The organism is Mycolicibacterium sp. SMGY-1XX, from assembly GCF_059132455.1.
This window is the reverse complement of the sequence record NZ_CP101139.1, coordinates 5,045,943-5,276,628: the sequence shown is the minus strand read 5'-3', so window position 1 is coordinate 5,276,628 and position 230,686 is coordinate 5,045,943. Positions and strand designations below refer to the sequence as shown.

Below are 230,686 nucleotides of genomic sequence, written 5' to 3'. Positions count from 1 at the left end.
TGGCCAGTACGTCGCGGAAGGTGTCGCGGTCCTCCACCGGCACGCCCAGGAGGTCGGTGATCACCAACATCGAGAAGGGACTGGCGTAGTCGGTGAGGAACTCGCAGTGGCCTTTGTCGATGAACTCGTCGATGGTCTCGTCGGCCAGCCGCCACATGAACTCCTCGTTCTCCTTGAGCCGCTTGGGCGTCAGGAGCCGGTTGAGCAGCGATCGCGCGCGTCCGTGCTGCGGGGGATCCATCGTCACCATGTGTTCGCTCATCGGCAGCTCGGCGCGATGCGCCTCCAGCTGCTCGGTGATGTCGTCGCCCTCCGGGGTGAACGGCAGCGGGGGGAACGGACCGCCGACGGCGATCGCCGACGAGAACAGGGCCGGGTCCTTGTAGACGACGCTGGCTTCGTCGTGGCCCGTGACCGCGACGACGCCATACGGCCCCACCTTCAGCACCGGGCATTTCGACCGCAGGTGATCGAAGTACGGATACGGGTCCGGGACCAGCGACGGGTCGGTGAAGAAGTCGAGGGAGTCGTAATCGGGCATTTCGCAATCAGAGGGCAATGTCACGAAGTCTCCTGAACGGGCTGACAGGTGCTGAGCACCTGCTTAGCATGTGGTCTGGCGCACGGTCAAGGATCGGCAATGTGGCGATACGATGGCGTGCGACGAAAGGGCAGGTAGGCAGTGCAGACAGCGGCATCGGCCGACGACGCGGGGGGAACTGATGACCTCACCTCGTAGACTCGGCGCTCCCGACGCGAAGAACCGGATCGTCCTCCTCGATGCCGCAGAGCAATTGATGCGTGACGAGGGCTATGCCGCGGTGACCTCGCGCCGGATCGCCGACAAGGCCGGCCTGAAACCCCAGCTGGTGCATTACTACTTCCGCACCATGGATGATCTGTTCCTTGAGATGTTCCGCCGCCGGGCCGAGCAGATGCTGCACTATCACCAGCTGGCCCTGACATCACCGCAACCGCTGTGGGCGTTGTGGGAGCTCACCACCGAGCCGGCGGGTACGGCGCTGACCATGGAGTTCATCGCTCTTGCCAACCACCGCAAGGCGCTTCGTGCCGAGATCGCCAGGTACGCCGCGATGTTTCGAACCGAGCAGATCAAAGCGCTCACCAGTGCGATGGAACGCTACGAAGTCGACTTCGAGGAGTTCTCACCCACGGTGTTGATGGTGCTCATGACAGGGGCCACGCAGGCGCTGGTGCAGGAGCAGATGCTCGACATGACCATCGGCCACCAGGAGACGCTGCGGTTCGCCGAGAAGTGGCTGACCTACCTCGAGGGTGAACGCAAACCGGAGTCGAGCGTCCGCGCGCTGGCCCGGGCCAAGTCCTAGCGATTTCGGCGCGCTGGTAACCGCTCAGCGGTTACCAGCGCGCCGAAATCACTTCTTCATGACCTTGTCCGCGGCGGCCCAGTGCTCATCGGAGACCCACAGCCGGGCGAACGCGCCGATGGCTTCGGCGGGGCCGGCGCCGTCGAGCACCCGCTTGATCTCGCCGGCGGGACGGTTGGCCAGGGACCGCGCGAGCAGCCGCCAGCCTTCCTCGAACGTGGCGCGGGGCAGCACCCGATCCACCAGACCGGCGCGTTCGGCCTCGGCGGCGGTCAGGATCGTGCCGCTGCCGGCCAGCATCAGCGCCCGCCCGCGCCCGACGAGCGCCGCAAGACGTTCGGCCCCGCCCCAGGCCGGCATGATCTCCAGCGCCACCTGGTTGAAGCCGATCTTGATGTCGTCGGCGGCGATGCGGATATCGGCGGCCACCGCCACCTCGGCGCCACCGCCGAGTGCATGACCGTTCAGGGCGGCGATGACCGGAGCGGGGAAACCGGCGATCCGGTCGCACACCGACCGCATGCGTTCGGCCATCGCGGCGGCAGCCTCCTCGGTGCGCAGTGTCGCGAGTTGTTTGAGATCGCCCCCGGAGACGAACGCGCGGTCGCCGCCGCCGCGAATCACCAGCGCCAGGGCGCCTTTGGCTCGGTCAAGGGCGTCGTCGAGCTGATCCATGGTCAGCGGGGCGATGGCGTTGCGGGCCTCTGGCCGGTTGATCGTGATGACCGCCAGACCGTCCTCGAACTCCAGTTCAACCACTGGTTCTCCCCTACTGGTATTGGCATTCTCCGATCAGGAGAATAACATCGCGGAACGGTTGCCCCCGCCTACGCCAGGAGCTTTCCCCGATGCGCGAAATCCCGGTCGAACTGCGCGAACGGTATCTCACGCGGGGGTGGTGGACGCCCGATACGCTGGGCGATCTGCTGGCCGCGGGACTGGCGGCAGCGCCCGACGCCGAGTTCTGCGTGCATTCGGCGGTGCGGCCGTACCGGGGCACGTTCGCCGATGTCGAGTTGACGGCCCGGCGACTGGCCGCTGGTCTTCGGGACCGCGGTGTGGGCCCCGGCGATGTCATCGCCGTGCAACTGCCGAATTGGATGGAAGCCGCTGCGACCTTCTGGGCGTCGGCAATGCTCGGCGCGGTGGTGGTTCCGATCGTGCATTTCTACGGCCGCAAGGAATTGACCCACATCTTCGCCGACGCCCAGCCGGCCGTGTACATCACCGCCGAGCGTTTCGGCCGGATGGAGTTCGACGCCGAAGTGGCGGAGAACATTCCGGTGGTCGGCGTGGTGGGCGCCCGGTCGATGGTCAGGGGCGAGGGGCGAACCCGGGCGGGGAGCCGAACCGATGAGCCCTGCGACTTCGACGCCCTGCTGGCCGACGAACCACTGCGCGGTGTGCACGGCTGCGATCCCGGCCGGCCGGCGTTGATCGCCTACACCTCGGGCACCACCCGCGCGCCGAAAGGTGTGGTGCACAGCCACTACAGCCTGGTTCACGAGACCCGGCAGCTGGCCGCGCTGTACCCGGCGGACCGCGGCGCCCAACTGACCGCGGCGCCGGTCGGGCATTTCATCGGCATGCTCAACGCACTGCTGATCCCGGTGCTCGACGGGGCCCCGATCCAGATGGCCGATGTCTGGGATCCGGCACGCGTACTCGCCTTGATGGAATCCGACGGGCTCACCGTCGGCGGGGGAGCGACGTACTTCATCACCAGCCTGCTCGACCATCCTGATTTCCGGCCCGCTCACCTGCCCCACATGAGGTACGCCGGCCTCGGCGGGTCGTCGGTCCCGGCTGCGGTCACCCGGCGGCTGGCCGACCTCGGTGTCATCGTCTACCGCTCCTACGGCAGTACCGAGCATCCGTCGATCACGGGTTCGCACCACAGCGCGCCGGAAGCAAAGCGGCTCTACACCGACGGATGTGCGCTGCCCGGGGTGGAGCTGCGGCTGGCCGCGGACGGCGAGATCCTCTCGCGCGGGCCCGACCTGTGCCTCGGCTACACCGATGCGGCGTTGACGGCCAAGGCTTTTGATGCCGACGGGTGGTACCACACCGGTGACATCGGGATGCTCGACGACGACGGTTATCTGACCATCACCGACCGCAAGTCCGACATCATCATCCGCGGCGGTGAGAACATCAGCGCTCTCGAGGTCGAAGACCTGCTGTTGTCGCTGGCCGGGGTGGCAGAGGCCGCCGTGGTGGCCGTGCCGGACGACCGGCTGGGTGAACGGGCCGCGGCCGTGGTGCGGTTGCTGCCGGGCCGGCCGGCGCCGAGCCTCGACGACGTGCGGACCCATCTCGCGACCTGCGGGCTGGCCCGCCAGAAGTGGCCCGAGTACGTGCATTCCGTCCCCGAGGGCCAGGACTTCCCGCGGACCCCGAGCGGCAAGGTGCAGAAGTACCTGGTGCGTCGCTCACTCGAAGCGGAACGGAATTCGACCCCTCGGGGCGATTGCCACTAGGCCACTGTGAGAATATGATTCTCACGAACTGGAAGGGAGAATTCCATGGGGCAACTGTCGCACCGAGTCGACATTCCGTTTCCGCTGTTCGATGCGGACAACCACCTGTATGAGCCGCCGGAGGCGATGACCAAGTTCCTGCCCAAGGAATACAAGGACGTCGTCCAGTACGTCGAGGTCAACGGCCGCACGAAGATCGCGCTCAAAGGCCAGATCAGCAACTACATCCCGAATCCCACCTTCTCGGTGGTCGCCAAGCCGGGCGCCTGGGAGGAATACTTCAAATACGGCAACCCCGACGGCAAGAGCAAGCGTGAGCTGTTCGGCGAGCCCATGAAAGCCATCCCGGCGTTCTTCGAGCCCGAACCGCGTATCAAGGTCATGGACGAGCTCGGTGTCGACCGCAGCCTGATGTTCCCGACGCTGGCCAGCCTGATCGAGGAACGCCTGTCCGATGATCCGGTGGCCATCCACGTTCTGATCCACTCGCTCAACCAGTGGCTCGACGAGGTGTGGGGCTTCAACTACCAGAACCGTATCTTCACCACGCCGGTGATCACGCTGCCGATCGTCGAGAAGGCCATCGAGGAGCTGGAGTGGGCCGTCGCCCGCGGGGCCCGCGCCATCCTGATCCGTCCGGCGCCGGTGCCCGGCTTCCGCGGCCCGCGCTCGTTCGCGCTGCCCGAATTCGACCCGTTCTGGGAGCGCTGCGTCGCGCACGACGTGTTCGTCGGCATGCACTCCTCCGACAGTGGGTACTCGCGCTACACCTCGGAGTGGGATGGCGGCGCACAGGAGATGCTGCCGTTCCAGACCAACGCCATGTCGATCCTCAACGAGTGGCGCCCGATCCAGGATGCGGTGGCGTCCTGGGTGATTCACGGTGCGCTGTTCCGGCATCCGAAGCTGAAGGTGGGCATCGTCGAAGCCGGCTCGAAGTGGATGTTCCCCCTGCTGGACTCGATGGCCGAGGTCTGGAAGAAAGCCCCCGAGGCCTTCCTGGGGAACCCGATGGAGGAGATCAAGAACCGTATCTACGTCAGCCCCTTCTACGAAGAGGGCATCGACGACCTGATCAACCTGATCGGCGTCGACCAGGTGCTCTACGGTTCGGACTGGCCGCACCCGGAGGGGTTGGCCGAGCCCACTCACTACGTGACCGCGCTCGATCACCTGTCCGTCGAGGACCAGGCCAAGATCATGGGCGGCAACCTGGGTCGCCTCGTCACCACCTGATCTTCGAGAGTGGCATTCGCAGCACGTTGGCAGACCATCCCCGAGATGGTCTCGAGTGTCGGCGACCGCTTCGGTGATGCCGAAGCGGTCGTCGACGGGCCATTGCGGCTGAGCTATGTCCAACTGGCCGACCGGGTCCGCCGGGCCGCGGGCGCCGTCGCCGGACTCGGCGTCGACAAAGGCGACCGGATCGCCATCTGGGCGCCCAATTCCGCGCACTGGTTGATCGCCGCATTCGGGGCGCTCACCGCCGGCGCGGTGGTGGTGCCGGTGAACACCCGGTTCAAACCCGACGAGGCCGGCGACATCATCGGCCGCAGCGGCGCCAAGGCGGTGCTCGTCCAGGACGGGTTTCTCGGACAGGATTTCGCCGCACCCGCAGGGGTACCGGCGATCGACCTCACGTCGGGATTCCTCGAGGACGGCGCACCGTTCACGCGGCGGCCCCAGGACTGGTTGGCCGGTACCGATATCGCCGACATCATCTACACCTCGGGCACCACAGGTCGGCCCAAAGGCGTGATGATGAACCACCTCCAGACCTTGCGGCTGTACGAGGAGTGGTGCGACCTCGCAGACCTGCGCGAAGGCGACCGGTACCTCATCGTCAACCCGTTCTTCCACACCTTCGGTTACAAGGCCGGCTGTATCGCCTCCCTGATCCGGGGCGCCACCATCCTGCCCGTCCCGGTCTTCGACGCCCAGCGGGTGGTGGAACTCATTGCGACAGAACAGATCACGATGCTTCCCGGCCCGCCGACGCTCTATCACTCCCTGTTGGCGGTACCCGACAAGTCCAAGCTGTCCACGCTGCGGGCCGGTGTCACCGGAGCCGCCGACATTCCGGTGGAGTTGATCCGGCGGGTGCACGAGGAGCTGCCGTTCCAGACGCTGGCCACGGGTTACGGGCTCACCGAGTGCGGCACCGCGACGCTGTCGCGGCCCGGAGATTCCTTCACCGATATCGCCACGACGGTGGGCACGCCGTGCGACGGTATCGAGGTGCGGATCGCCGAGGACGGGGAAGTGCTGGTTCGTGGGTACAGCGTGATGCAGGGCTATTTCGACGATCCGGTTGCCACCACCGAGGCGATCGACGCCGAAGGTTGGCTACACACCGGGGATCTCGGTGTGTTCACCGACAGCGGCCGCCTGCAGATCGTCGGGCGCAAGAAGGACATGTTCATCGTCGGCGGGTTCAACGCCTATCCGGCCGAGATCGAAGGATTTCTGCTCGAACACCCCGCCATCGCCCAGGTGGCGGTGATCGGAGTCCCCGATGAGCGACTGGGACAGGTGGGCCGGGCCTTCGTTGTGCTGAAAACCGGCGGTGCCGAGCTGACCGAAACCGATCTGATCGCCTGGAGCAAGCAGCGGATGGCGGGCTACAAGGTGCCGCGCTCGGTCGTTTTCCTCGACGAGCTGCCGCTCAACGCCACCGGGAAGGTGATGAAGGACCGGCTCCGGTGAACGTCGCTGACGTCTACGAACATCACTCGCTGGTGATCGCGTCGGACTATCGGATACCCGACCCGTCGCGGGTCGGCCCCTTGATCGAACGCCGCAAGGACGCGTTGGCCGCGCTGGGTGCCCACCATGTGCTGGTGTACCGGTCCACCCAGGAGGTGGGCCGGGTGTTGGTGATGATCGGGGTACACAGCCGCGAGCCGGTCGTCGACCTGATGCGCTCGCACGTGTTCCTCGACTGGTTCGACGCGGTGGGCGTGGAGGACATTCCCGCGGTCTTCGCCGGTGAGATCGTCGAGCGGTTCGATCTGACCGATCCCGCCGATCAGCCCCTACCGCCCGGGGTGGTGGTCTCGGCCATCGTGACCGTCGACGACATCGACGTGCTGCTGGCCGAATTGCGGCGTGCGCAGAGCAGATTCAAATCCGCGGGCATCAGGAAGGTCTGGGTGTTCCACGCGTTCGACGAAGCCCAGGAGGTGCTGATCCTGCAGGAGATCGTGGACGAGGACAGCGCGCGCCGCTGGATCGAGCATCCCGACGCGGCGGCGGAGTGGATGAGCCACGCCGGCATCGGGGTGTACCCGCCGCTGTTCGTCGGCGAGTTCGACTCGATGGTGCGCCTCGATCCCGCCGGTCACATCGACGAGGCGAACTGACGAGAGCGCCTGGATGTTTGTCTGCCTCTGCGTCGGTGTCACCAGCCAAACGGTGGCAGCGGCGGTGGCAGCCGGCGCCACGACGTGCAACGAGGTGGCCGACAAGTGCGGCGCCGGCGCGGATTGCGGTCGGTGCCGCCGTTCGATCCGGGCGATCATCGACAGCGGCCGCTGCGAGAAACCGGACTGCTAGACGGGTTTGAACTCCGAGATCAACCAGCGCCCGTCGACCTTGGCCAGATGCACCAGCACGCTGCTGTTGGCCAGCGTGGGGTCGGGGCGGTCGGTGCTGGTGGTGGTCTGGTTGACGAACACCAACACCGTTGCCGTGTCGGGCTGGATGTCGGACACCGCAGCGCGGACCACGTTCGCCGTGGTCTGCACCTTCTTCTGCGCCGCCGCGGGCTTGACGATCTGATCGGTGAACTGCGTGTAGTACGTGAGGAATTCACCTGTCAGATGGGATTTCGCAGCGGCCAGGTCCGCGTCGAGAGTGTCCGGCTTGTAGGACAGCAACGCCACGGTGCCGTCCTGCGCCGCTTGTAATGCCGTCTGGGCCGCGTCCGGTCCGGTGGCCTGTGCCGGACGGTACTGCGCGAAATACAGCCAGGCGGCCACCGATGCCGACGCCACCAGCAACACCCCCAGGACCGCAATCCCCAATGCCGCCGACGGTGCCCGGCGCCGGGTGACGGGTGCGGGCGGCTCATCGGAGCCGTCGTCGTCCACAGCCTCTGCTCCGCTGTCGTCGCGCGAGTCGCTCACCTCGTCAGTATCGGCCTCGGCGTCATGGCCGGTGACCTCGGTCCCGTCGAGGTCGTCGTCGACGACATCGACCGCGCCGGAGTGCGATTTCTGGTCAGTGCTCACGGTACGAACTCGACTTTCGCCATCTTGATCTGATCGCCCACCCGGCTGACGGTCACGCTCAACCGCCAGATCCGCGGATTGGGTTGCTTGCTCACCGAATTGGCGACTTGAGAGGTGGCGGCCACCAACACGATCGCCGAATCATCGGTCATCGTTTCGACAGCGGTGGCGTTCACCGTGGCCGTCGTGACGACCTGGGACTCCTTCATCACGGTCAGGAAGTCTCCTGTGCTGCTGGCGAAATCGTCGTGGAACTCACCGGTGGTGCTGTCGATGACCCGCTGGATGTCGGACTGGGCGTTGTTGAAATCCAGCGACATCAGGTTCACCACACCCTGCTGGGCCGCGGCGGCGAATTCGCTCCGCTGTTCGTGATAGCGGTCCATCGTGCGGGCCTGGTACAGGAAGAAGGCGCTCATCGCGATCAGTGCCAGAACCGCGATACCCGCCACGGATTCGGCGACCGTCCGCACGGCCGCTGCGGTGACCCGGCGTCGCGCCGGGCGGGCTCCGTCCTCGTCGGACACGTCCTCGTCGGACCCGTCTTCATCGGAAAGGTCTGCGTGGGTCTCGGGGTCGTCGTTGTCGGAGGTGCGGCGTTCACGCAACTGCTCGGCACGGGCACGGGCGGCAGCGGCGGCCGCTTCGGCTTCGGCGGCCTCGGCTTCGGCGAGCTCGGCGAGACGCAACGTTTCGGCGGAGTCGGTGGTGGTCTCGCTCATGGACGCGCCGAGGTCGCGGCGGAGGGCAGCTCGCGGTGCCGACGAGACACGCAGCGCGGCATCAAGACCTCCGATTCGTCGGTGAAGAAGTGAGAATGACGTTACTCCCTCTGAGTTCAAGCGAACCATATCGCACCGGCAACAGGAGAGAAAAACAAGATTCTGCCTGCGGAAATGACGTTTTCATTTCTGACCGGTCCCGCACCGTCCGCCGCGGGTGTGTGCGCTGCGTCACGAGAATGGCCTGCTTGGGCGGGAAAGTCAACGGTGTGGACCGACAGCGGCGAAAAACGACATCGGCCGCCCGAGCAGCAGCTCGGACGGCCGATGTTGATGGATACGACTAGACGCTGTGCTCGTCCGCCACCGTCAAGGCGGCGTCGAGGGCGCGCAGGCCCTCGGCCACCTCGGCGTCGGTGATGTTGCACGCCGGCACCGCATGAATCCGGTTGAAGTTCGCGAACGGCAGCAGGCCGTTGGCCTTGCACGCCGCGATCGTCGCGTTCATACCCGGGCTGGAGCCGCCGTACGGTGCCAGCGGTTCACGCGTGGCCTGGTTGGCCACCAGCTCGATCGCCCAGAACACGCCCAGCCCGCGGACCTCGCCGACGGAGCGGTGCTTGGCGGCCAGCTCACGCAGGCCGGGGCCGAGCACGTCGTTTCCGATGCGCTTGGCGTTGGCGACCATGCCCTCGTCCTCCATCGCGTTGATGGTGGCCACGGCAGCGGCGCAGGCCAGCGGGTGACCCGAGTAAGTGAGCCCACCCGGGTAGGCGCGGTCGGCGAAGGTCGCGGCGATTTTCTCGCTGATCGCCACACCACCCAGCGGCACGTACCCGGAGGTGACACCCTTGGCGAACGTCATCAGATCCGGGGTCACACCGAAGTTCTGGATGGCGAACCATTCACCGGTGCGGCCGAACCCGGCCATCACCTCATCGGCGATGAACACGATGCCGTACTTGTCGCAGATCTCCCGGACCCCGGCCATGTAACCCGGCGGGGGCACCATGATGCCCGCGGTGCCCGGCACCGACTCGAGGATGATCGCGGCGAACGACGTCGCGCCCTCGTGCTGGATCAGCCGCTCCAGGTACTCCAGCGCGCGCTGCGATTCCTGTTCGTCGGTCTCGGCGTAGAACGACGAGCGGTACAGGAACGGCCCGTTGAAGTGCACGACGCCGCTGCTGGCGTAATCGTTGGCGTAGCGCCGCGGGTCACCGGTCAGGTTGATCGCCGTGTCGGTGCCGCCGTGGTACGAGCGGTACCGCGAGAGCACCTTGTAGCGGCCGGTGTGCAGACGGGCCATCCGGACCGCGTGCTCGACGGCATCGGCGCCACCGTTGGTGAAGAACACCCGGTTCAGATCGCCGGGAGTGCGCTCGGCGATCAGCCGAGCGGCCTCCGAGCGTGCGGCGTTGACGTGCTGCGGTGCGATGGTGCACAGCTTCGCGGCCTGCTCGGCGATGGCCGACACCACCTTCGGATGCTGATGCCCGATGTTGGTGAACACCAGCTGCCCGGAGAAATCGAGCAGCTTGTTGCCGTCGCCGTCCCAGACGTACTGGCCGTCGGACGCGATGATCGTCATCGGTTTGATCTGCGCCTGCGCCGACCACGAGTGGAAGACGTGCTGACGATCCAACTCGTAGGCGCGGGCGCCTTCTGCGATGGCGGTGTCCAGGTCCTGCCCGGAGGGCAGGATGTGTGCGCTTACAGATGTCATGGGTGCGATTGTCCCTTGGTCAGCTGTTCTGCGGGAAGCCGAGGTTGATACCGCCGTGGCTCGGGTCGAGCCAGCGGGTGGTGACCACCTTGCCGCGGGTGAAGAAGTGCACGCCTTCGGTGCCGTGGGCATGGGTGTCGCCGAACAGCGAGGCCTTCCAGCCGCCGAAGCTGTAGTAGGCGGTGGGAACCGGGATCGGGACGTTGATGCCGACCATGCCGACCTCGACCTCGTTCTGGAACCGCCGTGCTGCGCCGCCGTCGTTGGTGAAGATCCCGGTGCCGTTGCCGTAGGGATTGCTGTTGATCAGCTCGAGGGCGTCGTCGTAGGTGTCCACCCGCACCACGGACAGCACCGGGCCGAAGATCTCGTCGGTGTAGACGCTCATCTCGGGGGTGACGTTGTCCAGCAGGGTCGGGCCCAGCCAGAACCCGTCAGCCCCACCGTCGACCTTCGGGTTGCGTCCGTCCACGACGACGGTGGCGCCGTCGGCCTCGCCGGCGTCGATGTAGGAGGCCACCTTGTCGCGGTGCGCCTTGGTCACCAGCGGGCCCATATCCGAGTCCTTGGTGCCATCACCGGTCTTGAGGGTGTGGGCACGCTCTTTGATCTTCGCGACGAGTTCGTCGGCGATGGGGCCGACGGCCACGGCCGCGGAGATGGCCATGCAGCGCTCGCCCGCCGAACCGAAACCGGCGTTGATCATGGCGTCGGCGGCCAGGTCCAGATCGGCATCGGGCAGGATCACGGCGTGGTTCTTGGCGCCGCCGAGGGCCTGGACGCGCTTGCCGTGGGCGGTGCCGGTGGCGTAGACGTACTCGGCGATCGGGGTGGAGCCGACAAAGCTGATGGAGCGCACCTTCTTGTTGGTGAGCAGCTCGTCGACGGCCACCTTGTCACCCTGCAGGACGTTGAACACCCCGGCGGGCAGGCCGGCCTCGGTCCACAACTGAGCGATCCACAGCGCGGCCGACGGGTCCTTCTCCGACGGCTTGAGCACGACGGTGTTGCCCGCGGCGATGGCGATTGGGAAGAACCACATGGGCACCATGGCCGGGAAGTTGAAGGGCGAGATGATGCCGACGACACCGAGCGGCTGACGGATCGAGGCCACGTCGACGTTGGTGGACGCGTTCTCCGTCATACCGCCTTTGAGCAGATGCGGGATGCCGCAAGCGAACTCGACGACTTCCTGGCCGCGGCTGACCTCGCCGAGGGCGTCGGAGAGCACCTTGCCGTGCTCACTGGTGATGATGGCGGCGAGCTCGTCCTTGCGGGCGTTGAGCAGCTCGCGGAACGCGAAGATGATCTGGCTGCGCTTGGCCAGCGAGGTGTCGCGCCAGGCGGGGAACGCCGCGGCGGCGGCATCGATGACGGCGCGGGCATCCTCGACGGTTGCCAGGGCCACTTCGCCGGTCACCACACCGGTGGCCGGGTTGGTCACGGGAGCCGTGCGCTCACCGCTGCCGGCGAAGCTCTTGCCCTCGGCCCAGTGGGCGATGGTGGTTACCTTGCTGAGTGTCGCAGTCACAACTGTCCTTCGTGTCGGTTGGAGCGGTGACTCCAGTGTCTGTTGTCGGAGGTGGGTGCAGCCCCGACGAACTGTCTCGATGAGGCGCGAAGACTTTACGATGTGTCAATGACGCTGACGATCGGCCAGATACTCGACCTGCCGGTCATACAAGCCGGGGTGCCCGAGGTGTTCGGAGCTACGCCCGAGGTGCTGGACCGCCCGGTGCGATGGGTACACGTCAGCGACCTAGCCGACCTGTCGAACCTGCTCGAGGGTGGCGAACTGGTGCTCACCACCGGCGCCGCACTGACCGATCCGGGATACCTGTCGCGGCTGGCTGCAGCCGGGGCGGTCGGCGTTGTCGTCGAACTGGGGCTGCACATCGCCGAGATCCCCGCCGGCGTCGCGGCGCTGGGGGACGAGCTGCCCCTGCCGGTGATCGCGCTGCACCAGGAGGTCCGCTTCGTCGAGGTCACCGAGGAGGTACACCGCCGCATCGTCGCCGAGCAGTACGCCGAGGTGGACTACGCCCGCCGCGTCCACGAAGCGTTCACCGCCCTGAGCATGCGTCGCGCCGCCGTCGACGACATCGTGGCGGCGTGCGCCGACATGCTGGACACACCCGTCGTCCTGGAAGACCTCAACCGGCAGGTGCTGGCGTTCGCGTCCCATGGCGTGCGAACGGCCGAGCTGCTCGCGGACTGGGACCGCCGCTCGCGCCTGGCGGACACCTCCGGCGGCTGGCTGGTCCGCTCGGTCGGGCCCTACCGACAGGAGTGGGGCAGGTTGATCGCGCCCCGGCTGGCGCCCGGCGACACCCGCGCGGCAATGACCGTCGAGCGTGCCGCGCAGGCGCTGGCCCTGCACCACATGGCCGAGCAGGGCCGGACCTCGCTGGAATTGCGGGCGCAGAGCGGGCTGGTGGACGACCTGCGTGCGCATCGGGTGCGCGACGAAGCCGAGGCGACCTCCCGCGCGCATGCACTGGGACTGCGGCCGGCGTTGACCTATGTCCCGATCACCCTGCGCCCGTTGGAAACTCGGAGCAACGATCAGGTGCTGATGCAGCAGCGCCGGGCCGGCACCCTTGATGCGGTGGTGCACGCGATCCGCGCCGACGGCCATACGGTGCTGACGTCGAGCCGTGAGGACGGCCAGATCGACCTGTTGCTCGCGCTGCGCCATGGTGGTTCGCTCACCCGGGTCTGCGGGCACATCCGCCGGGTGGTCACCCGCATCGACGGCGTCTCCGAATGCTTCATCGGGGTGGGCCCGGAATCCAGCCGACTCATCGACGCCGCCGACGGGCTGGCTGAATCGGTGTACGTGGCCGAGGTGGCCTCGAACCTGCCCCGCGGGCCGGACGGGGCCTCCGAGCGCCCGTTCTACCGCGCGGCCGACGTGCGGCTGCGTGGGCTCGTCGCTCTGATCCGCAGCGACCCGCGCGTCCAGGCGTTCGCCGAGACCGAGTTGCGCGGCGTCCTGGAGCATCGCGCCAAACACGGTGAGGAGGCGTTCGGGCTGCTGCGGGTGTTCCTCGAGTGCGGCGGCAACAAGACCGAGGTTGCCGGACGGCTGCATCTGTCGCGGCCCACCCTCTACGCCCGGTTGGCGGCGCTGCAGCGGCTGCTCGGCGTCGACCTCGACGATGCGGAATCCCGCACGTCACTGCATGTTGCGATGTTGGTGCTCGACCGCAGCGGCCCGACACAGGTGTGACGCGCGCGGCTTCGACAGTCAAACCGGCACGGGTGTGCTGGGATTGGCGGGTGCCGGACGAGCCCGTGGAACCCGTGAATCCGTCAGCCGAGCCCGCGGTCACCGCCCGCGGGATCCGGATGACCGGGCCGTGGGGACCGGTGTACGGACCCATCGACCTGGACATCGAACAGGGCGGCGTGACGGTCCTGGTGTGCCCGGCCGGCACCGCCCGGACCGCGTTGCTGATGACGCTCGCGGGACGGATGCGTCCGGTCGCGGGGGAATTGACGGTCTTCGGGCGTACCAAGGCCACGCAGATCTTCGCTGTCTCGGCGCTGGCGGGCATCGACGAGCTCGACACCGTGGCCGAGTCGGTGACAGTGCGCGACGTGCTCACCGAGCAGCTGCGGTGGGACGCGCCCTGGTACAAGCTGATTCGCCGCGCCGGTGAGGACGACCTGCACCGCATCTGCGGGGCGGTGTTCGGCGACCTGCCGCTGCCACCGCTGGGCGAATACGTCGACGAGCTCACCGAATTCGACGGCCTGCTGCTGCGGATCGCATTGGCCAACACCGCCCGGCCACCGCTGCTGGTGGTCGGCGATCTCGATCAGGTCAGCAGCGACTCGAGTCGCGAGCTGCTGGTGCAGCGCCTTGTCGCACTCGGTCTGGAACAGACGGTGATCACCGCGACGGTCAACGGGGTGCCCGGCCACGACGTTCGTGACCACATCGACGTGCCCAACATGACGCGCGCGGAACTCGTTACCCAAGAGGAGAAGTAGACGTGTTGGCCGGGATGTCGCTGGGCACCGATCTCAAGAAGTACTCGCGCGGCACGCTGCCGCGCATCGCGCTGATCACCATCATCGTGATGCCGCTGCTGTACGGCGCGATGTACCTGTGGGCGTTCTGGAACCCGTTCGCCGAGGTGAACAAGGTGCCGGTGGCGCTGGTGAACGAGGACGCCGGAGCCTCGGCGCAGGGGCAACCGCTCAAGGCCGGCGACCAGGTGGCCGCCGCGTTGCAAGCCTCCGGGCAGTTGGACCTGCACCAGATGTCCGCGCAGGAGGCCGCCGACGGAGTCGCCAGTGGTAAGTACTACTTCTCGATCACGCTGCCGCAGGACTTCTCGGAGAGCATCGCCTCACCGTCCGGTGGCGACCCGCACCAGGCGAAGATCCGGTTCACCTTCAACGACGCCAACAACTATCTGGGCTCGATCATCGGGCAGAACGCGTCACGCGAAGTGCTCAATCAGGTCAACGCCTCGATCGGTGAGCGCACCGTGGGCACGGTGCTGACCGGGCTCACCGACGCCGGCGCCGGCCTGATCCAGGCAGCCGACGGGGCCGGCCAGCTTGCCGCCGGCCTCGGGACCGCAAACGACGGCGCCCATCAGTTGTCCACCGGCGCCGACGCGTTGGCCGCGGGCCTGGACACCGCCCGGAGCGGCTCGGCCCAATTGGCCGCGGGCACTTCTCAGTTGGCGGCCTCCGTCGACAAAGCCACCGACCCGCTGCTGTCGGTGCTGGACCGGGTGGGTGATCTGCAGCTCGACCCCGACGCGGTGAGCCGGGCGGCCCAGCACCTCAGCGGGGCCGTGCGTTCGACCACTGACCGGATCGCTGCGCTCAACGTCGACCAGGCGCAGGCCGCGGCCATCGTCAACCAGGCCGTCGGCCTGCTGCGCAACAATCCGGATCCGACAGTCCGCGATCTGGGTGACTTCCTGGCCGGCGCGCAGCATCTGCTGAACGCCCAGGGCATCGATCCCACCACCGACGCCGGGCTGGTCCGGTTGCGCGACAGCGCAACGTCGCTGGAGAACGAGCTGGGTGACCCCAACAGCCAGCTGCGGACGTTTCTGAGTTCAGCACTCAACGGCGGGCTGCGTGCCGATGTGGCCAAGCTGCGCGACGGCGTCGACCAGTTGAACACCGGGGCGCACCAGCTGTCCGACGGTCTGGTCACGCTCGGCGATGGAGGCCGGCGCTTGGCCGACGGCGCTTCGGAACTGGCTTCCGGAACGGAGAAGCTCCAGGCCGGTGGGCAGGAGTTGGCGACCAAGCTCAAAGAGGGCTCCACCCAGGTACCGTCGTGGACACCGCAGCAGCGCACCGAGGTGGCCCGTACCCTCTCCGCGCCGGTGGCACTCGACCTCGTCAACGACAACCCCGCCGCCACCTTCGGCACCGGGTTCGCGCCGTTCTTCCTGCCGCTGGCCCTGTTCATCGGCGCGCTGATCATCTGGATGTTGTTGTCGCCGTTGCAGTCCCGCCCCATCGTCAACGGGCTCGGAGCGCTGCGGGTGGTGCTGGCGTCGTACTGGCCGGCCTTGTTGGTGGCGTTCTGCCAGGTGGTGGTGATGTACGTCGTCGTGCACTTCGGAGTGGGTCTGCACGCCGAGTACCCGCTGGCCACGGTGGCCTTCCTGATACTCGTCGCCGCCACCTTCCTGGCCATCATCCAGGCGTTCAACGCCGTGTTCGGCGTGGCAGTCGGACGGGTGATCACGTTGGCGTTCCTGATGCTGCAACTGGTCTCGGCCGGCGGTATCTATCCGGTGGAGACCACCGCCACGCCGTTCCAGTGGATCCACCCCTTCGATCCGATGACCTACGCCGTGAACGGCTTACGCCAGCTGACCGTCGGTGGGGTCGACTCGCGGCTGTGGGTGGCGGTCGCGGTACTGGGTGGCCTGTTGGCGGCGGCGTTGGCGGCCAGTTCCTGGGCGGCCCGACGCAACCGGCAGTACACGATGGAGCGACTGCACCCGCCCATCGAGGTGTGATGTCCGCCGCGGCGCTCAGTGCCGGTGAAACTCCGCGAATCGCCCGTTGAGCAGTTGCCGCGCAACGATGAGCCGCTGGATCTCACTGGCACCCTCCCAGATGCGCTCCACCCGCAGCTCCCGGAACATCCGCTCGGCCACGTTCTCCCGCATGTAGCCCCGGCCGCCGAACACCTGCACGGCGCGGTCGGCCACCCGGCCCGCCATCTCCGAGCAGTACAGCTTGGCCATCGACGCCAGACCGTGCAGCGTCTTGCGATCCAGTCCGGCATCGATGGAGCGGGCCACTTCGTAGAGCATGGTGCGGGCGGCGAACAGTTCGGTGGCGCTGTCGGCGAGCATGCCCGCCACCAGCTGGTGCTCACCGAGTGCGGTGCCGCCGACGGTGCGGTCCTTGGCAAAGGCCGTCATCTCGTCGACGAGGCGCTGCCCAGCCCCGACACACCGGGCGGCCACCATCAGCCGCTCGAACCGGAACCAGTCCTGGGTGAACGTCATCCCCTCACCTTCGGCGCCGACGAGATGCGACGCGGGCACCCGGACATCGGTGAACGACACGATGGGGTGCTCGTCGGCGATGTGATGGCTGTAGTGCGGGGTGCGCACGACATCGACACCCGGCCAGGGCAGGTCCACCACCAGCAGCACGTGTTCGCCGGCGAACTCGCCGTTGTCCAGCACCGCTTGGACGAACAGGTAGTCGGCCAGATTGAACGATGTGACATGCCATTTGACGCCGTTGACCACGTAGTCGCCGCCGTCCTTGCGGGCGGTGGTGCGCAGCTCGGAGACATCGGAGCCGGCGAACTCCTCGGTGATCGCGTACGCCTCGTGCTTGTCGCCGCGCACCGCCGGCGTCAACCACTTTTCACGCTGGTGGTCGGTGGCCACGTCCACCCACCACTGCGGCGGGGTGTGCATCACCCACGCCAGCCCGTTGGTGACCCGGCCCACCTGTTCCTGCACCAGAACCTGTTGCAGCGCAGTGAATCCGGCTCCACCCGCAGCGGCGGGGATGTTGGTGGCGTAGAGGCCGAGCTCGAGTGCTCTGGCGTGGTGTGCGGCGGCGATCTCGCGGGGGAGTTGCCCGCCGGCCAGTTCGGCCTCGACCTCGTAGGGCATCAGTGACTCGGCGAATTCGGCGGCGGTGGCACGGATCAGTTCATCCTCGGCGGTCAGACCGTACATGCCCGTGCCCCGATCGTCGTCACTGCTCTTGACTGAGTGTTCAGTTTATGCGACGGTCTCGTAGTATGACCAGTGCTGATGTGGTGGTGGTCGGTGGCGGCACCGTAGGAGCGTGGACGGCGGTGCTGCTGGCAGCCGGCGGTGTGAAAAGCGTGATCCTGCTGGAGGCATCAACTCTGGGCGAAGGGGCCAGCAGCCGTGCCGCTGGCATGGTCCGCGCCCAAGGCGGCACCGAGACCGCTATCCGGCTCGGCATGCGGAGTCAGCAGTTCTACCGGGCCAGCGGCGACCGATTTCCGGTGGACTGCGGTTTTGTGGCGCAGGGTTACCTGATGCCGTGCTTCAGTGACGCCGAGGTCAGACAGGCGCACCAGCGAATCGTGTTGCAGCAGCGGCTCGGACTCGAAGTCGAATGGCTTTCACCGGCCGATCTGGCGGCCCGCGACACGGGCCTGGCACCCGAGTCCACACTCGGTGCGTCCTACGCCCCCGGCGACGGTTACATCGACGCGCCACGCAACGTGCTCGCCTATACCGCCGCGCTGAACGCCCATGGTGTCGACGTACGCGAGCGCTGCGCGTTCACCGGGTTGCGCACCGCCGGCGGCCGGGTGGTCGGCGTCGTCACCGCCGACGGACCCATCAACACCGAACGTGTGGTGCTCACCGGAGGTCCGCAACTGGCCGAGGTGGGCCGCACCGCCGGGGCCCGCGTGCCCGCAGGAGGCACCCGGCACCAGGTGGTGGTCACCGCGCCGCTACCAGCCGGTAACGTGCACGAGCTGCCCATGGTGTTCGATGTGGTGTCCGGAATCTACTGGCGCCCAGGCGAATTCGGTGGGCTTCTGTGGGGGATGAGCAACCCCGACGAACTTCCGGGGCCCGCCACGGAGTTCGACTGGAGGTATTACGCCAAGGCGCGCGATCGCATCGAAGCGCTGTACCCGGCGGTGCGCGGCCTCGGGTTGCGCCGCAGTTGGGCGGCCACCATCGACTACACCCCCGACCACCTGCCGATCCTGGGGCCGTTGCTCACCGACGACGGCCCCGTCGCCGGCACGGTGGTGGCCAGCGCTGCCGGGCACGGGATGATGTGGGGACCGGCGGTGGCAGAGGTGGCCGCCGACCTCACCGCCACCGGCAGGTGCGACTGGCTGGACCTGACCGACCTCGGGCTGGATCGGTTCGACGCCGACGGGCGCAGCCGACTCGAACCCGAGCCGATCTCGTTGCCGTTCCCGCAAACCGTTGCAACCCAGCCGGTCTCGCCCTGACCCGAGTGCCCGTGGTGGCTCAGCTCAACTCAAGCCGGTGGCCGAGCGCCGGCGGCGGGAGATCGCGTCGACGCTCGCGGCGAGCAGCAGCACCCCGCCGGTGACCAGGAAGTTGATGTAGGAGGACTGGTTCAGCAGTCCGAGACCGTTGGCGATGGTGGCCACCACCACACCGCCGATCACCGCGTCGATGGCCCGGCCTTTGCCGCCGAACAGGCTGGTGCCCCCGATCACCGCCGCACCCACGGCGTACAACAGGGTGTTGCCCGCACCGGAGGACGCCGACACCTTCCCGGCGTACGACGCGGCGATGATGCCGCTCAACGCCGCCAACGACGAGCACACGATGAACACCGAGACGCGAATGCGCGCCACCGAGATACCGGCGCGTCTGGCGGCTTCGGCGTTACCGCCCACCGCGTAGATGTGCCTGCCGTAGGCCGTCCGGTTCAGCACCAGGGTCAAGACGATGAGTAGCACCAGGATCAACGGCAGAACGTAAGGGATGCCGCGGATCTCGACACCCCGGTTGACGGCGCGGTTGACGCTGAGCACGTAGGTGACTCCGAGGACGACGACGGCGACGGCGACGATCCGTGCGACCACCACCCCCAGCGGCGGGTGGGCCAGTCTCAGTGCGGTCTTGCGGCGGTACTGGTAGAGCTCGAGGCCGGCGAAGCCGAGCACCACCACCAGGGCCAATGTCCACCCGGCCGTCACCGACAGATTGCTGATGGTCAGGCCCCGGATCACCGGGTCGTCGACGCGCGCGGAACCACCCTCGCCGATGAGCTTGAGCGTGACACCCTGCAGGCCCAGGAAGAACGCCAGTGTCACCACGAACGACGGGATGCCGAGTTTGGCGCGCAGCACACCGATGGCCAGCCCGATCAAGGCGCCGCACGCGATACCGGCTCCGATCGCGAGCCACCACGGCCAGTCCATGTTGACGATCGCCAGTGCCATGACACACGCCGAAACCCCGCCCGCCACACCGGCGGACAGGTCGATGTCCCCGAGCAGCAGCACGAACACCAGGCCCATGGCCAGCACGCAGATCGAACCGGCCTGGGTGATGAGGTTGGCCAGGTTCAGCGCGGACAGGAACCGTTCGTTGGCCAGGCCGAACACCACGAACAGCACGACCAGACCGAGCACCGCGGGCAGCGACCCCATGTCACCGCCGCGCACCCGCTGCAAGTACCCGCGTACCGCAGCACCGAAGCTCTGGTCGGTGCGGGTGTCGCCGATGAAGTCGCCCTCGGCCAGCGTGACATCCGGACGAACACTGGTCATGTCATTGCCCTTCACAGCGATTCCGCGGCCTGAGCGGGTGCCAGGCCCAGACTGCCTGACCGTCCCGCGGTGATGAGTTCGACGATCTGGCTGTGCGTGACCTCGGAGGCCTTGACGTCCGCGGCCACCCGGCCCAGGTAGAGCGCGCAGATCCGGTCGGCAACCTCGAAGACGTCGACCATGTTGTGCGAGATCAGCACCACACCCAGACCCTGCTGGGCGAGCCGGCGAACCAGGTCGATCACCTGCCGGGTCTGCGCGACACCCAGTGCGGCGGTGGGCTCGTCGAGCAGCACCACCTTGGAGTTCCACAGGACCGACTTGGCGATGGCGACGGTCTGGCGCTGACCGCCCGACAGGCTGGACACGGTCTGGCGCACCGATTTGACCGTCCGTACCGACAACGATGCCAGCGCTTCCCGCGCCATGGTCTCCATCCGGGCCTCGTCGAGGATGCCCCGCCGCTTGATCTCGCGGCCCAGGAACATGTTCTCGACGATGTCGAGGTTGTCGCACAATGCCAGATCCTGGTAGACCACCTCGACGCCGAGAGCCGACACATCGTTGGGTCCGTGGACGGTGACCGGCTTGCCTTCGAACAGGTACTCGCCGCTGTCGATGGGATGGATGCCGGCGATCGCCTTGACCAACGTCGACTTCCCCGCGCCGTTGTCCCCGACCAGGGCGGTGACCTCGCCGGGATAGACCTGGAAGTCGACGTCGTGCAGGACGTGCACCACACCGAAACTCTTGTTGACGCCGCGGAGTTCGAGAATGGGTTCGCCGGTTGAGGTCATGACGATTCAGGCCCCTGCCGCCGAGCACATGGCTTCGAACTGCCCGGCGCACACCTCGTCCTTGGACTGTCCGCCGTCGTCGAACACCACATTCATGTTGTCCTTGGTGATCGACTTCGGGGTCAGCAGCACCGAGGGCACGTCGCGGCCACCCTGATCGTCGCGCGAGGTGTTGTTGGTCTGCGGCTGTTCACCGTTGGCCAGCGCGATCGCGGCCTCGGCCAGTGCGTTGGCCTCTTCTGTGGCCGACTTGTAGACGGTCATGCACTGCGTGCCCGCCAGGATGTTCTGCAGCCCTTCGACGGTGGCGTCCTGGCCGGTGACCGGTACCTGCCCGGCTCGCTTGTTCTTCTCCAGGATCGAGATCACCGAACCGGCCAGACCGTCGTTGGCCGCGTACACACCGTCGATCTTCCCGTCGGCCGCGGTGTACATCTGCTCGAAGATCGTCACCGCCTTGTCGTTGTCCCAATCGGGCACGGCCTGCTCGCCGACATTGGTGATGCTGGGGGTGGCGTCGATCACCGAGTGGGCGCCGCTGGAGAACAGCGTGGCGTTGTTGTCGGTGGGAGATCCGTTGAGGAACACCACGTTCGCCGGCCGTCCGCCCAGACAGTCCACCAGGCCCTGGCCCTGCAGTTCTCCGACGACGGTGTTGTCGAACGAGATGTAGACATCCGCCGAACCACCGAGTGTGAGGCGGTCGTAGTCGATGGTCTTGATGCCCTGGGACGCAGCCTTCTGCTGAATGGCGGCGCCGCTGTCGGAGTCGAGGTTGACGATCGCCAGGACGGTCACGCCGTCGGCGATCATGCCGTCGGCGATGGTGGCCATGGTGTCGGCGGAACCTTCAGCGTTCTGGATCGTGTAGTCGACGCCGGCTTCCTTGAACGCGGCTTCCAGCGCGGGCCGGTCCTTGGACTCCCAGCGGACCGACGACTTGGTGTCCGGCAGGATGACACCGATCTTGCCGCTCTGGGCCTCGGCGCCTCCGGTGCCGGTCTCCGACCCGCCGCCGGAGCCGGAATCACTGCTGCTGCACGCGCTGAGCGTGAGACCGACGCCGACGACCGCGGTGAGGAGCAGGGTGCTGGTTCGATTCACGGAAATCGCCTCCGGAGAAGTGGTGGGTGAAGTTGTGGATGTGAGGTGCGCAGGACGGCACGAGCCCCCGACCCGGTTTGTTCTTTCAGGCAACATATAACGTGACCTGTGTCACGTCCAGGATTCGGTGATGCAGAGGTTCGGCCACGGCCGGGTCAGCGCGCGCCCATCAGGTGCTCGATCGCCAGCTGGTTCAGCGCCACGAAGTTGCAGCCGCGTCCACCGAAGTACGGCGCGGGGTCGAACTGCCGGTAGGAGGCCGCGTCGGCCAGGAGATCGGCATAGGTCTCGCCGGGGGAGAGGGTGGGCTCCCGCAGTTCGGGCACCTTGGCCGCGGCCAGTGCGTCGATGACCGCCGGGTCGGCGCGGAACGCGGCGGCCCGCTGCTTCAGCAACAGATACATCCGCATGTTGGCCGCCGCTGACGCCCACACCCCGGCGCTGTCCTCGGTGCGGCTGGGTTTGTAGTCGAAATGCCGTGGGCCGTCATAGGCTTGCGTACCGTCCGGGCCGCCATGCTCCAGTAGGTCGACGAGAGCGAAGGCATTGGCGAGGTCGCCGTGGCCGAACACGAGGTCCTGGTCGAACTTGATGCCGCGCTGACCGTTGAGGTCGATGTGGAAAAGCTTGCCGCTGTAGAGGGTTTGCGCGATGCCGTGCATGAAGTTCAGACCCGACATCTGCTCGTGGCCGGTCTCGGGGTTGACGCCCACGAGCTCGGGATGGGCCAGGGTCTCGATGAACGCCAATGCGTGGCCGACGGTGGGGAGCAGGATGTCGCCCCGCGGCTCATTGGGTTTGGGTTCGATCGCGAATCGCAGGTCGATGTTCTGCTCGATCACGTACTGGCACAGCAGGTCCATCGCCTCGCGGTACCGCGCCAGCGCGGCCTGAACGTCTTTGGCCGAATCGTATTCGCTGCCCTCGCGACCGCCCCAGAGTACGAACGTCCGGGCACCCAGTTCGGCGGCCAGGTCGATATTGCGCAGCACCTTGCTCAGGGCGAAACGCCGCACCGCGCGGTCATTGCTGGTGAATCCGCCGTCCTTGAACACGGGTTGGGTGAACAGGTTGGTGGTGATCATCGGCACCACCAGTCCGTTGGCTTCCAGGGCTGAGGTGAGCCGGCTGATCATCCGGCGGCGTTCGGCTTCCGAGCTGCCGAATGGGATCAGGTCGTCGTCGTGGAACGTCAGTCCGTGTGCCCCGAGTTCGGCGAGCCGTTCGACGGCCTCGACCACGTCGAGGGTGGGCCGGGTGGCCACGCCGAATGGGTCGGCACCGGTCCAGCCCACGGTCCACAGGCCGAACGAGAACTTGTCGGATGGCGTCGGCTTCAGTTCGTCGGCGCGCGCGTTGCTTTCCAGAACCGTCATGATGATGCTCCTCGGGCCCGGTGTCGGCGGGCTTGTGGTGAAACGGTTTATTTGTTCTGCGAGCGAACATATGATGTGGGCTGCGCCACTGTCAAGGGTGGTCGCGGGAGAAGGGAAACGATGAACCGCACCGGGGACCAGCGCGCTTCGCGGGTGGGCACCAGCACCGACGACGTCCGCCGGCGCAACCTGTCCAGCGTTCTGACCCTGGTGCATCACCACCGTGCGTTGAGCCGTGCGGAGCTCACGCGCCGGACCGGTTTGTCGCGGTCCACCATCAAGGATCTGGTCGAGGAGCTGAGCGCGCGAGGGCTGGTCCAGGAGTCCCCGGCACCGGCGGTGGCGCAGGTGGGCAGGCCCAGTCCCATCGTCAGCCCGGGCAATAGGGTGCTGGCGGTGGCCGTCACGCCGGAGGTGGACGCGGTCACGGTGGGCGTGGTCGGGCTCGGCGGGCTGGTACTCGAGGTGGTACGTCGCTCGACCAAAGGTGTGCCCACCGCCGCGGCGGCGGTCGAGATCGCAGTCGAATCGATCGATCGGATCCGCGTCGGCTTGCAGCCGGGTCAGGAACTCACCGCTGTCGGAGTGGCCGTGCCCGGGCTGGTACACGGCCCGGGGTCGGCGGTGCAGTTGGCGCCCAATCTGGACTGGCACAATGTCGAGATCGGCCAGATGCTAAGCACAGCAACGGGTTTGACTTCTTCTGCGGCCAACGATGCCAATCTCGGCGCCATCGCCGAGCACTTGTTCGGCCGGCACGGCAATGCCGACCACCTGATCTACGTCAACGGCGGACCGAGCGGTATCGGCGCCGGTTTTGTGGTCGCGGGTGGGCTGCTCGAGGGGGTCGCGGGTTATGCCGGCGAACTGGGCCACACCTACGTCGGCGGCGGCGAGCCCTGCCATTGCGGCAGCGTGGGATGCCTGGAAACCGAAGTCACCCAGGCGCCGTTGGCCCGGCTGCTGGATGAGCTCGACGGCGCCGCGCCGACCATCCACAGCGGGGCCGAACTGGACGTGATCAACCGGCAGGCGCGCTCGCTGGCCATCGCCCTGGGTAATGCGGTGAACATGCTGAATCCGCGATTGATCGTGCTCGGTGGCTTCTTGCGGGTGTTTCCTGCCTACGCCTCCGATGTGTTGCGCGAGGAGTTGGGCAGGCGGAGCATGCGGGCGCCGTGTGATCTGGTCCGCGTGGTGCCGGCGACACTCGGCGCCGAGACGCTGATGATCGGCGCGGCGGAACTGGCGTTCGCGCCGTTGCTCGCCGACCCCGGCAGTTTCTGACTCCTCAACCGCGGGCGATCACCAGCGCGTCGACCGCCACCGCGCCGTTGGGCCCGACGATCACCGGGTTGGCTTCCACCGCATCCAGCACATCGCCGAGTTCTGCTGCCAGACAGGAGAACCCGACGACCACCTGGACCAGCGCCGCCAAGTCGGCCGCAGCCGCGCCGCGCCACCCGTCGAGAAGCCGCCTGATCCGTAACGACATCACCAGGCGCTCAGCGGCGCGGGCGCAGACCGGGGGGAGGGCGACGGCGCGGTCGGCGACCAGTTCGACCATCACCCCGCCGGCTGCGATCACCACCAGGGGTCCGAAGCTGGGGTCTCTGACAAAACCCACGGAGACCTCGACCCCGGGTTCGGCCATGGCGTTGATGGTGACCGACGGCCCGAGTGCGCCCGCCATCGCGGTGTAGGCGGTGCGCAGGGCGTCCTGCTCCGCCACACCGAGTACCACACCGCCCACCTCGGTCTTGTGGGCGCTCGCCGTGGTCTTCAAGGCAACCGGATACCCCACTGCCGCAGCCGCGTTCAGTGCCTCGTCGAGGTTCCCGGCCGGCCGCGAGGCGGCCACTGGGATGCCGTAGTCGGCCAGAAGCTCGAAGGCCGGCGCGGCACCCGCGGCCAGGCGGGCCCGCCAGCGGCGTTGACGTGCCGAGTCCACCGCAACATCAGGTGGGGGCGCCGGGTGGGGCCATTCGACAAGATGCCGCAGCGCGGCGAGTCCACTGCGATAGCCCTCGAGCACCGGGATACCCGCGTTACGTACCCGGGCGGCCATCGTGGGATCGACCGCCGACGGCACCGAGGTCAGCACGGCCAGTGGCGCATCGGTGTGCCGGGCGGTGTCCAGCACGGCGTCGGTGTAGGCGGTGTCTCCGTCGAACTCGGTGACCAGGTCCACGGCCAGTGCGGTGACGGCCACGGCCGGATCCGCCGTCATCAGCCGCAGGCACGCGCCGAACAACGCCCGGGTGTCGGCGCCGGTGCCCCAGACGTCCAGCGGATTGGCAGCCGCCAGCCCGTCGTCCAACAACTCGGCGATCGCGGCCACGGTGTGCCCGTCAAGATCGGCGAACGGCACACCCACGGCATCGGCGACGTCGGCGCACAACGCACGTTCGGCGCCGGAATCGTGCACGGTGGCGATTCCCGTGCCGGGCCCCGGTGCGACCCGGCTGCGCCGCCGGGCGCTGAAAAGTTCGATCGTGTCCGTGAACTCGGCGAGATCGTGCACGTGCACCGCGCCCGTGGCGGCGCAGAATGCTGCCCACCCTTCGGCGCCGCCGGCCAAGGCGCCCGAGTGTGCCGCCACCATCGCGCGGCCACGGGGTGATCCGCCGACGGTGAGCATCACCACCGGGATGCCGGCGTCGGCCGCCCGGCGCAGAGCCGCCCCCAGACGCGGCACCGACCGCGGAGTCTCCAGCAACAGGGCGATGAGTTCGGTGCCCGGGTCGGCCAGTGCGTACTCGATGTAATCGGCGGTGTCGGTGACCAGTTCCTGCCCCGAGGACACCGCCAGCCGGAAACCGAACCCGCGACGGCTGCGCAACAGGGAGGAGAACGCCGACCCGGAATGCGTGATCAACGAAACGCCACCGGGCGGCAGGGGATCGGGCTCGAGATAGCCCAGCGCGCGCACCCCGAGCGCGTTGTTGATGAAGCCCATACAGCCGGCCCCGCACAGTGCCATACCGGCGTCGCGGGCCAGCGTGATGATGCGCTCGCGCTGTCCGGCGCCGTGCGCGGACCCGAACAGCACCGCCGAGGACGCGCCGACGGAAACGGCGGACTCGAGTGCGGCGACCACCGCGGCGTCGGGGACTCCGAGCAGTACCAGCTCCGGCGCCTCGTCCAATGCTTCCAAGGCTGGTACGCAACGCATTTCGCCGATGCGCCGGTAGCCCGGATTGACCAGATGGACCCGCGCCGATCCGCGGCACGCTTCGGTGACCATCCTGGCGCCGAAACTGTCGGGCCGTGCGCTGGCGCCGACCACGGCGATGGATCGGGCGCCCAGCATGGTCGCCACGGCAGCTCGAGGCGTCACATTGCTCAGGAGCGTCGGCCGAACGAGGCGATCCGCGCACGGCGGCCCGCGCGCTTCTGGTCCGCCAGGGCGGCTCTGGCGGCCTGCCAGCCAGGGATGCCGCACACCCCGCCGCCTGCGTGGGTTGCCGAGCTGCCGTTGTAGAGCCCCGCGATGGGCGTGCGGTAATCGGCGAAACCGGGGGCCGGACGCATGTGGAACAGCTGCTCGAGGGACAGCTCACCGTGGAAGATGTTGCCGCCGATGAGGCCGTACTCCTGTTCCATCTCGTGCGGTCCCACGATGTCGCGGTGCAGGATCGAGGATTTGAATCCGGGAGCCACCTGGTCGTAGAGGTCGATCAGCCGGTCGGCGTAGGCGTCCAGTTCCTCCGTGTGTGCCTCGTCGGCCCAGTCCGAGGGCACCCACTGGGTGAACAACGACATGATGTGGGTGCCATCGGGATTGAGTGTGGGATCCAAGGTGGTGGGGATGACGCCGTCGCTGAACGGCAGCGCGGCGGGTTTGCCGAGCCGGGCGTCCTGGAATGCCGCCTCGATGTAGTCCATGGTCGGGGCCATCTCCACGGATCCGGTGTGATGCTCGGCCAGGCCGGTGCTCGGGTCGGCGGTGAAGTTGGGTAGTTCGGCCAGCGCGAGGTTGATCTTCACCACCCCGCTGCGGGTCTTCCAGCGCTCGATGTCGTTGACGAACTCGCTGGGCAGTTCATGGCGGGGGATGTGGTCGAGGAAGGCGGTCCGTGGATGCAGGGTGGTGACCACCAGCGGTGCGCGGATCTCGTCACCGGTGTCCAGGACCGCGCCCCGCACGCGGCCGTTCTGCACGAGCAATCGGGAAACCCTTGCCTCAGTGCGGATCTCGGCGCCGAAGGCGCGCGCCGACCGGGCGATGGCGTCGGATACCGCTCCCATGCCGCCCTCGGGATACCCCCAGCTTCCCAATTGCCCGTCACCGACATCGCCGATGGAGTGGTGTGCCATCACGTAGGCGGTACCCGGTTCGTAGGGGCCGGCCCAGGTGCCGATCACGCCGTTGACGGCCAGTGCACCCTTGATCTGCGGTGAGGTGAACCAGTCATCGAGCAGGTCGGCGATGCTCATGGTGAGCAGCCGGGTGACGTCGCCCATCATGCGGGTGGTCATGCCGCGTTGGCTCCAGCCGAGTTTGGCCAGGTCGAGCAGGTCGCCCGGTTTGTGCGAGCCGATGTTCGGCGGGACCTGCGTCAGAAGCGGACCCATGACATCGGCGATTCCCTCCAGCCAGGCGTTCCACTTGGGCCAGGTGTCGGCATCCCTCTTGGACCACCGGGCCAGCTGTTCATGGGTGCGGGCGGGGTCGTCTTCGTAGATGGTGAGCGAGCCGCCCTCGGGGAAGGCCTGATAGTAGGGCCCCATCGGGTGGACTTTGTAGCCGTGCCGCTCGAGACCGAGATCACGCACGATGGTGGGCGGCATCAGGCTCATCACGTACGACAACCGGGTGACGCGCAGATGCGGGGCGTCGGGCCAGGGTGCCTCGGTGGTGGCGGCGCCGCCGACGGTGCTTCGAGATTCGAGCACCAGTGTCCTGGCTCCGGAGCGGGCCAGGTAGGCCGCGGAGACAAGGCCGTTGTGGCCGCCGCCGATGACCAGAGCATCGTAAGAATCGGACATCGCGGAACCCTTCAGTCATTCGGCACACCTTGACTGACTGTTCAATCTAACCAAGTGTTAGGCTTCGGACAAGAGGCAGCGAAGCCGTATCTACAGGGAGATCGTCGAACTCATGGCCGAACCAGCACCCGCCACCGAGAACAACGAGGGCCGGCGTATCCAGATGTTGCGCGCCGCAGCCGAGTTGATCTGTGAGCGCGGGTTTTCCGAAACCCGGATCGCTGACGTGGCCAAGCGGGCCGGGGTGTCCTCGGCGCTGGTGATCTACTACTTCGGCACCCGCGACCGCCTGCTCGTCGACGCCCTCCGGCACTCGGAGGAGTCGTTCTACGAAGCCGCCGAAGCCATGCTCGCCGAGGTGAGTTCGCTGCGGGAACGGTTGTCCCTGCTGATCCGCTGGACGTGTGTGCCCGAGGGCCACGGCGCTGACGAGATCCCCGGTGCCTGGGGGTTGTGGTTCGACCTGTGGGCGCAGGCATTCCGCCATGAGGAAGTGCGGGCCGGCCGCATCGAACTCGATGCGCGGTGGCGCCGGATGATCATCGACGCGCTGGAGTCCGCCGAGTCCGGCGAGCGTGATCCACAGGTCGATTCACGGATGTTCGCCCTGGAGTTCGCGGCCCTGCTCGACGGGTTGTCCATCCAGGTGGCGCTCGAGGATCCCGATGTGGACTCGGAGGTGGCCTACCAGATCGCGATGCGTTTCGCCGAGCGGGAACTGGACCTCTCGCCGGCGACCAAGCGCGCCAGGAAGACTCCGGCCAAGAAGGCCGCCCGTCGCTGAGGAAGCCGAGCCGCTAGGACAGGCTCAGCTCGACCACCGGGTCGGCCACCACCACGGCTGAGCTGCGGGTCAGCACCCGCACCGCGTCGTGGCTGCACTCGCAGTGCACCGTGGCGCCCGGTTCGAAGCCAACCGATTGCGGCCCAGCGTGATTGGCCACCTCGACCACCAGGGCGGTCACATCACCGACGTCGACGTGCACCTGCGTGCACGACCCCAGGTAGACCACCTCGCGTACCACACCGGGAATCACGTTGGTGTCCGGCGCCGGAGTGTGGTTGGTGCTGTGGATCGTCAGGCGTTCCGGCCGGATCACGACGGCCGCGGGCCCGGTGGGGCATTGACCCGCGCGTTCGGTGGAGGCGCAGCGCACCGTCGTCGACATCGTGGCACACAGTGCGGAGCCGCCGGCCGATTCCAGGACTTCGGCGTCGAAGATGTTGGCCGCGCCCAGGAAGCCCGCCACGTAGGTGGTGGCCGGGGCGGAGTAGATCTCCTGGGGCGGGCCCACCTGCTCGACGCGGCCTTCGGCCATCACCGCGATCTGGTCGCTCATGGTCAGCGCTTCCTCTTGGTCGTGCGTCACATAGACGAACGTGATGCCGACTTCGCGTTGCACCGTGCGCAATTCGAGCTGAAGCTGTTTGCGGAGTTTGGCATCCAGCGCGCCCAGGGGTTCGTCGAGCAGCAGCACGCGGGGGCGCAGGACCAGTGCCCGTGCCAGCGCGACGCGCTGCTGCTGCCCACCCGAGAGCTGCGTCGGCCGCCGTTTGGCGAACTCGGACATCCGCACCAGCTCGAGCGCCTCCCCGACGCGGCGCCTGGTCTCGTCGCGCGTGGTCTTCAGATACTTCAAGCCGAAAGCGACGTTGTCCCACACGGTCATGAACGGGAACAACGCGTAAGTCTGGAAGACGGTGTTGACGGGCCGCTTGTGCGGCGGGTCGCCGGCGACATCGCGGCCGTCGAGTTCGATGCGGCCCGAGTCCGGTTTCTCGAAGCCGGCGATCATGCGCAACGTGGTGGTCTTGCCGCAGCCCGATGCGCCCAACAGTGAGTAGAACTGGCCCGCCGGGATGTCGAGATCGATCCCGGTGACCGCGGGAATGCCATTGAACGACTTCGCCAGCTGCTGCAGCCGGATCGCTCCGCCGGTCACCGGCACGGCTCCCGGGTCAGCGGGTCACGGCGGTGCCGAAGCGGGCGAAGTTGGCGGCGAACCGGTCGACATCGCCGGCGCCGTGCTGAACGGATAACAGCCATTGCTCCACCTTCCCCCATGGCGGCAGGAAAACTCCGCCATTGTGCTGCATCAACCAGTGCAGATGACCCAGCCGCGCGTCGATCTGCAGAAAGTCCCGGAACTCACGCACCCGGTCCTGCCGGAACGTCACGCATCCTTTGGCGCCCACCGCGACGACGTGCCACGGCAGCGCATGCTCGGCGATGGTGGCCTCGAGTGCTGATCGCAACCGGTGGGCCAGCACACCGAGGCGACGATAGGCGTCCTCGGTGAGCACATCGCTGAGGGTGGCCCTGGTGGCCGCCATGGCCAGCGGATTGCCGTTGAAGGTGCCCACCTGTTCATAGCGGCCGTCGGCGATCGCCGACATCACCTCGGTGGTGCCGCCGATGGCCGCCACCGCGATCCCGCCACCCAGCGCTTTGGCCAGGCAGACCATGTCGGGGACGACGCCGCTGAGCGCGGTGACACCACCCGGTCCGGTGGTGAAACCCGTCTTGACCTCATCGAAGATCAGGAGCGCGCCGGCGGCGTGGACCAGTCGGCGGATCTCGGCCAGATAGCCGTCGTCGGGCGGGATGATGCCCGCGTTCATCATCACCGGCTCGAGGATCATCGCCGCCACCCGACCGTCGTGTTCGGCCAGGGCGCGGGCCACCGCGCCGGCATCGTTGAACGACACCACGACCACGAGATCGCGGATGGCTGCCGGGATTCCGCTGTTACCGGGCACCCCGACCGGGTGGTCCCTGGGACCCACCTCGTCGGCCTCGGGCAGCACCGACACCTGAACCGAGTCGTGGTGGCCGTGATAACAACCCTCGATCTTGATGATCAGGTCCCGCCCCGTCAGCGCCCGGGCCAGATGTACCGCGTCCATGGTGGCCTCGGTACCGGAGTTGGCGAACCGCCACAGTGGCAGGCCGAAGCGGCGGGCGAGTTCACCGGCGATCCAGATGGCGTCTTCGGTGGGCTGCGCGAAATGGGTTCCGCGCCTTACTTGTCGGCTCACCGCGTGCACGATCGCGGGGTGCGCGTGCCCGGCGATCGAGGCCCCGTAACCACCGTGCATGTCGACGTACTCGGTGCCGTCGACGTCGTAGACCCTCGAGCCGGCGCCGTGGCTCATCCACACCGCCTGGGGTTGGGCGATCTGCCAGTTGGAGGTGGCGCCGCCGGCCAGGTGTTCCCGGGCTCTGGTGATCAGTTCGGTGCTGTTGGGCTGGCGCCGCAGAAAGATCTCTTCCTGGTCGGCGATCAGCTGGTCCACCGTGTCGGCCACCGGGCTCTCGATCGTGCGCGAAGCCACAGCGGAACCTCCGCTTCCTATCGGTTGACTGATCATTCAGTCTATGCGAGAGTCCTACCAGCGACAAGATGCAAAAGCGGGGAGGCCACGATGCCAGTACCCAGATCATCCGGCCCGACTCGGCGCCAATTCCTGGCCCGCGCTGGGCTTCTCGCTCTCGCCGCACCCACACTCAGCGGTGCGCTGTCGGCCTGCGGAAGCTCGGGGCCCTCGGGCTCCGGGGGATCCTCGGCACCCAGCCTGACACTTGCGCGTCCGGACAGCCCCGTCACGTGGGACATCGCCGGGGACAATCAGCCGATCGGCGATGGGCTGGCGCCGGAGAAGGGTGCCACGCTCAAGATCTACAACTACGCCGACTATCTGAGCCCGCAGGCCATCACGTCGTTCGAGGAGCAGTACGGCTGCACCATCGAGGTCTCCACCTTCAACGATGGTGACGAGGCCATCACCAAGCTGCGCAGCGGCGTCGACTTCGACATCTACAACGCCAATTACACCGAGATCAGCAGGCTGGTCAACGGCGGCCTGCTGCGCCCGCTGAACCACAGTTACATCCCCAACATCACCAACGTGTGGTCCAGTTTCACCAACCCCTGGTACGACCAGGAGTGGCGCTACACGGTGCCGTACACCATCTACACCACGGGGATCGGCTGGCGCACCGATCAGATACCCGAAGACATTGCCGCCCTGGCCAATCCGTATGCAGCTCTCTGGGACCCCATCTACAAGAACAAGACCGCCATCCTCGACGACTGGCACAGTGCCATGGCCATGGTGCTGCTGAAAGAGGGCATCACCGATGTCAACACCTCATCGGAGGCCGACCTGACGATGGTGGGGGAGCAGCTCAGTGCACTCGTCGAGGCGACCTCTCCGAAGGTCACCATCACCATGTACAGCGATCTGCCCGCCGGGCAGATGGGTCTGGCGCAGATGTGGTCCGGCGACATCATCAACGCCCAGTACTACCTCCCCGACGGCGTGGGCACCGACATCCTCCGGTACTGGTTCCCACCGGACGGCAAAGGGCTGGTGGACAACGACATGCTGGTGACGTTGCGCGGGGGCAAGAACCCGGTACTGGCGCATCTGTTCCTCAACCACATGCTCGACCCCGCGGTGGCCAAAGAAAACTTCTCCGCCATCGGCTACCAGCCACCGCAGAACTCCATCACGGCGGATTCGTTGGTGGCCGAAGAGTTCATCCCGGAGAATCTCCGCACTGCCATCGTCAAGCCGGAGTACTTCGACACCGGATTCCGGTTGTTGGAGCTCGACCCCGCCAACGACGCGGCGTGGCACAACGTCTGGAACGCCTTCAACGCCGGCGGATCCTGACCGGCCGTGGCGGTCACCGGCCTGAGCCCAGCGCCCACGCCCACGTCGCGTGATCGCTCGAGGTGGTTGTGGCCCGCACTCGCCGCACCTGGATTGCTCTGGCTGGCGCTGTGTTTCATCATTCCGCTCTACGTGGTCCTGTGCGTGGTCTTCGGCTACGTCGACCCCCTCTTCCGCACCGCCGTGCCGGTGTGGAATCCGCTGCACTGGAATCCTGGACAGTTCACCTATGTCTTGAGCCGCATCGGTCCGGGAGGTGTCTACGGCCCGGCGCTGCTGCGCACCGCGGCCTACGTGCTGATCGCCAGCTCACTGTGCCTGCTGATCGCCTTTCCCGTCGCCTATTACGTGGCCCGGCTGGCCGGGAAGCGCAAGGGGCTGCTGCTGGCTCTGCTGATCGCACCGTTCTGGATCAGTTACATGATGCGAATGCTGGCCTGGGTCAACCTGTTACAAGACGACGGCCTGGTCAATTCGGTGCTGAGCTTCGGTGGGATCTTCGATGTCGGTGTGCACTGGCTGACCGGGCAACCCGTCGTGGTGATCCTCGGATTGGTGTACGGCTATGTGCCGTACATGATCCTGCCGCTGTACGCGGGTTTGGACCGTCTGCCGCAGTCCACGCTGGAGGCTGCCCGTGACCTCGGTGCCGACCGGTTGTCGTCCTTCTGGCGGGTGACGCTCCCGCTGTGCCGGCCCACCATGGTGGCCGCGGTGTTGCTGACCTGCCTGCCCATGCTCGGGGACTACTTCACCAACGATCTGCTCTCGGCGTCACCCAAGACGGCGATGGTGGGCAATCTGATCAACGACAGCGTGCAGGCCCCCGGGCAGACCGGCCAGGCGGGCGCATTCGTGATGATCGTCCTGTTGGTCGCGCTGCTGCCGATGATCTACTACGTGCGGGTGATGGCCCGCCGCGACGAGGTGGCCTCATGAGAAGCCTGGCGACGTGGTGGAACGACCCGTGGCGCCCGCCTCGGGTGCTGGTGGCCGTCACCTCGGTGTACTTGATCTGGTCATTGCTGCCCGTCCTCATCGCGGTGTGGTTCTCGTTCAACGACGGCCGCTCGCGCACCGACTGGCAAGGGTTTTCGTTCCGCTGGTACTGGGGCGACGAGACGCGATCGGTCTGGCATGACGCCGCCCTGCACACGGCGTTGTTCCAGACTCTCAAACTCGGTGTGATCGCCACGTTGATCACGGTGCCGTTGGGGGTGCTGTTCGCGATCGGTATCGACCGGTGGCGTGGTCGGCTCCCGGACGGCGCGAACGTGCTGATGCTGTTCTCCTTCGTCATTCCCGAAGTGCTGCTGGCCGTGGCGTTGCTGTTCATGATCACGTCGGTGGCGCTGCCGTTGACTCTGGGGACAGCCGCGCAGGTGGTCGGGTTGGTGACGTTCCAGGTGTCCTACCCGGCGGTGCTGGTACGGGCCCGGCTGGCCACCATCGGCCGACAATACGAGGAGGCCGCAATGGACCTGGGCGCAACACAATTGGGTGCGCTGCGCCGGATCATCCTGCCTATGCTCACTCCGGCGATCTTCGCCAGTACCGTCCTGGTGTTCGCCGACGTGATCGATGATTTTGTGCTGGTGCGGTACCTGTCCGGCGGCGCCTCGACCGAGCCGGTGTCGGTGAAGATCTACAACACCGCACGCGCCGCGCCCACACCTGCCCTCAATGCGCTGGCCACGCTGTTGTTGATGGCCGCGTTCGCCGCAGTGGTGATCGGGTACCTGGTGTACCGACGAATGGCCAAGGGGCACGGCACCGATCGCAGCATCGGCGCCTTCGCCGGCGAAGCCTGAGATTGTCCGCGTGAGATCCTGCGTGAGATCCTGCGTGAGATCCCGCGCGATCGCACCACTTTGTACGCAGGAACCCGGCGTGTTCTGTACAGACACGCTCGGTCGCCGGTATGGACCCGGGGCGGGGCTAACCAGTAATCTTGACTGTATGTTCAAACAGCACGGGCCGGCTCCCGTTCCCGCCGCCGAGCTCGCGGCGTCCCTGGCGCCGTTCGGGCAGTCACGGATGCTGCCGCGGGCGGCCTATGTCGACGCGGACGTGTTCGACTGGGAACAGCGGGTGATCTTCTCGGGCTGGACCTGTGTGGGACACGCCGCCGATCTGCCGGCGGTGGGGAGCCAGAAAGCCGTCGGCGCCGGAGCCACCGGTGTGCTGTTGGTGCGCGCCGAGGAGGACCTGGTGCGCGCGTTCGCCAACGTGTGCCGGCATCGCGGGCACGAGCTGCTGGCCTGCGGCGCGCAGATCAAGCGCCGCGGCATCGTCTGTCCGTATCACGCGTGGTCGTACAAGCTGGACGGAAGTCTGCGCAACGCACCGGGTTTCGCCGACACCACCGACTTCCAGCCCGCCGAGTTCGGGCTCAGCGAACTGCGACTGGTCAACTGGCACGGTTGGTTGTTCGTCGATCGCAGCGGTCAGGACACCGATTTCGGCCGGCACGTTGCCGGCTTGGAAGACGTGGTGGCTCCGTACCGTCCCGAGGACCTCACCGTCGTGGCCCGGCACTCCTACGAGCTGGCCACCAACTGGAAGGTGATCGCCGAGAACTACCAGGAGTGCTACCACTGCTCGTCGATCCACCCGGAACTGAGCCGCATCAGCCCGCCCACCAGTGGCGAGAACCTCGAGCTCGACGGCTCGTGGATGGGTGGCTGGATGTCGATCGTCGACGGCGCCGAAACGATGTCCCTGAGCGGCAAGAGCGAGGGAGTGGCCATCAAGGGCCTTTCCGAACACGAACTGCGCACCGTGATGTACCTCGTCGGCTATCCCAACCTGCTGGTCAGCCTGCATCCCGACTATGTGATGACCCACCTCATGACGCCGCTGGCGGTTGACCGCACGCACGTGGAATGCGCCTGGGCGTTCCCGCGTGAGGTGGCCGACAAGCCCGATTTCGATCCGTCCTACGCCGTGGATTTCTGGGATCTGACGAACCGGCAGGACTGGGCGGCGTGCGAATCGGTGCAACGCGGTCTCAGCTCACCACACGCCCGGCCTGGCCCGCTGGCCCCCGACGAAGACGGGGTGTACCAGTTCGTCACCCGGGTGGCGCGGGCGTACGCAGGCCAGTCGTGAACGGCCGGCCTGCGTACCTGTCGCCTCACCCTCAGAGGCGGCGCATCTCCCTCGCCATCAAGGCATCCGAGTACCACGACGGCGTCCGTGGCGGGTAGCTCTTACGCTTGCCCCGTTCTGCGGTCTCCGGAGACCAGGTGATCACCCGGTGCACCACGTGGAGGAATTGATGTACCCCGCGTAGGCGACGGCCCGATGGCGCCGGGGTGGAGATCGCGATGGCCGACCCGAGCATCACCTGATGTTCGGTCACCACGACCACATTCGGTGTTGCCGGCGGTGCCTGCCGGCGGGCGACGTCGCCGCCGCCCAATTGTTCTGGAGTAACAGTCATTTCATCCCCCTGATGTGAATGACGTTCACGCCGATCCGTTCTGCGCTATCTGCACAACCTACGAGCGCCGGCCTGCCGGCACACGCGTAGCGCACTACTCGGATCGGTGGGGGCGGGGTGAAGTCGTTGGCGGAGCGGGTGGTTCCTCGGCGAGGCACGCAGACGGCTCGAGGGGCCCGGCGGCACAGGGTTCCCCGGTCTCGCCGGCGGCGCGCTGCAACAGGTGATAGAGCGTGGTCCGTTCCGCGTCGTCCAGGGCGCCGAGCAGCGCACGCTCGACTTCATCGAGCACGTTCTCGATTTCGGCCAGACGCTCGGCCCCGGCGGCCGTCAGCATGACGGTGTGTTTCCGGCGGTCCTGCGTCGAGCGCCGCCGCTCGACCAGGCCGTCACTCTCGAGTTCGTTGAGCAGTCCCACCAAGTTGGTCGGATCGATCCGCAGCAGGGTGGCCAGATCGGACTGCGCACGTTCGCCGAAGTCGCGGAGCAGCGTCAACGCGATGACATGGCGGGGGCGCAGCCCGAAACGTTCGATCTCGGATTCCGACGCGGTGCGCAACCGTCGAGCCAGGTGTTCGAGCAGCGGGCCCACCAATTGCCAGTGGGGTGACACCACAGGGAGCTCGGACACGAATCCAGCCTAGGGGAATACGCGTCGGCTTGACGTGGTATAGATAGTTTGTACTACACAAGCGATCTATGGAGAGCAAGCAATGTCCCACCTGCTGCACATCGATACGTCCATCCAGGGTGCGAATTCCGTGAGCCGACGCCTGACCGCCCGCGCGGCACAGCGGTGGCGTCAGCTCCACCCGCACGGGGAGGTCACCTACCGCGACTTCGCGGTGCAACCGATCCCGCATCACGATGCCGATAGCGGGCTGGCGGCGATGATCCCGCCGAAGGACCACACCGCGGCACAGGCGGCCGCCTATGGCCGCAGCGTCGCACTGATCGAGGAGATCAAGCGGGCGGACACCGTGATCCTCGGGCTGCCCCTGTACAACTTCGGGCCGCCCAGCACGGTCAAAGCCTGGGTGGATCACCTGATCGTGCCGGGCCTGTCCTTCGACCCCGAGACGCAGCGGGGACTGCTCGGTGGCACCGAGCTGATCGTGCTGGCCGCGCGAGGCGGCGGTTACGGTGCGGGCACTCCGCGGGAAGGCTGGGACCATGCCGAAACCTGGTTGCCCCACGGACTCGCGATGACGGGCCTGCAGCCGCATTTCATCACCGCCGAACTCACCATGGCCGGCAACAATCCGGCGATGGCCGAGCTGCGCCCACTGGCGGCCAAGAGCCTGGCCGGGGCCGAGTCGGCGATCGACGAATTATGGGCGGCGGAGCGGGTGGTTGCGTGACACTCTTGAGCGACGGGTAGACCCGCCGCCACAGAGAGGGACCGACCACGAGCGCCAACGTCCATGACGTCACCTTGCGTCAGCTGCGGTACTTCGCGGTGCTCGGTACCGAACTGAACTATCGGCGTGCCGCCGAAAAGCTGTTCATCACCCAACCCGCGTTGTCGACGGCGATCAAACAACTCGAGCACCACTTCGGGGTGTTGCTGTTCATCCGCAACACCCGTGAGGTGGCCCTGACGGACCTGGGCGCGGCTTGGCTGCCGCAGGTGCAACAGGCCCTGGGTGGCGTCGATGCCGTGATGGAGAACCTGGTGACGCTGTCGGGCACCCGCCAGGGCCGGCTGCGCTTCGGCTATCTGATCGGAACGGGCGCCGACCTGTTGTTCCGGATCGTCCGTCACTTCGAGACGGCCTATCCGGATGTCATCGTCGAACCCATCGAGTTCGACTTCTCCGATCCGACCGCCGGCCTGGCCGACGGTTCCGCCGAGGTGGCGTTGATCAGGCCGCCGGTGGATCTGCCCGATCACCGGATGCTCATTCTCGATTCCGAGTCGTGGGTCGCCTGCCTGCCCCGCGATCACCCGTTGGCCGAGCGGGACGAGGTGGTGATCGCCGAACTGCTCGACGATCCGATCGTGTGCGCGCCGCTGACTGCGGGCAGTTGGCGAGACTACTGGATGGCGATGGACGCCCGCGGCAACCGGCCGCCGACCATCGCCGCCGTCGCCGCCACCTACGAAGCGGAGACGACGTCGATCGCCCGTGGGCTGGGAATCAGTTTCACGACGTCTTCGGTGGCCAGGTTCTACGACCGGCCCGGCATCGTGTACATACCGATCACCGACCGGCCGCCCTGCCACACCGCCCTGGCCTGGCACCCCTCCCGGCTGACCCCACAGTCCGACGCGCTCATCAGGCATGTGCAGGAGCAGTGGAATTTCGGGGACGGAGAAGAGATTCCAGTGCCTGCCACACTTCACTGATAAATCCTGCTTATCAGCAAATCAAAAGATGGAACTTCCGGTTACGCCCCGGTGGCGGTTTCCTGTCATCAGTCGTTTTCTGACATCACCTGACCTGGAGTGATCATGACCGATGCCCTAGCCTCATCCACTCATTCGCAGAAACCGGACCAACCGCTCAACTCCGAAGACGCCAAGCTCGCCGAACTCGGCTACACCCAGCGGCTCGACCGCTCGGTGGGCACACTCGCCTCGTTCGCGATCGGCTTCGCCACCATCAGCGCCACCACCGCGGTGTTCACCGGCTTCGGCGCCGGCTACTTCACCGCAGGCGCACCGTTCGTGTGGACGCTGCTGCTGGCCGGTGCGGTGTTCGCGCTGTGGACGTTCATCGCCGCCGACCTGACCGCCAAGCTGCCCCTGGCCGGCTACTCGTACCAGTGGATCAGCCGGATCAACGGTCCCAACCTCGCCTGGTTCACCGGCTTCATCGCCTTGATGGGCTGGGTCTGCGGCATGACGGGCGTCGGCTTCATCCTGTCCGGGTATCTGGGTGGGCTGCTCGGCTGGAGCATGACGCAGACAACGCAGATCCTGCTGGCCATCGCGGTGGTGTTCGTCTGCGTGCTCATCAACATCTACGGCGTCCGCTTCGCCACCATGGTCAACAACATCGGCGTCAGCCTCGAGTTGGTGATCACCGTCGGCGCAACGGCATTGATCGCCATCATCGCCTTCTCCGCGCCCGAGAACCATCAGCCCATCTCGACACTGTTCACCGGCGGCGAAGCCGGCGACAAGGACTCCTACATGCTGGCGTGGCTGGCGGCGGCGCTCGGCCCGTTCTTCGGCCTGATCGGCGTCGAGTCCGGCGCCGACGTCGCCGAGGAGACCAAGAATGCCCGGCGCGTGGTGCCCAAGACCATGTTCTACGCGCTGATCACCTCGATCGTCATCGAGTTCCTGATGTACGTCGTGTACGTGCTGGCCATCAAGGATCCCGCTGCGGTGGAGGCCAACTCCGCCGCGCCCATCGAGGAGATCATCACCCAGCAGGCCGGCCCCGTCGTCACCAAGATCGTCGTCGCCATCGCCCTGACGAACATCCTGGCCTGCCTGCTCGCCAACATCCTGGTCGCCACCCGGCTCACCTACTCGATGGCTCGCGACAACATGCTGCCGTTCTCGCACGTGTGGCGCCACGTCTCGCCCAAGAGCAAGGCTCCGACGTACGCGGTGATCGGATTGGGTTGCCTGTCAACGCTTCTGCTGCTGTCGGCCCTGGTGAACGAGAAGGCGTTCAACTACATCATCGGTATCGCGTCGCTGCTGTTCTTCTTCGTCTACATCCTCCAGACCATCGGCCTGCTCGTCGGCTACAAGCGCGGCACCATCCCCGCGCCCGAGCCCGGCACCTTCGATCTGGGCCGGTTCCGGTTGCCGCTGTACGTCACCGCCTTGGTGGTGTTCCTCGGCGTCGCGGTGGCGCTGCTCTTCCTGCCCCAGTTCACCAACAACAAGTGGGTCTTCCTCGGCATCGTCGTGCTCGCGGCGATCTGGTGGGCCACCGGCTTGAAGTCGCGGCTGAGCCGTGGTGACGCCGGGGCCGACTACGCCAAGACCCACCACATCTGACCGACCCCCTGTTGACTCTGCGTCCACGACGCCGACCCCTCACGCCGTGGACGCAGAGTCAACCCAAACCCGAAGGGAATCAACATGACCGCAACCACACAGTCCTCACCCGGGCGCTCCTCCGCCGACCTCGGCACCTCCAACCTCGTCGCCGTGGAACCCGGTGCCATCCGGGAAGACACCCCCGCCGGCTCGGTGATCCAGTACAGCGACTACGAGCTGGACACCTCCAGCCCGTTCGCCGGTGGCGTCGCCTGGATCGAGGGTGAGTTCATGCCGGCCGAAGAAGCCAAGATCTCGATCTTCGACACCGGCTTCGGGCACTCCGATCTCACCTACACCGTCGCCCACGTCTGGCACGGCAACATTTTCCGACTCGGCGACCATCTGGACCGGCTGCTCGACGGGTCCCGCAAGCTGCGGCTCGATCCGGGAATGTCCAAAGACGAGCTCGCCGAGATCACCAAAAAGTGTGTCTCGCTGTCGCAGCTGCGGGAGTCCTTCGTCAACCTGACCGTCACCCGCGGCTACGGAAAACGCAAGGGGGAGAAGGATCTCTCCAAGCTCACCCACCAGGTGTACATCTACGCAATCCCGTACCTGTGGGCCTTCCCGCCGGCTGAGCAGATCTTCGGTACCACGGCCGTCGTGCCGCGTCACGTACGCCGGGCCGGCCGCAACACCGTCGACCCCACCATCAAGAACTACCAGTGGGGGGATCTGACCGCGGCCAGTTTCGAGGCCAAGGACCGGGGCGCGCGCACCGCGATCCTGCTGGACGCCGACAATTGTGTGGCCGAAGGCCCGGGCTTCAACGTGTGCATCGTCAAGGACGGAAAGCTGGCCTCGCCCTCACGAAACGCACTTCCCGGGATCACCCGCAAGACGGTGTTCGAACTCGCCGACCAGATGGGCATCGAGGCGACGTTGCGCGATGTCACCAGCCACGAGCTCTACGACGCCGACGAGATCATGGCCGTGACTACAGCCGGCGGTGTCACCCCGATCAACACGCTCGACGGGGAGAAGATCGGCAACGGTGAGCCGGGACCGCTGACCGTGGCGATCCGGGACCGGTTCTGGGCGTTGATGGACGAGCCGTCGGACCTGATCGAGGCCATCCAGTACTGACCGAGGTCTGAGCGTCACCGCCCCGGTGGTTTGAGCACGGTCATGGCCGCGCGCATCACCGGGGCGGGCACACGGTCCTTGGCGGCCAGCGCGGCGTCGGCCAGCCGGGTGCGAGCGGGTGTGCCGCGGCCGAACCAGCGGTTCAACGGCCCGCCCGATGGTTCGAGGTCGACGTGCAGCGGGGGAGCGCCGTCGCCGGCGCCCAGCGCGTGGGAGATGACCACCCGCTGGATCTCGCTGGTGCCTTCGAAGATGGTGTACAGCTTGGCATCTCGATACCACTTCTCCACCGGATGGTCGCTGATGTAACCCCAGCCGCCCATGGTCTGGATGGCGCGCTCGGTGGTCGCCACCGCCACCTCGCTGGCCGCGAGCTTGGACATCGACCCCTCACCTCGCTCGAACGGCACACCGGTGGCCGCCATCCAGGAGGCCCGCCACGTGAGCAACCGCGCCGCGTCGATGCGCGTCGCGAGGTCGGCCAGCGGGAACGCGATTCCCTGGTTGTCGATGATCGGCGCACCGAAAGCCACCCGGCGGTTGGCGTACTCGGTCACGTATTCCAGTGCCGCGCGGGCGATTCCGAGAGCCTGCGCAGCCACCATGGGCCGGGTCTGTTCGAAGGTGCCCAAGGTGGCCGACCCTGAGTGCTTTGCGCCCTCGACGACCTCGCGGGCCTTGGCCAGCTTGTGTTCCAGCTTGTCCGTGCCCCCGAGCAGATTCTCGGCCGGCACCCGCACACCGTCGAACTTCAGCTCGGCGGTGTGTGAGGCACGGCAGCCCAGCTTGTCGAGCTTGCGCACCATCGTCAGCCCCTCGGTGCCGCCCGGGACGATGAACAGCGCCTGCCCCCGATGGCCCAGCTCTTCGTCGACGACGGCGTTGACCACATGCACGTTGGCGATGCCTCCGTTGCCGATCCACATCTTGTGCCCGTCGATCACCCAATCGGAGCCATCGCGACGGGCCCGGGTGCGCAGGTTGCGCACATCGCTGCCGCCCTCCGGTTCGGAGATCGCGAGCGCCGCGAGTTTGATGTCGTCGGCGGTGCCGAAGCATTCTGGAGCCCACTGCAGCATCTGCTCGGGAGTGGCGGCCTGGCCGATGGCCGACAGCGCCAGCGCCGGCATCACCACGGCCAGTCCGATCCCGGCGCAGCCCCAGAAGATCTCCTCCATGAACATCGGCAGCGACAGCCCGGTCGGGTCGCCGATGAGGTCGCGGTAGAACAGCGGGCTGTAGAAGCCGCGGCGGGCGGCCTCCTCGAGTACCGGCCACGGGAACTCCTGGCGTCGGTCGTACTCGGCCGCCACGGGCCGGATCACCGTTTCGGCGAACTGGTGCGCGCGGCGCGCGAGATCATGCTGTGCCGTTGTCGGAGTCAGGTCGAAGCCCACAGTTTTTTCCTCCGCCCCACGGCGTTTTCGCCCGTTTCGAGCACCAATACCCAAAGCCGCGCGATGGCAATCGGCGCCGAGTTCAGCGAGGTTTTGCCGCAGGCCCGCCGGGTACCTCGACGCACATGCCGAAAACCACCAAGCACGGCGGCGCCAAGAAGAGCGAACTACCGAGCACACTGCAGAAATCCGACAAGAAGGCCCAGCGCACATTCGCCAAGACCTACGACTCGGCCGCTGATCAGTACGACGGTGACGAGCAGCGCGCCCACCGCGTTGCCTACAGCGCGCTGAAGCACTCCTTCGAAAAGGTGGGCGATCACTGGGAGGAGAAGGACGAGAAGGGCCCCTCCGACGAACGGTCCGAAAGTGGGGGACCCAACCCGTCCGGTGAGAGCGCCGAAGGGGTCAACGCCAACGCCTCCAAAAAACACCTCGTCGACGTCGCGCGCAAACTCGATATCAGCGGACGGTCGACGATGACCAAGGAGGAGTTGGTGGACGCCATCCAGAAAGAGAACCGCCGCGTCTCTGCGCGCAATCGTTAACGGGTGACCTGAGGGTCCTCGCGGGGATCGTCGAAGAACTCCAGCAGGTACTTGCTCTCGTCGATCTCCCCGATGGTGCGGCGCGCCTTCCTCCGTGTGATCAGGATGGCGATGGCGGCGAAGATCCAGATGACGTACTGCACCGCCCACGCGTTGCGGAACGAGTCGAAGGTGAAGCCGCCCGCGGCGTCCATGATCATCCCCATCGACTGCATCACCAGCAGCGAGGCCAGGAAACCGCCCATGTTGACGATGCCCTGTGCGGTACCCAGGGTCTGCGCGGGGTTGAAGGTGCGGGCGAAGTCGAAGCCGACCATGGACCCCGGCCCGCCCACCGAGATGACGATGACGAGCAGCACCAGCAGCCACAACGGTGCCGCGGAGGGCAGTGCCAGCACCACCGTCCAGATCGTTGCGTTGCTCACCACGATCCCGAGCACCACATGGGATCGGCGATGCGGGTTGCGTCCGGTGAAGAGCCCGATCAGGACGCCCGCCGCGACCGAGGCGGCCACGGAGGTGGTCAGCAGCAGGCCGGCCGTCGTACGGGAGAGTCCCTGGGCGGTCGTCAGGTAGGGCACACCCCACATCAGCGCGAAGACGGTGACCGAGAACTGCGTGCCCATGTGGGTGAAGAAGCCGAGCCGGGTTCCCGGCCGCAACCACGTCGCCTTCAGGCTGGACACCGTCTGGGCCAAACCGGCGGACCTGACGGGCACGGCCGGTCCGGTGGGAGTGTTCTTCACCAGCGTGAGCACCAGGGCGATGGCCAGCAGCCCGAACGCGCTCGCCGTCAGATAGGCGGTCTGCCAACCCGCACCGGACAGCAACGCCAGGAAGGGCAGCGCGGAGAGCACCTGGCCGAACTGGCCACAGAAACCCGTCAGCTGAGTGACGAGCGGGATGCGGTGTTCGGGGAACCAGAAGGGCACCAACCGCAATACCGAGATGAAGGTGAAGGCATCTCCCAGTCCGAGAACCGCGCGCGCCGCGACCGCCGAGGGCAGGGATTCGGTGAGCGCGAGCGTCAGTTGTCCCGCCGCCATCAGGGTCCCGCCGGCGACGATCATCACCCGCGAGCCGAATCGGTCCAGCAGCAGACCCGCCGGGATCTGAGCCAGCGCGTAGACGATCACCTGGAGAACGACGAAGGTCGACAGCACCGCCGGCGGGGCATGGAAGCGTTCGGCGGCGTCGAGGCCGGACACCCCCAGAGTTGTGCGGTCGAGAACCGCGACGACGTACGCCAAAAGCCCGGTGGACCAGACGATCCAGGCACGCACGGTCGCTCCCTTCTCCGCATCCGATGGTCCCTCATTGCGGGATCGATGCAGAAATCCATGGGCTGTGAGTTCACTCGCAACCTTGGGTCACGGTCGCCAGCATGTCGTGCGCGTGTTGACTGAACTTGCATTTCTTTGCACAGAAAATGCTGATGGTTGCGGCGAAGGTGCTGATCAGATTCGGTTGCTGGCGGCCGATTGGATGTGTTGCGCGAGTTGTTGAATGTTTGCCAGATGGGCTGTTTCGGGTACCATCCCGCCATGCGCCTGTCGATGACGATGCTGGGTCTCTGACGTTGACTCAGTACCGGATCGGGGAGCTGGCCGAGGTGTCGGGGGTGAACGCCCGCAATATCCGCGCCTACCGCGAACGTGGCCTGCTCGATCCGCCCACTCGCATCGGTCGCGCCGCCATCTACGGCGATGCGCATCTGGCGCAGCTGCGGGTGATCGATCAGCTGCTGAGCCGGGGCTTCACCTCGGCGCACATCGCCGACTTCTTCGCCGCAGTGCGGTCCGGCCGTGATCTGGCCGATGTACTGGGGCTGACCGACGTGTGCGTGGCGGCCGAGGCGGTACCGATCGAGGTCGAGATCGGCGCCGAGGACGCTGCCCGGATGGTGACGACTGGGCTGGCCTACACCCTGGGTGACCAGCTGCTGCTCGCTGATCCGGACCTGGTGCGGATCGTCTCGCGCGCCCCGGACCGACGGCGGTACCTGAGGGTGCTGGTCGAGGTGTTCGTCTCGACGCGAGCTGGGGTGGCCGCTGCGGCCCAGGATGTCGAATCCCTCCTGCAGGGCGCCGTGGCCGAGCTCGATTCCATCGGCCAGCCGGAGCGGGTGTTGCAGGACTACCGGGACCTGGCCGCCATCGTGATCGCCCGTCAGGTCGACAACGCGATACGCAGGCCGTTGGCCCGATCCAGCGCCTGAGATTCTTGATACAGCCGCGCACCTGCACCAGGTCGAGATCGACAAGCGCAAGGTCGCCGGCGTCGGTGTGGACATCAACCACATCCTCAAGCCCAGCTACGGGCAGTGGGACTGAGGGGCACCCGGGGTAGTTCGCCAGGGCTTGACGCCAGCAAACTATTCTGCGTTCGGCGAACGCAATTTTTGTTGACAGCTGTCACGTTTCCGGGTCCGACGGGGCCGGGATTACCGCGAGGTGCGACGAAAAACACTAGGTAACGATTTGATAACAGTACTGCTGTGATCAGCGCAGTTGTGGCTACTGGACCGTAACCACCTGCATGCAGGACGTTTGTCCTCCAACCTCAACGCGCCGGTTCAACCGCTTGTTACCCGCGGCCGGGTTACCAGCGCGTAGAACTCGCCAGTAACCATCTCGCACCCGAAACTGGCTCTAGCTCTTATGACACTCTTAGTGCAGTCGGTGCCGCCGTTCGTCACCCGTCACAAGGATCGAGAGCCCGCCTGCAGAACCCGCTCCAGCCGGGTCCGCAGCAGCGGCATCACGACGGGCAGGTCGACGGCGACCGCCAACTGACACCTTCGCAGGGCAGCGCAGGTCTGAGACCTAACAACGAATGCCATTCGGTCAGCACTGGACCGAGTGCCGTTCACCCAGAAGTATCTAGGAGACATACACGGTGACGATCTTCGAGCACGACAAGCTTGCTGCTAACTACGACGGTTCCACAAACCCCAATGGCAACGCTGCCGCGCCCGCGCACTCCTCGTCCCACGCCCTGGTGGACCGGCTCACCGACGGTGAGCCCTACGCCGTCGCATTCGGCGGCCAGGGCAGCGCCTGGCTCGAGACTCTCGAGGAACTGGTGTCCTCGGCCGGCATCGAGTCCGATCTGGCGACCCTCGCCGGCGAAGCCGAACTGCTTCTCGAGCCCGTCGCCACAGAACTCGTCGTCGTCCGACCGATCGGCTTCGAGCCGCTGCGCTGGGTGCGCGCGCTCGCAGCCGAGGAGCCGGTGCCCTCGGCCAAACAACTCACCTCGGCGGCCGTATCGGTGCCCGGCGTTCTGCTGACCCAGATCGCCGCTGTGCGCGCGCTGGCCCGCCAGGGTATGGATCTGGCCGCCGTGCCGCCCGTGGCCGTGGCGGGCCACTCTCAGGGTGTGCTGGCGGTCGAGGCGCTCAAAGCCGGCGGCAGCCAGGACGTCCAGCTTCTCGCGCTGGCCCAGCTGATCGGCGCCGCGGGCACGCTCGTGGCCCGCCGCCGCGGCATCTCGATCCTCGGAGACCGCCCGCCCATGGTGTCGGTCACCAACGCCGACCCCGAGCGCATCTACGAGCTGCTCGAGGAGTTTTCCCAGGACGTGCGCACCGTGCTGCCGCCGGTGCTGTCCATCCGCAACGGCCGCCGCTCCGTCGTCATCACCGGCACCCCGGAGCAGCTGTCCCGGTTCGAGCTCTACTGCGAGCAGATCGCCGAGAAGGAGGAGGCCGAGCGCAAGAACAAGCTGCGCGGCGGTGCCGTCTTCAACCCGGTCTTCGAGCCGGTCCAGGTCGAGGTCGGATTCCACTCGCCGCGCCTGTCCGATGGTGTCGAGCTCGTCGCCGAATGGGCCGAGAAGGTGGGCCTCGACGTCGAGCAAGCCCGCGCCATGACCGAAGCCATCCTGGTGAGCCAGGTGGACTGGGTCGACGAGATCTCCGCGCTCCACGACGCCGGCGCCAAGTGGATCCTGGACCTGGGCCCGGGCGACATCCTGACCCGGCTCACCGCCCCGGTGATCCGCGGTCTGGGCATCGGCATCGTCCCCGCCGCGACCCGCGGCGGACAGCGCAACCTGTTCACCATCGGCGCCGTCCCCGAGGTGGCCCGGCCGTGGACCAGCTATGCCCCGTCGCTGGTCACCCTGCCCGACGGCTCGGTCAAGCTGTCGACGAAGTTCACCCGCCTCACCGGTCGCTCGCCGATCCTGCTCGCCGGCATGACGCCGACGACGGTCGACGCCAAGATCGTCGCCGCGGCGGCCAATGCCGGCCACTGGGCCGAGCTGGCCGGCGGTGGCCAGGTCACCGAGGGGATCTTCAACGACCGCATCGCCGAGCTGACCACCCTGCTCGAGCCCGGGCGTGCCATCCAGTTCAACTCGCTGTTCCTCGACCCGTATCTGTGGAAGCTGCAGGTCGGTTCCAAGCGGCTGGTGCAGCGCGCCCGTCAGTCGGGTGCGCCCATCGACGGACTGGTCGTCACCGCGGGAATTCCCGACCTCGAAGAGGCCGTCGAGCTGATCGAGGAGCTCAACGGCATCGGCATCAGTCACGTGGTGTTCAAGCCGGGCACCGTCGAGCAGATCCGCTCGGTCATCCGCATCGCCACCGAGGTGCCCACCCGGCCCGTCATCGTTCACATCGAGGGCGGCCGCGCCGGTGGCCACCACTCGTGGGAGGACCTCGACGACCTGCTGCTGGCCACCTACTCCGAACTGCGCAGCCGCGCCAACATCACCGTCTGCGTCGGTGGCGGTATCGGCACACCGGAACGCGCCGCCGAGTACCTGTCCGGCCGTTGGTCGCGGGGCTACGGCTTCCCGCTGATGCCGGTCGACGGCATCCTGGTGGGAACCGCTGCGATGGCGACCCTCGAATCCACCACCAGCCCGCAGGTCAAGCAGCTGCTGGTGGACACCACCGGCACCGAGCACTGGGTCGGCGCGGGCAAGGCGCAGGGCGGTATGGCTTCCGGCCGGAGCCAGCTGGGCGCCGACATCCACGAGATCGACAACACCGCATCGCGTTGCGGCCGCCTGCTCGACGAGGTAGCCGGTGACGCCGACGCGGTGGCCGCCCGCCGCGACGAGATCATCGCCGCGATGGCCAACACCGCCAAGCCGTACTTCGGCGACGTCGCCACCATGACCTACGAGCAGTGGCTGCGCCGCTTCGTCGAATTGGCCATCGGCGAGGGCGATTCCACCGCCGACACCAAGCGGGACCACTCGCCGTGGCTCGACGTCACCTGGCGTGACCGCTTCACCGACATGTTGCAGCGCGCCGAGGCCCGCCTCGACGCCAAGGACTACGGGCCCATCGAAACCCTCTACGGCGCAACCGAAGAGGGCGAGGCACTGCTGGAGAACCCGCAGCAGGCGATCGCTGCTCTGCTGGAGCGCTTCCCGGATGCCTCGACGGTCAAGCTGCATCCCGCCGACGTCCCGTTCTTCATCAACCTGTGCAAGACCCCCGGCAAGCCGGTCAACTTCGTGCCCGTGGTCGACAAGGACGTGCGCCGCTGGTGGCGCAGCGACTCGCTGTGGCAGGCGCATGACGCCCGCTACTCCGCTGACCAGGTGTGCATCATCCCCGGCACCGCCGCCGTCGCCGGGATCACCCGCGTCGACGAGCCGGTGGGTGAACTGCTCGACCGCTTCGAGCAGGCCGCCATCGACGAGGCCGTCACTGCCGGAGTCCAGCCCGCTGCGGTGCTGTCCCGGTTGCAGAACGTCTCCAGCGCGCTGTCGCTGGTCCTCGATGCTCCCGACGTCCTGTGGGCCGGTCGTACCGCCACCAACCCGGTGCACCGCATCGCCGCACCCGCGGAATGGCAAGTGCGCGACGAGAGTTCCGCCACGCACCATGCCACCGGCGCTCGCCTCGAGGTCGCTGACGAAAAGGTGATCCTGAGCGTGCCGCTGTCGGGCACCTGGATCGAGATCGCCTTCACCCTGCCGTCCTCCACCGTTGACGGTGGTGCCCCGGTGGTCACCACCGACGACGCGGCCACCGCCATGCGCGCGGTGCTGGCGATCGCCGCCGGCGCCGAGGGCCCCGAGGCACTGCCGGTCCCGGTGGACGGCACCACCACGGTCACCGTCGAGTGGGACCCGGAGCGCGTCGCCGACCACACCGGCGTCACCGCCACCTTCGGCGCCCCGTTGGCGCCGACGCTCACCGTGGTTCCCGACGCGTTGGTCGGCCGCTGCTGGCCCGCGGTGTTCGCCGCCATCGGTTCCGCTGTCACCGACTCCGGCTTCCCGGTGGTCGAGGGTCTGCTGAGCCTGGTGCACCTGGACCACGCCGCCTCGCTGGTGGCGCCGCTGCCCAAGGACAAGGCCGAATTGACGGTTGCCGCAACGGCTTCGGCGGCTTATGACACCGAGGTCGGCCGTGTTGTGCCGGTGTCGGTGACCGTGAGCGCCTCCGACGGCACCGTGCTGGCCACCCTCGAGGAGCGCTTCGCGATCCGTGGGCGCACCGGCGCGGCCGAGCTGACCGACCCGCTGCGCGCCGGTGGTGCGGTGTCCGACAACGAGACCGACACCCCGCGTCGCCGTCGTCGTGACGTCACGCTGACCGCGCCGGTCGACATGCGGCCGTTCGCGGTGGTCTCCGGTGACCACAACCCGATCCACACCGATCAGGCCGCCGCGCTGCTGGCCGGCCTGGAATCGCCCATCGTGCACGGTATGTGGCTCTCGGCCGCCGCCCAGCACGTGGTGACCGCCACCGACGGCAAGCCCGTCCCGCCGGCCAAGCTGCTCGGCTGGACCGCTCGCTTCCTCGGCATGGTCAAGCCCGGCGACGAGGTGGACTTCCGCGTCGACCGCGTCGGTGTCGACCTCGGCGGTGAGGTGCTCGAGATCGCCGCCCGCATCGGCTCCGATCTGGTGATGTCGGCGACCGCGCGACTGGCCGCCCCCAAGACCGTCTACGCGTTCCCCGGTCAGGGCATCCAGTCCAAGGGCATGGGCATGGATGTGCGCGCCCGGTCCAAGGCCGCCCGCAAGATCTGGGACAAGGCCGACAAGTTCACCCGCGAAACCCTCGGCTTCTCCGTGCTGCACGTGGTGCGGGACAACCCGACCAGCCTGATCGCCTCCGGGGTGCACTACCAGCACCCCGAGGGCGTCCTCTACCTGACGCAGTTCACCCAGGTCGCCATGGCCACGGTGGCTGCCGCCCAGGTCGCCGAGATGCGTGAGCAGGGCGCCTTCGTCGAAGGCGCCATCGCCTGCGGTCACTCCGTCGGTGAGTACACCGCGCTGGCCTGTGTGTCGGGCGTGTACGAACTCGAAGCGCTGCTGGAGGTGGTGTTCCACCGCGGCTCGAAGATGCACGACATCGTGCCGCGCGACGCGCAGGGCCGGTCCAACTACCGCCTGGCCGCCATCCGGCCGTCGCAGATCGATCTCGACGACGCCGACGTCACCGACTGGGTGGCCGGGATCGCCGAGCGCACAGGCGAATTCCTGCAGATCGTGAACTACAACCTGCGTGGCTCGCAGTACGCCATCGCCGGTACCGTCCGCGGCCTGGAGGCGCTCGAGGAAGAGGTCGAGCGGCTGCGCGAGATCTCGGGCGGCAAGCGGTCCTTCATCCTGGTTCCGGGTATCGACGTCCCGTTCCACTCCAGCGTGCTGCGGGTCGGTGTCGCCGACTTCCGCCGGGCGCTCGAGCGTGTCATGCCGTTCGACAGCGATCCCGCGCTGATCGTCGGGCGTTACATCCCGAACCTGGTACCCCGGCCGTTCACCCTGGATCGCGACTTCATCCAGGAGATCCGCGATCTGGTGCCCGCCGAGCCGCTCGACGAGATCCTCGCCGACTACGACACGTGGCGTAACGAGCGTCCGTCGGAGTTGATGCGCAAGATCGTCATCGAGCTCCTGGCCTGGCAGTTCGCCAGCCCGGTGCGCTGGATCGAGACCCAGGACCTGCTGTTCATCGAGGAAGCCGCAGGCGGTCTCGGTGTCGAGCGGTTCGTCGAGATCGGTGTGAAGTCCGCACCGACCGTCGCCGGTCTGGCCACCAACACCCTGAAGCTGCCCGAATACGCCCACAGCACAGTGGAAGTGCTCAACTCTGAGCGCGATGCCGCGGTGCTGTTCGCCAACGACACGGATCCCGAGCCGGAGCTCGAGGTCGACGACACCCCGGCACCGGCGGCCGAGGCTTCGCCGGCCGCAGCGGCTCCCGTGGCGGCTCCGGCCGCGCCCTCGGGTGGTCCCCGCCCGGACGACATCTCGTTCGACGCGGCCGATGCCACCGTGGCGCTGATCGGCCTGTCGGCCAAGATGCGGCTGGACCAGATCGAGGCGCTGGACTCCATCGAGTCCATCACCGACGGTGCGTCCTCGCGACGCAACCAGCTGCTGGTCGACCTGGGTTCCGAGCTGAACCTCGGTGCCATCGACGGTGCGGCCGAGGCCGATCTGGGTGCGCTCAAGGGCCAGGTGTCCAAGCTGGCCCGCACCTACAAGCCGTTCGGCCCGGTGCTCTCCGACGCCATCAATGACCAGCTGCGCACGGTCCTCGGGCCGTCCGGCAAGCGGCCGGCCTACATCACCGAACGTGTCAGCAAGACATGGGAACTCGGCCCCGGCTGGGGTAAGCACGTCACCGTCGAGGTGGCGCTGGGCACCCGCGAGGGGTCCAGCGTCCGCGGCGGCGCCCTCGGTGGTCTGCACGACGGTGCGCTGGCGGACACCGCGGCCGTCGACAAGGCGATCGATGCCGCCGTCACCGCGGTGGCCGCTCGCAAGGGCATCGCCGTGTCGCTGCCTTCGGCCGGCGGTGCCGGCGGGGGAGGCGTCGTGGACTCGGCGGCCCTGGGTGAATTCGCCGAGAAGGTCACCGGCCCCGACGGCGTGCTGGCTTCGGCTGCCCGCCTGGTCCTGGGACAGCTGGGACTCGACGTCCCGGTCACCGCGCCCGAAGGATCCTCCGACGCCGCGCTCATCGACCTGGTGACCGCCGAACTCGGATCGGACTGGCCGCGACTGGTCGCGCCGTCGTTCGACGCCAAGAAGGCCGTCGTGCTCGACGACCGGTGGGCGAGCGCCCGCGAGGATCTGGTCAAGCTGTGGCTGACCGACGAGGACGAGATCGACACCGAATGGCCGCGCCTCTCAGAGCGTTTCGAGGGTGCCGGACATGTGGTCGCCACCCAGGCGACATGGTGGCAGGGCCGTGCGCTTGCGGCCGGTAAGCAGACCCACGCGACGTTGTTCGGCCGCATCGCTGCCGGCGCGGAGAACCCGGGCAAGGGCCGCTACAGCGACGAGATCGCCGTGGTGACCGGTGCGTCCAAGGGTTCGATCGCCGCGGGTGTGGTGGCACAGCTGCTCGACGGCGGCGCCACCGTGATCGCGACCACCTCGAAGCTCGACGACAACCGGCTGGGGTTCTACAAGAACCTCTACCGCGACCACGCCCGCTTCGGCGCCAAGCTGTGGGTGCTGCCCGCCAACATGGCCTCCTACTCCGATATCGACGCACTGGTGTCGTGGGTCGGTAGCGAGCAGACCGAAAGCCTTGGGCCGCAGTCGATTCACCTCAAGGATGCCCAGAACCCGACGCTGCTGTTCCCGTTCGCGGCGCCGCGGGTGTCCGGCGACCTCTCCGAGGCCGGCTCCCGGGCCGAGATGGAGATGAAGGTGCTCCTGTGGGCCGTGCAGCGGCTCATCGGTGGCCTGTCCACCATCGGTGCCGAACGCGATATCGCCTCACGTCTGCACGTCGTGCTGCCCGGTTCACCCAACCGCGGCATGTTCGGCGGTGACGGCGCCTACGGCGAGTCGAAGGCCGCGATGGACGCCCTGGTGAACCGCTGGAGCGCGGAATCCTCCTGGGCGCAGCGGGTCAGCCTGGCGCACGCGCTGATCGGCTGGACCAAGGGCACCGGCCTGATGGGTCACAACGACGCCATCGTCGGCGCGGTCGAGGAAGCCGGCGTCACCACCTACACCAACAGTGAGATGGCGGCGATGCTGCTGGATCTGTGCACCCCGGAGGCCAAGGTCGCCGCGGCGTCCTCGCCCATCAAGGTCGACCTGACCGGTGGCCTGGGCGATATCAAGCTCGACATGGCCGAGCTGGCCGCCAAGGCCCGCGAGGAGATGTCCGCCGAAGCCGCCTCGAACGACGAGGACGAGCTCACCGGGACCATCGCGGCCCTGCCGTCCCCGCCGCGCCCGCACACCCCGGCGCCCGCGCCGGAGTGGGCTCCGCTGGACATCGATCCCGCGGATCTGGTGGTCATCGTCAGCGGCGCCGAACTCGGCCCGTACGGCTCGTCACGCACCCGCTTCGAGATGGAGGTCGACGGCGAGCTGTCGGCAGCCGGCGTGCTCGAACTGGCGTGGACCACCGGGCTGATCAAGTGGGAAGACGACCCGAAGCCGGGCTGGTATGACACGGCCAGCGGCGACCTGGTGCCCGAATCCGAACTGGTCGAGCGGTACCACGACACCGTGGTGGAGAAGTGCGGTATCCGTGAGTTCGTCGACGACGGTGCGATCGACCCCGATCACGCGTCGCCGCTGCTGGTGTCGGTGTTCCTGGACAAGGACTTCAGCTTCGTGGTCTCCAGCGAGGCCGACGCCCGGGCGTTCGTCGACTTCGACCCCGAGCACACCGTGGTGCGCCCGGTGCCGGATTCGAGCGACTGGCAGGTGATCCGCAAGGCGGGCACCGAGATTCGGGTGCCGCGCAAGACCAAGCTGTCGCGGACCGTCGGGGCGCAGATCCCGACCGGCTGGGATCCGACCGTGTGGGGCATCAGCCAGGACATGGCCAACTCGATCGACCGGGTGGCGCTGTGGAACATCGTCGCGACCGTCGATGCGTTCCTGTCCGCCGGGTTCAGCCCGGCCGAGCTGATGCGTTGGGTGCACCCGAGCCTGGTGGCCAGCACGCAGGGCACCGGTATGGGCGGCATGACCTCGATGCAGACCATGTACCACGGCAACCTGCTGGGCCGGAACAAGCCGAACGACATCCTGCAGGAAGTCCTGCCGAACGTCGTTGCCGCGCACGTCATCCAGTCCTACGTGGGCAGCTACGGCGCGATGATCCACCCGGTCGGCGCCTGCGCCACCGCGGCGGTGTCGGTCGAGGAGGGCGTCGACAAGATCAAGCTCGGCAAGGCCGAACTCGTGATCGCCGGCGGTTTCGATGACCTGACCCTGGAAGCCATCATCGGCTTCGGTGACATGGCGGCCACCGCCGACACCGAGGTCATGCGGGCCAAGGGCATCAGCGACTCGAAGTTCTCCCGCGCCAACGACCGTCGGCGCCTGGGCTTCCTGGAAGCCCAGGGCGGCGGCACCATCCTGCTGGCCCGCGGTGACCTCGCGGTCAAGATGGGTCTGCCCGTGCTGGCGGTTGTCGGTTACGCGCAGAGCTTCGCCGACGGTGTGCACACCTCGATCCCGGCCCCGGGCCTCGGCGCCCTGGGCGCCGGCCGCGGTGGCAAGGACTCGGTGTTGGCACGGTCGCTGAACAAGCTGGGTGTGGGAGCCGACGACATCTCGGTGATCTACAAGCACGACACCTCGACGCTGGCCAACGATCCCAACGAGACCGAGCTGCACGAGCGCCTCGCGGACTCGATGGGACGCTCTGAAGGTGCACCGCTGTTCATCGTCAGCCAGAAGACGCTGACCGGCCACGCCAAGGGCGGTGCCGCGGTGTTCCAGATGATGGGCCTGTGCCAGGTCCTGCGCGACGGCGTGATCCCGCCGAACCGCAGCCTGGATTGTGTCGACGACGAGCTGGCCACCTCCGGTCACTTCGTGTGGCCGCGGGAGACCCTGCGGCTCGGGGAGAAGTTCCCGCTCAAGGCCGGTCTGGTGACCAGCCTCGGGTTCGGGCACGTCTCGGGTCTGATCGCTCTGGTGCACCCGGCGGCGTTCCTGGCGACGCTGAGCGACGACGAGCGGGAGACCTATCTGGCTCGAGCCGAGGAGCGCACGCTCGCCGGCAAGCGCCGGTTGGCGTCGGCCATCGCCGGTGGTCGCCCGATGTACGAGCGGCCCGCCGATCGCCGGTTCGATCACGACACGGCCGAGAAGCCCCAGGAAGCGGCGATGCTGCTGAATCCGGCTTCGCGATTGGGTGATGACGACATCTACATCCGGTGATCGGTCGGTGACCGCTGATCCGTTAGGGTTCACGGCGTGGCGATAGTCGGAATCGGTATCGATGTGGTGTCCATCCCCGACTTCGCCGAGCAGGTCGACCAGCCCGGGACCGTGTTCGCCGAGACGTTCACGCCGGGGGAGCGCCGCGACGCCGCCGACAAGAGTTCGGTGGCGGCGCGGCACCTGGCGGCCCGCTGGGCGGCGAAAGAGGCTGTGATCAAGGCGTGGTCGGGGTCGCGGTTCGCGCAGCGGCCGGTGTTGCCGGAGGGGATCCACCGCGACATCGAGGTGGTCACCGACATGTGGGGCCGGCCGAAGGTCCGGCTCACCGGTGCCATCGCCGAGCACCTGGTCGATGTGACCATCCACGTGTCGCTGACCCACGAAGGTGACACCGCGGCCGCCGTCGCCATTCTCGAAACCAGCTAGCGCCGCACCACCCTTCTGGCGCTCGCCAGATGGGGGCACACCGTCTGAGCCTGCACGGAGAGGCGGCTGCGTCCGGCAGATTACTGTGGGCGCCATGACTGATCTCGTCGCACGCGTCCAGGAAGTCCTGCCGTCGGTCCGCGCGGACCTCGAGGATCTGGTGCGCATTCAGTCGGTGTGGGCCGACCCGGCCCGTCGCGACGAGGTGCACCGCAGCGCGCAGAAGGTGGCCGACCTGTTCACCGGCGTCGGATTCGACGACGTCCGGATCGTCAGCGAAGGCGGCGCCCCGGCCGTCATCGCCCGCCATCCGGCACCGGCCGGCGCGCCGACGGTCCTGCTGTATGCCCATCACGATGTACAGCCCGAAGGCGACCCGGCGCAATGGCATTCGGCGCCCTTCGAACCGACCGAGCGCAACGGCCGGCTCTACGGCCGCGGCACCGCCGATGACAAGGCCGGTATCGCAACACATCTGGCGGCCATCCGCGCCTTCGAGGGCAATCCTCCCGTCGGTGTCACCGTGTTCGTCGAAGGGGAAGAGGAGTCGGGTTCCCCGTCGTTGAGCAGGCTGCTGGAAACCCACCAGGACCTGCTGGCCGCCGACGTCATCATCATCGCCGACTCCGACAACTGGAGCACCGAGATACCGTCGCTCACGGTGTCATTGCGCGGTTTGGCCGATTGTGTGGTCGAGGTCGAGACCCTGGACCACGGCTTGCACTCCGGAATGTGGGGCGGGGTGGTGCCGGACGCCATCTCGGCATTGGTGCGCCTGCTGGCCAGCTTGCACGACGACCAGGGCAACGTGGCGGTCAAAGGGCTGCATCACGGCACCGCGAGCGAGGTCGACTACACCCCGGAACGGGTGCGCGCCGACACCGGAATGCTCGACGGCGTGCAGGAGATCGGGGAGGGGTCGGTGCCCGAGCGGCTCTGGGCCAAACCGGCGATCACCGTCATCGGTATCGACACCACTTCGGTTGCGGCGTCCTCGAACACACTGATTCCGCGGGCCCGCGCCAAGGTCAGCATGCGGGTGGCCCCGGGTGGGGATGCCGGAGCCCATCTGGCGGCGCTGCGCGCCCACCTCGAGGAGCACGCCCCGTGGGGCGCGAAGGTCACGGTCACCCCCGGGGATGTCGGGCAGCCCTACGCCATCGACGCCACCGGCCCGGTGTACGACGCTGCGCGTACCGCGTTCCGGCAGGCGTGGGGCGTCGACGCGGTGGACACCGGGGTGGGCGGGTCGATCCCGTTCATCGCGGAGTTCGCCAAGGCCTTCCCGGCGGCCACCATCCTGGTGACCGGTGTCGAAGACCCGAACACGCAGGCGCACAGCATCAACGAGAGCCTGCACCTCGGGGTGCTGGAACGTGCCGCCACGTCGGAGGCACTGCTGCTGCAGGCGCTGGCGCAGCGCTAGACCGAGATGTCGCGGCGCAATTTGGCGACGTGACCGGTGGCCTTGACGTTGTACTGGGCCACCTCGATGTTGCCGTCTTCGTCCACGACGAATGTCGAGCGGATCACGCCCTGCACGGTCTTGCCGTACATCTTCTTCTCGCCGAACGCGCCCCACGCGGCGAGCACGGACTTGTCCGGGTCGGACAGCAGCGGGAAGGTCAGCTCTTCGTTGTCGCGGAACTTGGCCAGCTTCGCGGGCTTGTCGGGGGAAATGCCGACGACGTCGAGTCCGGCGCCGTTGAGTTCGGCGAGGCTGTCGCGGAAGTCGCAGGCCTGTTTGGTGCAGCCCGGCGTCGAGGCGGCGGGGTAGAAGTACACGATGACCTTGCGGCCCTTGAAGTCCGCCAACGCGACGGTGTTGCCGTCGGCGTCGGGCAGGCTGAACGCAGGCGCTTTGTCGCCCACCTGGAGACGGGGGGTTTCGGACACGTGGAACTCCTCACGGCGGTGTCAGTAGAACGTGCGGTACCCGGCTGAACTAGGGTAGTGCGGCAGGATGGCATCTCTCGTAAGGAGATCCCCGAAGGGGTTAGTGCCGGAGGAAGTGAGGAACCGTGCCGGACCGAGATCCAGAAGAGATCCGGAAGGACATCGACGAGGCTCGTGATCGGCTGGCCTCCACCGTCGACGCTCTTGCCGTGCGCGCCAATCCCACCCGCATCGCCGAGGACGTGAAGGCCCGAGTGCTCACGTTCGTGACCAAACCCGCCGTGGCGGCCTCGTTGGCCGGCGTGGGGTTGGTGACGGTGGTACTGATCATCCGCAGGGCGCGCCGCTGACATACGCCCGCATCAGCGGCGGCGGAACCACCCGAAACTCAGCCGAAACGACGGCGGGTTCGCCTGCAGCCCCAGCCGGCTGCAGCTGTGGACGAACAGCACGTCCGAATTCTCTGATTGCGGAGTTACATCTGTGTCGCATGATGCTTGCGCTGCTGTGGTGTCTGGAAAAAACCCCAGCGTAGACATTGGCTAACTCCCCGCTTCATCTAACCGCGGCCGGCACGCCGCGGGTTCAGCTAACTGGATGGTAACAGCCGGGACCAGAATGCTGCACGCCGAAGCTGCGCACATGGTGTCAGAGCCGAAGAAAGACGGGAATGCAGATAACTTCAATGTGTCACCACAACGCGGATGCCAGCGCCACCGCGGCACATATTGACTCAAACGCTGATTAGATACGGCACCGGATGACGAAACTGACTGACGGGCAAATAACGGCCGTTTGCCCAGCAGGTGCTCGGTCTCAGACGGACAGGATGTGGCCCTCGCTCGCCGCGACGGTGCCATCGAGGAGCGCTGCGTAGCAGGCATCGATCGCCGTCGTTCCGCGGCCACGCACAACGGTCAGCCACGGGTTCTCCGCACGGGTCACCGGCTCCATGAACGCGGCCCAGGCAACGCCGAGGCGCTTCTGCAGATCGGCCGCGCCCCACTCGGCGGTGCGCTTCTGCAATTGATCGGGCGCGAAGAACAAGACGGGGGCCGGCCCCGGCAGATCCTCACCGCCGCCGAACTCGTTCCAGTGCGTCGCGCCGACAGCGCAGCTGTAAGCGAGTTTGTCCTCGAGTCGCCGATGTACGGCCGCGCGCACCTGCGCACTGCCACTGAAATCGACGTACACCGCGGCGTTGTCGGCCAGGGCGTCGGCGACGTCGTCGTAGCAGAGCACCTGGTCATAACAGCCCAGTGACCGGGTGAATGCCGCATTCGCCGGCGAGGTGAGTCCGACGACCTTCACCGCGCTGAGGCGTAGACCGAGGCAGAACGCGGTGCCGTAGGCGGTCTTGCTGGATGCGCTGGACAGGATCACGGTGCCCGTCCCGAAGAAGCCGTTGTCGGCGAGGAAATCGTCGATGAGGAACGACGTGCCGAACTGCGGCCGCAACAGGGCTTGCTGAGGCTCGAGTTCGGGGGTGTAGCCCGGATCGGCGCTGCAGCGAATGTAGGTGTTGTAGATCGGCGCACGCTCACGCCGGTGGGCGGCGCCGTCGACAAAGCCGCGGGCGTCGTCGTGAGTGGGTTGCAGAACAGCTTCGTCGGCGACAGGCCAGTATCCGTAGAAGCGGTCACCGACGTCGACGCCGGCATACCGGGACTCGACGACGGAGGCGAAGCCCCACACCGGCAGGCTGCCGGTGGTGGCGTCACCGGTCGGAAAAAAATCCCAATAGTTCATCGCGTCCCCGAACGCGGCGTAGGTGATGTTGTTCGACGTGAGCGCAAATGCGTCGACATGGCATCGCACTTCGCCGTCGGCGAGTGCGGCCGAAGGGGTGGTATCCCAGTGGGTTCGCCGCACGTCATCACGCTGGACGACAAATCGTGTGGTCATGGCGGAGCTCCTTCCCAGCCCGAAGTCTGGCAGGTCCGCACGGCCGTGGATGGGGTAGCGCACTACCTCTGAGATTGCTGACCCGCGCGCCGCGTCAGGTAGTCGATCTGGAGGTAGATCGAGTAGAGCACCAGCGGCGGCAGCACGATGAAGGGCACGTTCTCGCCGATGAACTTGAACCACAGCCCGAAGCCGCCCTGCCCGATATCGGCGAACCCGGCGCCCACTTCGGAGATGAAATACACCGCGGTGCTGCTCATCAGGACGGCACAGCCGGCGAAGGCGATCCACAAGCTGCGGATGCGGCGCTCCGTGGGCAGATCCTTGCGGATCAGCCGCGTCCACATCGTGAAAACGATGACGCCGGTGCTCACTCCGACCACTTCGAGTCCGAACACCCACGGATTGCCGCTCGTGTAGCGGGTGTCGGCGAGGCCGTACTGCCACCACAGCCACTTCCACCCGGGGTCGTCGGTGGGCGCCCACCAGCCGAAGGGATGTCCGATCAGGAACATCAATTCGTAGCCGATCTGGCTGCACGCGGTGTAGGGCAGATAGAACAGTGTCAGCTCGGCGGCCTTGTCGAGCCGGGTTCGTTGCTCACCCGGTGCGTTCCAGAGGATGACGAAGGGCAGCAGCATCACCGGCACGCCGAACAGCACGTTGGCGACGACGTCGGAGCTGAACGTCGGCTCGATGAAGCCGGCGGAGACGCCCACCGTCATGACGAGGAACACCACCGCGGTGAAGATCGCGACGCCGAGATAGATCCTCAACCGGTGGGGCGCCCCGGGCCGGGACAGGTCGTGGCGGGGCTCGGCCAGGGTAGTCACGATTGACGCCCGCCGCGCGCTGTGTGAATGTCATACGCAATCATGAGAATTACATTCTCATGAGCGGCAGGCCGATCGGAGGACTTTGCATGGCCACCGGAGACTCCGACGTCGATTTCTTCCGCGACCGGCACCTCGTCACCGATCCCTACCCGTACTTCGACGACCTCCGACGGCGGTGTCCGGTCATCACGGAAAAGCACTACGGCGTGGCCATGGTGACGGGGTGGGACGAAGCGGTGCAGGTGTACAACGACGCGGCGTCGTTCTCCTCCTGTACGTCGGTGACGGGGCCGTTCCCGGGGTTCCCGGTCCCGCTCGATGGCGACGACGTGAGCGCGCTGATCGACAAGCACCGGCACGAATTGCCGTTCAGCGATCAACTGCCGGCGCTCGACCCGCCGGCGCACACCGACCACCGTTCGTTGCTGATGCGGCTGATGACGCCGAAGCGGCTCAAGGAAAACGAAGACGCGATGTGGCGGCTGGCCGACGAGGTGCTCGACGACTTCCTGGCGCCGGGAGAAGGCGAGTTCATCAAAGGTTTTGCCAGCCCCTTCACCCTGCTGGTGATCGCCGACCTGCTCGGGATCCCGGATGACGACCGGGAGACCTTCGTCCGCGGAATCCGCGAGCACTCCGGCGGCGGTATCGGCAGTACCGGTGAGGCGGCGCTGGCACACAGCCCGCTGGAGTTCCTCTATGCCCAGTTCTCCGACTACATCGCCGCCCGCAGGCGCACCCCCCGCGATGACGTGCTCACGGGGCTGGCCGAAGCCAGCTTCCCGGACGGCACCACCCCGGACGTCGCAGATGTCGCGCGGGTGGCCACCAATGTGTTCTCCGCAGGACAGGAGACCACGGTGCGGCTGCTCAGCGCAGCGGTGCAGATCCTCGGCGACCGGCCCGATATCCAGGCGCAGGTGCGCGCTGACCGCACCCTGTTGCCGAACTTCATCGAGGAGACACTGCGCGTCGAGAGCCCGGTCAAAGGTGACTTCCGGCTGTCCCGGGTGCCTGTGACCGTCGGTGCGACACGCCTCGACGCCGGCACCACCGTCATGGTTCTCAACGCCGCCGCCAACCGGGACCCGCGACGATTCGCCGACCCCGGCACCTTCGACCTCACCCGCCGGAATGCCCGCCAGCACCTGGCGTTCGGCCGGGGCATCCACAGTTGCCCGGGTGCCCCACTGGCGCGTGCCGAGACGCGGGTGGGCCTGGAACGAATCCTGGACCGCACCAGCGATATTCGGATCTCCGAGCGTCATCACGGCCCGGCTGGGGAACGCGCGTATCGCTACATCCCGACCTACATACTGCGCGGGCTCACCAAACTGCATCTGGAATTCGACGTCCTCACTGACTGAGCGTCCAGATGCATCCACCCTCGGTCCGGATGATGTCTCCCAGGAAGGCGTTGAGCTCGCCCGGGCCGTAGGTGAACCCGCCCGAGAGAGCTTTCTCGAAGGGTGCCTCCTTGTAGGGGAGCAGGGTCCATCGGCATGCGGCGCCGGATGTGGGCGAGCCGGTGGTGGCGTACCTCCCGGCGGCCACCACCTTGCCCACCTCGTACACCCCGTCCCCGGGCATCGCCGTCACGGGGTTGGTGGTCGACGTGATGGTGGTGGCCGTCGGTACCAGCTTCGTGGACGTCTCGGTGACGGTGATCAACTGATCGGTCCGGAACAAGCCGGTTGATGAACATCCCGTCAACACTGCGGCACCGATGAATCCCGCAACGCCGCGTTGTGCGCCCGTCATGATCACGGGGACGACGTTGCGTGACGGTCGGTGCTCCGCGAAAGAGCCTCTCCCGATCTATATCGAACATTTCAGCGAAACCCCAGCTTTGGCGGCGATTTCGAAGGCGGCTCACAGGTCGCCGACGCCGGCGCACAAAAAAATCCGGCCGCCCCGGGGATTCCCGTCGCGGCCGGATTTTGTGGTGCGCCGTCAGGGTTTCGAACCCCGGACCCGCTGATTAAGAGTCAGCTGCTCTACCAACTGAGCTAACGGCGCGTGAACTGCGTGAGAGACGATAACAGGCCGAGCGCCTCTGACGGAAATCCGTATGCTGAACTGCGGGCGAGGGGGAGCGACGGCGAGGTCGCGTCCACTCTGTGACTGCCCTTAGACTCTTTGCCAACGGCGCATGCTATTTGAATGCGTTCTGACGGCCCCGGTTGTGAGGTGGAACAGGTATGTGGCAGGTCCGTTCGGTGACCCGTCCGCGCGGCTATCGACCCTGGCTGGTGGCGTTGCTGTTGGTTCCCACAGTGGTGCTGACACTGAGCGCGTGCGCCAACAACACCGCCGCGCCGGTGGCTCAGACCATCGAGAACAAGGGCACCCCGTTCGGTGATCTCCTGATTCCCAAACTCACCGCCTCGGTGACCGACGGCGCGGTCGGCGTCGCCGTCGACCAGCCCGTCACCGTCACCGCCGAAGACGGTGTGCTGGGCCCGGTGACCATGAAGGACGAGGACGGCACCCTGATCCCCGGCCAGCTGAGTAAGGACGGGCTCACCTGGTCCACCACCGAGCCGCTGGACTTCAACGAGAGCTACACGCTGGAGGCGCGTTCACTGGGGCTCGGCGGTGAGGCCAGCCGGCGGATGGCATTCGAGACACATTCGCCCGAGAACCTGACCATGCCGTACCTGATGCCCGGCGACGGCGAGACCGTGGGCATCGGGCAGCCGGTGGCCATCCGCTTCGACGAGAACATCCCGAACCGGGCTGCGGCCGAACGTGCCATCAAGGTCACCACCAAGCCGCCCGTGGAGGGCGCGTTCTACTGGCTCAACAATCGCGAAGTCCGTTGGCGCCCACAGCATTACTGGGAGCCGGGCACCACCGTCGATGTCCAGGTGAACACCTACGGTGTCGATCTCGGCGACGGGCTGTTCGGGCAGGACAACGCCAGCACCCAATTCACCATCGGTGACGCGGTGATCGCCACGGCTGACGACACCACCAAGACCATCACGGTGCGCGTGAACGGTGAGGTGGTCAAGACCATGCCGACCTCGATGGGCAAGAACAGCACCCCCACCAACAACGGGGTGTACATCATCGGAGACCGCTACGCCGATCTGGTGATGGACTCGTCCACCTACGGAGTGCCGGTCAATTCACCCAATGGTTACCGCACGGAGGTGGAGTACGCCACGCAGATGTCTTACAGCGGCATCTATGTGCATGCCGCGCCGTGGTCGGTTGGCAGTCAGGGCTATTCGAATGTCAGTCACGGCTGCCTGAACGTCAGCACCAGCAATGCGCAGTGGTTCTACAACAACACCAAGCGCGGCGACATCGTGGAGGTCGTCAACACCGTCGGCTCGCCGCTGCCCGGTACCGACGGCCTGGGCGACTGGAACGTGCCCTGGGATCAGTGGCAGGCCGGTAACGCCAGCGCCTAGTCAGGACCGCACCACCTCGATGGTTCCCGGGTCCTCCGGCAGATAGCGCAACCGCACCCGCGCGCCCGCGGGCACCACACCGTCGGCACTCGTCCGGCCGTGCCACTGGTGCCCGCTGTCGTCGGCGTACTGCACCGTCACCCGCGTCATCGGTACGGCGCCGACGTAGTACCGCCACGCTTTGGCCACGGTGCCGGTGGTGACCACGCCGTCGTGGCTGAGTCGCCGCCGTTGGTCGGCGGCGGCACGCAAACGGTTGTGCGCTAACTCGATTGCGACCGCCCCGATCAGCGCGAGCGCCACGGTTGCGTAGCTGCCCGCGCCGAGGCCGACCGCCGCCACGAAAGCGGCGAACGGCAGCAGCGCCACGCGCAGCGACAGGACGGGGTGCACGAACACTCCGGCCACGGCCAGCAGCGCAGCGGCGGCCAGCAGCCAGGCTGCCAACCCACCCTCGGTCAATGAACGGCCCGCGGCGAACCCGCACCCCAGTGCCGCGGCCCAACATCCCCAGGACGTGATGCGCCGGTGTGTCACCGTCCAATTGTGCGGGGCATGAACGCAGAAACGCCGCCCACTTGCGTAGACGGCGTTCCCGAACCGGGGTGGCTGACGGGACTCGAACCCGCGACAGCCAGGATCACAACCTGGTGCTCTACCAACTGAACTACAGCCACCATCGCTGCTACCGGTGAACCGGATGTGCAGCGTGGTAGATCTTAACCGGTAGACCCGCTCGGAGCCGAATCGGTTTCCTCCGGCGTGGTTCCCGGCGGGCCCAGGGTGGCCGCTACCGCGGCGATATCGCTGGTAGACGGCCCGGGTGGACTGACGAAGGCGGTCTGCCGGTAGTACTTGAGTTCGCGGATCGACTCGTGGATATCGGCCAGGGCGCGGTGCGCCAGGCCTTTCTCCGGCTGGCCGAAGTAGATCCGCGGGTACCACCGTCGGCACAGTTCCTTGATCGAGCTGACGTCGATCATCCGGTAGTGCAGGTAGTTGTCCAGCGTCGGCATGTCCCTGGCGAGGAATCCACGGTCGGTGGCGATCGAATTGCCGCACAGCGGCGCGGTGTTGGCGGTCTTGACGTGAGTGCGGATGTAGTCGAGCACGGTCGCCTCGGCGGTGGCCAGGTCGACGGTGGAGGCCTTCACCTCTTCGGTCAGCCCGGATCGCGAGTGCATCTGTTTGACCACATCGATCATTCCCGACAGCGCGGCGTCGTCGGCGTGGATCACCACGTCCACGCCGTCGCCGAGGACGTTGAGGTCGGCGTCGGTCACCAGGGCCGCGATCTCGATCAGCCGGTCCGACCCCAGATCCAGCCCCGTCATCTCACAGTCGATCCACACGAGTTCTTCACGCACAGGGCTTCACAGTAGGCCCACCTGCAGGCAGAGGCCTATTCACACCCCGGGTCGACGTAAGGTCAGGAGCCGAAGCCGGCGAGAGGACGCGTCCATGACCACCGGATCCGGGGATATCAGTCCGGCTCGACAAATCGCCGCGGGTTATGCCGCCGCCGGCGCATCGTTGCAGCTGGGAGCCGTGGTCGTCGATGGGGTCGTAGATGCGGGCGCGCAGGTGCGCATCCCCTTGGCGACGATGAACCGGCACGGGCTCGTCGCGGGCGCCACCGGGACCGGCAAGACGAAGTCGCTGCAGGTGATCGCCGAGCAACTGTCGGCTGCGGGTGTGCCGGTGGTGATGGCCGATGTCAAAGGCGACCTCTCGGGACTGTCGCGGCCCGGCGAATCCGATGACGCAGTGGGCCAGCGTGTCGCCGACACCGGCGACGACTGGACGCCGACGGGGTTCCCGGTGGAGTTCCTGTCGCTCGGTACCTCCGGTGTGGGCGTCCCGGTGCGCGCGAGCATCACCAGCTTCGGGCCGATACTGCTGGCGAAAGTGCTGGGGCTGAACAAGACCCAGGAGTCCACCCTGGGCTTGATCTTCCACTGGGCTGATCAGCAGGGGTTGCCGCTCCTGGATCTCAAGGATCTGCGTTCGGTGATCCAGTTCCTCACCAGCGACGAGGGCAAGCCGGAACTCAAGGCGCTGGGTGCGGTGTCGACGACGACGGCGGGGGTGATCCTGCGAGCGCTGGTGAACCTCGAGGCCGAGGGCGGTGACACCTTCTTCGGCGAACCCGAACTCGAGCCCGACGACCTGATCCGGGTGGACGGGCAGGGCCGTGGAGTCATCACCTTGTTCGAACTCGGTAGCGACGCAGCCCGTCCGGTGCTGTTCTCGACATTCCTGATGTGGGTGCTCGCCGACCTGTTCACCGCGCTGCCCGAGGTGGGCGATGTGGACAAGCCCAAGCTCGTGTTCGTCTTCGACGAGGCACACCTGCTGTTCGCCGACGCGTCCAAGGCATTCCTCGAGCAGGTGGAGCAGACTGTCAAACTGATCCGATCCAAAGGCGTCGGTGTCTTCTTCTGCACGCAACTGCCCACCGACATTCCCAACGACGTCCTCTCGCAGCTCGGTGCGCGCATCCAGCACGCCCTGCGCGCCTTCACCCCGGATGACGAGAAATCGTTGCGCAAGACGGTGCGCACCTATCCCAAAAGCACGGTGTACGAACTCGAGTCGGCGCTGACGTCGCTGGGCACCGGCGAGGCCGTCGTCACCGTACTGTCGGAGCGGGGTGCGCCCACCCCGGTGGCGTGGACCCGGATACGCGCACCTCGGTCCCTGATGGACACCATCGGACCCGAGGCCATCGCAGCGGCCGCGAAAGCCAGCCCGCTGCAACAGGAGTACGGCCAGACTGTCGACCGGGATTCCGCCTACGAGCGGTTGACCGCCAGACTGGCGCCCGCACCGGAGCTGCCACCGGTACCCGCCGACGTGTATGTGCCACCCATGCCGGCCCCCGCCGAGCCCGGCATGCTGGAGAAGATGATGGACAGCCCGGCGTTCAAGAGCGCGATGCGCTCAGCGGGTACGGTGATCGGCCGTGAGATCACCCGCAGCATCTTCGGCACCGGCCGTCGTAGGAGGCGTTGACCCATGGAGCCGCTGAGTTCAGGCGAGGTGGTCGATGCACTGAGCGCCGATCTGCGGTCGGCGGACTACACGACCGACGGCGTGGCCGGGCTCTTGGGCGCCGACGCCGGCGCGGCCTTCAGCCGGGGGCTGTGGTGGTCGGCCTTGCGCGCCACCGACCGTGCCGACGCAGATCAGCAGCGGCTGGCGGTCCTGGTGCGGCTGTTTCTCCTCGGTGCCGACGAGTCCAGGGACCGGGTGGCGCTTGCGCTGCCGACCGTGGGGATCGACACGCTGATCGACAGCGGTGTCGTCGACGTGACCGGACAGGGCAGCATCCGGGCCGCCCTCGACGTGCGCCCGCACAGCGACGGCGTCCGCGACTTCCTGGTGGTCTCTGATCAGGACGCCGCGATGCGCCCGGGTCCGGTGCGCCCCGACCACGTCCTCGGAATCGGCGGCGCATCGGTTTCGCTGGCCCATGCCGTCGTCCGCGATCCGGTACGGCGCGCGCTGGATCTGGGAACCGGCTGCGGTATCCAGGCGCTGCACCTGGACGCGCACTGCGACCAGATCGTCGCCACCGACACCAATCACCGCGCCTTGGCGCTGGCCGCGGCGACCGCCCGGCTCAACGGGATGTCGTGGGATCTGCGGCACGGCAGCATGTTCGAGCCGGTGGCCGGTGAACGGTTCGACCTGATCGTGTCGAACCCGCCGTTCGTGGTGGGCACCGGCGCGCTCGACTTTCAGTACCGCGACTCCGGCATGGCCGGAGATGCGTTGTGCGCCAAGTTGATCGAGCAGGCCGGTGCGTATCTCGAGCCGGGTGGCACCGCACAGATCATGGCCAACTGGATTGTCCGCGAAGGCCATGACTGGCGTGACCGCGTTTCCGGCTGGCTGGCGGGCTCCGGACTCCACGCGTGGGTGGTGCAACGCGAGTTCGCCGACCCGGTGAGCTACGTGTCGTTGTGGACCTCGGATGCGGGGGAGTTGCCGGAGGACGCGGCCCGCCGCGGAGGGCAGTGGCTGGATTGGTTCGACGCAGAGGACATCGCCGGGGTCGGCATGGGCATGATCACGCTGCGGGCACCCCGCCCGGGCGAGCGGCGGCCGCCGGATCAGGTACTCGAAGAGATCACCGGCGCCGATGAGATGTTGACCGGCCCGGAGGTGGCAGCGTTCTTCGCCCGCCGGGAGTATCTGCACGACACAGGAGATGAGCAGCTGTTGGGCACCCGGTTGTCCACGGCGCCGGTGTTTCTCGAAGAGCAGTCACTGCCCGGCCCCGACGGGTGGCAGCTGGTGGGCGCGGCGGTGCGCAGGCCGGGCGGGCCCGCCGCAGTTCTGGGCGTCGACGAGGTGTCGCGTGCGCTTCTGGCGGGATGTCGCGGCGAGGTGCCGTTGGGGATGCTGCTCGATCTGCTGGCCGCACATCACGGCGTGGACTCGGGTGCCTTGGCCGAGGCCGCGTTGCCGGTGGTGCGGGAGGCGATCGGACGCGGAATCCTCTACGAGGCCACCTGACTCACCTCGACTCACCTCAGCTGACCTCAACTCACCTCGCGAGCGCGCGTGTCTGTACGTGACACGCCGGGCCGCAACGTACAAAAGCGTGCGCTCGTCCTTGGGGGGTTAGCCGCCGCCCAGCTTCTTGTAGACCGCGCCGACGATCGGCGTCACGATGGCGCGTGGCGTGTAGCCGCTGGCGACCGACATCGCCTTCGACGTCACACCGGGCACCACCCGCATCTTGTTGGCCTCCAAGCCATCCAGCGACAGCTTGGCGGTGTACTCGGTGGAGATCCACAGGAAGTCGGGGATAAGTCTTTCGACCAGGGACTGCTCGGTCTCGGCGGGCAGCGTCTCGCGCACCGGGCCGGGTGCCAGCAGCGTCACATGCACCCCGTCTTTCTTCAGCTCGCCACGAATGGACTCACTGAAGGTGTTGGCGAAGGCCTTGCTGGCAGCGTAGGTGGAGTTGTTGGGGATCGGCGAATTGCCCGCTGCTGAACCGGAAATCAGGATGCCACCCGCTCGCCGCGACACCATGCCCGGCAGCACGGCGAGTACGAGGTCATGGACGCCAAGCACATTCAGTTGCACCTGGGCCTTCTCCGCGGCCGGGTCGAGCTTGGCGACGGGACCGAACGTCGCGGTTCCGGCGTTGGCGCACAAGATGGAGATCTCGCGGGTGGCGAGTTCCTGGCACAGCGTTTCACGCTCGGCAGGATCGCCGAGGTCCACTGGACGGACTTCCACGGTGACGCCGTACTGCGCGGTCAGCCGCTCCGCCAACGCCGTCAGCACCTCGGCTCGGCGCGCGGTGATGATCAGGTGATGGCCGCGTGCGGCCAGTTCGGTGGCCAGCGCTTCGCCGATGTTCTGGGAAGCACCGGTGACGACGGCGCGCGCATCTGGATGTGGCTTGGGTACTGGCACACGGGTCATCGTAGACAGCACCGGGGCTGGCCTGGTCGGCAAGCTCCGGTCGCTAGAGTGCGCGGCATGAGCCCAGTGGACGGACCACCCAAGTCGGCCCGGTCCAGGATCGCCGCCTGGGCGCTGTGGGACTGCGGTTCCACGGGCATGAACGCGATCGTGGTGACGTTCGTCTTCTCGGTTTATCTCACCGGCGCTGTGGGGGAAGGCACCCAGGGCGGCGCCTCACCGGTGAGCTGGCTGGGCCGCGCCGAGGCCATCGCGGGCCTGACGGTGGCTCTGCTGGCTCCGGTCACCGGGGTGTGGGTGCAAGCGGCACGGTTGCGCCGCGAGGTGCTGGCCATCCTGACCGGGCTGGCGGTGGCGGTGACGGCCTCCATGAGCCTGATCCGCGACGAGCCGGCCTACCTGTTCGCGGGGCTGGCGATGCTGGCGGTCGCCGCGGCGTGCGGCGACCTGGCCAGTGTGCCGTACAACGCACTGCTACGGCAGCTGTCGACGCCGGAGACCTCGGGACGGATCTCTGGATTTGGTTGGGCCTCAGGTTATTTCGGCAGCGTTCTGCTGCTCGTCCTGGTGTATGTCGGGTTCATCGCCGGAGACGGGCCCACCCGCGGAGTGCTGGGTGTCCCCGTCGAGGACGGCATGTACGTGCGCATGGCGATGCTGCTGGCCGCAGCCTGGTTCGCATTGTTCGCGCTGCCGCTGTTGCTGACCATGCACCGCTGGCCCAAGCCGGTGGAACCGCCGCGTGAGCGCATCGGGTTGATCGGCGCCTACCGCAAGGTGTGGAGCGATATCAGCACCGAGTGGCGACGCGACCGCAATCTCGTTTTCTACCTGATGGCCAGCGCGGTCTTCCGCGACGGACTGGCCGGTGTTTTCGCCTTCGGCGCGGTGCTCGGCGTGGCGGTGTACGGGCTGTCGCAGGGCGATGTGCTGATCTTCGGCATTGCAGCCTGTGTGGTCGCGGCCATCGGTGCCGTGATCGGCGGCCACGTCGACGACCGGGTGGGCTCCAAGCCGGTGATCGTCACCTCGCTGGTGTCGATGATCATCACCGGGCTGGTGCTGCTGGTCCTGTCCGGCCCAGTGGCGTTCTGGGTGTGCGGGTTGCTGCTGTGCCTGTTCGTCGGCCCCACCCAGTCGTCGGCGCGCACACAACTTTTGCGCATGACCGTCGACGGCCAGGAAGGTGTGGCCTTCGGCCTGTACACGATGACGGGTCGGGCCGTGTCATTCCTGGCGCCATGGATGTTCTTCACGTTCGTCGACGCCTTCGGCACCGATCGGGCCGGCACCGCCGGTCTGTGTGTGGTGCTGGCAGCCGGTCTGCTGGCGATGCTGTTCGTCAAGGTGCCGCGTCACGGCGTCGAGACTGCGGTGGCGCCCTGATTTTCGCGGGTTCTTGGGTGGGAGCGCAGTGTCAGTGAAGGATCACCCCGCGGGGTTTGACTGCGGGGTTCCTCCTCGGGTCGCGGCTTCGCCGAGCGACCCGCATCGGTCACCCCGCGGCGCCTGATTGCGGGGTTCCTCAGCGCGCTCGTACCTCGCGCGCATCGGTCACCCCGCGGGGTTTGACTGCGGGGTTCCTCCTCGGGTCGCGGCTTCGCCGAGCGACCCGCATCGGTCACCCCGCGGTGCCTGATTGCGGGGTTCCTCAGCGCGCTCGTACCTCGCGCGCATCGGTCACCCCGCGGGGTTTGACTGCGGGGTTCCTCCTCGGGTCGCGGCTCCGCCGAGCGACCCGCATCGGTCACCCCGCGGACGCACAGATCGTCAGGCCCGTGCCCGACCTCTCCCGCACCTGAGTGCCATCCACCGATACCGTGCACGTCACCTCGCGGCCCACGTTCAGCACCGTCACGCTCGCGGCGTTCAACGCCGGCGACGACAAGCTCACTTCCTTGGTCCACGGCAACACGACGTTGAACTCCATTTGCAGCACACCACCGGCGTCGACGTAGGTGATGCTGATGGCCCGGCCTTCGCCGGAGACGGTGTACACCACCGGTTCGCTGACGCCCGGTTCGGAGCTGGTGGGCGGAAGCAGCGGTGCCGAGGTCGACGGCGTCGTCGTGGACGGCGACGTACTGGTCGACGGGGTGCTGGTGGTGGTGGGCGTGCGCGAGGTCGTGGTGGGTGGCGCGGTGGTCGCCGGTTCCTGCTGCATCGGCGGCAGCGGCGCCACCACGGTGTCCTGCTTGGCGTTGGTGTCGGCGATCACGAGCGCGATCACCATGCCCACCACCAAGAGCACCGCCGCGGCGGCGGCCAGCCACAACCACCGCGGCGAGCGGGGCGGCTCCGGCGGCTCACCGCCGGGAGGCGGCTGCATCGGTTGTTGGGTCTGCGTCCAGTACGGGGGCAGTTGCTCGGTGGGGTTCGGTGGGGTGTAGCCGGGGTAGCCGTACTGACCTGCATAGGCAGGATCGTTGTAGGGCCCGTTGCGATTGCCCATTTGCTCCGTGGGCTGTGACCAGCCGCGGCGATATGGATCAGACCCGTCGGGTCGGCGTGGATCAGTCATGCCCACCTCATCCCTGCAGGCTACCCGCGCAGGCACGCATCCCAAGCAACACACCCGGGTACAAACCGATACGGTGTCGGCGGACGACCTCGGTTCGGCCGACGGTCATTGAAACGACGAGCAGTTGGAGGAGCGTTCGGTGGGACCGCGAGTGCGCGCGATCTACGGCGCGTCACTGTCACCGGACGCGACGGCATTCGCGCACATCGTCGACGACGGCGGCTACCCCCGCGCCGTTCAGCGATTCCTGCGCGGTTGGCGGGCCAGCTCGTCCCGCGATGTCGAATTGCCGGTTGACGGTCCCGTCACCCGCGTCATCCACTCCGCCGACGGGCATTGGCTGGCGTGCGAAGTGGCACCCGACGGAGCCTCCCGCACCCAGATCTGGGTGGTGACCACCGACCCCGATGACCGTGATGCGCGCCGGATCGACGGCCTCGGCTCCGAGACCGACGACGCGACCGCGGAGTTGATCGGTTGGGACGGCACCCAGGTGGCCGCGATCATCACCGGCCAGGACGGTGTGGGCGAGTCCTGCCTGATCGATCCGGCCACGGGCAATCGTCTTGTGCTGGACCGGCGCTCGGCCGGCCGGCTGGTCGACTCGTGGGCCGGGGCTGCCCTGGTGCGGGTCGGCCCGCGCGGATACCGCGAGCTGCTGATGTTGCGTGGCCTCACCGAGATCTCGTTGCTGCCCTACGATCCCGGATCCGTCACCGACGCCGGCGTGATTCTCGACGATCACGGACCCCGCCGCCTGCGCTCCGGCCCCGAGGGCGAGGACATGAAGCTGTACCAGCCCGCGAGTACCCACGGGCTCAACAGCACCGAGGGATTCGTCCGTGCGCTCATCCGCTCCGACAACGGGGCCGACCACGCCCGGTTGATCGAGGTGACCGTCACCGAGGACGGCGTGTCCTATCACGTGGTAGCCGAGAAACCGGGGTACGAGCTCGACGAGTTCGTGGTCAGCGATGACTTGTCGACGGTGGCGATCCTGTGGAACATCAACGGATGCAGTGAATTACAGATCCTGCAGTACGCCGACAACACGTTGTCGCCGGCCATCCCGCTGCCCGGCCTGGTGGCCAGTGAGCTCTCCATCAGCGCCGGCGGCTCGATGGTCGCCATGACGGTGGAGAGTCCCTGGCAGCCGCGCACCGTGGAGCTCGTCGACACCCGCACCTTGGAATGGGAACCGGTGGATCGCACGCCCATGTCGGGCCCGCTGGCCGCCGCCCCCACCCTGGACACCCTCACCGCCCGCGACGGAATGACGTTCACCGCATGGCGATACTCGCCGCCGCCCGGCGTGGAGGACATCGGCGCGCTGATCTACCTGCACGGCGGGCCGGAAGGCCAGTCGCGCCCCGGTTACAGCGAAGTGTTCCCTCAACTGCTCAATGCCGGTATCACGGTGCTGACCCCCAACGTGCGCGGCTCGGGCGGTTTCGGGCGGTCGTTCATGCACGCCGACGACCGCGAGCGCCGGTTCGCTGCCATCGATGACGTCGCCGACTGTGTCGCACATCTGCTGGACCACGGCTTCGCGTCGCCGGGGTGTATCGCGGTGGGCGGCTGGTCCTACGGCGGCTATCTGACGCTGGCGGCCTTGACCTTCCATCCGGAACTGTTCGCCGCAGGCGTCAGCATCTGCGGTATGAGCGACTTGAGCACGTTCTACCGCAACACCGAAGCCTGGATTGCTGCAGCCGCCTATCCCAAGTACGGCCACCCGATCAGCGACCGGGATCTCCTCGACCAGCTCTCACCCCTGCTGCGGGTGGATTCGCTGACTGCCCCACTGCTTCTGGTGCACGGCGGCAACGACACCAACGTCCCGGTGGGCGAGTCGGATCAAATGGCGCAGGCCCTTCGGGAACGGGGCCGTACGGTGCGCTACCTGGTGTTCGATGACGACGGCCACGAGATCGCCAAGCGGGAGAACCGAGCTGCCCTGGCGAATGCGGTGCGCGACTGGCTCAGCACCGCCTTCGCCAACGCGCGTTAACTGGGCGGTTGTTCGCGGGGCGCTGCCAAAACGCCACCAAAACGTCATGTTTGGGATTTTTGCGCTCGGGTAAACCTGTGCTCGCCAGGTAGTGGGAAGTCGAACGGAGGCTCTAGATGCGACGCGGCGGTCTGATCGGCGTGATTGTTCTGGTCTGGCTTCTGATCGGAGTGTTTGCCGCCTTCCAGCGGGGGTACTTCGAGAACACTGAAACCAACTGCGCAACAGCGGGTTCCATCGCACTCACCGTGGTTGTGGGCCCGTTGAATTACGCAGGCGTCAATCCAACGGTGGAGAGCTGCAACCTGCCGCAACCCAGCGCATAGACCCCTGCAAAAGAGTATTCAGTTCACTGAAAGGTAGGAATCATGATTGTCCTCGGAGCGATCCTGCTCATTCTGGGCTTCGTGTTGAATATCAGCATCCTGTGGACCATCGGCATCATCTTGCTGGTGATCGGCGCGGTCTTCTGGATCCTTGGTGCCGTCGGCCGTCCGGTCGCCGGACGCAAGGCCTGGTATTAACCCAGACCTAGTGGTCTTCGCCAGCCCAGCGTAGTGCGGCGACGGCCATCGCACGAAGTACTGCACGAGAGTGCGGTTTGGAGCCGGCCGGGTTACCCCCGGCCGGCTTCGTGCTGTACGGGGTCGAGTTGATCAACCCGAACGTCGCATGCGCGGTCAAGCGTGCATCGGCCTCGTCGAGCCCGGGATGGACATCGCGCAGCACCGCCACCCATACCTCGACATACTGACGCTGGCTGCGCCGCACCTGCCGCCGTGCGGGCGCCGGCAACTGGTCGAGATCGCGGTCCTGGATTCGGATCAGGTCCGGCTCACCCAAGGCGAAGTCGAGGTGGAAATCCACCAGCCCGGACAGCGCGGCCTCCGCGTCGCCGTCGGCCTTCTCCACCACCGCCCGTCCGCCGTCGTGCAACCGGGTGCTGATGCCCACCAGCAACTCCACCAGCATCGCTTCCTTGTTGGGGAAGTGCCGGTAGATCGCCGGGCCGCTGACATCGGCGGCGGCGCCGATGTCCTCCAGACGCACGGCCAGGTAGCCGCGCTCGGCGAACTGGCGTTCGGCGGCCCGCAGCAGGAGCGAGCGGCGGTCGGACTTGAGCTGACTACGCCGGGTCGACTCGGTGGGCATCTCGCCTCCTCACCTGGACAATGTCGGTTAATGGCGATTAACATACCATTGTCGCCGTGAACGTCGGCGTAATGCCATCCGTAGGCTACCGTCGATGTGCCGAGAGATGCTGTGGCGCAGCTTCTTCGGGATCAGAGGTCCAGCGCGCGGCTCCGAGCAGGTGGCGGTCCGACGATGACGACGTCCAGGTCGGCGGTATTGGCGGCCATCCGCTCACGGAACCTCTCCGGGCTGACCAACCCTTCGGTGTACACCAGATCGTCGGTGTGGAAGCCGGTCCTGTCGAAGAACGGTTCGAAGATGTCGGTGGTCAGGATTCCGAGCAGCCGGGTGTCGTGCCGGTCGATCGCGAACGTGTGCACGGTGCCCGCCGGGGCGTGGACGAAGTCGCCGGGGGTCAACAGAACTTCGTCGCCGTTGGCGTACAACCAGACTCGGCCCGCCATGCAGAAGAAATTCTCCGTGTGTTGCTGGTGGAAGTGCCGGATGAAGTAGGGCTGCGGGGCAGCGGTGGTCAGCACCGAGAAGTAGCGGCCGCCGGTGTTGCGGCCACGCGCCTCGTAGGCGTTGATCGCGTCGGGCCATTCCACTCGGTCGCCGCTTCCGGCTCGCAGGAAATACGGCTCGGCACCCGGGGGAAGCGTGTCGTCCCACTGCGCGCTGGGCGAGACGAAGGGAAGGTCATGCCGGTGTGCGCCTCGGGGCAGGAGCAGATCCTCGGTGGCCGCGCCCGCATCGCCTCGGGGGGAGTACATGTGGGCGTCCACCCGGGCATGGGCCACTGCCTCTTCGTCGAGGAGGACGTCAAGCGCTCCGCCCGGTGCCGAGAAGAGCAGCATGCGACTGCCGTGTCCGAGCATCCGGTAAGCGACGGGCACCCCTGGCGGGACGTGTATCGAATCACCCTGCGTCAGAACACGACTCTGCCCCGGCAGCCAGAACTGCACACAGCCGTCGAACACCTGATAGCTGCGCTGGTGTGCGGGCAGGCTGTGAAACGGCGCCTGGGCACCGCGGGGCCCCGAGATGAACGCGGCGTCGAAAGAACCGCCGGTGTCGGCGGGGCGGGCGATGACTGTCCAGAGTTGTCCGCCGATCTCGTACCGCAGGCCCTCACCACTGGCCAGGTAGTACGGCGCAGGCTCTCCGGGGAGTTGGTTCACGAGCGGGCGGGTGCGGTGCATGGACTCGAGATCGATGGTGGTCACGCAGTGGGTCCTTTCAGCAGATGGCGCACGAAGAAGTCGCCGATGTCGTCGAAGGCAAAAGTCGTCGGGGTGTCCGTCAGGTCGGCTCCGCGAACTCGGGCAGACGTGTGCACTTCTCGCTCCAACCGCCCGTCGTCCATGTACCTGCCGAGATCGGCGTCGATGCGCCCGCTGGGGTTGAGGAACCCGTGGCGGTAGCCCTCTACCAGGTAGAGCGTGCTGTCCGCCCCCGCCTCGACGAGCGCGCGGTGAAGCCGTTCACTGTGGTCGCAGCCCACCACCGGGTCGGCGGTTCCATGTGAGATCTGAAACGGCGGCGCCGCGCCGGTCACCTGGTACACCGGGCTGGCTGCGCGGGCGGCAGCGGCCAGATGCGTCGGCGGGCCGCCCAGCAGCGCCGCCTCAGGGCTGGGCCCGCCGCCGCGCCAGGTGGACGGCGCATCGAGCAGATCGGCGGGGCCGTACGACTCGGCGACCGCCGAAACCGAAGCGTCGCCTCGTTCTGACTCTCCGGGCAGCTGGTCCAGGTGGCCGGTCAAGCCGGTCAGTGCGGCCAGGTGCCCGCCCGCCGACGACCCCCACACGCCGATGTGATGCGGGTCCAGGTGCCAGCCGGCGGCCCGGGAGCGCAGGAAGCGGATGGCCGACCGGACGTCGTGCTGTTGGGCCGGGAACGTCGCGACATCACTGAGCCGGTACTCGATAGAGGCCATCGCGATGCCGCGGGCTGCGAACCACCGCCGCAGATCGGGGGCCAGCGTGCGATCACCGGTGAGCCAGGCGCCGCCGTGTAACCAGATGACCACCGGCGTCGGCTTCACCGCCTCCGCGGGCGTGTACAGGTCGAGCAGCAGCGCGCCGGTGGAGCGGTCGGCGAAAACGATGTCACGAGACACCGCGGTGGTGTGGGGCATACACCCGATTCTTCGGCTGATCCGCGCGATCTACCAGCGGGAACATCCGAAGGATCATCCGGTGACGCCGGATGATCCGGCCACCCGGGCGGCGAGTCTGGTGAACCGGCGGATGGCCGCGCTCGATCGTCCCTTGGCCACGCACAGATACGTCATCCGGTCTTCGAGATCGGAGATCGGCACGAACCGCACCCCGGGGCGCTGGTAGATCTCCGCCCCGGAGGCTCCCGCCACGTTGACGCCGACTCCGGCGGCACACAGTTCGAGCACCTCGTCGAAATTGCGCGCGATGGGCAGCGTGCGCGGCGCATCCCGCAGCACCGAGCCCAGCCAGTGCGCCGAGGTCGACGCATCGCCCACGGTGATGAACGTTTCGTCGAGCAACTCAGAGACCCCGACGGCGGTCCGGTCTGCGAGTCGATGAGTCTCCGCCACGATCAGCACGCACGAGTCGGCCCACAGCGGCGTGGCGAGGATGCGACGCGGAAGCGGCGCGGCGGCCGGAATGAGGGCGCAGTCCACGTCGCCGTCCAGGACCGCGCGAAAGGGATCGGCGAAACCCAGCTGGGTGATCTGCCAGTCGATTTCGGGCATACCCTGATGTGCGGCGGCGTAGATGGCGCGAAACTGCGTGCTGAAGACAGCCAGGCCGACGCGGATCGAGGTCCGTTCGGCATCCGACTTCGCCCACGCCACCACCTCGTCCATGGCACTGACAGCACGTTGCGCCAACGGCAGCAGGCGCACACCGTCCTCGGTCAACGTCACGCTGCGCGACGTCCGGTTGAAGAGGGTCTTGCCGATGCGGTGTTCCAGTGTTGCCACGTGCTCGCTGATCGACGACGGGCTCACGTGCAATTTTTCGGCAGCGCGGCCGAAGTGCAACTCCTCGGCGACCGCGAGGAAGCTGCGCAGATGCGCTGCCGTCAGGTCCACCACCTGAGGATAGTGGGGGCACATCGGTGCGATGCGCCCTCACTTGTGCGCCCGCCTCTGGACATTTCGGTTAATCACGATTAACGTCTGGCTTCAGTTAGTGCGGATTAACCCAGCGCAGGAGACCCCGTGAAACAGGCCGTGTCGCACCGCCACGATCATCTGGCGCTTGTCGAGACCTTGCGTTCGAAATTGAACCGCGCCCGGCTGGGCGGCCCGGAGAAGTCCCGTGAGCGCCACGTGGCACGCGGCAAGCTGTTGCCGCGCGACCGGGTGGACGGTCTGCTGGATCCGGGCAGCCCACTGCTGGAGGTGGCGCCATTGGCCGCCGACGGCATGTACGACGACGAATGCCCCGGTGCGGGAATGATCGCCGGGATCGGCCGGGTTTCGGGACGCGAGTGCATGATCGTCGCCAACGACGCGACCGTCAAAGGCGGCACCTACTACCCGATCACGGTCAAGAAGCATCTGCGGGCCCAGGAGATCGCCGCCCAGAACCGGCTTCCGTGCATCTATCTCGTCGACTCGGGCGGGGCGTTCCTGCCTCGACAGGACGAGGTGTTCCCGGACCGCGATCACTTCGGTCGTATCTTCTACAACCAGGCGACCCTGAGCGCTCAAGGCATTCCGCAGATCGCGGCGGTACTCGGATCGTGCACCGCGGGCGGGGCATACGTGCCGGCGATGAGCGATGAGGCCGTCATCGTGCGCAACCAGGGCACCATCTTCCTCGGCGGCCCACCGCTGGTGAAGGCCGCCACCGGTGAGGTGGTGACGGCCGAGGAGCTCGGCGGGGGAGACCTGCACTCGAAGACGTCGGGGGTCACCGATCACCTGGCTCACGATGACCGCGACGCCCTGCGGATCGTGCGCCGCATCGTGTCCACCCTCGGACCACGTGAACCGGTGCCCTGGGAGGTGCGACCCACGGTGGAGGCAATCGCCGACCAGTCCGAGCTCTATGACGTCGTACCCACCGACGCAAGGGTGCCCTACGACGTCCACGAGGTGATCACCCGCATCGTCGACGGTGGCGAATTCAGTGAGTTCAAGGCCGAATACGGGTCGACGCTGGTGACGGGTTTTGCGCACATCCATGGTCACCCGGTCGGCATCATCGCCAACAACGGCGTGCTGTTCGCCGAATCCGCCATGAAGGGGGCACATTTCATCGAGTTGTGCGACAAGCGCATGATCCCGCTGGTGTTCCTGCAGAACATCGCCGGTTTCATGGTGGGTCGCGACTACGAGGCCGGTGGCATCGCCAAACACGGCGCCAAGATGGTCACCGCGGTGGCGTGCGCGCGGGTGCCGAAGCTGACGGTGGTTATCGGCGGCTCGTACGGCGCCGGCAACTACTCGATGTGCGGGCGGGCGTATTCGCCTCGGTTCCTGTGGATGTGGCCGAACGCCCGGATCTCGGTGATGGGCGGCGAGCAGGCGGCCTCGGTGCTCGCGACAGTGCGCGGTGACATGACACCGGAGCAGGAGGAACAGTTCAAAGCGCCGATCCGCGAGCAGTACGAGTCGCAGGGCAACCCGTACTATTCGACGGCCCGGCTCTGGGACGACGGGGTGATCGACCCCGCCGACACCAGAACCATTCTGGGGTTGGCTCTTTCAGTGGCAGGGAACGCACCGGTGCAGCCGGTGTCCTACGGCGTCTTCCGGATGTGAGCGTGATGAACTTCCAGACAATTCTCGTCGCCAACCGCGGGGAGATCGCGGTGCGCGTGATCCGCACGTTGCGGTCCCTGGGGATCCGGTCGGTGGCGGTGTACAGCGAGGCCGATGCCGGTGCCCGCCATGTCGCCGAGGCGGATACGGCAGTGTTGATCGGACCGGCACCGGCGCGGGACAGCTACCTCAACATCGCGGCGATCGTCGACGCGGCGCAGCGCACCGGCGCCCAGGCGGTGCACCCTGGTTACGGATTTCTCTCCGAGAATGCGGAATTTGCCGCAGCTTTGGCGGAGGCGGGCATCGTGTTCATCGGGCCGCCGGCCTCGGCGATCGCCACGATGGGCGACAAGATCACCGCCAAGCAGACGGTGTCGCAGTTCGACGTCCCGGTGGTGCCCGGCATCGCCGAGCCCGGCTTGACCGATGAGCAACTGATCGCCGCCGCCGAGGACATCGGCTACCCGGTGCTCGTCAAGCCGTCGGCCGGCGGCGGTGGCAAGGGCATGCGGATGGTCGAGCGACCGGAAGACCTCCCGGCCGCACTCGCCGGTGCCCGCCGCGAGTCGGCGTCGGCCTTCGGCGACGACACCCTGTTCATCGAACGATTCGTCCTGCGTCCCCGGCACATCGAAGTGCAGGTGCTCGCCGACAACCACGGCAACGTCCTGCATCTGGGCGAGCGGGAATGCAGCTTGCAGCGTCGCCATCAGAAGGTGATCGAAGAGGCGCCCTCGCCGCTGCTGGACGCCCAGACGCGGGCCCGCATCGGTGCCGCAGCCTGCGACACGGCGCGCAGCGTGAACTACAGCGGCGCGGGAACAGTGGAGTTCATCGTTTCGGCCGACCGTCCCGACGAGTTCTTCTTCATGGAGATGAACACTCGGTTGCAGGTCGAACACCCCGTCACCGAAATGGTCACCGGGTGGGATCTGGTCGAATGGCAGGTCCGAATCGCCGCGGGTGAGAAGCTCACCGCCGCGCAGTCCGATATCGAGCTGCACGGCCACGCCATCGAAGCCCGGGTGTACGCCGAAGATCCCGCGCACGGCTTCCTGCCGACCGGTGGGCACGTGCTGCTGGCCGAGGAGCCGGTAGGGCCGGGAGTGCGGGTCGATTCGGGCCTGTTCGCCGGCACCACCGTCGGCAGTGATTATGACCCGATGCTGGCCAAGGTCATCGCGCACGGCCCCGACCGGGATGCGGCGCTGCGCGGCCTGGACCGCGCGCTGAACCACACCGCGGTGCTCGGTGTTGTCACCAACATCGACTTCCTGCGGTTCCTGCTGGCCGACGACGACGTGCAAGCCGGCCGGCTGGACACCGGGCTGCTGGACCGCCGGGTGGGTGACTACACCGCCTATGCCGCCGGTGAGGCCGAGCTGGTGGCGGCCGCGGCATATCGGTGGCTGCGCTATTGGCAGGCGGCCACCGGTGACCTGTGGTCGGTGCCGTCGGGCTGGCGGATCGGGGCTGCAGCGGCCACCGTGGCGCGGCTGCGGGCCGGCGAGCGCACCGACCACGTGCGGATCACCGGTACCCCCGAGGTGTCCGTCGCCGAGGTGGAGAACGGGGAAACCCACACCCTGACAGCTCATCTCGACCGTGATGAGCTGACGGTGGTGCTGGACGGCATCCGGCGGATCTACCGGGTGGCCGATGCCGAGCACCGGATCTGGCTGGCCGGTGACCGCGGTGTCAGCGTGGTCGACGAGGTGCGGGAGGCGCCGGTACGCGCCGACGACGAACACGCCGGTGACGCGGAACTGACCAGCCCGATGCCCGGGGCGGTCGTCGCGGTCAACGTCGAGGATGGTGCCGCCGTCACCGCGGGCACCGTCGTGGTGGCCGTCGAGGCCATGAAGATGGAACATTCACTCACCGCGCCCGTCGACGGCACCGTGGAACTGCTTGTCGCCGTGGGCGACCAAGTCAAGGTCGGCCAACCACTGGCCAGAATCATTGCGACAGAAAGTGAAAGCCATGACTGATTACCTGTCCACCGGCAACCTGCCCGACGACTACTCGCAGCTAGCCAAGACAGTCCGGGACTTCGCACGCAGTGTCGTGGCACCGGTGGCCGCCAAACACGATGAGGAGCACTCGTTTCCATACGAGGTGGTCTCCGGGATGGCCGAGATGGGCTTGTTCGGTCTGCCGTTCCCTGAAGAGTACGGGGGCATGGGCGGTGACTATTTCGCACTGTGTCTGGCACTCGAGGAACTCGGCAAGGTCGACCAGAGTGTGGCCATCACCCTTGAAGCCGGGGTGTCGCTGGGAGCCATGCCGGTGTACCGGTTCGGCACCGAGGAGCAGAAGCAGGAATGGCTGCCGCTGTTGGCCAGCGGGCAGGCACTCGGCGCCTTCGGCCTGACCGAGGCCGGTGGCGGCAGTGATGCCGGGGCCACCAAGACCACCGCCAAACTCGATGACGGCCACTGGGTGATCAACGGCAACAAGCAGTTCATCACCAACTCCGGTACCGACATCACCCGCCTGGTCACCGTGACCGCGCTGACGGGGGAGAGGGAGATCTCCTCGATCCTGGTGCCGGTGCCCACCGAGGGTTTCACCGCCGAGCCCGCCTACAACAAGGTCGGCTGGAACGCCTCCGACACCCACCCGCTCACCTTCCAGGATGTCCGAGTGCCCGAGGAGAACCTGCTGGGCACCCGGGGCCGCGGTTACGCCAACTTCCTGCGGATCCTCGACGAGGGACGCATCGCCATCGCCGCGCTGTCGGTCGGTGCCGCACAGGGCTGCGTCGACGAAAGCGTGAAGTACGCCAAAGAACGCTCGGCTTTCGGGCAGCCGATCGGCAAGTACCAGGCCATCGAATTCAAGATCGCGCGCATGGAGGCCCGGGCGCAGGCGGCCCGCGCTGCCTACTACGACGCCGCGGCGCTGATGCTGGCCGGCAAACCGTTCAAGAAGGAAGCCGCCATCGCGAAGCTGGTGTCCAGCGAGGCCGCGATGGACAACGCGCGCGACGCCACCCAGATCCATGGCGGGTACGGCTTCATGAACGAGTACCCGGTGGCCCGGCACTACCGCGACTCGAAGATCCTCGAGATCGGGGAGGGCACCACCGAAGTGCAGTACATGGTGATCGCGCGGACGATGGGGCTCTGAAGATGAGTGAATCCAAAGTTGTTGTCCAGCGCGGGCTCTGGTTCGAGGAACTGGAACTCGGCGTCAAATACCTGCACCGGCCCGGCCGCACCATCACCGAGGCCGACAACGTGCTGTTCACCACGCTGACCATGAACACCCAGGCGCTGCACCTGGATGCGGCGTTCTCCGATGCGCTGCCGCCGTTCCATCAGCGGTTGGTGAACTCGATGTTCACGTTGTCCACATTGGTGGGACTGTCGGTGGCGCAGCTGACCCAGGGCACCATCGTCGGCAATCTCGGCTTCTCCGATATCGCGTTCCCGAAGCCGCTGTTCCACGGCGACACCCTGTATGCCGAGACGATCATCAGCGACAAACGCGAATCCAAGAGCCGCCCGGGGGAGGGCATCGTGACCTTCGCGCACACCGGCCGCAACCAGCACGGCGACATCGTGGCCACCGCGTCGCGCAAGACGATGGTCCGCAAGAAACCGGAGGACACCGATGGCGTTGGATAATCCCGGCCCGGCCTGGCTGTTCTGCCCGGCCGACCGTCCCGAGCGGTTCGGAAAAGCCGCTGCGGCAGCCGATGTCGTCATCCTCGATCTCGAGGACGGCGTGGCGGCCAAAGACCGCGACACCGCCCGCCGGGCGCTGCTCGACACACCACTGGAACCCGGTCGCACCGTCGTGCGCGTCAACCCCAGCGGCACACCCGACCACGAACTCGACCTGCAGGCACTGGCCAAGACCGACTACACCACCGTCATGCTCGCCAAAACCGAATCAGCGCAGCAGGTCAGTGCACTGGCACCGCTGGACGTGCTGGTGCTCGTCGAGACCCCGCTCGGCGCGCTGAACGTCGTCGAGTCCACCCGCGCGGACAACGCCTACGCCGTGATGTGGGGCGCCGAGGATCTGTTCGCCGTCACCGGCGGCACCGCCAATCGTCACGCCGACGGCAGCTACCGCGATATCGCCCAGCACGTCCGCTCGCAGTCGCTGCTCGCCGCCAAGGCGTACGGCCGGCTGGCCCTGGACTCGGTGTACATCGACATCAAGGACCTCGACGGGTTACGCGCTGAGTCCGACGACGCCGTGGCCGTCGGCTTCGACGGCAAAGTCGCCATCCATCCGAGCCAGGTGGCGGTGATCCGGGATGCCTACACCCCGACCGACGAGCAGGTTCGTTGGGCCCGACACGTCCTGGCGGAGGTCGCAAACCAGCGGGGCGTGTTCCAGTTCGAGGGCATAATGGTGGATGCCCCAGTATTGCGGCGAGCAGAGCGCATCGTCGGCCTGGCCGCCACACCCCGGCGGTAACTGACAGCCTCTCACCAGTGGTTTTGCTCTGACCGCAGCCGTACTGAGCACCTCAGTCGTCTGACGGCGTCACATGCCGTCAGTGGCCCAAGGAGGCGGTATGGCAGTGACGCTCGAGCCTGTCCAATTGGTGGCGCCCGACGGGAGTCCAACTCCCGAGGCGCGTGCCCGAAGTCAGCTACCGCCCGAAACCTTGTCCTGGCTCTACGAGCTCATGGTCCTCACCCGCGACCTGGACACCGAGTTCGTCAACTTGCAGCGCCAGGGCGAGCTGGCCTTGTTCGCCACCTGCCGCGGTCAGGAAGCCGCCCAGGTGGGTGCCGCGGCGTGTCTGCGCAAGACCGACTGGCTGTTCCCGCAGTACCGGGAACTCGGCGCGTTCCTGGCCCGCGGTATCCACCCCGCGAAGGTGGGTGCGGTGTGGCGCGGCCGGTGGCACGGCGGCTTGGGCTTCACGGAGAAATGCTGCGCGCCGCTGGCCATTCCCATCGGCACCCACGGCCTGCACGCGGTCGGTGCCGCGATGGCGGCGCAACGCCTCGGTGAGGACTCCGTGACGGTTGCCTTCCTGGGTGACGGCGCCACCTCCGAAGGCGATGCCCACGAAGCGTTCAATCTGGCCGCGGTGTACAAGGCGCCTTGTGTGTTCTTCGTGCAGAACAACCAATGGGCCATCTCGGTGCCGGTCAGCCGGCAACTGGCGGCGCCGTCGATCGCCCACAAGGCGATCGGTTACGGCATGCCCGGTGTCAGGGTGGACGGAAACGACGTGCTGGCCTGCTTCGCGGTGATGTCCGAGGCCGCGCAACGGGCCCGGGCCGGTGACGGCCCCACCCTCATCGAAGCGCTGACCTACCGGATGGGGCCGCACACCACCTCCGACGATCCCACTCGCTATCAACCGCCCGAGGAACTGGAGTACTGGCGCGCGCGCGATCCGATCGCGCGGTACCGCACGTATCTGCAGTCCGAAGGGGTGTGGACGGAGCGCTTGGAGGAACGTATCGCCGCGCGGTCGGCCCGCCTGCGTAACGAGGTGCGCCACAGCATCATCGGCGATCCGGACTTCGATGTCACCGACGTGTTCGACACCGTGTACCACGACATCACCCCCGACCTCGCCGACCAGCGCGACCGGCTGGTGGCCGAACTGGCGAAGGAGGCTTGAGATGACGCAGATCATCGAACGACCGGCGACATCCGGCGACGACATGCCCGAGCCTCATCCTCTCCACACCCCGGCGGACCTGACCATGGGCAAGGCGATCAACCATGCCCTGCATGACGCGATGGCCGCCGACGACCGGGTGCTGGTGTTCGGTGAGGACGTCGCCCGGCTGGGCGGCGTGTTCCGGGTGACGGAGGGTTTGGCGGAAACCTTCGGCGACGAACGGTGTTTCGACACCCCGCTGGCGGAGTCGGCGATCATCGGGATCGCGATCGGAATGGCCATCCGCGGGTTCATCCCGGTCCCGGAGATCCAGTTCGACGGGTTCTCCTACCCGGCATTCGACCAGATCGTCAGCCATCTGGCCAAGTACCGGATGCGCACCCATGGCGACGTCGACATGCCGGTCACCGTGCGAATCCCGTCGTTCGGCGGAATCGGTGCGGTGGAACATCATTCGGAGTCCACCGAGAGCTACTGGCTGCACACCGCCGGGTTGAAGGTCGTGGTGCCCTCGACCCCGACCGACGCCTACTGGCTGCTGCGGCATTCGATCGCCGCCCGCGATCCGGTGATCTTCCTCGAACCGAAACGGCGGTACTGGGGGCGAGAGTCGGTGGACACCACCACACCGGGTCTGCCGATCGGGCAGGCGGCGATCCGCCGCCCCGGCCGCGACGTCACCGTCATCACCTACGGATCCTCGGTGGGCACCGCGCTCAGTGCGGCCGAGCACTGCGCGTGGGATCTCGAGGTCGTCGATCTGCGATCGCTGAATCCGCTCGACTTCGGTACCGTCGCCGCATCGATCCGGCGCACCGGTCGGGCGGTCGTGATGCACGAAGGGCCGCGCACCCTGGGATTCGGGGCCGAACTCGCCGCCCGGATCCAGGAGGAACTGTTCTACGAACTAGAGGCCCCGGTACTGCGGGCGTGTGGGTTCGACACCCCCTATCCGCCAGCACGTCTGGAGAAGGTCTGGCTACCTGGCCCTGATCGGCTCCTGGACTGCGTGGAACGCGCGATGGGCATGCCATGAGCGAGTTCTTGGTTCCCGATCTGGGGGAGGGGCTCGAAGAAGCGACCGTCGTGGAATGGAATGTGGCCGTCGGGGACGAGGTCGAACTGAACCAGACGCTGTGCACCCTGGAGACGGCCAAGGCCGCCGTCGAGATCCCCAGCCCGTTCGCCGGCCGGATCGTCTCCCTCGGTGGGCAACCCGGTGAGGTGCTGGCGGTGGGTACTCCGTTGGTTACGTTCGAGACGGCGCCCGATGCCGCCGCCACCCGCACACCGGTGCTCGTCGGCTACGGCGCCGACGCCGATCTGGACCGAAGCCGACGGGAGCGGCGGCCCAAAGCCAAGCCGGCCGTGCGCAAATTGGCGGCCGACTTGCTGGTGGATCTCGAGGACCTCGAACCAGGATCAGACGGCGTGATCTCACGCGAGGCGGTGCTCGCCGCCGCTGGGCCCGCCACCGATATCGGGTATGACGTGATCCCGGTGCGGGGCGTACAGGCCGAGATGGCCAAGCGAATGACTCTGTCGCGCAGCGAGATCCCCGATGCGCATGCCGGTGTGGACGTCGACGGAACCCGGCTGCTCGCGCTGCGGGACCGGCTCGAGGTGACGCCGTTCGTGCTGACGCTGCGGCTGCTGGTGGTCGCGTTGACCCGTCACCGGATCCTGAACTCCACCTGGAGTGACGGTCCCGACGGCGCGCAGATCCGCAGCCATCACGCGGTGCATCTCGGTTTCGGGGTGGCGGCACCGCGGGGCCTGCTGGTGCCGGTGGTGGTCGACGCCCACACCAAGACCACCCGCGAGCTCGCTCTCGAGGTGGCCCGGCTGATCGAACAGGCGCGTGGTGGCACGCTCAAACCCGCGGAACTGCACGGGTCGACGTTCACCGTGTCCAACTTCGGGGCGTTGGGCCTCGATGACGGTGTGCCGGTGATCAACCATCCCGAGGCGGCCATCCTGGGCATGGGTTCGCTGAAACCCCGGGCCGTGGTGGTGGACGGCGAGGTGGTGTCCCGGCCGACCATGAGGTTGACGTGCGCCTTCGATCACCGCGTTGCCGACGGGGCGCAGGTTGCGGCGTTCCTCGGGGAGCTGCGCGATCTACTGGAGGCGCCAGAGCTCGCGCTGCTGGATCTCTAGCTATTTGCGTTGCGCTGCAGCCAGTCTGGCAGCGAACTCCGGGGACTGGATGGACGCTGCCTGCGGGCCGAGTTCGGTGCGCATGGCCGACTGATGGGTGTCGGTGTCGACCGTCCCCGGCGACGCCGTGGCCCGCATGGTGGCCTTCGTGGCGAGCACCACCTCACGTGGAGCCGACGCCGGTCCGCGGGCCAGGTCCAGCGCCGCGGCGACGGGGTCGTCGGCGACGTGCAGCGCCAGACCGTGCGTCACCGCGGTTTCGGCATCGAAACGCATACCGAACAGCAGCGCGGCCCGGGCCACCTGCGGACCAACCGCCCGTTGCAGCATCCAGGTGGCGCCGCCCCCGGGATGGATGCCCAACTTCTGGAAGCGGGGATCGAACACCGCCGACGGCCCGGCGATCCGGACGTCGGCAGCCAGCGCGAGGTTGAGCCCCGCCCCGACGGCGGGGCCGTTGACCGCGGCGATGGTGGGCAGCGTGCAACTCCCCAGCGCCATGAAGCCGTCGTAGATCCGCAGCAGGCCCTCTTCGGCGGCGACGCCGAGAGCACTCAGGTCAGCTCCCGCGCAGAACGCCTTGCCCGCGCCCGTGATCACCACGGCATGGACGCCGGTATCGGCTTCTGCGGTTTCGATGGCCTGCCGCAATTGTGCGGACATCGCCTCGGTGACCGCGTTGCGGCGGTCGGGATCGTTGACGGTGATCAGGGCGACGTGATCGTCGACGTGGTAGAGCACGGGATCTGCACTGGCCATGTCCGGCACGCTACCGCGCCGGCACCGCTTCGCGGCAGAGACTGCGGCGGGACTTGCTCGACCTCGGAAAACCCAACCCGAACTCCGGCGGCCGTTTGGGGGTGGTGACTGGGCCAGTCGGAATCAGTCGTCGTCGTTGCCTGGCCCACGGCCCTCGATGACGAAGAACGCCAACGATGCCAACGCGAGCACGCCGCATCCGATCGCCACGGTGGCCAGTGTCTCGGGGACCGACCTCGCCGGTTCGTGGTCGGCACCGGCCGACTGGACGTCATTGCAGGGCAGCACCGGGATGTCCTGACGGCCCGTCGGCGTCCGCGGAGGCCGCTGAGCCGGCGCCCGCACAGTGCGCACCGCGCACCGAAGTGGGGCAACCCCGACGATGCGGGTCGCGTCCTCATAGGTGGAGATGAGGTGCGGCGGCGTGGAATTCGGTTGTGTGCCGGTGTTACTCGCATCCCGCGCTGACGACGCAGTGATCGGCGACTTCAGCGGCGCGCGGATGAAAGTGGCGCCGGCCGGCGCGGCGCTTCCGCGGTCCCAGCCCCGGGGATCGGCGACCTTGTGGCCGGCCCAATGGCTTTGAACCCTGCCAGTCGCACCGTCCGCGGGAACCACGAAGTAGTGCTCGGATGAAACGACTCCGCCACGGTGGTCCTTGTCGATCGGCTCGGCCGCGGCGTGCGGCATGCCCGTCACGAGGACCGAAAGTGTGAGGGCGATCGAGGACAGTGCCCGGGCGCACCGCGCGAGCTTCATGCGAGCCTCCTGTCGGATGCCGCGGGTGCGGCGATGACCGAAGGTTCGAACGTCGACCTTGTCGGATTCTTGTCGGATTCTCCTGACGGGCTTCCGTCGACGAGTCGGCGACGTGCGGTGAGCTTCAGGGGCGCGAGGTCAATGCGACGAGAGGTACTTCTCCAGTTTGTCGAGTTGCGCCTTGTAACCCCACTTCATGCCGAATGCTGCCAGCTTCGCCTTGGGACCGATCTTGCTGATCGTGACGTGCAGTTGCACGGTGGTGGCGCCATCGCGCTCGACCAGGGTGACGTCGTTGGTGTGGTGAATCGTGGTCGCCTCTTCTTCACCCGCCGTCCAGGAGCGCGCGTCGTAGGACAAGCCGGTGCTCTCCTCTACCCGGGTGAACGTGCCTGCCATAGGCCATTGTGTGCCTTGGTATTTGCCCATGGCCTCGCCGGCTTCCATCACGATGTAGATCTCGCCGCCGACGCGCAGGTCGACCCTGCATTCCGGCACAACGGTTTTCTCCGGACCCCACCACTGCCGCAGGATCTCGGGGTCGGTCCAGGCCCGCCACACCGTGTCGATGGGGGCCCGGTAGGTCCGTTCGAAATCGAGGTTCTTGGGCTTGAGTAGTTGCAAGAGCATGCTGTCCTCCGGTCGGTGTTCGGTCAGGGCTTCTCTGCGGTGTCCTCGGTGATCGAGTCGAGATAGCGGCCGAGTGAGTCGAGTCGGACTTCCCACAACTGCTCGAAGGATTCGACCCAGCGGCCGATCTGCTCGAACGGTTCGGCTTCGAGGTGGTAGATCCGGTGGCGAGCCACGGCCTCGCCGGTGACGATCCCCGAATCGCCAAGCACGCGAAGGTGTTTGCTCACCTGCGGCTGACGAATCTCGAGCCGCTCGGCGATCTCGCCGACCGACATGGGACCGGTCCGGAGCAGCTCGACGATCCTCAGGCGACTCGGTTCACTGAGCGCCCCGAAGATCATCGACTGCATGAACTCACCGTAGGACGCCGACATATTCCTGTCAAGGAATATGTCGGTCGATGGGCGTCAGCCGAGGTCGGCGTCCGGGCAGTAGTTGCGCTTGGCTGCTCCGACCAGGACCGGGCCTTGTTCGAGTCCGTATCGGGTGACGACCATCGTCACGGCGTCGACGCCGGTGTTTCCCTGCTCGTTCGCCGTCGTTGCCGCATCGCAGAAGTCATGGGCAGCGGTGATCGCGGTGGCTCTGTCGACGGTTTTCCAGAAGGCGTCGCTGCTCAATTCGGAGATGAACGTGTCATCGGCCGACGCGCGCGCCTGTTCGTCGTTGCCGCAGGCGGCTGCCACCAGGGCGACCGCCACTGCGGCGAGAGCGCCGCATGTGCTCTTCACCGCGTGACCGTACCGCGCGGCTTCGGCCGCGGCGATCAGTCGGGGCCGGCGGATGTCAGGAGGGGAGCACCCGCGGTCCGGTAATGCCGCTGTTGGCGCCCCCGGCAGGGATCGAACCTGCGACCAACCGCTTAGAAGGCGGCTGCTCTATCCGCTGAGCTACGGAGGCAGCGCACATACCCTAGCCCAAGGTCCGAACACCGATCGACCGGTGAAAGCGCACAGCGGCGGACCGTCGGTGCCACGCTTTCCCGGCCGCACGGGCGGGGACATGCCGGCGGAACTTTCCAGGAATCAGGCGCCGCGCTCAGGGGAGCGGGCGGGAGTCCGGCAAACCCGGCGGCGGCACGCTCGACGCCGCTGTTTCCGCTCGCTGTAGGCCACGTTTCCGGCCGCTGCGAGCGGCGTCTTAAACGGCGTGTCGCCGATTCCTCATGTCGGCGTGTCGGACCGTGACCTCTGTGGACATTCATCGATTAATGAATTCACAGGTGTACGCACCGTGTGTTTACGCGCATAACAATTCGGTAACTGACCAGCGGATACGGGTTCAGGCGAGCAACCCGTCCAGGAAACAGGTGTTATTGCGATCAAAAATGGCTACCTTTGTGATCCGCGGCACAACTGGGGCTCGCAGGCTCCTTGTCGCGGCGGGCGAAGACGCCCGTACGTGACTGCGAAGGTGCATGTGCGATGAGCATTGCGATGGACATCACCCGGGCCTCGGCCGTGGGTGCTCAGGCCCTGCGGCTGGCTGCCGACCCGCGCGCCTACCGGGGTGCAGCGCTCATCGCGCGGGGCTGCCCGTCGCTGGCGGCCTGGCTGGCGGGTTGGGTCACCACGGAGTTCGCCGCCGCGGCCGTCACCGGGCACGCGCTGTCGGCGGTGCGCGCCACTCCGTTGGACCGCATCAGCGCCAGCATGGCCTCGCAGAAAGCCAACCGGGTCCTCGAAGACGCGCTGACGGACACCTTCGGGGAGCGCAACGACCAGGTGGTCCATCCGCTGGAATTCCAGGCGCACCGGCCCAGCCTCGCCGGCTTCTGGCACGCGACCCAGCACCGCAGGCGCTATGCCAAGGCCACCACCAACATCGCCTACGGCCCGAACGGCCGTGACCACCTGCTCGACCTCTGGCGCCTGCCCGAACTGCCCGCGGACCGGCCGGCGCCGGTGCTGCTGCAGATTCCCGGTGGCGCGTGGGCGCTCAGCGAGAAGCGCGGGCAGGCCTATCCGCTGATGAGCCGACTGGTCTCGCTCGGCTGGATCTGCGTGTCCATCAACTACAGTCGCAGCCCCGGCCGCGCGTTCCCGTCGCACATCGTCGACGTCAAACGTGCCATCGCCTGGGTGCGCGAGAACATCGCCGACTACGGCGGCGACCCCGACCACATCGCCCTCACCGGTGGTTCCGCCGGTGGCCACCTGGCGGCGTTGGCGGCACTGACCGCCAACGATCCTGCGCTGCAACCCGGATTCGAGACCGTCGACACCAGCGTGCAGGCGGCGGTGCCCTACTACGGCGCCTACGACCTGACCAATGTGGAGACCATGACCCCGCTGATGGTGCCGTTCCTCGAACAGTTCGTCATGCGTGCGCGCTTCGCCGACCACCGCCCGCAGTACGAAGCGGCCTCGCCGATCTACCACGTGCACCGCGACGCGCCACCGTTCTTCGTGCTGCACGGACGCAACGACGCGGTGATCCCGCACACCCAGGCGCGGGCTTTCGTGGCGGCGTTGCGCGGCGCGGGCGCCGAGGTGGTGGCCCATGCCGAACTGCCCAACGCCCATCACGCTTTCGACCATCTGGCGACCGTGCGCTCGCAGCTGGCCGCCGACGCGGTGGCGCAGTTCCTCGGTGTCACCTACGGCAGGCACCTGCAGATGAGGGACAGCGCACTCCGGATGCGCGCCACCCCCGCCAGCTGATCCGCCGCCGGCCACCTGAATTCACCGCGCTGACACGCGCTTTCAGCGTCAGCCGCGGGATCCGCAGAATCAGCTCCCGTCCGCGCGTGCGGCCGACTAGCGTGGTGCAGGCATCGAGGTGGAACGGGTCTGACAGGAGAGCTGTGTGACGAGCGGATTGTCCGATGAACTCGGGGCGGTCGACCAACTGCTGCATCGCGGTGAGGCCAATCCGCGGACCCGGTCGGGCATCATGGCCCTCGAATTGCTGGACACCACCCCCGACTGGGAGCGGTACCGCACGAACTTCGAGTATGCCTCGCGCACCATCCTCCGGCTGCGCCAGAAGGTCGTCATGCCGACGCTGCCCACGGCGGCGCCCCGCTGGGTCGTCGACCCCGACTTCAACCTGGACTTCCACGTTCGGCGGGTCCGTGTTCCCGAGCCCGGCACCCTGCGTCAGGTGTTCGATCTCGCCGAGATCATCCAGCAGTCGCCGCTGGACATCTCCCGCCCCCTGTGGAGTGCCACCCTCATCGAAGGCCTACCGGAGGGACGCGCCGCCCAGCTGCTGCACCTGAGCCACGCCGTCACCGACGGGGTGGGTGGGGTCGAGATGTTCGCCCAGATCTACGACCTGGAGCGCGACCCGGAACCGCAGCCGGCCCCGCCGCTGCCCATCCCGCAGGACCTCTCGGCCAACGACCTCATGCGCAAGGGGTTCGCGTCGTTGCCCGGTGCTCTGGCCGGGGGACTGCGCGGCGCGGTCACCGGTGCCGTCGGCGCGGTCGGGAAGGCGGTCAGTGACCCGGGTTCGGCGGTCAGCGGGGTGCTGGAGTTCGCCTCGGCGAGCCGGCGGGTGGCGCGCCAGGCCGCCGAACCGTCACCGCTGCTGCGACGGCGCAGCCTGGCCAGCCGCACCGAGGCCATCGACATCAAACTGTCCGATCTGCACCGCGCCGCCAAAGCCGCCGAAGGGTCCATCAACGACGCCTACCTGGCAGGGCTGTGTGCGGCCCTGCGGCGCTACCACCACGCGCTCGGTGTTCCCATCGCCACGCTGCCGATGGCGATCCCGGTGAATCTGCGGGCCGAATCCGACCCGGCCGGCGGCAACCGGTTCACCGGGGTCAATCTCGCCGCGCCCGTCGGCACCGAGGATCCGGCTGAGCGGATCCGCAAGATCCGCTCGCAGATGGCGCACCGCAAGGAGGAGGCGGCCATCGACGTCATCGGGTCGCTGGCACCGGTGCTGTCGCTGCTGCCCGACGCCGTGCTGGAGTCGATCACCGGCTCGGTGATCGCCTCGGACGTCCAGGCCAGCAATGTGCCTGTGTATCAGGGTGATACCTTCATCGCCGGTGCAAAGGTGTTGCGGCAGTACGGTCTTGGTCCGCTGCCCGGTGTCGCCATGATGGTGGTGTTGGTGTCGCGCAGCGGATACTGCACCATCTCCGCGCGGTATGACCGGGCGTCGATCACCGATGAGGCCCTGTTCGCCCGCTGCCTCAAAGAGGGGTTCGACGAGGTGCTGGCTCTGGCCGGTGACCCGCCGCCGACGTCGACGCCGGCTTCCTTTGACGCCGACGAGGCCGAGGAAGGCACCCCGAGTGATCCCTCCAACATCGCGGAGGGACGGTCATGACCAGCCCGCGGGATATGCGGCTGCCCGGTTCGGTGGCCGAGGTCAAGGCCAGCCCCCAGGGTCCGCACATCGGCGCGTTCTTCGATCTCGACGGCACTCTGGTCGCCGGGTTCACCGGCGTCATCCTGACCCAGGAGCAGTTCCTGAGCCGGCAGCTCGGCGTCGCGGACTTCTTCGGCATGATCCAGGCCGGGCTCAACCACAAACTGGGCCGCCGTGAATTCGAGAACCTGATCACCGCCGCGTCCAAGGCGATGCGAGGCCGTCCGCTCAGCGATCTCGACCAACTCGGTGAACGGTTGTTCCGGCAGAAGATCGAAGCGCGAATCTACCCGGAGATGCGCGAGTTGGTGCGCGCGCATCTGGACCGCGGGCACACGGTCTGTCTGAGTTCGTCGGCGCTGACCATCCAGGTGGAGCCGGTGGCCCAGTTCCTCGGAATCCCCAACATTCTGACCAACAAGTTCGTCGTCGACGACGACGGTGTGGTCACCGGCACCATCGTCGAACCGATCCTGTGGGGACCGGGTAAGGCCAACGCGGTGCAGAAGTTCGCCGCCGAACGCAACATCGATCTCAAGGACAGCTACTTCTACGCCGACGGTGACGAGGATGTCGCGTTGATGTACCTGGTGGGCCATCCGCGGCCCACCAATCCCGAGGGCAAGATGGCCGCCGTTGCGCGGCAACGTGGTTGGCCTATTCTGCGGTTCTCCAGCCGCGGCGGCAGCAGCCTCGGCGGGGCGCTGCGGACACTGGCGGGGGTGGGCTCCATGCTGCCCGTCGCCTACGGTGCCCTCGGCTGGGGACTGCTGACCCGCAACCGGCGGCGCGGCGTCAACTTCTTCACCGCCAACTGGACCCAGACACTGCTTGCTGCCAGCGGAGTACAGCTCAACGTCGTCGGCCGTGAGAACCTCACCGCACAGCGACCGGCGGTGTTCCTGTTCAACCACCGCAACAACTTCGACCCCGTGATCACCTGTTCGCTCGTGCGCGACAACTTCACCGGCGTGGCCAAGAAGGAACTCGAGAACGACCCGCTGGTCGGCTCACTGGGCAGGCTCATCGACGCGGTGTTCATCGACCGCGACGACGCCAAAGCCGCAGTGGAGTCGCTGCACAAGGTGGAAGAGGCGGCTCGCAACGGGCTGTCGATCGTGATCGCCCCCGAAGGCACGCGCCTCGACACCTTCGAGGTCGGGCCGTTCAAGAAGGGGCCGTTCCGGATCGCCATGGCGGCCAACGTGCCCATCGTGCCGGTGGTGATCCGCAACGCCGAGGTGATAGCGGCCAGGGACTCCTCGACGATGAACCCGGGCACCGTCGATATCGCGGTGTTCCCGCCGATCTCGGTGGCCGACTGGAACTCCGAGAACCTGGAGGAGCGCATCGCCGAGGTCCGCCAGCTCTACCTCGACACCCTCAGGAACTGGCCGGATGACGAGTTGCCCACGGCCGCACCGTATCTGCACAAGCCTGCCAAGAAGACCACCAAGAAGGCGGCCAAGAAGGCGCCGGCCAAGAAGACCGCACAGGGGCGGTCATGACCACCGACGACATACCGCTTGTCGAAATCAGCGACGACTCGCTGATCCTGGCTTCGGTGTCGTCGGCCGCCGAGCGCGACATGCTCGATGACTGGCTGCGGCAACAGCGCAGCCAGCATCCCGACCTCGAGGTCGCCGTGGTCCAACTGCCGGGCGACGACGAGGAGCCCCCAGCCGGCGTGATCGCCCAACTGGTCAACGAGCTGGAAATCGGGGACGACCGCTCGGTGGTACCGGTGCGCGTGTTCTGGGCCCCCGGTGGGCTGCCGACCCGGGTCAAGGTGGTGGGTCTGCTGTCGGGCCGTGACACCTACCGACCGCCGGAAATGTTGCAGCGCCGCATTCTTCGGCGTGACCCGGCACGCGCCCGGGTGGTGGCCGGGGAACCGGCCAAGGTGTCCGAACTGCGCCAGCTCTACCAGGAGACCACCGTCGGCGACAGTCCTCGCGACTTCGCGCGGTTCGTGCTGCGCCGTGCCAGCCTGGCCATCGAACGCATCGAATACCGGCTGCTCGGACCGGAATACAAGTCACCGCGGCTGGTCAAACCCGAAATGCTGGCGTCCTCGCGCTTCCGCGCGGGCCTGGAGAAGATTCCCGGTGCCACCGTCGAGGCGGCCGGCGAGATCCTCGACGAACTGGCCACCGGGTGGAGTCGCTTCTCCGTCGACCTCATTCCCAACTTCTCGAAGTTCCTCTACAGCCGCGGGTTCGATCCCAACATCGACTACGACCCGGCGCAGGTCGAGTCGATGCGGCACGCCCTGGAAACCCACCCGGCGGTCATGTTGTGGTCGCACCGGTCCAACCTGGACAGCGCGGTGCTGACGGTGGCGTTGCAGGAGAACCGGTTACCGCGGGCCAACCTGTTCGCCGGCATCAACATGTCGTTCGGCCCCATGGGCCCGCTGCTGCGGCGTTCCGGTGTCATCTTCATCCGCCGCAAACTCGATGACCCGCTGTACAAGTACGTGCTGCGGGAGTTCGTCGGCTACATCGTCGAGAAGCGCTTCAATCTGAGCTGGTCCATCGAGGGCACCCGGTCGCGCACCGGAAAGATGTTGCCGCCCAAGCTCGGTCTGCTGGCCTACGTCGCCGACGCCTATCTCGAGGGCCGCAGCGACGACATCCTGCTGCAGCCGGTGTCGATCAGCTTCGACCAACTGCACGAGACCGCCGAGTACGCCGCTTACGCCCGCGGAGGGGAGAAAGCCCCCGAGGGGATGAGCTGGCTGTACAACTTCATCAAAGCCCAAGGCGAACGCAACTACGGCAAGATCTACGTTCGTTTCCCCGAAGCGGTGTCGATGGCGCAATACCTCGGCGCCCCCGGTGGGGATGGCGCTGACGCCACCGAGGGCGACACGGAAAAGCGGCTGGCCATGCAGAAGATGGCCTTCGAGGTGGCGTGGCGAATCCTGCGGGTGACCCCGATCAACGCCACCGGCCTGGTGGCGGGTCTGTTGCTGACCACCAACGGGATAGCGCTGACCCTGAACCAGGTGCACCACACCGTGCAGGACTCCCTGGACTATCTCGAGCGCAAGCAGACTCCGGTGACCGACAGCGCGCGTCGGCTCCGGACGCCCGACGGGGTGCGCGCTGCCCTCGATGCGCTGTCCGGCGGGCACCCGATCACCCGCGTCGACGGCGGCCGGGAACCGGTCTGGCATATCACGCCGGACAACCAGCACGAGGCGGCGTTCTACCGGAACACCCTCATCCACGCGTTCCTGGAGACATCGATCGTCGAGCTGGCGCTGGCCTACGCCGGCCGCGCCGACGGCGACCGGCTCGACGCGTTCTGGTCGCAGGCGATGCGGCTGCGCGATCTGTTGAAGTTCGACTTCTACTTCGCCGACTCGGCAGCGTTTCGCGCCAACGTCGCCGAGGAGATGGCGTGGCACGCGGACTGGGAGGCGCACGTCGCCGCCGGCGGCCAGGAGATCGAACAGCTCCTCTACGACAAACGACCACTGATGGCACACGCGATGCTGCGGTCGTTCTTCGAGGCCTATCAGATCGTCGCCGACGTGCTCCGCGATGCGCCGCCCGAGATCGGCGACAAGGAGCTGACCGCCAGAGCGCTGGGGGTGGGGGCCCAGTACGCGGCGCAGAACCGGGTGCGCAGCACCGAGTCGGTGTCGGCCCTGCTGTTTGCCACGGCCCGACAGGTGGTCGCCGACCAGGGGCTGCTGACGGCCGCGCCCGATCTGGCGGAGCGGCGGGTGGCGTTCGTCAAGGAGTTGCGTGCTGTGTTGGCCGATATGGACCGGATCGACGAGATCTCGCGGCGGCAGTTCGTCGAACGCGAGATTCGCTCCCGGCAGAACTCTGACACTGCGTAGTAGTTGGTCGCCAGGGCGCAATACCCTGGATGGGTGAGCGCACCGGCAGTATCGGCTTCCAGCACCACCGCACGTTCGGTGGTCTGGCCGATACTGCTGGGTGTCGCGGTGCTGGCCGGGGTGACGGCCGCGGGTCTGGCGGCGCTGTCGCTGACCGATGCGCTGACGGCCACCGGCCTGCCCGATCCCGGCCCGGTCACCACCCTGGGTCTGCCGTTCGTCCGTGCCGCCGGTGAGATCGCCGCGGTGGTGGCCATCGGGTCGTTCCTCTTCGCGGCGTTCTTCGTGCCACCGCAGTCCTCCGGTGTGCTGGACGCGTCCGGCTACCGGGCGTTGCGCACCGGCAGCGTCGCCTCAGGTGTCTGGGCGGTGAGTGCGGCGCTGTTGGTGCCCCTGACCATCTCGGATGTCTCCGGCCAGCCGTTGCGCGACCACCTCAACCCGCTGACCATGTGGTCGCTGGCCGGCCTGGTCGAGACCGCGGGTGCGTGGCGGTGGACGGCCATCCTGGCGGCGGCGGTGACGCTGGCCAGCATTCCGGTACTGCGCTGGGCGTGGACGCCGGTGCTGTGCGCCGCGGCGCTGAGCACCCTGATCCCGCTGGGTTTGACGGGCCACTCGTCATCCGGTGGCTCCCATGACCTGGCCACCAACAGCCTGCTCATCCACCTCGCCGGCGCGTCGCTGTGGGCCGGTGGCCTGCTGGCGCTGTTGGCGCACGCCCTGCGCCGCGGTGCCCACGCCGACGTGGCCGCGCGCAGGTTCTCCGCGGTGGCGCTGTGGTGCTTCGTCGCGATGGCCATCTCCGGTGTGGTCAACGCGCTGGTGCGGATGTACCCCGGTGACCTGTTCGACACCCGGTACGGGTTGCTGATCCTGGCCAAGATCGCGGCGCTGCTGGCGCTCGGGGTTCTGGGCTGGCGGCAGCGCCGCTCGGGGGTCGCCGCGCTGCAGGCCGACCCGCAGGCACGCGGTGCGCTGATCAGACTGGCGCTCACCGAAGCGGCGATCTTCGGGGTCACGTTCGGGGTCGCCGTCGCGCTGGGACGCACTCCGCCGCCCCCGCCACGGGTGCTCAACCCGTCGACGACCGAGGTCGAGCTGGGTTACAACCTCGACGGACCGCCGACCGTGGCGCGACTGCTCTTCGACTGGCGTTTCGACCTGCTGCTCGGCACCGCTGCGGTGGTGCTGGCCCTGGTGTACCTGGCAGGGGTGCGACGCCTGCGCCGCCGCGGGGACGCCTGGCCGGTGGGACGGACCATCGGCTTCCTGCTGGGCTGCCTGGTGCTGCTGCTGACCACGTCGTCGGGTATCGGCCGGTACATGCCTGCGGTGTTCAGCGTGCACATGGGCGCCCACATGCTGCTGTCGATGCTGGTGCCGATCCTGTTGGTGCTCGGGGCGCCGGTGACGTTGGCGCTGCGGGCCCTGCCTGCCGCGGGCAAAGCCGACCCGCCGGGTCCGCGGGAATGGTTGCTGGCCGCGCTGCACAGCAAGTTCTCCCAGCTGATCACCAACCCGTTCGTCGCCACCGCGCTGTTCGTGGTCGGGTTCTACGGTCTGTACTTCGGAGGCATCTTCGACGCCGCCGCCGGCAGCCACGCCGGGCACGTCGCGATGAACATCCACTTCCTGCTGTCCGGGTATGTCTTCTACTGGGTGGTCATCGGGATCGACCCCACTCCGCGGCCGCTGCCGCCGCTGGGCAAGGTGGCCATGGTGTTCGCCTCGCTGCCGCTGCACGCGTTCTTCGGCGTGGTGCTGATGGGCATGAACTCGGTGATCGCGGAGGGCTTCTACCGTTCCCTGCAGCTGCCGTGGCAGACCGATCTGCTGGCCGATCAGAAGCTGGGCGGCGGCATCGCGTGGTCGGCGGGTGAGGTGCCGCTGGTGGTGGTGATGCTCGCGCTGCTCATCCAGTGGACCCGCAGTGACCGCCGCACCGCCAAACGGCTGGACCGCGCCGCCGACCGCGACGAGGACGCCGAACTGGCGGCTTACAACAACATGCTGGCGGTGCTGGCCCGGCAGGAAGCCAACCGTCAGGACGGGTCGAGGTGACTGCCGAGGCGGGCGAAAGCTATGACCCTGGCCTAGCAGAGGGCGGCGGCGGTTCCAGGTAGCTGACGATCGCGTTGGTCAGACCCCGCCGGGCCAGGTCGTGGTCGTTGAACGACCCCAGCTGACGTTCCGAGGCCAGGCCGCGCATGGCGCCGGGGATGAAGGCGGCGACCTCGCGGATGCGGTCGGGTTCGACGCCGAGGTCGGCAAAAGCCTTCTGGCAGGAGGCGTTCCAGGCGTGCCCCCAGGACACGAATTCGGCGGCCGTCTGTGGGTACAGCCGGGCCAGCTCGTCCGGGTCGCTCGGTAGTGCGACGCGCAGGTTCTCGATGGCCCGGGAATGCGTCGACGTCAGACCGTCGTAGAGCAGGTCGATGATCGCCGCGACCCGTTGTTGCAGGGGAGCGTCGGCGTCCGACGGGGCCGGCAGTTCACCACGGAGCTCTGCGGTGTGGTGCAGCACCGCCGCCCAGAACCCGTCGACGTCGCCGAACTGGTATTTCACCGCACCCCAGGTGGCGCCGATGTCCTTGGCGATCCGGGCGGCCGACACCGAACCCGGGTCACCGGAGGCCAGTGACCGAATTGCCGCCTCCAGCATGTTCTCTCGGGTCGCCAAGCCACGCCGGTTACTGCGTCTGCCCTGCGTGCCGGCTGTGGTCATACGCCCAAGGGTAGTGGAGCCCCGGAATTTCACAGTGCCCCCTATCAATCTTTCGTAGAGGGCACTACCATTCCGTGGCATGGCGAAACCGCCGCTGTCGATGAAGCCCACCGGGTGGTTCCAGGTGGCGTGGTCGGACGAACTCGCCGTGGGCGATGTCCGCACCATGAAGTACTTCGGTGAAGACCTCATCGCCTGGCGCGCGGAATCCGGTCGCGTCACCGTGATGGGCGCCTACTGCGAACACCTGGGCGCGCACCTGGGATTCGGCGGACACGTCGAAGGCGAGGTCATCCAATGCCCCTTCCACGGGTGGCAGTGGAATGCCGACGGGCGCAACGTGTGCATCCCCTATGAGGACCGCCCCAACCGTGGCAGGCGGATGCGCACCTACCCGGTGGTCGAGCGCAACGAGTCCATCTACATCTGGCACGACGTCGAAGGCCGGGCCCCCTTCTTCGAGGCCCCGGACATCTTCGCCGATTTCGGCGACGGCAGCGGCAATGCCGACTACTACCCGCAGCAGCGCCTGTTTCGTGAAGGCCTGCAACTACATCCGCAGTATGTGCTGGAAAACGGGGTGGACTTCGCCCACTTCAAATACGTACACCAGACCCCCATCGTGCCGGTGTTCACCCGCCACGACTTCGCCGAACCGGTGTCCTATGTCGACTTCACCATCACCTTCGAAGGTGACGAGTTCCAGTCGATCGACGACGTGAAAAGCGGTGTCGAAGCCATCAACGGCGGCCTCGGGATCGCCGTCACCAAGAGCTGGGGGATGGTGGACAACCGCACCATCTCGGCGGTCACTCCCGTCGACGAGTCGACCTCCGACGTCCGGTTCACGGTGTACATCGGCCGCACTCCCGGCAAGGACGAGCCGCGGCACGCACAGAAGGCCCAGGATTTCGGCAACGAGGTGATCCGGCAGTTCGCCCAGGATGTGCACATCTGGTCGCATCAGCGGTATTCCGACCCGCCGGCCCTGTCCAGTTCGGAGCTGCAGGGGTTCACCGCCATCCGCGCCTGGGCCATGCAGTTCTACCCCGACGGACTGGGTGGCAGCGCCGCCGAGTTACGCGCCAAGTCAGCCAGAGAGGCAATTCGATGACCATACGAGTCTTTCAAGTCGCGACCGGCAACGTCGGGTCCGAGATGATCAAACGCATTGCCGCCGAACCAGATCTGGAGCTGGTGGGTGTGCACTGCTACTCACCGGAGAAGATCGGCAAGGACGTGGGCGAACTCGTCGGCCTGCAGGCCAACGGCGTGATCGCCACCGGGACGGTCGAGGAGATCATCGCCGCCGCGCCCGATGTGTTGACCTTCCACGGCGTCTTCCCGGACGAGGACCTCTACGTCCAGATCCTCGAAGCGGGGATCAACATCGTCACCACCGCGGACTGGATCACCGGCTGGCACCGTGACCACAACCATCCGCATCCGTCGGGCAAACCGGTCTCGCAACTGCTGCAGGAGGCTGCCGAGAAAGGTGGCGCGACGTTCTACGGCACGGGAATGAATCCCGGCCTGAATCAGATCCTGGGCGTGGTGTGCTCGGCTGATGTGGCCGAGATCGAGAACGTCACCACCATCGAATCCGTCGACGTGTCATGCCATCACTCCAAGGAAACCTGGATCGAGGTCGGTTACGGTCTGCCCGTTGATGATCCGTCGATCCCGTCGAAACTGGAGAAGTACACCCGGGTATTCGCCGACAGCGTGCTGATGATGGCCGACTGTTTCGGTCTCGACCTGGACGAGGTGAAGTTCAGCTACGAACTCGGGGCGTGCACCAAAGACGTCGATCTCGGCTGGTACACCCTGCCCAAGGGCTCACTGGGCGGCAACTACATCAAATACCAGGGCATCGTCGACGGCGTGCCGCGCGTGGAAACCCACCTCGAGTGGCAGATGACCCCACACACCGATCCGAGCTGGGATATCAAGGGCTGCTACATCACCCAGATCAAGGGCGATCCGTGCATCTACAACAAGCACATGATCTTTCCGAAGCCCGGAGTGGACCTGTCGGACCCCACCAGCTTCGCCTCGATCGGCATGACCGTCACCGGCATGCCGGCGCTGCACTCGATCAAGTCCGTGGTGGCTGCGCGCCCGGGTCTCATCACCAGCGCCGACCTGCCGCTACGTGGCTTCGCCGGCCGGTTCAAGCTCTAACCGACCGCGCCGGCCTGGATTGCGGCGGGCCAACTCCCGTAGGAACTGATGTCTTTGCCCGCTGCTGCGGCCACGCCGTCGCAGCCGAATGCCGTGCGCCAACTGCCGTCGGCGAACTCCACCTTGCCCAACTGCATCGGCGCCGGGAGGGCGGCCAGGAACGTGCCGAGCGCGGCGGGGGAGAGCAGCCACCGGTGCCCGAGCAGAGAAGCGCCATCCTCGTCGTCGGGTACCCGCACGATCGCGGGCTTCGGTGGAACGGTGTCCATGGCAGTCATCCGGTACTTGGGAGCCGTCGTCAGCTCGCCGGCCCAGCGGGCACCGAGGTCGGTCAACTGATGCACCAGGACACCCCCGCGCAGGTGTGCACCGAACACGACCAGCTCGAGGGATTCGGCCACCTGGCTGGGCCAGATATCCTGTGGCGCCTGGTCTTCGGTGAGCGCCGCCGCAATGTCGAAGGCCACCGCATCCTCGAACGCCCGGCCCAGCACGGTGACGCCGAACTGCGCTTCCCCTGCGGTGCCGAACGGCACTGCCACCCCGCACATGTCGAAGAGGTTGCAGAAGTTGGTGTAGGTGCCCAGGCGGGAATTCACCCCGAGCGGGTCGGCGGCCACCTCATCGATACGGGGATGCGTCGGTGCGGTGGGGACCAGCAGCGCGTCGGCGCCGGCCAGTTCGGCCATCGCGACGGCGCGCAGCCGCTCGACCTCTCCGCGGTCGCGGATCAGCCGGTGCGCGGGGATGTCGCGGGCACCGACGACGATGCGGCCGACCGTGGGATCCACGGTGGCGTCCGGGTTGGCATCGATGAATTCCCCTACCGCGGCATATCTTTCGCTGACCAGTGCTCCGTCGTAGAGCAGTTTTGCGGCGGCCAGGAACGGAGCGATGTCCACGGTGACGATCCGCACACCCGCTGACTCCAGGTGCGCCACGGCGGCGGCGAATGCGGCGCGCCAGGTGGCGTCCAGTTCGGGGAGTTCGCTCGGCACGGCCACCACCGGGTGCTCCGGGGCGGCCAGTCGCACGTCCGCCGGCCACCGGCGGTGACGGGCGCCTGCGGCCATGGCGGCCATGGCGCGGTTGGCGGTATCGAGGTCGCGGGCGAAAATGGTGGGGCAGTCGTAGGATTCGCACGCCGGGACCACGCCGTCCGGGCTGAGCACACCGTAGGTGGGTTTGATGCCGATGATGCCCTGGAATGCGGCGGGGATACGTCCTGACCCCGCGGTGTCGGTGCCGATGGCGATATCGGCGTCACCGAGCGCCACCGCGACCGCCGACCCTGAGCTCGAGCCGCCGCTCACGTAGTCCGGGCGGCGGCTGTCCGGAACCGCGCCGTACGGGGAGCGGGTGCCCACCAGGCCGGTGGCGAACTGGTCCAGATTGGTCTTGCCCACCACCACCGCGCCGGCAGCTCGCAGCCCGGCTACCACCGAAGCGTCAGTGGTTGGGACGTAAGCGAATTCGGGGCAACCCGCAGTGGTGGGCAGCCCCGCGACGTCGACGTTGTCCTTGACCGCGAGCCGTAGACCGGCCAGCGCTCCGGCGCCGGCGCGGCTGGCAGCCAGCTCCGATTCGACATCGGCCTGCGAGCGGCGGTGGATCCAGACGGGCATGCGGACAAACCTAGCGGCCGACAGGTATTTGTGCGACTCCACAGACGTGACTTCATCCACAGGCCGACCTCGGGGAGGGCGCGGTGGCCGCCGCGTTGTCGGTCGGGCAGCGGTCAATGGCTCCAGCGCGCCACCACGGCGCGGTCACGACAACAACCGAAGGGACCACTGCGATGTTCGAGACACCGTTGACCGTCACCGGGCGGATCGTCACCGATCCCATCCGCCGGCGGGTTGCCGACCAGGAGTTGGTCAAATTCCGCCTGGCGAGCAACGCGCGCCGCAAGACTGCGGAAGGCACCTGGGAGCCGGGAAACTCGCTCTATCTCACCGTCAACTGCTGGGGGAAGCTGGCCGCCGGCGTCAGCGGCAGCCTGACCAAAGGCGACGCCGTGATCGTCGTCGGGCACGTCTACACCAGCGAATACGAGGACCGCGAAGGGATCAAACGGTCCTCGGCCGAACTGCGGGCCACCGCAGTGGGCCCGGACCTGTCGCGTTACCTGGTCGAGGTCAAGAAGATCAACCCGGTCGCGGCACCGGCGGCTGCCGGGGAGGAATCGGCGGAGTCCAGCGGCGAATCCGATGACGGGGCCGTCGACGAGCCGGAGGAGTTGTCGCTGACGGCCTGACAGCGAGCAGTGGCTCGCGACAACCATGCCGGCCGCGGACCTCTCACCCGGGTAGTGCCGGCTGACCGGCACTACCCGGTCAACTTCTGCCACCGCAACGCCAGAGCCAGTTCCACCGCATCCGCGAACCGGGTCAGGTCAATTCCGGTGATCTCGCGGATCCGCTTCACACGGTGGTTCACGGTGTTGACGTGGACGAACAGTTGGCGTGCGACGCGGGACTGGGAAAGATCATTGGCCAGCAGCGCTTCCGCCGTCTCCAGCAGGTGCGGGTATCCGGCCAGCGGGCGGATCCGGGTGGCCACCAGGGTGTCGGCGACAGCGGGGCGGCTGCTCAACAGGATCTCGATCAACGCCTCGTGATAGTCGAGTATCGCCGCCCCGCTGCCGGTGGTGCCCGCCGCGGCCGCTCTGGCGGCCTCCATCGCCTGGCGGCACGATTCGCCGGCAGTGGTCAGACCTGCGCTGAATTGTCCGATGCCGCAGTAGATTCCGACATGCCCGTCGAGTACCGGTAGCGCCTGCTCGAGGATGCGACGTGGTTCGGCGGAAGCCGAGCGCAGGGTGGCGATGGCCACGGTGGCCTGCCCGACGTCGCCGAAGAGCACCTGGCTGGTATGCGGCTGCAGTTGTGCCGCCAGCCGGCGGCGTGACCGCAGCAGATCCAGCGGATCGGCGTGGCTGTCGCCCAGCAGGGCGAAGGCGAACCACCGCGCGTCGGGGTCGACCTGCAGCACCTGGACCCAGTCCTGCAGCTGTGCCGAGGTCACCGGGTGACCACTGGTCAGCGCGTTCACCAACTCGTTCTCGGTGCGCCGACGCGAGGCTTCGATGGCCGAGGAGGTGTCGCGGTAGGCATTGATCATCTCGTCGGTCAGCAAGTCGAAGGTGGTGATGGCCAGATCGGCACGCCGGTTGGCCTGCTGCTCCGGCCAGGTGCGCGAATGCGCCAGCAGATCCAGCAGCAGCACCCGCTCGGTGGAGCGGTACGCCTGGATCACCGACTCCAGTGGCACCGACTGGCTGGCGCGCCGAGACCCGAGCGTGCGCGCCGATGCCATCTCGGTGGCATTCGGGCCACGGTCGCGGCGCAGCACTTCCACGGCCAGGTCCAGGTTGGCCCGCACCGAGGGCATCAGCTCATCGTGGCCGAACCGGTCCTCGGAATACCCGGGGTAGACGTTCCACATCAGCTCCGCGGCCCGCTCGGTGAGGGCGTCCAGGTCAGGCGCGTAAACAGGGAGCGAGCCGTCGGGTGGTTGTGAAACCATCACAACACCGTACTGCGAACGTTGGGAAAACCAGGGTCGACTTAGAGGATTGCACAGAGCAGTGTGATTACCGCCACGACAGAGCGACCAGCAGGAGGCGACGTGACCATGACGGTGATCGACGAGATCGAACGGGATCTCACCACCCCCACCCCGGAACTGGTGGAGGAGATCGCGGGCCTCGACGGAGACATCGCGGTGCTCGGTGTTGGCGGCAAGGTCGGGCCCAGTGTGGCCATCATGGCCCAGCGGGCCATCGAGCAGGCCGGCGTCGACAAGAAGGTCTTCGGGGTGGCGCGGTTCTCCGACCCGGCGGCGCGCGCCTCCCTGGAACGTGCCGGGGTCACCGCGGTGCCCGCCGACCTCACCGACGACCTCGAACTCGATGCGATCCCTGACGCGGCGAACGTCATCTACATGGCCGGCAACAAGTTCGGCACCGTGGGCAACGAGCACTTCACCTGGATGATGAACTCCTATCTGCCCGGGCGCGTCGCACAGCGCTTCCGCGGCTCCCGCATCGTGGTGTTCTCCACCCTTGTCACCTACCCGCTGGCCGATGTCAGCACCGGCGGCTCGCGGGAATCCGATCCGCCGGGCCCGATCGGCGAGTACTCGGCGTCCTGTGTCGGGCGTGAGCGGATGTTCGAGCACTTCTCCCGCAAGCACGGCACCCCGGTGCTGCTGTTCCGGCTCGGCTACTCCATCGAGACGCGGTACGGCGTCCTGCAGGAGATCGCCCAGGCGGTGCACGACGGCACACCGATTCCGCTGGCGATGGGGCACGCGAGCGTCATCTGGCAACGTGACGTGGCCGAGTACGCGATCCGCTCCCTGCGGTTGGCCACCAGCCCGCCTCGCGCGCTGAACATCACCGGTCCGGAGATCGTGTCCATCCGCTGGCTGGCCGAACGATTCGGCGAACGCTTCGGGCGGGCACCGATTTTCGACGGCGAGGAGACCGGAACCGCGTACGTCATGGACGGCTCGCAGCTGCAGGCCGAATTCGGCTACCCGCGCACCACGGTGCCCGAGATGATGGACACGGTGGCCGAGTGGGTGGAATCAGCCAAACCCCTGATCGGCAAGCCGACGAAGTTCCAGCAACGCAACGGTGCCTTCTGATGACGCTGATGCGACCCGCATTCGAGTCGGTGGTCGGCGCCGGTGCCATGCTCAACTGGATCACGGTGGCGCGCGAACATCTGCCGATCTACGAGGACTGGTACAACTTCGAGCACCTGCCGGAACGGGTCTCCACGCCCGGGTTCCTGCGCGCTCGCCGATTCATCGCCACCGATCAGCGCGACGCCGACCGGGTCGACTTCCTCACCCTCTACGAGACGGCGGACGTTGCCGTGCTGGCATCGCCGGAGTACCTGCGCCGGCTGGACAACCCCACCGACCTGACACTGGAAGTGGTGCCGTTGTTCGCGGAGTTCCGCCGGGCGGCGTGCCGAGTCACCGTCGTCCGGGGAGACGGATCGTCGGGACGCGTCGTGGTGGTCGAGGTCGAATCCGACCCGGCGTCACTGCGCAACGCACTGGCCGACACGGTGTTTCCGGAGCTGATCAGGGAACACCAACTGGTGGCCGCGTCGCTGTACGAACCGGACATCGCCGTCAGCGATGCCAAGAACGCGACCGCCGAAGGGCGCTCCTCAGCTCAGCAGCAGGCCTCGTCGTCGGTGGTGGTGGCCGAGTTGCACAGCGGGGTGGACCCAGACCGGCTGGTGGCCGACCTCACCGCTCGCGCCACCGGCGCCGGTATCCGCTTCACCCGGCCGGCGCCGGCCCACACCTTCGAGCTGGTGTACGAATTGCGGTCGGCCGCCAGGTCCCTCAGTGTTCACGGCTCGGCCCGAACCGATCAGGAGTCGTCATGCGGATAGCCAACCTCGATGATCGACTGGTGCTGCTGCGCGACGGCGGAGCAGTCGATGTCCACACCGCCAGCGACGGTCGATTCGGCCCGGATCCGCAGACGGTGTTCGATGACTGGCCGGCTTTCCTGTGCTGGGCGCAGTCGGCTTCGGGTGAGGTGAGGTCCTTCTCCGACGCCGAGCTCAAGGCGCCGGTGCCCCGTCCGCGTCAGGTCTTCGCCATCGGGCTCAACTACGTCAGGCACGCCAAGGAGTCGGGACTGCCGTTACCCGAGCAACCCATGGTGTTCACCAAGTTCCCCAGCGCGCTCACCGGGCCGACGGGCCAGATCGTGCTCACCGGCGACACCGTGGACTGGGAGGTGGAGCTGGTGGCCGTCGTCGGGCGCCCGGCCTACCGGGTCGAGGAAACCGACGCCTGGAGCCATATCGCCGGTCTCACGGTGGGACAGGACCTTTCGGACCGGGCGGTGCAGCAGGCGGGCAGCCCGGCCCAGTTCAGCATGGGCAAGTCGTTCCCCGGCTTCGCGCCCATCGGACCCGCGCTGGTGACACTCGACGAATTCGACAACCCCGACGATCTGCGCGTCAGTACCGAACTCAACGGCGTCACCGTGCAGGACTCCCGGACCTCCGATCTGGTGTTCAGCGTGCCCGAACTGGTGGCCTACCTGTCCGGCATCGTCACGCTGCTACCCGGTGACCTGATCTTCACCGGCACCCCCGAAGGGGTCGGCCTCGGTCGCACCCCACCGAGCTACCTCCACGACGGCGACACCATCGTCACCACCATCGAAGGGATCGGATCGATGCGCCACCAGATGATCGCGCCGGCAACGATGCCGTCGTTGTCTGCCTCCCTGTCCCGGAACGGTGTCTCATGACCAAACCTGTTGCTGCCGCGGACACCTCGCGTGATCCCGCCAGCCTCACCGCCGCCACCGCGTACACCCCCAGGGAACGCCGGTTCGTGCTGATCTTCGCGGTGGTGGGCGCACTGATCGAGAGTATGGAGCTCAACCTGCTGAGCTTCCCGATGCGCGACCTCGCCGGATCGTTCGGGGTCACCAACCAACAGGTGGTCGCGGCGATCACCGCCCAGAGCCTGGCGTCCATCGTCGGCGGCTTCCTGTTCGGCTGGATCGCCGACCGGTACGGTCGCAAACCCTCCTACATCCTGTTCACCGCCACCTACTCCATCGCGGCGATCGTGGGCAGCACCCTGACCGACTTCGACGCCTTCGTGATCACCCGGGTGATCGCCGGTGTGGCGATGGGTGGCGCATTCGGCGTGCTGTTCGCGATGTTCGCCGAGAGCTGGAAATCCCGCAAACGCGGTTTCATGGGCTCGGTACTGCAGGCCATGTTCATCGCCGGTCAGCTGCTCACTCAGCTCATCCTGTTCACCACCTTGTCCACGCTGGGCTCCGACACCGGCTGGCGGGTCGGGTTCGCCGCGATCGGGGTCGGGTGTCTGGGTATCGCCGTGGCCGCCTACTTCTGGCTGCCGGAGTCCAAGCTGTGGGAGGCCAGTCGCGCCGCCCGCCAGGACACCACCGGGGCCCCGCCCGTCGCGGACACCGGCGACGATCTCCGTGGGAAGCGATTGGCCTGGGGCGCAGTGTTTCTCACCATCTGCACCACGGGCGTCTTCGCCGCCAGCTATTCCTACATCACGTTCGCGCCCACCTATCTGCGCGAAGCGCTCGGGGTGTCGCTGGGCGTCTCGACGCTGGTACTCACCGTCGGCACATTGCTGGGCATCGGAAGTTACATCGTCTTCGGCGCGCTGTCGGATCGGGTGGGACGACGCAGGTCCACGGTGTACGCGTGCCTGGTCGGCGTCGCCGGCTTCGGCGCCTTCGCATTCTGGAGCAGCGGGTCGGTGGCGGTGGGTATCGTCGCGCTGATGGGTACCGCCATCGGGTACGCCGGGTTCGGGGTGCTGGGCACGTGGATCTCGGAGTTCTACCCGACCCGGTTCCGCGCGCTCGGCTCGAACGCCACCTACTACGTCGCACGCGGCCTGGGTTCGGGTCTCTACCCGCTGTTCGCGCTGACCCTCGCCGGTGGCGATCTGCGGCTCGCGCTCGCCCTCGGCGGGATCGGCGCCGCGCTGGGACTGATTGGATGTCTGTTCGTGCCGGACACCGCGGGACGCACCATCACCGCGGAATGACCCGACCTACCGAGAGGATTGCTGAGATGACTGCCGCAGCTGTCGAGACCATGCGCGCCGCCGTTTGGACCGGAGACGGTGCGACCTTGCAGATCGAGCAGATCCCGGTGCCGCAGCCCAAACACGGGGAGGCTCTGGTCAAGGTCACCGCGTGCGGGGTGTGCCACACCGACCTGCACGTCATGAAAAGCGAAGTCGCCTTCCCGTCGCCGGCCGTGCTCGGACACGAGATCTCCGGCACCGTCGTCGCACTGGGACCCGACACCGAGCCGGTCCGCGGTGTCGAGGTCGGGGCCAAGGTGGTCGGCGCGTTCATCATGCCGTGCGGTGAATGCAGGCAGTGCCAACGCGGGCGCGACGACATGTGCCTGCCGTTCTTCGCGATGAACCGCCTCAAGGGCACCCTCTACGACGGCACCACCCGGTTGCATCGCACCGACGGCACACCGCTGGCGATGTATTCGATGGCGGGCCTGGCCGACTACTCGGTGGTTCCCATCAACGCGCTGGCCCCGCTGCACCCGGATGTTCCCGAGGTCGCCGGCGCGGTTCTCGGATGTGCGTTCTTCACCGCCTACGGTGCCGTGCACCAGACCGCGGCGCTGCAGGCCGGCGAGACCGTGGCTGTGGTCGCCACCGGGGGAGTGGGGTCCAGCATCGTGCAGCTGGCCCGTGCCGCCGGCGCCCAGACCATCATCGCCGTCGACATCAGCGACGAGAAGTTGGCTGCGGCAAAGGAATTGGGCGCCCACCATGTGGTGAACTCGTCGACCACCGATGCCGTGGCCGCGGTTCGCGAACTCACCGGCGGCGCCGGCGTGGACGTCGCGTTCGAGGTGCTGGGTCGCCAGCAGACCTTCGAGCAGGCCGTGAAGATGCTGATCGACGGTGGCCGGATGGTGGCCGTCGGCATCGCGGCAGGACAAGCGACAGCCAACGTGGAGATCACTCCGCTGGTGCGGCGTGGGTACCGCATCATGGGGTCCTTCGGCGGGCGGACCCGCCAGGATCTGCCTGCCGTGATCGACCTCGCCGCCACCGGCGTATTCTCGGTCCAGGACACCGTGACACGTACCTACTCACTCGAGCGTGCCGGCGAAGCCTTCGAGGCGCTGGAACGGGGTGAGATCCAGGGCCGCGCGGTGATCTCGATGTCCTCCTGAGGAGCAACGGCGCCAGCGGCGCGTATCTGTGGCCGGCCCGCGCCTTAGGATGATGCGCGAGCATCAACGCCGCAGACCAGAAAGGCAGCACTGCCGCATGGCTGAGTTCATCTACACGATGAAAAAGGTCCGCAAGGCCCACGGTGACAAGGTCATCCTCGATGACGTCACCCTCAACTTCCTCCCCGGCGCCAAGATCGGCGTCGTCGGTCCCAACGGCGCCGGTAAGTCCAGCGTCCTGAAGATCATGGCCGGCCTCGACAAGCCCAACAACGGCGACGCGTTCCTGGCCACCGGCGCCAGCGTCGGCATCCTGATGCAGGAACCGCAACTCGACGAGACCAAGACGGTGCGGGAGAACGTCGAAGAAGGCGTGCCCATCAAAGCCAAGCTGAACCGGTTCAACGAAGTGGCCGAGCTGATGGCCACCGACTACACCGACGAGCTGATGGAGGAGATGGGCCGGCTCCAGGAGGAGCTCGACGCCGCCGACGCCTGGGACATCGACTCGCAGCTGGAACAGGCGATGGACGCACTGCGGTGCCCGCCGCCCGATGAGCCGGTGACCCACCTGTCCGGTGGTGAGAAGCGCCGGGTGGCGCTGTGCAAACTGCTGCTGTCCAAGCCGGACCTGCTGCTGCTCGACGAGCCCACCAACCACCTGGACGCCGAGAGCGTGCTGTGGCTCGAGCAGCACCTCGCGTCGTACCCGGGCGCCATCCTGGCCGTCACCCACGACCGGTACTTCCTGGACAACGTGGCCGAATGGATCCTCGAACTCGACCGCGGCCGCGCCTACCCCTACGAGGGCAACTACTCGACCTACCTGGAGAAGAAGGCCGAACGCCTGTCGGTGCAGGGCAAGAAGGACCAGAAGCTGCAGAAGCGGCTCAAGGACGAACTGGCCTGGGTGCGTTCCGGCGCAAAGGCCCGGCAGGCCAAGAACAAGGCCCGCCTGCAGCGGTATGAGGAAATGGTCACCGAGGCCGAGAAGACGAGGAAGCTCGACTTCGAAGAGATCCAGATCCCCACCGGTCCCCGGCTGGGCAACACCGTCGTCGAGGTCGAGCACCTGGACAAGGGCTTCGACGGCCGCATCCTGATCAAGGACCTGTCCTTCACGCTGCCACGCAACGGCATCGTCGGCGTGATCGGCCCCAACGGTGTCGGCAAGACCACCCTCTTCAAGACCATCGTGGGCCTCGAAGAGCCCGACAGCGGCACCGTCAAGGTCGGCGAGACGGTCAAGCTGTCCTACGTCGACCAGACCCGCTCGCGCATCGACCCGAAGAAGAACGTCTGGGAGGTCGTCTCCGACGGCCTGGACTACATCGAGGTCGGTCAGAACGAGGTGCCGTCCCGCGCCTACGTCTCCGCGTTCGGCTTCAAAGGACCCGATCAGCAGAAGCCGGCCGGGGTGCTCTCCGGTGGTGAGCGCAACCGCCTCAACCTCGCGCTCACCCTCAAAGAGGGCGGCAACCTGATCCTGCTCGACGAGCCCACCAACGACCTCGACGTCGAGACGCTGAGCTCGCTGGAGAACGCACTGGAGAACTTCCCCGGCTGCGCGGTGGTGATCTCCCACGATCGCTGGTTCCTCGATCGCACCTGCACGCACATCCTGGCGTGGGAAGGCGACGACGACAACGAGGCCAAGTGGTTCTGGTTCGAGGGCAACTTCGGCGGCTACGAGGAGAACAAGATCGAAAGACTCGGTGCCGAAGCCGCTCGTCCCCACCGGGTTACACACCGACGGCTCACGCGCGACTAATGTGGCCGCTGCGTGCCAACGGGGCCACGCAGTGAAGTCAGGAGTGATCCCGCATGACGGTGAATCCGGGTGCCACAGGTGTCGAGCGGGGGTCCGGAACTCCGCTCCAGTGGGCCGAGCTCTCTCCGGATCGGGCCGAGGCGCTGCGACAGGCCTATCTCGTCACGTACCGCGGCCCGCACGGTGACGCACCGGGCACCGGCGTCGACTCCGCGGACACCGGCGCGCTGAGCCGCCTGGGCACCGAGGACCGGCTGTCCGCCGATCTGCTGGCCGCACACCTTGCGCTCGGGCGCACACGCGCTGCGGGCGAGGTGGCCGTCGCCGTGCAACCGGGGGACCGCGGACCGGCGTTGCAGGTGGTCACCGATCAGGCCGGCATGTTGATGGACTCGGTGACGGTCCTGCTGCATCGTCTCGGCGTTGCCTATACGGCGATCATGAACCCCTCGCTGCGGGTCCAGCGGAACGGCTCGGGTGAGCTGGTGGACATCGCGCCGCGCTCGGACGGCGACGCCCCGCCCACCGAGGCCTGGATCCACATCCAGTTGGCGCAGTCGGCGAATCAGGACGCCGTCGCCGAGGCCGCCCGCTCGTTGCCCAGGGTGCTCGCGGACGCCCGGCAGGTGGCCCTCGACGAGGTGCCCTTGGCGTCGGCGCTGCTGAGTCTGGCTGCCTCGGTCGACGCCGACGATGCCGGCCGGTTCCCCGGGCCGGACTCCCACGATGTCGCGGACCTGTTGCGCTGGCTCGCCGACGGGCATTTCGTGCTGCTGGGCTACCAGCGCTGCCCCGTCGAGAACGGCCACGCGACGGTGGACGCCGCGAGCCGGCTGGGTGTGCTCAGGTTGCGCGAGGACGTGCTGCCTCAGCTCACCAGAACCGAGGACCTGTTGGTGCTCGCGCAGGCGACCATGCCGAGCTTCCTGCGCTACGGCGCGTACCCGTATATCGTCGTCGTTCGCGAACACTGCGCCGACCAGACCGTCGAACATCGATTCGTCGGGCTGTTCACCGTGGCCGCGATGAGCGCCAACGTGCTGGACATCCCCCTGGTGGCCAAGCGGGTGCGGGCGGCACTCGCGCTGGCCGCCGACGACCCGAGTCACCCCGGCCAACTGCTGCTCGACGTCATCCAGACGGTGCCGCGTTCGGAGCTGTTCGCACTGACAGCCGAGGAACTGCGCGATATGGCGATGGCCGTGATCGACCTCGGATCGCGGCGGCGGGCGTTGCTGTTCCTGCGCGGCGATCAGTTGGGTCACTTCGTGTCCTGCCTGGTGTATCTGCCTCGCGACCGCTACACCACGGCCGTGCGGCTCGAGATGCAGGACATCCTGGTCCGCGAGTTCGGCGGCAACAGTATCGACTACGCCGCCCGTGTCAGTGAATCCCCCTGGGCGCTGGTTCATTTCACCGTCAAGATGCCGACCGGCACCGACGGGCAGAGCATCGACGTCTCCGAGGCCAACGAAACCCGGATCCAGAATCTGCTGACCGAGGCCACCCGCACCTGGGGTGACCGGTTGCAGGCTTCGGTGGCCACCGGGTCCATCGACCAGCGGCGCGCCGACTACTACACCAACGCGTTCTCCGAGGTCTACAAGCAGGCCGTCGAGCCGCGGGATGCGATCGCCGACATCAGCATCATCGAAGAGCTGCAGGACAATTCGGTCAGGCTGGTCTTCGAGGGCGCAGGCGACGGCGGCAACGCGCAGCTGAAGTGGTATCTGGGCGGGCGCTCGGCGTCGCTGAGTGAGCTGCTGCCGATGCTGCAGAGCATGGGCGTGATCGTCCTCGATGAACGGCCGTTCAGCGTCACCAGGCCCGACGGTCTCCCGGTGTGGCTCTACCAGTTCCGCATCTCGCCGCATCCGACCATCGCGCCGGCTGCCCCCGAAGAGGTCGCCGACGTCGCCGCCCGGTTCGCCGACACCGTCACGGCCATCTGGCAGGGACGAGTGGAGATCGACCGGTTCAACGAGCTGGTGCTGCGGGCGGGCCTGACCTACCAGCAGGTGGCGATCGTCCGGTCGTACGCGAAATACCTGCGGCAGGCCGGGTTTCCGTACAGCCAGTCGCACATCGAAAGCGTGGTCAACAGCAACGCGCACACGGCCCGCTCCATGGTGGAGCTGTTCGAGGCCATCTTCGATCCCGATCTGCCCGAGGCGGACCGGTCGCAGCGTGCACAGCTGGCGGCGGCCAGCGTCGCCGCCGACATCGACGCGCTGGTGAGCCTGGACACCGACCGGGTGCTGCGTGCCTTCGCATCGTTGATCCAGGCCACCCTGCGCACCAATTACTTCGTCACGCGGGAGAACTCGGCCCGCCGCAGCGGTGTGCTGGCCTTCAAACTCAACCCTGGGCTGATCGACGAGTTGCCGCTGCCCCGGCCGAAATTCGAGATCTTCGTGTACTCGCCGCGCGTCGAGGGGGTGCACCTGCGGTTCGGGTCGGTGGCCCGCGGTGGCCTGCGGTGGTCGGACCGCCGGGAGGACTTCCGCACCGAAGTCCTCGGGCTTGTCAAAGCCCAGGCGGTGAAGAACGCCGTCATCGTGCCGGTGGGCGCCAAAGGCGGTTTCGTCGTGAAGAATCCGCCGTTGCCCACCGGTGACGCCGCCGTCGACCGCGACGCAACCAGGGCCGAAGGCGTCGCGTGCTACCGGTTGTTCATCTCCGGGTTGCTCGACGTCACCGACAACATCGATCGAACCGCGGGCGGGGACCGCGGCCCAGGTGCGGTGACGGCCCCCGACCGGGTGGTGCGCCGTGACGGCGACGACGCCTATCTGGTGGTGGCCGCCGACAAGGGCACCGCGACGTTCAGCGATATCGCCAACGACGTCGCCAAGTCCTACGGGTTCTGGTTGGGTGACGCGTTCGCGTCGGGCGGATCGGTGGGCTACGACCACAAGGCGATGGGCATCACCGCCAAAGGCGCGTGGGAAAGCGTCAAACGCCACTTCCGCGAGATGGGGGTGGACACCCAGGCGCAAGATTTCACCGTCGTCGGGATCGGCGACATGAGCGGTGACGTGTTCGGCAACGGCATGCTGCTCTCGGAGCACATCCAGCTGGTGGCGGCCTTCAACCACCTGCACATCTTCCTGGATCCCACACCGGATGCCGCGCGCAGTTTCGCCGAGCGCCGGCGACTGTTCGACCTGCCCCGGTCCAGCTGGGAGGACTACGACAAGTCCCTGATCTCCGCCGGCGGCGGCATCTACAGCCGCGAGCAGAAATCGATCCCGATCAGCCCCGAGGTGCGTGCCGCGCTCGGACTGGGCGAGGTCGCCGAACTGACCCCACCCGCGCTGGTGAAGGCGATCCTGCAGGCCCCCGTCGACCTGCTGTGGAACGGCGGCATCGGGACCTACATCAAGGCCGAGAGCCAGTCCGACGCCGACGTCGGCGACCGGGCCAACGACCCGGTGCGCGTCAACGGAAACCAGGTGCGCGCCAAGGTGATCGGCGAAGGCGGCAACCTGGGCGTCACCTCACTGGGCCGGATCGAGTTCGACCTGGCCGGTGGCCGGATCAACACCGACGCCCTGGACAACTCCGCAGGAGTCGACTGCTCCGACCACGAAGTGAACATCAAGATCCTGGTCGATTCGCTGGTCACACAGGGCAAGGTCGAGGCCGGCGAGCGCACCGCCCTGCTGGAATCGATGACCGATGAGGTGGGCGAGCTGGTGCTGGCCGACAACATCGAACAGAACGACCTGATGGGCACCAGCCGTGCCAATGCGGCCAGTCTGCTCAATGTGCATGCGCGCCAGATCAAAGAGCTGGAGGCCCGCCGTGGGCTCAACCGGGAACTGGAAGCGCTGCCGTCGGACAAGGAGATCCGCCGGCGCACCGACGCGGGCCTGGGGCTGACCTCACCAGAGCTCGCCACGCTGATGGCGCATGTGAAGCTGGCGCTCAAAGACGAGGTGCTGGCCAGCGAGCTGCCCGATCAGGACGTCTTCGCCGCCCGGCTGCCCTCGTATTTCCCTGCGCCGCTGCGTGATCGGTTCGCCACCGAGATCCGCAGTCACCAGCTCAGGCGCGAGATCGTGACCACCATGCTGGTCAACGACCTCGTCGACACTGCGGGTATCAGCTTCGCCTACCGGATCACCGAGGACGTGGGTGTCGGGCCGGTGGATGCCGTGCGCACCTACGTGGCCACCGATGCGATCTTCGGTGTCGGCGAGGTGTGGCGGCGTCTGCGCGCCGTAAGCCTGGAAAACCATGTGCCCGTTCATGTCTCGGACCGCATGACGCTCGACCTGCGCCGTCTCATCGATCGCGCCGGCCGGTGGCTGCTGAACAACCGGCCGCAGCCGCTGGCTGTCGGCGCGGAGATCAACCGGTTCGCCGCCAAGGTCGCCGCGCTCACCCCGCGGATGGGGGAGTGGTTGCGCGGTGACGACAAGGCGATCGTGGCCAAGGAGGCCGCGGAGTTCGCCTCGCACGGGGTGCCCGAGGACTTGGCCTACATGGTCTCCAGCGGTCTGTACCAGTACAGCCTGCTCGACATCATCGACGTCGCCGACATCGTGGACCGCGACGAGGTGGAGGTCGCCGACACCTACTTCGCGCTGATGGACCATCTCGGTACCGACGGACTGCTGACCGCGGTGTCCGGGCTGCCAAGGGATGACCGTTGGCATTCCCTGGCCCGCTTGGCGATTCGGGACGACATCTACAGTTCCATCCGTTCGCTCACCTTCGATGTGCTGGCCGTCGGTGAACCGGATGAAAGCGGTGAGGAGAAGATCGCCGAGTGGCATCACACCAACGGTTCCCGGCTGGAACGCGCGCAGGGCACTCTCGACGAGATCTATGCCGATGACGAGCGCGACCTCGCCACGCTGTCGGTGGCGGCCCGGCAGATCCGTAACATGACCCGCTCGCAGGGGGCGGGGTCCTCCACGTGAGCCAGCCGTATGTGACTCCCGTCGGCGTGCGCTGGTCGGACATCGACATGTACCAGCACGTCAACCACGCCACCATGGTGACGATCCTGGAGGAGGCCCGCGTCCCCTTCCTGTCGCCGGCGTTCGGGCCCACCATCGCAGAAGTCGGTCTGCTGATCGCCGAGGTCAAGGTGTCCTACAAGGGTCAGCTGCGGCTGATCGACTCACCCCTGCAGGTCAGCATCTGGGTGAACCGTTTGCGGGCAGTCGATTTCACGCTCGGCTATGAGGTGCGCTCGGTCAACGCCGAGCCCGACTCCAAGCCCGCCGTGATCGCCGAGAGCCAGCTGGCGGCCTTCGACATCGACGAGCAGAAGCTGGTCCGGTTGTCGCCGGCGCATCGTGAATACCTGGAGAAATGGGTCCGGTAGGCGAGCGGGGGCTGTGGCTGCCCGACCCCGCCCACCGCGCCGACCTGACGATGTTCGCCGAGCGGGCGCACCGCCTGGACGACGCGGCCGTGATCCGGATCAGGGCCCGCGCCAACGGACTGCTGGGGGCGTGGGTGGCGACCAACTTCGATGTCCTGGCGGGCCGGGCGCTCGCCGGGACTGTGCGGCCCGACGACCTGTCCGCCGGGGCCGATGCGCTGCTGCAGGGGCTGCGAGCCGTCGACCGTGCCGGCTTCGTGGACCCGGGCTGGTCGATGGATTCGGCCTGGCGTGGGGCTCTGCCGCCGGAACAGGGGTTCGCGCACCTCGATGACGTCCCGGCCAGGGTGATGCTCGACCTCGCCCAGCGCGGCGTGGCGTTGGCCCGCGAGCACGGCAGCAGTCAGGGCCCGCCGGTGTCGCTGCTGGATCAGGAAGTGATCAGCGTCAGCGCCGACGGGGTGACCGTCGGAATCCCGATGCGGTGTGTGTTCGCGCTGACCGCCATGCGTTTCCTGCCGCAGTCGGGCAAAGGTGACGACGAGTTCGCGCCGGAGTCGGTGGCGGCCGACGAGATCGTGCGGGTGCGGGTGCTGCCGGCGTGGCTGCGGATCGATGCCCGGTTCGGGTCGGTGTACCGCCGCCGCGGCGACCCGGCCCTCGTTCTTCGGTGATTTGGGCGCGTTCATAACCGCTGAGCGGTTATGAACGCGCCCAAATCACTCAGAAGGGCGAGTTCATCATCGAGTGGGCCGCCATCTCCAGGTAGTCCAGCAGCGCCTTGCGGTGCTCGTCGTCGAGGGTGTCGCCGTCGATCTCGGCGACAGCGGTGTGCATACACCGCAGCCACGCGTCACGCTCCAGCGGGCCGATCCGAAACGGGTGATGACGCATCCGCAGCCTCGGATGTCCCCGCTGCTCGGAGTAGGTGCGCGGCCCGCCCCAATACTGCTCGAGGAACATCCGCAGGCGGACCTCGGCGCCGGGCAGGTCGTCGTCGGGGTAGAGGGGCCGCAGGATCTCGTCCTCGGCGACCTGCTCGTAGAACCGCGACACGATTTTGTGGAAGGTGGCGGCACCGCCGACGGCGTCGTAGAAGGTCTGGGGGTCCTCGGGCACACCCCCATTGTTCACTTTCCGGCCCCGGTGCCCGTCCCGGCCCGGGGGCATTTCGACACGTCACGCGATGTTCACCGGATTGACCTGCGAACACGGCCGAAATTGTCGTGCGGCGGCCGCGGATCCATGGTGGACTGTCCGCGGAGGGACCAATGGCCCAGCGCAAGCGAAACCAACTGAATAGGGTTGGACACCGCGTCGCGGTGGGCCGTTCCGGGTCCACTGTCGGAGCGTCTCTGCACAGTGTCGAGACCGTCGTACCGCCGACCGATGGCAATTCGGTATGGGGCCGGCGTCGGGTGCTGCTGTTGAACTCCACCTACGAGCCGTTGACCGCACTGCCCATGCGGCGGGCCATCGTGATGCTGCTGTGCGGCAAGGCCGACGTCGTACACGACGACCCGTCTGGACCGGTGATCCACTCGGCGTCGCGCACCATCGTGGTTCCCTCGGTGATCCGGCTGCGCACCTTCGTCCGGGTGCCGTACCGCGCCCGGATCCCGATGACCCGTGCCGCGCTGATGCACCGCGACCGGTTCCGCTGCGCGTACTGCGGGGCGAAGGCCGACACTGTGGATCACGTGGTCCCACGCAGCCTCGGCGGCGAGCACACCTGGGAGAACTGCGTGGCCTGCTGCTCCACCTGTAACCACCGCAAGGCCGACAAACTGCTCTCGGAACTGGGCTGGACACTGCGGGTGACCCCCACCCCGCCCAAGGGTCAGCACTGGCGGCTGCTGTCGACGGTCAAGGAGCTCGACCCCGCGTGGGTGCGCTATCTGGGCGAGGGCGCGGCCTGAAATCCGTGGCTCACTCCGACAGCGTGTAGTGGGTGGGATAAATTTGCGTCGTGACCGAAACCGCTATCGCCCACTCCGTGATGGGAGGGGTGCCGCTGCTGCTGGCTGCGGTGCTCGCTCTGCTGATCTGGCGCAAGCCCGGCCCGCACCCGAAGTCCTACAAGCTCTCTGAGCAGTGGACCCACGAGCCCATCCTGTGGGCGGCCACCGGTGAGGTCATCGGCGACGCGCATGGACATGGTTCGCACGAATTCACGGTTGGAGGTGGCGCAAGTGGCAAGTGGTGAACACCACGACACCGAGGTGCTGAAGCGCGAGTCCGAGAACCTGCCCTACGGGTGGGCAGTCACCTACAGCGGCCGGCTGTCTGGCGTCACCGAGCCGGGCCACCTGTCGGAGACCTATCCGTTCTCCATTCAGGAGCGGGTGGAGCTCGACGAGGCGCTGAAGTTCGGTTCCCGGGCCTCCAAGGCCCGGTTCGCCGTCTACATCGGTGAGCTGGGTGCACCCACCGCCGCCGCGGCGCGGGCCATCCTGGCCAAGGTGCCCACCCCCAACGAGGCCGTCCTGATCGCCGTGTCACCAAATCAGAAGGTCATCGAGGTGGTCTACGGCGCCGGACTGCAGGGCCGTGGTGCCGAGTCCGCCGCGCCCCTCGGAGTGGCCGCCGCGACGTCGGCGTTCCGCGAGGGCAATCTCATCGACGGTCTCGTCAGCGCCATTCGCGTCCTGTCGGCAGGGATCTCCCGCCCTTAGCCCGGGGCCCCAACGGGGGTCTGGCGATCCCTGGCACGTCGCTGCGTCCATCGCGACACTGAGGGGATGGACCAAGGACAGCTCGCCGACTTCCTGCGCACCCGCCGCGAGACGTTGACACCCGGCGACGTCGGGCTGCCCGTCGGTCCGCGCCGGCGCACCGCGGGTCTACGCCGCGAGGAGGTCGCCGCCTTGGCGGTGATCTCGACCGACTACTACACCAGGATGGAACAGCAACGTGCGCCGCAACCGTCGGTGGAGGTGCTGGCATCCCTGGCCAGGGCGCTGCGCCTGACGATCGACGAACGCGATCACCTCTTCCGGTTGGCCGGGCACAATGCGCCGGCACGCACTCTCGGCGGCGAGCATGTCAGCCCGGCTACGCTGCGGATCCTCGACCGCCTGCACGACACCCCGGCCCAGGTGATGTCGGCGCTGGGGGAGACGCTGGTCCAGACGCCGGCTGCGCGCGCACTGATGGGTGACGAGACGGTCTACCGAGGTTTCGCACGAAGCGTGGTGTATCGCTGGTTCACCGATGACGACGCCCGTGGGCTGTACCCGGCCGAGGATCACCCCACGATCGGGCGGGACTTCACCGCCGGTGCCCGGGTGGCCTATACCCGCGACGGTGCCGGTTCGAGGGCAGCGCAGATCGTCGAGGATCTCCTGGAGCGCAGCGCCGAGTTCGCCGATCTGTGGAAACGGCACGATGTCTCGGGCAACACCGCGCGCACCAAGCGGCTGGTGCACCCGAAGCTCGGGGTGCTCGACGTGCATTGCCAGATCCTCTACGACGCCGTGCAACTGCACACCTTGCTGGTGTTCACCGCCGACCCGGGAACGCCGAGCTACGCCAAGCTCGCCGCCTTGGGAGCCGATCCCGAGTCCCATCAGCGCGACAACCGGGTAAGCCAGGGACTGCCGGTCGGTGGATGACTCCACTCTGAATGTGATCGACGCGCTCCGGAAATCTCGGTACTGCCAGCACAGCGACGAGTATTCGAGGAGTTTCACATGTCAGGCAGATTCACGGTGGACGTTCCGGACCTGAGCGGCAGGTTGGCGGTGATCACCGGCGGCAGCGACGGTATCGGCTTCGGCTTGGCAGGCCGGCTCGCCGCGGCGGGGGCAGAGGTGATCCTGCCGGTGCGCAACGCCGACAAGGGCAAAGCGGCGGCAGACCGTATTCGGTCCGCCGCGCGGGAGGCCGTCGTCGACGTCCGTCGTCTCGACCTGTCGTCACTGCAGTCGGTCGCCGACTTCGCCGGTGAGCTGGTCGGCGAGGGCAGGCCGGTCCACATCCTGATCAACAACGCCGGAGTGATGAACCCGCCGAGCCGCCAGACCACGGCCGATGGCTTCGAATTGCAGTGGGGCACCAACCATCTCGGCCATTTTGCGCTCACCGCGCGACTGCTGCCTCTGCTGCGGGCCGGCCGGGCGCGAGTCACCACGCAGTCGAGTATCTCGGCTGCCGGCAACGAGATCAATTGGGCCGACCTCAACTTCGAGCAGTCCTACTCTGCGGGCCGGGCGTACAGCCAGTCGAAGATCGCCAATCTGATGTTCGCCCTCGAACTCCACCGCCGCAGTCAGCGGGCCAGGTGGGGGATCACCAGCAATGCCTCACATCCCGGGGTGACCGCCACCAATCTGCTTGCCGCCCAGCCCCATCTGGGCCGCACCAGCGACACGATGAGCGTCCGGATCATCCGGTTGCTGGCCCGGCTGGGAGTGTTGCAGACCGTCGAGCAGGGTTTGTCGACCGCGTTGTACGCCGCTACCAACCCGTCCGCCGACGGGGGGAAGTTCTACGGTCCCAGCGGGTTCAGGAATCTGGCGGGACCGCCGGCCGAGCAGCAGGTGTACCGGCCTGCCCGGGACGCCGCCGACGCCGTCCGCTTGTGGGAGAGGTCCGAAGCGCTGGTCGGTGTGCAGTTCGCGACGGCGAGCTGAGCCCCGCGAGGGCGCGTGTTTGTACGCCTCACACGGAGTGTCGGTGTACAAACACGCGCGCTCGCGGTGAGGTGGTCAGCTGACGTCGAAGGTGCGGGCGCGCAGCGAACGCTCCACTCCCGCACGGCCTTCGAGCACCAGCCGGCGCAGTGCCGGCGGGACCTCCGGGTCGGCCAGGAACCGGTCGGCGGCGTCGAGTGCGGCCTGGCTGATGTCCCACGACGGGTAGAGCCCGACGACCACCGTCTGGGCCACCTCGCTGGACCGCCGCTCCCACACCGAGCTGATGGTCTCGAAATAGCGCTCGGTGAACGGCAGCAGCAGCTCGCTCTGACCGGGTCGGACGATGCCGCCGATGATGGCGCGGCCGGTGATGTTGGCCAGCGTGTCGTCCTCGATGACCTGCGTCCAGGCGGCGTTCTTGACCTCGGCCTGGGGGCGCGCGGCGGCGGCCGCGGCGGCATTGCGCCGTCCTGCCGCGGTGGGGTCGGTGGCCGCCTCCCTGTCGATGAACGGCGTCTCCGTACCGTCGGCGTCGATATCGCCGCTGGCGGCCAGGGCGGTCACGATCCGCCAGCGCAGATCGGTGTCGATCACCAGGCCGGACAGATTCACCGCGGCGGGCTCGTTGTCCAGCAAGGTGGCCAGCACCGCGACGTGGTTGCGCGACAGCACCGACGTGCACAGCGCGTTGACGAATGCCAGCTGGTGGTCCGAGCCCGGCTGCGATTCGCGGGCCAGGTCCAGCAGCTTGTCGGCGAACGCCGGCCAGCCGGTGGTGGTGGCCCAGCCCGGGTCGGCGTAGGAGCCCAGCGCGGTCTGCGCCTGCAGGACCAGCCGTTGCGCGACACCGACCTCGGTCTCGGCGTGCAGCCCGCTCATCACCAACGCCACGAAGTCACGCGCCTTCAGCTCGGCTTCGCGGGTCATCTCCCAGGCGGCCGACCACACCAGGGTGCGGGGCAACGGCTCGCTGATGTCGGCGATCCGGCTCAGCGCCGTCTTCAGCGACTCGGCATCGAGTCGCGAGGCGCAGTACGTCAGGTCGTCATCGTTGACCAGGATCAGCTTGCCCCGCGAAACACCCTGCAAGGCAGCAACTTCGGTGGACTCGCCCTCGATGTCGAGTTCCTCGCGGTGCACCCGTACCAACTTGCCGGAGCCGTCGTCGTCATAGATGCCCACTGCCAGCCGGTGCACCCGGGTTTCGCCGGCGCCCGGCGCAGCCCCGCTCTGCGTGATGGCGAACCGGGTGAACGTGCCGTCATCGTCGACGTCGAAGTCGGCGCGCAGCGTGTTGAGGCCAGTGGTCTTCAGCCACTGCCGGCCCCAGCCGGACAGATCCCGGCCGGAGGACTTCTCCAACGCCCCGAGCAGATCGCCGAACGTGGCGTTGGCGAACGCGTGGTCACGGAAGTAGTCCCGCAGCCCCGCGAGGAAGGACTCCAACCCGACGTAGGCCACCAGCTGCTTGAGCACGCTGGCGCCCTTGGCGTAGGTGATGCCGTCGAAGTTCACCTCGACGGCGTGCAGGTCGGGGATCTCGGCGGCCACCGGGTGAGTGGAGGGCAGCTGGTCCTGCCGGTAGGCCCAGGACTTCTCGACATTGGCGAAGGTGGTCCAGGCCTCGGTGTACTCGGTGGCCTCGGCCTGGCACAGCACCGAGGCGAAGGTCGCGAAGGACTCGTTGAGCCACAGGTCGTCCCACCACTGCATGGTGACCAGATCGCCGAACCACATGTGCGCCATCTCGTGCAGGACAGTCTCGGCACGGCGCTCGTAGGACGCCCGGGTGACCTTGCTGCGGAACACGTAGTCCTCGAGGAGTGTCACCGCGCCGGCATTCTCCATGGCGCCGGCGTTGAATTCCGGCACGAACAGCTGGTCGTACTTGCCGAACGCGTACGGCGTCCCGAAGTTGTTGTGGTAGAACGCGAAACCCTGCTTGGTTTCGGTGAACAGGCGTTCTTCGTCCATGAACTCGGCCAGCGAGGCGCGGCAGAAGATACCCAGCGGGATCTCGCCGTGCTCGTCGCTGTAGGTGTCGTCCCAGCGGGCGTACGGACCGGCGATCAACGCGGCCAGGTAGGTGCTCATCCGCGGCGTGGTGGCGAAGGTGTGGATCTTCGCGCCGTCGGCGTCCTCGACCAGGGTGGTGGCGCCGTTGGAGATCACCTGCCAATGTGCGGGCGCGGTGACCGTGACGTCGAAGGCGGCCTTGAGGTCGGGCTGGTCGAAGCAGGCGAACATCCGCTTGGCGTCGGCGGTCTCGAACTGCGAGTACAGGTACACCTCGCCGTCCACCGGGTCGACGAAGCGATGCAGCCCCTCCCCGGTGTTGGAGTAGAGGCAGTCGGCGTCGACGACGACGACGTTGTGCTCGGCCAGGCCGGACAAGGCGATGCCGGTGGACTCGTCATAGCCGGAGACGTCCAGTTCGTGGCCGTTGAGGGTGGCGCTTCGCACGGTATCGGCTGCGATGTCGAGGTAAGTGTCCGCGCCGGCGAGCGCGTCGAATTCGATGGTCGTCACCGATCGGAACGTGCGTTCCCCCGGTGCGCCGCTGCCGTCGGTGAGGTCCAACGAGATGCGGTAGCTGTCGACGGTCACCAGCGCCGCGCGCTCGGCCGCCTGATCCTGAGTCAGATTGGGAAGTGCCACGCCCGCCAACACTAATGGCCGTGACACCAGGTGCGCGCTACTGACGGAGAATCTTGGTCTACTGGCTTGTGTCGGGCCGCGGCCGGGAACACAACGCCGGACCGACAGGTTGTGCTGAACGAAAATCTGACCATCGAGAGGAAGTCCTAATGGCAGACGCATCTGCCGGCAGCAGCGCCGGAAAAGACACCGCCGGGTTCTGGTTCGATCCGTTGTGCCCGTGGTGCTGGATCACCTCGCGTTGGATCCTCGAAGTCGAGAAGGTCCGCGACATCAACGTGGAGTTCCACGTGATGAGCCTGGCGGTGCTCAACGAGGGGCGTGACCTTCCCGAGGAGTACCAGGAGATGATGAAGAAGGCCTGGGGCCCGGTGCGGGTGGCCATCGCCGCCGAACAGGCGCACGGCTCCGAGGTGCTGTCACCGCTCTACACCGCGATGGGCACGCTGATCCACAACGAGGACAACAAAGACTTTGACGACGTGATCCCCAAAGCCCTGGCGCAGGCCGGGTTGCCCGCCGAATTGGCCGAGGCGGCCAAGACCGACAAATACGACGACGCGCTGCGCAAGAGCCACCACGCCGGCATGGACGCCGTCGGCGAGGACGTCGGCACCCCCACCATCCACGTCAACGGTGTCGCCTTCTTCGGCCCGGTGCTCTCACGTATCCCGCGCGGCGAGGAAGCCGGCAAGCTGTGGGATGCCTCGGTGACGTTCGCGGCGTACCCGCACTTCTGGGAGCTCAAGCGCAGCCGTACCGAGCGTCCCGAGTTCGACTGAGCCGACAAGGGAGTTGCCGGTGCGGAGCCGGCGACTCCTCCGGAGCCGGGGCGCCGGTTCGATTGACCCGCAGGTCATTTCGTCTCTGCTGTTGCACCCCAGCGGATCGAAGGCCACGGTGTATCCCATGACACCCGCGGAGATGCTCGATGTGGCGTATGCAGAAGCACAAAAAGGTCTGGACGAGGGCGGGATACCGATCGGTGCCGCGTTGTTCAGCGCCGACGGCGTGCTTCTGGGTAGCGGCCACAACCGGCGCGTACAGCAGGACGACCCCTCTGTGCATGCCGAGACGGACGCGTTCCGGGCCGCCGGGCGGCAGCGGGACTACCGCTCCACCGTCATGGTCACCACGCTGTCGCCCTGCTGGTACTGCAGCGGTCTGGTGCGTCAGTTCAACATCGGCGCGGTGGTGATCGGGGAGAGCCGCACGTTCACCGGTGGGCACGATTGGCTGGCCGAGCACGGAGTGAGCGTCACCGTGCTCGACGACGAACGCTGCGTCGCCATGATGACGGAGTTCATCGCCGCGGAGCCCGCGCTGTGGAACGAGGACATCGGCGTCGGTCCCTGACTCCGGTGGATCGTCGGAGAGACCCGACATACGTGAAGCGGGTGCGGACCCCGGCTGGTGAGCCGGGACCCGCACCCGCTTTTTCGCGACGATCCGTGGAACTCTAGCTGTCGGTCGAGCTGCTGCTCGGCGGGCCGTCGTTGCCGTCGTTGCCCTGGTTGCCGTTGTCGCCGCCGAGGCCGCCCTGGCCGCCGGTGCCGCCGTTGCCACCGGTACCGCGGTTGGGCTGGCCGGAGGAGTTCAGGCCACCCGGAGTGGCGCTGCCGCCGTTGCCGCCCTGGCCACCGTTGCCGGTGCCCTCGCCGACCGAGATACCGCCGTCGCCGCCGGTGCCGCCGTTGCCGCCGCGCGCAGCTCCACCGGTGGCGCTGCCACCGTTGCGACCCACGCCGCCGGAGCCGCCGATGAGACCGCCGTCGCCGCCGTTACCGCCGCGGCCGCCGGTGGTGTTGCCACCGGTGGAGGTTGCGTTACCGCCGACGCCGCCACGGCCGCCGAGGCCGGATGCGACGGCGTTGCCGCCGGTTCCGGCGTTGCCGCCGGTGGCGCTGCCGGCCTCCGAATTGGCCGCACCGCCGTTACCGGCGTTGGTGCCGCGACCGACCAGGCGGTCGCCGCCGTTTCCGCCGTTTCCGCCGACTGCGTTCGCGCTGCCGTATGCCGTGGCCGCGCCGCCGCTGCCGCCGGAGCGACCCTGGATCTCGGGGGTGGAGCCGCCGCTGATGGTGCCGTGCCCGGCGTATCCGCCGTTACCGCCGGTGGCGGTCTGCGTGCTGGAGCCGCCGCCGGCAGCGCTGCCGACAGTTGCCGCGCCGCCGGCGCCGCCGGCGCCCGCGCCGTAGACGGTGGTGTCGTCCTGGGAGAACGGAATGCCGATCACCGTGCCACCGCCGTCGCCGCCGGTGCCGCCTGCGGCGTTGCCGAACAGCGATGATGCAGCGCCGCCGGCGCCGCCCTTACCGCCGTTGCTCGGGGACAGGGTTGCGCCCTTGCCGCCGCTGCCGCCCTTGCCGCCCGCCGCGTTGGTGGCACCGGTTGCGTTGACGTTGGTGTCGGATCCGCCCACGCCGCCGTCGCCGCCGTTACCGGAGAAGAAGCCGCCGTTACCGCCGTTGCCGCCGGCGGTTGCCGCCGACGCCAGAGTGCCGTCCGCGTTGTAGACAGCCGCGACGCCGGCGCCGCCGCTGCCGCCGTTGCCGAAGAGGCCCGCGTTGCCGCCGGCGCCACCGTTGGCGCCGGCTCCGCCGTTGCCCCAGAGGATGCCGCCGTTGCCGCCGGCGCAGTTGGTGCCACAGGTCGCGGCGTCGGCATCCAGGCCGTTGCCGATCAACCAGCCACCGTCACCGACGGCTGGACGCAGGAACACCGACGCATCGATCGCCGCGGCGGACGCCGATGCACCGGCACCCGTGGAATCACCGAAAAGGTAGTTCAGCTGGGATTCGGTGTTGACCAGCTTGACCTCGGCGGTGTAGGCCGAGGCGGCCGTCGGCTCGTCGGAAGCGGCCGCAGCGGCCACCAAGGCGCCGAGCCCGACCATTGCCGCGCCGGCGACGCCCGTGGTCACGTGCTTGTGCACGGACCACGAGGCCACCCTGTGGCGACCGGACTTCACGTACATACAACCCCCTTGGGGAACTAGGCCTGACGGGCTTCGGCAGGCGAGGTTTCTTAGCGTTTCCTGTGAAAAGCCGCCCTGATTCTTAGGTTTGCGGAGGCACGCGTCAAGACCTACGTGCAGGCAAGGCTAACCTATCGTTGCCTTTGCAACTATCTCCGCGCCCGCCGAACGCCTGTATGGCCGATTTCCTGCAGGTCAACGCACCCGTAAATTGTTCCAGGTCACATCCACGTTGCCGAGAGGTCTTGAATTCGAAAACCCAAGCCGGTGTGCGGTCCGGTGTGCTCCGCGCGTCTGCCGCCTCCGGCAACTGTTCGCGCTTTGCTAGAACGCGTTCCAGGCGCCCCGCCTGAGAGCGGTCAGGCCCCGACACAGAAAACGGGCGCCGGCTGCACTCGTGCAGCCGACGCCCGCCCCTCGCAATGGCGATCAGTCGTCAGGGTTGCTCTGTCCCGGGTCGCCCGCAGCTCCGTCATCGCCGCCGAGGCCACCGGAACCCCCCTCGCCGCCTTCTCCACCGGTCGCGGTCCCGTCGTCGGTACTGAAGGCGTTGCCCCCGTCGCCGCCGTCACCGCCGGTGCCACCGATCAACCCGCCGGCACCGCCTGTGCCGCCGTCACCACCTGTGGCGTCACCGTCGTCGACGTCGCCGACGCCGCCCGCGCCGCCCTCGCCGCCGGAGCCCATCAGGGCACCACCGCCGCCTCCGGTTCCGCCGGTGCCGCCGGTGCCGTTACCGTCGCCCCAGGCCCAGCCGTCGCCCCCTGCGCCGCCCGCGCCCCCGGTGCCCGTTCCACTCCCGCCGCCGGTGCCGCCTGCGCCGCCCTGGCCGAGCTGATCTGAGGATGCGTAGTCCTCGTCGGAGCCCACCCCGCCGAAGCCGCCGGCGCCGCCGACGCCTGCGGTTCCGTGTGTCACGCCTCCACCGGCTCCGCCGGCACCCCCGGTGGCATTGCCGTTCAACGACCACGCCACCCCGCCGTCGCCGCCGTCGCCGCCGTTGCCGATCAGGCCCCCCGCGCCGCCGGCTCCGCCCGCGGCGCCCACTGCGTCGGCCTCGTTGGCCTCGGTCTCCGGGTCGTCGCACAGGTCATTCCAGTCCGCGCCACCCTCGCCGCCGAGACCGCCGCTGCCGAAGAACAGCCCACCGTTGCCGCCGGCCCCACCCGCGACGGCGGCCGATACCAGTTCGCCGTCCTCGTAAACGGCGTCGGCGCCGGCTCCACCGTTGCCGCCGTTGCCGAACAGGAAGGCCTTGCCGCCGGCGCCGCCGTTGGCACCATTACCGCCGTTGCCCCAGAGCAGACCGCCGTTGCCGCCGTTGCAGGCGGCGCCGGTGCAGTTGGCGGGGGCGTCGAGGCCGTTGCCGATCAGGAAACCGCCGTCACCCCACATCGGGGTGAGCCCGTCTTCGTCGAGTACGGCACTGGCAGCGACCCCGTCGGCGACCTCGCAGCCGGGATCGAGTGCGTCGCAGTCGGCCTCGTCGTTGACGAGCGCGATCTGCGCGGAGTACGTCGCCGGTGCGTCCGGAGTCGCGAGGATCAGGGCCCCGATCCCAACCATCGCGGCGCCGGCCAGGCCGGTGGAGAAGTACTTCGGAACTGAACGCGACGACGCCTTGCGGCGTCCGGACTTGACGTACATGGAACCCCCTTGGTTCTGTGCCCGCCTGACCTCGGGCTGGTGGCTCCCTGAGTTTTTCTTGAGAAAGCCGACATGATTGTTAAGTTTGCGAGAACGCCCGTCAAGCGAAATTCGGATGTTACTCAGAGGGTTGTTTCTGTACGCAAGCATTGCCGTTCGGGCAATGGTTGAATCCGCCCCTGTTTCTCCACTTCAACGCTGTGACATGCACTTTGGTGTTTCCTGAACTCGCCTGAAAGAATGCTGAATCGTGCGGCGGCGGTGCGGGAGCGGGCGGATCCGCGGGTGTGGTTCGAAGGGCCCATAAGTTTGCTGCGGGGTAGATCATCGGAGCTGGGCCGACGGCACTAGCTCGGGGACGCAGGACCTGGCTTGTGGTTCCGCCCTTGGTCGGCCCCGACGCCATGGCCGAATTCAATTGCAGGCCTTGCACATCGAGGCCTCGGGCACATGCCGCGGGTCCGGAGTGCGATTGGAAGGCCAACGGCGTCAACGCCGTTGCGTGGAAAAACGAATACGGGCGCCGACCGCAATGCGGCCGACGCCCGTACTGGTGTTGTCAGGTGCTCCGAGACTCAGATGGCGGGATTGGCTTCGCCATCGGCGCCGGGTGAGCCGCTGCCACCGCCGAGGCCCTGGCCGCCCGCGCCGCCGGTGCCGCCGGTGGCGTTCTCGTCATCGTCGGCCCACGCGTTGCCGCCGTTGCCGCCGTCACCGCCCCGGCCGATCACGACGCTTCCGCGGCCGCCCGTGCCGCCGTCACCGCCGGTGGCCTCACCGGCGTCTGCGTCGGCGTCGCCACCGTCACCGCCGGTGCCGCCCTTGCCGAACACGCCGCCGCCGTTACCGCCGGTGCCGCCGGTGCCGCCGGTGCCGTTGCCGTCACCCCAGGCCCAACCGTCGCCGCCGCGGCCGCCATTACCGGCCGTGCCGCCCCAGACGCTTCCGTGGCCGCCGTCGCCGCCGTCGCCGCCTTGGGCCTCTTGATCTTCTGTGGCGTCTGTTTCGTCGTCACCCACTTCGGCGGTTCCGCCTTGGCCGCCGGCGCCGGCCTGCCCGGACGAGGCGTTGCCGCCCGTACCGCCCGCGCCGCCGGTGGCGTTGCCGTACAAGGAGCCGGCCCAGCCGCCGTCGCCGCCTTCGCCGCCGGAGCCGCTGAGCAGGCCGCCGCGCCCGCCCGAGCCGCCGTCGGCCGCAACGGCATCCGCCTCGTTGACATCCTCGGTCTCCGGATCGTCTTCGAGACCGTTGTAGTCGTAACCGCCGGCGCCACCGGCGCCGCCGTTGCCGGAGATGAGGCCGGCCACCCCGCCGTTGCCTCCGGCGAATGCGGGCGACACCTGTCCCTCGTCGTCGTAGATGGCGTCGCCGCCCTCGCCGCCGAGGCCTCCGTTGCCGAAGAACAGGCCGCCCCTACCGCCGTCACCGCCCGCTACTCCGAGGGACTCGACATAGTCGCCGTTCTCGTCGTAGAGGTTGCCGTCACCGCCGTTGCCGCCGTTGCCGAACAGGAACCCCGCGTTGCCGCCGCTACCGCCGTTGGCGCCGTTACCGCCGTTGCCCCAGAGGATGCCGCCGTTGCCGCCGTTGCAGGCCGCGCCGGTGCAGTCCGCGGCAGCGTCGAGTCCGTTGCCGATCAGCCAACCACCGTCGCCGATCATCGGGGGGAGAGCGGCCAGCGGCGTCACCAGTGCGGCCGACGTGGCCGCACCGCCGATCAGGCCGGCTCCATCGCAGTTGGGATCCAGCGCGGTGCTGCATTCACTGTTGACCAATTTGATCTCGGCGCCCGACGTGGCCGGTGCCTCGGGTGTGGCGAGCACGAGTGCTCCGAGCCCCACCATCGCTGCTCCCGCGAGCCCGGTGGTGATGTATTGCTGAGCGGACATCGGTGCTGTGCGACGGCGCCCGGACTTGACGTACATGAGTAACCCCCTGGTGTTGGTTCCGGCCCGCCCGTTGGGCCGGTAGCTCCTAGTAGACCTTGGGAACCGTCCTGATTGTTGGAGTTTGCGGATCTGCGCGTCAAGCAACTCTGAGAACCGGCTGAATGAGTTATTTACGAACGAAAATATGTCGACTTATCCCAGCTTCAGCAACGGTGATGTTTCGGCACTTCATGCCCCGCAAGAGCTCAAAACCGCCCGCTGAGCGGTCCTGAGAATTGTTAAGTTGAAGTTTCAAGCAATCCATTGCGGGGATCGCCGGGCCTGGATCCCTCGATGCAGGACCGTTTTGCTGGCCGCTGGATATTTCGATCTAGTCCGCCCCCTCCGGCGTACGCGGTCGGGCGGCGGACAGCCCGGCTGCGCCGGCTCGATCACCGCGGAAAGTAGGGTTACGCGCATGCGTGTCTACCTCGGCGCCGACCACGCCGGATACGAACTCAAACAGGCCATCATCGAGCACTTGACGGCCAGCGGCCACGAGCCCGTCGACTGCGGCGCCTACACCTATGACGCCGAGGACGATTACCCGGCGTTCTGTATCGCCGCGGCGCAGAGAACCGTCGCCGACCCCGGCAGCCTCGGCATCGTGCTCGGCGGTTCGGGCAATGGCGAGCAGATCGCCGCCAACAAGGTGCCGGGCGCCCGCTGCGCGCTGGCGTGGAGTACCGAAACCGCGTCCCTGGCCCGTCAGCACAACAACGCACAGTTGATCGGTATCGGCGGACGCATGCACACCACAGAGGAGGCGCTCGCCATCGTCGACGCGTTCCTGACCACGCCGTGGTCGGAAGCCGAACGGCATCAACGCCGAATCGACATCCTGGCCGAGTACGAACTGACCCACAACGCACCCCCTGTTCCCGGAGCCCCGGAGTAAGCGGTGCCTGAGGGTCACACCCTGCACCGGCTGGCCCGCTTGCATCAACGCCGCTTCGGCCGCGCTCCCGTGCGCGTCGGCAGCCCGCAGGGCAGGTTCAGCGACGGGGCCGCGGTGGTCGACGGCCGGATTCTGCGCAAGGCTGACGCCTGGGGCAAGCACCTGTTCCACCACTACGACGGCGGCCGGGTGGTGCACGTTCACCTCGGGCTGTACGGCACGTTCACCGAATTCCCCGCCGCGGACGTCGACGAGATCCCGGATCCCGTCGGGCAGGTCCGGATGCGGATGATCGGCAGTGAGTACGGCACCGACCTGCGCGGCCCGACGGTCTGCGAGGTGATCGACGAGGCCGAGGTGACCGGTGTGGTGGCGAAACTGGGGCCCGATCCGCTGCGCAAGGATGCCGATCCGTCGCCGGCGTGGGCTCGAATCAGCAAGTCGCGCAGACCTATTGGCGCCCTGCTGATGGACCAGACGGTGCTGGCCGGCGTCGGTAACGTCTACCGCAACGAGTTGCTCTACCGGCATCGCATCGACCCTTTCCGGCCGGGCGTCGACATCACTGCAGGCGAGTTCGACGCGATGTGGACCGACCTGGTGGAGCTCATGAAGGTGGGCCTGCGGCGCGGCAAGATCGTCGTCATGCGGCCCGAAGACGACCACGGCGCGCCCTCCTACCGCACGGGCCGACCACGCACATACGTCTACCGCCGGGCGCTGGAACCGTGCCGGATCTGCGGGACGTCGATCAAGACCGTGGAACTCGAGGGGCGCAATGTCTTCTGGTGCCCCACCTGCCAGACCTGACGAGCGGGTAACCAGCGAGCTCACAGGTTTGACGGGACAATCTGCGAGTGGAACTGATCCTGGTTGTCGTCGGTGCGATCGTAGTCACTGCCATGGCCCATCGGCGCGGCCTCGAGCCCGCGCTCATCATCGTCGTCATCGGCGGTGCGGTGTCGTTCCTGCCGGGATTCGAAGCGCCCGAACTCGATTCGCACATCCTGCTGACCGTTGTGCTGCCACCGCTGCTGTATTCGGCCGCACTCGACTTCTCGTTCCCGACGTTCCTGCGCAACATCAAGCCGATCCTGGGTCTCGGTGTCGGGTTGGTGGTGGTGACCGCCTTCACGGTGGCCGCGGTGTCGTCGTGGTTGGTGGTGGTGCCGCTGACGTTCGCCACGGCGTTGATCCTCGGGGCGATCGTCGCGCCTCCGGACGCGGTGACCGCTGTGGCCGTGGGCCGCAAGCTGGGCTTACCCAAGCGGGTCATGGCGATCCTGACCGGCGAGAGCCTGATCAACGATGCGGCCGCCCTGGCCTTGTTCTCCATCGCGGTGGCCCAGGTGGCCGGCACTCACACCTTCATCGAGAATCCGCTGCTGTTGTTCGGCTACAGCGCCATCGTCGGCCCCCTCGTGGGCGCCGCGCTGGGTTTCGTGACCTTGTGGATCCGGCGCCGGCTGGCCAATCCCGGCCTGGAGACGGTACAGGGTCTGGTGGTGCCGTTCGCCGCCTTCATCGCCGCCGAGCACTTTCACGCCTCCGGGGTGTTGGCCGTCGTCGTCGCCGGATTCGTCGTCGGCACCGGCACACTCGATGCCGGCTATCAGACCCGACTACAGGAGCGCTACGTCTGGAACTCCGTCGACGTCCTGCTGGAGGCCTTTGTCTTCGCCTACATCGGGCTGCACCTGCGGTTCGTGCTCGAAGACCTGCGCGAGGCGCACGAGTCGCTGGCCGAGGTGGCGATCGCGTCCGGGATCGTGCTGTTGGTGGTGTTGGTGATCCGCCCGGTGTCGGTCTTCGCCATGTTCAGCCGGGGAGTGTTGTCCCGGCAGGTCGAGAAGCGGCTCAGCGTGCCGATCCCCGACGGGGGCGGCCGCGGCGCGCTGGGCACCCGCAGGCGGGCCAAGGCACCCGGCAAGTGGCGTTCCCGGATCGACAAACGCTCCCTGACCTGGCAAGAGAACCTCGTGGTCTCCTGGACCGGTATGCGTGGCGTGGTGACTCTCGCTGCGGCAGCGGCCATTCCGGCGACGACGGCGGCGGGGGAGCCGTTCCCGGAACGCGCCACCATTCAGGCGATCGCGTTTGTGGTCAGTGTCGGAACGCTGCTGCTGCAAGGGTGGACCCTGCCGCTGTTGATCCGCCGAGTCGACCTGTCCTCTGATGAGGAGCACCTGTACGCATTCGCGGAGACGGCGAAAGCCGAAGACATCGTGCACCAGGCGGCCAACGAGGTGCTGGCCGAGTTCCAGGCCAATCCGCCGGACGGGCTCGACCCGCGGGTGCTGGCCGAGATCCGCACCACGATCGCCCGTCAGTCGCAGGACGCCGACGAGATGCCGGACCCGGAGGCGCACACCCTGCGTGCGGAAACATTCGCAGCGCTCTACCGGGATGTGCTGACCGCGCAGCGGGCCGCTCTGATCGGCGAGCGGGATCAGGGCCGTATCGACGACGAGGCGGTACGGGCCATGCTGGAACGCCTGGACCTGCAGGAAGCGGGCGTCACCGCCCGGCTGGAAAGCCGCTTCTAGAAGCCGCCGAAGTCCCCGCCGCCGAAATCGCCGCCACCCCAGTCGCCGCCGCCCCAATCCCCGCCGCCGGAATCGCCGCCCCAATCCCCGCCGCCGCCGTCGCCGCCGTCACCGAAGCCCTGGTCATAACCCTGCGCGAAGCCTTCTTCGTAACCGGTGCCTGCCATCCCGGAGAACAGCGTGCTGAACAGCAGCATGGAGCCGACGCCCCAGGCGCCCGCCACCAGGGCCGGCTTCCACCACGGCTCGGAGTACCAGCCGGCGGGGACCGGCCGGCCGGCGACCGTGCCGCCCGGGTAGTAATTGGGGGTGCGTTGCGACGGTGCGGGCGAGGCCTCGATCTCGCGTCCCTCGAACTGCACACTGCGGTCCTCGGTGACCTGCCCGGCGGTGCGCTGGCCGTGCAGCGATTCGAGTTCCGGGCCCGGGTCCATGCCCATCGCGACGCGCGCCGCGCGCACGTAATACAGCCCCTCCAAGGCGCTTTCCTTGGCCAGCAGCGCCTGTTTGGCGGTGGTGGCCTGCTCGATCTGGGAGCCGGCCGCGGTGTAGCGCTCCGACGCGTCGGCCAGTGCCTGCTTGGACGCATCATCGGTGCCGCTGAGGTTGATCACCTGCCCGCCCAGCCGTTCGATGATCCGGCGCGCGTCGGCTTTGGCGTCCGCCAACGACGCCTCGTTGCGACGGCCCGCGTTGCGCGAGGAACTCCAGACGGCCAGACCGATGGCCGCGACAACAACGATGATCAGTAGCAGCAGGAAGCCGTCCATGGCGTCCAGGGTACTCACAGAAAACGAGTACCTCCCGGGACAGCGGACAGGCTAGAAACCGAGGTCGACCGGAACGAACCGCGACGTCACGTCTCCGGCCAGGGTCTCGTCGCAGGAGTCGATGCCCTGCGGCGGCCTGCCGGCGCTGATGTCCCGGCCGGCTGGCCGTGCCCACACCCCGCGCGCACTGGTGGTCAGTTCGAAGAACACCGAGACAGTGCCGCCGATCGCCATCACGTTGCCCAGCAGCGGGGTCACTGCGGTGGGATACGAGCGGTCATGGCGTGCAAGCAGGTTCGAGTAGTAGGTGTGGAATCAGCGGCTCGACGCGCCCGTCAGGGTGGCCTCCACACCGGCCGCCACGGCGCCGCTGCTCGGCGGAATCGGCACGTACGGCAGCGTCGTCGCCACCGCCTGGGCCGCCGTGGGCAATACGATGCTCACCTCCGAGACGTTCACGACGCCGAAGGACGTGAAGTCCTCGTATGCCGTCGCCGAGTCCACGATCTGCAGGGTCAGCGAGTCGGTGGGCAGGGCCATCGTGTACGCGATGTTCTCCATGTCGAATACCACCGTGTGTTCGCGACCGTCGAGCGTCACCGGTATCGGCGTCACCAGATTGCCGAGCACCCGTCCGGTGGAGTTGTCGACGAGCTGAGCGTAGAGGTGGCGGCTGGTGCCCAGACCCTGGTAGGTCAGCGTCAGGGTGGGTGCCCCGACCACGTGGATCGGGGTGTTCACAGTGGTGCCCTGGTTCGGGATCTCCAGCTCCAGCGCGTACCGGGATTCGGCGGCCGCCGGCAGCGACAACGGGAACGGGGCCTGAGTCTGCGGACCCGAGCCGCCGAGAATCGGGATGAGGGGTAACAGCCCGCCGGCGCCGGACAGCTCGATCACCTCGTCGCCGAAGAAGTCCGATCCCTCGGTGGGCAGGGTGTCGGTGGCGAACCAGTTGCCGCGCTGGTCCACCCACATGAAGGTGGGCCCGGGCGCGACGGGGGAGGGCTGACCCTTGTACTTGACGTAGGTGTCCATCCAGGCCAGCGTCTGTGCGTTGAGGTAGCCGTATTGGTCGGCGGCCTGTTGTGGGGACAGGTCCAGGCAATACCCGTGGCCACCGCAGTACCAGATCATCCGCACGGGCACCGTGGGGTCGAGTTGTTCGGCGTTGGCCAGGGCCTGCTCGAGCACAAAAAGACCGTCCACCGTGCCTTGCAGGAACAACGTCGGCGCGGTGATGTTGCCGACGACGGTGTCAGGGCTGTTCTCCGAGAGGAACCTCTGCTGGAACGGGGTGAGGAACCCCGTGAGGAGCCCGGTGAGAATGCCGGCGTAGATGGTCGGGTCCGGCCTGGCGCCGGTGATGGCCAGCGACAGCGCCAGCAGTGACGCCCACGATGTCTTGAAGGTCTGGTTCGGGTAGAGCGCGGTTTCCAGGGAATTCCACGCGATGCCCGGGGCGATAGCGTCGATCCGGCCGTCGGTGCCGGCCGAGGTCAGTTGGATGCCACCGCCATAGGACCCGCCGACCATGCCCACCAGCGGGTCGCCCACGCTCTCGAGCTTGACGCCGGGTTGCAGGGCCGCCCAGTCGATGATGGCGGAGACGTCGCGCGCCTCGAAAAGCTCGGAGTCCAAGTGCATCTGACCACCCGAGGCGAACTCACCACGCGGGTCCCAGGTGATCACGTTGTATCCGGCTTCGCGGATCTGGGAGATACCCGGCACCAGACCGGACACCGTGTTGAGTTGGGACAGATTGATGTAGCCCGCGGTGGCAAGGCTGGGGCCGTTCAAAACCGTTGGCGCCCCGGCAGCCACATCCAAGCCGGAGGCGGGGAAGAAGTTGACGCTGATCAAAGTGCCGTCGAAGGACGCGAGCTTGGTGGTGAACGCGATCGGTGGCTGATCTTCGCCCACGTACTCGTCGACATCCACCTCGACGCCGAAGCGCTCGGCTCGGCCGATCAGTGGGGACAGCAGGTCTTTGAGGATGGGCACCTGCTGCAGGACCACCAGGATCCTGGGGGCGATCATGTTGACGATCGGGATGTTCTGCAGGGCCTGGGTGAAGCCCGTCTGCTGGGCCACCAGTACGGAGAACCGTTCGGCGCCAACGGGTGTGGTGGGGGAGAGATACGGCAGGAAGGTGAAGTTGCCGTTGGCGGAGTCGAGGCTGACCTTGCCGCCGCCGGTCGGACCGTCCACCACGGTGTAGGTGAAACCCGTGGCAGGCGCTGTGGTGTTGGTACCGGTGATCACGCCGTCGTCGAGGGCGATGCCGGGGTTGTAGGTGAACGTGTCGGCCGCGAGTTCGCGCCGCGCGGCGGCCGCCAGGACCCACTCGGCGGGGGAGTCCGTGGTCCGGTTGCGGTCCCCAGGTGCGGGCGTATCGGAGGCAGCGGGCGTGCGGATCTGGGTGAGGCTGTGCCGCATCGGCGTTGCGGCAGCGACAGACGCCGCGGGCTCGTCGTCCCGTTTTTCCGGACGGTCCCCGGTCTCGGCGGTGGCGTCCGTTGTGGTGTCGTCTGTTGCGGTGTCGTCTGTTGCGGTGTCGTCCGATGAGCGGTCACGGCGACTGCTGGCGTAGGCCGGCCTGGCGGTGGAACCGGCGGGGGAATCGGCGTCGTCGGTGTCGCCGGTGTCGTCGCGTTCGGTGATTCTGACCTTGATGCTGTTGCGCGACTTGATATCTGCCGAGCCGCCCGAATCCGATTCCGAGCTCTGGGATCTCGAGTTACTGGAGGTGGTCTCGGTGTCCGCTGAGGCGGTACCGCCGCCGGCAAGGATCGCTACCCCCACTCCCAGCGCTACGGCGAGACCGCCCACCCGACCCACGTATGTCGCTGCACCCATGTTGTCCTCTTTGCCGGCCGGGTTGCTCACAAGATGTGGCCGACAGTACCGCCCCGGATCGATTTATTGACGTCATTCGTAAATCGGGATCGGGCGCGTCAACGCAGGTGCTTGCCCTACACCAGCAACGACCGCAGTTGTCTTGTGCGACTGCGGCGTTGGTGTGCTCAGCGGTAGTAGATCTCGTCGCCGTCCGGGTAGCCGCCACCCGTGGTGGTGATGTGAACGTGGTCGTAGTGGCCGTATCCGGAGCCGTGTGCGCCCGAGGGCGTGTAGTACACACCGCGCCAGATGGCGTCCTGGATACCGAACCGGTCCGCATGCTTGAGGACGTAGGCCACGATCTCGTTGCCGAGCGCGATGCCTTCGGCCGAGCCGGGGTTCTGGATCATCACGTCCAGGGCCAGACCGTCGGGATGCCAGCGCAACGCGTCGGCGCGCACGCCGCCGATCTCCTGGATCTCCGGGAACACGGCGCTGATGCTGCGGGCGGTCAGGATGGTTCTGACTTGCAGGCCGCGCTCGGGCGCCTTTCCAGCGGGCAGCGTGGGCTGGACGGTCCGCAGACCGCGGGACGCCGAGGCGTACGAATCGGCGGAGAACTTCATACCGTTCTGCACCCCGCCCATCGGTGCCACTGCCACCAGTTCGGTACAGCAGAGGGCGGCTGGTTCGTTCTCGGCGGGAAGGGCGAGCTGATCGACAACAGGCGCGGCCTGGGTCTCCACCGGGACTTGACCGACATCGCCTTTGACGGCGAAGAGAACGGCAGCGGGAACGGCAACCGAGGCCAGGGCAATCGACGGATTACGCCGCTTCCTGGGCTGAGAATGCCGTCCCACGGACAGGATCCTACGGGAAGTGCCGGAGATTACCGCAACAAAAGTTGAAAATGCTCCTTCGGCACATTTCGTTACGCGATCGAGATTGACGCGCCATCAGTCCGCGATCTGGGCCGCAGCACACGGGTTGACCTGCACAGACAGGGCAACCCGCGTGCGGCTGCCCGATCAGTCGTCGTAGTTGCTGGCACCGTCGGAACCGCGCGGTCCCGCCGTGCCCCCGGTGCCGCCGGCTCCGCCCGCTCCGCCTGAGCCGCCCTGGGGTTCGATGGTGGCTCGGGCGTCGCCGCCGTTGCCGCCGCGACCACCGTTGCCTGCGAGGGCTCCGCCGGTCCCGCCGCTACCGCCGTCACCACCGGCGGCATCCCCTTCGCCGAAGGTGTCACCGCCGTCGCCTCCGGCGCCACCCGGGCCCGCAAGTGCGCCGCCGCGCCCGCCATTTCCGCCCTTGCCGCCGTCAGAGTTGCCGCCCGTGGCGACCGCCGAGCCTCCGTTGCCGGCCGCACCGCCCGCTCCGCTGACGGTGGAGTTTCCGCCCGTACCGCCGTTACCTCCCACGGCGTGGGTGAAAATACCGTTTGCGTTGCCACCGTCGCCGCCACGTCCGCCATCGCCGACGACCGAGTATCCGCCCGCGCCGCCGGCACCGCCGGTGGTGGTGGTTTCGAAGTCGGTGGCGACGCCGTGGCCGCCGGTGCCGCCGGCGCCGGCTTTACCGACGGTCGCATCGCCCCCCTCGCCACCGGCACCGCCCGCGGCGCTGCCGTGCTGCGAGGTGCCCTCGCCGCCGTTCCCGCCGCGGCCACCATCCCCGGACACCCATCCACCGCGGCCGCCGTTACCACCTGCGCCGCCTTGGCTATTGGTGCCGGCCTTGTCCTCGTCCGTGGCAAGCGTGTTCTGGTCCCCGCCACCGTTGCCGCCGGCACCGCCGTTGCCGGCGAGCAACCCGCCGCGGCCGCCGTCGCCGCCGCGGGTGGCCGCCGAGAGCTGGCCGTCCTCGTCGTAACGGGCGTCGGCCCCTGCGCCGCCGTCGCCGCCGTTGCCGATCAGCCACGCGCCGTCACCGCCCCGGCCGCCGGCCACGCCGACGCCCTGACTTCCGTTGCCGCCGTTACCGAACAGGAAGCCGGCGTCACCGCCGTTGCCGCCGTTGGCACCGTTACCGCCGTTACCCCACAGCAGACCGCCGTTGCCGCCGTTGCAGGCCGCACCGGTGCAGTCGGCGGGTGCGTCCAGACCGTTGCCGATCAGCCATCCGCCGTAGCCGATGACCGGTGGTAGCGCCACTGCGGCGGTACCGAGGGACGGAACGGCCCCGCCGTTTCCGTCCAGGAGGTAGTTCAGGGTCGATTCGGTCGTGGTCAGCCTGATTTCGGCGCTCTGAGGCACCTCGACCGACGCGGCGACGGCCCAGGCGCCCATGCCTGCCAGCGCGGCGCCCGCGATGCCGGTGGAGACCGCGGACTTTCGAAGTGACCGAGTAGAGCCGTGTTTTGCCATGCGGAACTGACCCCTGACTGTAGAGACGATGTGGGAATGACGAGGCGCTACGGGCTGGTGGCGCGGATTGAATTTATGGGTAGCTTTACCGCAGGTCAAGCGTCATTGCGGTAAACATGGGCGAAATTGACGCACATGTTTGTGCGAGGTGCCCGGCAAACGATCCCGCGCTCCGCGCCGGAGTTGCTGGATGGCGGTGCCGAAGCGTTGTCGCGGATCGAGCTCACATGCCCCTGTGATGCGCCGATGTGCGTGCTGCCGCACGAAAAGCCCGGTGTGGCAGCAAGATCGGGGGTTGCGGTCCGGTTCCTAGCCGGCACCGCCGTTGGTGGTGCCGTCCGTGCCGTTGCTTCCCGTGCTACCGCCGAGGCCGCCGCTGCCGCCGACGCCGCCCTTGCCCGCCTGGGCGTCCGCACCGGGGTCGGCCGTCGCGTTGCCCCCGTTGCCGCCGCGCCCGCCGATACCTGCGACGGCGCCGCCGCGGCCGCCGTCACCACCGCGGCCGCCGGAACTGTAGGCGTAGTTGGTATCCGAGTTGCCGCCGCTTCCGCCGGCGCCGCCCGTCCCGCCGACCGCCGAGTTCCCGCCCCTGCCGCCTGCGCCGCCCTCCGAGCCGGCGCCGTTGTCCAGGTGGTCGTCCCAGTTGTTGGCGTTGCCGCCGTTGCCACCTCTGCCGCCATCGCCGACGACCGCGTACCCGCCCTCGCCACCGGCGCCTCCGGTGGCGATCTCACCGGCTTCGTTGGCCGCCCCGAAACCGCCGTTGCCGCCGTTACCGGCCTGGCCGAAGGTGGCGTCCCCACCCGCGCCGCCGGCACCACCGGTCGCGTCGCCGTCGTCTGTCGACACGGCCCGGCCGCCGTCGCCGCCCCAGCCGCCGTCGCCGAACACCCACCCGCCGCGGCCGCCGTTACCGCCGGCACCGCCGCGGGCGTCGGTGGGCGCGTTCTCGTCGAGGCCACCTTCTCCACCGTCGCCGCCATCGCCGGACAACAGCCCGCCGCGGCCACCGTCACCGCCAGCGGTCGCCTTCGACTGACGGGCCTCATTGGTGACGTCGTACCAGGAGGCCGCGCCCGCGCCGCCGTCGCCGCCGTTGCCGATCAACCAGCCGCCGTTACCGCCTCGGCCACCTGCGGTGGCGCCGGACACCACGGTGCCATCCTCGTCGATGACCGCGGCGACGCCGTTGCCGCCGTCGCCTCCGTTGCCGAACAGGAAGCCGGCGTCACCGCCGCGACCGCCGTTGGCGCCGTTTCCGCCGTTACCCCACAACAGACCGCCGTTGCCGCCGTTGCAGGCCGCACCGGTGCAGTCGACGGGCGCGTCCAGACCGTTGCCGATCAACCAGCCGCCGTCGCCGATGGCAGGTGGCAGTGCCACGGCGGCGGTCCCGAGCACCGGAGCATTGCCGTCGAGCAGGTAGTTCAGTGTCGATTCCGTCGTGGTCAACCGGATGTCGGTGCCGCCGGTCGGCAGGTCGACCGACGCGGCGACGGCCCAGGCGCCCATACCTGCCAGCGCGGCGCCGGCGATGCCGGCAGACAGTGCGGACTTTCGGGGTGATCGACCGGCGGCGGTTTTTGCCATGACGTGTTGACTCCTGACTGTAGGGACCATCGTTGCGCAATGGGGCTGTAGCGCCAGATGAATCTATGCGTAGCTCCTGCGCTGATCAAGACATGCCGCAGTGAACGGAAGAGAAATTGACGCACAAGCTGAGCAACGCCGGGTGGCAAACATGACAGGTGGGCCTATCGATGTTGCTGGAAGCGGAGCCCCCCGAGGGGGTGTTCGGGTGGCCCGGCGACGGGCGCACGTGGCCCGATCTCTGAATCATGTTGTCCGCGAACGGTTCTCGCCCCCGTGCCGCAACAGTGGCGGGCTGCGTCGACAAGAACCCGGAAAAAGATGTGAGGTGGCGCCGAAGCTGACTTCGGCACCACCTCAGGAGAGCGGGCGACGGGAATCGAACCCGCGTAGCTAGTTTGGAAGACTAGGGCTCTACCATTGAGCTACGCCCGCGTGTATTGCTCGAGCCAGACTGTACCGGCCCGGTGGAGCTCAAAGCCAATTGACGCCCCGCAGCCGATACGGCCTGTGTTCGGTCATGCCCGCGCAAGCCGTAGGATGCCGTGGGCTTGTTCGACAGCGTCCGCGTGCGAATGCGCGGACGTCAGGAGCAGGTGCCGGGGTGTAGCGCAGCTTGGTAGCGCATCCGCTTTGGGAGCGGAAGGCCGCAGGTTCAAATCCTGTCACCCCGACCAGCACGACCATCGAGACCGACATCACCAGCGAAAGTAATTCGAGGAGTACCTGTGAAGAGCACCGTCGAGCAGTTGAGCCCCACCCGGGTGCGGATCACCACGGAGGTGCCCTTCGAAGAACTCGAGCCCGACTTCGACAAGGCGTTCAAGCAGCTGGCCAAGCAGGTCCGGCTGCCCGGCTTCCGCCCGGGTAAGGCGCCGCGCAAGCTGCTCGAGGCCCGCATCGGCCGCGGCGCGGTGCTCGAGCAGGTGGTCAACGAGGCGCTGCCGGCGCGCTACAGCCAGGCCGTCAGCACCACCGACGTCAAGCCCCTGGGGCAGCCCGAGATCGAGATCACCAAGATCGAGGACGGCCAGGAACTGGTGTTCACCGCCGAGGTCGACGTCCGTCCCGAGATCACCCTGCCCGATCTGAGCGCGCTGACCATCACCGTCGATCCGATCGAGGTCACCGACGAGGACATCGACAAGGAACTGCAGACGCTGCGCGCCCGGTTCGGCACCCTGACCGGGGTGGACCGTCCGGCTCAGGAAGGCGATTTCGTCTCCATCGACCTGTCGGCCACCGTCGACGGCGAGGACGTGCCCGACGCCAAGACCGAGGGCCTGTCCCACGAGATCGGCTCCGGCCAGCTCATCGAGGGCCTGGACGAGGCGATCATCGGCCTGAAGTCGGGGGAGACCAAGGTCTTCACCACCACGCTGGCCGCCGGTGAGCACGCCGGCAAGGAGGCCGAGGTCACCGTCACGGTCGGTTCGGTGAAGGAGCGCGAGCTGCCCGAGCCCGATGATGAGTTCGCCCAGCTGGCCAGCGAATTCGACACCATCGACGAACTCAAGGCGAACCTGTCCGAGCAGGTGGAGCGCTTCAAGCGCATCCAGCAGGCCGAGACCATCCGGGACAAGACGCTGGAGACCCTGCTCGAGCAGGTCGACATCGCGCTGCCGGAGAAGATCGTGCAGGCGCAGGTCGACGAGACCGTGCACCAGGCCATCCACGGGCTGGACCACGACGAGGAGAAGTTCGCCGAGGCGCTCGCCGAGCAGGGCAGCTCGCGCGAGGAATTCGATGCCGACGCGCGCACCAACGCCGAGAAGGCCGTCAAGACCCAGCTGCTGATGGATGCCATCGCCGACGATCTCGACGTGCAGGTCGGCCAGAACGACCTCACCGAACGGCTGGTGCTCATGTCGCGCCAGTACGGCATCGAGCCCCAGCAGCTGCTCCAGGTGCTGCAGCAGAACAACCAGCTGCCGGCGATGTTCGCCGATGTCCGTCGGGGCCTGACCGTCGCTGCCGTCGTCGAGGCCGCCACGGTCAAGGACACCGACGGCAACGTCATCGACACCGCGGAGTTCTTCGGATCCGGCTCCGATGAGGCCGACGCCGGCGACGAGGACGCAGCTGAGGATGCCGACGAGCAGGCGTCGGTGTCGGTGGAGCCGGACGGCGACACGAAGTAGTTCTGGGCGGAGGGCCCGCCCTCGGCGCGTGACGCTCACAGCGAAAGCACGCGCCTCAGGGAGTGCAGGTGCGCGCCAGTTCGTTAGGGTCGTTTGAGTATGAACACGAGAAAGCAGGTATCCCGTCGTGACTGACATGCGTTCCGGGTCAATGGGCCTGAACCTCACCGACTCGGTCTACGAGCGGTTGCTGGCCGAGCGGATCATCTTCCTGGGCACCCAGGTCGACGACGACATCGCCAACCGGCTGTGCGCGCAGATTCTGCTGCTGGCCGCTGAGGACCCCACCAAGGACATCAACCTCTACATCAACTCTCCCGGCGGCTCCGTCAGCGCCGGCATGGCCATCTACGACACGATGGTGCTGGCGCCGTGCGACGTCGCCACCTACGCCATGGGTATGGCCGCGTCGATGGGTGAGTTCCTCCTGGCCGCGGGCACCAAGGGCAAGCGCTTCGCGCTGCCGCACGCGCGGATCATGATGCACCAGCCGTCTGCCGGTATCGGCGGTAGCGCGGCTGATATCGCCATCCAGGCCGAGCAGTATGCGCTCACCAAGAAGGAGATGAACCGGCTCAACGCCGAGTTCACCGGTCAGTCCTTGGAGCGCATCGAAGCCGACGCCGACCGCGACCGGTGGTTCACCGCCCCGGAAGCCCTCGAATACGGCTTCGTCGACCACATCATCACCCGCGCCCACCTCAACGGGAGTGCCTCATGACCTCACCCAGTGCTCGCTACATCCTGCCGTCGTTCATCGAGCACTCGAGCTTCGGCGTCAAGGAATCCAACCCGTACAACAAGCTGTTCGAGGAACGCATCATCTTCCTCGGCGTGCAGGTGGACGACGCGTCGGCCAACGACATCATGGCCCAGCTGCTGGTGCTGGAGTCGCTGGATCCCGACCGTGACATCACGATGTACATCAACTCACCCGGTGGTTCCTTCACCTCGCTGATGGCGATCTACGACACCATGCAGTACGTGCGCGCCGACATCCAGACGGTGTGCCTGGGCCAGGCTGCCTCGGCGGCCGCGGTGCTGCTGGCCGCCGGAACCCCCGGCAAGCGGCTGGCTCTGCCGAATGCCCGCGTGCTGATCCATCAGCCCGCGGTGGGTGGCGCCATCCAGGGCCAGGTGTCGGATCTGGAGATCCAGGCCGCCGAGATCGAGCGCATGCGCACCCTGATGGACACCACGCTGGCACGCCACACCGGGCGTACGCCCGAGCAGGTGCGCAAGGACACCGACCGCGACAAGATCCTCACCGCGGCCGAGGCCAAGGACTACGGGATCATCGACACGGTGCTGGACTACCGGAAGCTCTCGGCGCAGTCTGCATAGCCGCCGTACCGGGGCGCAGCGCGACGCACGGTCGCGGCCGAATCACGACGGCGACACGGCCGCGCGTTGCGCCCCCGGTAAGCAGGCCGAGGCGCTATGTTCTTGCGACAAGCGAATACCACCGACGCTATTCGCTTTATCAGTCGCCCAGTACCCGGATAAGCGGGTAGCGTCGGGAACAGCACAAATAGCACCCGACATTCCGGTGAACTCCACCGGCAGACAGGAAGTGGGACCCCTGCACCATGGCGCGCATCGGAGACGGCGGTGACCTGCTGAAGTGCTCGTTCTGCGGGAAGAGCCAAAAGCAGGTCAAGAAGCTCATCGCGGGGCCCGGCGTTTACATCTGCGACGAGTGCATCGACCTCTGCAACGAGATCATCGAAGAGGAACTCGCCGACGCTGACGACGTCAAACTCGACGAGCTGCCCAAACCCGCGGAGATCCGGGAGTTCCTCGAGGGCTATGTGATCGGCCAGGACACCGCCAAGCGCACGCTGGCGGTCGCGGTCTACAACCACTACAAGCGCATCCAGGCGGGCGAGAAGAGCGGCCGGGATTCGCGTTCGGGTGAGTCCGTGGAACTGGCCAAGTCGAACATCCTGATGCTCGGCCCCACCGGCTGCGGTAAGACCTACCTGGCGCAGACCCTGGCCAAGATGCTCAACGTTCCGTTCGCCATTGCCGATGCGACGGCGCTGACCGAGGCCGGCTACGTCGGTGAAGACGTCGAGAACATTCTGCTCAAGCTGATCCAGGCGGCCGACTACGACGTCAAGCGCGCCGAGACCGGCATCATCTACATCGATGAGGTCGACAAGATCGCCCGCAAGAGCGAGAACCCGTCGATCACCCGCGACGTCTCCGGCGAGGGCGTGCAGCAGGCGCTGCTGAAGATCCTCGAGGGCACGCAGGCCTCGGTGCCCCCGCAGGGTGGACGCAAGCATCCGCATCAGGAATTCATCCAGATCGACACCACCAACGTGCTGTTCATCGTCGCGGGTGCGTTCGCCGGCCTGGAGAAGATCGTTTCTGACCGAGTTGGCAAGCGCGGCATCGGGTTTGGTGCCGAGGTGCGCAGCAAGGCCGAGATCGACACCCAGGATCACTTCGCGGAGGTGATGCCGGAGGATCTGATCAAGTTCGGTCTGATCCCCGAGTTCATCGGCCGCCTGCCCGTGGTGGCGTCGGTGACCAATCTGGACAAGGACTCGCTGGTGCAGATCCTGTCGCAGCCCAAGAACGCGCTGGTGAAGCAGTACACCCGGCTGTTCGACATGGACGGCGTGGAGCTGGAGTTCACCGCCGACGCGCTCGAGGCGATTGCCGACCAGGCCATCCATCGCGGCACCGGTGCCCGCGGCCTGCGCGCCATCATGGAAGAAGTCCTGCTGCCGGTGATGTACGACATCCCCAGCCGCGATGACGTCGCCAAGGTGGTCGTGACCAAGGAGACCGTGGACGACAACGTGCTGCCGACCATCGTGCCGCGCAAGCCGTCGCGGACCGAACGCCGGGACAAGAGCGCCTGACGACCGATCCGCGGTGAGGAGTCGGGCTAACCGGACAGCGCCTGACGCTTCGACATTGCATTGAGGGTCGTGATCCATCGCGGATCACGACCCTCAGTGCATTCTCGGCAGTGCTAGCGGACCAGCCGAGTCAACGAGGCGCGCTCGGCGATGACTTCGTCCACCAGGGCGGCGATCTCGGCCACGCCGTCGCGCCTGGCATACGCGGCCTCCAGGGCGCGGGCGTTGCGCAGATAACTCTTGTTGTCCAGCACGTCACGCACCGCCCGGCGGAGCTGGCCGACCGACGGGGTTCCGGTGCGCAGGTTGACCCCCGCGCCGGACCACTGCACCCTCGTTGCCACCTCGGGTTTGTCCTCGGTGTCACCGGCCACCACGAGGGGCACGCCCGCCGACAGTGCGCGCTGGACGGCGCCGTACCCACCGTTGGTGACCATCACGTCGACGTGGGGAAGCAACTGGTCGTGTGGAATGTATTCAGCCACATGAGTATTGGGTGGCAGCGAGATCGTGATCTGGTTCAGGGGCCGCCCGCCGGTGGTGGCGACGACGGTGACGTCCTCACCGCCGAGCGCCTCGATGGTCGGTTCGAGCAACCGCCCGAGGTCGGCGTTGTCGATCGTTCCCTGGGTGACGTGCACCACCGGCTTGTCGCCGCGCAGCTGCGACCACCACGCCGGCGGCCGGAAGCCCTCGGTCGGCCGGGGGTGGACGGCGCCGACGTACCGCACGTTGGCGGGCAGGTCACTGCGCGGATAGTCGAATTTCGGCACCGTGGGCGCGATGTAGCGGTCGGCCAGCACGCCGCAATCCATCACGAACACCGGCAACTGCGGGCAGTTCATCCGATTCAACAGGTCGTTGGCCACACGGTGCGACTGCCGCAGCAACACCTTCTGCGACAGCAGGTTCAGCGTCCGGTTCCGTAGCCGGCCGAGCGGAGTCGCCGACGGCATCATGCCCAGCCCCATCGGTGCGTGGTCGCGACTGCTCATCATCAGCGGCGTGGTCGAGTAGCTCAACACCGGCGGCCGGGCGGCCGGATCACCGAGCAGGAACGGCACGATGCCGAAGAAGCCGGCGTCGGCGATGATCGCGTCGTACCGGGTGGTCTTCATCAGTTCGGCGAGGGCCGCCGTCTGGTGGGGCATCGGCGCCAAGAACAGCCGGGTGATGTCGAAGTTCACCCGTTTGATGCCGGACGTCTCCGCGCGGCCGGGAAAGTCCCGGTTCAGGTTCGCCTCGTCGAATTCGGCGGCGGCCGGCAGCGCGGCGGGTGTGGCGCCGACGGCCCGGATCCGGTCGGCGTGCTGGGCCGCCGTCAGCACAGTGACGCGGTCGCCGCGCGCCACCAGCCCTTCGGCCACGTTGAGCAGCGGGCCGATGTGGCCGACGGGCTGCATGGATGCGATCAGTATCTCCGGCATCGTGAGGTCCTCCGTGTGGTTCGTGTAGCGAGTTGCCTGGGAACCGATGCTTGTCGAGGGCATGGTCGCGAACTTGGAGGTTGTGTGGAGATCGGGTGGAGATTGCAGGTAGACCGCACAAAGCGGCGGCCCCGGAGGACTCCGGGGCCGCCGCGTGGTGGGGAAGTTCAGTTCATGTTCCAGGGCGCGCCGTAGGTGGTCACACTGTCACCGGCTGCGGAGATCAGCCGGGCATAGGGGCGCAGCAGCACGCCACCGGCCGCACCGGTCACGGTGCCGTGGGCGTTGGACACCGCCACCGCGCCGTTGGCTCCCTTGACGTCCACGGAGAAGGTGGCCACTTCCTGGATGCCGGGACCGTTGCCCAGGTCGGCGGTGATCGACGCGCCGGGGAACAGCGGCGGGGTGACGACGGCGGGGATCAGGTCCAGGTCCAGGCCGCCGGTGATCGGGTTGAACGTGCCGTAGTCCTGGCTGTCGAACGCGACGTTCGGGGTGGTGTAGCTGAAGTTGATGCCCACACCCAGCGACCAGGGAAAGCCCACCTGGTAGCCCAATTCGAGCACGCCCTTGAAATCCTTGGCGCCGTCACCGGTCACGCTGTAGACGGCCTTGCCGGAGTGGAACCACTCCCGGGTGAGACGGTTGCGGTCCAAGGGGAAGACACCGTTGAGGAACGTGTCCCACTGCTGGATGGTGAGGGTGCGGCCCTGACCGTCGACGAGGCTGAGCTCATTGTCCAAGCCGGCATGCGAGGTGCCCGTGCCCACGAACAGTGCGGCGACGGCGGCGATCAACGCCACCAACACCCGGCCGATTGTCTTCATGTTGCCCCTCACTGTTTCGCGGTGCTCCGCCCGACCGATGACGATGCGGACCCGCAGAACCTATAGCGAAGTGAGGGTGCGTGGGTGACGAAATCGCGTTCAGCGGGCCGCTTTTCGGCATTCTGGAGGTGTCGTCGCGCCGCTCAGCTGCGGCGATGAGGCCCTCTGCCAATGAGCTGTGGAGTTGCTTGACCCTGGATGTGATCGGCCGATTCGAGGCTTCGGCTCGGATAGGTTTCAGCTCGCCGAGTGGATGATCCGGTCGGGTCTGCTGTAGATGTTCATCGAGTCGCCGCGTAAGAATGCCACCAGTGTGAGCCCGGACTGCGTGGCCAGATCGACGGCCAGAGAGGAGGGGGCCGACACCGCCGCCATCACGGAAATGCCTGCCATGACTGCCTTTTGGGTCAGTTCGAACGACGCGCGGCCACTGACCAGTAGCACGGTGCCGGTCAGCGGGATGCGGTGTTGTTCGAGCGCCCAGCCGATGACCTTGTCGACGGCGTTGTGCCTGCCGATGTCCTCGCGCAACGCCAGCATGGTTCCGTCGGCAGTGAACAGGGCCGCCCCGTGCAGTCCGCCGGTACTGGCGAACACCTTCTGCCCGGACCGAAGTTGTTGCGGCATCGTGGTGAGGGTCTCGGCCAGGACCGTCGTCGGGTCGTCGCCGGGGGCGTGGCGGCTGATGGTGGCCACGGCGTCCAGCGACGCTTTGCCGCAGATACCGCACGACGAGGTGGTGTAGAAGTTGCGCCGTACATCGACATCCGGCAGTGGGACACCAGGTGCCAGGGTGACGTCGAGAACGTTGTAGGTGTTCATTCCGTTTTCGTCAGCGCCCCGGCAGTACCGCACGTCGCGAATGTCGTCGCGACCGCCGATCACGCCCTCGGTCAGCAGAAAACCTTGCGCCAGCTCGAAATCCGAGCCTGGAGTGCGCATCGTGACGGTCAGCGGGTTGCCGTTGAGGCGGATCTCCAGCGGCTCCTCCACCACCAGCGTCTCGGGACGTTCGGTGGTGTGGTCGGCCGACACGTGGCTGGCCCGCCGGCGTGCCGTCACCCTACCCATGCGCTGCTTTCCACCACACCAATCTACTGCGGGTCGATGATCTGCAGGACGCCCGCGGTGTTGCCTGCCACGAACAGCCGGCCGGTGGCCGGATCGACCCCGAGGGTGTAGGGGTTCTGCACCGTGGGGATCCGGGCGATTTCCCCGGGAGTCGGTTGCGCCATGTCGTAGCCCACCACTTCGTTGGTGCCCGACGACGCGACCCACAGCCGATCTCGGCGGGCGTCGTAGGTGATGCCGTACGGGCCGCCGGGTTGCGCCACCCGCGCCACCTCGCGGGGTCGGGGTTCCGGTTCGAATACCCGCACCGCGTCGCCACGGGTGTCGGCGGCGATCAGGCGGCCGTGTTTGTCGGCCACCAGGTGGGTGGGGCCGTCGCCGGCGGGTACCGAGCCGACGATGGTCAGGGTTTCGGTGTCGTAGACGGTCAGGTCGTTCTTGCGGACGTCGAGCAGGCCCATCACGGTTCCGGTCGGCGCCAGGCCGGCGGGCTGCACGCTGTCGGTGAACACCTTCACCACTTCGTCGCCGCGGAGCGCCGCGACGGTGCCGCCGTGTTCGTTGGCGACGAAGACCGTGCCGTTGGCCGCCTGGGCGGCGTCGTGGGGGAAGGTGCCGGTCAGCACCCGCTGTCGAGCCTGCCCGTCGGGCAGGTCGACGCGCACCAGGGCGTCGGCGCTTTCGACCGGGACCAGCACCGGACCGCCCGGCGCCGCCAACTGCAGGTGCCGCGCGAACCCCGGCAGTGGCGTACGCGCGGTGACGGCTCCGGTGTCGGCGTCCAGCAGGACCAGCTCGTTGGGATCGCGGGTGGTGACGGCTACGCGGCGGCTGACGGGATCGACGACGACGCCCTCGGGTGCCGCGCCGACGGGGATCTGACGGCCGGGCGGTGGTTGCACAGGCGGCGGGGCCTGCTGAGGTTCGGCCGGCGGCGGCAATGTCTGTGGGTCAGGCCGGGTGCCCTCGGTCACGGGCGCAGGCATCGGAGGTGACGGTGCGGCGCCGCAGCCTGCCGTCAGCAGAACGCAGGCGATCGCGGCGAGAGTGAGCGCGCGCATGGTGAGGCGGTACCCGGCCGCCTGCGCGGCGACGCACTGACGGGTATGACGAGGGTGTGACCGGCGCGGCCGCACCCGGCGGCAGTGTGCCGCCGCCGCCGGGTGCGGGGTCTCTGGTCGCCCGATGTCAGCCTCTCGGGCTCAGCTCAGCGGCCCTTGCCGTCCAGCTGATGCCGGTGCGGCGACTGCGGAGCGCAGGGCGCGGACGCGTCCTCGGTGTGGGTGGCCGTCGCGCAGTCCTGGTGGTCGGTGGCCGGGTCGGCGCTCCACACCCCGGCACTGACGACCGACGGCATGGCCGGGGCGGCTGCGGCGGCGCCGGCCAGGCCGATCGAGGCGGCACCGATCATGATGGCGGTGATCGCGGTGCGGGCGGCGGCGGTGAGCTTCGACATGGTGTCCTCCTGGTTGGGGCGCTGGTTGCGCCGGTGAACACAGGATCGGCGGCCGGTCTCCACGAATCCTCAAAGGATCCTTGGCGGGTGCGGCCCTTTGCCGTTGCTGGCGCTTCGGGCCAGCGTCCGCGCATTCTGACGTTGACGTCGGTGTAACAAATTTGCCATCGAACGTCCCTAGTTTGGTGCGGTCACACGTCCGTCATCCCGGTTCGGACGCATCGCAGTGAGGAAGTCCCATGAGCGGAAATGCCGTCCGTCTGCAGGCGATCAACAACGTGGAGGCCTACGTCCCTCCGGCGATCAGCTTCGACCCGACCGAGGAGCCCGGCGCGATCTTCGGCGCCAACGTGTTCACCAAGGCCGAGATGCAGCTGCGTCTGCCGAAATCGGTGTTCAAGTCCGTCGTCGCGACCATCGAGAAGGGCGCCACGCTCGATCCCGCCGTCGCCGACTCGGTGGCGTCGGCGATGAAGGACTGGGCGCTGTCGAAGGGTGCCACGCACTACGCCCACGTCTTCTACCCGATGACCGGGTTGACCGCCGAGAAGCACGACAGCTTCCTCGAACCCGTCTCCGACGGGCAGACGTTGGCCGAGTTCGCCGGCAAGACACTCATCCAGGGCGAACCGGACGCCTCCAGCTTCCCGTCGGGTGGCCTGCGCAGCACCTTCGAAGCGCGCGGTTACACCGGCTGGGATGTCACCAGCCCGGCCTACATCCTGGAGAACCCGAACGGCAACACGCTCTGCATCCCGACGGTGTTCGTGTCCATGACCGGCGAGGCGCTGGACTACAAGACCCCGCTGCTGCGCAGCCAGCAGGCCATGGGCGCGCACGCCGAGCGCATCCTCACGCTGTTCGGCCACAAGAATCTGGAGAAGGTGGTCTCGTTCTGCGGGCCCGAACAGGAGTACTTCCTGGTGGACCGGCACTTCTTCCTGGCCCGCCCGGACCTGATCAACGCCGGCCGTACCCTTTTCGGCGCCAAGCCGCCGAAGGGGCAGGAATTCGATGACCACTACTTCGGCGCGGTGCCCGAGCGGGTCCTGGGCTTCATGATGGACACCGAGCGTGAGCTGTTCAAGCTCGGCATCCCCGCCAAGACCAGGCACAACGAGGTCGCCCCGGCGCAGTTCGAGGTGGCGCCGATGTTCGAGCGCGCCAATATCGCCTCCGACCACCAGCAGCTGCTGATGACGGTGTTCAAGACGATCGCCAAGAAACACGGCATGGAGTGCCTGTTCCACGAGAAGCCGTTCGCCGGGGTCAACGGCTCCGGTAAGCACGTGAACTTCTCGGTGGGCAACGCCGAGTTGGGTTCGTTGCTGGTCCCGGGTGACACCCCGCATGAGAACGCCCAGTTCCTGGTGTTCTGCGCGGCCGTGATCCGCGCCGTGCACAAGTTCGGTGGCCTGTTGCGGGTGTCGGTGGCCTCGGCCACCAACGATCACCGCCTCGGCGCCAACGAGGCGCCGCCTGCCATCATCTCGATCTTCCTCGGCGAGCAGCTCGCCGATGTGTTCGAGCAGATCGCCAAGGGTGCGGCCACCTCGTCAAAAGGCAAGGGCACCATGATGATCGGTGTCGACACCTTGCCGCATCTGCCCACCGATCCGGGCGACCGCAACCGCACCAGCCCGTTCGCGTTCACCGGTAACCGGTTCGAGTTCCGCGCGCCCGGTTCGGGTCAGACCGTCGCCGTGCCGATGATCATCCTGAACACGATCATGGCCGACTCGTTCGATCACATGGCCACGGTGCTGGAGAAATCGCTGGCTGACGGAGTGGACTTCGATACCGCGGTGCAGCAGTTGCTCACCGAGGTCATCACCGAGCACGGCGCGGTGGTGTTCAACGGTGACGGCTACTCCGACAACTGGCAGATCGAGGCGGCCGAACGAGGCCTGCCCAATCTCAAGACCACCCTCGATGCGATTCCCGAGCTGATCAAACCCGAGGCCGTCGAGTTGTTCGAGAAGTACGGCGTGTTCAACGAGCGCGAGTTGCACAGCCGTTACGAGGTGCGTCTCGAGCAGTACGCGCTGACCATCGCCGTGGAGGCCAAGCTCGCCCTGGAGCTGGGCTCGACGGTGATCCTGCCCGCAGCGCTGCGGTATCAGACCGAGCTGGCGCAGAATGTCGCCACCTTGAAGGCGGCCGGCGTCGAGCCGAGCTTGGTTCTGCTGGAGCAGGTTTCGGCCCCGATCTCCGAGCTCACCTCGGCGTTGTCGGCGCTGAAGGCGGCGCTGGCCGAGCATGCCGAGGGCTCGCTGGCGGAGGCGACGCACGCCCGCGACGTGCTGCTGCCGGCGATGGCTGCGGTGCGGACCGCGGCTGACTCGTTGGAAAGTGTTGTGGCCGACGACCTGTGGCCGCTGCCCACCTACCAGGAGATGCTCTACATCCTCTGAGTTGACCTGATCATTCCCCGCGAGCGCGCGCGTCTGTACGGCGACACGCCGCACTTTTTGTACAGACGCGCGCGCTCGCTCCGCCCGACTAGCCTCGCGGCTATGCCGAGGAGCAAAGGCCGGACCAAGAAGTCCAAGGGCAAGGCGTGGCGGACCGGCCGGGCGGGGTCGGAATACGAGGAAAACGTTGCCGAGCCGTCGGCCGGCCTGGACCTCGCGACGATGCCGGAGGCTCTGGTCGAGGTCCTGTCGAACGCATTGGCGGAGGACGCGGACCCGGCCTACGGCGATGACCACTTGGGCCGGGTGCTCGTCCGGCGCGGGTGGGAGCCGCTGCACGTCCATCTCGAAGACAGCTCGGACATGTGGTCATGGCCGTCGTCGGCGCCCGAAGGGGACTCCTGGGTGCCCACCGCGGTGACCGTTCTCGAGGACGGCTACCTGGTGCAGTTCGCCGACTTCCAGTCGCTGATGCGGGACGAACACGCCGAATACTCCAGCCGCGAAGAGTTGCTCGACGACCTCGACACCATCGAGGCGTATCGGCATCCAGCCGACCCACGGACCTAGTGTTTGTCCTTATGTTCGGACAAATGTAGACACCGGGGTGTGGCGGTGGCTACACTCACCTCTCGTCGGAACCGCCGAGCGAGAGGCTGGCCCCGTGACCACTCAAATCCCTTCAGCCGCTCAAACACCCGTCGGCATCATCGGTTTCGGCTGGATGGGTCGGGTGCACGCGCAGGCCTACGCCCGCGTCCGCCATCACTACCCGCAGCATGCCCGCCTGGTGGCGATCGCCGATGACGTTCCCGGCCGCGCCGAGGAGGCTGCCCGGCAGTTCGGTGCGTCCACCGCGGTGACGGACTGGCGTGTGTTGCTCGACGATCAGTCGGTGAGCGCCGTCAGCGTCACCGCACCCAACTTCCTGCACCGCGAAATCGGCACTGCCGTGGTGGAGGCGGGCAAGCACCTGTGGATCGAGAAGCCGGTGGGCCTCAGCGCTTCTGATGCGCTGGCGGTGGCGCGTGCCGCCGAGACCGCCGGGGTGCAAACGGCCGTCGGATTCAACTACCGCAACGCGCCCGCGGTCGCGGCCGCCCGCGAACTGATCGCCGCCGGCGAACTCGGTGAGATCACCCACGCCCGTTGCTATTTCCTCAGCGATTACGCCGCCCACCCCGACGGCGCACTGAGCTGGCGCTTCCAGCGCAACCGCGGCGGCAACGGTGTGCTCGGTGATCTCGCCTCGCACGGTGTGGATCTCGTGCGGCATCTGCTCGGCGACATCGACTCGGTGATCGCCGACACCGCCATCTTTGTCCCGCAGCGGCCGGTGCCCACGGGTGCCACCAGTGGGCACCAGCTCGCCGCGGGCGGCCGGCGCGACGCGGTGGAGAACGAGGACTACGTATTCGCACAGCTGCGGCTGACCTCCGGCGCGCGCTGCACGGTGGAGGCCAGCAGGGTGTCGGTGGGCGAGCAGAATGCCTACGGTTTCGAGATCCACGGCACCAAGGGCATGGTGGGTTGGGACTTCCGGCGCATCGGCGAACTGCGGGTCGGCACCGGGTCGGTGTTTCAGGACCAGCCCGTCACCACCCGCTATGTCGGTCCCGGGGACGGTGAGTATGCCGCCTTCCAGCCCGGCTCCGCCATCGCACTGGGCTATGACGATCTCAAGGTCATTGAGGCACAACGATTCCTGCGCTCCATCGCCACAGGGCACCCGCGCGGCGCCACCATCTGGGATGCGGTGCGCACGGCCCAGGTGATCGAGGCGATCACCGAGTCCGTGCGCACCGGCACCTGGACTGAGCCCGCGCGTTGATCTCCCACACATCCCCGGGTCAGGGGGTGTGCCGTCGGCCCAGCGCGGCCAGTTCACCGGCCAGCGTTTCGGCGTCCATCCCGGTTGTCAGCGCCCGTGACAGCAACTCGGCCTGCGTTTCTCCGTGCAGGCCCGAAAAGGGTTGATCGAGGTCGAGATTACTCGGGAACGCGTAACCCTCAGCGGCAGCGGCGATCACGTTGTCGGCACCGGCCGCCTGGTGCAGGAAAGGGTAGATGGCGTTGACGATCGCTTCCCGGTCCACCGCGTCGATGGCTCGACCGAACGGCGAGCTGACCTGCAACAGATTGGCCATCCGCTTGATGTCCGACGAGCTGTTGGTGCCCGCGGCGTGGAACAGCGCGGGGTTGAAGAACACGGCGTCACCGGCTTTCAGCGGCAACTGAACGTAATTGGCGTGGAAGTACTCCCGGAACTGCGGCAGGTTGAATGCGAGATAACCCGGTTCGTACTGGTGCGAGTAGGGCAGGTACATCGTCGGTCCCGACTCCACCGGCATGTCGACGTGAGCCACCGCACCCTGCAGGGTGAGTGCGGGGGACAGGCGGTGTACGTGCGCGCGGAAACGCGCCGCGGTGTCGGTGGACATGAAACCCAGGTGGTAGTCGCGATGCGGATTCTGCGCACCGCCACCAGGATTGACCACATTGACCGACGAGGTCACCTGATACATCGGTCCCAACCAGGCGCACGACACCAATGCCAGTACGTCGTTGGAGTAATAGCGCACGAACAGCTCGGGATCGGTGAGCGCAAGTTTCTGCAACGCATTCCAGATGCGATCGTTGGCGCCGGGCTTGGCGAAATGGTCGCCGTTGACCACACCCGACGCACGTTGCTCGGCGATGATGCCGCTGAACCGGGCGGTGGTCTCGGCCAGTGCGTGCTGCTCGGTGAAGGCCCCCGTGAAGACGACGATACCGGGCCCGGTCAGCAGGGCCCGCGCCAGTTCATCGGCGATCTCCTCGCGGCGCTGCGGATCCGTGGCCTGGGCGGTGATCACCTCGGCGTTGTAGAACAGCACGCCGCGGGTGGTGTCGGAGGCGTACGGGTAATCGGCCAGCGCCGTCTCCTGGGACAGCACACGGTCGAAATCCTGGATATCGCAGTCGGATTCCGAGATACGGCCGGCACCGACGGCACCTGTCACACTGCGGGTCATGTTGGTCTCCTCGTCAGATGATGTCGATCTGTGATGCCGGCAGAATCAGGATGACAAGATGGGAAAGTCGGAACAACCACACAAACCCCTCAAAACGACCTCAGGAACCAGCCGGTGCGACGTCCCTACCCGATTCGTGAAATCGCCCGCCAGGCCGGCGTGAGCGAGGCGACCGTCGACCGCGTGTTACACCGCCGGCCGGGCGTGCGGACCGGCACGGTGCTCCAGGTCGAGCAGGCGATCGCCGACCTCGAGCGCCAGTCCACCCAGATACGATTGTCCGGCCGGACGTTCATGATCGATGTGGTGATGGACACCCCGAAACGGTTCTCGGCGTTGGTCCGTCGCGCCCTGGAACGAGAGTTGCCCGGTCTGGGCCCGGCAGTGCTGCGCAGCCGGTTCCATCTCCGCGAACACTGGCCGCTCGAGGAACTGATCGGTCAACTCGACAGGATCGCACGCCAGGGCAGCCACGGGGTGGTGCTCAAGGCTCCGGACATCCCGGAGGTCGCTGCGGCCATCGGCCGGTTGACCGCGGCCAAGATCCCGGTGATCACGCTGGTCACGGATGTGCCTGCCAGTACGCGCATCGCGCACGTGGGAATGGATGACCGGGCAGCGGGTGCGACGGCGGCATACTTGATGCATCAGTGGCTGCGTCGGCTGCCGGGCCGGGTACTGGTGGTGACCAGCAGCGCCCTGTTCCGGGGGGAGGAAGACCGGGAGACGGGATTCCGGTCCGGTCTGCGTGACTACGACCCTGACCGCGCGATCGTCGACGTCACCAATTCCGACGGGCTCGACGCCACCTGCCGGGAACTGGTCGGTACCGCGCTCACAGCGCATCCCGACATCGTCGCGGTCTACTCGATCGGCGGCGGGAACACCGGTATCGCAGACGCTTTCGACGCGGCGGGCCGGCACTGTGAAGTGTTCATCGGTCACGACCTGGCCAAGGCCAACCGCGAGCTGTTGTTGGCCGGCCGGCTCAGCGCGGTGCTACATCACGATCTGGGGGCCGACATGCGCCGGGTGGCCCGGCTGGTGATGACCCACCACGGGGCTTTGCCGGGCCGGTTGCCCGCGCAGCCGTCAGCGATTCAGATCATCACGCGGGAGAATCTGCCTCCGGATCTCGTCGGCGATGTCGAGCGTTGACACGGCAGTGCGCAACGGATGGATCTCGGATTCGGTGCGCCCGTCGGTGATCAGTCTCGCCGCCTCCACCGCCGCGTAGTGCAGCCCGTCGGCCTGCGTTCCGGGCTTCTCGTCGTAGCGCAGCACCAGCCCCGGATCGGACGGATGCCCTTTGTGCCGGGTCAGCGTGAACGGTCCGGGCATGAAGAACGGGCCGTCGATGTGCAGTGTCGAGTCGCGGCCGCTGATCACCGCCGAGGTGGGGGTATCGGACAAGATCGTGGTGTGCAGGACCGCCTGATTGCCGGCCGCGTCGGACAGCATCGCCGAGATCTGCCCGGGGAGACCCGGGACCGCGTCCTGGCTCTGCGCCACCACCCTGGTGAATGATCCGAACACCAGGTGCGCCAAGGCGATCGGATAGGTGCCCAGGTCCAGAAGCGGACCGCCCGCGAGATCGGCGTTGTAGATGCGGTGATCGGGAGTGAAGAACTCGCCGTGGTCGGCGATCACCGTGCGCACCTCACCGAGCGCGCCGTCGTCGAGCAGTTGGCGGATGACATCGAACTTCGGCAGGAACTTGGTCCACATCGCCTCGCCGACGAACCGGTTGGCGCCGGCTGCCGCCGCGATGATCTCGCGTGCGCCTGCCGCGTCCACCGCGAGCGGCTTTTCCACCAGCACATGCTTGCCCGCCGCAAGCGCGGCGATCGTGTTGTCGCGATGACTGGGATGCGGGGTTGCGATGTAGACGATATCGACGTCCGGGTCGTCGAACAGCGCTTCGTAGCTGCCGTGGGCGGCGGGCAGCGACCACTGCGCGGCGAAGGCCTGCGCGCGACCGGCATCGCGGGAAGCGACGGCGGCCACCCGTTGAGTTGTGTTGGCCTGCAATGACTCCACAAAACGATGCGCGATCCACCCCGGGCCGGCAATACCCCAGCGCAACGACGGCGCCTCCCGCGGGTCGCGTGTCCGGGGCGTCGGCAGCGTGGTGAGGTTCATGGCATCAGCGTAATCCGCCAATGCTCTATTTGTTAAGACATCAGCATGTAATACTCACGCTATGACTGTGCGCGTAGGGGTTGTCGGAGTCGGCGTCATGGGTGCCGACCATGCTCGCAAGCTGGCCAAGGTGGTGTCCGGCTCCGACGTGGTGGCGGTGACCGATTTCAATGCCGAGGTGGCCCGACAGGTGGCCGACGAACTCGGCGCCGGTGTGCACGGCGACGGGTTCGCGCTGATCGGCGATGCGAACGTGGACGCCGTGGTGATCGCGACGCGTGATGACACCCACGCCGATCTGGTACTGGCAGCGCTGGGCGCAGGTAAACCCGTCATGTGCGAAAAGCCGTTGGCGCCAACGGCGGCCGAGTGCCAGACGGTACTGGATGCCCAAGCCCGACTCGGTGCCGAGGTGGAACCCGTGACGGTCGGATTCATGCGCCGCTTCGATCCGTCCTACGTCGCCCTGCGGGAGCGGGTGCAAAGCGGTGACCTGGGTGCCCCGTTGATCGCGCATTGCATCAGCCGCACCGTGCACACCTACCCGGGCGGGGATTCGGCGTCGTCGATCACGCAGTCGGCCATCCACGAGCTGGACATCGTGCCGTGGCTGCTGGACTCGCCGATCTCGGCGGTCAGCTGGCAGCACGGCCGCAGTTCGGTGAATTCGGCGGGGCGCCAGGACCCGCAGTTCTACCTGCTGCGCACCGCTTCCGATGTCCTGGTGACCGTCGAGTTGTTCCTCAACGCCCGGTACGGCTACGACACCCGCTGCGAAGTCGTCGGCGAAAAGGGCACGGCAGCACTGACTTTGCCCACCCACATCGTCACCGATTCCGAACGTCAGCGAGGCGTGGCGTACCCGGCTGACTGGATTCCGCGCTACAGCGATGCCTACCGGATCGAACTGCAGGAGTGGATCGACTCGATCCGGGAGAACAGGACGTCGACGCTGGCCGCCGCGGAGGACGGTCTGCGGGCATCGGTAGTGGCCGACGCGCTGGTGGAGTCGATGAAGTCCAACGGCGCCTGGGTCACCGTCTGATCCGGCCGAGCGCGCGTGTCTGTACGGCAACACGCCGGTTCTCTTGTACAAACTCGTGCGCTCGCCCGTGGGGTTACAGCACTTTCAGGGCGGAATCGGCGGCCCGCTGTAACGCCTCGCGCACCGGCGATGCACGGAACTCCCTCGACAGGATCTCCACACCCCACGGCCCGGTGAACCCGAGCTCACGCAGTACCTCGACCAACCCGGCGAGATCAAAAGATCCTTCCCCGCAGAGCAATCGGTTCTCGACGGTGTCTTCGAACAGTGAGCCCTCGACCTCGGCGGAGGCGTCGTCGAGTTCGACGCCGAAGATCATCGCCGGTGTCAACGCCTCGCGGAGCTCAGTCAGCGAGGTGCCGGCCCGGAACACATGCCAGGCGTCCACCAGGAGCCCGACCGCCGGATGGTCGGCAGCGGTCACCAACTCCGCACCCAGCGGCACCGTCGAGATGATCGAGAACGGCATGGTTTCGACCGCCACCCGGGTGCCGTGCGCGGCGGCCTGCTGCGCCAGCTCCCGCAGCGGTGTGACCAGCGACTCGGGGTTCTCGATACGCGGGCCCAGTTCGGAGCCGATCTTGATGAACGCCGGCTGCAGGACGTCGGCAGCCTCGAACAGCAGTGCGCGGATATCGTCGGTGTCGCCGGGCAGCCACCACCGCTCGAGCAGTTCGATCTCGATGTGGCGGAGCCCGGCCTCAGTGATCAGATCTCGTAAACCGTTGAACCCCAGAGAGTCCCGGATGACCCGAAGATCCTCGGCGATCAACCCCATACCGCTGTAACCGGCCTCGGCCACCGCTGCTACACGTTCGGCGATCGGCACCGGGCTGACCGGCAGGGGGTGCAGCGGCGAGGTGTTACCGGCGCTGGTCCACGCGGTGGCGATCAGCTCAGTCATGGGCCCTTCCCGAAAGCGAGCGAGCGGGTTTGTACAAAAACGCTCGGCGTTTTGTGTACAAACACGCTCGCTCGGCCTAGAAAGCGTGGGTGGTGCGTCAGTTGGTGGGGAAGCCCAGGTTGATGCCGCCGTGTGACGGGTCGAGCCAGCGCTGGGTGATGGCCTTCTGGCGGGTGAAGAAGTGCACGCCGTCCATACCGTGGGCGTGGCTGTCGCCGAACAGCGAGGCCTTCCAGCCGCCGAAGCTGTAGTAGGCCATCGGCACCGGGATCGGGACGTTGATGCCGACCATGCCCACCTGCACCTCGTTCTGGAAGCGCCGGGCCGCGCCGCCGTCGTTGGTGAAGATGGCGGTGCCGTTGCCGTAGGGGTTGGAATTCACCAACTCCAGCGCCTCGTCATAGGTTTCGACGCGCACCACCGACAGGACGGGCCCGAAGATCTCGTCGGTGTAGACACTCATCTGCGGGGTCACGTTGTCCAGCAGGGTGGGGCCGAGCCAGAAGCCATCCGAGAGACCGGAGCCGCCGCCGTCGATCTCGACGTTGCGTCCGTCGACGACCACCTTGGCGCCGTCGGCTTCACCGGCGTCGATGTAGGAGGCCACCTTGTCGCGGTGGGCCTTGGTGACCAGCGGACCCATGTCCGAGTTCTTGGTGCCATCACCGATTTTCAGCGGTGTGGTGCGCTCGGCGATCTTGGCCACCAGGTCATCGGCGATGGGCCCGACGGCCACGGCCGCGGAGATGGCCATGCAGCGCTCACCTGCGGAGCCGAAGCCGGCGTTGACCATGGCGTCGGCCGCCAGGTCCAGGTCGGCATCCGGCAGGATGATGGCGTGGTTCTTCGCCCCGCCCAGCGCCTGGACCCGCTTGTCGTGGGCGGTGCCGGTGGCGTAGACGTACTTGGCGATGGGGGTGGACCCGACAAACGACACCGACTTCACCGTGGGGTTGGTCAGCAGTTCGTCGACGGCAGTCTTGTCGCCCTGCAGGACGTTGAACACCCCGGCGGGCAGGCCGGCTTCCTTCCACAGTTCGGCCACCCACAGGGACGCCGACGGATCCTTCTCCGACGGCTTGAGCACGACGGTGTTACCTGTCGCGATGGCGATGGGGAAGAACCACATGGGCACCATGGCCGGGAAGTTGAAGGGCGAGATGATGCCGACGACGCCCAGGGGCTGGCGCACCGAGTAGACGTCGACCTTGGTGGAGGCGTTCTCGGTGAACCCACCCTTGAGCAGATGCGGTATCCCGCAGGCGAATTCGACGACTTCCTGGCCACGCGACACTTCGCCGAGGGCGTCGGAGAGCACTTTGCCGTGCTCGCTGGTGATGATGGCTGCCAGTTCGTCCTTGCGTTCGTTGAGCAGTTCCCGGAAACGGAACAGCACCTGGGTGCGTTTGGCCAGCGAGGTGTCCCGCCAAGCGGGGAAGGCCGCAGCGGCGGCGTCGATGACCGCGCGGGCATCGTCGACCGAGGCCAGCGCAACCTCCCCGGTGACGGCACCGGTGGCGGGGTTGGTCACCGGCGCGGTGGCACCGGAGGACCCGGTGAAGATCTTGTTGTCGGACCAGTGGGAGATGGTGGTAGGCATAGCAGTTCTCACTTCGTGTGCTTGTTCACGTAATCGGTCATCGTCGCCAGTTGATAGCGCGAGACCTCCTGGGCGTTCTCGTCTTCGGCAAAGACCGACGAGACCATCACGGTGTCGGGGCGGTTGTAGAAATCGATTTCGGCCAGGGCGCTGAAGAACTCGTCCCAGTCGACGTCACCGTCACCTATCTTGAGGTGCTGGTGCACCCGAACGGGATTGCCCGGCGGGTTGGTGATGTACCGCAGGCCGTGGGAGCGGTGGTGGTCCATGGTGTCGGCGACGTGCACCAACCGCAACTTGTTGCCCGCCTTGCGGATGATCTCTGCCATGTTCCCACCCATGTGGAAGCTGTGGCACGCCACGTACACCATGCCGATGTTGGGGGAATTGACCCCGCGGATGATGCGCAGCGCTTCGAGTCCGTCCTCGACGAAATCGTCGGGGTGCGGGTCGATCCGAACGTCGATGCCTTCCCGCTCGAAGATCGGCACCAGTTCCTCCATGGACCGGAAGAACGCGCGTTCGGATTCCTCGGCCCGCTCGGGGCGGCCGGAGAACTCGGTGTTGATGACGTTGACGCCGAGGTCGACGGTGATCTGGATGACGCGTTTCCAGTTGCGCACCGCCGCTTCCCGGGCGTCCTCATCCGGGCCGGACCACCGCAGCACCGGCAGTACCGAGGCGATACCGACTCCGGCGTCGTCACACGCCTTGCGGAACTTGGCCACCAGTTCGTCATCGGCACGCGGGTGGTTGAAGAACGGGATGAAATCCCGGTGCGGTGTCAGCTGCAGGTACTCGTAGCCCAATTCGGCCACCAGCCGCGGGAATTCGAGCAGATCATGGTCATGGTGGAACGGGGTGGGGTCCAGGGCGATCTTCATGGTCCCACCCGCTCGGCCAGCTCGACCTGCTCTGCCTTGCCGGACTGCAGCGATTTCACGCCGGCCTCACAGACGGCGGTGGAGGCGTAACCGTCCCACGCCGAAGGTCCGTCGACGTTCACTCCGCTGCGCACGGCGTCCACCCACCGCTGAACTTCGGTGTCGTAGGCCTGACCGAAACGTTCCCGGAAGCCGGGGGTGATGGTGCCACCCCAGTGCCCCGGAGCGCTCTTGCGCACCAGGCCGACATCCAGGCCGATCATCGCGCTGCCCTGCTCGCCCACCACCTCGGTGCGCACCTCGTAGGCGACACCGGTGGTGACGAACACCTCGACATCGACGTGCTTGCCACTCTCGGTGGTGAACACGGCGATCTGCGGGTCCTGCAGGCCCTGCGGGGCTTTCGAATTCGCGGACGGCTTGATGATCTGGACCGACGTGATCTCCTCACCCAACAGGAAGCGGGTGACGTCGACCTCGTGCACCAGCGAGTCCCGCACGATCATCGAGCTGTCGAAGTTCGGCGGCACGGCCGGGTTGCGGTGCACGCAGTGCATCACCAGCGGTGTACCGAGTTCGCCACCCTCGATGAGCGTCTTGAGTTGCGCGTACTCGTGATCGAACCGGCGCATGAATCCGACCTGGATCAACTGCACCCCCAGTTCGGCCTCCCGGCGGACGATCTCGAGGGAGCTGGCGACGTCGGTGGTCAGCGGCTTCTCGCACAGCACCGGCTTGCGGTGCTCCAGGCAGGCCAGCAGTTGTTTCTCGTGCGTGGGGCCCGGTGTGGCCAGCAGCACGGCGTCGACGTCCGGGTCGGCGATGGCGTCCAAGGGGTCGGCCACGGCGCGGCAGCCGGGGATCTCGGCGGCGATCTGCTCGGCCTTCTCGGTGAAGTAGTCGTTGACGACCGCGACCCGGGCGCCGCTGATCTTCGAGGTGATCCGGGCCACGTGGTCGGCACCCATCATGCCGACGCCCAGAACGGCGATTCGCAAGTCAGACATGGCTTTTCTCTTCCTAGAACGTGACCGACGGGATGCCGCAGGAACCCAGGTACTTCTGGGTGCGCTGGGCGATGGGCAGGGGAGCGTCGACGTCGCAGGGATACATGTCCTGCTCGACGATGGCGAACACATCGATGCCGAGCTTCTCGATCTCGGCGAGCAACGGCGGCATCTCGGGGATACCGCGCGGCGGCTCGGTCATGGCGCCCAGCTTGACGGCCTCACCGAACGGTAGGTCCTCGGCTTCGACCTTGGCGCGCACCTCGGGGTCGACCTGCTTGAGGTGCAGGTAGCCGATGCGCTCCGGGGCCCGGCGGATGATCGCGATGTTGTCGCCGCCGCAGTAGGAGATGTGACCGGTGTCCAGGCACAGGTTGACGAACTCGCCGTCGGTCCCGTCGAGGAAGCGGTAGACGTTCTCCTCGGTGTCGACGTGGCTGTCGGCGTGCGGGTGGTATTGCGCACGCACACCGTACTGTTCGAACATCGCCTTGCCCAGGTCGTTCATCCCCTGGGTCTTCTTGCGCCACTGCTCGGGCGTCAGGTTGCGGTCTTCGAGCACCGCACCGGTGGACGGATCCCGCCACATCTCGGGGATGACGACAACATGCTTGCCGCCGACGGCCGCGGTCAGCTTCGCGACATCCTCGATCTGCTTCCACACCGCCGACCAGGAATCATTCTGGTGTAGGTGCTCGAAAACCGTTCCGGCCGAGAGCTTCAGGTTGCGCGCGCCCAGCTCGTCGAGCAACTGCTGGGGGTCGGTGGGCAGGTAGCCGTACGGGCCGAGTTCGATCCACTGGTATCCGGAGGCCGCCACCTCGTCCAGGAAGCGGGTGTAGGGGGTCTGCTGCGGGTCATCGGGGAACCAGACGCCCCAGGAGTCGGGCGCGGACCCTACGAGAATTGTGCTCACTTTGTTTCCCTAGTTAGCGGTCGGACGGGTTGATCAGGGGACGCTGTACTTTCTTCCAGTCCGCGTACCGCTGGTAGGCGGACTGGGTGGACTCCAGCGAGGACACCTCGCTGACCGGCACGTCCCACCACGAGTGGCTGTCCGGGGCGAAGATCATCGGATCGGTTTCCACATAGATCACAGTGACCGTGTCGGCGGCTTTGGCGACTTTCATCGCGTCGGCGAACTCCGCGGCGGTGGCGACCTTGATGACATCGGCGCCCAAGCTGGCGGCGTTGGCGGCCAGGTCCACGGGAAGGTGCCCGCCGTCGAGCCGGCCGCCTTCACCGCGGTACTGGTAGGACGTACCGAAACGCTGCGAGCCGACGGACTCGGAAAGCCCACCGATGGAGGCGAATCCATGGTTCTGCACCAGCACCGGGATCACCTTGACGCCCTCTTGTACGGCGGTGACGATCTCGGTGGCCATCATCAGGTACGACCCGTCGCCGACCATGATGAACACGTCGCGGTCGGGGGCGCCCATCCGCACACCGATGCCGCCGGCGATCTCGTAACCCATGCAGGAGAAGCCGTATTCGACGTGGTAGCCCTTGCGGTCGCGGGTGCGCCACAACTTGTGCAGGTCACCGGGCATCGACCCGGCCGCGCACACCACGACGTCACGAGGATCGGACAGCGTGTTCACCAGACCGATGACCTGGTTCTGGTTCAGCTGCACCCCGTCGGTGGTGGCATACACACTGGAAACGGTGTCCTCCCATTCCGCGGCCAGTTCTGCGACCCGCGAACGGTAGTCAGCCGGCACCGCGTAGTCACCCAACGCAGTACCGAGGGCTTCCAGCGCCTCACGGGCATCAGAGACGACGCTGAGACCGCCCTGTTTCACCGAATCCAGCGATGCCACGTTGATGTTGACGAAGCGGACATCCGGGTTGTTGAAGGCGGTGCGCGACGCGGAGGTGAAATCGCTGTAGCGGGTGCCGATCCCGATCACCACGTCGGCGTCCGAGGCCAGTGCGTTGGCGGCGGTGGTGCCGGTGGAACCGATGGCACCCACCGACTGCGGATGGTCGTAGCGCAGCGAACCCTTGCCGGCCTGGCTCTCACCGACCGGGATGCCGGTCTGCTCGCAGAACGCCGCCAGGGCGTCGGTGGCGTCGGAGTAGATGACGCCGCCTCCGGCGACGATCAGCGGCTTGGCGGCAGTGCGGATGATCTCCGCGGCGCGGGCGATCACCGACCGCTCCGGGAGCGGGCGCGCGACATGCCAGGTGCGCTCGGCGAACAGCGACACGGGCCAGTCGTGGGCCTCGGCCTGCACGTCCTGCGGGATCGCGACCGTGGCGGTACCGGTCTCTACGGGATCGGTGAGCACCCGCATGGCGCCCAGCAGCGCGGCGGGCAACTGTTCGGGCCGCCACACCCGGTCGAAATAGCGTGACAACGGCTTGAACGCATCGTTGACCGTCACATCACCCGACGACGGCAGCTCCAGCTCCTGCAGCACCGGAGCGCTGACCCGGGTGGCGAAAGTGTCTGCCGGCAGGAGCAATACGGGCAACCGGTTGATGGTGGCCAGTGCGGCGCCGGTGAGCATGTTGGTGGAGCCCGGGCCGACGCTGGCGGTGACCGCCCAGGCCTGCAGCCGGTCCTTCTGCCGGGCGTAGGCCACCGCGGTGTGGACCATGGCCTGCTCGTTGCGGCCCAGCACGTACTTCAGGCCGGGCTCGCGCCCGGCATTCACGGCTTCGACTTCGTCCTGCAGCAGCGCCTGACCCAACCCCGCGACATTGCCGTGGCCGAAGATGCCGAAGCAGCCGGCGAAGAACTTGCTGCGCTGCCCGTCGCGTTCGACGTACTGGTTGGCCAGGAACCTGACCGTCGCCTGCGCGACGGTCAGGCGGACCGTCTCTTCGTCGTCGACGAGCTTGTCGATCGACTTGGGTGCGGTGGAAACCATGTGTCAGGCTCCTCGGGGGTTGTGAAGGGGCAGCCGCGGGTCGATGTCCTGGCCGTCCCAGGTGCCGCGCAGCCAGGTGTGCTCGGGGTCGTCGACGATCTTCCAGGCGCGCTCGTCGCCCGGTCCGGCCATGACGTTGAGGTAGTACATGTGGTACCCCGGGGCGGCCACCGACGGGCCGTGGTACCCGTGCGGCACCAGGACGACGTCGCCGGTACGCACCTCTTCGAGCACCTCGATGGGGCGGTCGGGGGTGCCGTACACCCGGTGATAGCCGAACCCGCGTGAATTGTCCGGTCCCGCAGCGATTTCGAAGTAGTAGATCTCTTCCAGAGCCGTTTGGGTCGGGGTGTTCTCGTCGTGCTTGTGGGCGGGGTAACTGGACCAGTTGCCACCCGGGGTGATCACCTCGCACGCGATCAACGAGTCGGCTTCGAAGGTGTCCGCGGTGCCGAAGTTGTGCACCTGCCGGCTGCAGTTGCCCGCGCCGCGCAGTTCCAGGGACACGTCGGCGGCCGCCACCCGGCGGTTCGGGAACGAGCGTTTGGCCCGGGCCCCGCAGATGGCGAACCGGCCGTCACCGGAGAGCGTGTACTCCTGCTCGATACCCAGGTACACCATGTCGGACGGGCCGTCGAACACCGATGCGCGCGGTGACAATTCGAAGGTCGTCCCGTCGCAGGTGACCGAACCGCCGCCGGCCAGCGGCAGGATCATCACCTCGGTGTCACCGGTGCGCAACTGCAGGTCCGCGCCGAGTTCGACAACCTGTAGCGAGGATTCGGTCCAGCCGGCCGATTCCGGCGTGACGTCGACGGTGTACGGCGACTGGGCACTACCGGAAGGGATGTAGAGCTTGCTGTGCATCGGGTCACCGCACCATCGCAACGGCGGTCGCCACCGCGGAGCTGACATCGTCGTCGGGGGGATACAGCAGCGTCCGGCCGACGATCAGCCCGCGCACCGACGGCAGCGCCAAGGCCTTCTCCCAGCTGGCGAACGCTTCGTCGGGGTCGGTCGGGTCGCCGCCGAGCAGCAGGGTCGGCAGCGTCGTGGCCTCCATCACCCGGTCCATCTCGTCGACCACGGGCAGCTTCATCCAGGTGTACGCCGAGGACGACCCGAGGCCCTGGCCGATGTGGATGGACTTGATGACGGCATCGGGGGACAGGTCGTTGCGGACCTTGCCCTCGATGCGGCTGGACATGAACGGCTCGACCATGGCGATGAGTCCGTGTGCGGCGAGTTCGTCGATCGCCTGGGCGCAGCCCGCCATGGTGGCCACCGTGCCAGGGTCGTCGAGATCGATGCGGCACAGCATCTTTCCGCCGTTCATGTGGGCGGCGGCCGTGGAGGCGGCGGTGGCGCCGGTCATCCGGTCGTCGAGCTCGAAGGACGAGCCGGCCAGCCCGCCGCGGTTGAAGGACGAGAACACCACCTTGTCGTCGAGCGCCCCGAGCAGCACCAGGTCGTCGAGGATGTCGGAGGTGGCCAGCACGCCGTCGACACCGGGATCGGCCAGCGCCGCGCGCAGCCGGTCCAGCAGATCGGTGCGGCTGTTCATCGCGGTGGGCCGCGAGCCGACGGCCAGCGCGCCGCGGGCGGGGTGATCGGCGGCCACGATCATCAGCCGGCCGTTGCCCCGGGTGGCCGGGCGGGTGGTGCGGTTGTCCCAGGCGCGGGCGACGGCGCCCGGGTCGGAGGCGCGCAGATCGGTGATCTGCGCGTAGTCACGACATAGGGCTTGGCTAGACATTGACGGCCTCCACTGCGGTCTGTTCGGCGAGGGCCGCCACCTCGGCGGCTGTGGGCATAGCGGTCGAGCATTCGAGCCGCGAGGCGACAATGGCGCCGGCGGCGTTGGCGTACCGAAGGGTCTTCTCCAACGACCAGTTGTTCAACAGGCCGTGAACGAGGCTGCCGCCGAAGGCGTCTCCGGCGCCCAGCCCGTTCACCACGTCGACCTCGTTGGGTGCGACGGTGACCGAGCTGTGCCGGGTCTTGCCCAGCACGCCGCGCGGTCCCTGCTTGACGATGGCCAGTTCCACCCCGAGGTCCAGCAGCGCCTCGGCGGCCTTGTGCGGGTTGGATTCGCCCACGGCGATCTCGCATTCTTCCCGGTTGCCGACGGCGACGGTGACCTGGGTCAGTGCACGCTGCACCTGCTCGGTGGCGGCGGCCGGCGAGTCCCAGAACATGGGCCGGTAGTCGAGGTCCAGCACGGTCAGGGGAGCCCGCTCCCTCGCCGACCATGCTGCGAAATGCGCGGCGCGACTGGGCTCTTCGGACAACCCGGTGACGGTCGACCAGTACAGCCGGGCGTTGCGGATGGCGTCCAGATCGAGTTCGTCGGCGGTGATCTGCAGATCCGGTGCCGACGGCTTGCGGTAGAAGTACAGCGGAAAATGGTCCGGGGGGAAGATCTCACAGAACGTCACCGGCGTCGGGTACTCGCCATGGGTGGTGACGAAGCGGTTGTCCACTCCGAGGCGGGCCAGCTCGGCGCGGACGAAGCGGCCGAAGGGGTCATCGCCGGCGCCCGAGATCAGGGCAGCGCGGTTGCCCAGGCGAGCCGCCGCCACGGCGACGTTCGCTGCGCTGCCACCAAGGAACTTGCCGAAGGATTCCACGTCTTCGAGGCCGACGCCGATCTGCAGGGGGTACACGTCGACGCCGCTGCGCCCGATGGCAAGGACATCAAAGGGTTCGGCAAGGCTCACAATCGACTCCGAATCGGTAGTGCGTGTTGTTTGTTCACATGTGCGGGGTGAAGCGGGGGCCACTCAGGGCCCGGCCCGGGCCGAGCATCTCCTCGGTCGAGTCGAGGAGAGCAGCCAGCCCGGTGTTGATGTCGACTGTGCTCCCGATCACCCGGCTGTGTCAAGACTTTGTTCGGACATTCTTACTTTCGGTCATATCGCGGTAGTCTGTCTCACACTGCCAGCGAACTGCTGATGCCGGCGACCAAGGATCGGAGCAAGGGTGACCACGACGTTGTCCGTCGAACTCGACCGTTCGAGCCCTGTGCCGCTGTACTTCCAGGTAGCTCAGGTATTCGAGAAGGCCATCCTGGATGGACAACTCAAACCCGGGGACCGGTTCGAGAACGAGCTGGCGCTGGCCTCGCGTCTCAATCTTTCTCGCCCCACGACGCGGCGGGCAATTCAGGAGCTCGTGGACAAAGGTCTGCTGGTGCGCAAACGAGGTGTCGGTACCCAGGTGGTCCAGACTCCGGTGCACCGGCCGGTGGAGCTGACGAGCTTGTTCGACGACCTGGCCAGGGCGGGCCAGGAGCCCGCCACGCGGGTGCTCGAGTACCGGGTGGGCCCGGTGTCGGAAGAGATTGCCGCACACCTGAACCTGGCGCCCGACGCCGAGGTCGTGACGATGCGCCGACTGCGAAGCTCGGGTGGACAACCGCTGGCCCTGATGACCAATCACCTGCCCGCGGCGTTGGCTCCGGATCAGGACGAACTCGAAAAGGCGGGCCTGTACCAGGCCCTTCGTTCGCGGGGCGTGCACATCCGGCTGGCCCGCCAGCGGATCGGGGCCAAGGCCGCCGATCGTGACGAGGCGAGGCTGCTCGACGAGAAGCCCAAGGCGCCGCTGCTGGTGATGACCCGTACGGCGTTCGACGACTCCGGTCGGATCGTCGAGTACGGCAGCCACGTGTACCGGGCGTCGCGTTACTACTTCGACACCACCCTCGTCGACCGCTGAGCCCGGGGTCTCGTGGTCCGTGGTGCCCCGGTGGTACCGCGCACCACCAGGGTGGGCTCTGACACGTCGTCGGTGCTCGTGGTGGCGGTCTGTTCCAGCATCGCGACCGCTGAGCGCACCGCATGCCGGGCCAGGGTCGGGGCGTCCTGGTGCACCGTGGTCAAGTCGATACGGGGATTGTCCGACAGCCGCGAGTCATCGAAGCCGATGAGCGAGAGCTGTTCGGGGACGGCCACTCCCGAGCGGGTGAAGACGTCGAGCAGGCCGAGTGCGCACCGGTCGTTGCCGGCGAGCACCGCGGTGGGCAGCTCGCCGGCGGCCAGCAACTTCCGTGCTGCGGCGGCACCGGCCTCCTCGTTGTGGGCGCCGGGGATGACGCGGGCGTGGTCGGCCAATCCGTGAGCGCGCATCGCCGCCCGGTAGGCGCGGCGCCGGTCCGCCGAGCCCGGGTCGGTACCGCCGTCGACATGACAGATGGCCCGGTGGCCGAGTTCGACCAGGTAGTCGACCGCCTGCCGGATTCCGGTGGCGTCGTCGGTACGCACAGTGGCCAAACCGGGGTGCCCGCCGTCGTGGGGGAGGCGCCGGCCGACCACCACCACCGGTACCCGCTGTGACAACGTCCGCAGGTAGTCGACACCGGAGTTCGGGCCGAGCAGGATCAGTGCACCGCAACGGTGGCTGATCAGCGCGTTGATCGGGACCGATTCCTCGCGGTCGGCGAGGTTGGCCGACAGCAGCACCTCGTAACCGAGGGCTTCGGCGGCCGGGTAGATGCCGGTGACCAGTTCGGCTTCGAACAGTTGCCGGACGTCGACCAGCACACCGAGGGTGCGGCTGCGGCCTCTGGCCAGGAGCCGGGCGGCCGAATCCGGCCGGTAGCCAAGCTCTTCGGCGGCGGCCAGCACCCTCAGCCGGGTGTCGTCACTGGCGCCGGGCTTACCGTCGAGCACAAACGACACCAATGTCCTGGACACTCCGGCCCGCGCGGCGACATCCGCCATGGTCGGAGGTCGCCCGGTACGCCGGTTGGCGGCTGCCTGGGCCACTGCGCCCCTTCCCTGACGGTTGACACCACATTGCTGCACTCATCGTAGACCTAACGCGCGTTAGATCCACCGAGATCTCACATTTCCGCGAACGGGATATCGCCTGCCCGCCGAGTGTTCGAGGCTGCGCTGACGTCCGGATCCGGCCCGGAAATCGGCCGTGGGCGCAGACTCGATTGCCGATACGCCGCGCTGGGCGCCGTGGTGATCAGGCGCCTGTCGGGGTGCGTGAGAACCTTTGCTTATGGACGCAGTGGTGTTGGGTTCGCCTGTGTAGCAATCGAAGTGAGGAGTGGGCACGCGGCGCCCCCTTTGCCCACCCGGGGTGGTTTGCCAGGTCCTGAGGCCCCGGTATTTGACTTGCAGTCCTAATGTCAGAACAAAGTCTTGACTTCTGCTTGTGATGCGTATTACATCTTCAGTTAGTGCGTGATCTACGACCGGCCGGCCCGGCCGCGTCGAGCGTCATCAACGAGGAGAATCCATGAAGTTGCAGGAAGGCCCGCAGCGCCGCTGGGTCAAGTTCGCAGGTGTCGCGGCCGCTGTGACCCTGTTGGCCGCTTGCTCGAGCACCGGCGGCAAGCCGGAGGAGGCCGGCGGCGACGGTGCCGGTGGCGGCTCGGTGGACACCCCGCGCGTCACCATCGCGATGATCACGCACGAGGTTCCCGGCGACTCGTTCTGGGACCTGGTGCGCAAGGGCGCCGAGACGGCTGCCCAGAAGGACAACGTCGAACTGCGCTACTCCAACGATCCCGAGGCACCCAACCAGGCGAACCTGGTGCAGACGGCGATCGACAGCGGTGTCGCCGGTATCGCCGTCACCTTGGCCAAGCCGGAGGCCATGCAGCCCGCCATCAAGGCCGCGGTGGCGAAGAACATCCCGGTGGTGGCCTTCAATTCCGGCCTGGACTCGTGGTCGGCGATGGGCGTCAAGGAGTACTTCGGTCAGGATGAGTTCATCGCCGGTCAGGAAGCGGGCAAACGACTGGCCTCCGAAGGCGCCACCAAGGCCATCTGCGTCATCCAGGAACAGGGCCACGTCGGCCTCGAGGGCCGTTGCGCCGGTGTGAAGAACACCTTCCCGGCCACCGAGGTCCTCAACGTCAACGGCAAGGACATGCCGTCGGTGGAATCGACCATCACCGCCAAGCTGCAACAGGATCCGGCCATCAACGCGGTGTTGACCCTCGGCGCTCCCTTCGCGCTGACCGCCGTGCAGTCGGTGAAGAACGCCGGTAGCTCGGCCAAGGTCTCCACGTTCGACACCAACTCGGCCCTGGTCGACGCGATCAACGCCGGTGACGTCCAGTGGGCCGTGGACCAGCAGCCGTACCTGCAGGGCTACCTGGCCGTCGACTCGCTGTGGCTCTACCTCAACAACGGCAACGTGATCGGTGGAAACCAGGCGACGCTGACCGGCCCGTCGTTCATCGACAAGTCGAACATCGAAGCCGTCGCCGAGTATGCAAAGAACGGAACCCGATAATGACCACCCAGGCTGACCTCGACCTCGGCTCCCACAAGGTCGTCCACGACGAACGCGTCAAAGAACAGAACCGGTTGCAGCGGTTGCTGATTCGTCCGGAAATGGGTGCCCTCGTCGGCGCGGTGGGCATCTTCATCTTCTTCGCGATCGTCGCGGCGCCGTTCCGGACGCCGGAGGCGCTGGCCACCGTCCTGTACGCCAGCTCCACCATCGGCATCATGGCGGTGGGTGTCGGCCTACTGATGATCGGCGGGGAATTCGACCTGTCCGCCGGCGTCGCGGTGACCACGAGTTCCCTTGCGGCATCGATGCTTGCGTTCAACCTGCACCTCAACCTGTGGGTGGGTGCACTGCTGGCCCTGGTGGTGTCGCTGGCAATCGGTTTCTTCAACGGCTACATGGTGATGAAGACCAAGATCCCGTCGTTCCTGATCACCCTGAGCTCGTTCCTGATGCTCACCGGTATCAATCTGGCCGTCACCAAACTGATCGCCGGACAGGTCGCCACCCCCAGTGTGTCCGACATGGCCGGTTTCGAATCCGGGCGAACGGTGTTCGCGTCCTCGATCACCATCGGCAGTGTGTCGATCCGGGTCACGGTGCTGTGGTGGATCCTGTTCGCCGTCATCGCCACCTATGTACTGTTCAAGACCCGCGTCGGTAACTGGATCTTCGCCGTCGGTGGCAACCAGGACAGTGCGCGCGCCGTCGGTGTGCCGGTGAACAAGGTCAAGATCGGCCTGTTCATGCTCGTCGGGTTCTGCGCGTGGTTCGTCGGCATGCATCTGCTGTTCGCGTTCAACACGATCCAGTCGGGCCAGGGCATCGGCAACGAGTTCCTCTACATCATCGCCGCGGTGATCGGTGGCTGCCTCTTGACCGGTGGCTACGGCACGGCGATCGGAACTCTGATCGGCGCGTTCATCTTCGGCATGACCAACCAGGGCATCGTCTACGCGGGCTGGAACCCGGACTGGTTCAAGTTCTTCCTCGGCGGCATGCTGCTGTTTGCGGTGATCGCCAACAATGCCTTCCGCAACTACGCGGCGAAGCGATAGGGGATCGACCATGAGTACTGCTGCAGAAGCTCCGATCGACTCGTCGCCGTCGGACGGGTTCACCCCGCTGGTCGAGTTGAGGAACGTCGGCAAGAGCTACGGCAACATCATCGCCCTCAAGGACATCAACCTGCGGGTGGGTGCCGGACAGGTGACCGGCGTGCTGGGGGACAACGGCGCCGGCAAGTCCACGCTGATCAAGATCATCGCCGGATTGCACAAGCCGACCGAGGGCGAGCTGCTGGTCGACGGGGAGCCCACCACATTCGACTCGCCCAAGGACGCGCTCAACAAGGGCATTGCCACGGTGTACCAGGATCTCGCGGTGGTGTCCCTGATGCCGGTGTGGCGGAATTTCTTCCTCGGACAGGAGTTGCGGAAGAAGGGGTTCCCGCGGTCGCTCGACACCAACGGAATGCGGGCCACCACGATCTCCGAATTGCAGAAGATGGGTATCGACCTGCCCGACGTCGATGCTCCGATCGGTTCGCTGTCAGGTGGTCAACGTCAGTGTGTGGCGATCGCCCGGGCAATCTTCTTCGGTGCGCGGGTGCTGATCCTCGACGAGCCCACCGCTGCGCTGGGGGTCAAGCAGTCCGGGATGGTGCTGCGCTACATCACCGCAGCCAAGGAGCAGGGTTTCGGCGTGATCTTCATCACCCACAACCCGCATCACGCGCACATGGTCGGTGATCATTTTGTGCTCCTCAACCGCGGCCGGCAAAAGCTTGATTGCACCTATGACGAGATCACGCTCGAACACCTCACCCAGGAGATGGCTGGTGGCAACGAATTGGAGGCCCTGACACACGAACTCGGCCGCCGCTGACGCGCGGTCGGTCAGGTCACTTTCACGGCGGCGCCGGAAGTGCGTTCGGCTCATACGGATTGCGGGCCAGCACTCCCGGCGCCGCCGCATGTGTCCCACTCTTGGGAAGTGCTTGCTCTTTTCTCAGGAAATTCATGTCCTAGCTGGCCTATTCCGCACGGTTTGTTTGCCCCGTTTGCGGGTAATCTCCGATGCATGGTCACAGTCGTCAATGTGGACGCGGGGCCGACCACCGTCGCCAGGCGAGTAGAGGTCGCCGCTTCCGCAGCCGAGATCTTCGCGTTCATCGCGAATCCGCGCCAACTGCACAAGTTGGATGTCAGCGGAACGATGCGCGAAGTTCCCGTGCTCGGGCCGGATCGGCTCTCGGTGGGCGACAGTTTCACCGTCGGCGTGCAGAAGGCGGGTATCCCGTATCAGGCGACGTCCACCGTCACGTCCCTGGAAGATGACAGGTTCATCGAGTGGGAAGATGCCTACGGCCGCAAGTGGCGGTGGGAACTCGCGGAGACGTCGGCAGGTACCACCGAGGTCACCGAGTCCATGGATTTCGGTGCGGCCGTCACCCCTTTGTTCGATCAGATGACCGGCGACAACGACAACCACGCCACGGCCATCACCCAGAGCTTGCACCAACTCGCGTCGCGGTTCGCGCATCATCGCGGGCCGAATGCCACCCGCCCCGAGGTCTGCTACGCGCGCTGGAGTAGCCCCAACCTGAAGGCGGCAAGTTAGCCAACACACCAGAGAAGCGGGCGCTGCGGCGCCCGCTTCTCGGTTTTTTCAGTGTTGGCGTTACAGCGTGAAGGCCGCCCGGAATGCCTCCAGGGCGACGACGCTGTCGCCGGCGGCGAACGCCTCCAGGCCTACCGGTCCGCGATATCCGCTGCTGTCGAGTGCCTGTGCCACCGCACGGTAGTTGATCTCGCCGGTGCCCGGTTCGCACCGCCCGGGCACGTCCGCCACCTGGATCTCGCCGATCGCCGCACCCGCACGGCGCACGAGCTCGATCAGATTCCCCTCGCCGATCTGAGCGTGGTACAGGTCCAGCATCATCTTGACGTTCGGGTGCCCGACGGACTCCACCAGGGCGAGGGTGTCCTTGGCTCGGGCCAGGGGCACGCCGGGATGATCGACGATGGTGTTCAGGTTCTCGATGCAGAAGGTGACACCGGCGTCGGCGCCCAACTCGCCCAGCTCGGCCAGACCGCGCTGCGCCGAGAACCACATCTGCCCGTCGGCGCGGTACTTCGGCCGGGCGGCCTGCCCGTCGACCAGCTCGCCGGGATGAACCACCAATCGTGGAACGCCAAGGACCGCAGCCGCTTTGACGGCCTCCTGCGCGGTGCGCACCACCTCGTCGGCGCCGTCTGGATCGTGGAGGTCGCCGTGAAGGTAGCCCGTCATCGAGGAAAACCGGGCCCCTGTCGCGGCCAACGCGTCGAGGTCCTTGTCGTGGAAGCTCCAGAGTTCGACGCTGAAACCCAGATCATGGATGCGACGCACCCGCTCGAGAAGGGGCAGGTCGGTGAAGACCATCTCGGCGCAGACGGCCAATTCGAACGGGCTCATGCCTGCACCGCCGCGGCCAGAGTGACGGGGGCGCCGGTGCGCACGGATTCCGCTGCGGCCAAAGCGATTTCCAGCGCCACACGGGCATCGTGTCCGGTAACCGAGGCGGCCGCGCCGGTGCGGATGCTCTGCACCAGGTGTGCGAACTGGGCGACGTAGGCGTCGGCGAACAACTCGGTGTTCTGCCTGCCGGCCTGCTCGGGAGCCCGGCCGGCCAGCACCACGCCACCGGAGCCGAACACCTCGCCGCGCACGTCGTAGCCGTAGACAGCCTGGAAGCTGGCCTCGGCGACACCGAAAGCCCCGTTGTCGAAGCGCAATTGGACCACCGAGGTATCCAGGAACCCGGCCTCGGCGAACTGCGGGTGGATCAGCGCGGCTGCCTGGGCGTAGACCTCGGTGACGCGGGCCCCGGGATTGAGCCAGCACAACGTGTCGAAATCGTGGATCAGGGTTTCGTTGAAGATGGTCCACGGTTTGACGCGCGCGGCCACCTCCGCGGAGATGCCCGGGTCGCGGGTCAGTGACCGCAGCAGCTGCGGGGTGCCGATCGATCCGGTGACGACGGCCTGGTGTGCGGCCGCGAAGTCGGCGGCGAAGCGGCGGTTGAAACCGACCTGCAGAATCACTCCGGCGGCCTCGGCCGCCGCGATGGCGCGGTCGGCATCGTCGAGGGTCAGCGCCATCGGTTTCTCGCAGAACACATGCTTGCCGGCCTGTGCGGCCGCCACCACGAGATCGGTGTGGGTGGTCGCGGGGGAGCTGATGGCCACCACCTCGACGTCCGCGTCGTCGATCAGCTCAAGCGGGTCGGCGTAGGCGCGTGGGGCGCCGATCGCTTGCGCTGCTTCGAGATTCGGGTCGGCGACCGCCACCAGAGTGGCCTCGGGAACCCGGTGGGCCAGTGATTCGGCGTGGAAGCGGCCGATCCAGCCGGTGCCGATGAGGCCGAAACGAAGGGACATGTTCTCTCCGAGTACTAGAACGTTCTAGGGCATAGTAAGTAAAGCCGCGGCGCAGGGGTTCGTCAAGAAGTGAGCTAGAACGTTCTAGAATGCCGGTATGCAAGCCCGCCCCACCCTGGCCGACGTGGCCGAACGCGCCGGGGTTTCGCGTGCCCTGGTCTCGATCGTCATGCGTGATGCCCCTGGGGCCAGTGACGCCACCCGCGCCCGGGTGAGGCAGGCTGCCGAGGAGATCGGTTACCGGCCGGATCCGCGGGCCCGGTTGCTGCGCGCCCAGCGCACCCGACTGCTCGGCGTGGTGTTCACCGCCGGCCAGGAGTTTCACGCGGGCCTGGTCGACGGGGTGTACCGGGCCGCCGAACAGCACGGCTATGACGTCGTACTGAGCTGTGTGACACCGCATCACAGTGAACGACAGGCGGTCCACACCCTGTTGGACTACCGCTGCGAGGCGCTGATCCTGATCGGTAGTGCGCTGCCGGTACGTGAACTCGGGCAACTCGATACGGGCCTACCCGTAGTGGTGATCGCGCGCAAGCTCCGAGGCGTCGATGCGGTCCGCAGCGACGACGCCTACGGAGCGGCGCTGGCCGTCACCCATCTCCGAGAGCTCGGGCATCGCGCGATCACACATCTCAGTGGCGGGCGGGCGCCCGGCGCCGCCGAACGCCGCAACGGGTTCCGCAAGACCGGTGCCGCCGCGCAGGTGCACACCAGCATCGTCGAGGGCGGGCTCACCGAACGAGACGGTGCCGCGGCCGCGGTCGAGTTGTTGAAGTCGGCGCTTCCCACCGCGCTGTTCGCCTTCAACGACCGCTGTGCCCTCGGTGCCGTCGACGTGTTGATCCGGGCCGGCGTGCGGGTACCGGAGGAGGTGTCCGTCGTGGGGTTCGACGACAGTCCGCTGGCCGGCTTGGCGCATGTCGACCTGACCACCGTCGGTCAGGACGCGGCCGGTCTGGCCGCACAGGCGGTGTCGAGGGCCGTCGCGCGCATCGATGCACCGGAGACTGCCGTCGCCGATACGGTGTGCCAGCCGCGGCTGGTGGTCAGGGGATCCACGGCCGCACCACGACGGTGAAACTCCGCAGGTCAAAACTCAGCGCGGCTCCAGGCCGGCGGCCCGGTACGCGTCGTCGATCAGCGCCATGTTGGCCACGGCATCGGCCGAATCGATCGGCAGCTCGGCACCCTGCTGCACGTGTGCGGCGAACGCCTCCAGCTGATAGGTGTACGACGGGCGAGTGCCCAGCCGTTCGACGCGCATGCCCTCAGAGGTGGTCAGCGTCAACCGGTCATCGCTGTAGGACTGGATGAAGTTGTGCACCAACGCACTTCCCGCAGTGCCGTCGATCCGCAGCGTGAAGCGGTAGGCATCCGACACCATCGTGTGGCTGGCGCTGCCGGTCACCCCGTCCGGGAATCGCAGCTCGACATCGCAGCTGGCGTCCACGCCCGGGGTGCGCTGCACCGCGGATGCGCGCGTCACCTCCGGAGCGCCACCGGCCAGCGCGCCGACCCGGCGCATGATGTGCAGGCCGTAGCAGCCCAGGTCCATCAGCGCACCACCGGCCAGTTCCAGCGACCACCGCGGATCACCCGCCGACGGTTCTGGCATGGTCATCAGCACCTCGACATGGCGCAGCTGTCCCAGCGTGCCGTCACCGGCCAACTCGAAGGCCCGCCGCACCACGGGATGGAACAGGTAGTGGAAACCCTCCATCACCGTCACGCCGGCCGCATCGGCGGCGGCAGCCACCTCGGCCGCTTCGATCCTGTTGCGCGCGTAGGGCTTTTCTGTGAGCACCGGCTTCCCCGCGGTGACGGCCGCGAGGTTCCACGGCGCGTGCAGCGCGTTGGCCAGCGGGTTGTAGATCACGTCGACTTCAGGGTCGGAGATCACCTCGGCGTAGGAGCCGAGCACCCGCTCGACGCCGTACTTGTCGGCGAAGACCTCCGCGCGGTCGCGGTCGCGCGCCGCCACCGCGACGAGCCGGTGCCCGAGATCAGCAGCGGGGCCGACGATGGCGTTCTCGGCGATGCGGGATGCACCGAGGACTCCGATCCGCAAGGTCATCCCGAGATGCCCTGCAGGAAACGCACACTCGTCACGACGTCGGCCAGTGCGCCGGCACCGTCAGACGCTTCCCGCAGGATGTTGTCCTGTTCCATGACATACCAGCCGGTGTAACCGCCGTCTTCGAGCGTCTTGACGATGCCGGCGATGTCGACGTCACCAGCGCCCAGGGGAACGTACATGCCGGCGGCGACGGCCTGGGTGTAGGTGAGCTCACCTTGTTGCACCTTGCGGGCCAGTGCGGCGTCGACGTCTTTGAGGTGAGCATGTTCGATGCGGTCGGGCACCTGCTGCGTCAGCGCCAGCGGATCGGTGCCGCCGATCAGAAGATGCCCGGTGTCCAGACACAGCGGGATCGACGACCCGGCCAGCACCCGGTCGACGTCAGCGCGGGTTTCCACCATGGTCCCGACATGGGGGTGCAGCACCGCCTTCACGCCGCGGGCGGCGGCGAGCCCGGCCAGCCGGTCGAGGTTGGCCAACAACGTGGCCCATTGCGAGTCGTCCAGAACCGGACGGTCGTCGTAACCGTCGGCCCCCGTCGAGGCGGCCAGCACCACCACATCGGCGTGCGCGGCCACCAGCGACTCCAGCGGCCCGGCCAGATCGCCGGCCGGGTCGTGGCCGGCGTCGTGCAGCAGCACCGGGACGAACCCACCCACGCAGGACAGGCCGAAGCCGTCGAGGAACGCCGTCAGTTCAGCGGTGTCCGACGGCAGGAACCCGTCTGGCCCCAGTTCCGTGGCGGTCAGCCCGGCCTGGCGCATCTCCGTCATCACCCGGTCACGGTCCAGCTGGTACCCCCAGCCGGGAACTTCGCACACGCCCCAGGAGATCGGCGCACCTGCGATCTTCACTTGCGAACCTCCTCGATACGCACCGGCGCACCCCGGCGCAGCGACTCGGTGGCGGCTTCGGCGATCCACGCCACCTCGACGGCATCAGCAACCGTCGCACCCCGGATCGGGCCGCCGTTGACCACCTGGACGAACCCGCTCAGCTCGGTGCGGAATGCCTCGGTGAAGCGGTCCATGAAGAAGTGGTGTGGCTGGCCGGTGGGGAAATCGATTGCCGGGTCGGTGTTCTGAACGGGCACACCCTGATCCCAGCCGGCGACCACGGTGTCGTCGAACCCGTGTACCTCGAGGCGGCAGTCATACCCACGGCCGTTGTACCGGGCGGCCGACACCACCCCGAGCGCACCCCCATCGAAGCGGACGACGATCGCGGCGGTGTCGACGTCGCCGTATTCGGTGAACAGAGGGTCGCCCTGGACGCTTCCGGTGGCGTACACCTCGACGGCCTCCTGACCGGTGATCCAGCGCAGCACGTCGAAATCGTGCACCGCACAGTCCCGGAAGATGCCACCGGATCCCTTGATGTAGTCCATCGCCGGGGGAGCGGGATCCATGGTGGTGCTGCGGACGGTGTGCAGTGTGCCGAGTGCGCCGCTGTCCACCTTGACCTTGGCCGCGGCGAACGCGGCATCGAAGCGACGCTGGTAGCCGATCTGCACCGGTACGCCGGAGCGGGCGATCACCTCCGCCACGCGGGCGCTGTCGGCGGCGGTGGAGGCGACCGGCTTCTCGCAGAACGTCGGCAGGCCGCGTTCCACGGCGGCCAGCGTCAACTCGGCGTGCGCGGGGGTGGCCGCGGCCACCACCACGCCGTCGATGCCCGAGGACAACAGCGCCTCCACCGACTCCACCGGCCGGGCGCCGTACTTGTCGGCCACCTGCTTGACGATCTCGGTGCGCTCGTCGGTGATGACGAGCTCGTCTACCTCAGGCAGTCCGGTCAGGGTCTCGGTGTGGAAGGCCCCGATGCGGCCGAGGCCGATGAGTCCGAGGGTGGTCATGGGATTCTCCGTTCATTGTGCGCACGCAGGGCGGCGTCGAGTTGGTCGAGGGTGGATTGGTGTGCCAGCGCGTCGAGTACGACGTCGACTTGGCTGGGCGGGGCAAGGCTGCCGAGGGGTTGGTCGCGGTCGAGGTTGGTGGGGAAGGCGTAGCCCTCGGCGGTGGCGACCACGGTGTTGAGGACATCGCGGCCCGCGGCGTGCATGGTCAGCAGCGCGGGATACACCGCTCGCACCATGGCGGTGCGGTCCAGCGATTCCATGGCGCGGCCGAATGGCGAGGACACCTGCAGCAGATTCGCCATCCGCTTGATGTCACTCGACTTGTTCTGTCCCGCACCGTGGTACAGCGCGGGGTTGAAGAACACCGCGTCGCCCTTGGACAGCGGCGTCTGCACGTGGTGCGCCGCGAAGAAGTCGATGAATTCCGGGCGGTAGAACGCGATGTACCCGGCCGCGAACTGGTGAGAGTACGGAAGCATCATGGTGGGTCCGCTCTCCACCGGCATATCGTTGTGCGCCACCGCGCCCTGCAGCGTCAGCGCCGGTGACAACCGGTGCAGGTGAGCGGGATAGGCCGCGAGCTGGTCGGCGTTGACGAAGCCGAGGTGGTAGTCGCGGTGCGGAACCTGCGCAGCGCCACCGGGATTGACGACATTCACCTGCGAGGTCACCTGGTAGCGCGGCCCCAGCCAGGCCTGGCAGATCAGGGCGAGCGCGTCGTTGGCGTAGTAGTCGGCGAACACCTCCGGCGATTGCAGCGCCAGCTTCTGCGCGGCATTCCACACCCGATCGTTGGCGCCGGGCTTGCCGAAGTGGTCACCGGCGGCGGTCCCCTCGGCGCGCTGGCGGGCGATCAACTGCTCGAAGGCGGCGCTGGCGCGGTCGATGACGCCGGTGTCGAAGGCGTTCTCGAAGATCACCACGCCGGGCCCGTCGGTGAGCGCGCGGACCAGCTCGGACTGCAGTGCCCGACGATCGGCGTCGGCGAACGACCCGGCGCGGTAGACGAGCGCGTTGCCGCGGACGTCGTACGCGTGCGGGTAGTCGCCGAGATCGGTGGTGCGAAGCACTTGGGCACGGAAGTCGTCGAGGCTGCAGTCGGCGTCCTCGATCCACGCACCGGTGCGGACGGGGGTGTGCATGACGAGAAGTCTTGCTGTGCGATGGGACACAATCAACACCAAGAACCCATCAAAAAACCCTCAGCGCTTAGAGTGATTTCGGCGCGCTGGTAACCGCTGAGCGGTTACCAGCGCGCCCAAATCCCACAGAGGAGCAGGTGATGGCGCACCGGTACAAGGTTCGCGAGATCGCCCAGCAGTGCGGGCTCAGCGAGGCCACCGTCGACCGGGTGCTCAACGACCGGCCCGGGGTCCGGGAGAACACCCGCGCCGAGGTGCAGCAGGCGATCGCCGATCTGGACAAACAGCGGGCACAGCTGCGGCTGAACGGCCGGCGCTTCCTGATCGACGTGGTGATGCAGACGCCCACCCGGTTCTCCGATGCGTTCCGCGCCGCGGTGGAGGCCGAACTGCCGTCTTTCGCGCCGGCGATGCTGCGGGCCCGCTTCCATCTGTGGGAGAGCGGCGCGACGGCAGCCACCGTGGATCAGCTGGCCCGGCTCCGGGGCAGCCATGGCGTCATCCTCAAGGCGCCCGACGAACCGGAGGTCGCCGAGGCGGTCGATCAACTGGTCGCCGCCGGCACCCCGGTGGTGACCTATACAACCGATGTGCCGGGCAGCTCGCGATGCGGTTACGTCGGTATCGACAACCACGCCGCGGGCGTCACGGCGGCGTACCTGGTCAGGCAGTGGTTGGGTACCGCGGGTGGCTCGGTCCTCATCACCCTGTCCCGGAACGTCTTCCGCGGGGAAGGGGAGCGCGAGGTCGGGTTCCGTTCCGGCCTGCGGGGTGCCGGCCTGGAAGTCGTGGACGTCACCGACAGCGACGGTATCGACGCCACCAACGAACGATTGGTGCTCGAGGCGCTGCACCGGCATCCGGGTATCGAGGCGGTGTACTCGGTGGGCGGCGGCAACACCGCGACCGTCGCGGCGTTCGAGAAGATGGGCCGCGCCTGCAAGGTGTTCGTGGCCCACGATCTGGACGCCGACAACCGACGCTTGTTGCGGGAAGGGCGCATTTCGGTGGTCCTGCACAACGACCTGCGCGCCGACGCGCGCTTGGCGTTACGGGCCATCCTCTCGGAGCGGGGCGCGCTGCCCACCGAACCGGTGCGGGCGGTACCGGTTCAAATCGTGACTCCCTATAACGTTCCGGGCTGATACTGTAACGCTGAGCAGTCGCTCAGCATCGAATTGGAACAAGTTACTGACGCGTACGCTGCGGTTCTTAGATTTTCGGCGCCAGCAACAGTGACGAAAACCACAATTTTGTCTCAGTTCGTTCGGCCACAGTGTCGTGAACTGGGCAGACGGTGGCGCTGCAGCGGCGTGTCGAGTGGCCCCGCCGTGAAGCGTTGCCTAAGGAAAGTGCAATAATCGGTACTACGAGTGACATCAAACTCTGATGGGTGAAAACCCGACGGTGCGTTCCTTCGGACAGCGCCGGGGTACGCCCTATCAAGAGTCGCAGCAGTACTCACATTTTGTTCACCGGCGAAAGGCGAAAGACGTGGGTCCGACCGACAACGGAACCAAGTCGCACCCTCGGGAAAAACTGGAGAAGGTGGTCATCCGCTTCGCGGGTGACTCCGGCGACGGTATGCAGCTCACGGGCGACCGTTTCACTTCCGAGGCCGCGCTCTTCGGCAACGACCTGGCTACTCAGCCCAACTATCCGGCTGAGATCCGGGCGCCACAGGGCACGCTGCCCGGTGTCTCGTCGTTCCAGATCCAGATCGCCGATTACGACATCCTGACCGCCGGCGATCGGCCCGATGTTCTTGTCGCCATGAACCCGGCGGCGCTGAAGGCCAACATCGGCGACCTGCCGCGCGGCGGCCTGGTGATCGCCAACTCCGACGAGTTCACCAAGCGCAACCTCGCCAAGGTCGGCTACGACGCCAACCCGCTGGAGAACGACGAACTCTCCGACTACAACGTCCAGGCCGTCGCGATGACGTCGTTGACCTTGGGCGCTGTCGAGGCCATCGGCGCCTCCAAGAAGGACGGCCAGCGCGCCAAGAACATGTTCGCGCTCGGGTTGCTGTCCTGGATGTACGGCAGGCCCATCGAGACCAGCGAGACCTTCATCCGGGAGAAGTTCGCCCGCAAGCCCGATGTCGCCGAAGCCAACGTGCTGGCGCTCAAGGCCGGCTGGAACTACGGCGAGACCACCGAGGCCTTCGCCACCACCTATGAGGTGTCCCCGGCCAAGCTCAAGTCGGGTGAGTACCGCCAGATCTCCGGCAACACCGCGCTGGCCTACGGTCTGGTGGCCGCCGGGCACCTGGCCGACCTGCAGGTGATGCTGGGCAGCTATCCGATCACCCCGGCGTCGGACATCCTGCACGAGCTGTCCAAGCACAAGAACTTCAACGTCCTGACCTTCCAGGCCGAGGACGAGATCGCCGGCATCGGATCGGCCATCGGCGCGTCCTACGGCGGCGCACTGGGTGTCACCACCACCTCCGGCCCCGGCATCTCGCTGAAGTCCGAGGCCATCGGCCTGGCGGTGATGACCGAGCTGCCGCTGGTGATCATCGACGTCCAGCGCGGCGGCCCGTCCACCGGTCTGCCCACCAAGACCGAACAGGCCGACCTGCTGCAGGCCATGTTCGGCCGTAACGGCGAATCGCCGGTCGCGGTCTTGGCGCCGCGCTCCCCGTCGGACTGCTTCGACATCGCCGTGGAAGCGGTGCGGATCGCCATCAAGTACCACACTCCGGTGATCGTGCTGTCCGACGGCGCCATCGCCAACGGCAGTGAGCCGTGGCGCATCCCCGACATCGCGAGCTACCCGAAGATCGCGCACGCTTTCGTCGCCGAGGGTGAGCCGTTCCAGCCGTACGCCCGTGATCCGCAGACGCTGGCCCGCCAGTTCGCCATCCCGGGCACCCCGGGTCTGGAGCACCGTATCGGTGGTCTGGAGTCGGCCAACGGTTCGGGCAACATCTCCTACGACCCCGCCAACCACGATCTGATGGTGCGCCTGCGGCAGGAGAAGATCGCCGGCATCGAGGTACCCGATCTGCAGGTCGACGACCCCACCGGCGACGCCGAACTGCTGCTGCTGGGCTGGGGCAGCTCCTACGGTCCCATCGGCGAGGCGTGCCGTCGCGCCCGGCGCAAGGGCATCAAGGTGGCGCACGCTCACCTGCAGTACCTCAACCCGTTCCCGGCCAACCTCGAAGAGGTGCTGCGGCGGTACCCCAAGGTCGTGGCGCCCGAGATGAACCTCGGTCAGCTGGCGTTGCTGCTGCGCGGCCGATTCCTGGTCGACGTGCAGTCGGTGACGAAGGTGCAGGGCATGGCGTTCCTGGCCGACGAACTCGAAGGGGTCATCGATTCCGCACTCGACGGAACGCTGGCCGAGAAGGAAAGTGACAAGGCCAAACTCGCTCGACTGGCCGCTGTCATCCAAGAGCCGGCCGCGACTGGTGTAGGAGCAGACTCATGACTGACCTGATGGGAAGCCTCAACGGCCTCGATCTGGGCCTGACGCCCGGGCTGTCCAAGACCAGCGGCGTCCCCACCACCGACACGCCGATGAAGGGCAAGGACTTCACCAGCGACCAGGAGGTGCGCTGGTGCCCCGGGTGCGGTGACTACGTCATCCTCAACACCATTCGCAACTTCCTGCCGGAGCTCGGGCTGCGGCGCGAGAACATGGTGTTCGTCAGTGGCATCGGCTGCTCCAGCCGGTTCCCGTACTACTTGGAGACCTACGGTCTGCACTCCATCCACGGCCGTGCGCCGTCGATCGCGACCGGTCTGTCGCTGGCCCGCGACGATCTGTCGGTCTGGGTGGTCACCGGTGACGGTGACGCGCTGTCCATCGGTGGTAACCACCTGATCCACGCGCTGCGCCGCAACATGAACATCACGATCCTGCTGTTCAACAACCGGATCTACGGCCTGACTAAGGGGCAGTACTCGCCGACGTCGGAGGTCGGCAAGGTCACCAAGTCGACGCCCATGGGCTCGCTGGACCACCCGTTCAACCCGGTGTCGCTGGCCCTGGGTGCCGAGGCCACCTTCGTCGGACGCGCCTTGGACTCCGACCGCGCCGGGCTCACCGAGGTGTTGCGGGCAGCCGCCGAACACCGTGGCGCCGCCCTGGTGGAGATCCTGCAGGACTGCCCGATCTTCAACGACGGTTCCTTCGACCTGCTGCGCAAGGAAGGCGCCGAGGAGCGCGTCATCCGCGTGAAGCCGGGTGAACCGGTGACCTTCGGTGCCAACGACGAATACTGCGTGGTGCGCAGCGGGTTCGGGCTCGAAGTGGCCAAGACCGCAGACGTCGCGGGCGAGGAGATCGTGGTCCACGACCCGTCGCTCAACGACCCGTCGTACTCCTTTGCGTTGTCACGCCTGAGCGATCAGAACCTCGAGCACACCGTGATGGGGATTTTCCGTCAGGTACAGCGGCCGACGTACAACGACGCCGCGCGTCACCAGGTGGCCACCGCACGGGAGACCATCCCGCACGACACCGCCGCACTTCAGTCGCTGCTTCGGGGCCGCGACACCTGGACCGTCGACTAATCTGAGGCGCATGTCCCCTCCGCTGGCCGGTGTCGTGCTGGCGGGTGGGGCGTCGCGGCGGATGGGGCGCGACAAGGCCACCGTCATCTTCGACGGACCCGGCGGACCGAAGCCGATGGTCGAATACGTGGTGGCGACGCTGTCCGCGCGCTGCGACCCGGTGTTCGTCATCGCCGCGCCCGGTCAGGCGCTGCCGGAGCTGCCTGCGACGGTGTTGCGAGACGAGGTGCGCGGTGTCGGTCCGCTGCTGGCCACGGGTCGCGGTCTGCGCGCGGCCGCGGATGCAGGTGCCGAGCGGGCTTTTGTGTGTGCGGTGGACATGCCGCTGATGACCGTCGAGTTGATCGACGAGCTGGCAAGCCACACCGGTGCCGACGTGATCCTGCCCTGGGACGGGCGGGACCACTACCTGGCCGGTATCTACCAGACCGGCTTGTCTGACCGCATCGAAGGGTTGATCGCCGCGGGGGAGCGCAGCATGCGCGCGCTGGTCGACACTGTGAACACCCAGCGCATCGTGCTGCCGGAACAGCCGGCACTCGCAAATATCAATACCGCGGCTGACCTGCACTGAATGTGCACAGCAAATCCTCACCTGTCGGCACAATTTAGTTAAACCCCCTGATCATGTTTCGCCCCGTAACAACGGGGGCCTGGGGTGTCGCGGCGCCGGTCGCGTGAGAAAGCATGTGCAGCAACCGATTTGGCCGAATCGGACCCTATCTGTGGTTCATTCACCCGCGTTCCGGCAAAGTTAGCTGGAATCGCGGAGTTTCTGGCTTCGAAAATGGCATCTCCATGATTTCCGGTGCGCGTTCAACCGTATCGGCGCAAGCCTGTCGTTGCCGTCTGCGTCGAGGCTGGGCATCACATCAATAATGTTCTGTCACAGCAGTTTCAGACCTCGGTACGCATCGGCACGGTTCAAAGCCGCTTCATCGGTGCAGACCCATCCGGGAGTCCAGGGTGAGTCTCGCTAACCGTCAGTGATATACGTAAAGTCCTGTACAGCAGTGTCTTTCGGGTAAATCGGCGTCACTATCCGAACAGCGGCGAGGTGACTGTCCTAGCAAAACCGTTGCTCGCGATGGCTTTCCGGTTGGGAGGGACCCAACGTCCACTTGCGTCACAGCGGTAACAACAACCAATTTGTCGCTGGCGCAAGAGCTTTGAAACCAGGCACAATCTGTGGCGTGGTTCACAAAAAGGACGTGAGATAGGTCACTTTCGAAATGAATCCATTCCGATCGGGTACAGCGGGCAATTGCTGCGATGACCTGCACAGACTCTTCTAAGGTTTTGCCGTGATCTGTCCGTTATCAAACTGAGATAAGCGCGTCGGCGATGTGACTACCGGTCGATCTCCCCGTACGGTCCATTTTGTCCCGAAAGGGAGCTGACAATTTCACATAACCACGAAACCTGCGTGTGAGTGGGAGTGGCGGGGTCGAAACCAGGCCCAGCCTCCGTCGAGCAGAAGCCGGCGGGCCGATGATGCCTCCCCTGTCATGTCTGACCGAGACGGCATGACCCGATGAGCCGCGGTCCTCACGAGACCAGCACACCCACCTGATGGTGGGTGTGGCAATGGCGCGCGCGTGGCGAAAGGAACGATGTTGTACAACCTCCGCAAGAAGCTCACCATGGCTGTGATCGGTGGGGCGCTGGTTGCGGCCCCGATGGCACTCAGCGCGGGCACCGCCAACGCGGACAGCGTGAACTGGGATGCCGTGGCAGCCTGCGAGTCTGGCGGTAACTGGTCGATCAACACCGGAAACGGCTACTACGGTGGCCTGCAGTTCACCATGGGTACCTGGCAGTCCAACGGCGGCAACGGCTCGCCGCACACTGCCACCCGCGAGGAGCAGATCCGCGTCGCGGAGAACGTGCTGCAGAGCCAGGGCATCGGCGCATGGCCGGTGTGCGGCGGCCGCGGCTAGTACGCGATCGGAACAACCTGACGAGTCGACGGTGCCGGGCGTTCTGCCCGGCACCGTCGGCGTCTTTTTTTCACGGTGTGAGTTCAATGAGGCAGCCGAAACGCCGACCGTGCGGCGACGGCGCTCAGATGCCGGGTCAGGACCGGTTCGGGCACCAGTGCCGAGGCCCGGCTGGCCAGCGCACTCAAGACCGCCGGTCGCAGGTTGACGATCCTGCCGATGGTGGCGGATTCCCGCACCAGCGGCGCGGTGCGACGCTTGCGCACTGCGGCGAAGGCCGCGAAGGCCGTCGGGACATCAGCTGACCCGCTCACCAGGTGCGCCAGGACGGCAGCGTCTTCGAGCGCCTGGCAGCCACCCTGGCCCAGATGCGGGCGCATAGGGTGGGCCGCGTCACCCACGATCACGATCGGCCCGCGCGCCCATTGCCGTGCCGGTGCGCGGTCATACAGGTCGTTGCGCAACACAGCGCCGGCCTCGGTGGCAGCGAGGATCGAGGGAACCGGATCCGCCCACCCGCGGAATTTCTCCCGCAGATAGGCCAGCTCGCCGCCGGGGGAGCGCTGTCCCTCCGGAGTGCGTTCCGTGGCGAACCAATACGTCAGCTCGTCTCCCAGCGGCACATGTCCCACCTCCGCACCCGGCGCCAACGTCTCGCCTGCCAGGGCGGGGTCCAGAGAGTAGGTGGCGATACCGCGCCACGCGGTGTAACCGGCGTAACGATTCGCCAGGCCGCCGTTGAGGTGCCGCGCCACCACCGAATGGGTGCCATCGGCGCCGATCACCGCCTCGGCGTGGACGTCGGTGTTGTCCGCCAGCGTCAGCCGCACTCCGTCGGCGGTGGCGAGCACGCCGGTGACGGCCATGCCGTAACGAACGGTGCCCGCTGTCAGTGCTCCGGCGAGAATGTCGCGCAACGCTGCTCGTTGCACCACGACGAGCGGCTCGCCCAGCGCCTTCACCAGGCGCTCGGGCGACGGGCGGCGTAACCACGAGCCGTCGTGCCACCTCATCGCTCCGGCGGTGATCCGGCCCCCTGCCGCTCGCACGGCGTCGCCGAGCCCGATCTCGTCGAGTGCCGCCAACGCGTTGGGCCAGATGCTGATGCCCGCCCCGAGCGAGGTGTCCTGTCGTTCTTCGATCACCGTCACGCGGTATCCGCGGCGCTGAAGTGCTGCTGCGGTGGCCAATCCGGCGATCCCCGCACCCACGACGACGAACTGTTCGCTCACGGGTAGAACGTACCGACGCCGCAATTCGTCAAGCGGTGGAGACGTCGGATTCACACCGACGAAACGCAGCGATGATTTCCTGACAGGGAACAAGGTCTACCGCTGTTATATCCACCCCGTATCCGTGACGGAAGGGCCGATGAAACCCGATCTGGAACTGACCAGCGTGCCGGCCTGGGCCGCCACCGTTCAAAAACCCGAAGCCGACCTGACCGGACGATACTGGTCGCTGGTCAGCTTCGGTCCCGACGCCGAAGCGGTGGTGGCCGACTGGACCACGCAGATCACCGCACACCGTCCCGACGCCGGCCTCACCGTGCACACCTTGGCGGTCGACGCCGACGCCGCCGCCGCGGAGGCGGTCTCCGCGGACCTCGCCGAGGCGTTGGTCGGGTGGCGGCTGATGGTGGCCGGCCCCGCCGATGTCCTCCTGCGACTACGCGCGCATGCCTTGAGGTGCGGCGTCGCCGATGACGAGATGGTGGTGGCCAGCACCACGGTGCAGGCCCGCGACGTGATCTGTGTGCACTGCAGCACGCGCACCCGGACCGATGTGGCCATGGAAGGGGTTGTGCCGTGCGTCGGCTGCGGACGTAATCTGCTTGTTTACTACCATGTTTCACGCTTGAAGGGCGCTCACCTGGGTTTCATGGTGGACGCCGAATCGGTGGCCTCATGAGCACCCTCGAACTCGTGGTCCGCGCCATCGACGATGGTGTTCCCGGGGTCCGCACCGTGACCCTGGCGCGTCCCGACGGCGCGGTGCTGCCGTCGTTCACCCCGGGTAGCCACATTGTCATCGAATGCGGGGACACCGCCAACGCATACTCCCTCACCTCGGACAGCGTGGCGCCGCGTGAGTATGTCGTGTCTGTCTTGGAATGTCCCACCGGTGCAGGCGGTTCCCGCTGGATCCACCACGAACTGGCGGTCGGGGACAGCGTCGTCACCCGCCCGCCCCGTAGTGCCTTTGCGCCGGTGCTGCGCGCACGCCGGCATCTGCTGATCGCCGCCGGCATCGGGATCACGCCGATGATCTCGCACCTGCGCAGTGCTCAACGGTGGGGCCGGGAGGTGCAGGTGCTGTACCTGCACCGCGAGGGCCGGGGCGCCTACGTCGAGGAGGTGAAATCCTTGACCGACGACGCGCAGATGTACACCGAGCGCGCCTCGTTCCTGACCGATCTGAGGCCGGCGCTCGCCTCGCAGCCGTTCGGTGCACATCTGTACGTGTGCGGCCCGGCGTCGTTCATGGACGATGTGGTGTCCACGGCGGCGGCGCTGGGGTGGCCGCCCAGCCGGATTCACCTGGAACGCTTCGGCATCGACGCTCTTGACCCCGGAGAACCGTTCGAAGTGGTGGTCTCCGGTACCGGCGAGGCGTTTGTCGTCGACTCGGGTGTTTCACTGCTGGAAGCGCTCGAAGCGCGCGGCCATGACATCCCCAACCTGTGCCGGCAGGGAGTGTGCGGTGAGTGCCGCGTGCCCGTGTCCAGCGGCGAGATCCTGCATCGCGACCTGTATCTCAGCGACGCTGACAAAGCGGCCTGCGACTCGATGATGAGTTGTGTGTCGCGAGCCGCCGGTGGCCGCATAGAACTGTCCCTGTGATCGGAGGAACCTGCACGTGACCGTCCTGCCCGAGCTGATCTCCGCGCCGGATCTGGTGCGCACCTTCCCTTTTCCGTTCCCTGCCGAAACCTACCGGTACAGCACCAACGTCGAGCCCGCAGGTAGTGCCGTCGTAACCCCAGCCGGTCAGTGGGGCGCGCGGGTGATCGACATCGACAGCGAATACGAACACGAGCTCGCCGAACGGTCGCGCATTCTCGCGAGCGACCCCAGTCGCTACGCGGTGCTGCCACACATGCGGACCGCGTGCTGGGACGTCATGCTGGCCATGATGACGGAGATGGCCACGGCGTATCCGGAGTCGATGTCGCTGACACACGACGGCACCACCTGGCACTGGCAGAACCGCAGGCTGGGCATCGACGTCCGGTTCGTGGTGGGTGATGAGTCGACATTGCCCGCTGAACCGTTGGCGTACATCGCTTCTCAGGTTCAAGAGGACATCGTGCTGCTCGATCAGCGTGACGGTGACCTGTTCGGCGACGCCGGCGTGGTGACCTTCGCCGCGGACTGGTCATTCGGGTTCGACGTGGGGATGACGTTCCTGGAGATTCACGGCCCGGTACCGCGGTTGCGCGAAACCGGTGTGATCACCCGGGCGCGGGAGTTCCTGATGCGCTTGCAACCCAACGAGACCTACCGTCGCACCAATTGGTCGATGACGATCGGGCGACGGCTCGACGTCTCGACCGAGCTGTATCACGAATGGGGCCCGGATCGTCCGATGGTGGGCACCGTCGACGACGAGACCTTCGGGCGGCTGGTGCATCTGCGGGTCGAAGTGCAGCACCTCATTCGGCTGCCGGAGTCGGGAGCCATCTGTTTCCTGATCCGCACGTACATGCTGCCGTTGGCGGATCTGGCGACGGTCGAGCCCTGGCGCGAGCGCGCCGCGATGGTGCTGGCCGAGCTGCCGGACGACATGGCCGACTACAAGGGGATCATCTCCTACCGCGATCGTGCGGTGCAGTGGCTGCGCTCCCGCGGGCCCAGCTAGATTCTGTGGGCCAGTGAGAAGGGCCGGTCACCTTGCGGTGACCGGCCCTTTCCTGTTGAGCGGCAGCAGAATCAGTAGACGGGCGGTTCGCCTTCGGCGGCGGGACCCGCCTCGATCGGCTTGTGCTCGATGATCGCTTTGTAGGCGTGGTTCTCGTGCTGGATCATGCGGACGAAGAACCCGATGAAGAGCACAACGGCGAGGATGAAGAAGATCCACACACCGAGAGAGTTACCGCCGAACGTGAAGACCGGGCCGAGTTCGTCGTAGCTGTCGATGGGACTGAACATTTATTTCACCCCCTCGCCGGCTCCGAGCACCGCGGTGCCACTGCTGGGCTTCATGGTGGTGACGGGGATGCCCTCGGGGTACGGGGTGGCCGGAACCTCGGTGAGGTCCAGACCCTGCAGTTCGACCTCCGGTGGGATGCGTAGCAGGCCCGCCTTTTTCAGCACCAGTGAGACGAGATACGTCGGAAGGAAGCCCAGTATCGCGAACACCGCTGCGCCGACGGCCTGGCCCCAGAACGAGATCGACGGATTTCCGTCGGTGTTGGGGTAGCCGGCCAAGAAGACGCCTGCCATCAACACCGAGTACAGGCCGATACCGCCGTGCACGGTCACCGCACCCACCACATCGTCGATCTTGAAGCGCTCGATCAACTTGCCGATGAACGGGATCAGCGCGCCTGCCACCAGGGCGATGACGAACGCCAGGGCGGGGTGGTAGAGGTCCATGCCGGAGGCGATACCGATGATTCCGGCGAGGCCGCCGGAGATGGTCCAGAACGGCTCACCGCGGGAGGTGATGTACGTGCCGATGATGCCGCCGGCAAGGCCCATCAGGGCGTTGAAGGCGAAGGCGGACAACGTGGTCGGGCTGCCGTAGATGGTGGCGTAGCCCGTACCGCTGTAGATCACGCAGCCCATCAGGAAACCGAAGAAGCCGGCGAAGATCAGCATCAGGCCGAGCATGGTGAGCGGCAGGTTGTGCGGGCGGATGGTGACAGCGGTGCCGTCGGGCGCGAACCGGCCGATGCGCGGGCCGAGGTTGATCAGGATGCCCAGGGTGGCGAAGCCCGCGATCATGTGGACGCAGCCGGCGGCGCCGACGTCGTGGAAGCCGAGCTGGGTGAGCATCCAGCCTGCGCCGTGCCAGCCCCAGGCCGCGCCGATGATCCAGACAACCGACCCGACGAGGACGGTCAGGATCAGGAAGGCGCTGGTGCGGATACGTTCCAGGACGGCGCCGGACATGATCGATCCGGTGGTCGCGGCGAACAGGGCAAAGGCACCCCAGAAGATACCGCTGGCGGAGTCGGCCGTATTCGGGCCCATGTTGTCGCTCCACGGCAGCGCTGCCTTGGCGGCATCGGTCATCTCGATGAAGCCGCTCGGCATGGCGTTGTAGAGGAACCAGCCGACAAAAAAGAAGGAAGCGATGATGGTCGCCAATGCCAACAGGTTCTTCATGGCCGTCGCGAGCACGTTCTTGGAGCGCGACGCACCGACCTCGTAAGCGAGGAAGCCGGCGTGGATGAGCATCATGACCGCGATGGACATCCAGTAAAAGAACTCATTGTTGACCGCAGCCATGGTCGTCAATGCGTCCTCGACTTCTGGTGTCAAGGGAAACCTCCACGTCTAGGCGAACGGCTGTGGTTTCTCCACAGTGTTCGGGGGGTACTGCGGGTTTACGAGGCTTGACGCTAGCTGTGGGTGTGTGTCCCGGCGGTCACTGCGCGTTAATTTGCGGTGAAGTCCTCGGTCGGCGTTGAGTCCGGCCCCGCTGCTCTCGGATCATGTTCGGCCCGAACGACTTCGCGCCGCGGGCGTTCCAGTCGAGCCGAGACCGCCGTGGCCATGACCTCCGACCTGTGCCGCGAGACCGAATGCTCACGGGGACGACACGTGCCTGCAACAAACCCGTGTTTACCTTTGGTGTACATTATCCACTGTGAAGAAACTCCCCTAGACATCAGAGAAGAGGCGTGCGAGATGGCAGCTCCCACGGACCTGGCGCAGGCAGCGAAAGACAGCAACACCCGTTTTCTCCTCGCGCTGTTCGTCGATCTGCGCGGCAAGCCCTGCGCCAAGCTCGTACCGGTCGAGGCCGTCGATCAACTGGTCAACGAGGGCGTCGGGTTCGCCGGCTACGCCGTGGGCGCCATGGGGCAGGAACCCAAAGACCCTGACCTGATGGCCATTCCGGACCCCGCCTCGTTCACCCCGATCCCGTTCATCAAAGAGGGTCTGGCGATCGTGCACTGCGATCCGCACGTCGAAGGCAAGCCGTGGCCGTTCGCGCCGCGCGTCATCTTGAAGTCGATGCTGCAGCGCGCCGGCGACAGCGATCTCGAGGCCTTCGTGGGCGCCGAGGTGGAGTACTTCCTTCTCCGCCGCGACGCCGACGGAACACTGAAGACCGCCGACCCCGGGGACAACGCGGATCAACCGTGTTACGACGCTCGCGGCGTCACCCGGATGTTCGACCACCTTGCCGGCATCTCCTCGGCGATGAACTCGTTGGGCTGGGGCAACTACGCCAACGACCACGAGGACGGCAACGGGCAGTTCGAGCAGAACTTCACCTACTCCGACGCCCTGACCACCGCAGACCGCGTGATCACCCTGCGTTATCTGCTGACCATGCTCGCCGAGCAGCGCGGCATGATCGCCACCTTCATGGGCAAGCCGTTCAGTGACCGCACCGGCAGCGGGATGCACATGCACCTGTCGTTGCGCAGCAAGGGCGAAGCGGTCTTTCCCGCGTCCGCTGACGCGCCAGACACCCGGGGGCTGGGCCTTTCACCGGTGGCCTACAACTTCCTGGGCGGCATCCTCGAACATGCCTGCGCGCTGCAGGCGGTCGTCGCACCCACCGTGAACGCCTACAAACGCACCGGCGCGATCTCGACCACCTCCGGAGCCAGTTGGGCGCCGCGCACGCCGACCTACGGCGGTAACGACCGCACCCACTATGTCCGCGTGCCCGACGATCAGCGCATCGAACTGCGCGGCCCGGACGGCTCGGCCAACCCGTACCTGGCCATCGCTGCTGCCCTGGGTGCCGGTCTGGACGGCATCAAGCGCAACCTGGATCCGGGTGAGCCGGGTGCCTCGACCACCGAACGGCTGCAACCACTTCCGTTGACCCTGCTGCACGCGGTCGAAGCGCTGGAGGCCGACGATGTGGTGATGAGTGCGCTCGACGGGGCCGGTGAGGGTGTCGGCGCGTACTTCGCGAACCTCAAACGAGACGAGTTCTTCACCTGGCACCGCGAAGTGACCCCATGGGAGATCGAGCGGTACCTGCAAGCGTTCTGAACAGTCTGTTCCCGAAGGAGAAAATCTGATGTGCGGAATCGTGGGGTTGCATCTGCGCAACCCCGAGCTCTACCCCCGGCTCGGTGAGCTGCTCACCGGGATGCTGTGTGAGATGGGGGAGCGCGGCTCGGACTCAGCCGGGGTGGCGGTCTACGGCGACCCCACGTGGTCGCCGGCCGGACACAGTACGGTGTCGCTGCTCGAAGTCGATGCGGCCGAGGCGGATTCGCTGGCCGAGACACTCACCCACGCATTGGCGGTCCCGGTGACGGTGCTGCCGCTGGCGGACACCCTGGTGGTGCACGCGTCGGTGAGCACCGACGCGCTGCTCGCGGCGTGCAAGGCCGCTGTCCCGACCGCGCTGGTCGCCGGCTTCGGCCAGGATGTCGCCGTGCTCAAGGGCGTCGGGCATCCGCGCGAACTCGCACAGCGCTACGGCCTGGCGCAGGCACAGGGCTGGCAGGGCGTCGGGCACACCCGGATGGCCACCGAGTCGGCCGTCAACGCCGCGGGATGTCATCCGTACGCCGTGGGCCCGGATCAATGCCTGGTGCACAACGGTTCCTTCGCCAACCACGCCACCATCCGGCGCGAACTGCGCGCCGACGGTGTGCAGTTCGACAGCGAGAACGACACCGAGGTGGGTGCCCGCTACGTCGCACACCAGCTGGCCTCCGGCGCCGACGTCGAATTGGCGCTGAAGAAGTTGTGCGCTGAGTTCGACGGCTTCTACACACTTCTGGTGTCCAATTCCGATTCCTTTGCGGTGGTGCGCGACGCGATCGCCTGCAAGCCCGCCGTCGTCGCCGAAACCGACGACTGGGTGGCCATGGCGTCGGAGTACCGCGCCCTGGTCGGGTTACCCGGCATCGATCAGGCGCATCTGTTCGAACCCGAACCCGAGGTGGTGTACGCATGGAGTCGCTGACTTCCGAAACGATCTTCGACATCGCGCAGACCAGCGTGCGAGATGTCAACGCCGCCTTGCACGACGACGGTGTGGAGGGCTCGTTCGCGATACTGAACCCCGCCGGCGCGCACAACCTGGCCGTGGGAATCGACGCTCCCATCCAGGTACGGGTGGCCGGCCACGTCGGCTACTACGCGGCGGGCATGAACAAACATGCCGACGTCACCATCGAGGGCAATGCCGGAGTGGGCGTCGCCGAGAACATGATGAGCGGCACCGTCGTCGTCAGAGGCAACGCCTCACAGTCGGCGGGCGCCACGGCCCACGGTGGCCTGCTGGTCATCGAGGGTGACGCCGCGGCTCGCTGCGGTATCTCGATGAAGGGCGTCAACATCGTCGTCGGTGGCAACGCCGGGCACATGAGCGCCTTCATGGCCCAGAGCGGCACCCTGGTGATCCGCGGCGATGTCGGTGACGCGCTGGGTGATTCGCTCTACGAGGCGCGCATCTACGTCCGCGGCGACGTCGCCTCGCTGGGCGCGGACTGCGTGGCCAAGACCATGAACGAGGACCATCACGCCGAGTTGGCCGCCCTGCTGAAAGAAGCCGGGTTCGACGACGACACCAGCACGTACACCCGGTACGGGTCGGCCCGTTCGCTGTATCACTTCCACTCCGACAACACGTACTGATAACCCGTACCGACCTCTCGAGGAGAACCACCGGCATGAGTCATGACGCCCGCGTGCAACGCGGTCTGCGCGAATCCGCCACGTTCGATCGCGCCACCATCGCCGACATCCAGCGGGCCGCCGCCACCGGTGTCTACGACATCCGTGGGTGGGGCGCCAAGCGGCGGTTGCCGCATCTCGACGACCTGGCCTTCCTGGGCGCCAGCATGTCCCGCTACCCGCTGGAAGGGTACCGGGAACGCTGCGACACCGATGTGGTGCTCGGCAGCCGGCATGCCAAACACCCTCTGCACCTGAGCATTCCGGTCACCATCGCGGGAATGAGCTTCGGCTCGTTGTCCGCGAACGCCAAGGAGGCCCTGGGCCGTGGCGCCAGCGAGGCGGGCACCTCCACCACCACCGGTGACGGCGGCATGACGCCGGAAGAGCGCGGGCAGAGCAAGAACCTGGTGTACCAGTACCTGCCCAGCCGGTACGGGATGAACCCGGACGACCTGCGCAAGGCCGACGCCATCGAGATCGTGCTCGGACAGGGCGCCAAGCCCGGTGGCGGCGGAATGCTGTTGGGGCAGAAGATCACCGAGCGCGTGGCGAAGATGCGCGATCTGCCGGAAGGCATCGATCAGCGCAGCGCCTGCCGGCATCCCGACTGGACCGGACCCGATGACCTGACCATCAAGATCGCCGAACTCCGGGAGCTCACCGACTGGGAGAAGCCCATCTACGTCAAGATGGGCGCCTCCCGGACGTACTACGACGTCAAGCTGGCCGTACACGCCGGCGCCGATGTCGTCGTCGTCGACGGGATGCAGGGCGGTACCGCCGCCACGCAGGACGTGTTCATCGAGCACGTCGGCATCCCGACACTGGCGGCCATTCCGCAGGCCGTACAAGCTCTGCAGGAACTGGGCGTCCACCGTGAGGTGCAGTTGATCGTCTCCGGTGGCATCCGCAGCGGCGCCGACGTGGCCAAGGCGCTGGCGCTGGGTGCCGACGCGGTGGCCATCGGCACCGCAGCACTGATCGCGTTGGGCGACAACGACCCCCGCTACAACGACGAGTACGAGGCGCTGGGAAGTGCGGCCGGCTACTACGACGACTTCCAGGACGGCCGGGACCCCGCGGGCATCACCACCCAGGACCCGGAACTGTCCGCACGGCTCGATCCCGTCGAGGCCGGCCGCCGGTTGGCCAACTACCTGCGGGTGATCACCATGGAGGCGCAGACCATCGCCCGCGCCTGCGGGAAATCGCATGTGCAACATCTCGAACCGGAGGATCTGGTGGCGCTGACCATCGAAGCCGCCGCCATGGCGCGTATCCCGCTGGCCGGCACGAACTGGATTCCCGGTCATGCCTGAGGTCATCATCATCGGCGGTGGGCTCGAAGGCGCCGCCACCGCGTGGGCGCTGGCGCGCCGCGGGGTCACCGACGTCCTGGTTCTGGAGCGCTCGACCGTCGGTTCCGGTATGACGGGTAAGTCCAGCGGCATCGTGCGCTGCCACTACGGCGTCAGCTCGCTGGCTGCGATGAGCCAGTACGGGCTGGAGGTCTTCGAGGCCGCCGACGAATATTTCGGCCAGCCCATCGGATTCCACAGCACGGGCTACGTCGTGGGCGTGGGCGAGGGTGACGTCGACGCCCTCGACGCCAACCTGGCCGCGCAGCGTGCGGTCGGAGTGCAGACCGAGCGGATCGATCATGCGCAGGTCGCCGAACTGTGGCCCACGGCGTATCTCGATGACTTCGCCGGCTTCGCCTATGAACCGCGTGGCGGCTACGGCGACGCCTATATGACCGCGCAGGCGTTCGCCGTCACCGCCCGCGCGGCGGGGGTCAAGATCCGCCAGAGCGCGCCCGTCGCCGAGGTGGTGGTCGACGGCGACCGCGTGCGCGGCGTCCGGTTGCGCGACGGCGAGTTCATCGCCTGCGGCACCATGGTGCTGGCCACCGGTGCGTGGTCGTCGTCGTTTCTGGCCGCACTGGACATCGACCTGCCGATCACGGTGGTGCGTGAGCAGATCGTGATGCTCAAGCCGCCGGCCGATGCGGGTGATGTCACCACGCTGCCGGTGTTCTCGGATCTGGTGTCGCTGCAGTACGTCCGCCCCGATGTGGGCGGTGAGATCCTGTTCGGCAACAGCGATCTGGCGACCGTCGAAACCGCTGACCCCGATGCCTACAGCAACCGGGCCGACAGTGACTTCCTGGAGAGCATCGTCGAGAAGCTGTCGCACCGGTTTCCGGGCCTGGCCGACGGCGCCGTCGCGTCGACCTACGCCGGATGCTACGACGTCACACCGGACTTCAACCCGGTGATGTCTCGTACTCCGATCGACGGGCTGGTGCTGGCCGTCGGTTTCAGCGGCCACGGGTTCAAGATCGCACCCGCGGTGGGGCGTCTGGTGGCCGACCTGGTGGTCGACGGAGTGAGCAGCGACCCGCGGATCCCGGAATCGGATTTCCGCCTGTCGCGGTTCGCCGAGGGGCAGAAGCTGACCAGCCCGCACCCGTATTCGGGAGCCGGACAGCTGCGCTAGTCGGGGTCACGGGTGGAGGCCCAGGTGGTGGCGCATGGCCGTCGCGGCCTCGCCGACCTGGGCGAGTTGCTCGGGTGTGAAGGCATCGACGAACACTTCTTTGATCGCCTTGAGGTGGGGCACGGTGCTGGCGCGGAATGCGCGCGCGCCCTCGTCGGTGAGGACGACGCGTGCGCCGCGGGCGTCCTCCGCACAGGGTTCGCGGCGTACCAGGCCTCGCTTTTCCATGCGGCCGAGTTGGCCGGACAGGCGGCTACGTTCCCACTCGATGTGTGCGGCGAGTTCCGATGACCGCAATGTCTGCCCGGTCGCCTCGGTGAGCGCGAGAAGTACCCGGTAATCCCCGCTCGACAGGTGGGAGTCCTGGTGCAGCCGGGCCTCGATGCGCGCGCGGACGATCTCGAAAGTCTCGATGTGTGCCCGCCAGACGGCGAGTTCTTCCTTCGTGGGCAGTCGTCGACCCGTCGCAGCGTCCATCAGGCCTCCCGAGTAGTTGACATATGAATCATGCCGGGCATGATTCATATGTCAACTATTTACACGTCAACTACATGTGGCGGAGGACGGCACGAGATGGACGTTTCGCAGATCGAGTTCGGTATCGACAGCTTCGGCGACCGGCCCCGCGACGACACGGGGCAGGTCATGTCGCAGGCGCAGGCGATCCGCGCGGCGGTCAGCGAGGCGATCCTGGCCGACCAGATCGGCATCGATGTGGTGGCGCTGGGCGAGCACCACCGGCCGGAATACGCGATCTCGAGCCCGGAAACGGTGTTGGCGGGAATCGCCACCGCCACAAAGCGCATTCGGCTCGCCTCGGGGGTGACGGTACTGTCCTCCGACGACCCGGTGCGCGTGTTCCAACGTTTCGCCACCGTCGATGCGTTGTCCAACGGCCGGGCCGACGTGATCCTCGGGCGAGGCTCCTTCACCGAGTCGTTCCCACTGTTCGGGTACGACCTCGCCGACTACGACGTGCTCTTCGAGGAGAAGATCGACCTGTTCCACCGCCTCCTGGACGAGAAACCGGTGACGTGGGAGGGCACCACCCGGGCCGCGCTGCGCGACGCGGACGTGTACCCGAAGACAGAATCCGGGCGTCTCAAAACCTATGTGGGAGTTGGTGGTTCACCGCAGTCGGTGGTTCGCACCGCCCAGTACGGGTTCCGGCTCATGCTCGCCATCATCGGCGGTGCGCCTGATCGCTTCGTCCCCTACATCGACCTGTACCGGCGGGCGTGTCAGGAACTCGGCACCACCGCATACCCGGTGGGGATGCACTCGCCCGGCTTCGTGGCCGCCACGGACGACGAAGCCGAGGAGCTGTTCTACCCCGGGTACCGGGAGATCCGCGACCGGATCGGCGCGCTGCGCGGCTGGCCGCCGATCACCCGGCAGGAGTTCGACTCCGAGGTGAAACACGGCTCGCTGTACGTCGGTTCGGTCGAGACGGTCGCCACCAAGATCGCCCGCGCCATCCGGGTGCTGGATGTGGGCCGGTTCGACATGATCTATTCGTCCGCGGGGACCGTCTCGGCCAGTGCGCGGCTGCGTTCGGTCGAGCTCTACGGCAGCCAGGTCATTCCCCGGGTCCGCGAGCTCCTGGCCGAGCAGTCCGAGCGGCTCCGAGAGGGGCGAAGCGCATGAGCCACCACCCGACCCCACGTGTGCGCGCCTCCGCTGTCGCCGCCGCTGACGCCCGCGACGGTCGTCGTGCGCGCAAGCAGGCACCGCGCCGGGCCGCGGCGCTCTGGGATGCGGGCGCCCGTCAGATGAGTGCCCTCGACCGGCTGCGCGCCCAAGAGGCCGTGCGCGACCCCGCGCTCCTGCCGTTGCGGTACGCACGGATGGCGTCCTCACCATGGACCTACCTGCGCGGCGCCGCCGCGGTGATGGCGGCCGATCTTGCTGCGGCGCCGCACTCGGGGTTGACGGTGCAGATGTGCGGTGACGCGCACATTCTGAATTTCGGGCTCTGGGCCTCTCCGGAGCGCCAACTCCTCTTTGACGCCCGTGATTTCGACGAGACCCTTCCCGGGCCTTTCGAGTGGGATCTGAAGCGGCTCGTCACCAGCATCTACGTGCTGGCGGACGCCGAACGGCTGCCGGCCGGATGCGGCGAGGATTCCGCGTCCTCGGCGATCGAGGGTTACTGCACCTCGATGCGTCGCTACGCCCAGATGGGAGAGCTGGACATCTGGTACGACCGGATCACTGCCGACGTACCGCTGAAGGGTCTGGCCTCGGAGTTCGCCGCAGCTGCGTGCCGAGACATCGAAAAGCAGTCACGCAAGCGCACCCACCATGGGGTGGCTCGGCAGCTCGTCTCCGAGGAGAACGGTCAACGCCGCATCAGTCTGGATCCGATGAAGCGTATCGACGAGGGGATGAGCCACGAGGAGCGGGTGCGTGCCTACGAGCAGGTCTACGACACCTACCTCGCCTCGATCCCAGCGCACTTGCGTCGACTCGTCGAGCGGTTCCGACGTGTCGATTCCGTGCGGCAGATCGTGGGCGTGGGCAGCGTCGGGATGCGGGTCTGGCTGCACCTGCTGGAAGGCGACAGCGGCAGGCAACCGGTGTTCTCACAAGCGAAGCAGGCCACCGCATCGGTCTACGAAGAGTTCCTCGGGCCCAGTGAATTCGAGAATCACGGTGAAAGGGTGGTCGTCGGGCAACGCCTCATGCAGACGGCCAGCGACATCTTCCTCGGCCATATGCGCGTCGACGGGAACGACTACTACGTGCGCCAGTTCCGGGACATGAAGGTCATCCCCGATGGGAAGCAGATCTCCGGCTATCTGCCCCAGTTCGCCGCCGCGTGCGGGCACGCCCTGGCGAAGTCGCACGCCCGCAGCGGGCACCCCGATGCGATTGCCGGGTACATCGGCAAGGGGGAGGCGTTCGCCGACGGTATCCGCCGGTATGCCCGCGCCTACGCCGAGCAGACGCGCGCTGATCACGCCGATCTGCGCACCGCGATCGCAAACAGGGAACTCGAGGCCGCCGAACAAGGGTGGTAGCGCTGCGCACGGTAGCGTCTCCTGACATGACCGATGATCCACTGCTGCGAAACCGGGCGGGTAGCGCGGGGGAGCGCGTCCCGTCGGAGCCGCTCCTGGGCGCCGGGCTCGAAGGCGCGATCGCCCGCAACGTCCGGGCGCTGCGAACCCAGAGTGGTCTGTCGGTGTCGGAGATGGCCGACCGCGTGGGCATCTCCAAGGCCATGATGTCGAAGATCGAGAACGCCCAGACCTCCTGCAGCCTGGCCACTTTGGCGCGGCTGGCGGCGGGTCTGGACGTTCCGGTCACGTCGTTGTTCCGTGGGGTGGACGCCGAGCGCGCGGCGGTGTTCACCGCGGCCGGCACCGGACCGCAGATCGCCCGCAACGGCACGCAGGTGGGCCATCACTACGAGCTGCTCGGCGCGTTGCGCGGCCAGCACAAGCGGCTGGAGTCGCTGCTGGTGACGCTGACCACCGAAAGCGAGACCTATCCGCTGTTCCAGCATCCCGGGACCGAGTTCATCTACCAACTCGAAGGGGTGATGGAGTACGGCCACGGGGCCTCGGTGTACCGGCTCGAGCCCGGCGATTCGCTGCAGTTCGACGGCGAGGGCGCGCACGGCCCCACCGCCCTGATCACCCTGCCGATCCGCTTCCTGTCCGTCATCGCCTTCCCGGACACCACCCCCTGACCCGCCGGCGCTGTACGTCCCAGCGCGCCGCCGAGATCCACAAAGGGGTCAGGGGGTTGAAACGCCCGCGAAACGGTGGAGTAACCGGGCGAGCGACGACGCCGGGCAGGCTGGGGCGGTGACCATCCGCCGCCACACGCTCGCCGGCCATACCTACACCTTCGACAACCTGGTGGAGGTGATGGCCAAAGCCTCGCCGCCGCGGTCCGGGGATCAGCTGGCCGGTTGCGCGGCCGCCACCGACGCCGAACGCGCCGCTGCCCGCTACGTCCTGGCCGACATCCCGCTCACCGACTTCCTCACCGAGGTCGTGGTGCCGTATGAGACCGACGAGGTGACCCGGCTGATCATCGACACCCACGACCGCGAGGCGTTCGCGCCGGTGGCGTCGCTGACCGTCGGAGAGCTCCGAGACTGGTTGCTGCGCATGGTGATCGACCCTGACGGGCCTGCGACGGTCACCGCGCTGGCACCGGGGCTGACGCCGGAGATGGTGGCTGCGGTCAGCAAGCTGATGCGCAACCAGGACCTGATCGCGGTGGCTCGGTTGCCGTTGGTGACAGCGGCTTTTCGGTCCACCATCGGGCTGCCGGGCCGCCTCGCGAGCCGGCTGCAACCCAACCATCCCACCGACAATCCGCAGGGTGTGGCCGCCGCGACGCTCGACGGGCTGCTGATGGGCAGCGGTGATGCCGTGATCGGGATCAATCCGGCCACCGATTCCCCGCGGGCGGTCTCCGAGCTGCTGCGTCTGCTCGATGACATCAGATCGCGTTACGACATACCCACCCAGTCGTGTGTGCTCACCCACGTCACCACCACCATCGAGCTCATCGAGCGCGGCGCACCGGTGGACCTGGTGTTCCAGTCCGTCGCCGGAACCGAAGCCACCAACAAGGGGTTCGGTATCACCATCGACCTTCTGCGCGAAGGCATGGAAGCCGGGCGCTCGCTGCAACGCGGGTCCGTGGGCGACAACGTGATGTACCTCGAAACCGGTCAGGGCTCGGCACTGTCCGCCGGCGGGCATCTCGGTGTCGAGGGCGCTGCGGTGGACCAGCAGACCCTCGAAGCCCGCGCCTACGCCGTGGCCCGGGCCGTCGAGCCCCTGCTGGTGAACACCGTGGTGGGCTTCATCGGGCCCGAATACCTCTACGACGGAAAGCAGATCATCCGCGCCGGGCTGGAGGACAACTTCTGCGGCCGGCTGCTCGGGCTGCCGATGGGCGTCGACGTCTGCTACACCAACCACGCCGAAGCCGACGGCGACGATATGGACATCCTGCTGACCTCGTTGGCGGCGGCGGGTACCGCTTTCGTCATCGCCGTGCCCGGGGCCGACGACATCATGCTCGGTTACCAGAGTCTGTCGTTCCACGACGTGCTGTACGCACGGCGAACCCTCGGGCTGCGTCCGGCGCCGGAGTTCGAGGAATGGCTTGCCGCACAGGACATGATCGGCGCCGACGGGCTGATCCGGCCGCTGGAGGCCAGCGCGTCGTCGCTGCGGGCATTGGCGGCCAGCGCATGAGCAGCACCGCCGAGCGAGGAGCGAGGGCGCGAGGGACGAGCGGCGGAGCGGATCGCGTATCCAGCACGGAACGTGCCCTGTGGGATCGGCTGCGGGCGCACACCCGCTCCCGGATCGGGCTGGGACGCGCCGGTGACGCGCTGGACACCACCGCCGTCCTCGACCTGACCGCCGCACACGCCGCGGCGCGCGACGCCGTGCACTCGGCCATCGACGCCGAGGCTTTGGCCGGCGAGCTCGCCGGACTCGGCGTGGACGAGGTTCCGGTGGTGCGCAGCCTGGCCCCGGACCGGTCGACCTATCTGCGCCGTCCCGACCTGGGCCGCCGGCCCGAAGACCTGACCGGGTTGAGCCGCTCCGGCCCCGATGTGGCGATCGTGGTGTGCGACGGGCTGTCCGCACGCGCCGTCACCGACCACGCCGTGCCCATGGTGGCCGCCCTGGTGGCGGCGCTGCCGGCGGCCACGGTGGCTGCCGTCGTGGCGACACAAGCGCGGGTGGCGCTCGGCGACCACGTGGCTTCGGCGCTGGGTGCCGACGCGGTGGTGGTGCTCATCGGGGAGCGGCCCGGGCTCTCGGTGGCCGACAGCCTGGGCGCGTACCTGACCTACCGCCCGCGCCCCGGGATGGCCGACTCCGACCGCAACTGCGTGTCCAACATCCATTCACACGGACTGGGCTACCGCCGGGCGGCGGAGATCATCGTCGCGCTGCTGGGGGGTGCGAAGGCGTTGGGCCGCTCCGGGGTGGATCTCAAAGACACCTCCGAAGACGTGCTGACCGCGGCCCAGCAGGTGGCCGAACTGCGCTGAGACCGCCGGGTTGTGTTACTGGTTGTCCATGGGAGTGACCCCGTTCGACAACCTCGATGACTACCTCGCCCTGCCGCGCGTGACGGGCCTGGCGGCCAGTGCCGACGGCACCCGGGTGGCGATCACCGTGGCAGAGCTCAACCCCAAGAAGACGGAATTCCGTACGGCGCTGTGGGAACTGGACCCCGCCGGCACGGCGCCGGCGCGGCGGCTGACCCGCGGGGTCAAAGGTGAATCGGCGCCGGCCTTCACCTGTGACAACGACCTGCTGTTCGTCGCGGTGCGGGCCGAGGAAGACGACGACACGCCGCCGGCCGCGCTGTGGCGACTCCCCGTCGGCGGCGGTGAGGCCGACCGACTGCTGCAGCTGCCCGGCGGCGTCGATGCGGTGCGCACGGCCCGCGCGGCGCACCGCACCGTCGTCACGGCGGCGTTGTTACCGTCGGCCGCCGACCTGGACGACGAACGACGTCTGCGTGCACTGCGCAAGGATTCGAAGGTGAGTGCGATCCTGCACACCGGCTACCCCGTCCGGCACTGGGACGCCGACCTCGGGCCGCAGGAACCCCATCTTCTCGATGCCGACGACTCCCGCGACCTCACACCGCTGCCGGGAAATGCCCTGCGGGACAGCAGCTTCGACATCAGTCCCGACGGCACCTTCATCGTGGCGACGTGGCGGGTGCCCGGCCCGGGCGCTTCGCTGCGCAGTGTCCTGGTGCGCATCGACGTTGCCACCGGTGACCGCAGCATCATCGCCGACGACGCCGGAGCCGACCTCGAGTCGCCGGTCATCTCACCGGACGGCACGCAGGTGGCCTTCACCAGGGAGACCGTCTCCACGCCCCACGAGGCTCCCCGAATCACGCTGTGCCGCATGCTTTTCGACGGCGACATCGAGGCCGTCGCGCCGGACTGGGATCGCTGGCCCGTCACGGTCGCCTGGGCGGCGGACAGTTCGGCGCTCATCGTGGTCGCCGACGACCACGGCCGCAGTCCCGTCTTCCGGGTAGGCCTCGACGGCCACGTGCACCGGCTGACCTCCGACGACTTCGCCTACACCAATGTGGTGGCCACCGCGGCCGGTGTCTTCGCGCTGCGCAGTGGGTACGCCGCCCCGCCCCACCCGGTCCGCATCGACGGCGACGGCACCGTCACCGTGCTTGCCGGCGTGGACCTGCCTGCCCTACCGGGCGAGCTGACCGAGATCGACGCCACCACCGAGGACGGCCGCACCGTGCGCTCCTGGCTGGTGCTCCCGGACTCGTCGGGCCCGGCCCCGCTGCTGCTGTGGATTCACGGTGGTCCGCTGGGCAGTTGGAACGCGTGGTCGTGGCGGTGGAACCCGTGGCTGCTCGCGGCCCGGGGATACGCGGTGTTGCTCCCGGACCCGGCGCTGTCCACCGGCTACGGCCAGGACTTCATCCAACGGGGATGGGGTGCCTGGGGCGGCCCGCCGTTCACGGATCTGATGGCCGCCACCGATGCGGCCTGCGCAGACCCCCGGATCGATGCCTCGCGGACCGCGGCCATGGGTGGCTCGTTCGGGGGTTACATGGCCAACTGGGCGGCCGGCCACACCGACCGGTTCGCCGCGATCGTCACGCACGCCAGCCTGTGGGCCCTGGATCAGTTCGGCGCCACCACCGACTCGTCGTACTACTGGCTGCGGGAGATGACGCCGGCGATGGCCGCCGCGAACTCCCCGCACCGATTCGTCGACCGGATCACCACCCCGATGTTGGTGATCCACGGCGACAAGGACTACCGCGTGCCGATCGGGGAGGCGCTGCGGCTGTGGTTCGAACTGCTCACCGCTTCCGGCCTGCCCGCCGATGAGCACGGCCAATCGCCGCACCGGTTCCTGTACTTCCCGTCGGAGAACCACTGGGTGCTCTCGCCGCAGCACGCCAAGCTCTGGTACCAGGTGGTGATCGCGTTCCTGGCCGAACACGTACTGGGGGAGCCGGTGGAGTTGCCGGACACATTGGGTTGACAACCCCGGCGAGCGCACGCCGTTGTACGCGACACGCCGCAGATTTTTGTACGGACACGCGCGCTCGCCGAGGTAAGCAACCGACCGGTAGGTTGGGATCATGACCGCAGCGGAGCGCGAATTCGACATCGTGGTGTACGGGGCGACCGGGTTCGTCGGAAAACTCACCGCTCTCTACCTGGCCAAGGCGGGCGGCGACGCGCGGATCGCGCTCGCCGGGCGCTCCCCGGACAAACTCCTGGCAGTGCGCGAATCGCTGGGTCCCGATGCGCAGACCTGGCCACTGATCACCGCCGATGCGTCACAGCCGTCGACCCTCAACGCGATGGCCGCCCGCACCCGGGTGGTCATCACCACGGTGGGGCCCTACACCAAGTACGGGCTCCCGCTCGTCGCGGCCTGCGCGGCGGCCGGTACCGACTACGCCGACCTGACCGGCGAGACGATGTTCATCCGCGACAGCATCGACCACTATCACAAGGAAGCCGCCGACACCGGTGCCCGGATCGTGCACTCCTGCGGATTCGATTCTGTCCCCTCGGATCTCAACGTCTACGCGCTGTACAAGCAGGCGCAGGCCGACGGCGCCGGGGAGCTGCTCGACACCACCTTGGTGGTGCGGCGCTTCGCCGGCGGACTGTCCGGTGGCACCATCGCCTCCATGCTCGAGGTGATGCGCACCTCCAGCGCCGACCCGGCCAAGCGCACGGCGATGGCCGACCCGTACACACTGACCACCGACCGTGCCGCCGAACCCGAGCTCGGTCCCCAAGCCGACATCGGGTGGCGCAAAGGGGCGCAGATCGCTCCGGAGCTGTCCGCCATCTGGACCGGCGCCTTCGTGATGGGTCCGCCCAACGCCCGGATCGTGCGACGCAGTAATGCCCTGCTGGAATGGGCGTACGGCAAGAGATTCCAGTACAGCGAGAGCATGAGCATGGGGTCCTCGCCGCTGGCGCCCGTCGCCGCCGCCGTCGGTACGGCCACCAATGCGGCAGTGCTGGCCCTGGGCAGCCGCTACTTCGACAAACTGCCCGGCCGGCTGATCGAACGCATTGTCCCGGCGCCGGGCACCGGTCCCAGCGAGAGCACCCGCGAACGCGGGCACTACACCGTCGAGACCTACACCACCACCACGGCGGGGGCGCGCTACCGCACCACCATGTCCCAGCTCGGCGACCCCGGGTACAAAGCCACCGCCGTGCTGCTCGGGGAGTGCGGGCTTGCGTTGGCACTGCATCGCGACACCTTGTCGGATCTGCGTGGCGTGCTGACCCCGGCCGCCGCCATGGGCGACGCGTTGCTGGACCTGTTGCCCGCCGCCGAGGGCGTGACGCTGGAGACGACCCGGCTGAACTGAGAGCAGCTCTGCCGAACCGGTCCGATGACCGCGCGCGCCGACTAACGTCCGCACCAGTGGCCCACCCCCCAGCGCAGAAGGCGGAACGTCATGGCCGGACTCGATGATCTCTACAACCAGATCCCCGTCGCCGAGATCGCCGACAGGCTCGGCGCCGACCAGGGGGAGGTCACCACGGCGGTCAGAGCGCTGGTTCCGACGCTCGTGGGCAGTCTGCAACACAACGCCAACGACGACGCCACCGCCAGCCAGATCCAGTCCGCGGCGCAACAGCACGCCGCGGCAGGGCTGCTCGACGGCGGCGTGCGTGTCGACGACGTCGACCAGGCCGACGGCGACAAGATCGTCGCGAAGATCTTCGGCGGCAACAACAGCTCGAACGTCAGCGGGCAGCTGGCCTCTGCGTTGGCGCCCGCCGGGGCGGGCAGCAGCGATCTGATCCAGAGACTGCTGCCCATCCTGGCGCCCATCGTGCTGGCCTATATCGGCAAACAATTCTCCGGCGGCGGTTCCTCCGGTGGCATCGGCGACATCCTGGGCAGCGTCCTGGGCGGCGGTCGTGCTCCCGGTGGTCAGGCCGACAACCCGCTGGGCGGGATTCTCGGCGAGGTGCTCGGCGGCGGCAAGGGCGGCGGCGGACTCGGCGATCTTCTGGGCGGGCTCCTGGGTGGGAAGAGGTAGATAGAGACAGGACCGGCCACTGTGAGCGGGGGGTCCGCCCGTTGTCCGGCCCGACGCACCACGCTCTGCACCCGCGGCGCTGCAGGCATGCCCGGCTCCCTAGAATTGACCGGTGACTGCCAGCTCCCATGCCGATGCCGCTGCCTCCCGGGCCCAAGACCTACCCAAGTCCTGGGATCCCTCAGCGGTGGAAAGCGAGTTGTACGAGGGCTGGGTCAAGGCCGGTTACTTCACCGCCGACCCGTCCAGCGACAAGCCGCCCTACTCCATCGTGCTGCCACCGCCCAACGTCACCGGCAGCCTGCACATGGGCCATGCCCTGGACCACACCATCATGGACGCGCTGACCCGCCGTCGCCGGATGCAGGGCTATGAGGTGCTGTGGCTGCCCGGCATGGACCACGCGGGTATCGCCACCCAGAGCGTGGTGGAAAAGCAGCTCGCCGTCGACGGCAAGACCAAAGAGGACTTCGGTCGCGAACTGTTCATCGACAAGGTGTGGGACTGGAAGCACGACTCCGGCGGCACCATCGGCGGCCAGATGCGCAGCCTCGGCGACGGGGTGGACTGGAGCCGCGACCGGTTCACCATGGACGAGGGCCTGTCCCGCGCCGTGCGCACCATCTTCAAACGGCTCTACGACGCCGGCCTGATCTACCAGGCCGAGCGGCTGGTGAACTGGTCGCCGGTGCTGCAGACCGCCATCAGCGATCTCGAGGTCAAATACGAAGACGTCGACGGTGAACTGGTGTCGTTCCGCTACGGCTCCATGAACGACGACGAACCGCACATCGTGGTGGCCACCACCCGGATGGAGACCATGCTCGGTGACACCGCGGTAGCGGTGCACCCCGACGACGACCGCTACCGCGCGCTGGTGGGCCAGACCCTGCCGCACCCGTTCCTGGACCGGCAGATCCTGATTGTCGCCGACGCGCATGTGGACCCCGAATTCGGTACCGGCGCAGTCAAAGTCACTCCTGCCCACGATCCGAACGACTTCGAGATCGGTATGCGCCACAGCCTGCCGATGCCGACGATGATGGACAAGACCGGCCGCATCGCCGACACCGGCACGCAGTTCGACGGAATGGACCGCTTCGAAGCGCGGGTGGCCGTGCGCGAGGCGCTGGCCGAGCAGGGTCGCATCGTCGCCGAGAAGCGCCCCTACCAACACAGCGTCGGGCATTCCGAGCGCAGCGGCGAGCCCATCGAACCGCGGCTGAGCCTGCAGTGGTGGGTCAAGGTCGAGTCGCTGGCCAAAGCCTCCGGTGATGCGGTCCGCAACGGCGACACCGTGATTCACCCGGCCAGCTTGGAACCGCGATGGTTCGCCTGGGTGGACAACATGCACGACTGGTGCATCTCGCGGCAGCTGTGGTGGGGGCACCGCATCCCGATCTGGCACGGACCCGACGGCCAGAAGGTGTGCCTCGGTCCCGACGAGACCCCGCCCGAGGGCTGGGAGCAGGACCCCGACGTGCTGGACACCTGGTTCTCCTCGGCGTTGTGGCCGTTCTCCACCATGGGCTGGCCGGACCGCACCCCGGAGCTCGAGAAGTTCTACCCCACCTCGGTTTTGGTCACCGGCTACGACATCCTGTTCTTCTGGGTGGCGCGCATGATGATGTTCGGCACGTTCGTCGCCGGCGATGAGGCCATCCCCGCGAACTCGGTGCCGTTCGAGAATGTCTTCTTGCACGGCCTGATCCGCGACGAGTTCGGCCGCAAGATGAGCAAGTCCAAGGGCAACGGCATCGACCCGCTGGACTGGGTGCAGATGTTCGGCGCGGACGCGCTGCGCTTCACGCTGGCCCGCGGCGCCAGCCCCGGTGGCGACCTGTCCATCGGTGAGGACCACGCGCGCGCGTCGCGCAACTTCGCCACCAAGGTGTTCAACGCGACCCGCTTCGCCTTGATGAACGGTGCCGAACCGGCACCCCTGCCGGACGCCTCGGCACTCACCGACGCCGACAAGTGGATCCTGGGACGCCTCGAAGAGGTTCGTGCCGAAGCGGATTCGGCCTTCGAGAGCTACGAGTTCAGCCGGGCGTGTGAAGCGCTGTACCACTTCGCCTGGGACGAATTCTGTGACTGGTATGTCGAGCTGGCCAAAGTGCAACTGGGGCAGGGACTTTCCCACACGACGGCCGTGCTGGCCGCGGTGCTCGACACCCTGCTCAAGTTGCTGCACCCGGTGATGCCGTTCGTCACCGAGACGCTGTGGAAGGCGCTCACCGGAGGTGAGTCGCTGGTGATCGCCGAGTGGCCGCAGCCGTCGGGCGTGGTGCTGGATCAGGCTGCCGCCGGGAGGGTTGCCGACCTGCAGAAACTGGTCACCGAGGTGCGCCGGTTCCGCAGCGACCAGGGTCTGGCGGACCGGCAGCGGGTGCCCGCGCGGCTGTCCGGAATCGACGGGGCCGGCCTCGGTGAGCACATCGGTGCCACCACGTCGCTGGCCTGGCTGACCGAGCCGGCCGAGGGCTTCACCCCGTCGGCCTCGATCGAGGTTCGCCTCGCCGGGGGCACCGTCCAGGTCGAGCTCGACACGTCCGGCACCGTGGACGTCGCGGCCGAGCGCCGGCGTCTGGAGAAGGATCTGGCCGCCGCGCAGAAGGAACTGGCGGGCACCACCGCAAAACTGGGCAACGAGGCGTTCCTGGCCAAAGCGCCCGAAGCCGTCGTCGCCAAGATCCGGGACCGGCAGCAACTCGCGGGCGAAGAGGTGGACCGGATCACCGCACGCCTGGCCGGATTGGTATGAGCGAGAACGACTTTCCCACTGAGGACCCTGGTTTCCCGGATGATGTGGACGCCATCACCCCGGAGGCCATCATCGAGCCGAGCCCCGATGAGGTGGCCGCGCTGCTGCAGGTCGAGCATCTGCTCGACCAGCGGTGGCCGGAGACCAAGATCGAGCCCAGCACGGCGCGCATCGCGGCGCTGATGGAACTGCTCGGCTCGCCGCAGCGGAACTACCCGAGCATCCACATCGCCGGCACCAACGGCAAGACGTCGGTGGCGCGGATGATCGACGCGCTCATCACCGCCCTGCATCAACGCACCGGCCGCACCACCAGCCCGCACCTGCAGTCGGCCGTCGAACGGATCTCCCTCGACGGCAAGCCGATCAGCCCGGCCAAGTATGTCGAGACCTACCGGGAGATCGAGCCTTTCGTCGAACTCGTCGACCAGCAGTCGCATGCGGCGGGTGGGCCGTCGATGAGCAAGTTCGAGGTCGTCACCGCCATGGCGTTCGCGGCGTTCGCCGACGCGCCGGTGGACGTGGCGATCATCGAGGTCGGGCTCGGCGGCCGGTGGGACGCCACCAACATCGTCGATGCACCCGTCGCGGTGATCACCCCCATCGGGATGGACCACATGGACTATCTCGGCAACGACATCGCCACCATCGCGGGGGAGAAGGCCGGCATCATCCGCAAGGTCGAGGCCGACGAGGTACTGCCCGAGGGCGTGGACCCGAGCATGGTGGCCATCGTCGCCCAGCAGGTACCCGAAGCCATGGAGGTGATTCTGGCGCAAGCAGTTCAAGCCGATGCTGCGGTGGCGCGCGAGGGTTCGGAGTTCGCGCTGCTGTCCCGTCAGGTGGCCATCGGGGGACAACTGCTGGAACTGCAGGGTCTCGGCGGTGTCTACCCCGAGGTGTTCCTGCCGCTTCACGGTGAACACCAGGCCCACAACGCCGTCGTCGCACTGGCCGCGGTCGAGGCGTTCTTCGGTGCGGGGGCATCGCGCCAGCTCGACATCGACGCGGTGCGAGCCGGTTTTGCGGCCGTCTCGAGCCCGGGCCGGCTCGAGCGGTTGCGCAATGCGCCGACCGTGTTCATCGACGCCGCGCACAACCCGGCCGGCGCGGCGGCGCTGGCCCGCACCCTGGCCGAGGAGTTCGACTTCCGCTTCCTTGTCGGTGTCATCTCGGTGATGGCCGACAAGGACGTGCCCGGGATCCTGGAAGCGCTCGAGCCGGTGTTCGATCAGCTGGTGGTCACCCACAACGGGTCTTCGCGGGCACTGGAGATCGACGCGTTGGCCCTGCTGGCCGAGGAACGTTTCGGTGCCGACCGGGTGATCACCGCGGCCACGCTCGTCGATGCCGTGGAGACGGCCACCGCCCTGGTCGAGGAAGCCGGCGAGGAGGGCGGGGTGTCCGGTAATGGAATCGTCATCACCGGCTCGGTGGTCACCGCGGGCGCGGCGCGCACGCTGTTCGGTAAGGACCCGCAGTGACCGACAAACCCCAGCCGACGCCGCCGGATCCCTGGAAGAGCTTCCGCGGCGTGATGGCGGGCACGCTGATCCTGGAAGCCATCGTGGTGCTGTTGGCTTTGCCGGTGGTGAGCGCTGTGGGCGGTGGACTCAACGCGTTCTCGATGACCTATCTGGTGGGCTTCGCGCTGTTCCTGGTGCTGTTGTCGGGTATGCAGGGCAGGCCCTGGGCCATCTGGGTGAACACGGGTGTGCAACTGCTGCTGATCGCCGGTTGGGTGGTCTATCCCGGCGTGGGATTCGTCGGCCTGGTCTTCGCGATCGTGTGGGGCCTGATCGTCTATCTGCGGGCCGAGGTGCTGCGCCGTCAGCGCCGCGGACTGCTACCCGGCCAGCAGCGCACATCGGACTGAAACTGGCCTCTGACCAGGCGATACTGTGATTTGGCTTCCGTTCGGTACGCTGTGCGCCGTGACTGAGCGGACTTTGGCCCTGATCAAGCCCGATGGCGTCGAGCGGCAACTGATCGGAGAGATCATCAGCCGGATCGAGCGGAAGGGCCTGTCGATCGCAGCGTTGGAGTTGAAGAACGTCAGCGACGAGCTGGCCCGCGCTCACTACGCCGAGCACGAAGACAAGCCGTTCTTCGGCTCGCTGCTGGAATTCATCACCTCCGGACCTGTGGTCGCCGCGGTTCTCGAAGGCCCGCGGGCCATTGCTGCGTTCCGTCAGCTGGCCGGTGGCACCGATCCGGTGGAGAAGGCCACCCCGGGCACCATCCGCGGTGACCTGGGTCTGGAAACCCAGTTCAACCTGGTGCACGGGTCGGATTCCCCGGAGTCCGCGGAGCGCGAGATCGCGCTCTGGTTCCCCTCGAACTGACCCGGGTCGAAGGCCGACCGACCCCAGTCTGGTCGGATCCACTACTCGGGTATGGGATACTGGGTGCGGGTGTGCGTCGTCAGACCGGCGGCAATCACCCGGATGAAGACTTAGACGTGCGCGACCACCGCTATCCGCGATGCGGCGCCGACCGTCCCAGCCATCATTCAACCCAGGCACCGGGTGGGTTCGCTGAGCTTGTACACAACGAGCCGCCCGGGGCGAGACCACAACAAGTTCGGTGAAGCCAGCCGAGCCCATAGCCGAAGTCCTCGCGCGGCCGCGTCGCATCGACGCGCCCGGGGGCTTGAAGGAGAGTACGTGGACGACGATGCCAAAATCCAAGACCACACTGACAGCAGCACCGCTGCCAACAGCGACGGCGGGAACAGCACGCCGGCGGCACCGCCGGATCTCCCCGAACGCCTGAGAGTCCACTCGCTGGCCCGAGTTCTCGGCACCACCAGCAGGCGCGTTCTGGAGGCGCTGGCCGACCTCGACGGGCGCTCCCGCAGCGCGCACTCGAGCGTCGACCGCACCGACGCGGTGAAGGTGCGCGATGTGCTGGCTGCGGCGGCTGCAGAGAGCGCACCCGCGCCAGAGCCGGTTGCCGCGCCGCCGGCACCGGTGGTCGCCGAACCCGAGACAGCTGAGCCGGTGGCCGCCGAACCCGAAGAGGCGCCGGTCGCCGAAGAGCCCGCTGACGTCCCGGTGGTCGAGGTCCAGGTCGCAGAGGCCGAGGTCCACGTGGCCGAAGCCGACGACCCCGGCATCGATCCCGCAGCCGCACCTGACGGAGAACCCGAGTCGCGACTGCTCATCGAGTTGCCGCCCCCGGCGCCGGAGCCCAGCGATGACACCCCGGTGGCGGACTATCTGCCTCTGTTCGTCGCCCCCCAGCCGGTGCAGGAACGCCCCGCCGGCCGGCGCGAGGAGCGCGACACTTCCGACGACATCGACGACGTCGAGGACAGTGACGACGGCGACGACACCGACGACGAGCAGGCCGAGAAACCGGCCAACCGCCGGCGCCGGCGAGGACGGCGCGGCCGTGGCCGCGGCCGGGGCGGCGAATCCGGCGCCGACGGCGAGGACGACGGCCCCGACGACACCGTCACCGACGACAAGACCGACAAAGACAAGGCCGAGCCCTCCGACGAGGACGAGTCCTCCGAGGACGAAGGCGACGACGACGAAGGCGGCGCCGGCGAGGCGTCCAGCCGCCGGCGGCGCAGGCGGCGCAGGCGCAAGTCGGGCACCGGCGACGACGGCGAGCCCGTCTCACCCGATGACCCCCCGAACACCGTCGTCCACGAGCGCGCCCCGCGCAGCAAGGCCGAGAAGGCTGACAAGTCCAACGAGATCCAGGGCATCAGCGGGTCCACCCGGCTCGAGGCCAAACGGCAGCGCCGCCGCGACGGGCGTGACGCCGGCCGTCGCCGGCCCCCGATCCTTTCCGAAGCCGAGTTCCTCGCGCGGCGCGAAGCCGTCGAGCGCGTCATGGTGGTTCGCGACAAAGTGCGTGTCGAACCGCCGCACGCCGGAGCCCGCTACACCCAGATCGCGGTTCTCGAAGACGGAGTGGTCGTCGAGCACTTCGTCACTTCGGCGGCATCTGCCTCCCTGGTCGGCAACATCTACCTCGGCATCGTGCAGAACGTGCTGCCCTCGATGGAAGCCGCGTTCGTCGACATCGGCCGCGGCCGCAACGGGGTGCTGTACGCCGGTGAAGTCAACTGGGAGGCCGCCGGACTCGGCGGTGCCCAACGCAAGATCGAGCAGGCCCTCAAACCGGGTGACTACGTGGTGGTCCAGGTCAGCAAGGACCCCGTGGGACACAAAGGTGCCCGGCTGACCACGCAGGTCTCGCTGGCCGGCCGCTATCTGGTCTACGTGCCCGGGGCGTCGTCGACCGGGATCAGCCGCAAGCTGCCCGACACCGAACGCCAGCGGCTCAAGGAGATCCTGCGCGAGGTGGTGCCCGCCGACGCCGGCGTCATCATCCGGACCGCCTCCGAGGGCGTCAAAGAAGAGGACATCCGCGGCGACGTCACCCGCCTGCAGGAACGCTGGAACCAGATCGACGCCAAGGCCGCCGAGACCAAGAAGAAGGCCGCCGGTGCCGCGGTGGCGCTCTACGAGGAACCCGACGTCCTGGTCAAGGTGATCCGCGACCTGTTCAACGAGGACTTCTCCGGGCTGATCGTCTCCGGTGACAACGCGTGGAAGACCATCAACGACTACGTCGAATCGGTGGCCCCTGAACTCGTCGCCAAGCTGACCAAATACGACGCGGCCGACAATGGCGGCCCCGATGTCTTCGCCGTGCACCGCATCGACGAGCAGCTCACCAAGGCGATGGACCGCAAGGTATGGCTGCCGTCGGGCGGAACCCTGGTGATCGACCGCACCGAGGCCATGACCGTCGTCGACGTCAACACCGGCAAGTTCACCGGCGCCGGGGGCAACCTCGAGCAGACCGTCACGAAGAACAACCTCGAGGCCGCCGAGGAGATCGTGCGGCAGCTGCGGTTGCGCGATATCGGCGGCATCGTGGTGATCGACTTCATCGACATGGTGCTCGAGTCCAACCGTGATCTGGTGTTGCGCCGCCTCACCGAAGCCCTGGCCCGTGACCGTACCCGGCACCAGGTTTCCGAGGTCACCTCGCTGGGTCTGGTGCAATTGACCCGGAAGAAGCTCGGTACCGGCCTGATCGAAGCGTTCTCCACCTCCTGCCCGCATTGCGGGGGCCGGGGCATCGTGCTGCACGCCGACCCGGTCGACTCGGCAGCGCCTGCGCCCGCCCGCAAGGCCGAGGCCGGTGGCGGGAACAGGCGCAGCAAGCGTTCCGGCAAGAAGGGCAAAGCGGACGAGCCGATCGTCGAGGCGCCGGTGGCGCGGGTTCCCGCGCACGCTCACGGCGATCATCCGATGTTCAAGGCGATGGCTGCCGCCAACGGCAAGCACGAAGACGATGACGCCGACGACACCGAGTCGAGCGAGGACACCTTCGACGAGGAGAAGGTGCACGACGCGGTCGGCGAGGAGCAGACCGAGGAGCGGGTGTCCGAGGATGACCTCGACGACGACTTCGACGAATCCGATTCCGAGGACTCCGACGACGAGGACTCTGACGACGAGGACTCTGACGACGAGGACATCGAGCTCGACGAGGACGACGAGGCGGATGTCGACGACGAGGACATCGATCTCGAGGACGACGAGGAAGACGAAGACTCGGACGAGGAAGACTCGGACGAGGACGACTCGGATGACGACGAAGACTCGGATGACGACGACTCGGACGAAGACTCCGATGACGACGAAGACTCGGATGACGACGACGAGGACGAGTCCGACGAGGATGACTCGGAGGAGGACGAACCCGAACCCGTTGTCGAGGTGATCGAGCCCACCAGGCCGCGTCGTCGCCGCGCTGCGGCACGTCCGGCCGGGCCCCCGACCGCCTGAGGTTTGCGGGAGCGGCGCAGGCGGTTTGACCCGTAACGCGCTGCTCACGTAACCTTGAGCAGTTGTCACGAGACTGACGTCCGTGATTGTGAGTGAGTCGCGAGAGCTGACTCGGCTCACGAACCCAAGACCTGCGCACGCACCTTCGGGTAGTGCGCGCCCGTAAGCGATGAGTTAGGACCACGATGGCGACGTACGCAATCGTCAAGACCGGCGGCAAGCAGTACAAGGTCGCCGTCGGTGACATAGTCAAGGTCGAGAAGTTGGAGATCGAGGCCGGCGGTTCCGTCACGCTGCCCGTGGCGCTCGTCGTCGACGGAGCCAATGTCACCACCGACGCCAAGGCGCTGGAGAAGGTCGCCGTCACCGGTGAGGTGCTCGAGCACACCAAGGGCCCCAAGATCCGCATTCATAAGTTCAAGAACAAGACCGGCTACCACAAGCGGCAGGGGCACCGTCAGCAGCTGACGGTCCTCAAGGTCACCGGCATCAAGTAAGACGGGAGCAGCACATGGCACACAAGAAGGGCGCTTCCAGCTCACGCAACGGTCGTGACTCAGCCGCACAGCGGCTTGGCGTCAAGCGTTTCGGTGGTCAGGTCGTCAACGCGGGCGAAATCATCGTCCGTCAGCGCGGCACCCACTTCCATCCCGGCACTAACGTCGGCCGTGGTGGCGATGACACGCTGTTCGCGCTGGCGGCCGGCGCCGTCCAGTTCGGCGTGAAGCGCGGTCGCAAGACCGTCAACATCGTTCCGGCTGACGCCTGATTTTCCGAGGACCACGCCTGCGATAGTGAAGCTGCTGCGAGTTCTCGGTAGGGATTGAACACTCGCACCAGCTTCACACTTCACAGGAAGGTCGTCCGATGCCCCGGTTCGTCGACCGCGTTGTCATTCACACCCGCGCGGGATCCGGCGGTAACGGTTGCGCTTCGGTGCACCGGGAGAAGTTCAAGCCTCTCGGTGGACCCGACGGCGGCAACGGCGGACGCGGCGGCAGCATCGTGCTGGTCGTCGATCCTCAGGTCCACACACTGCTGGACTTCCACTTTCATCCTCACGTTGTCGCACCCTCCGGAAAGCAGGGTGCGGGCAGCAATCGTGACGGCGCCGCGGGCAACGACCTGGAAGTCAAAGTGCCCGATGGCACGGTCGTCCTCGACGAGCAAGGCCGGTTGCTGGCCGATCTCGTCGGCCCCGGCACCCGCTTCGAAGCCGCCGCCGGCGGACGCGGCGGTCTCGGTAACGCGGCCTTGGCTTCTCGCGCACGCAAGGCACCTGGCTTCGCCCTCCTCGGTGAGAAAGGCGAAGAGCGTGATCTGACGCTCGAGCTCAAGACCGTCGCCGACGTCGGGCTGGTCGGTTTCCCGTCGGCGGGTAAATCGTCGCTGGTGTCGGCCATCTCGGCGGCCAAGCCGAAGATCGCCGACTACCCGTTCACCACGCTGGCGCCGAACCTCGGCGTGGTCTCCGCGGGTGAGCACACCTTCACCGTCGCCGATGTCCCCGGTCTGATCCCCGGCGCCTCCGAAGGCCGTGGTCTCGGCCTGGACTTCCTGCGGCACATCGAGCGCTGCGCGGTGCTGGTGCACGTGGTCGACTGCGCCACGCTGGAACCCGGGCGCGACCCGATCTCCGATATCGACGCACTCGAGGCCGAGCTTGCGGCGTATCAGCCGACGCTGCAGGGTGATTCGACCCTCGGCGACCTCGCCGAACGGCCCCGCGCCGTGGTGCTCAACAAGATCGATGTACCAGAAGCCAAAGAGCTCGCCGACTTCGTTCGCGACGAGATCGCCGAACGCGGCTGGCCGGTGTTCGAAGTGTCGACGGTGGCGCGGATCGGCTTGCGCCAGTTGACCTTTGCGCTGTGGGACATGGTGGCGGCCTATCGGGCTGCGCAACCGGTGCTGGCCCCTCGACGGCCGGTCATCCGGCCGATCCCGGTGGACGAGAAATCGTTCTCGGTGCAGCCGGACGGCCAGGGGGGATTCGTCGTACGCGGTGTGCGTCCCGAGCGGTGGATCTCGCAGACCAACTTCGACAACGACGAAGCCGTCGGCTATCTGGGCGACCGGCTGGCGCGCCTCGGTGTCGAAGACGAGTTGCTCAAGCTCGGCGCTCGCGCCGGCTGCGCGGTGACCATCGGCGACATGACCTTCGATTGGGAACCGCAAACACCGGCGGGTGTGGACGTGGTGCCCACCGGCCGCGGCACCGACATTCGTCTCGAGCGCAGTGACCGCGTGGGGGCCGACGAGCGCAAGGCGGCACGGAAGGCGCGCAGGGAACACAGCGACCCCGGCGACGACCAGTGAGTGTGCACCGCGACGCCGTCCGGACCGCACGCAGCATCGTCGTCAAGATCGGCACCACCGCTCTGACCACCCCCACCGGGGTTTTCGACGCGAGCCGGCTGCAGTACCTGGTCGACGCCATCGAGCGGCGGATGAAGGCCGGGTCAGATGTGGTGATCGTGTCCTCGGGCGCCATCGCGGCCGGCATCGAACCACTCGGATTGCCGCGCAGGCCAACGGATCTGGCCACCAAGCAGGCCGCCGCCAGCGTCGGTCAGGTGGCCCTGGTCAATTCGTGGAGTGCGGCGTTTCACCGCTATGACCGCACCGTCGGGCAGGTCCTGCTCACCGCGCACGACATCTCGATGCGGGTGCAGCACACCAACGCCCAGCGGACGCTGGATCGACTGCGCTCGCTGCACGCCGTGGCGATCGTCAACGAGAACGACACCGTGGCCACCAACGAAATCCGGTTCGGTGACAACGACAGGCTCTCGGCCCTGGTGGCGCACCTGGTGGGCGCCGACGCGCTGGTGCTGCTGTCCGATATCGACGGTCTCTACGATTCCGACCCCCGCAAATCCGATGCGCGGTTCATCCCCGAGGTGTCGGGTCCCGATGATCTGGACGGTGTGACCGCCGGGCGCGGCAGCCATCTGGGCACCGGGGGAATGGCCTCGAAACTGTCGTCGGCTCTGCTGGCGGCCGACGCCGGGGTGCCGGTGTTGTTGGCCGCGGCCGCCAACGCCGCGGAGGCCCTGTCGGATGCGTCGGTGGGGACGGTGTTCGCGCCGCGGCCCACCCGGATGTCGGCGCGCCGGTTCTGGGTGCGTTATGCCGCCGAGGCTGCGGGCAGTCTCTCGCTGGATGCCGGCGCGGTGCGGGCTGTGCTGCAGCATCGCCGCTCCCTGCTGCCCGCCGGGATCACCGCGTTGTCGGGCCGCTTCTTCGGCGGCGACGTGGTGGAATTGAAAGGCCCCGGCGGTGAAGTGGTGGCGCGTGGTGTGGTCGCCTACGACGCCACGGAGTTGTCGACGATGATGGGTCGCTCCACCTCGGAGTTGCCCGTCGAGATGCGCCGCCCCGCAGTCCACGCCGACGACCTAGTGGCCGTCTGATCTGCCCTGCTCTGCTCTGCTCCTGGGCGCGAGCGCGCGTGTCTGTACGCGACACTCCGAGCCGCTGCGTACAAAGACGCGCGCTCACGCCGAGGTGAGATACAGCGAGGCCCAGATGATCTGGGTGATGGCCTCGACGAGCCGGCCGTCGTAGTCCTCGGACCGACCGGGCAGGTTCTGCTGACAGGTGCGCTCGACCATCCAGGTCAGTGAGCTCGCCGTCGCCTCCGCCGGCAGGTCCTGCCGGATGGTCCCGGCGGTTTGGCCGTCCTCGATCACCTGGGTCACCTGCCCGGCGATCGCGGTGAGCAGCTCTCGATAGGTATTCGACACCTGCGCGTCGTAGCCGGCCATCTCGCTGAGCGCGACCAACAACGGCTGGTGGCGACGGTAACCGGCGACGATCCCGGTGATGGCGGCACGGACGTCGGCCGGGTCGCGCCGCGCGGCCACACTCCACCATCGTTGGGCGCTGTCGGCGAGCTCGCCCAACACCTGGCCGGCCAGCCGGCGCAGCAGGTGGCCCTTGTCCTCGAAGTAGATGTAGAAGCTGGCCCGGGAGATGCCGGCCTCGGTGGCCAGCCGGTCGACGCTGAGCTCGGTGAAGCTGGCGCCTTCGTTCATCAGGCGGTCCGTGGCCGCCAGCAGGTCGCGTTCGATCTGCTCGCGCCGCTCCTGCCGCTTGGCCTGCGGCTTACGGGTCACCGACGGCATGCCCGGAAGCGTACCCAAGCCGCGCACGTATTGACTAGGCACACTGTCTAGACCTATCGTCACGGCATGACTGTGCCCTCGATCACACCCGAGTCGGTTCGCTCCTACGACCCGATCGATCTGTCTTCCCGTACGTTCTGGTCCACCACCGCCGCCGACCGGGAGCTCTCCTTCGCCGAGCTGCGGGCGCAGCGGCCCGTGAGCTGGCATCCGCCGGTGCAGGACGCGCTCATGCACGACCCGTCCGACCGCGGCTACTGGGCGGTGACCAGGCATGCCGACATCGTGGCCGTCAGCCGCAACAGTGAGGTGTTCCTGTCCGGCAAAGGCGTGCTGTTCGAGAACATCCCGGAAGAACTGCTGGAGGCGTCGCAGTCCTTTCTGGCGATGGATGCACCGCGCCACACCATGATCCGCAAGGTGGTGCACGCGGCGTTCACACCGCGGCAGGTGCGCCGCATCGAGGACTCGATCAAGGCCAACGCGGCGGCGATCGTCGGCGAACTCGCCAGTGCCGGAAGCGGTGTCGACTTCGTAGAACACTGCGCCAAAGAACTGCCGATACGCACCCTGTCCGACATGGTGGGCATCCCCGAATCCGAACGTCAGCGCGTCGCCCGGGCCGCCGACGCACTGGTGTCGTGGGCCGACCCGGTGTACCTGGCCGGCCGCAACCCGCTGGAGGTACTGCTGGAGAACCAGATGTACCTGCATCAGGTGGCCGGAGAACTGGCGGCGCAGCGGCGCGCCGACCCCGGCGATGACCTGATCAGCAGCCTGGTGCACGCCGAGGTGGACGGCGATTCCCTCACCGATGCCGAGGTGTCGGCGTTCTTCGTGCTACTGGCCGTTGCCGGCAACGACACCACCCGCCAGACCACCAGCCACGCGCTCAAAGCACTCACTGACTTCGAGGATCAGCGGGCCTGGCTGTTGGAGGATCTCGACGCCCGCATCGGCGGTGCCGTCGAGGAGTTCATCCGCTGGGCCAGCCCGGTTATGACGTTCCGCCGCACGGCTGCAACGGATTTCGAGCTCGGCGGTCAGACGGTGCGGGCGGGGGAGAAGGTGGTGATGTTCTATCCGTCGGGAAACTGGGACACCGAGGTGTTCGACGATCCGGGCCGGCTGCAGCTCGGCCGCCACCCGAACCCGCATCTGGGTTTCGGCGGAGGCGGCAGGCACTTCTGCCTCGGCGCACACGTCGCCCGGGCGCAGCTGCGGGCCTTGTTCACCGAACTGCTGGGCACGCTGCCCACCATCACCGCCGGTGAACCCGCATTTGTGCCCGGCAACTTCGTCCACGCCATCCGCACGATGCCGGCGATTTGGGCGCGCGCGTAACCGCTCAGCGGTTACGCGCGCGCCCAAATCACACGGAGACGGCCGGGGACAGCTCGTCGAGCAGCAGCACCAACATCTCCGAGCAGCCGTTGTCGACCTTGACGTCGGCCAGGTCGTCGCCGCGGGTGGGCCCGCGATTGATGACGGCCACCGGCATGCCGTGAGCAGCGGCGTGCCGGACGAATCGGTACCCGGAAAAGACGGTCAGCGACGACCCCGCGACCAGTAGCACGTCGGCGTCGTCGACCAACGAATACGCCTGCGCCACACGGTCCTTGGGCACACTCTCGCCGAAGTAGACGATGTCGGGTTTGAGCATCCCCGAACACCGCGGACAGTCCAGGTACCGGAATTCGTCGGTGTCGGTCACCGTCGCGTCGGCGTCCGGGGCCACCGCGATGCCACCGAGCCGCTCCGCACGCTCGACGAATCCGGGGTTGAGTGCTTCCAGCTCATCGGCCAGCTCGGCGCGCGTCATGGTGTAGCCGCAGGCCAGGCACACCACCTGGGCGTAGGTGCCGTGCAGATTCACCACAGTGCGGCTGCCGGCCTTGGTGTGCAGCAGGTCGACGTTCTGGGTGATCAGGCCGGTGACCACCCCGGCGCGTTCCAGTGCGGCCAGCGCCCGGTGACCCGCATTGGGCATGGTGTCGTCCATGTGGCGCCAGCCCACGTGATTGCGGGCCCAATACCGTTGCCGAAACGCCGGATCGGAGGTGAACTGGCGGATGGTCATCGGATTGCTCGGCGGGGAGTCCGGCCCGCGGTAGTCCGGGATGCCCGAATCGGTGGACATACCGGCGCCGGTGAGCACGGCCACCCGCCGGCGGGTCAGCAGGGCGACGAGCTCAGGTGCTTCCACTCCATCGAGAATAAGCGTCACTTCAGGCAGTGCGCCGCATCGACCAACTCTGCGCGCATATTGCTCTCCATCATCTTCAGCGCGGCCCGCCCCAGCTCGGCGTCGATGTGCGCGACACAATCCTGTGCCACCACCAACTCGAAGTGCCGGACATACGCGTCCAGGGCGCTGTAGAGGATGCACTGCTCGGTGACCTGACCAGTGAGGATCACCCGGTGGACGCCCAGCTGGGTCAGCAGGTACCCCAGCGAGGTGGCGTAGAACGCGCTGTGGCGCACCTTCATCAGGAAGCGGCAGTCATCGCTGGGGACGATGGGCCGCACCAGGTCGGGACGGGCGCCTTCGAGTGCTGCAGACACGAGGCCGGCGTGATCCGCGGTGAAGTCGCCGTAGTTGTCGTTGACGTAGATCAGATCGGCGTCGTCACTGCGCCGGGTCTCGGCGATCAGCGCGGCGATCGGGTCGACGATGGGTTCGACGTTCGGGATCAGCTTCTCGGCGTCGGGGTGCTCATAGGCGTTGAGCATGTCGATGACGAGGACAGCAGTTTCGGCCATGCCGGGTCTTTACCCGGTTATACGTAGTCCACCCACCACTGATGCAACTCGGCGAGATCACTGCCTTGGGCGATGCCCAGCATCAGGTCGGAGCTCTTGGTCCACATGATGTCGGGCGTGCCCTCGTAGGTTCCGCAGGCCACCCAGCCCTCCACCTGATCGGGGGTGGAGTCGTAATCCCAGGTGCCCGGGGAGTCGGCGCCGCCGGGGCACTGCTGCAGGGTGTCCTCGTCATTGCTCTGCCGGAACGCCTCGTCGAGCGCCTCCACCGTGGGAAACAGTGAGTAGGTCGCGGTGGCGGGCCCACCCGGGTTGGTGTTCTGCCCGCACTCGACGGTCGCCAGCGCACCGGAGACCGGCGGTCGCAGGGGTTCGCAGGATGCGTACCCGGACGGCACCACCCCCAGCAGACGGCGCAGGGCGGGGGAGACCGTCGCGTGGGGTGGCACGCGCACTTCGGTCCTGGGGACCGAGGTGACCGTCCGGGTGATCGTCTGGGTGGCCATCATCGCGCTCGCGGGCTCCCGCAAGGTCCAGGTGGTCACCACCGCGGCCACCAGCACCGCGACCCCGGCCAGGGCGCCGGCCACCACCCAGCCGCGCCTCTTGGGGCGCACCACGGGCTGCTGGGGCGCGGTCACCGTGAACATCCCGTCGGTGACCCCGGCCGCGTGTGCCGCCGCGCGCGCCAACTCGCCCGCGGTGGCGAACCGGTCACCGGGTTGTTTGGCCATGCCGCGCGCCACCACCGCATCGAGTGCCGGCGGCAGGCCGGGCAGCAGTGCGCTGGGCCGCGGTGGGGGTTCCATCAGATGGGAGGTGATGAGCACGCTCACGCTGTCGGCGCGGAACGGCTTGGTGCCGGTCAGACATTCGAACAGCACGCAGGCCAGCGCATAGACGTCGGCCTGGTAGGTCACCTCCGCGCTGGTGAAGCGTTCCGGTGCCATGTAGGCGAATGTGCCGATGGCCGTGCCCTGTTCGGTGAGCGTGTCATCGGTGGCCCCGTGAGCGATGCCGAAATCCACCAGATAGGCGAAATCATCGGCGGTGACGAGGATGTTCTCGGGTTTCACGTCGCGGTGGGTCACGCCTGCGGCATGCGCGGCGTCCAGGGCCGAGGCGATCTGCCGCACGATCGCCACCGCACGCGCCGGTGGCATCGGCCCGTCCCGGTTCAGCACCGAACGCAGGTCGACGCCGTCGATGAGGCGCATGTCGACGTACAACTGGCCGTCGACTTCACCGAAGTCGTGTATCGGAACCACATGCGGCTCTTGGAGTTTGCCCGCAGAACGCGCCTCCCGCTCGAGTCGCTTGCGGAACGTGTCGTTGTGCGAGAGTTCGGCGGGCAGCAGCTTCAAGGCCACCGTGCGGTCCTTCACGGTGTCATGAGCCTGGTAAACCTCACCCATTCCGCCACGACCGATCAGGCGGGTCAGCTGATAGGGACCCACCCGCGAGCCCACCCGCGTCGCGTCACTCATGGCCGACGCCCAGGCGGAAGGTGAACGTGTAGTCGCAGATCCGGATCAGGTCACCGTCGGCCAGGGTGGCACTGCCGCGCACCCGTGTGTGCTGGACCTCGATCCCGTTGGCCGAGCGCAGATCACTGAGCACATAACTGGTCCCGGTGTCGATCACCGCGGCGTGGTGGCGGCTCACCAGAGCGCTGGACAACACGATGTCGTTGTCGTCGAGCCGGCCGATCCGGGTCGCGACGGCGCGCAACGGGTACTGCCGTCCCGACGGGTCCTCCAGATACGCCGCCACGGATTCCGCCGACACGGCAGTGCGCTGCTCGAGTTGGGTCACGCTACCCACTGCGGCGGTCGTGGCCGCGCCCTTGGCGTCCAGGGGTTCCTGACGCAGGATCTTCTGGTGCAGCGCCCGCAGGGACGGGCCGGGATCGATGCCCAGCTCATCGGCCAGGGCGCTCTTGAGCCG

At 67.3% G+C, this 230,686-nt stretch carries 197 protein-coding genes and 5 tRNA genes (2 of these 202 only partly in view); 116 read left to right on the top strand and 86 right to left on the bottom strand.

The window, feature by feature from the left end; all coding sequences use genetic code 11:
- A protein-coding gene (locus NL241_RS25200) for a cytochrome P450 (protein WP_487693500.1) crosses the window boundary here: on the bottom strand, positions 1–541 show its 5' portion. It extends 752 nt beyond the left edge of the window; only the first 541 of its 1,293 coding nucleotides appear in the window; it begins with the start codon at positions 539–541; its stop codon lies beyond the left edge, outside the window.
- 181 nt (positions 542–722) lie between these two features.
- Here NL241_RS25200 and NL241_RS25195 point away from each other — a divergent pair, with 181 nt between their 5' ends.
- Positions 723–1,349, top strand: a complete 627-nt coding sequence (locus NL241_RS25195; protein ID WP_494395358.1) for a TetR/AcrR family transcriptional regulator — start codon at positions 723–725, stop codon at positions 1,347–1,349.
- A 48-nt stretch (positions 1,350–1,397) separates the two neighbouring features.
- Here the strand turns inward: NL241_RS25195 and NL241_RS25190 are convergent, their stop codons facing one another.
- Entirely contained in the window at positions 1,398–2,108 is a 711-nt protein-coding gene (locus NL241_RS25190) for an enoyl-CoA hydratase/isomerase family protein (RefSeq protein ID WP_487693359.1), read from the bottom strand.
- A gap of 89 nt (positions 2,109–2,197) precedes the next feature.
- Between NL241_RS25190 and NL241_RS25185 the strand changes: the two genes are divergently transcribed.
- The 5 genes from NL241_RS25185 to NL241_RS25165 are packed head-to-tail and all read left to right on the top strand — an operon-like array spanning position 2,198 to position 7,384.
- On the top strand, positions 2,198–3,829 hold the full coding sequence (locus tag NL241_RS25185) for an AMP-binding protein (protein WP_494395357.1): 1,632 nt from the start codon (positions 2,198–2,200) through the stop codon (positions 3,827–3,829).
- 45 nt (positions 3,830–3,874) lie between these two features.
- On the top strand, positions 3,875–5,065 hold the full coding sequence (locus NL241_RS25180) for an amidohydrolase family protein (RefSeq protein ID WP_487693361.1): 1,191 nt from the start codon (positions 3,875–3,877) through the stop codon (positions 5,063–5,065).
- Between the two features lie 45 nt (positions 5,066–5,110).
- On the top strand, positions 5,111–6,535 hold the full coding sequence (locus NL241_RS25175) for a FadD3 family acyl-CoA ligase (protein ID WP_494398385.1): 1,425 nt from the start codon (positions 5,111–5,113) through the stop codon (positions 6,533–6,535).
- The gene (locus NL241_RS25170) at positions 6,532–7,191 is read left to right on the top strand and encodes a fatty-acid--CoA ligase (RefSeq protein ID WP_494395356.1); all 660 of its coding nucleotides are present in this window, start codon (positions 6,532–6,534) and stop codon (positions 7,189–7,191) included. Before NL241_RS25175 ends, NL241_RS25170 begins: the two co-directional genes overlap by 4 nt.
- A gap of 13 nt (positions 7,192–7,204) precedes the next feature.
- Complete coding sequence (locus NL241_RS25165) at positions 7,205–7,384, top strand: (2Fe-2S)-binding protein (RefSeq protein WP_494395355.1); 180 nt, start codon at positions 7,205–7,207, stop codon at positions 7,382–7,384.
- On the opposite strand, the gene NL241_RS25160 is transcribed toward NL241_RS25165, so the two are convergent.
- The 4 genes from NL241_RS25160 to NL241_RS25145 all read right to left on the bottom strand — a co-directional run bounded on the left by NL241_RS25160 (position 7,381) and on the right by NL241_RS25145 (position 12,040).
- Positions 7,381–8,061 carry a hypothetical protein gene (locus NL241_RS25160; protein ID WP_494395354.1) on the bottom strand — a complete coding sequence of 227 codons (681 nt, stop codon included), beginning with the start codon at positions 8,059–8,061 and terminating at the stop codon, positions 7,381–7,383. The genes NL241_RS25165 and NL241_RS25160 overlap by 4 nt on opposite strands.
- The gene (locus NL241_RS25155) at positions 8,058–8,783 is read right to left on the bottom strand and encodes an Rv1363c family protein (RefSeq protein ID WP_494395353.1); all 726 of its coding nucleotides are present in this window, start codon (positions 8,781–8,783) and stop codon (positions 8,058–8,060) included. The genes NL241_RS25160 and NL241_RS25155 overlap by 4 nt, the downstream gene beginning before the upstream one ends.
- Positions 8,784–9,126: 343 nt before the next feature.
- Positions 9,127–10,509: an aspartate aminotransferase family protein gene (locus tag NL241_RS25150; protein ID WP_487693367.1), complete on the bottom strand. Its 1,383-nt coding sequence runs from the start codon at positions 10,507–10,509 to the stop codon at positions 9,127–9,129.
- A 19-nt stretch (positions 10,510–10,528) separates the two neighbouring features.
- Positions 10,529–12,040: a CoA-acylating methylmalonate-semialdehyde dehydrogenase gene (locus NL241_RS25145; RefSeq protein ID WP_494395352.1), complete on the bottom strand. Its 1,512-nt coding sequence runs from the start codon at positions 12,038–12,040 to the stop codon at positions 10,529–10,531.
- Between the two features lie 108 nt (positions 12,041–12,148).
- Between NL241_RS25145 and NL241_RS25140 the strand changes: the two genes are divergently transcribed.
- The 3 genes from NL241_RS25140 to NL241_RS25130 all read left to right on the top strand — a co-directional run bounded on the left by NL241_RS25140 (position 12,149) and on the right by NL241_RS25130 (position 16,517).
- Complete coding sequence (locus NL241_RS25140) at positions 12,149–13,741, top strand: PucR family transcriptional regulator (protein ID WP_494395351.1); 1,593 nt, start codon at positions 12,149–12,151, stop codon at positions 13,739–13,741.
- A gap of 119 nt (positions 13,742–13,860) precedes the next feature.
- Complete coding sequence (locus NL241_RS25135) at positions 13,861–14,508, top strand: hypothetical protein (protein WP_494398384.1); 648 nt, start codon at positions 13,861–13,863, stop codon at positions 14,506–14,508.
- Between the two features lie 14 nt (positions 14,509–14,522).
- Complete coding sequence (locus tag NL241_RS25130) at positions 14,523–16,517, top strand: YhgE/Pip family protein (protein ID WP_494398383.1); 1,995 nt, start codon at positions 14,523–14,525, stop codon at positions 16,515–16,517.
- 15 nt (positions 16,518–16,532) lie between these two features.
- On the opposite strand, the gene NL241_RS25125 is transcribed toward NL241_RS25130, so the two are convergent.
- A complete protein-coding gene (locus tag NL241_RS25125; protein ID WP_487693370.1) occupies positions 16,533–17,705 on the bottom strand; it encodes an acyl-CoA dehydrogenase family protein in 1,173 nt (390 codons plus the stop codon).
- A gap of 65 nt (positions 17,706–17,770) precedes the next feature.
- On the opposite strand from NL241_RS25125, the gene NL241_RS25120 reads away from it, so the two are divergent.
- Positions 17,771–18,979 (top strand): NAD(P)/FAD-dependent oxidoreductase, encoded by a 1,209-nt coding sequence (locus NL241_RS25120; RefSeq protein ID WP_494395350.1) that lies wholly within the window; start codon positions 17,771–17,773, stop codon positions 18,977–18,979.
- Positions 18,980–19,003: 24 nt separating this feature from the next.
- Here NL241_RS25120 and NL241_RS25115 read toward each other — a convergent pair whose 3' ends face one another.
- The 4 genes from NL241_RS25115 to xylA form a co-directional block, all read right to left on the bottom strand.
- Complete coding sequence (locus tag NL241_RS25115; RefSeq protein ID WP_487693372.1) at positions 19,004–20,275, bottom strand: sugar ABC transporter permease; 1,272 nt, start codon at positions 20,273–20,275, stop codon at positions 19,004–19,006.
- A gap of 11 nt (positions 20,276–20,286) precedes the next feature.
- The gene (locus NL241_RS25110) at positions 20,287–21,072 is read right to left on the bottom strand and encodes an ATP-binding cassette domain-containing protein (protein ID WP_487693373.1); all 786 of its coding nucleotides are present in this window, start codon (positions 21,070–21,072) and stop codon (positions 20,287–20,289) included.
- Positions 21,073–21,078: 6 nt separating this feature from the next.
- On the bottom strand, positions 21,079–22,176 hold the full coding sequence (locus NL241_RS25105) for a sugar ABC transporter substrate-binding protein (RefSeq protein WP_487693374.1): 1,098 nt from the start codon (positions 22,174–22,176) through the stop codon (positions 21,079–21,081).
- Between the two features lie 155 nt (positions 22,177–22,331).
- Positions 22,332–23,552 (bottom strand): xylose isomerase, encoded by a 1,221-nt coding sequence (gene xylA, locus NL241_RS25100; protein ID WP_487693375.1) that lies wholly within the window; start codon positions 23,550–23,552, stop codon positions 22,332–22,334.
- Between the two features lie 120 nt (positions 23,553–23,672).
- On the opposite strand from xylA, the gene NL241_RS25095 reads away from it, so the two are divergent.
- Positions 23,673–24,839 carry an ROK family transcriptional regulator gene (locus NL241_RS25095; protein ID WP_494395349.1) on the top strand — a complete coding sequence of 389 codons (1,167 nt, stop codon included), beginning with the start codon at positions 23,673–23,675 and terminating at the stop codon, positions 24,837–24,839.
- Between the two features lie 4 nt (positions 24,840–24,843).
- Here NL241_RS25095 and NL241_RS25090 read toward each other — a convergent pair whose 3' ends face one another.
- Together NL241_RS25090 and NL241_RS25085 are read right to left on the bottom strand one after the other, a co-directional pair.
- Entirely contained in the window at positions 24,844–26,892 is a 2,049-nt protein-coding gene (locus NL241_RS25090) for an acetate--CoA ligase family protein (protein ID WP_494395348.1), read from the bottom strand.
- 5 nt (positions 26,893–26,897) lie between these two features.
- Positions 26,898–28,544, bottom strand: a complete 1,647-nt coding sequence (locus NL241_RS25085) for a phytoene desaturase family protein (RefSeq protein ID WP_487693377.1) — start codon at positions 28,542–28,544, stop codon at positions 26,898–26,900.
- 112 nt (positions 28,545–28,656) lie between these two features.
- Here NL241_RS25085 and NL241_RS25080 point away from each other — a divergent pair, with 112 nt between their 5' ends.
- Entirely contained in the window at positions 28,657–29,328 is a 672-nt protein-coding gene (locus tag NL241_RS25080) for a TetR/AcrR family transcriptional regulator (protein ID WP_487693378.1), read from the top strand.
- Between the two features lie 13 nt (positions 29,329–29,341).
- On the opposite strand, the gene NL241_RS25075 is transcribed toward NL241_RS25080, so the two are convergent.
- On the bottom strand, positions 29,342–30,487 hold the full coding sequence (locus tag NL241_RS25075) for an ABC transporter ATP-binding protein (protein WP_487693379.1): 1,146 nt from the start codon (positions 30,485–30,487) through the stop codon (positions 29,342–29,344).
- A gap of 16 nt (positions 30,488–30,503) precedes the next feature.
- A complete protein-coding gene (locus tag NL241_RS25070; protein WP_487693380.1) occupies positions 30,504–31,880 on the bottom strand; it encodes an aspartate aminotransferase family protein in 1,377 nt (458 codons plus the stop codon).
- A gap of 90 nt (positions 31,881–31,970) precedes the next feature.
- Here NL241_RS25070 and NL241_RS25065 point away from each other — a divergent pair, with 90 nt between their 5' ends.
- From NL241_RS25065 to NL241_RS25050, 4 genes are all read left to right on the top strand, one after another.
- Positions 31,971–33,224, top strand: a complete 1,254-nt coding sequence (locus NL241_RS25065; RefSeq protein ID WP_487693381.1) for a polyamine ABC transporter substrate-binding protein — start codon at positions 31,971–31,973, stop codon at positions 33,222–33,224.
- 6 nt (positions 33,225–33,230) lie between these two features.
- Positions 33,231–34,163, top strand: coding sequence for an ABC transporter permease (locus NL241_RS25060; RefSeq protein WP_487693382.1), 933 nt, complete (start codon positions 33,231–33,233; stop codon positions 34,161–34,163).
- A complete protein-coding gene (locus tag NL241_RS25055; protein ID WP_494395347.1) occupies positions 34,160–35,035 on the top strand; it encodes an ABC transporter permease in 876 nt (291 codons plus the stop codon). Before NL241_RS25060 ends, NL241_RS25055 begins: the two co-directional genes overlap by 4 nt.
- A 148-nt stretch (positions 35,036–35,183) precedes the next feature.
- On the top strand, positions 35,184–36,335 hold the full coding sequence (locus NL241_RS25050) for an aromatic ring-hydroxylating oxygenase subunit alpha (RefSeq protein WP_494395346.1): 1,152 nt from the start codon (positions 35,184–35,186) through the stop codon (positions 36,333–36,335).
- Between the two features lie 31 nt (positions 36,336–36,366).
- Here NL241_RS25050 and NL241_RS25045 read toward each other — a convergent pair whose 3' ends face one another.
- Positions 36,367–36,669, bottom strand: coding sequence for a hypothetical protein (locus NL241_RS25045; RefSeq protein ID WP_494395345.1), 303 nt, complete (start codon positions 36,667–36,669; stop codon positions 36,367–36,369).
- 94 nt (positions 36,670–36,763) lie between these two features.
- Entirely contained in the window at positions 36,764–37,300 is a 537-nt protein-coding gene (locus NL241_RS25040) for a MarR family winged helix-turn-helix transcriptional regulator (RefSeq protein ID WP_494395344.1), read from the bottom strand.
- Between the two features lie 130 nt (positions 37,301–37,430).
- Here NL241_RS25040 and NL241_RS25035 point away from each other — a divergent pair, with 130 nt between their 5' ends.
- The 4 genes from NL241_RS25035 to NL241_RS25020 all read left to right on the top strand — a co-directional run bounded on the left by NL241_RS25035 (position 37,431) and on the right by NL241_RS25020 (position 41,764).
- A complete protein-coding gene (locus NL241_RS25035) occupies positions 37,431–38,030 on the top strand; it encodes an FMN-dependent NADH-azoreductase (RefSeq protein ID WP_494395343.1) in 600 nt (199 codons plus the stop codon).
- A 74-nt stretch (positions 38,031–38,104) separates the two neighbouring features.
- Complete coding sequence (locus NL241_RS25030) at positions 38,105–39,019, top strand: LysR family transcriptional regulator (protein ID WP_487693389.1); 915 nt, start codon at positions 38,105–38,107, stop codon at positions 39,017–39,019.
- Positions 39,020–39,124: 105 nt separating this feature from the next.
- Positions 39,125–40,633, top strand: coding sequence for an APC family permease (locus NL241_RS25025; protein WP_487693391.1), 1,509 nt, complete (start codon positions 39,125–39,127; stop codon positions 40,631–40,633).
- A gap of 84 nt (positions 40,634–40,717) precedes the next feature.
- Positions 40,718–41,764: an aminotransferase class IV gene (locus NL241_RS25020; RefSeq protein WP_487693392.1), complete on the top strand. Its 1,047-nt coding sequence runs from the start codon at positions 40,718–40,720 to the stop codon at positions 41,762–41,764.
- A gap of 14 nt (positions 41,765–41,778) precedes the next feature.
- Here the strand turns inward: NL241_RS25020 and NL241_RS25015 are convergent, their stop codons facing one another.
- Positions 41,779–43,161, bottom strand: coding sequence for an acyl-CoA dehydrogenase family protein (locus NL241_RS25015; RefSeq protein WP_487693393.1), 1,383 nt, complete (start codon positions 43,159–43,161; stop codon positions 41,779–41,781).
- A 125-nt stretch (positions 43,162–43,286) separates the two neighbouring features.
- On the opposite strand from NL241_RS25015, the gene NL241_RS25010 reads away from it, so the two are divergent.
- Positions 43,287–43,709 (top strand): ChaB family protein, encoded by a 423-nt coding sequence (locus tag NL241_RS25010; RefSeq protein WP_487693394.1) that lies wholly within the window; start codon positions 43,287–43,289, stop codon positions 43,707–43,709.
- Here NL241_RS25010 and NL241_RS25005 read toward each other — a convergent pair.
- Positions 43,706–44,992, bottom strand: a complete 1,287-nt coding sequence (locus NL241_RS25005; RefSeq protein WP_494395342.1) for an MFS transporter — start codon at positions 44,990–44,992, stop codon at positions 43,706–43,708. The genes NL241_RS25010 and NL241_RS25005 overlap by 4 nt on opposite strands.
- 296 nt (positions 44,993–45,288) lie before the next feature.
- Between NL241_RS25005 and NL241_RS25000 the strand changes: the two genes are divergently transcribed.
- The 4 genes from NL241_RS25000 (at position 45,289) to NL241_RS24985 (ending at position 57,699) form a co-directional block, all read left to right on the top strand.
- Positions 45,289–45,927, top strand: a complete 639-nt coding sequence (locus NL241_RS25000) for a MerR family transcriptional regulator (RefSeq protein ID WP_494395341.1) — start codon at positions 45,289–45,291, stop codon at positions 45,925–45,927.
- A gap of 680 nt (positions 45,928–46,607) precedes the next feature.
- Positions 46,608–55,844, top strand: a complete 9,237-nt coding sequence (locus NL241_RS24995; RefSeq protein WP_494395340.1) for a fatty acid synthase subunit beta domain-containing protein — start codon at positions 46,608–46,610, stop codon at positions 55,842–55,844.
- Between the two features lie 36 nt (positions 55,845–55,880).
- On the top strand, positions 55,881–56,273 hold the full coding sequence (acpS, locus tag NL241_RS24990; protein WP_487693399.1) for a holo-ACP synthase AcpS: 393 nt from the start codon (positions 55,881–55,883) through the stop codon (positions 56,271–56,273).
- A gap of 94 nt (positions 56,274–56,367) precedes the next feature.
- Positions 56,368–57,699: a dipeptidase gene (locus tag NL241_RS24985; protein WP_487693401.1), complete on the top strand. Its 1,332-nt coding sequence runs from the start codon at positions 56,368–56,370 to the stop codon at positions 57,697–57,699.
- On the opposite strand, the gene bcp is transcribed toward NL241_RS24985, so the two are convergent.
- On the bottom strand, positions 57,696–58,169 hold the full coding sequence (bcp, locus tag NL241_RS24980) for a thioredoxin-dependent thiol peroxidase (RefSeq protein WP_487693402.1): 474 nt from the start codon (positions 58,167–58,169) through the stop codon (positions 57,696–57,698). The genes NL241_RS24985 and bcp overlap by 4 nt on opposite strands.
- Positions 58,170–58,294: 125 nt before the next feature.
- Between bcp and NL241_RS24975 the strand changes: the two genes are divergently transcribed.
- Positions 58,295–58,519 (top strand): DUF3618 domain-containing protein, encoded by a 225-nt coding sequence (locus tag NL241_RS24975; protein WP_487693403.1) that lies wholly within the window; start codon positions 58,295–58,297, stop codon positions 58,517–58,519.
- Positions 58,520–58,985: 466 nt separating this feature from the next.
- Here the strand turns inward: NL241_RS24975 and NL241_RS24970 are convergent, their stop codons facing one another.
- Complete coding sequence (locus NL241_RS24970) at positions 58,986–60,074, bottom strand: DUF2855 family protein (RefSeq protein ID WP_494395339.1); 1,089 nt, start codon at positions 60,072–60,074, stop codon at positions 58,986–58,988.
- 62 nt (positions 60,075–60,136) lie between these two features.
- Entirely contained in the window at positions 60,137–60,907 is a 771-nt protein-coding gene (locus NL241_RS24965) for an emopamil-binding protein (protein WP_494395338.1), read from the bottom strand.
- Between the two features lie 89 nt (positions 60,908–60,996).
- Between NL241_RS24965 and NL241_RS24960 the strand changes: the two genes are divergently transcribed.
- Entirely contained in the window at positions 60,997–62,277 is a 1,281-nt protein-coding gene (locus tag NL241_RS24960; protein WP_487693406.1) for a cytochrome P450, read from the top strand.
- Here the strand turns inward: NL241_RS24960 and NL241_RS24955 are convergent.
- On the bottom strand, positions 62,267–62,671 hold the full coding sequence (locus tag NL241_RS24955; protein ID WP_487693506.1) for an Rv1352/Rv1906c domain-containing protein: 405 nt from the start codon (positions 62,669–62,671) through the stop codon (positions 62,267–62,269). The genes NL241_RS24960 and NL241_RS24955 overlap by 11 nt on opposite strands.
- Positions 62,672–62,853: 182 nt before the next feature.
- Positions 62,854–62,929: transfer RNA gene (locus NL241_RS24950), tRNA-Lys, on the bottom strand.
- 182 nt (positions 62,930–63,111) lie between these two features.
- On the opposite strand from NL241_RS24950, the gene NL241_RS24945 reads away from it, so the two are divergent.
- A complete protein-coding gene (locus NL241_RS24945; protein WP_487693407.1) occupies positions 63,112–64,332 on the top strand; it encodes a L,D-transpeptidase in 1,221 nt (406 codons plus the stop codon).
- Here the strand turns inward: NL241_RS24945 and NL241_RS24940 are convergent, their stop codons facing one another.
- From NL241_RS24940 to orn, 3 genes are all read right to left on the bottom strand, one after another.
- Entirely contained in the window at positions 64,333–64,869 is a 537-nt protein-coding gene (locus tag NL241_RS24940) for a hypothetical protein (RefSeq protein WP_494395337.1), read from the bottom strand.
- A gap of 67 nt (positions 64,870–64,936) precedes the next feature.
- A tRNA-His gene (locus tag NL241_RS24935) sits at positions 64,937–65,009 on the bottom strand.
- 42 nt (positions 65,010–65,051) lie between these two features.
- Complete coding sequence (gene orn / locus NL241_RS24930; RefSeq protein ID WP_487693409.1) at positions 65,052–65,699, bottom strand: oligoribonuclease; 648 nt, start codon at positions 65,697–65,699, stop codon at positions 65,052–65,054.
- A 94-nt stretch (positions 65,700–65,793) separates the two neighbouring features.
- Here orn and NL241_RS24925 point away from each other — a divergent pair, with 94 nt between their 5' ends.
- Together NL241_RS24925 and NL241_RS24920 are read left to right on the top strand one after the other, a co-directional pair.
- On the top strand, positions 65,794–67,347 hold the full coding sequence (locus NL241_RS24925; protein ID WP_487693410.1) for a helicase HerA-like domain-containing protein: 1,554 nt from the start codon (positions 65,794–65,796) through the stop codon (positions 67,345–67,347).
- Between the two features lie 3 nt (positions 67,348–67,350).
- Positions 67,351–68,856: a DUF7782 domain-containing protein gene (locus NL241_RS24920; protein ID WP_494395336.1), complete on the top strand. Its 1,506-nt coding sequence runs from the start codon at positions 67,351–67,353 to the stop codon at positions 68,854–68,856.
- 108 nt (positions 68,857–68,964) lie between these two features.
- On the opposite strand, the gene cmrA is transcribed toward NL241_RS24920, so the two are convergent.
- The gene (cmrA, locus tag NL241_RS24915; RefSeq protein WP_487693412.1) at positions 68,965–69,771 is read right to left on the bottom strand and encodes a mycolate reductase; all 807 of its coding nucleotides are present in this window, start codon (positions 69,769–69,771) and stop codon (positions 68,965–68,967) included.
- 66 nt (positions 69,772–69,837) lie between these two features.
- Between cmrA and NL241_RS24910 the strand changes: the two genes are divergently transcribed.
- Entirely contained in the window at positions 69,838–71,166 is a 1,329-nt protein-coding gene (locus NL241_RS24910; protein ID WP_494395335.1) for an MFS transporter, read from the top strand.
- A gap of 361 nt (positions 71,167–71,527) precedes the next feature.
- On the opposite strand, the gene NL241_RS24905 is transcribed toward NL241_RS24910, so the two are convergent.
- Positions 71,528–72,301 (bottom strand): MmpS family transport accessory protein, encoded by a 774-nt coding sequence (locus NL241_RS24905; protein WP_494395334.1) that lies wholly within the window; start codon positions 72,299–72,301, stop codon positions 71,528–71,530.
- Between the two features lie 139 nt (positions 72,302–72,440).
- Between NL241_RS24905 and NL241_RS24900 the strand changes: the two genes are divergently transcribed.
- The 3 genes from NL241_RS24900 (at position 72,441) to NL241_RS24890 (ending at position 74,836) form a co-directional block, all read left to right on the top strand.
- Positions 72,441–74,312 carry an alpha/beta hydrolase family protein gene (locus NL241_RS24900; RefSeq protein ID WP_494395333.1) on the top strand — a complete coding sequence of 624 codons (1,872 nt, stop codon included), beginning with the start codon at positions 72,441–72,443 and terminating at the stop codon, positions 74,310–74,312.
- Positions 74,313–74,428: 116 nt separating this feature from the next.
- Entirely contained in the window at positions 74,429–74,638 is a 210-nt protein-coding gene (locus NL241_RS24895) for a hypothetical protein (RefSeq protein ID WP_487693416.1), read from the top strand.
- A 42-nt stretch (positions 74,639–74,680) separates the two neighbouring features.
- Positions 74,681–74,836, top strand: coding sequence for a zinc metallopeptidase (locus NL241_RS24890; protein ID WP_147289407.1), 156 nt, complete (start codon positions 74,681–74,683; stop codon positions 74,834–74,836).
- 7 nt (positions 74,837–74,843) lie between these two features.
- Here the strand turns inward: NL241_RS24890 and NL241_RS24885 are convergent, their stop codons facing one another.
- From NL241_RS24885 to NL241_RS24870, 4 genes are all read right to left on the bottom strand, one after another.
- The gene (locus tag NL241_RS24885) at positions 74,844–75,464 is read right to left on the bottom strand and encodes an SACE_7040 family transcriptional regulator (protein WP_487693417.1); all 621 of its coding nucleotides are present in this window, start codon (positions 75,462–75,464) and stop codon (positions 74,844–74,846) included.
- Positions 75,465–75,595: 131 nt separating this feature from the next.
- Positions 75,596–76,672 (bottom strand): quercetin 2,3-dioxygenase, encoded by a 1,077-nt coding sequence (locus NL241_RS24880; protein ID WP_494395332.1) that lies wholly within the window; start codon positions 76,670–76,672, stop codon positions 75,596–75,598.
- On the bottom strand, positions 76,669–77,586 hold the full coding sequence (locus NL241_RS24875; RefSeq protein WP_494395331.1) for an alpha/beta hydrolase fold domain-containing protein: 918 nt from the start codon (positions 77,584–77,586) through the stop codon (positions 76,669–76,671). The genes NL241_RS24880 and NL241_RS24875 overlap by 4 nt, the downstream gene beginning before the upstream one ends.
- Before the next feature lie 54 nt (positions 77,587–77,640).
- Entirely contained in the window at positions 77,641–78,522 is an 882-nt protein-coding gene (locus NL241_RS24870) for a LysR family transcriptional regulator (RefSeq protein WP_494395330.1), read from the bottom strand.
- A 129-nt stretch (positions 78,523–78,651) separates the two neighbouring features.
- Here NL241_RS24870 and NL241_RS24865 point away from each other — a divergent pair, with 129 nt between their 5' ends.
- From NL241_RS24865 to NL241_RS24830, 8 genes are all read left to right on the top strand, one after another.
- Positions 78,652–80,202 (top strand): carboxyl transferase domain-containing protein, encoded by a 1,551-nt coding sequence (locus NL241_RS24865; protein ID WP_494395329.1) that lies wholly within the window; start codon positions 78,652–78,654, stop codon positions 80,200–80,202.
- 5 nt (positions 80,203–80,207) lie between these two features.
- Positions 80,208–82,196, top strand: a complete 1,989-nt coding sequence (locus NL241_RS24860; protein ID WP_494395328.1) for an acetyl/propionyl/methylcrotonyl-CoA carboxylase subunit alpha — start codon at positions 80,208–80,210, stop codon at positions 82,194–82,196.
- Positions 82,189–83,337 (top strand): acyl-CoA dehydrogenase family protein, encoded by a 1,149-nt coding sequence (locus NL241_RS24855; protein ID WP_487693424.1) that lies wholly within the window; start codon positions 82,189–82,191, stop codon positions 83,335–83,337. The genes NL241_RS24860 and NL241_RS24855 overlap by 8 nt, the downstream gene beginning before the upstream one ends.
- A gap of 2 nt (positions 83,338–83,339) precedes the next feature.
- On the top strand, positions 83,340–83,837 hold the full coding sequence (locus NL241_RS24850) for a MaoC family dehydratase (protein WP_487693425.1): 498 nt from the start codon (positions 83,340–83,342) through the stop codon (positions 83,835–83,837).
- Positions 83,824–84,642 carry an HpcH/HpaI aldolase/citrate lyase family protein gene (locus tag NL241_RS24845; protein WP_487693426.1) on the top strand — a complete coding sequence of 273 codons (819 nt, stop codon included), beginning with the start codon at positions 83,824–83,826 and terminating at the stop codon, positions 84,640–84,642. The genes NL241_RS24850 and NL241_RS24845 overlap by 14 nt, the downstream gene beginning before the upstream one ends.
- Before the next feature lie 100 nt (positions 84,643–84,742).
- Complete coding sequence (gene pdhA, locus NL241_RS24840; RefSeq protein WP_494395327.1) at positions 84,743–85,810, top strand: pyruvate dehydrogenase (acetyl-transferring) E1 component subunit alpha; 1,068 nt, start codon at positions 84,743–84,745, stop codon at positions 85,808–85,810.
- Between the two features lies 1 nt (position 85,811).
- A complete protein-coding gene (locus NL241_RS24835) occupies positions 85,812–86,849 on the top strand; it encodes an alpha-ketoacid dehydrogenase subunit beta (protein WP_487693429.1) in 1,038 nt (345 codons plus the stop codon).
- Positions 86,846–87,973, top strand: a complete 1,128-nt coding sequence (locus NL241_RS24830) for a dihydrolipoamide acetyltransferase family protein (protein ID WP_494395326.1) — start codon at positions 86,846–86,848, stop codon at positions 87,971–87,973. Before NL241_RS24835 ends, NL241_RS24830 begins: the two co-directional genes overlap by 4 nt.
- Here NL241_RS24830 and NL241_RS24825 read toward each other — a convergent pair whose 3' ends face one another.
- The 6 genes from NL241_RS24825 to NL241_RS24800 form a co-directional block, all read right to left on the bottom strand.
- Positions 87,974–88,732, bottom strand: coding sequence for an enoyl-CoA hydratase (locus tag NL241_RS24825; protein ID WP_487693431.1), 759 nt, complete (start codon positions 88,730–88,732; stop codon positions 87,974–87,976).
- A 123-nt stretch (positions 88,733–88,855) separates the two neighbouring features.
- On the bottom strand, positions 88,856–89,491 hold the full coding sequence (locus NL241_RS24820; RefSeq protein WP_494395325.1) for a hypothetical protein: 636 nt from the start codon (positions 89,489–89,491) through the stop codon (positions 88,856–88,858).
- 138 nt (positions 89,492–89,629) lie between these two features.
- The gene (locus NL241_RS24815; RefSeq protein WP_487693434.1) at positions 89,630–90,121 is read right to left on the bottom strand and encodes an SRPBCC family protein; all 492 of its coding nucleotides are present in this window, start codon (positions 90,119–90,121) and stop codon (positions 89,630–89,632) included.
- Between the two features lie 23 nt (positions 90,122–90,144).
- Positions 90,145–90,474 carry an ArsR/SmtB family transcription factor gene (locus NL241_RS24810; RefSeq protein WP_487693435.1) on the bottom strand — a complete coding sequence of 110 codons (330 nt, stop codon included), beginning with the start codon at positions 90,472–90,474 and terminating at the stop codon, positions 90,145–90,147.
- A 57-nt stretch (positions 90,475–90,531) separates the two neighbouring features.
- Positions 90,532–90,855: a DUF732 domain-containing protein gene (locus NL241_RS24805; protein WP_494395324.1), complete on the bottom strand. Its 324-nt coding sequence runs from the start codon at positions 90,853–90,855 to the stop codon at positions 90,532–90,534.
- 93 nt (positions 90,856–90,948) lie between these two features.
- Positions 90,949–91,024, bottom strand: a tRNA-Arg gene (locus NL241_RS24800).
- Positions 91,025–91,548: 524 nt separating this feature from the next.
- On the opposite strand from NL241_RS24800, the gene NL241_RS24795 reads away from it, so the two are divergent.
- The 5 genes from NL241_RS24795 to NL241_RS24775 all read left to right on the top strand — a co-directional run bounded on the left by NL241_RS24795 (position 91,549) and on the right by NL241_RS24775 (position 100,373).
- On the top strand, positions 91,549–92,787 hold the full coding sequence (locus NL241_RS24795; protein WP_494395323.1) for an alpha/beta hydrolase fold domain-containing protein: 1,239 nt from the start codon (positions 91,549–91,551) through the stop codon (positions 92,785–92,787).
- Between the two features lie 145 nt (positions 92,788–92,932).
- Complete coding sequence (locus tag NL241_RS24790; protein ID WP_487693438.1) at positions 92,933–94,411, top strand: wax ester/triacylglycerol synthase family O-acyltransferase; 1,479 nt, start codon at positions 92,933–92,935, stop codon at positions 94,409–94,411.
- A complete protein-coding gene (locus NL241_RS24785; RefSeq protein WP_487693439.1) occupies positions 94,408–95,961 on the top strand; it encodes an HAD-IB family hydrolase in 1,554 nt (517 codons plus the stop codon). The genes NL241_RS24790 and NL241_RS24785 overlap by 4 nt, the downstream gene beginning before the upstream one ends.
- Positions 95,958–98,309, top strand: a complete 2,352-nt coding sequence (locus NL241_RS24780; RefSeq protein ID WP_494395322.1) for a glycerol-3-phosphate 1-O-acyltransferase — start codon at positions 95,958–95,960, stop codon at positions 98,307–98,309. The genes NL241_RS24785 and NL241_RS24780 overlap by 4 nt, the downstream gene beginning before the upstream one ends.
- 33 nt (positions 98,310–98,342) lie before the next feature.
- Positions 98,343–100,373, top strand: coding sequence for a bifunctional copper resistance protein CopD/cytochrome c oxidase assembly protein (locus tag NL241_RS24775; protein WP_487693441.1), 2,031 nt, complete (start codon positions 98,343–98,345; stop codon positions 100,371–100,373).
- A gap of 19 nt (positions 100,374–100,392) precedes the next feature.
- Here NL241_RS24775 and NL241_RS24770 read toward each other — a convergent pair whose 3' ends face one another.
- Positions 100,393–101,037 carry a TetR/AcrR family transcriptional regulator gene (locus NL241_RS24770; RefSeq protein WP_494395321.1) on the bottom strand — a complete coding sequence of 215 codons (645 nt, stop codon included), beginning with the start codon at positions 101,035–101,037 and terminating at the stop codon, positions 100,393–100,395.
- A 79-nt stretch (positions 101,038–101,116) separates the two neighbouring features.
- Between NL241_RS24770 and NL241_RS24765 the strand changes: the two genes are divergently transcribed.
- Positions 101,117–102,151 (top strand): aromatic ring-hydroxylating dioxygenase subunit alpha, encoded by a 1,035-nt coding sequence (locus NL241_RS24765; RefSeq protein WP_494395320.1) that lies wholly within the window; start codon positions 101,117–101,119, stop codon positions 102,149–102,151.
- Entirely contained in the window at positions 102,148–103,221 is a 1,074-nt protein-coding gene (locus NL241_RS24760; protein ID WP_494395319.1) for an NAD(P)H-dependent amine dehydrogenase family protein, read from the top strand. Before NL241_RS24765 ends, NL241_RS24760 begins: the two co-directional genes overlap by 4 nt.
- Here the strand turns inward: NL241_RS24760 and atzF are convergent.
- Positions 103,218–104,888 carry an allophanate hydrolase gene (gene atzF, locus NL241_RS24755; protein ID WP_487693507.1) on the bottom strand — a complete coding sequence of 557 codons (1,671 nt, stop codon included), beginning with the start codon at positions 104,886–104,888 and terminating at the stop codon, positions 103,218–103,220. The two genes, NL241_RS24760 and atzF, sit on opposite strands and share 4 nt — an antisense overlap.
- Before the next feature lie 131 nt (positions 104,889–105,019).
- Between atzF and NL241_RS24750 the strand changes: the two genes are divergently transcribed.
- Positions 105,020–105,478 carry a single-stranded DNA-binding protein gene (locus NL241_RS24750; protein ID WP_494395318.1) on the top strand — a complete coding sequence of 153 codons (459 nt, stop codon included), beginning with the start codon at positions 105,020–105,022 and terminating at the stop codon, positions 105,476–105,478.
- A 71-nt stretch (positions 105,479–105,549) separates the two neighbouring features.
- Here the strand turns inward: NL241_RS24750 and NL241_RS24745 are convergent, their stop codons facing one another.
- A complete protein-coding gene (locus tag NL241_RS24745) occupies positions 105,550–106,749 on the bottom strand; it encodes a PucR family transcriptional regulator (RefSeq protein ID WP_494395317.1) in 1,200 nt (399 codons plus the stop codon).
- Positions 106,750–106,857: 108 nt separating this feature from the next.
- Here NL241_RS24745 and NL241_RS24740 point away from each other — a divergent pair, with 108 nt between their 5' ends.
- The 9 genes from NL241_RS24740 to NL241_RS24700 all read left to right on the top strand — a co-directional run bounded on the left by NL241_RS24740 (position 106,858) and on the right by NL241_RS24700 (position 119,760).
- Positions 106,858–107,874: an NAD-dependent epimerase/dehydratase family protein gene (locus NL241_RS24740; RefSeq protein ID WP_487693508.1), complete on the top strand. Its 1,017-nt coding sequence runs from the start codon at positions 106,858–106,860 to the stop codon at positions 107,872–107,874.
- On the top strand, positions 107,874–108,641 hold the full coding sequence (locus NL241_RS24735; protein WP_494395316.1) for a hypothetical protein: 768 nt from the start codon (positions 107,874–107,876) through the stop codon (positions 108,639–108,641). The genes NL241_RS24740 and NL241_RS24735 overlap by 1 nt, the downstream gene beginning before the upstream one ends.
- Complete coding sequence (locus NL241_RS24730) at positions 108,632–109,516, top strand: fumarylacetoacetate hydrolase family protein (RefSeq protein ID WP_487693449.1); 885 nt, start codon at positions 108,632–108,634, stop codon at positions 109,514–109,516. Before NL241_RS24735 ends, NL241_RS24730 begins: the two co-directional genes overlap by 10 nt.
- Positions 109,513–110,811, top strand: coding sequence for an MFS transporter (locus tag NL241_RS24725; RefSeq protein WP_494395315.1), 1,299 nt, complete (start codon positions 109,513–109,515; stop codon positions 110,809–110,811). The genes NL241_RS24730 and NL241_RS24725 overlap by 4 nt, the downstream gene beginning before the upstream one ends.
- Before the next feature lie 26 nt (positions 110,812–110,837).
- Complete coding sequence (locus tag NL241_RS24720; protein ID WP_487693451.1) at positions 110,838–111,974, top strand: zinc-binding dehydrogenase; 1,137 nt, start codon at positions 110,838–110,840, stop codon at positions 111,972–111,974.
- A gap of 97 nt (positions 111,975–112,071) precedes the next feature.
- On the top strand, positions 112,072–113,745 hold the full coding sequence (gene ettA, locus NL241_RS24715) for an energy-dependent translational throttle protein EttA (protein WP_487693452.1): 1,674 nt from the start codon (positions 112,072–112,074) through the stop codon (positions 113,743–113,745).
- A 53-nt stretch (positions 113,746–113,798) separates the two neighbouring features.
- Positions 113,799–118,676 carry an NAD-glutamate dehydrogenase gene (locus tag NL241_RS24710; RefSeq protein WP_494395314.1) on the top strand — a complete coding sequence of 1,626 codons (4,878 nt, stop codon included), beginning with the start codon at positions 113,799–113,801 and terminating at the stop codon, positions 118,674–118,676.
- A complete protein-coding gene (locus NL241_RS24705; RefSeq protein ID WP_487693455.1) occupies positions 118,673–119,086 on the top strand; it encodes an acyl-CoA thioesterase in 414 nt (137 codons plus the stop codon). The genes NL241_RS24710 and NL241_RS24705 overlap by 4 nt, the downstream gene beginning before the upstream one ends.
- Positions 119,074–119,760 (top strand): DUF8010 domain-containing protein, encoded by a 687-nt coding sequence (locus NL241_RS24700; RefSeq protein WP_494395313.1) that lies wholly within the window; start codon positions 119,074–119,076, stop codon positions 119,758–119,760. Before NL241_RS24705 ends, NL241_RS24700 begins: the two co-directional genes overlap by 13 nt.
- Positions 119,761–119,809: 49 nt before the next feature.
- On the opposite strand, the gene NL241_RS24695 is transcribed toward NL241_RS24700, so the two are convergent.
- Complete coding sequence (locus tag NL241_RS24695; RefSeq protein WP_494395312.1) at positions 119,810–120,256, bottom strand: globin; 447 nt, start codon at positions 120,254–120,256, stop codon at positions 119,810–119,812.
- A 101-nt stretch (positions 120,257–120,357) separates the two neighbouring features.
- Between NL241_RS24695 and NL241_RS24690 the strand changes: the two genes are divergently transcribed.
- The 5 genes from NL241_RS24690 to NL241_RS24670 all read left to right on the top strand — a co-directional run bounded on the left by NL241_RS24690 (position 120,358) and on the right by NL241_RS24670 (position 123,720).
- Positions 120,358–121,005, top strand: coding sequence for an HNH endonuclease (locus tag NL241_RS24690; protein ID WP_487693458.1), 648 nt, complete (start codon positions 120,358–120,360; stop codon positions 121,003–121,005).
- An 80-nt stretch (positions 121,006–121,085) separates the two neighbouring features.
- Positions 121,086–121,292: an aa3-type cytochrome oxidase subunit CtaJ gene (gene ctaJ, locus NL241_RS24685; RefSeq protein ID WP_487693509.1), complete on the top strand. Its 207-nt coding sequence runs from the start codon at positions 121,086–121,088 to the stop codon at positions 121,290–121,292.
- A complete protein-coding gene (locus tag NL241_RS24680; protein WP_487693459.1) occupies positions 121,279–121,761 on the top strand; it encodes a DUF5130 domain-containing protein in 483 nt (160 codons plus the stop codon). Before ctaJ ends, NL241_RS24680 begins: the two co-directional genes overlap by 14 nt.
- A 66-nt stretch (positions 121,762–121,827) precedes the next feature.
- The gene (locus NL241_RS24675; protein WP_494395311.1) at positions 121,828–122,700 is read left to right on the top strand and encodes a helix-turn-helix transcriptional regulator; all 873 of its coding nucleotides are present in this window, start codon (positions 121,828–121,830) and stop codon (positions 122,698–122,700) included.
- 78 nt (positions 122,701–122,778) lie between these two features.
- A complete protein-coding gene (locus tag NL241_RS24670) occupies positions 122,779–123,720 on the top strand; it encodes an SDR family oxidoreductase (RefSeq protein WP_494395310.1) in 942 nt (313 codons plus the stop codon).
- A gap of 75 nt (positions 123,721–123,795) precedes the next feature.
- Here NL241_RS24670 and pepN read toward each other — a convergent pair whose 3' ends face one another.
- Positions 123,796–126,381 carry an aminopeptidase N gene (gene pepN / locus NL241_RS24665; RefSeq protein ID WP_494395309.1) on the bottom strand — a complete coding sequence of 862 codons (2,586 nt, stop codon included), beginning with the start codon at positions 126,379–126,381 and terminating at the stop codon, positions 123,796–123,798.
- Positions 126,382–126,530: 149 nt separating this feature from the next.
- Between pepN and NL241_RS24660 the strand changes: the two genes are divergently transcribed.
- Complete coding sequence (locus tag NL241_RS24660; RefSeq protein ID WP_494395308.1) at positions 126,531–127,163, top strand: mycothiol-dependent nitroreductase Rv2466c family protein; 633 nt, start codon at positions 126,531–126,533, stop codon at positions 127,161–127,163.
- A gap of 127 nt (positions 127,164–127,290) precedes the next feature.
- Positions 127,291–127,737 (top strand): nucleoside deaminase, encoded by a 447-nt coding sequence (locus NL241_RS24655; protein WP_487693464.1) that lies wholly within the window; start codon positions 127,291–127,293, stop codon positions 127,735–127,737.
- A gap of 103 nt (positions 127,738–127,840) precedes the next feature.
- Here NL241_RS24655 and NL241_RS24650 read toward each other — a convergent pair whose 3' ends face one another.
- The 3 genes from NL241_RS24650 to NL241_RS24640 all read right to left on the bottom strand — a co-directional run bounded on the left by NL241_RS24650 (position 127,841) and on the right by NL241_RS24640 (position 132,894).
- A complete protein-coding gene (locus NL241_RS24650) occupies positions 127,841–129,316 on the bottom strand; it encodes a hypothetical protein (protein WP_494395307.1) in 1,476 nt (491 codons plus the stop codon).
- 471 nt (positions 129,317–129,787) lie between these two features.
- The gene (locus NL241_RS24645; protein WP_487693466.1) at positions 129,788–131,005 is read right to left on the bottom strand and encodes a hypothetical protein; all 1,218 of its coding nucleotides are present in this window, start codon (positions 131,003–131,005) and stop codon (positions 129,788–129,790) included.
- 575 nt (positions 131,006–131,580) lie between these two features.
- Positions 131,581–132,894: a hypothetical protein gene (locus NL241_RS24640; protein WP_494395306.1), complete on the bottom strand. Its 1,314-nt coding sequence runs from the start codon at positions 132,892–132,894 to the stop codon at positions 131,581–131,583.
- A gap of 457 nt (positions 132,895–133,351) precedes the next feature.
- Between NL241_RS24640 and NL241_RS24635 the strand changes: the two genes are divergently transcribed.
- The 3 genes from NL241_RS24635 to NL241_RS24625 are packed head-to-tail and all read left to right on the top strand — an operon-like array spanning position 133,352 to position 136,377.
- A complete protein-coding gene (locus NL241_RS24635) occupies positions 133,352–133,831 on the top strand; it encodes a ribose-5-phosphate isomerase (RefSeq protein WP_487693469.1) in 480 nt (159 codons plus the stop codon).
- Between the two features lie 3 nt (positions 133,832–133,834).
- Positions 133,835–134,641 (top strand): Fpg/Nei family DNA glycosylase, encoded by an 807-nt coding sequence (locus tag NL241_RS24630; protein ID WP_487693470.1) that lies wholly within the window; start codon positions 133,835–133,837, stop codon positions 134,639–134,641.
- A gap of 47 nt (positions 134,642–134,688) precedes the next feature.
- Positions 134,689–136,377, top strand: coding sequence for a cation:proton antiporter (locus NL241_RS24625; protein WP_494395305.1), 1,689 nt, complete (start codon positions 134,689–134,691; stop codon positions 136,375–136,377).
- On the opposite strand, the gene NL241_RS24620 is transcribed toward NL241_RS24625, so the two are convergent.
- The 7 genes from NL241_RS24620 to NL241_RS24590 form a co-directional block, all read right to left on the bottom strand.
- Positions 136,374–137,147 carry a DUF1542 domain-containing protein gene (locus NL241_RS24620; RefSeq protein ID WP_487693510.1) on the bottom strand — a complete coding sequence of 258 codons (774 nt, stop codon included), beginning with the start codon at positions 137,145–137,147 and terminating at the stop codon, positions 136,374–136,376. The two genes, NL241_RS24625 and NL241_RS24620, sit on opposite strands and share 4 nt — an antisense overlap.
- Before the next feature lie 51 nt (positions 137,148–137,198).
- A complete protein-coding gene (locus tag NL241_RS24615; protein WP_487693473.1) occupies positions 137,199–137,405 on the bottom strand; it encodes a hypothetical protein in 207 nt (68 codons plus the stop codon).
- A 57-nt stretch (positions 137,406–137,462) separates the two neighbouring features.
- Positions 137,463–140,003, bottom strand: coding sequence for a CocE/NonD family hydrolase (locus NL241_RS24610; RefSeq protein WP_494395304.1), 2,541 nt, complete (start codon positions 140,001–140,003; stop codon positions 137,463–137,465).
- A gap of 167 nt (positions 140,004–140,170) precedes the next feature.
- On the bottom strand, positions 140,171–140,845 hold the full coding sequence (locus NL241_RS24605; RefSeq protein WP_487693475.1) for a VldE C-terminal domain-containing protein: 675 nt from the start codon (positions 140,843–140,845) through the stop codon (positions 140,171–140,173).
- Positions 140,846–141,013: 168 nt separating this feature from the next.
- A complete protein-coding gene (locus NL241_RS24600; RefSeq protein WP_487693476.1) occupies positions 141,014–142,348 on the bottom strand; it encodes a hypothetical protein in 1,335 nt (444 codons plus the stop codon).
- 309 nt (positions 142,349–142,657) lie between these two features.
- On the bottom strand, positions 142,658–143,938 hold the full coding sequence (locus tag NL241_RS24595) for a hypothetical protein (RefSeq protein WP_494395303.1): 1,281 nt from the start codon (positions 143,936–143,938) through the stop codon (positions 142,658–142,660).
- Positions 143,939–144,302: 364 nt separating this feature from the next.
- Positions 144,303–144,373, bottom strand: a tRNA-Gly gene (locus tag NL241_RS24590).
- Between the two features lie 165 nt (positions 144,374–144,538).
- Here NL241_RS24590 and NL241_RS24585 point away from each other — a divergent pair.
- The 5 genes from NL241_RS24585 to clpX all read left to right on the top strand — a co-directional run bounded on the left by NL241_RS24585 (position 144,539) and on the right by clpX (position 148,955).
- Positions 144,539–144,615, top strand: a tRNA-Pro gene (locus NL241_RS24585).
- A 51-nt stretch (positions 144,616–144,666) separates the two neighbouring features.
- Positions 144,667–146,079 carry a trigger factor gene (tig, locus tag NL241_RS24580; RefSeq protein WP_487693478.1) on the top strand — a complete coding sequence of 471 codons (1,413 nt, stop codon included), beginning with the start codon at positions 144,667–144,669 and terminating at the stop codon, positions 146,077–146,079.
- Positions 146,080–146,215: 136 nt separating this feature from the next.
- Positions 146,216–146,800, top strand: coding sequence for an ATP-dependent Clp protease proteolytic subunit (locus tag NL241_RS24575; protein ID WP_487693511.1), 585 nt, complete (start codon positions 146,216–146,218; stop codon positions 146,798–146,800).
- A complete protein-coding gene (locus tag NL241_RS24570; protein WP_487693479.1) occupies positions 146,797–147,423 on the top strand; it encodes an ATP-dependent Clp protease proteolytic subunit in 627 nt (208 codons plus the stop codon). The genes NL241_RS24575 and NL241_RS24570 overlap by 4 nt, the downstream gene beginning before the upstream one ends.
- 245 nt (positions 147,424–147,668) lie before the next feature.
- Positions 147,669–148,955, top strand: coding sequence for an ATP-dependent Clp protease ATP-binding subunit ClpX (gene clpX, locus NL241_RS24565; protein WP_487693480.1), 1,287 nt, complete (start codon positions 147,669–147,671; stop codon positions 148,953–148,955).
- Between the two features lie 113 nt (positions 148,956–149,068).
- Here the strand turns inward: clpX and NL241_RS24560 are convergent, their stop codons facing one another.
- The 5 genes from NL241_RS24560 to NL241_RS24540 all read right to left on the bottom strand — a co-directional run bounded on the left by NL241_RS24560 (position 149,069) and on the right by NL241_RS24540 (position 153,736).
- Positions 149,069–150,382, bottom strand: a complete 1,314-nt coding sequence (locus NL241_RS24560; protein WP_494395302.1) for a nucleotide disphospho-sugar-binding domain-containing protein — start codon at positions 150,380–150,382, stop codon at positions 149,069–149,071.
- Between the two features lie 167 nt (positions 150,383–150,549).
- Positions 150,550–151,209: a porin MspA gene (gene mspA / locus NL241_RS24555; protein WP_487693482.1), complete on the bottom strand. Its 660-nt coding sequence runs from the start codon at positions 151,207–151,209 to the stop codon at positions 150,550–150,552.
- A 237-nt stretch (positions 151,210–151,446) separates the two neighbouring features.
- Positions 151,447–152,280 (bottom strand): formate dehydrogenase accessory sulfurtransferase FdhD, encoded by an 834-nt coding sequence (gene fdhD, locus NL241_RS24550; protein ID WP_494395301.1) that lies wholly within the window; start codon positions 152,278–152,280, stop codon positions 151,447–151,449.
- A 23-nt stretch (positions 152,281–152,303) separates the two neighbouring features.
- Positions 152,304–153,341, bottom strand: a complete 1,038-nt coding sequence (locus tag NL241_RS24545) for a Vgb family protein (RefSeq protein ID WP_494395300.1) — start codon at positions 153,339–153,341, stop codon at positions 152,304–152,306.
- Positions 153,342–153,487: 146 nt separating this feature from the next.
- Positions 153,488–153,736: a hypothetical protein gene (locus NL241_RS24540; protein ID WP_494395299.1), complete on the bottom strand. Its 249-nt coding sequence runs from the start codon at positions 153,734–153,736 to the stop codon at positions 153,488–153,490.
- Between the two features lie 239 nt (positions 153,737–153,975).
- On the opposite strand from NL241_RS24540, the gene NL241_RS24535 reads away from it, so the two are divergent.
- The 3 genes from NL241_RS24535 (at position 153,976) to NL241_RS24525 (ending at position 157,981) form a co-directional block, all read left to right on the top strand.
- The gene (locus NL241_RS24535) at positions 153,976–156,150 is read left to right on the top strand and encodes a glutamine synthetase III family protein (protein WP_487693486.1); all 2,175 of its coding nucleotides are present in this window, start codon (positions 153,976–153,978) and stop codon (positions 156,148–156,150) included.
- Between the two features lie 102 nt (positions 156,151–156,252).
- Positions 156,253–156,720 carry a hypothetical protein gene (locus tag NL241_RS24530; RefSeq protein ID WP_487693487.1) on the top strand — a complete coding sequence of 156 codons (468 nt, stop codon included), beginning with the start codon at positions 156,253–156,255 and terminating at the stop codon, positions 156,718–156,720.
- A 94-nt stretch (positions 156,721–156,814) separates the two neighbouring features.
- Positions 156,815–157,981 (top strand): Gfo/Idh/MocA family protein, encoded by a 1,167-nt coding sequence (locus NL241_RS24525; RefSeq protein ID WP_494395298.1) that lies wholly within the window; start codon positions 156,815–156,817, stop codon positions 157,979–157,981.
- 19 nt (positions 157,982–158,000) lie between these two features.
- Here NL241_RS24525 and NL241_RS24520 read toward each other — a convergent pair whose 3' ends face one another.
- The gene (locus NL241_RS24520; RefSeq protein ID WP_494395297.1) at positions 158,001–159,164 is read right to left on the bottom strand and encodes a phytanoyl-CoA dioxygenase family protein; all 1,164 of its coding nucleotides are present in this window, start codon (positions 159,162–159,164) and stop codon (positions 158,001–158,003) included.
- Between the two features lie 114 nt (positions 159,165–159,278).
- On the opposite strand from NL241_RS24520, the gene NL241_RS24515 reads away from it, so the two are divergent.
- Positions 159,279–160,322, top strand: a complete 1,044-nt coding sequence (locus tag NL241_RS24515; protein ID WP_494395296.1) for a LacI family DNA-binding transcriptional regulator — start codon at positions 159,279–159,281, stop codon at positions 160,320–160,322.
- On the opposite strand, the gene NL241_RS24510 is transcribed toward NL241_RS24515, so the two are convergent.
- Complete coding sequence (locus tag NL241_RS24510) at positions 160,257–161,306, bottom strand: Gfo/Idh/MocA family protein (protein ID WP_494395295.1); 1,050 nt, start codon at positions 161,304–161,306, stop codon at positions 160,257–160,259. The two genes, NL241_RS24515 and NL241_RS24510, sit on opposite strands and share 66 nt — an antisense overlap.
- A gap of 61 nt (positions 161,307–161,367) precedes the next feature.
- Between NL241_RS24510 and NL241_RS24505 the strand changes: the two genes are divergently transcribed.
- Positions 161,368–162,351, top strand: coding sequence for a Gfo/Idh/MocA family oxidoreductase (locus NL241_RS24505; RefSeq protein ID WP_487693492.1), 984 nt, complete (start codon positions 161,368–161,370; stop codon positions 162,349–162,351).
- Positions 162,352–162,424: 73 nt separating this feature from the next.
- Here the strand turns inward: NL241_RS24505 and NL241_RS24500 are convergent, their stop codons facing one another.
- The 9 genes from NL241_RS24500 to iolC all read right to left on the bottom strand — a co-directional run bounded on the left by NL241_RS24500 (position 162,425) and on the right by iolC (position 172,345).
- Positions 162,425–163,255, bottom strand: a complete 831-nt coding sequence (locus tag NL241_RS24500; protein WP_494395294.1) for a sugar phosphate isomerase/epimerase family protein — start codon at positions 163,253–163,255, stop codon at positions 162,425–162,427.
- A 97-nt stretch (positions 163,256–163,352) separates the two neighbouring features.
- A complete protein-coding gene (locus NL241_RS24495; protein WP_494395293.1) occupies positions 163,353–164,855 on the bottom strand; it encodes a CoA-acylating methylmalonate-semialdehyde dehydrogenase in 1,503 nt (500 codons plus the stop codon).
- Between the two features lie 8 nt (positions 164,856–164,863).
- Positions 164,864–165,739: a sugar phosphate isomerase/epimerase family protein gene (locus tag NL241_RS24490; protein WP_494395292.1), complete on the bottom strand. Its 876-nt coding sequence runs from the start codon at positions 165,737–165,739 to the stop codon at positions 164,864–164,866.
- Positions 165,736–166,746, bottom strand: a complete 1,011-nt coding sequence (locus tag NL241_RS24485; RefSeq protein WP_494395291.1) for a Gfo/Idh/MocA family protein — start codon at positions 166,744–166,746, stop codon at positions 165,736–165,738. Before NL241_RS24485 ends, NL241_RS24490 begins: the two co-directional genes overlap by 4 nt.
- Positions 166,747–166,759: 13 nt before the next feature.
- Positions 166,760–167,662 carry a sugar phosphate isomerase/epimerase family protein gene (locus tag NL241_RS24480; RefSeq protein ID WP_487686789.1) on the bottom strand — a complete coding sequence of 301 codons (903 nt, stop codon included), beginning with the start codon at positions 167,660–167,662 and terminating at the stop codon, positions 166,760–166,762.
- A 13-nt stretch (positions 167,663–167,675) separates the two neighbouring features.
- Positions 167,676–169,625, bottom strand: coding sequence for a 3D-(3,5/4)-trihydroxycyclohexane-1,2-dione acylhydrolase (decyclizing) (iolD, locus tag NL241_RS24475; RefSeq protein ID WP_487686791.1), 1,950 nt, complete (start codon positions 169,623–169,625; stop codon positions 167,676–167,678).
- A 3-nt stretch (positions 169,626–169,628) separates the two neighbouring features.
- Complete coding sequence (gene iolB, locus NL241_RS24470; RefSeq protein WP_487686794.1) at positions 169,629–170,492, bottom strand: 5-deoxy-glucuronate isomerase; 864 nt, start codon at positions 170,490–170,492, stop codon at positions 169,629–169,631.
- Positions 170,493–170,496: 4 nt separating this feature from the next.
- Entirely contained in the window at positions 170,497–171,381 is an 885-nt protein-coding gene (locus NL241_RS24465; RefSeq protein ID WP_494395290.1) for a Cgl0159 family (beta/alpha)8-fold protein, read from the bottom strand.
- Positions 171,374–172,345 (bottom strand): 5-dehydro-2-deoxygluconokinase, encoded by a 972-nt coding sequence (iolC, locus tag NL241_RS24460; protein WP_487686799.1) that lies wholly within the window; start codon positions 172,343–172,345, stop codon positions 171,374–171,376. Before iolC ends, NL241_RS24465 begins: the two co-directional genes overlap by 8 nt.
- Positions 172,346–172,607: 262 nt before the next feature.
- Here iolC and NL241_RS24455 point away from each other — a divergent pair, with 262 nt between their 5' ends.
- On the top strand, positions 172,608–173,345 hold the full coding sequence (locus tag NL241_RS24455) for a GntR family transcriptional regulator (protein ID WP_487686802.1): 738 nt from the start codon (positions 172,608–172,610) through the stop codon (positions 173,343–173,345).
- Here the strand turns inward: NL241_RS24455 and NL241_RS24450 are convergent.
- Positions 173,315–174,349, bottom strand: coding sequence for a LacI family DNA-binding transcriptional regulator (locus NL241_RS24450; protein WP_494398382.1), 1,035 nt, complete (start codon positions 174,347–174,349; stop codon positions 173,315–173,317). The genes NL241_RS24455 and NL241_RS24450 overlap by 31 nt on opposite strands.
- Before the next feature lie 529 nt (positions 174,350–174,878).
- On the opposite strand from NL241_RS24450, the gene NL241_RS24445 reads away from it, so the two are divergent.
- The 4 genes from NL241_RS24445 to NL241_RS24430 all read left to right on the top strand — a co-directional run bounded on the left by NL241_RS24445 (position 174,879) and on the right by NL241_RS24430 (position 178,505).
- Complete coding sequence (locus NL241_RS24445) at positions 174,879–175,883, top strand: sugar ABC transporter substrate-binding protein (RefSeq protein WP_494395289.1); 1,005 nt, start codon at positions 174,879–174,881, stop codon at positions 175,881–175,883.
- On the top strand, positions 175,883–176,941 hold the full coding sequence (locus tag NL241_RS24440) for an ABC transporter permease (protein WP_487686807.1): 1,059 nt from the start codon (positions 175,883–175,885) through the stop codon (positions 176,939–176,941). The genes NL241_RS24445 and NL241_RS24440 overlap by 1 nt, the downstream gene beginning before the upstream one ends.
- Before the next feature lie 10 nt (positions 176,942–176,951).
- Entirely contained in the window at positions 176,952–177,770 is an 819-nt protein-coding gene (locus NL241_RS24435) for an ATP-binding cassette domain-containing protein (protein ID WP_487686810.1), read from the top strand.
- A gap of 195 nt (positions 177,771–177,965) precedes the next feature.
- Complete coding sequence (locus NL241_RS24430) at positions 177,966–178,505, top strand: SRPBCC family protein (RefSeq protein ID WP_494395288.1); 540 nt, start codon at positions 177,966–177,968, stop codon at positions 178,503–178,505.
- A gap of 60 nt (positions 178,506–178,565) precedes the next feature.
- On the opposite strand, the gene NL241_RS24425 is transcribed toward NL241_RS24430, so the two are convergent.
- Both NL241_RS24425 and NL241_RS24420 read right to left on the bottom strand, forming a co-directional pair.
- The gene (locus NL241_RS24425; RefSeq protein WP_487686815.1) at positions 178,566–179,342 is read right to left on the bottom strand and encodes a TIM barrel protein; all 777 of its coding nucleotides are present in this window, start codon (positions 179,340–179,342) and stop codon (positions 178,566–178,568) included.
- Positions 179,339–180,307 carry a Gfo/Idh/MocA family oxidoreductase gene (locus NL241_RS24420; protein ID WP_494395287.1) on the bottom strand — a complete coding sequence of 323 codons (969 nt, stop codon included), beginning with the start codon at positions 180,305–180,307 and terminating at the stop codon, positions 179,339–179,341. The genes NL241_RS24425 and NL241_RS24420 overlap by 4 nt, the downstream gene beginning before the upstream one ends.
- Positions 180,308–180,404: 97 nt before the next feature.
- Here NL241_RS24420 and NL241_RS24415 point away from each other — a divergent pair, with 97 nt between their 5' ends.
- The gene (locus NL241_RS24415) at positions 180,405–181,388 is read left to right on the top strand and encodes a LacI family DNA-binding transcriptional regulator (RefSeq protein ID WP_487686820.1); all 984 of its coding nucleotides are present in this window, start codon (positions 180,405–180,407) and stop codon (positions 181,386–181,388) included.
- 18 nt (positions 181,389–181,406) lie between these two features.
- On the opposite strand, the gene NL241_RS24410 is transcribed toward NL241_RS24415, so the two are convergent.
- The 4 genes from NL241_RS24410 to NL241_RS24395 are packed head-to-tail and all read right to left on the bottom strand — an operon-like array spanning position 181,407 to position 185,387.
- On the bottom strand, positions 181,407–182,384 hold the full coding sequence (locus tag NL241_RS24410) for a Gfo/Idh/MocA family protein (RefSeq protein ID WP_487686822.1): 978 nt from the start codon (positions 182,382–182,384) through the stop codon (positions 181,407–181,409).
- Entirely contained in the window at positions 182,381–183,241 is an 861-nt protein-coding gene (locus tag NL241_RS24405; protein WP_494395286.1) for a sugar phosphate isomerase/epimerase family protein, read from the bottom strand. Before NL241_RS24405 ends, NL241_RS24410 begins: the two co-directional genes overlap by 4 nt.
- Positions 183,238–184,242 carry a Gfo/Idh/MocA family protein gene (locus tag NL241_RS24400; RefSeq protein ID WP_487686827.1) on the bottom strand — a complete coding sequence of 335 codons (1,005 nt, stop codon included), beginning with the start codon at positions 184,240–184,242 and terminating at the stop codon, positions 183,238–183,240. Before NL241_RS24400 ends, NL241_RS24405 begins: the two co-directional genes overlap by 4 nt.
- Positions 184,239–185,387 carry a phytanoyl-CoA dioxygenase family protein gene (locus NL241_RS24395; RefSeq protein WP_494395285.1) on the bottom strand — a complete coding sequence of 383 codons (1,149 nt, stop codon included), beginning with the start codon at positions 185,385–185,387 and terminating at the stop codon, positions 184,239–184,241. Before NL241_RS24395 ends, NL241_RS24400 begins: the two co-directional genes overlap by 4 nt.
- 140 nt (positions 185,388–185,527) lie before the next feature.
- Here NL241_RS24395 and NL241_RS24390 point away from each other — a divergent pair, with 140 nt between their 5' ends.
- The 5 genes from NL241_RS24390 (at position 185,528) to NL241_RS24370 (ending at position 191,856) form a co-directional block, all read left to right on the top strand.
- Positions 185,528–186,532, top strand: coding sequence for a LacI family DNA-binding transcriptional regulator (locus NL241_RS24390; protein WP_494395284.1), 1,005 nt, complete (start codon positions 185,528–185,530; stop codon positions 186,530–186,532).
- Between the two features lie 349 nt (positions 186,533–186,881).
- A complete protein-coding gene (locus NL241_RS24385) occupies positions 186,882–188,828 on the top strand; it encodes a 2-oxoacid:acceptor oxidoreductase subunit alpha (RefSeq protein ID WP_487686834.1) in 1,947 nt (648 codons plus the stop codon).
- Entirely contained in the window at positions 188,825–189,916 is a 1,092-nt protein-coding gene (locus tag NL241_RS24380; protein WP_487686837.1) for a 2-oxoacid:ferredoxin oxidoreductase subunit beta, read from the top strand. The genes NL241_RS24385 and NL241_RS24380 overlap by 4 nt, the downstream gene beginning before the upstream one ends.
- 10 nt (positions 189,917–189,926) lie before the next feature.
- The gene (mobA, locus tag NL241_RS24375; RefSeq protein ID WP_487686840.1) at positions 189,927–190,490 is read left to right on the top strand and encodes a molybdenum cofactor guanylyltransferase; all 564 of its coding nucleotides are present in this window, start codon (positions 189,927–189,929) and stop codon (positions 190,488–190,490) included.
- Positions 190,491–191,529: 1,039 nt separating this feature from the next.
- Complete coding sequence (locus NL241_RS24370) at positions 191,530–191,856, top strand: transglycosylase family protein (RefSeq protein WP_494395283.1); 327 nt, start codon at positions 191,530–191,532, stop codon at positions 191,854–191,856.
- Between the two features lie 83 nt (positions 191,857–191,939).
- On the opposite strand, the gene NL241_RS24365 is transcribed toward NL241_RS24370, so the two are convergent.
- A complete protein-coding gene (locus NL241_RS24365) occupies positions 191,940–193,088 on the bottom strand; it encodes an FAD-dependent oxidoreductase (protein WP_494395282.1) in 1,149 nt (382 codons plus the stop codon).
- Positions 193,089–193,227: 139 nt separating this feature from the next.
- Here NL241_RS24365 and NL241_RS24360 point away from each other — a divergent pair, with 139 nt between their 5' ends.
- The 3 genes from NL241_RS24360 to NL241_RS24350 are packed head-to-tail and all read left to right on the top strand — an operon-like array spanning position 193,228 to position 195,717.
- Positions 193,228–193,767: a dimethylamine monooxygenase subunit DmmA family protein gene (locus tag NL241_RS24360; protein WP_494395281.1), complete on the top strand. Its 540-nt coding sequence runs from the start codon at positions 193,228–193,230 to the stop codon at positions 193,765–193,767.
- Positions 193,764–194,699, top strand: a complete 936-nt coding sequence (locus NL241_RS24355) for a PDR/VanB family oxidoreductase (protein WP_494395280.1) — start codon at positions 193,764–193,766, stop codon at positions 194,697–194,699. The genes NL241_RS24360 and NL241_RS24355 overlap by 4 nt, the downstream gene beginning before the upstream one ends.
- Positions 194,700–194,733: 34 nt before the next feature.
- Positions 194,734–195,717, top strand: coding sequence for a heme-dependent oxidative N-demethylase family protein (locus tag NL241_RS24350; RefSeq protein WP_494398381.1), 984 nt, complete (start codon positions 194,734–194,736; stop codon positions 195,715–195,717).
- A gap of 71 nt (positions 195,718–195,788) precedes the next feature.
- Here the strand turns inward: NL241_RS24350 and NL241_RS24345 are convergent, their stop codons facing one another.
- Both NL241_RS24345 and NL241_RS24340 read right to left on the bottom strand, forming a co-directional pair.
- Positions 195,789–196,007, bottom strand: coding sequence for a hypothetical protein (locus NL241_RS24345; RefSeq protein ID WP_487686850.1), 219 nt, complete (start codon positions 196,005–196,007; stop codon positions 195,789–195,791).
- Positions 196,008–197,345, bottom strand: a complete 1,338-nt coding sequence (locus tag NL241_RS24340) for an ammonium transporter (protein ID WP_487686853.1) — start codon at positions 197,343–197,345, stop codon at positions 196,008–196,010.
- A 369-nt stretch (positions 197,346–197,714) separates the two neighbouring features.
- Between NL241_RS24340 and glnT the strand changes: the two genes are divergently transcribed.
- The 5 genes from glnT to NL241_RS24315 are packed head-to-tail and all read left to right on the top strand — an operon-like array spanning position 197,715 to position 203,186.
- A complete protein-coding gene (gene glnT / locus NL241_RS24335; protein WP_487686857.1) occupies positions 197,715–199,043 on the top strand; it encodes a type III glutamate--ammonia ligase in 1,329 nt (442 codons plus the stop codon).
- Positions 199,044–199,071: 28 nt separating this feature from the next.
- The gene (locus NL241_RS24330; protein WP_487686860.1) at positions 199,072–199,971 is read left to right on the top strand and encodes a class II glutamine amidotransferase domain-containing protein; all 900 of its coding nucleotides are present in this window, start codon (positions 199,072–199,074) and stop codon (positions 199,969–199,971) included.
- Positions 199,959–200,645, top strand: a complete 687-nt coding sequence (locus NL241_RS24325) for a protein glxC (protein ID WP_494395279.1) — start codon at positions 199,959–199,961, stop codon at positions 200,643–200,645. Before NL241_RS24330 ends, NL241_RS24325 begins: the two co-directional genes overlap by 13 nt.
- Before the next feature lie 35 nt (positions 200,646–200,680).
- Positions 200,681–202,006 (top strand): FMN-binding glutamate synthase family protein, encoded by a 1,326-nt coding sequence (locus NL241_RS24320; RefSeq protein ID WP_487686866.1) that lies wholly within the window; start codon positions 200,681–200,683, stop codon positions 202,004–202,006.
- The gene (locus NL241_RS24315; protein WP_494395278.1) at positions 201,999–203,186 is read left to right on the top strand and encodes an NAD(P)/FAD-dependent oxidoreductase; all 1,188 of its coding nucleotides are present in this window, start codon (positions 201,999–202,001) and stop codon (positions 203,184–203,186) included. Before NL241_RS24320 ends, NL241_RS24315 begins: the two co-directional genes overlap by 8 nt.
- 6 nt (positions 203,187–203,192) lie before the next feature.
- On the opposite strand, the gene NL241_RS24310 is transcribed toward NL241_RS24315, so the two are convergent.
- Positions 203,193–203,663, bottom strand: a complete 471-nt coding sequence (locus tag NL241_RS24310; RefSeq protein WP_494395277.1) for a MarR family winged helix-turn-helix transcriptional regulator — start codon at positions 203,661–203,663, stop codon at positions 203,193–203,195.
- 96 nt (positions 203,664–203,759) lie between these two features.
- On the opposite strand from NL241_RS24310, the gene NL241_RS24305 reads away from it, so the two are divergent.
- The 17 genes from NL241_RS24305 to proB all read left to right on the top strand — a co-directional run bounded on the left by NL241_RS24305 (position 203,760) and on the right by proB (position 225,262).
- Positions 203,760–204,833, top strand: coding sequence for an LLM class flavin-dependent oxidoreductase (locus NL241_RS24305; protein ID WP_487686874.1), 1,074 nt, complete (start codon positions 203,760–203,762; stop codon positions 204,831–204,833).
- The gene (locus NL241_RS24300) at positions 204,830–206,209 is read left to right on the top strand and encodes a DUF2252 domain-containing protein (RefSeq protein ID WP_487686876.1); all 1,380 of its coding nucleotides are present in this window, start codon (positions 204,830–204,832) and stop codon (positions 206,207–206,209) included. The genes NL241_RS24305 and NL241_RS24300 overlap by 4 nt, the downstream gene beginning before the upstream one ends.
- Positions 206,210–206,235: 26 nt before the next feature.
- Positions 206,236–206,883: a helix-turn-helix domain-containing protein gene (locus NL241_RS24295; RefSeq protein ID WP_487686879.1), complete on the top strand. Its 648-nt coding sequence runs from the start codon at positions 206,236–206,238 to the stop codon at positions 206,881–206,883.
- A gap of 118 nt (positions 206,884–207,001) precedes the next feature.
- Positions 207,002–208,414, top strand: a complete 1,413-nt coding sequence (locus NL241_RS24290) for an ethanolamine ammonia-lyase subunit EutB (RefSeq protein ID WP_494395276.1) — start codon at positions 207,002–207,004, stop codon at positions 208,412–208,414.
- The gene (gene eutC / locus NL241_RS24285; RefSeq protein WP_494395275.1) at positions 208,411–209,226 is read left to right on the top strand and encodes an ethanolamine ammonia-lyase subunit EutC; all 816 of its coding nucleotides are present in this window, start codon (positions 208,411–208,413) and stop codon (positions 209,224–209,226) included. Before NL241_RS24290 ends, eutC begins: the two co-directional genes overlap by 4 nt.
- A gap of 28 nt (positions 209,227–209,254) precedes the next feature.
- Positions 209,255–211,222 carry a S9 family peptidase gene (locus NL241_RS24280; protein WP_494395274.1) on the top strand — a complete coding sequence of 656 codons (1,968 nt, stop codon included), beginning with the start codon at positions 209,255–209,257 and terminating at the stop codon, positions 211,220–211,222.
- Between the two features lie 100 nt (positions 211,223–211,322).
- Positions 211,323–212,582, top strand: a complete 1,260-nt coding sequence (locus tag NL241_RS24275) for a saccharopine dehydrogenase family protein (protein WP_494395273.1) — start codon at positions 211,323–211,325, stop codon at positions 212,580–212,582.
- 90 nt (positions 212,583–212,672) lie between these two features.
- Positions 212,673–213,263 carry a DUF937 domain-containing protein gene (locus NL241_RS24270; RefSeq protein ID WP_494395272.1) on the top strand — a complete coding sequence of 197 codons (591 nt, stop codon included), beginning with the start codon at positions 212,673–212,675 and terminating at the stop codon, positions 213,261–213,263.
- A gap of 112 nt (positions 213,264–213,375) precedes the next feature.
- The gene (locus NL241_RS24265) at positions 213,376–216,027 is read left to right on the top strand and encodes a valine--tRNA ligase (RefSeq protein ID WP_487686896.1); all 2,652 of its coding nucleotides are present in this window, start codon (positions 213,376–213,378) and stop codon (positions 216,025–216,027) included.
- 68 nt (positions 216,028–216,095) lie between these two features.
- On the top strand, positions 216,096–217,511 hold the full coding sequence (gene folC / locus NL241_RS24260) for a bifunctional tetrahydrofolate synthase/dihydrofolate synthase (RefSeq protein ID WP_494398380.1): 1,416 nt from the start codon (positions 216,096–216,098) through the stop codon (positions 217,509–217,511).
- A gap of 53 nt (positions 217,512–217,564) precedes the next feature.
- The gene (locus tag NL241_RS24255; RefSeq protein WP_487688074.1) at positions 217,565–217,903 is read left to right on the top strand and encodes a DUF4233 domain-containing protein; all 339 of its coding nucleotides are present in this window, start codon (positions 217,565–217,567) and stop codon (positions 217,901–217,903) included.
- A 58-nt stretch (positions 217,904–217,961) separates the two neighbouring features.
- Complete coding sequence (gene ndk, locus NL241_RS24250) at positions 217,962–218,372, top strand: nucleoside-diphosphate kinase (protein ID WP_487686899.1); 411 nt, start codon at positions 217,962–217,964, stop codon at positions 218,370–218,372.
- A 339-nt stretch (positions 218,373–218,711) separates the two neighbouring features.
- Entirely contained in the window at positions 218,712–221,846 is a 3,135-nt protein-coding gene (gene rne / locus NL241_RS24245) for a ribonuclease E (protein WP_494398379.1), read from the top strand.
- Positions 221,847–222,031: 185 nt separating this feature from the next.
- On the top strand, positions 222,032–222,343 hold the full coding sequence (gene rplU / locus NL241_RS24240; RefSeq protein ID WP_487686902.1) for a 50S ribosomal protein L21: 312 nt from the start codon (positions 222,032–222,034) through the stop codon (positions 222,341–222,343).
- A 14-nt stretch (positions 222,344–222,357) separates the two neighbouring features.
- The gene (rpmA, locus tag NL241_RS24235) at positions 222,358–222,615 is read left to right on the top strand and encodes a 50S ribosomal protein L27 (protein WP_487686905.1); all 258 of its coding nucleotides are present in this window, start codon (positions 222,358–222,360) and stop codon (positions 222,613–222,615) included.
- Positions 222,616–222,713: 98 nt separating this feature from the next.
- Positions 222,714–224,165 carry a GTPase ObgE gene (obgE, locus tag NL241_RS24230; RefSeq protein WP_487686907.1) on the top strand — a complete coding sequence of 484 codons (1,452 nt, stop codon included), beginning with the start codon at positions 222,714–222,716 and terminating at the stop codon, positions 224,163–224,165.
- Complete coding sequence (gene proB, locus NL241_RS24225) at positions 224,162–225,262, top strand: glutamate 5-kinase (protein ID WP_487686909.1); 1,101 nt, start codon at positions 224,162–224,164, stop codon at positions 225,260–225,262. The genes obgE and proB overlap by 4 nt, the downstream gene beginning before the upstream one ends.
- 84 nt (positions 225,263–225,346) lie before the next feature.
- Here the strand turns inward: proB and NL241_RS24220 are convergent, their stop codons facing one another.
- Complete coding sequence (locus NL241_RS24220; RefSeq protein WP_494395271.1) at positions 225,347–225,976, bottom strand: TetR/AcrR family transcriptional regulator; 630 nt, start codon at positions 225,974–225,976, stop codon at positions 225,347–225,349.
- Between the two features lie 66 nt (positions 225,977–226,042).
- On the opposite strand from NL241_RS24220, the gene NL241_RS24215 reads away from it, so the two are divergent.
- Positions 226,043–227,320, top strand: a complete 1,278-nt coding sequence (locus NL241_RS24215; protein ID WP_494395270.1) for a cytochrome P450 — start codon at positions 226,043–226,045, stop codon at positions 227,318–227,320.
- A gap of 28 nt (positions 227,321–227,348) precedes the next feature.
- On the opposite strand, the gene NL241_RS24210 is transcribed toward NL241_RS24215, so the two are convergent.
- The 4 genes in view from NL241_RS24210 to NL241_RS24195 are tightly spaced (at most 17 nt apart) and all read right to left on the bottom strand, a layout consistent with a single transcriptional unit that may run on beyond the window.
- Positions 227,349–228,182 carry an NAD-dependent protein deacetylase gene (locus tag NL241_RS24210; protein WP_487686915.1) on the bottom strand — a complete coding sequence of 278 codons (834 nt, stop codon included), beginning with the start codon at positions 228,180–228,182 and terminating at the stop codon, positions 227,349–227,351.
- Between the two features lie 17 nt (positions 228,183–228,199).
- Positions 228,200–228,739, bottom strand: a complete 540-nt coding sequence (locus NL241_RS24205) for a cysteine hydrolase family protein (protein WP_487686917.1) — start codon at positions 228,737–228,739, stop codon at positions 228,200–228,202.
- Positions 228,740–228,756: 17 nt separating this feature from the next.
- Entirely contained in the window at positions 228,757–230,226 is a 1,470-nt protein-coding gene (locus NL241_RS24200) for a serine/threonine-protein kinase (RefSeq protein ID WP_494395269.1), read from the bottom strand.
- Positions 230,219–230,686, bottom strand: the final stretch of a protein-coding gene (locus NL241_RS24195; protein ID WP_494395268.1) for a BTAD domain-containing putative transcriptional regulator. The gene runs 660 nt beyond the window's last position; only the last 468 of its 1,128 coding nucleotides appear in the window; its start codon lies beyond the right edge, outside the window; it ends in the stop codon at positions 230,219–230,221. The genes NL241_RS24200 and NL241_RS24195 overlap by 8 nt, the downstream gene beginning before the upstream one ends.

Excerpts from the sequence above, each read along its gene's own strand:
- NL241_RS25195 (WP_494395358.1), top strand. The coding sequence starts at position 723 with ATGACCTCACCTCGTAGACTCGGCGCTCCCGACGCGAAGAACCGGATC.
- NL241_RS25185 (WP_494395357.1), top strand. The coding sequence starts at position 2,198 with ATGCGCGAAATCCCGGTCGAACTGCGCGAACGGTATCTCACGCGGGGG.
- NL241_RS25180 (WP_487693361.1), top strand. The coding sequence starts at position 3,875 with ATGGGGCAACTGTCGCACCGAGTCGACATTCCGTTTCCGCTGTTCGAT.
- NL241_RS25175 (WP_494398385.1), top strand. The coding sequence starts at position 5,111 with ATGGTCTCGAGTGTCGGCGACCGCTTCGGTGATGCCGAAGCGGTCGTC.
- NL241_RS25165 (WP_494395355.1), top strand. The coding sequence starts at position 7,205 with ATGTTTGTCTGCCTCTGCGTCGGTGTCACCAGCCAAACGGTGGCAGCG.
- NL241_RS25155 (WP_494395353.1), bottom strand. The coding sequence starts at position 8,783 with ATGAGCGAGACCACCACCGACTCCGCCGAAACGTTGCGTCTCGCCGAG.
- NL241_RS25150 (WP_487693367.1), bottom strand. The coding sequence starts at position 10,509 with ATGACATCTGTAAGCGCACACATCCTGCCCTCCGGGCAGGACCTGGAC.
- NL241_RS25140 (WP_494395351.1), top strand. The coding sequence starts at position 12,149 with ATGACGCTGACGATCGGCCAGATACTCGACCTGCCGGTCATACAAGCC.
- NL241_RS25135 (WP_494398384.1), top strand. The coding sequence starts at position 13,861 with ATGACCGGGCCGTGGGGACCGGTGTACGGACCCATCGACCTGGACATC.
- NL241_RS25130 (WP_494398383.1), top strand. The coding sequence starts at position 14,523 with ATGTCGCTGGGCACCGATCTCAAGAAGTACTCGCGCGGCACGCTGCCG.
- NL241_RS25125 (WP_487693370.1), bottom strand. The coding sequence starts at position 17,705 with ATGTACGGTCTGACCGCCGAGGATGAACTGATCCGTGCCACCGCCGCC.
- NL241_RS25120 (WP_494395350.1), top strand. The coding sequence starts at position 17,771 with ATGACCAGTGCTGATGTGGTGGTGGTCGGTGGCGGCACCGTAGGAGCG.
- NL241_RS25115 (WP_487693372.1), bottom strand. The coding sequence starts at position 20,275 with ATGACCAGTGTTCGTCCGGATGTCACGCTGGCCGAGGGCGACTTCATC.
- NL241_RS25110 (WP_487693373.1), bottom strand. The coding sequence starts at position 21,072 with ATGACCTCAACCGGCGAACCCATTCTCGAACTCCGCGGCGTCAACAAG.
- xylA (WP_487693375.1), bottom strand. The coding sequence starts at position 23,552 with ATGACGGTTCTGGAAAGCAACGCGCGCGCCGACGAACTGAAGCCGACG.
- NL241_RS25095 (WP_494395349.1), top strand. The coding sequence starts at position 23,673 with ATGAACCGCACCGGGGACCAGCGCGCTTCGCGGGTGGGCACCAGCACC.
- NL241_RS25085 (WP_487693377.1), bottom strand. The coding sequence starts at position 28,544 with ATGTCCGATTCTTACGATGCTCTGGTCATCGGCGGCGGCCACAACGGC.
- NL241_RS25080 (WP_487693378.1), top strand. The coding sequence starts at position 28,657 with ATGGCCGAACCAGCACCCGCCACCGAGAACAACGAGGGCCGGCGTATC.
- NL241_RS25065 (WP_487693381.1), top strand. The coding sequence starts at position 31,971 with ATGCCAGTACCCAGATCATCCGGCCCGACTCGGCGCCAATTCCTGGCC.
- NL241_RS25055 (WP_494395347.1), top strand. The coding sequence starts at position 34,160 with ATGAGAAGCCTGGCGACGTGGTGGAACGACCCGTGGCGCCCGCCTCGG.
- NL241_RS25050 (WP_494395346.1), top strand. The coding sequence starts at position 35,184 with ATGTTCAAACAGCACGGGCCGGCTCCCGTTCCCGCCGCCGAGCTCGCG.
- NL241_RS25045 (WP_494395345.1), bottom strand. The coding sequence starts at position 36,669 with ATGACTGTTACTCCAGAACAATTGGGCGGCGGCGACGTCGCCCGCCGG.
- NL241_RS25025 (WP_487693391.1), top strand. The coding sequence starts at position 39,125 with ATGACCGATGCCCTAGCCTCATCCACTCATTCGCAGAAACCGGACCAA.
- NL241_RS25020 (WP_487693392.1), top strand. The coding sequence starts at position 40,718 with ATGACCGCAACCACACAGTCCTCACCCGGGCGCTCCTCCGCCGACCTC.
- NL241_RS25010 (WP_487693394.1), top strand. The coding sequence starts at position 43,287 with ATGCCGAAAACCACCAAGCACGGCGGCGCCAAGAAGAGCGAACTACCG.
- NL241_RS24985 (WP_487693401.1), top strand. The coding sequence starts at position 56,368 with ATGACTGATCTCGTCGCACGCGTCCAGGAAGTCCTGCCGTCGGTCCGC.
- NL241_RS24970 (WP_494395339.1), bottom strand. The coding sequence starts at position 60,074 with ATGACCACACGATTTGTCGTCCAGCGTGATGACGTGCGGCGAACCCAC.
- NL241_RS24960 (WP_487693406.1), top strand. The coding sequence starts at position 60,997 with ATGGCCACCGGAGACTCCGACGTCGATTTCTTCCGCGACCGGCACCTC.
- NL241_RS24955 (WP_487693506.1), bottom strand. The coding sequence starts at position 62,671 with ATGACGGGCGCACAACGCGGCGTTGCGGGATTCATCGGTGCCGCAGTG.
- NL241_RS24945 (WP_487693407.1), top strand. The coding sequence starts at position 63,112 with ATGTGGCAGGTCCGTTCGGTGACCCGTCCGCGCGGCTATCGACCCTGG.
- NL241_RS24925 (WP_487693410.1), top strand. The coding sequence starts at position 65,794 with ATGACCACCGGATCCGGGGATATCAGTCCGGCTCGACAAATCGCCGCG.
- NL241_RS24920 (WP_494395336.1), top strand. The coding sequence starts at position 67,351 with ATGGAGCCGCTGAGTTCAGGCGAGGTGGTCGATGCACTGAGCGCCGAT.
- NL241_RS24910 (WP_494395335.1), top strand. The coding sequence starts at position 69,838 with ATGAGCCCAGTGGACGGACCACCCAAGTCGGCCCGGTCCAGGATCGCC.
- NL241_RS24905 (WP_494395334.1), bottom strand. The coding sequence starts at position 72,301 with ATGACTGATCCACGCCGACCCGACGGGTCTGATCCATATCGCCGCGGC.
- NL241_RS24895 (WP_487693416.1), top strand. The coding sequence starts at position 74,429 with ATGCGACGCGGCGGTCTGATCGGCGTGATTGTTCTGGTCTGGCTTCTG.
- NL241_RS24890 (WP_147289407.1), top strand. The coding sequence starts at position 74,681 with ATGATTGTCCTCGGAGCGATCCTGCTCATTCTGGGCTTCGTGTTGAAT.
- NL241_RS24885 (WP_487693417.1), bottom strand. The coding sequence starts at position 75,464 with ATGCCCACCGAGTCGACCCGGCGTAGTCAGCTCAAGTCCGACCGCCGC.
- NL241_RS24875 (WP_494395331.1), bottom strand. The coding sequence starts at position 77,586 with ATGCCCCACACCACCGCGGTGTCTCGTGACATCGTTTTCGCCGACCGC.
- NL241_RS24860 (WP_494395328.1), top strand. The coding sequence starts at position 80,208 with ATGAACTTCCAGACAATTCTCGTCGCCAACCGCGGGGAGATCGCGGTG.
- NL241_RS24855 (WP_487693424.1), top strand. The coding sequence starts at position 82,189 with ATGACTGATTACCTGTCCACCGGCAACCTGCCCGACGACTACTCGCAG.
- NL241_RS24850 (WP_487693425.1), top strand. The coding sequence starts at position 83,340 with ATGAGTGAATCCAAAGTTGTTGTCCAGCGCGGGCTCTGGTTCGAGGAA.
- NL241_RS24845 (WP_487693426.1), top strand. The coding sequence starts at position 83,824 with ATGGCGTTGGATAATCCCGGCCCGGCCTGGCTGTTCTGCCCGGCCGAC.
- pdhA (WP_494395327.1), top strand. The coding sequence starts at position 84,743 with ATGGCAGTGACGCTCGAGCCTGTCCAATTGGTGGCGCCCGACGGGAGT.
- NL241_RS24835 (WP_487693429.1), top strand. The coding sequence starts at position 85,812 with ATGACGCAGATCATCGAACGACCGGCGACATCCGGCGACGACATGCCC.
- NL241_RS24830 (WP_494395326.1), top strand. The coding sequence starts at position 86,846 with ATGAGCGAGTTCTTGGTTCCCGATCTGGGGGAGGGGCTCGAAGAAGCG.
- NL241_RS24825 (WP_487693431.1), bottom strand. The coding sequence starts at position 88,732 with ATGGCCAGTGCAGATCCCGTGCTCTACCACGTCGACGATCACGTCGCC.
- NL241_RS24820 (WP_494395325.1), bottom strand. The coding sequence starts at position 89,491 with ATGAAGCTCGCGCGGTGCGCCCGGGCACTGTCCTCGATCGCCCTCACA.
- NL241_RS24815 (WP_487693434.1), bottom strand. The coding sequence starts at position 90,121 with ATGCTCTTGCAACTACTCAAGCCCAAGAACCTCGATTTCGAACGGACC.
- NL241_RS24810 (WP_487693435.1), bottom strand. The coding sequence starts at position 90,474 with ATGCAGTCGATGATCTTCGGGGCGCTCAGTGAACCGAGTCGCCTGAGG.
- NL241_RS24795 (WP_494395323.1), top strand. The coding sequence starts at position 91,549 with ATGAGCATTGCGATGGACATCACCCGGGCCTCGGCCGTGGGTGCTCAG.
- NL241_RS24785 (WP_487693439.1), top strand. The coding sequence starts at position 94,408 with ATGACCAGCCCGCGGGATATGCGGCTGCCCGGTTCGGTGGCCGAGGTC.
- NL241_RS24780 (WP_494395322.1), top strand. The coding sequence starts at position 95,958 with ATGACCACCGACGACATACCGCTTGTCGAAATCAGCGACGACTCGCTG.
- NL241_RS24770 (WP_494395321.1), bottom strand. The coding sequence starts at position 101,037 with ATGACCACAGCCGGCACGCAGGGCAGACGCAGTAACCGGCGTGGCTTG.
- NL241_RS24765 (WP_494395320.1), top strand. The coding sequence starts at position 101,117 with ATGGCGAAACCGCCGCTGTCGATGAAGCCCACCGGGTGGTTCCAGGTG.
- NL241_RS24760 (WP_494395319.1), top strand. The coding sequence starts at position 102,148 with ATGACCATACGAGTCTTTCAAGTCGCGACCGGCAACGTCGGGTCCGAG.
- NL241_RS24750 (WP_494395318.1), top strand. The coding sequence starts at position 105,020 with ATGTTCGAGACACCGTTGACCGTCACCGGGCGGATCGTCACCGATCCC.
- NL241_RS24745 (WP_494395317.1), bottom strand. The coding sequence starts at position 106,749 with ATGGTTTCACAACCACCCGACGGCTCGCTCCCTGTTTACGCGCCTGAC.
- NL241_RS24740 (WP_487693508.1), top strand. The coding sequence starts at position 106,858 with ATGACGGTGATCGACGAGATCGAACGGGATCTCACCACCCCCACCCCG.
- NL241_RS24735 (WP_494395316.1), top strand. The coding sequence starts at position 107,874 with ATGACGCTGATGCGACCCGCATTCGAGTCGGTGGTCGGCGCCGGTGCC.
- NL241_RS24730 (WP_487693449.1), top strand. The coding sequence starts at position 108,632 with ATGCGGATAGCCAACCTCGATGATCGACTGGTGCTGCTGCGCGACGGC.
- NL241_RS24725 (WP_494395315.1), top strand. The coding sequence starts at position 109,513 with ATGACCAAACCTGTTGCTGCCGCGGACACCTCGCGTGATCCCGCCAGC.
- NL241_RS24720 (WP_487693451.1), top strand. The coding sequence starts at position 110,838 with ATGACTGCCGCAGCTGTCGAGACCATGCGCGCCGCCGTTTGGACCGGA.
- ettA (WP_487693452.1), top strand. The coding sequence starts at position 112,072 with ATGGCTGAGTTCATCTACACGATGAAAAAGGTCCGCAAGGCCCACGGT.
- NL241_RS24710 (WP_494395314.1), top strand. The coding sequence starts at position 113,799 with ATGACGGTGAATCCGGGTGCCACAGGTGTCGAGCGGGGGTCCGGAACT.
- NL241_RS24700 (WP_494395313.1), top strand. The coding sequence starts at position 119,074 with ATGGGTCCGGTAGGCGAGCGGGGGCTGTGGCTGCCCGACCCCGCCCAC.
- NL241_RS24695 (WP_494395312.1), bottom strand. The coding sequence starts at position 120,256 with ATGCCCCCGGGCCGGGACGGGCACCGGGGCCGGAAAGTGAACAATGGG.
- NL241_RS24690 (WP_487693458.1), top strand. The coding sequence starts at position 120,358 with ATGGCCCAGCGCAAGCGAAACCAACTGAATAGGGTTGGACACCGCGTC.
- ctaJ (WP_487693509.1), top strand. The coding sequence starts at position 121,086 with ATGGGAGGGGTGCCGCTGCTGCTGGCTGCGGTGCTCGCTCTGCTGATC.
- NL241_RS24675 (WP_494395311.1), top strand. The coding sequence starts at position 121,828 with ATGGACCAAGGACAGCTCGCCGACTTCCTGCGCACCCGCCGCGAGACG.
- NL241_RS24670 (WP_494395310.1), top strand. The coding sequence starts at position 122,779 with ATGTCAGGCAGATTCACGGTGGACGTTCCGGACCTGAGCGGCAGGTTG.
- NL241_RS24660 (WP_494395308.1), top strand. The coding sequence starts at position 126,531 with ATGGCAGACGCATCTGCCGGCAGCAGCGCCGGAAAAGACACCGCCGGG.
- NL241_RS24655 (WP_487693464.1), top strand. The coding sequence starts at position 127,291 with ATGACACCCGCGGAGATGCTCGATGTGGCGTATGCAGAAGCACAAAAA.
- NL241_RS24645 (WP_487693466.1), bottom strand. The coding sequence starts at position 131,005 with ATGTACGTCAAGTCCGGACGCCGCAAGGCGTCGTCGCGTTCAGTTCCG.
- NL241_RS24640 (WP_494395306.1), bottom strand. The coding sequence starts at position 132,894 with ATGTCCGCTCAGCAATACATCACCACCGGGCTCGCGGGAGCAGCGATG.
- NL241_RS24635 (WP_487693469.1), top strand. The coding sequence starts at position 133,352 with ATGCGTGTCTACCTCGGCGCCGACCACGCCGGATACGAACTCAAACAG.
- NL241_RS24620 (WP_487693510.1), bottom strand. The coding sequence starts at position 137,147 with ATGGACGGCTTCCTGCTGCTACTGATCATCGTTGTTGTCGCGGCCATC.
- NL241_RS24610 (WP_494395304.1), bottom strand. The coding sequence starts at position 140,003 with ATGGGTGCAGCGACATACGTGGGTCGGGTGGGCGGTCTCGCCGTAGCG.
- NL241_RS24600 (WP_487693476.1), bottom strand. The coding sequence starts at position 142,348 with ATGGCAAAACACGGCTCTACTCGGTCACTTCGAAAGTCCGCGGTCTCC.
- NL241_RS24595 (WP_494395303.1), bottom strand. The coding sequence starts at position 143,938 with ATGGCAAAAACCGCCGCCGGTCGATCACCCCGAAAGTCCGCACTGTCT.
- NL241_RS24575 (WP_487693511.1), top strand. The coding sequence starts at position 146,216 with ATGCGTTCCGGGTCAATGGGCCTGAACCTCACCGACTCGGTCTACGAG.
- NL241_RS24570 (WP_487693479.1), top strand. The coding sequence starts at position 146,797 with ATGACCTCACCCAGTGCTCGCTACATCCTGCCGTCGTTCATCGAGCAC.
- clpX (WP_487693480.1), top strand. The coding sequence starts at position 147,669 with ATGGCGCGCATCGGAGACGGCGGTGACCTGCTGAAGTGCTCGTTCTGC.
- NL241_RS24560 (WP_494395302.1), bottom strand. The coding sequence starts at position 150,382 with ATGCCGGAGATACTGATCGCATCCATGCAGCCCGTCGGCCACATCGGC.
- mspA (WP_487693482.1), bottom strand. The coding sequence starts at position 151,209 with ATGAAGACAATCGGCCGGGTGTTGGTGGCGTTGATCGCCGCCGTCGCC.
- fdhD (WP_494395301.1), bottom strand. The coding sequence starts at position 152,280 with ATGGGTAGGGTGACGGCACGCCGGCGGGCCAGCCACGTGTCGGCCGAC.
- NL241_RS24545 (WP_494395300.1), bottom strand. The coding sequence starts at position 153,341 with ATGCGCGCGCTCACTCTCGCCGCGATCGCCTGCGTTCTGCTGACGGCA.
- NL241_RS24540 (WP_494395299.1), bottom strand. The coding sequence starts at position 153,736 with ATGTCGAAGCTCACCGCCGCCGCCCGCACCGCGATCACCGCCATCATG.
- NL241_RS24535 (WP_487693486.1), top strand. The coding sequence starts at position 153,976 with ATGAGCGGAAATGCCGTCCGTCTGCAGGCGATCAACAACGTGGAGGCC.
- NL241_RS24530 (WP_487693487.1), top strand. The coding sequence starts at position 156,253 with ATGCCGAGGAGCAAAGGCCGGACCAAGAAGTCCAAGGGCAAGGCGTGG.
- NL241_RS24520 (WP_494395297.1), bottom strand. The coding sequence starts at position 159,164 with ATGACCCGCAGTGTGACAGGTGCCGTCGGTGCCGGCCGTATCTCGGAA.
- NL241_RS24510 (WP_494395295.1), bottom strand. The coding sequence starts at position 161,306 with ATGAACCTCACCACGCTGCCGACGCCCCGGACACGCGACCCGCGGGAG.
- NL241_RS24505 (WP_487693492.1), top strand. The coding sequence starts at position 161,368 with ATGACTGTGCGCGTAGGGGTTGTCGGAGTCGGCGTCATGGGTGCCGAC.
- NL241_RS24500 (WP_494395294.1), bottom strand. The coding sequence starts at position 163,255 with ATGACTGAGCTGATCGCCACCGCGTGGACCAGCGCCGGTAACACCTCG.
- NL241_RS24495 (WP_494395293.1), bottom strand. The coding sequence starts at position 164,855 with ATGCCTACCACCATCTCCCACTGGTCCGACAACAAGATCTTCACCGGG.
- NL241_RS24490 (WP_494395292.1), bottom strand. The coding sequence starts at position 165,739 with ATGAAGATCGCCCTGGACCCCACCCCGTTCCACCATGACCATGATCTG.
- NL241_RS24485 (WP_494395291.1), bottom strand. The coding sequence starts at position 166,746 with ATGTCTGACTTGCGAATCGCCGTTCTGGGCGTCGGCATGATGGGTGCC.
- iolD (WP_487686791.1), bottom strand. The coding sequence starts at position 169,625 with ATGGTTTCCACCGCACCCAAGTCGATCGACAAGCTCGTCGACGACGAA.
- iolB (WP_487686794.1), bottom strand. The coding sequence starts at position 170,492 with ATGCACAGCAAGCTCTACATCCCTTCCGGTAGTGCCCAGTCGCCGTAC.
- NL241_RS24465 (WP_494395290.1), bottom strand. The coding sequence starts at position 171,381 with ATGTCTAGCCAAGCCCTATGTCGTGACTACGCGCAGATCACCGATCTG.
- NL241_RS24450 (WP_494398382.1), bottom strand. The coding sequence starts at position 174,349 with ATGGCGGATGTCGCCGCGCGGGCCGGAGTGTCCAGGACATTGGTGTCG.
- NL241_RS24445 (WP_494395289.1), top strand. The coding sequence starts at position 174,879 with ATGAAGTTGCAGGAAGGCCCGCAGCGCCGCTGGGTCAAGTTCGCAGGT.
- NL241_RS24440 (WP_487686807.1), top strand. The coding sequence starts at position 175,883 with ATGACCACCCAGGCTGACCTCGACCTCGGCTCCCACAAGGTCGTCCAC.
- NL241_RS24435 (WP_487686810.1), top strand. The coding sequence starts at position 176,952 with ATGAGTACTGCTGCAGAAGCTCCGATCGACTCGTCGCCGTCGGACGGG.
- NL241_RS24430 (WP_494395288.1), top strand. The coding sequence starts at position 177,966 with ATGGTCACAGTCGTCAATGTGGACGCGGGGCCGACCACCGTCGCCAGG.
- NL241_RS24425 (WP_487686815.1), bottom strand. The coding sequence starts at position 179,342 with ATGAGCCCGTTCGAATTGGCCGTCTGCGCCGAGATGGTCTTCACCGAC.
- NL241_RS24420 (WP_494395287.1), bottom strand. The coding sequence starts at position 180,307 with ATGTCCCTTCGTTTCGGCCTCATCGGCACCGGCTGGATCGGCCGCTTC.
- NL241_RS24415 (WP_487686820.1), top strand. The coding sequence starts at position 180,405 with ATGCAAGCCCGCCCCACCCTGGCCGACGTGGCCGAACGCGCCGGGGTT.
- NL241_RS24410 (WP_487686822.1), bottom strand. The coding sequence starts at position 182,384 with ATGACCTTGCGGATCGGAGTCCTCGGTGCATCCCGCATCGCCGAGAAC.
- NL241_RS24400 (WP_487686827.1), bottom strand. The coding sequence starts at position 184,242 with ATGACCACCCTCGGACTCATCGGCCTCGGCCGCATCGGGGCCTTCCAC.
- NL241_RS24395 (WP_494395285.1), bottom strand. The coding sequence starts at position 185,387 with ATGCACACCCCCGTCCGCACCGGTGCGTGGATCGAGGACGCCGACTGC.
- NL241_RS24390 (WP_494395284.1), top strand. The coding sequence starts at position 185,528 with ATGGCGCACCGGTACAAGGTTCGCGAGATCGCCCAGCAGTGCGGGCTC.
- NL241_RS24380 (WP_487686837.1), top strand. The coding sequence starts at position 188,825 with ATGACTGACCTGATGGGAAGCCTCAACGGCCTCGATCTGGGCCTGACG.
- mobA (WP_487686840.1), top strand. The coding sequence starts at position 189,927 with ATGTCCCCTCCGCTGGCCGGTGTCGTGCTGGCGGGTGGGGCGTCGCGG.
- NL241_RS24370 (WP_494395283.1), top strand. The coding sequence starts at position 191,530 with ATGTTGTACAACCTCCGCAAGAAGCTCACCATGGCTGTGATCGGTGGG.
- NL241_RS24360 (WP_494395281.1), top strand. The coding sequence starts at position 193,228 with ATGAAACCCGATCTGGAACTGACCAGCGTGCCGGCCTGGGCCGCCACC.
- NL241_RS24355 (WP_494395280.1), top strand. The coding sequence starts at position 193,764 with ATGAGCACCCTCGAACTCGTGGTCCGCGCCATCGACGATGGTGTTCCC.
- NL241_RS24345 (WP_487686850.1), bottom strand. The coding sequence starts at position 196,007 with ATGTTCAGTCCCATCGACAGCTACGACGAACTCGGCCCGGTCTTCACG.
- glnT (WP_487686857.1), top strand. The coding sequence starts at position 197,715 with ATGGCAGCTCCCACGGACCTGGCGCAGGCAGCGAAAGACAGCAACACC.
- NL241_RS24330 (WP_487686860.1), top strand. The coding sequence starts at position 199,072 with ATGTGCGGAATCGTGGGGTTGCATCTGCGCAACCCCGAGCTCTACCCC.
- NL241_RS24325 (WP_494395279.1), top strand. The coding sequence starts at position 199,959 with ATGGAGTCGCTGACTTCCGAAACGATCTTCGACATCGCGCAGACCAGC.
- NL241_RS24320 (WP_487686866.1), top strand. The coding sequence starts at position 200,681 with ATGAGTCATGACGCCCGCGTGCAACGCGGTCTGCGCGAATCCGCCACG.
- NL241_RS24315 (WP_494395278.1), top strand. The coding sequence starts at position 201,999 with ATGCCTGAGGTCATCATCATCGGCGGTGGGCTCGAAGGCGCCGCCACC.
- NL241_RS24310 (WP_494395277.1), bottom strand. The coding sequence starts at position 203,663 with ATGGACGCTGCGACGGGTCGACGACTGCCCACGAAGGAAGAACTCGCC.
- NL241_RS24305 (WP_487686874.1), top strand. The coding sequence starts at position 203,760 with ATGGACGTTTCGCAGATCGAGTTCGGTATCGACAGCTTCGGCGACCGG.
- NL241_RS24300 (WP_487686876.1), top strand. The coding sequence starts at position 204,830 with ATGAGCCACCACCCGACCCCACGTGTGCGCGCCTCCGCTGTCGCCGCC.
- NL241_RS24295 (WP_487686879.1), top strand. The coding sequence starts at position 206,236 with ATGACCGATGATCCACTGCTGCGAAACCGGGCGGGTAGCGCGGGGGAG.
- eutC (WP_494395275.1), top strand. The coding sequence starts at position 208,411 with ATGAGCAGCACCGCCGAGCGAGGAGCGAGGGCGCGAGGGACGAGCGGC.
- NL241_RS24280 (WP_494395274.1), top strand. The coding sequence starts at position 209,255 with ATGGGAGTGACCCCGTTCGACAACCTCGATGACTACCTCGCCCTGCCG.
- NL241_RS24275 (WP_494395273.1), top strand. The coding sequence starts at position 211,323 with ATGACCGCAGCGGAGCGCGAATTCGACATCGTGGTGTACGGGGCGACC.
- NL241_RS24270 (WP_494395272.1), top strand. The coding sequence starts at position 212,673 with ATGGCCGGACTCGATGATCTCTACAACCAGATCCCCGTCGCCGAGATC.
- NL241_RS24255 (WP_487688074.1), top strand. The coding sequence starts at position 217,565 with ATGGCGGGCACGCTGATCCTGGAAGCCATCGTGGTGCTGTTGGCTTTG.
- rplU (WP_487686902.1), top strand. The coding sequence starts at position 222,032 with ATGGCGACGTACGCAATCGTCAAGACCGGCGGCAAGCAGTACAAGGTC.
- rpmA (WP_487686905.1), top strand. The coding sequence starts at position 222,358 with ATGGCACACAAGAAGGGCGCTTCCAGCTCACGCAACGGTCGTGACTCA.
- obgE (WP_487686907.1), top strand. The coding sequence starts at position 222,714 with ATGCCCCGGTTCGTCGACCGCGTTGTCATTCACACCCGCGCGGGATCC.
- NL241_RS24220 (WP_494395271.1), bottom strand. The coding sequence starts at position 225,976 with ATGCCGTCGGTGACCCGTAAGCCGCAGGCCAAGCGGCAGGAGCGGCGC.
- NL241_RS24215 (WP_494395270.1), top strand. The coding sequence starts at position 226,043 with ATGACTGTGCCCTCGATCACACCCGAGTCGGTTCGCTCCTACGACCCG.
- NL241_RS24205 (WP_487686917.1), bottom strand. The coding sequence starts at position 228,739 with ATGGCCGAAACTGCTGTCCTCGTCATCGACATGCTCAACGCCTATGAG.
- NL241_RS24200 (WP_494395269.1), bottom strand. The coding sequence starts at position 230,226 with ATGAGTGACGCGACGCGGGTGGGCTCGCGGGTGGGTCCCTATCAGCTG.